Here is a 230,686-nt window from a genome sequence, read left to right as displayed (position 1 = left end):
GTTGTAATTTATTTTTCTTCTTTGTTAACGGATCATCTCCTGTAGACCCTTTACCTATAATAGGGTTTACCTTAGACGATCTACCATCTTTTACTTCTTTCTTATAATCAGAAGCTGGAATTAATTTAGATTTTGAAGACATTGCAGGAACGATTCGCATAGAGGAAGATGTCCAAGATCTCTTTGATTTTACTGGTTTTTTAGTTTGAGCATAGCTATCTACTCCTATCATTAGAGAAAGAGCCAACATCAATAATAATGAGCGTATGTATAAGTATATCATTTTTGATGGTTTAATTCGATAAAGTAAAGCCTTTAGTGCTATAAGTTAAGTTAATATTCTGAGAAAAAGAGTATAATATTGTAAGAAATGAAGGTTCCTTACGTACTTATTATAATAGATTATACATTTTTCAGTTATTATATTTTGAAGTTTAATTGTATTTTTACAGAAATTCAGAATATCAGTTAATTAAATTTTATCTCATGGTATTGAAAAGGATACTTTTCCTTTGTTGTTTGTTGTATTCAGTTATTGTCTTTTCTCAAAAGAAAGAGACGATGCATTCTACTATGCAAACAACTTCTATAGAAATGAGAGAAGTTGCTCCACTGATAGGTAAAAATTTGCTGTTAGAAGAACCTCGTTCTGGAGAGATTAACCCCAGAAGAGTAAATGTGAATAAGGTTGTGCCAGGAAAAGGTTTTCCTAAAGGGCAGGATGAATTGTTACAGAATCAGAAAAGAGTGAATAGTTTTAGAAGTGCTGCTGCTCCTTCCTTAATTTTTGAAGCAAACTCCAATTTTATTGCTCCAACAGATCCCACAGGTGCTATAGGACCTAATCATTATATGAGTGCAAGAAATTTTGCCTTCACCATTCATGATCGTAGCGGAAATGTACTCATAGAATCAACTTCTTTACGGAATATTTTCCCGGGGGAAGACTTAGGAGATCCTATTGTATTTTACGATAATTTTGCAGATCGTTTCGTAATCACCCAGTTTAGTGATACTCCAAATGGTTTTCTGGTAGCAGTTTGTAAAGGACCAGATCCTGTAAATGATGGTTGGTATACTTATCGTTTCAATACCAGTAGTTTTCCTGATTACCCTAAGTTTTCTGTATGGTCAGATGGATATTACGTGACGGCTAATAAAAATCAGGGTTCACAACAGACCCAAGAGGTAGTTTATGTATTGGAAAGAGAACAAATGATAGCAGGATTTGAAACTGCACAAATGGTCGGTTTTCCATTGTCAGGAGCAAGAATAGGAGGGTTTTACAGCCCTGCTTCTTTTAATGCTATAGGTAAAACACTTCCTCCGGAAGGGGATGCTCGAATTATTTATTTCCAGGATGATGGATGGGAAGGTGTTGATCAGGACATCTTAAAACTATGGAGTATTGATGTCAATTGGACCGATCCTGAAAGTTCAACAATTACTGAATCAGAAGAACTTAATGTAACTTCTTTTGATGCTGTTTTTGAAAATGGAGACGGACCTTTTGGTTTTGGTAGTCTTCCTCAGCCAGGATCTGATGGTCAGCGTATAGATGCATTAGCAGGGGCAATTAATTATGCGTCTAATTATAGACGATTTTGTGATTATAATTCTGTAGTTTTAAATTTCCCAATAGATATTGATAATGTTTCTGAATTTGCAAGAGTTTCTGCTATTCGCTGGTATGAATTAAGACAAAATGGTGATGGACAGGATTGGTACGTCTATCAGGAAGGAACCTATGCGTCACCAGATGGAAAAAGTGCGTGGTGTGCGAGTATGGCAATGGATGTTTTTGGTAATATAGGTATGGGCTATAGTACAATAGGTACAGTAGCGGATCTAGCCAGTGAAGACAGTTTTGTTTCTATAAGATATACCGGGAGACTTGCAGGCGATCCACTGGGAACAATGACTTTTGCAGAAGAAACTATAGCCATAGGAACTGCAGTTAATGAAACAAATGATTATAGATATGGAGATTATTCTCAAATAACTGTAGATCCTAGTGACGATCAAACGTTTTGGCACATTGGGGAATATTTTGAAAATTCGGGAAATAATGCCAGAAATATTGTCGGAGTATTTAAGTTAGCTGAAAACATATTAAGTGATGTAGGAGTTGTAAGTATTGACGCTCCTGATGATGATGCCTTTACTACTTCAGAAGCTGTAACTATCACATTAAAGAATTTTGGTTCTACTGCTCAAAGTAATATTCCTGTTAGTTATTCTATTAATGGAGATACACCTGTAAACGAGATTTTTACAGGATCAATTAGTTCAGGAGAAACTGCTTCTTTCACTTTTAGCACCACAGCAGACTTAAGTATTGGTGAAAGTGCCTTTATAAGTGCAGAGACAAATCTGGGAACAGATACTATGCCGGATAATGATTGCTCGACAACAGAAGTATTTAATCTACTACCTAATGATGTAGGTGTGGTCAGTTTGTCTTCGCCAGTTACGGGGGGAGGTCTCACAGCAGAAGAAAGTATCACTATTGTGATCAAAAATTTTGGGGGATCTGCTCAAAGTAACATTCCAGTATTTTACTCACTAAACGATGGCGCTGTTATCGAAGAAGTATTTGCAGGTACTATAGAAGGAGGAGAAACAGCAGAATATACTTTTACAGTAACAACAGATATGTCAGAGTTCGGGAGTTACTTGTTTGTTTTAGGGACTGAGCTTACAGGAGATCAGAATGTAACTAATGATAGTATTAATCGTACAGTACAGCATCAATTATGTGCACCTACTTCTAATTGCAGTCAATATAGAGATGGAGTTACTTCTTTTACATTATCAAATATTTCTAAAACTGAAATTCCTTGTACAGATGGGTATGAAGATTTTACTAGTGATATTATAAGACTGGATAAATCAATAGGTACGTATATATTGACGGTGCAAACTGGTTTTGCCGGGGATGATAAAGAACAACTTTCCTTATGGATTGATTTTAATGATGATGGTCTTTTTGATGATTCTGAATTATTGATCAGTAATGAGGTGATAGAAGAACCTGATACGGATCAGAGTTTTGTAATCATATTAGATGATACTGCTGTAGTAGGGACACATTTATTAAGAGTCAGAGCAGGAGATACACAGTCTAATAGTGGAGCAAAACTTAATGAAGCTTGTGGGTCTATGGAATATGGAACAACACATGATTATCTTGTAGATATAGGAGAAAATACAAATAATGATTCGAACCTTATTGTCATTAGTCAACCTAATGATCAATTTCTGATAGCGATGAGTGACTCTAATGCTGATGAGGAACTACGACTTAGTATTTATACCCTTACTGGAAAAACAATACTGACTGATACCGTACGAAAAGATGCTGGTAGCAGATTTGAATATTCACTAGATATGTCTTTTGTTTCTCCCGGTATTTATTTTGTTAGACTAGGAAGTAGTCAGACAGGAAAATCGGCTAAATTTTACGTGTATTAATTTATAGAATTTTCAACAGGTACCTATAATACTAATTCTGCAAAACCTCATTCATTTCTTATCTTGATTTCTCGTATTGAAACGGGTCTGCCATCAGGACATCTGTTCGCCATTTTTAAACTGCTGTATTGTACCCAAACTTTTTCTGGTACATCATTACTTTTAAAAAAATCATTTAAATTGATGGGATCAAGTCTATACGTGTATTTTTCTACAGTAAGAATATAAGGACAACGCTTGGAGCCATTCTTTTTTAGAATACCTTTTGAAAATCCTTTTTCCAACATATTTTCAGGAGATATATGTTGGGAAATAGCTGAATCCTTTCTATCGTTTGTCTTATCAGTATTTTTAGAGGAGATACAACCACAAAAGAAGATGGTTATCATTATCAAACCGTAAATTTTCAATGTCTTTTTCATTTATTTTATAAATTTAAGATTCAGCTGTCAATGCTATAGTAACATGAGTTCTTCTTTTAATTCCAGAATAAAATATATTAGGGCACCTTGTCTATATTTTATAAAGGTACAAATAATGTTTGTAGAGGTCTAGAAATATGCTCTAAGTTGAATTGTTCCAGTATGGATAGTTTTGGTAGTTTCACTTTTTCGACCTAAATAAGATATATTGAGATCTAGATATTTTGTAAGTTTTTTTTGTGCGAGTAATGACCAGGTATAATTATCTCCTGGTTGTAATCCATTGAGCAATTGATATCCGACCGGTGAAAAAGCATTTCCTGTAAAATCATTGATAAAATAATTAAATTCTCCTACTATAGATGCCTGTTGCTTATTAGCATAAGAAAAAGAAATACCCAATTTCTGTTGTGATAAGGCTTCTTCTCCGGTTATATTATCCTGATCATTCAATAGATAAAAAACACTAAATTGCGTCTGCGGTGATAAAAGATAAGAGAGTTTTGGCTCTATCTTATACCCTTCTAAGAGATAATTTCTATTAGTGAAGTTTTCTGAAATACTTTCTGTTTCTATCCATTCATTTTTTAAATCTAACAACCAGATTTTTGCTATTTTATGTGAAAAAGTGAATTGATGATTATTTAAAATATTTTCTTGTAATCCTGTAACCAGTAAATTTGTATTACTGGATGAAAGATAGGAATAGGAGGTCGTGTATCTTTGTTTTCCACGATTAAAAAATAAAGTGTTTCTAAAACTGAGTGTTAGTGCCAATTCATTATCATTTTTATTAAATGGATTAATATCAAAAGAATTGTCTTCACGCAGGTTTTTGCGATCTACAATATAAGACGCTTGGTTATAAAAATGAGACAAGAGTTTTTTAGTTGAATTCTTTGATCCAGACCATGATAATGGATTTAGGGTGATCATTTGGCTTAGTCTGTTTTGATGTGTTTTAATAAAAATTTGATTCGGCAACAAAACTCTTAGATAGGTTGCCTGATCTGTGAATTGAGCTATCTCGAATTCTTCGAGTTCCTGAGTGCCATTATCGTTATAATCAATCCATGTATAGGTTCCTTGTCCCGGATCTACCTGAACATAGGTAAATTCCTGTTGAGGTAATGTGCCACTATTAGTTTCAAAAACAGTATTCCAATTAATAATACTATTAAAAAAACGTTGATTATATAACATTCTGGAATTAAAAGATTGTTCATCTTCACGGCTTTGATCCTTATTATTTAATGTCCTGTAATTGGCAAACACAGATAACTGAGTATTGGTTGTATTCAGAATATTAGACTTTAAAAAATAAGTGTTAGAAGTACTTACTTTATCCAACAAATTGTTTTGGACACTATCATTTATTCTGTGCCTATATCCTACTTCTGCATGGATTTTAGTACTATCACCTATTCCTGTATATAGTTCATAAGATGCAAATCGTTGTGTATTCTGTGTGAGTGTCTGATCCACTCGGTTTATTTCCATGTTATCTTCAACCCCTATTTTAGTTCCTATCCAATGTTTAGGAAAACTATACGTGAGATGACCATAGGCTCTAAAAAATCTGGAATCTATATCAGAGTTCTTACTGTTTAGAATACTGGAGTTTAGTGCAACGCCTAGATTGTTTAGCTGCAGTTGACTAGATAATACGTGTCGGTTTCCGTTATAGTTTTCAGAGAAGTTAAGATGTTGAAAAGAATATCGGGTAGCCCCTTTTTCAGGGTGTAGCATTTCTATGCCAGTTGTAATAAATTGTTGATCTCCGGCAGGAGTATTTAAATTCCAATCTCTGTTAAATTCAATATTATATACTCTCTCAATACTTTGGAATTGATCTTGCAGGTAGTCTCCATCTATAAATGCATTCATTGTCCAGCTACTGTCTCTAGAAAAAATACGTTGTTTGAGCTGAAGTCTTCCTGCGAATCCATCATTGTCATTATCATCCAAATTAGAGAACAGGTTAAGATCATTTTTACTTCCAGCCAGTTCGAATCCTATAGTAGTTTTTTCATTAGGGATATAGGAACCATTAACTACAGCAGTTTGTAGTTTTGTGGGAGCTTCCAGCTGGACGATCGGTGCATAATTACCTTGCGATATGCCATCGATCGGTGTTATATATTCAAAAATTCTGCTAATTGCATTGGTCTCTCCAAGAATATAATCTCCTTGATTATTGCCCACTAGAGAAAAACGAACATTGAATAACTCATCCAGAGGGTCAGTAGAATATACAAACGCTTCTCTACCCTCAATAATATCCTGACGATAAAGGATTTTATTTTCGCTAAAAACATCAGGTACTGCAGAAGGTGCTATCATTTGTGTCCGATCATCCCCGGCATTAGATAATGTCTCTTTTTGTGTATCACTGAGGTTTTGCTGTAATGATTGATTTTTCGCATCATTTTCTGAATATACAAAAGCTCCGATTTTTAATTTTTCGCTCTCATGAGTACTTCCTCCATAGGCAATAATTCTTGAGTAATTGCGATCTGTAGTTTGGTACTCAATGGATATCCTCATATCTGAGGTTATAGGGTATGTAGGGTTAAAACGAACTTCACCAGCATTATAATCGATGATATAATCGTTATTTTCACCACGTTCTAATAACAATCCATTTACATACACGCGTTCGCTCCCGGATATGATGAGTATAAATAGCTCTCCATTAGGCCCGGTTAATTTATAAGGTCCCTGATTACCTTCCTGTCCGGTAAATTGACTTCTGGTAAATACTCCTCTTACTAATGCTCCAGATCCAAAGAGGGTGGTTTGCGCGTCAGGATGATGTATCGTTCCGTTAATTGATATTCCCTGAACATTTTTAGTAAACTTATTAAAATAACTGGTGCTGTTTTGTAATTGTACATCACCCGCTCTGATATTCCAGTTTTTAGAATATAACTCTATAAAAACCTGATCAAATTCATCCAGATTCTGAGAATAGCCGCTTTGCTGAATTGGAACATTTGCATCTTGTATAGAGGCACGAAGAGATATGTTTTCACTTATTTTTCCGGAGATTTGTAGATCCAGTTCAGAATTTAGTACAGTATTTTGATTCGTACCTACTGTTACACCTCTAGAGATGCTTCCACTGGTAGTGAGCCCATCAAAAGGCGTGAATTCTTTTTGACTGATTGGTTTTGACAAGCTATAGAGCTTTTGCAAATTCCCCTCTTGTTGCACAATAATCGAAGGATCAAATTCAAAATAGGTTTTAGTTAAAAAATCCGGATATCTGTAATACTGTAATGTAATAGAATCATTCTCTAGTTGTATCTGAGGTGAAATAGATACAGATGCGTTTTGAAAATTAACTTTATATAAGGTGCTGTCTATAGGAACACCCAGTTTTGAAAGTATTTTAAAGTTTAATGAATTGATACTTACAGAGTCAATACGAATTGTATCTGTTACTCGTACTTTTTTACTTCTGAAATTACCAGAAGTATCTTGTCCCAGTACAATACTGGTACTTAAAAAAAGTATACAACCTAAAACCGTAACAATCCGCATCATGTACAAAACTAAAGTTTTTTGATCCTTAGCGTGGCAGTAAAACCCATAAATTATTGTGATTTATGCAACAAGTGTTTATAGTTAAGGTTTCTAAAGTATAGAAATAACGATAAAATTAAGATTTAGTTTTATCGTATAGGTTTTTTAACGAACTTCTTATACATGTATTATTATCGGGCAATTTTTAAATTTTTCTTTGATGCGGTCGTTTTTAATATTGTATTCTGTCTTATTATGAGCTTATTGACAGGGTTTTTATGGAGTCTTTTGTTTTTTAATACAGTTGGTATTGGAGTAGGGTTGATAGGGTTTAGAGTTTTTAAAAATGATGAATATTACCTGTATGCTAATCTGGGTTTTACAAAAAAGAATTTAATATCAAAAATATTTTGTATCCACCTTATTCTGGCTATGAGTATACTTTTTGTTATGGCGCTGTTTAAAATCATCTTATGAGTACTCTTGTTATTAGTAACCTTACCAAATCTTTTCATAAAAAAATTATCTTAGAAGATGTAAGTGTACAATTTAGTACAGGAGATATTCTGGGTATTTTTGGTAGAAATGGTACTGGAAAATCTACATTGTTACAATGTATGTTTGGGATATTGGACTCGGATTCTATTGTTATCAGAATTAATAACAAAGAAATTAATCCAAAAGATGTAATTGCCAGCAAAAAAATAGGGTATTTACCTCAGGATTCTTTTTTACCAAAAGAAAAAAAGGTACGTGACATTATCCCTATAATTTTTCCTGATGGAGAGGATCAGGATAAGATTTTTTATACACAAGGGATTCATAAAATTGAAAATCAAAAAGCAGGAACACTTTCTTTGGGTGAATTACGATATTTAGAAGTAGTTCTTTTATGTCATCTAAAACACGATTTTTTATTAATGGATGAACCTTTTTCTATGATACAACCCTTGTATAAAGAATTGATAAAAGAACTATTATATACGGTAAAGAAGACCAAGGGGATTGCTATCACAGATCATTATTATCAAGATGTTCTAAGTATCACAGATACTAATGTTTTATTAAAAGATCGAGGTTTGATACCTGTGTTTGATAAAAAAGATTTAGTGCTTTATGAATATCTTACATCGTGATTTCTTTTTTCTGGTATGGTGATTAACTCTCTGGAATTTACTTGTTTTGTAATTTTAGAATATCTTAGTCATTCTTTTAAAAACCTACTAGATGAAATTAGTATTCATAGGATCATTTCTTTTTTGTATGATTACCCTTTCTGTATCTGCACAAAAATCTAATGATACTCTTGCAGCTTTTCAATATTTTCAAAAAGGTAATTCTTTGTTGTTAGATAATGAGATTGATAAATCCATCGTATGCTTTGAGAAAGCTTTGTCAATTTATAAAGATTTTAATGTTTGGGAACGAGTGGCTGAGTGTTACATCAAAATAGGAGAAAACCATAGACAAATATCAGCATATGATGAATCCAGATCTAATGCTCAAAAAGCGTTAGAAATTTGTAGACAAAATTGTTCAGAGACTACTATTCTGGAAGCCTTGGCATATGATCTTATAGGGAATTATTATTTAAAAAATAATGACTATAAAAAAGCCCTGGAAGTGTGCAGAAAAGGACTTCATATAAAGCTTACAATATTACCAAATAAACACTTATCACTTGGCAGAAGCTATGAATTAATGGCTTTGATATATGAGCAATATGAAGATTTTGATCAAGCACTAACATATTACGAGAAAAACTTAGAGATTACTAAAGAACTAAGAGGACTTATACATGAATATACTGCAAATGGATTTAATAATGTAGGAGCGATCCTTATGGAAAAAGGTGAGCTAGAAAAAGCATTGCAATACCTCGAGAAAGGCTTAAGTATTAAAAATGAATTATTCGGAAGTAGTCATTATCAAATTTCAACATCTTTTATCAATATAGGAATTGTTCATAAAAGAATGGGTTTTTTTGATAAAGCTCTGGAATATTACCAAAAAGCAATTGCAATAAGAACAAACTTGTATGATAAGAATCATAGAAGTCTGATAGGACCTTATCATAATGCTGGCCTGGTATATCATAATAAAAAAGAGTATGATACAGCCATATCATATTTTAATAAAGGGATATCGATAATTCTGGAATTAGTAGGTGATAGCCATAATTTTACCGCACATTCTTATTCTAATTTTGGCGATGTATATTTAGAAAAGGGAGATTATAAAAAGGCCTTAGATTACTTTATAAAATCACATACTATATTTAAAACTAACTTAGGAGAACATAATACGCGTCTTGCTATCGCGTATAATTTTACTTCATCAGCTTATTATAAAAACGAAGAATATCATAAGGCATTAGAATATTATAATAAAGCTATCAATGCAAATCAAAAACAAGATACAGTAAAAAGTCTGCAGCAAAATGTAGGTTTTAATGATTTCTTTGATTTAATGACTCTCTTAGAAAGTTTAGAAGGTAAAGCAAAAGTTCTAAAAGAGCAGTTTAAAGAAAAAGGAGATTCAAGAAAACTTGATTTTAGTATTTTGAATTATCAAAAAGCAGATTCAGTTATAAACGAGATACGTCAGAATTTACATAATTATACTGATAAAGTAGTATTTGCAAAAAGAACAAAGGATGTGTATAAAGGAGCAATTGAAGCTCACATGCTATATTATGATTTAAATAAAAATCGAAATTTTCTTATTTCTGCATTTCGCTATTTTGAAAAAAGTAAGGCAAATACAATGAAAGAGTTACTCTCAGAATCGAGTGCTATAAGTTTTGCGGGATTACCTAAAGAAACCTTACACTATGAAAAAGAACTAAAGAGAGATCGAGCGTTTTATAAATCAAAGTTAAATAAGGAATTCTCAAATAAAGAGAAGGATGTAAACACTACTTTGTATTATGAAAATGAACTATTTAATGTTTCTCGAAAACAGGATTCTTTAACTGAAATACTTGAAAATAAATTTCCAAAATATTATCAGTTAAAATATCAAAACACCTTGACTTCTGTAGAAAAAATCCAACAAAAACTTCAAAAAAATACCACTATGCTGGAGTTTTTTTCTACTGAGGATATTACTTACGTATGTACAATTTCAAAAAACAATATAACTGTAAAAGAATTGAGTACTCCTCAACTAGCACAAAAAATAGCTAGTTTTAGGAAAGCGATCATTGGTAAAAATACTACAGCTTATAAAACAACAGCATATCAATTATATAAAGAACTCATAGTTCCAGTTGAAGATCAATTGGTGGGTGATGAATTAATCATTGTTCCTGATGGTTCTTTATGGCATCTTAATTTTGAGTTGTTACTAAGCCAACTTGATACTTCAAACAATTTTAAGGAACAACCTTATTTTTTAAAAAAATATGCGATTGCCTACGCCAATTCGGCCACTTTGTTGTTTTCTGAGAACGATCATATAATAGATACCTCTATGAACAAAGAAGAGTGTTTAGCTTTTTCTTTTTCTGAGAACAATACTACCGCAACTGCAAAAAATATGAGCATGTCTGTTTTAAGAGCTACTGGTGATGACTTGCCAGGTACGCGTAAAGAGATTAAAGCAATTGCAGAGATTGTAGATGGCAGCTACTATTATGGAGCAGAAGCTATAGAAGCTAATTTTAAGAACAATGTAAATAAATATAAAATTTTACACCTTGCCTTACATGGAGTAGTTGACAATGCACATCCGGAGAATTCTAAACTTTTCTTTACCAAAGGTAAAGATACACTAGAGGATAATCTATTGTATAGCCATGAGTTATTTACTTTAGATATTCCTGCAGAACTTACCGTACTAAGTGCTTGTAACACAGGAGTGGGAAAAATCGCAAAAGGAGAGGGAATTATGAGTTTGGGTACTGCATTTCAATACGCTGGAACTAAAAGTTTGTTATTAAGTAACTGGGAGGTTTCTGATCAAACAACACCAGAGTTGATGAAAAACTTTTACAAGAACATTAAAGCAGGAATGAGTAAATCAAAAGCCTTACAGCAGGCAAAATTGAAGTTTTTGGATAATGCCACCGTGTACAATGCGCAGCCTTTTTATTGGGGAGGTTTTTATATGATAGGAGATACCGCCCCCATTCATTTTAATTCTTATACATTCATATATTGGTATATTGGGCTTGGTATTATAGCAATTATCTTACTAAGTTTGCTATGGTATAGATTTAAAATAAATAAAACAGAAAATCAGTGAAAATAATATCATATAATGTAAACGGAATCAGAGCAGCTCTAAAAAAAGAATTTATATCCTGGCTAATTAAAGCGGATCCGGATGTCATTTGTTTGCAAGAGATCAAAGCTAATAAAGAGCAATTAGATGTAAATATTTTTGCAGAAGCTGGATACACCTATAATTACTGGTATAGCGCACAAAAAAAAGGATATAGCGGTGTTGCTATTTTATCTAAAACAGAACCCGATCATATAGAATATGGAACCGGAATTGAATACATGGATTTTGAAGGCAGAATGATAAGAGCTGATTTTAATGGTGTTTCTGTAATGAGTCTGTACTTACCCAGTGGAACTAATGTAGAGAGAATATCCCATAAACTTAAATTTATGGATGATTTTCAGGAATATATTAATGGGCTTAAAAAGGAATATCCTAATCTTGTTATTTTAGGAGATTATAATATTTGTCATAAAGCCATTGATATTCACGATCCGGTACGTAATAAAAAAGTGTCTGGGTTTTTACCAGAAGAGCGAGAATGGATAGGTAATTTTATAGATAGTGGGTTTATAGATTCTTTTAGACATTTTAATTCTGAACCAGATAATTATTCCTGGTGGAGTTATCGTGCTAATGCCAGAGCAAATAATAAAGGCTGGAGGTTAGATTATGGTATGGTGGCAAAACCATTAGAAGATAAATTAGTAAGAGCAGTTATTTTATCAGAGGCAAAACACAGCGATCATTGTCCGATTATGGTAGAGTTAGATGTATAAAAACTATTTTAATTTGTTGATTAAAGACAGGTATTAAAAATATGAAAATGATAAAGAAAACAATCCTAGTAATAATTATTGGAGTACTGGTTTCTTCTTGTGTTTCTTCTAAAGTTTACAACGAACTAGAAGGTAAATATGCTAGTTTAAAAAGAGAACATAGAACATTAGAAGATGATATTAATGATTTAAAGAAAGAAAGAGAAGCGGATCGTGTGGCGATGAAAGAGCTTCAAGAAAGCTATGATCAGACAAAAGCAGAGAGAGATGCATTACAGAATACTTATGATGCACTATCAGCCAATTATGAAAATCTAAAAGACTCCTATGACGCCTTAGGCAAAAACAGTTCTGCTGCAATTGCTGCAAATAGTAAAAAGAACAGAGAATTATTATCCCAACTTGAAGAAAAAGAAAGAATACTAGCTACAGAGCGAAGTAGACTCGATCAATTAGAAAAGGATTTGGCGATACGTTCTAAACGAGTGGATGAGTTAGAAAGTTTAATAGCTGCTAAGGATGCTAAAATGCAAGCACTAAAAACTGCAATTTCTAATGCGCTTCGTAATTTTGAAGGAAAAGGACTGACCGTAGAAGAGCGCGATGGTAAGGTGTATATTTCTATGGAAAATAAACTTTTATTTGATTCCGGTAGTTGGGCAATAGGAACTCAAGGAACACAAGCTGTAAAACAACTAGGGACTGTTCTGGCAGAAAACAATGATATAGCAATCTTAATAGAAGGGCATACGGATGATGTTCCGTTTACAGGTAATGCATCTTTAAAAGGAAATTGGGATCTTTCTACAAAACGAGCTACTGCTATTGTAAAACTATTAGTAGAAAATTCTGATATAGATGCTCAAAATCTTACTGCAGCAGGAAGAGGTGAATTTTCTCCAATTGCATCTAATGAAACTGTAGAAGGAAAAGCGAAAAATAGAAGGATAGAAGTTATTTTAACTCCTAAATTAGATGAGATTACTAAGTTGTTAAATGATATATGAAAACCAAGTAAGCTGGAATAAAAAAAGCTGTCCAATGGACAGCTTTTTTTATTCCAGCTTACTATAGATTAATCAAATAAATTGTTTAAAATATTTTCTACATCAGCATCTTGATTTACTCTAAGTTCTTCTTTTACCTTTAAAAGTTTTGATTGAAAAGTTTCGATAACTCGTTCCGCATTTAATTTTTGTAATTCAATTTCTTTACCGTTTGAAGCAAGAAGGAAAAATTGATAATGTTTTAGTTCTTTAGGTTTTGATTTGTCTATTCTTCGCTCTACTGAGACAGTTCCTTTGCCCGTAACGATAGAAATAATACTTGCTTGCGCACTTACCTTATCTGTTTGTTCATTAAGATCTGTAGCAAGACTATAAACCTGATCAAAAACATCTGTAAGTTTAGTCCAGTCTTCCTGAGCTTCAGCTGTCAATCCAGTGCCTACCATAAGTAAAAGTAGAAATAATTTTTTCATAATATTTGGGTGTTATAAATAATACATCAAAACTACGTATTTGATTTCACGTATTCCTAACGGAATAAAATTAAGTTTAGTATTAAAGTTATCTTAAAAACATTCCTTAAAATAACCAATTTAATTTGAAGATTCCAAAAAGTATGCCATGAATTTAGGAAACAAAAATAAAATCCTTAATTATGCATATAGCAAAAAGTATAAAACAAGGAGCGTAGATAACAAAAGGATAGTATCAAACGTTTATAATATCTAATTAATTTTAAACCATAAAGAAAATGAAAAGGTTATCCATTTTTGTAATATTACTATTATCAGTAATTAAAGGAGTGAGCCAGGAAAGTGAAGAAGGGTACCAGAATGAAGAAGAAATACAAAGTGAAGAAGAGGTACAGGAAGATGAGGGAGGTCAAAATAACTACTTCGATTTCTATAAATATTTTGAGTTTACCAATGACGAGTATTCTAATGTCCTGGATAAAGTAAGCGAGATGAATCCAGATGAGGAAAACACACTATATAAATTTGTGGTAGAGGTTCAACAAGATCAAAGATTAAAAGGTCGTTTGTTCACGGAGTTGATCACAAAACCTAAAAAAAAGAGTCGTTATAAGGGTAAAGACAGTCCGGGTTTTAACTGTATTATACTTGGTCTTATGGAAAATAAAACAGTATATGATGCTATAATTAAAGACGGCAGCTCTGAGGAACAAGCTAGAAATGTTGCAGCTCTTTCAGAAAGATCTGTTCGCAGAAAATGCGGTATCACTAAAAAAGTGAATAAAGTAAATGAGGAATAGTATGCCTATTAACCATATTCCGGGTAAAAATACCTGTCAGAAACCAGAGAAAAGAGGCTAGTGATGATCGCTTAATGTAATTTAGATGCTAAATAACAAAGAGCACTATAAACAATAAGTGCAAATGAATAACAAATACTGCTACGCATAGAAAGGAGTATAAATCCTGATAATAAAGATAAAACTATTTCAATAGATAGGTGTAATCTACTCATTATGATAGAAATTACCCTGTCTGGAGCATTGGTTTCTAAGGGAAAAGCAGGCTTTAGAAATACACATGCTTTTCTCTAATTCCTATTTAACGTATGATTGTTTAAAAAAACAGCTATCTTTACAACGTACTCACTTACAAGTTCTTTGTAAAACCATACTCCATAGTTTTTGAATTAATTTTAAAACTATGAATATGAATTGGAAAATTCAAAAACTATTGAATGGAGAGACAATAGTCTCCAAAGAACCAGGTAATTCTATGTTGCCCATTCTGAAATCTAAGCAAGCTGTATTATTAGAACCTGTTAATTGGGAAGACTGTAGTGCAGGAGATATTGTTTTTTGTAAAGTAAGAGGGAAATGTTTTACGCATTTAGTCAAAAGCAAAGATGTGAAAAGAGGATTGCTGATAAGTAATAACCGGGGACGCCTTAACGGGTGGACTAAAAATGTATTTGGCAAAGTAATAGAAATATTTCCTATGTCATAAGAGTAGCGCGGTATGCGCTTTTTTTGTTTGTACTCTTTTATACACCACCATTTTAAAATTTTTGAATGATATATAAGGTGTGTTAGAAACACTTATTTTATAAAAAAGTCATGTGCATAGTTATTAAATAACAAAAAGTACTATTTCCCTCAATAAAAACACACTTTCCCTAATTCTTGGTTTTGTAATACATACAACCGCTATACCTTTATATCAATCTTAAAAAACAAAGTGTTGGGGAACACTTAAAATAGGTTTTTAAGTTGGTTAGTTGTGCAGCGGATGTAGTACTGGGGTAACTGCATCCGTTTTTTATATTTATTTATAATACTAAAACGGGGAATCATAAGCCAATTGATATACTGACAAACTATCTATTTTAAATAGCAGTGAATTCCTTATGTATTTCTTTAAGTAATTTATTGTATGAGTTACGATTGACAACAACACGATTGTCTCGTATATCCATTAATGGATTTCTATTCTCTAAAACTTTTTTAACAATATGTTCTGGAGTGTCAATTCTTGTAGCAATTCTATGGATTGCGAATTTTTTGCTTTCTGGCTTTAAGCTTTTGTAATGAGTAGTTAGCATAAGGTCGATTTATTTTAATGGTTAATAAATCTAAATATACAAAATAATATACACTATATAATTTTATATATAATAGTTGATATAAAAAGAGCCTTTTACAAAAAGGCTCTTTTTCTTGGTTGGTTCAATTAGATATAAATATGATTATTATGGATTAAACCATTCACCTGTAGAATTAATGTAAACGATTTTAGAATTTCTATCTACCACAATAATAAGTTTATAATTACCGGTTTTATCAATAAAAGCCTCTGCGATACCTGCTCCTGGATATGTTTCTTCGACTACGTGCACTACAGTCTTAGAAATTTCATCTGTTTCAATTTGTCTATAATCATCTTGATCTGTCATTATATACATACAAGTGCTGATAACTGGTTGCTTTGCATATATTACAGTAGTAATCTGTCCGATAAAAATAAAAATCAGTACCAATAGTACTACAAAAAACCTCTTCATATCTGATCTTTTATGATGATATACTTGCGTATTAGTGATGTAAGTACAGAAATAACCGTTCCAAAAAGCAACATAAACCATAACAATTTGATTTATAGATATTTAATTTAATTTCAGTTGATTTTAGAATAAATTAACTGTAGATTTTTATATTAAAAATGTAGATATTTTCCACACATTACTGTTGTTCCTGTTAGTGCGTTTCTTAAAATTTTAGTAAGATTAACAGGAATTTAGTGTTTATATTTTCAAAAAACAGAAAGAAGAGTTCTACATTTGAGGAGTACTAAAAAGATAGAACCAGTTAGTTGTTGAGCTGTATGATCTAATTAGAAATATTAAAGAATATCGAATAAATGAAATACACAACATTACCTACTACAGAGATTAAAGTCAGTAAGATTTGTCTGGGTTCGATGACTTGGGGACAACAAAATACAGAAATAGAAGGTCATCAACAGATAGACTATGCAATTGAACAGGGTGTGAATTTTATAGATACCGCAGAGCTTTATTCTGTGCCCTCTAAGAAAGAGACTCAGGGAGATACAGAAAGAATTATAGGCTCTTGGTTAAAGAAAACCAATAAAAGAAATGATGTAGTGATTGCTTCTAAGATCGTAGGTCCTGCTGCTTTTACAGAACACATTAGAAAAGGAGAGTTTACTAAGCATGAAATAGCAGATGCTATCCACAATAGTTTGCAACGACTACAGACGGATTATATAGATCTATATCAATTACACTGGCCAGAAAGACAAACTAATTTTTTTGGAAAACTAGGATATACTCACGATGAAAATGAAAAATGGGAGGATAATTTTCACTCCGTTTTGCATTATCTGGATGGTTTTATAAAAGATGGTAAAATAAAGCATGTGGGCGTATCAAATGAAACACCTTATGGTATGATGCGTTATGTAGAGGAAGCAAGAAAAGGAATGCCAAAAATGATCACGGTTCAAAACCCTTATAGTTTGCTCAATAGAAAAGATGAAATAGGGTTAACTGAAATTTTGCATAGAGAAACAATAGGACTTTTACCCTATTCCCCTCTTGGATTTGGCATGCTTACCGGTAAATACTTAGAAGAAATTCCTAAAAATTCCAGAGTTGATCTATTTCCTAACTATAACAGATATATGAATGAAAACTGTTTTAAAGCCACACGGTTATATAATAAAATTGCTAAAAAATATGGGATGAGTTTAACCCAGATGTCTTTGGCATTTGTTAATCAACAGCCTTTTGTAACGAGTACAATTGTAGGTGCAACCTCCATAGCACAACTTAAAGAAAATATAGGTAGTATTGATCTTGTATTGTCTGATGAGGTGATGCAAGAGATCAATGAGGTACACGCTCAGATCCCTAATCCGGCACCTTAAATTGATGGTTATTAGTTATAAAACAAACAACCCCTAGCTCTATTAAAGCCAAGGGTTGTTCTAAAAATGAGTACGTTTACTTATAGATTATAGAGTTAAAACTATCAACTAAAGCATTTTTTATAATACAATTCATAAAAATAACAGTACACAGGTAACTGTAATACATAGAGAATTTAATTAACAATTTGGCAAAGTATATCCCCATTGTTCCCAGGTAAATGCTGGTTCAGTTTTTTGTCTCCATCCGGTCCATTTATTGCCATTACCAGTAAACTTTAATGTAACATTGACCTGAACCTGACCTCTTATTTGTTTATGGGATGTCGCTCTGAATTTAATATTACCAAGAACATACCCTTTGCACCACTTTTTATATGTAGATATACCGCCTTTTGCATATCGTTTCCTCATAGAAATAGAAGAAGTATTCATTGTACCACTGGTTGTAGAACCACCAAAAGAGTAACTACCACCAAATGTGAAAGTTTTACCTACATTAACACTTGCAGTAAAGGATGTAGACCAGGATTTAGAATAACTCATAGATTGACCGTAACTAGCCGTTTGCTGACCACTACATTTACCTAAGGCGTCATGTTTATTCCCGGTTTTTAGATATTCTTTTTGAGAATTACTTTGAAATACTAAAGTGGAATTCAAATGTTTTGTATAATTAGAAAATCCAGAAAAAGAACTGTTATTTCCTGCCCTTGCATTTGCAAGAGCTTTAGCCTTTGCCTCTGCCTTTGATTGCGAAATGTTCGTATATGTTACTGAAACGTATGTAACATACCCCTTTGTAAGTTCTTCTGTAATAACAGGATTATCATTATCATAAAACTCTGCAACAGCAGGCTCACGATCCAGAATAGTTGGAAATTTGCTTTCGTACAATTCTTCAAAAAGTACATGTACGGTATCGTCTGCATTGATACCATTCTCACTATTGACAACAGTAAAGGTAGACTTGTATTCTGTAGCAGACTGCTCCACAATTAATCCCTCTACAATATAGTCGAGATCAGCACCACCTACCGTAGTTGTATAAAATTCATGCGTATTAAGGTGATTAGATGTTGCGGATTCAAAAATAAGACCTATTTTAGAATTAGTAGACCATACTAAAAGATCATCATAACTGTATGGCTGAGTGGCTAGTTGATCTGTGTCAATATATAAAAATCTGGCTTTTGTGAATGCAGCTTCATCCAGATTCTCTAATAGCTTGTATTTTCCATCAACACGATTAAAAGATTCGCCAATGTTCCCAGTTATCGGCGTAAATGTCACTAAATCAGGTGTAATGGTTTCTTCTAGTGCGTTTTCAACTGGTTGATCAAATGTTTCATTTTCACAAGATATAAAGCAAATGGTCATTGCTAAAAGCAAAACACTTTTTGTTAAATTTTTCATAATTTTAAATAGAAGTTTAATTTAGTTAGATCTTCTGAAGATTATTAAATGATTTTTTTTGCGCAAAAATATAGAAGCAAATATAGAATATTATTTATCATAAAAAACTAGTAATCAAATTTTTACAATAAAAATTTAATTATTAAAAAAGCGTATATATCAGGGTGATTTCCCGTATTAATAACAAAGGTTTTACTGTACCGTAAAAATCAAATTATATGAGAATCTTACTTTATGCTATAAGTAACACCGATTAAAATGTTAAATATGATGTATGATACTGCTTATTTTTAAGAATCAACAAAAGCAATAAATTTAGGCTCATTTTTACTTGTCATTAAAATTGCTTTTTGAAGTCATTATTTTTTGAATTTACTATAAAGAAATTCAAAGATTTTTTGTGTTTCGGAAGAAAAAAAATCTGTAAAACATCATTTCTAATTAATTCTTAACTTGAATCATTGCTAAAAAAGATTCGTTTTGAACTAGTTTAATTTTACATCAAAAACACAATTAATTTTTAATGTAGTTGGGCTTGTACTTAACAGAAGTGCACTTAATATACATACAGGCGAGGTTTTACTATTAATTTTTGTTCGTTATATATCATCCAAATAAATACTCTACCACGTCCTCAATTTTAGCAACTAACTGAATATTGATCCCTGTACTTTTAAGAGCAAGCTTATTATATTTAGATACAAAAATAGTAGAGAAACCTAGTTTCTCTGCCTCCTGTATCCGTTGCTCTATTTTGTTAACGGGTCTTATTTCTCCAGCCAGTCCCACTTCTGCCGCAAAGCAGTAATCTTTTTGGATTGCAATATCTTCGCTGGATGATAAGATAGCTGCGACTACGCCAAGATCTATAGCAGGATCATCTACAGAAATCCCTCCGGTAATGTTAAGAAACACGTCTTTTGCACCTAGCCTGAAACCAGCACGCTTTTCTAATACAGCAAGAATCATGTTCAATCGTTTTAGATTATATCCAGTAGCACTACGTTGTGGTGTTCCATACACTGCAGTGCTTACTAGTGCCTGTACCTCTATCATTAGAGGTCTCATACCTTCTACGGTAGCGGCAATAGAAGTTCCGCTGAGCTCCTCTTCTTTTTTAGAAATAAGAATCTCACTGGGGTTGCTTACTTCTCTCAATCCACTGCCTAGCATTTCATAAATACCCAGTTCTGAAGTAGATCCAAAACGATTTTTTAATGCACGTAATATTCGATATACATGATTACGATCTCCTTCAAACTGGAGTACAGTATCCACCATATGTTCCAGAATTTTAGGCCCTGCAATCGTTCCGTCTTTGGTAATATGACCAATCAATATTACAGGAGTAGCCGTTTCTTTGGCAAACTTAATAAGCTCTGTAGTACATTCACGAATTTGTGAAATAGTACCAGCACTACTTTCTATATAGTCACTGTGCAACGTTTGGATAGAATCAATGATCACAATATCAGGTTCTATGGCTTCTATCTGTCTGAATATGTTTTGGGTTTTAGTTTCTGTAAGAATAAAGCAATTATCGGTTTTTGACTGAATGCGTTCTGCGCGCATCTTTATTTGTTTTTGGCTTTCTTCACCAGAAACATATAAAGTTTTATAAGGTAATATCAGGCTAATTTGTAGTAATAGGGTACTCTTTCCTATACCTGGTTCTCCTCCTAGCAATGTGAGGGATCCAGGTACCAATCCACCACCTAGTACTCTATTGAGTTCTCCGTCATCTGTGTTGTATCGAGCTTCTTGACTTGTGTCAATTTCTGAAATCTTAAGAGGCTTAGAGACTCTGTTTGTTTTTGATGCTGCTTCCGGAGTTTTCCAGTCATTTTTTACAGCTTTCTGTACAATTTCTTCTGCAATTGTATTCCATTCTTTGCAAGAGCTACATTGCCCTTGCCATTTAGCATATTGAGCTCCACAATTCTGGCAGAAAAATACAGTTTTGGTTTTAGCCATAAGTATTGTTAATAATAATGATTTCAAATTTTTTATACCAAAATAGGTAGATGAGCAAAGTTACCTGTTAAGATTTAAAACTTCTATACTTAACAAATTTAAATGTAAAATTAAAGCAAGTATGTGTCATTACTCTAGTTCAAATATCACTTTTCGTTTATTTGTCGTATGGTAAAAATCGGCTGATTTTAGCTGATTTTTACTAAACTTTAAAACCCTATTAAAATTGGACTCAAAATGATAATAACTATAAATGTCATAAGCGGTTATTGTTAGAGTCTCTAGTTTTTTTAGTTCTGACAGTTTAATAGTAACTAATTCACCTTGAATAAATGTCTCTACTACTGGGCTTTCATTTCCATTAAATTCATCTTTGGAAATTTTAATTATTCCTATATCAAAATCAGTATAAAAATATTTTTCATTGTATCTAATATGGCCTGATGGTGGGTTATTTTTGTCATCATAAAATCGTACTGTTAGCGTATCTGTTTTCTTTGATTGGTTATATATTTTGTCAATTCGATTATTTTTTTTGATGCCTTTTTCAGAATCATTAAAACTTAGGTGTATATTCTTTTTTTTGATTTTAAAGGTTCCTTTTCCATACCACAACTGTAAATCATCCGTCGAAAAGAAATGTTCAAATGTCTTTGATTTTGGATATAAGAGATATTTGTTACTAAACATCGAAGAATTCTTTTGAGAAAAAACTAAGGTGTCCTGAGCAGATAACGGTTTTTCTGCAAGAATTAGAAACGAAACTAGTAAAAGTCTTTTTATCATAAAGTCTACTTTTTATGCGGTGTTTAAGGGGCGAATAGAAGTTTTAAAATTAACCACCGTTACCTTTAAACAAATATTATATCCATTGTGTTAGTAACTATTTTCTCTTTCATATTTGCATCCACCAAGAGCTTTGAGAAAGTACGGATTTCCTTGTTCAGAATATAATACTGTTTCTGATTAATGCAAGTTTTTGCTTAAAATCAAACTCAAGCCCTATATTGATGAGCTCGGTTTCACCATTAATAATTTTACTTATTATTACATTTCTGATAATAGCTCCGTTTAGAGTACTATCAAATTCCTACTCCCATTCTTGTCAATATTAAGGTATATACGTCAGGGATTACTACTCTGGTTGTAAAGAATTTTCAGTGAAATATCATAAAACAAGAAAGACTCATACGTTAGTAGAGTCTTTCTTGTTTTATGATAAAAAATACAATTTTCTAATATCCAAAATCTTCTTTGATCTTATTCACTTTATCAAGCATATAATCCTTAGTAAGAAAAGCGACTTCTTTTAATAAAAATCCATTCTCATAAGATCTAAGAGCCTTTTTTGGCTCTCCTAATTGTTCATATCCCAATGCAAGGTAATAATGCCCTAACATAGTTTCTGGGTGTTCTTTAATTGCCAGTTTGCCAAGAGGTTCAAGATCTTCCCATCTTTTGTTTTTTTCAATTGCTGTAGAAATAGCAATAAAATCATTGATACGTATCTGGCGTTTAAAGCCATATAATTTTTCAGTAGTATCATATAAATCAATCAGATATTCATATGGAGATGTTTCTAATGGAAGAATAACTTCTTTATACGTTTTTTTACTTATGGGACGATACATTTCGAAGATCTTTTCTAACGCTTTAGGAATTCCTCTTCCTACAAGAGTATAGTGCGAGGATTCTTCAAAATTATCAAAATTATAATTGACATTAGGATTTTCTAAGACTGATAATTTCTCATCCAGAGCAACCAAATCTTTCTTTATATTTTCTGCATCATTTGTTGCAGTAGCTAGATAATACCAAAGATCAGATTGTGCTCCTGTCAGTACATTAGTAATTCTCTCTCCCATAGGGGGTGCTAATTCTGGACTTAAATTAATATACCCTTGAAATATAGGGTTGTCTTTAAATAAAAAATAATTGATAAAATTAGCTGTATAATCGTGACCTACAATTATTTTTAGTTGCGCTGTTCTGTAAGTTTCGTTAATATAAGGTAGCAATTCTTGACCAATAAATTCAAAAAACTCTGATCCTTTACCTTCTGGCACATATTCTGCAAGATCATACCTGCAGTCTTCTTCTCTAGTCTTTCTTTGAACAATACCAACCACGATAGATTCTGGCATATCTTCCCAATAAGAAAAATAATCAACGTTACCCGCAACAGGTTCAAAAAGATGATCTCCATCCAAAACAATAATTACAGGATAGGTTTTATCTTCGTTTTTAGTATAATTACGAGGTAATTGGATTTTTAAATCTCGGCTCTGATCTAATTTAATAGATCTGAAAGTCTCATATTTTACCTGTGCATAAGAAACTGCACTAAAGATACATACAAGAATTAAAAACATACTTTTTTTCATAAGTAAAAAAATTTGGGTTAAGCAAGGGACAATATATAAATTATTTCACACCTTTAAAATTTTAAAACGATAACACTGATATTCTTAAATTTATAAAAACACGATTAGTTGCATATAAAATAGAGTGAAAAGCAATATAGCCCACGTTTTTCACTTTCGATTTCTATTTAAAATAGGAAGGAATAAAAAAGACAATGCTCCTACAATAATATTTACAGCAGTCTGAGAGCCCCATAGTATCCAGCCAAAAGCCTCACCATCACTTTTCTCAAAATTAAAAAACACAAAGACTGCTCCAACTACGATGGGAAATGGTAAAATACCAATACCACCGTTTGTGGTGGACATAGAAAAAGAGCCTACAATAAAAGCAACCAGAATTATACCGATAGATGCCGTGCTTAAGCTAGGAACTGCAAATTTCATAACATAAAACATCAATACATATAAAGTCCATATGAGTATGGTATGAAAAAGAAAAGCCCACTTTCTTTCCATAGCAAGAATACTTTTCATCCCATCTAACAACCCTATTCCAAAATTTCGGATTTTAATCACCCAGCGGTTATTAGATATCCTTAAGATTCTTAACCCTAAGAGTCCAATGAAAATTAATAGGAAAAGGATTCCTAATGTTGCTAATGGATTGATGTCTTTTTCTTGCAGAAAATTGAGTATGTATTCGGTTTGCAAAAAACCACTAATAGAAGTAATAATGATCAGCATGATCAAATCGATGATTCGCTCAGACACAATGGTACCAAAAGCTTTTTCGAAAGGTACTTTCTCATAAGTTGTTAAAGTAATACCTCGAAGCACTTCTCCAGATCTGGGAATCCCAAGATTAGCGAGGTACCCCACCATGACAGCCATAAAATTATTATAAATCTTTGGAGTGTATCCTAAAGGTTTTAATAAAAATCCCCATCTATATGCTCTGGAAGCATGAGAGATAATTCCTAAAATCACTGATAAAATCACCCAGAAAGGGTGAGCATTAGTAATATTATGGAGTAATTCTTCTCTGTATTGCGGTGTCGCAGAACTAAGGAAATACCAAATCAAAAAGACTCCTAATAAGATAGGGAGTACGATTTTAGCAAACTTGATCAGTTTAGGATTCACGCTATTACTTTAGCAAGTTATTTTCCTCATTAGGAAAAAGTAGTGCAGGTTTAAAGTTTTTTGCTTTTTCGATATCCATCATAGCGTAAGTGATGAGGATCAATATATCTCCTTTTGCTACTTTTCTTGCTGCAGCACCATTTAATGTAATTTCCCCACTATTCCTTGGGCCAGGAATAGCATATGTCTCCAGACGTTCTCCGTTATTATTGTTGACGATTTGAACTTTTTCTCCTTCAATGATATTAGCAGCATCCATTAGATCTTCATCAATGGTAATACTTCCGATATAATTGAGATCAGCACCGGTTACTTTAACGCGATGAATTTTTGATTTTACAACGTGTACAAACATGTTACAAAGTTACTTATTTTTAATTTAGGGCAATATTATCTATTAATCTAACTTCTCCTGCAAAAACGGCAATAAAAGCTCGATAATTGGTGTTCTTTTGTTTTCTTTTTATAGATTTTAAATCAGAAACTTTAGCAATCTCAAAATATTCTAATGTCAATAACGCTTCTTTTTGAAATTGTTGGGACACCCAGTCACTTATTGTAGTAACACTTTTTGTGCCAAAATCATTTTTTACCTGAGTTAGTATTTTGTAGATTAAAGGTGCAGCTTTAAGCTGTTCAGGAAGCAAGCGTTTGTTCCTGGAACTTAAGGCCAGCCCACTCTCTTCTCTATAGATTGGACAACCGACAATAGTTACTGACATATTTTCAATCGCTACTAGTTTCTTTACAATTTGTAATTGTTGAAAATCTTTTTCTCCAAAATAAGCCTTGGTTGGTGAAGTAATTGTAAATAAATGTTTTAAAACAGTCCCGACTCCGTCAAAATGACCTGAACGAAATTTACCTTCCATTTCATGTTCTAATCCTTCAAAGTCGTAAGAAGTGGCAACAGTTTCAGTACCATATATTTCTTCTGGAGAAGGAGCAAAAACCATTATTTCTGAAGAAAAATTAGATAGAATTGTAAGATCCTGGTCTAAATTTCTAGGATATTTACTTAAATCTTCAGAATTATTAAATTGTGTAGGATTTACAAAAATGCTTACAATAACGACATCATTTTCTGCCATTGCTTTTTTTACTAAAGCGAGGTGACCATCGTGTAATGCCCCCATGGTGGGAACAAAGCCAATTGTTTTATTTTGTTTTTGTAAGACTGCAACATCGTTTTCTATGTCCAGTCTTTTTTTAAATACCCGCATTTATTGAAAGTTAAGGCGTGCAAAAATAAGATATTACTGGCAGACTACATAAATTTTCGTAATTTTGCAAAAATTTATTCCGAAGAAGACGATTAAAGTATCGATTATATGAAAGATAAGAGGATATTGTATGTATCATCAGAAGTAATACCCTATTTACCAGAGACAGAGATTTCGTCAATGTCTTTTGAAGCACCCAGAATGGTAAACAGTAAAGGAGGGCAAATTAGAATTTTTATGCCTAGATATGGAAATATCAATGAGCGGAGACATCAACTTCATGAGGTGATTCGATTATCTGGTATGAATTTAGTAATTAATGATTTAGATATGCCTTTGATCATTAAGGTAGCGTCAATTCCAAAAGAAAGGATGCAGGTCTATTTTATTGATAACGAAGATTATTTTAAACGAAAAGCGACACTCACAGATGAAGAAGGAAATTTATTTCCTGATAATGATGAAAGAGCGATTTTCTTTGCTAAAGGAGTTATTGAAACCGTAAAGAAATTAAATTGGTCTCCGGATGTGATTCATGTGCATGGATGGTTAGCATCTCTTTTGCCTTTGTATCTAAGGAATTATTACGCTAATGAGCCGCTTTTCAGTCAAAGTAAGATAGTGACCTCTGTGTATAATCATGGATTTGAAGGGACACTAGATAAAAACATGTTGGCAAAAGTTAAATTTGATGGTATTGACGAAGAAAAAATCAGTGCTTTAACGAATCCTACATATGATAATGTAATGAAGGTTGCAATTAATAATTCTGATGCTGTTATTGTGGGTTCACAAGAGCTCCCAGAAGAGCTTTCCAGTCATCTGAAAACGATTAGTCAACCTGTATTAGAATATAAAGAACCTGATGAATTTGCAGATGCCTATCAAGATTTCTATCAAACAGAAGTATTGGTGTAAGCAAAAAGAATTATTATGAAATTGAAAAATATTTTGATCAATATAATAACTATAGTAGTTGTTATATGGACACTTATATCCTGTGATGACGACCTCAATTCTGTAGGAAGTGAAGTTATAGGAGATGTTAATTTTGAGACTAATCAATATGTAACTGAACCAATAAGTTACAGTGCGGTGTTAGAAAAAGTACGTACCAATGGATTACCTGGTAATCTGCTAGGAGTGTATAATGATCCTGTATATGGTTTTTCTACTTATAGTGTGCTTTCTCAGATTGCACCGTCCAGTGGTATTTATAACCCTACATTTGGTCGTGAGCCCGTTTTAGATAGTGTAGTTTTTTCACTTCCTTATTTTAGTACTATTGAGTCTACAGTAACTGATGCTGAAACTGGTGAAATAGCAACTACATATGAGTTAGATAGTATATACAATGGATCTAATGAGGCTATTACGTTATCTTTATACAGATCAGATTATTTTTTAAGAGATTTAGACCCTGATTTAGCAGATCCGGATGATCCGGATTCAGCTTTTGAAGATACTCAGCTCTATTATTCTGATGATATAACTAATTTTGGATTATCCGATCTGACAGAGAGTAATGAGAATTTTATTTTTAGTGTAGATTCATTTATCCCTTCTAACGAGGAGTTGATATTAGTAGCTCCTGATAGTGAAGATGATGATGACGAGGATGAAGAAATCACCAAGGTGTCTCCCAGATTGCGTGTTGCATTGATTTCAGATCTCGCTGCGGATACATTCAATGAAACAAGGGGCGAAAAAGAAGAAAGATTTGGAAATCAAGAGGTCATTGATCAATTCACAGAATGGTTTATTGAAAAAGAAGGAAGTTCAGAACTGAGTAATGCCAATAATTTTAGAAATTATTTTAGAGGTATTTATATAAAAGCAGAGACTACTTTTCAAGGGATCGAAAATCTTATGTACATTAATCTTGGGAGTGCTAATATCACACTGCATTATACATTTCAGGCAGAAGATACGGAGAACGAAAATGATGTTCCTATAGAATACATTGATGATACAGGAGAACTGGCTTTCAGCTTTTCAAACAATATTGTCAATGGTATTGAGAATGTTTTTGAAACAAGTATCTTAGATCAATTGAATAAAGAGCAAGATACAATTAATGGAGAAGATAAATTATATCTTAAAGGTGGAGAGGGGTCTTATGCAATCATAGACTTATTCAACAGATCTGTAGAAACTGATGCAGACGGTGATTATATTCTGGATGAAAGTGGAAACCCTGTTTTTAAGGATGTTTCAGAAGAAGGTGACAAAACTGAATTGGATTTTTTGAGAGATCAGGAATGGTTGATCAATGATGCGTTTATTAAGTTTTATATAGATAGGAGTCAAGTAGCTTCTGGAGATGCAGAACCAGAAAGAATATATATATTTGATGCAGAAACAGGAAGTATTCTGATTGATTATTCTGATGATACACAAGACACGACAGATCCAACAAATTCGATTATTAATCATTTAGGAGGAATTTCTAGTGATGATAATGGTAGTTACTATCAGATTAGATTGACAAGACATATTATCAATGTCTTGAATCTTGAGGGAGATAATGTGAAATTAGGTGTAGCTGTTTCGCAAAATGTTAATACTACAGCAATAGCAAGTGGATTTACTGTTGATGATGATGAGGAAGATGTTATTGTACCCTCATCGTCAGTGATCTCTCATGAAGGTACCGTTCTTTATGGAAATGGAGTAAATGTACCTGAGAATGTGAAACTGGAATTACAGATATCATACACCAAATTAAAAAGTAACTAACCATCAAATAAGGCAAAAAATGTGTGGAATAGTAGGATATATTGGTCATAGAGAAGCTTATCCAATAGTAATAAAAGGACTCAAAAGATTAGAATACAGAGGATATGATTCCGCTGGGATTGCACTTTATGATGGTAATGATATTAAATTATCAAAGACAAAAGGTAAAGTTGCTGACCTGGAAGAAAAACTGGAAAACGAAATTTCTATAGATGGAAATATAGGAATAGGACATACAAGATGGGCTACTCATGGGGTGCCAAACGATGTTAATTCTCATCCACACTATTCTAATTCAGGGAATCTGGTCATTATTCATAATGGAATCATAGAAAACTACGATGCTTTACGTAAAGAATTAACAAAACGTGGATATACATTTACTTCAGAGACGGATACCGAAGTATTAGTTAATTTGATTGAGGATGTAAAAACTAAGGAGAATGTAAAATTAGGAAAAGCTGTTCAGATTGCTTTAAATCAAACGGTTGGAGCGTACGCAATTGCTGTTTTTGATAGACAGAAACCAGACGAAATTGTGGTTGCCAGATTAGGAAGCCCGTTAGCAATAGGCGTGGGTGATGACGAATTTTTTATTGCGTCAGATGCCTCTCCATTTATAGAATATACGAATAACGCTATTTATCTGGAAGATGGAGAAATGGCTATTGTAAGACGAGGTAAAAAGATTAAAGTAAGGAATATACAAGATGATAGTCTGGTAGAACCTTATCTTCAGGAATTACAAATCAATCTTGAGCAGATAGAAAAAGGAGGGTATGATCACTTCATGCTAAAAGAAATTTATGAGCAACCTAATGCAATTAGTGATACCTATAGAGGTAGAATGAGAGTTGCTGAAGGAATCATAAAAATGGCAGGAATAGATGATAATCTGGCTAAATTGCTAAATGCAAAACGAATTATCATCATTGCTTGTGGTACTTCATGGCACGCAGGATTGGTAGCAGAGTATATTTTTGAAGAGTTAGTGCGTATCCCTGTTGAGGTAGAGTATGCATCAGAATTCCGATATAGAAACCCTGTGATTCATCAGGATGATGTGGTGATTGCTATTTCTCAAAGTGGTGAAACCGCTGATACTATGGCAGCAATCAAATTGGCAAAAGAGAATGGGGCTTTTGTTTTTGGAGTATGTAATGTGGTAGGTTCTTCTATTTCCAGAGAATCTCACGCAGGAGCATATACACATGCAGGACCAGAAATTGGTGTAGCTTCTACAAAAGCATTTACAACTCAGATCACTGTACTTTCTTTAATAGCATTAAAATTAGCAGAACGAAAAGGAACTATTTCTAATAGTGACTTTTTCTATTACCTTCAGGAATTAGAACGAATTCCAGAAAAAGTAAAGCAAGCCTTAGAGGTTAACGATCATATTAAAACTATTGCTGAGACTTATAAAGACGCAAAGAATTTTCTTTATTTGGGAAGAGGGTTTAATTTTCCTGTAGCACTGGAAGGTGCTTTAAAATTAAAAGAAATTTCCTATATTCATGCAGAAGGATATCCAGCAGCAGAGATGAAACACGGTCCTATTGCTTTAATTGATGAACATATGCCCGTAGTTGTGATTGCAACCAAAAAAGGTCATTATGAAAAAGTAGTTAGTAACATACAGGAAATCAAATCCAGAAAAGGTAAAATTATCGGGATTGTAACAGAAGGAGATACAAGTGTAAAAGAGCTTGCTGATCATGTAATAGAAATACCGGAAACAGAAGAGTTCTTAACACCGCTTCTTACGACTATACCACTACAATTATTATCATATCATATAGCGGTTATGCTAGAGAAAAATGTAGATCAACCAAGAAATCTTGCAAAGTCCGTAACGGTAGAGTAAAAATAAAAGATAATTTCTAAAATGGCTTGGCAAATTTCATTTTGTCAAGCCATTTTTAGTTTAAAATTTCATTTCTTAATTAAAGATTATCATTTAATAACCAAATCAGCGGTATTAATTACATGTGGTTTTCACGCGCTTAAAAATGAGGCAAAACCATAAAAATTAGAATTCTTGGTCTTTTTTAATTATTTTTGCGCAAATTTTTTTATAAAAATTTAAGTTCTCCCAAAGAAACTTGAACGATAACAAACTCAATGATATGAAGAAAATTATGTTTAGTATGATGCTCTTGATGAGCATCATTATGACAGGTCAAACGACTGTGAAAGGAAGAGTTATAGACGCTAGCGAACTTCCAATCCCATTAGCAAATATTACATTACGTGGTTCGTCAAATATAGGAACAGTAGCTGATTTTGACGGATTTTTTACATTAACCATACAAGAAACACCTCCTTTTTCTCTGGTAGTGTCTAGTATTGGCTATGAAACTACTACAACTAATGCCATTACAGCTAGTGTCGAAGATTTAATTATAACTTTAAATCAAGGGACTGAACTTGATATTGTAATTATCTCAGCCTCCAGAGCACCAGAACGTATCTTTGAATCACCAGTGAGCGTTGAATATTTTGGACAGAAAGAAATAAAGAATACACCATCTGTTGATTTTTACAGTGGGTTAGAAAACATAAAAGGAGTCGATGTAAATACGAATAGTTTAACATATAAATCTGTTAATACAAGAGGTTATGGGTCTTTTGCTAATACTAGATTTGTACAGTTAGTTGATGGTATGGATAATAGTTCTCCTTCACTTAATTTTTCATTAGGAAATTTAGTAGGGATATCAGAATTAGATGTAAGTAATATAGAATTATTGCCAGGAGCATCTTCTGCGTTATATGGAGCTAATGCTTTTAATGGTATTTTATTTATTAATAGTAAAAATCCTTTTGAATTTCAAGGAATTAGTGCCTATAGTCGAGGAGGTGTAACAACTCAGGAAGCGGCTGGAACCAATGCTTTTTATGATGTAGGCGTGAGAGCAGCTCATGCTTTTTCAGATAAGTTTGCTGCTAAGGTTAATGTATCCTATATTAAAGGTACAGATTGGTTTGCCGTTAACAATGATAATTTAAATGACCCGTCACTTAATCGTCAATCAGATCCTAACTATGATGGAGTCAATGTATACGGAGATGAGATTAGTACCACAGTTAATGGAGTGAGCGTCAGTAGAACAGGATACGAAGAACAAGATTTAGTAGATTATGATGCTGAAAGCTTAAAATTTAGTGGTTCATTGCATTACCGACCTATGGCAGATGATTTAGAAATTATTTATACAGGTAGACTAGGTAGGGGAACTACTTTGTTTCAAAATGCTAATCGTTTTTATTCTCCTAATTTCTTTAGTCAACAACATAAATTAGAGGTGAAGAATAATAATTTCTTTATTAGAGGTTATATAACTGCTGGCGATGCTGGCGATACATATGATACAAGAATTGCAGCTACTAATATTAATAACAGTTGGAAAAGTAATGACGATTGGTTTACCGAGTATTTTACAACATTAGCTGTTTCTGGAGGTAATCATGATCTTGCCAGAGCAACTGCTGATACAGGAAGATTAGTGCCAGGAACACCAGAGTTTGAAACTGCTTTTAATAGAGTAGTATCAGATCCTGATTTTACGACTGGTGCTAAATTTCAGGACGAATCAGAATTGAGACATGTAGACGCCAATTATAATTTTAGTCATATAACGGGAAATTTTGCTGATATACAAGTTGGAGGATCTTTCAGAGAATACAGGTTACGATCTTTTGGGACTGTATTTACCGATTTTGATGGTCCTATTTCATACGGAGAGGTTGGCATATATACACAGATACAAAAACTATTATTAGATGAGCGTCTCAAAATAACAGGCTCTATCCGATATGATAAATCAGAATTATTTGAAGGAAACTTCTCTCCAAGATTTTCTATAGGATATAATGCAGGTGAGGATAGGAATCATAATATAAGAACATCTATACAGTCTGGTTTTAGAAATCCAACCACTCAGAATTTGTTTATGGGTCTGGATGTTGTTAGAGCTATTACTATGGGGTCAGCAGCTGATAATCTTGATAGAGAATCAAGAGATTATGCATTATCTACAAATGGAACTGCCTTAACTGGAAATGCAAATGCTACTATTACAGGAAGAAATGCATTAGAAAATTCATATACTTTGGATTCTGCCGCAGAATTCATTAATGCTGCAGATCCATCATTATTGATAAAGTCTGATGTTCAATTAGTAAAACCAGAAAAAGTAACTGTATTAGAACTGGGATACAGAGGAAAATATAATGGGTTTTCATTAGAAGCTAGTGGATACTATAATATGTATCAGGATTTTATTACCTCAGAAAATGTTGTAGTACCATTTTATGGTGAAGCCACATCAAATGAGGATTTTACAAGTCCATCAGTACAAGCTTTATTTAATAATGATTTCAATATTTATAACATTGCAACCAATACCAGTGCCGAGGTTAATTCTTATGGAATGGTGCTTGGAGTAGATGGTAAAGTTTTTGGTACTTATGATTTTGGAGTAAATTATACATATTCAAAAGAAGATTTTGATGAAGATGATACAGCATATCAATCAGAATTTAATACTCCGGAGCATAAGGTAAAAGCTACTTTTGGAAACCGTAATTTATTTTCAAATTTCGGATTTAATACAAGTATAAGGTGGAGTGATAGCTATGTATGGAACGATGCTTTTGGAACTTCAGAAATCCCATCTTTTACAGTAGCTGATGCACAGATCAATTATACTATTTCCAGTTTGAAATCTGTAATTAAAGCTGGAGCTACTAATATTGGAGGAGAAGAGTATTATAATGCATTAGGAACAGGATTTATAGGGTCTCAATATTATATTGGAATTACAATCAATAATCTGTAAATTCAAATAAAAGTAACCAAATAAGAATATAAAAAAGGAATCCTGGTTGAAACTTCAACCAGAATTCCTTTTTTATATAAAATCAACATGATAAAAGAGATACTACTTGTTTTTTTATAATTGGGAGTGGTGTTTATTGATTTTCAATAATACAGAGTAGTTGTAAAATTTGAATTTGAAAAGATATTAATTACTTAGATAGCTGAATACAGAATCTTTCAAAACCATTTAAAATAGAATCATTTAATTAAAGAAAACAACTTTAAAAACAGCTCTTTAAAAAACAAAATAAAAGGCGTTATATTTTAATTTTAAAAAACTATATTTGCAGCCGGAAAAAGAGGGTTCTTTTTCATGTAGATAAGTACTAAATATTAAATAGTTATATAATGTCTCAAGTTACGGGTAAAGTATCACAAATTGTTGGTCCTGTTATTGATGTAGCGTTTGCTGCAGGTACAGAATTACCAAAAATTTACGATTCGTTAGAAATTAATAAAGTAGATGGTAGTAAATTGGTATTAGAGGTTCAATCTCACATTGGTGAAGATACCGTTCGTACCATCGCAATGGATTCATCAGATGGACTAAGTAGAGGTGTAGAGGTAGTAGCTACCGGTGCTCCTATACAAATGCCTATCGGAGGAGATGTATATGGACGTTTATTTAATGTAATCGGAGATGCTATTGATGGTCTTGGAGATCTGCCTAAAGCAGGAGAAAGTGGTCTTCCTATCCACCGTCAAGCTCCTAAGTTTGAAGATTTATCAACTTCTACAGAGGTGTTATTTACCGGTATTAAAGTAATTGATCTTATCGAGCCGTATGCAAAAGGAGGTAAAATTGGATTATTTGGTGGTGCCGGAGTAGGTAAAACTGTATTAATACAGGAGTTGATTAACAATATTGCCAAAGGTCACGGTGGTCTTTCTGTATTCGCAGGAGTAGGAGAAAGAACACGTGAAGGAAATGACTTGTTACGTGAGATGCTGGAGTCTGGAATTATCAAGTATGGTGACGACTTTATGCATTCTATGGAAGCAGGAGGATGGGATCTTTCTAAAGTAGATAAGGAAGTTATGAAAGATTCTAAAGCAACCTTTGTATTCGGACAGATGAACGAACCGCCTGGAGCACGTGCACGTGTAGCACTTTCGGGTCTTACAATTGCAGAATATTTCCGTGATGGTGCAGGAGATGGACAAGGAAAAGATGTACTTTTCTTTGTTGACAATATTTTCCGTTTTACACAAGCAGGTTCTGAGGTATCAGCACTTTTAGGTCGTATGCCATCAGCAGTAGGATACCAACCTACCTTAGCTACAGAAATGGGTGTGATGCAAGAACGTATTACTTCTACAAAGAAAGGATCTATTACATCAGTACAGGCAGTATATGTACCTGCAGATGATTTAACGGATCCAGCACCAGCAACTACTTTTGCTCACTTAGATGCAACAACTGTATTATCACGTAAAATTGCAGAATTAGGTATCTATCCAGCGGTAGATCCATTAGATTCTACTTCTAGAATTCTTTCTGCTGATATTCTGGGTGATGAACATTATAACTGTGCGCAGCGAGTAAAAGAGCTGTTACAGCGATATAAAGAATTACAAGATATTATTGCGATACTTGGTATGGAAGAATTATCAGAAGAAGATAAATTAGCGGTAGGACGTGCGCGTCGTGTACAACGTTTCTTATCTCAGCCATTCCATGTAGCAGAGCAATTTACTGGTATCCCAGGATGTTTAGTAGATATAAAAGATACAATTAAAGCCTTTACTATGATTATGGATGGTGAATTGGATCACTTACCAGAAGCAGCATTTAACCTTAAAGGTTCTATAGAAGAAGCAATCGAAGCTGGTGAGAAAATGTTAGCTGAAGCGTAAATAGTACTGAGATGTTCTAGTACTGAGGTTTGTTGTCGTATGATGATCTCTATACTAGTGACTCAATACTTAATATTTATAAAAATATGTATTTAGAAATAGTAACTCCAGAAGCGGTATTATTTAGTGGTGAAGTAACATCAGTTTCAGTGCCGGGTGTTGAAGGAGAATTTCAGATGTTGAATAATCACGCACCTATTATTTCCTTATTAACTAAAGGTAATGTGAAAGTTTATGGTACAATGAATTTAGAAGAGGAAGTTGCTGATAAATTCAAAAAAGAGAATGGAGTGACGTTATTACCCATTAATTCTGGAACTATCGAAATGAAAGATAATAAAATAATCGTACTGGCCGACTAGTTCAATTATTTAATAAAATGGTGAATCCCAAGCTTCAATTCTGAAGTTTGGGATTTTTTTTTGTGATTTAATAAGAGAGTTTATATGAGAATTACATAATATTTTTATTAAAAGTGATGTAATAAGGATCGATAATGTACGGATACGTTGTAGCTAAGTGTAAAACTGAATTGGATAGTAAAGTTCAATCTCTTCGCCATAAAGTAATATATTACAATAAAGTAGCTTTTTTCTTACTTTTAAATTTATTTGACGCTTTTTATGTGTTAAAAAGCATTTTTATAAGATAAAATGCGCAAAAAATTTGGTGATAAAGAAAATTATACTATCTTTACAGAGTGATAATTTAATTAGTGTTTTTATTCTCCCCAAGATAAAAACAATTATAAAAAGTGAGTTTTAATTTTAGATTAAGCCCCTAGATTAAGATGATTTGTGTGAAGAAAAAGAGTGCGGAGGCACTCTTTTTTGTTTTTATAGTTTTTAAATTTTACATTATTACGGAATCCATACTTATACCTTAAAATTAGCTCTTATTATTTCTTCACAAATTTTAGTGTTGATATCGTATTAGTGTTTTGAACTTTAGCATAATAAATACCTGTAGCTAAACTATTTAAATTTATGGTTTCACTATTGCTTAATATATTTGCTGTAAGCACCCTACTACCATTTATATCATATACATGAATTGTCGAATTTGCAGCATTATTAATAGTGATTACATTTGTAGCTGGATTTGGATACATTGTTATATTATTAATTTTCTCAGTAGATGAAATCTCCTTATTAGTTATGGCTGCATCGGTAAATCTCCACTGTGACCAGTTACCTCTCCATCCTGTAGTACCAACCGAAATAAAGTCCTCTCCATTAGATAATCTAGAATTATGAGCTTTATTATCTACATAGTAATTATTACCTATTTTGGTTAATTTCCATTTTACCCAGTCTCCATTATATGTGTAGGGAACAATTGTAATACCAGCTTCGCCAGTTTGACCAGTACCTTGTAGTCGCATTTTGTTTGCCACATTTTCAATATAAAAATAACCCTCTCCTGCATTAATTAATTTCCATTTACCAAGCCATCCTAAATCAACAGGTCTGGGTGCAGGCTCTATACCAGTGCCTAGTGGATTAGACTTTATCCTGTTATTGGTAGCTACATTATTAATATAATATGCATTACCTGCAGAAACGGATGTGTCTCCATTATTGGATTTTAATTTAATTACCACTAATGAATGAGCTGGTACACTTGTGGTAAATCCATTATCTGTAAAAGCAACAGCACCTGTTTTAGTAAATGTAGGAAATAGGTCTTCCTTACTAGTGCCCTTCCATACCCATCTCTCATAGTTGTCAGTAGATGTATCGTAGTTATTAATTGTTACAGACATTTGAGTAGCCGTTGTGTTCTTATTCATTAAATAAATCGTCATATTACCGGTACTAGGGGTATAATTTCCGTAGCTATATGTTTTACCATGTACTTTATCATCAGGAATCATCGGCCGTTCTTCTGCAGTATCATTTAAAATTTTCATAGCCCATCCCATAGCTGTTATTTTATTACCAGCATCATTAAATAAGGCATTAGCAAGACCTCCATCACCATTGGCTCCTCCCCATAGTGAATGTGAATTCCACATATATGTATACCCTACATTCTTATTTTCTTGTTGAGTGATCAATAAATCAAACCAACTTAATCCTTTGTACAATGCAGGAGAATTAGTATCCCAGTTCCCAAAAGAGTTGGATTCTGTAACTAGTATAGGTATATTAAGACCACGTGAATCTAAAATAGCTTGAGTAGCTTTTATATTACTATTAAGATCACTTCCATCATGATTTAACCATTCAACATAATTTCCTATTGGTCTGCCAAATAAATACTGATGTGTACTTACAAAATCCACTAAACTTGATGAATTAGGAAGATCTAAAACGGCTCTTGTCCAAGCTGTTCTTGATAGAATCCCTGTTCCGCATTTTATAGTAGGATCTACTGCTTTCATTGCTATTACAAAATCCTTATATAAATTCGCATAGTTTTGTGCGCTTCCACCAAAATCCTCTAAATTATGATTATGATCAGCTTCATTCCCAATTTGCCAATAAGCAACATCATAATTTTTAGCTTTAGCATATTTTACCCATTCTACAGCTACTTCAATAAGCTCTTCATAAGTAATATCATCAACTCCATCATTATAAAAGTGAGACATTATATTGATTACTACTATTGGCTTAATATTATTTCTTTCACAAATACCCATATATTCATCAAAATCCATGTCATTTTTGAACGTCCCGTTAGCATTAGTTGCCCAGTTTGAGACTGAATTACCTGCAGCAGGAAATCTGTCTTGCGCCGATATTTTAGGAACAAGAGTTCCTCCATAAGGTGGTGTATCCCATAAATAATTGTTAGCTAATTGCCCATAAGGAAAACGTAAAGAACCTATTCCCATCTCGACAAATCTTGATTCGTTAGATACATTTCTTGGCATTACTGGTTCTTCGTCAGAATCCATGAGCCAACAGGCATTTAAACTACCCACTCCTTTTTCTATAACCCCTGCTTGCAGATTATTTGTATTAAAAGTCACACTTTGTTGTGCCATGGTTGTAGTGAAGGCTAACAAAATTGAAATTGATATAAATGATTTGTATAGTTTGTTTTTCATTATTTCATTTTTTTATTACCAGGATAAAATAAAAAACAACTTTTTTACTTTGCCTTGTTGTTATCGGATTTATTAAATAAGTATATATAACTGTTGAATTCTGAAGTTAAATGATAATATTTTTCAAATAGTTTTATTTTAACTTTTGAAGTATTTCATTACCAAATATATTTATTTGCATTTAGTTCTTTAAAGAATTTCTATGGCTTTTAGAATTTGTAAGAATTTGTATAGAATTCGTCTTAAAATTACTTTTGGCTACTTCAGAAGAGATTCAATAAAATTTAATATTACTGTTAGAAAGTTACTTTTACAGACGTATTTCTTTATTATAATACTTGAGTTCAGTACCTCCAAAAATTTAATTTAAAAACATACGCATCAATTTTATGAAAATGTTTCTTTTGAAAAGTTTGTGGTAAAGTTCACCTTCAGATTTCACATAATCGGTTTATTAACCCTAACTAAACATTTATAATTTTTCGTTGTTTAATAATTTTTGAGTATTATTTTTTTTAGTTGCTTTAAATGAAAAAATTATAATTTGACTAACTTAGCAGTAGTCAGTGTATTTTCTGTATTTCTTATTTTTACTAAATAAACTCCCGTATCCAAATCATATAGTGAATAAAAGTTTGCAGACTCTTCAAAACTTTTGACCAATTTTCCTGAAATAGTATGAACTTCAACACTTTTAATATTATCATTATTTATTTGAAAAGAATCTGATACTGGATTTGGATATATTTTTATATTTGAAACTTTATTATAAGATGTAATTTCCTTATTAGTTGGGCTATTACCAAACTTGTCTGTTAGTTTCCATTTTACCCAGTCTCCATTCCAATTAATTGAACCTACTGTTACTTGATTATTTGAATTATTGTTTAACCTTGTCCCATGTGCAACATTATCTATAAACCAATTTGACCCTACCTGTGTCAGTTTCCATTGCACCCAAGTGCCACCATAATTTTTTGATACTAATTTTACCCCTGCCTGATCTGATGCTGCGGTTCCCTGTAATCTCGTTTGTGTAGCAGCATTTTCTATATAGTAATTTCCGTTGCCAGCATCTATAAGATCCCATAAGCCTTTCCAACCACTATCACCAGTTCCTGTACAAAGCACATCAGTACCAGCATTATTACTTTTCATACGCTGTTTATTGCCTACATTATCAAAATAAAATTTACCTAGTGATATACCAGGATTAGGATCAGTAGCATTAGAAGTTAAAAAATACTCAGAACTTATCATATATCCTCGGGAGTCTGTTGTTGTAAAATAAATAGTTGTCGCATCAGAAGGTACCGTAGCTATAATTTTATTTCCAGAAATAGTTGCTGCACTGGCTACCCAAATACGAGTAGACCATTCTGCTTCACTCGTGGTATAAAATAATGCAGCACTATCTATTCCTGCAGCAGCACTAAAAGAAACTGAGGCTGTGTTTGAGACCATAGTTGGCATTCCTAAATCTGGAAGAGCTACACCATTATTAATTACTTGATTAGCAAAAGCAAAAACCTCTTTTACTGTTGTCCAGTTTAAATTACTATGTCCGAAATTTTTGGAGTAACGTAATATTGCCTTTCCGTTTACAGCTCTAGATGACTTTTGGTTACCTGTAAGTGCAAAACTGGTATCGTTAGTACCGTTAATCCATAGTGTAGGAATTGTGACTCTAGAAAAATAGGCACTTCCATCATAATACCTATTCACAAATTGAGTTTTCGCTCCGTTCGTAATAGCTCTACCTATATACGTATCAATTTCAGGTACATATCCAGAGCCATATACCGGCACCGCAAAAGCCAACCTATTATCAAGCCCTATGACCGTACTCGTTAATACCCCACCCCAACTAGCACCTAAAATTCCAATCTTATTGGCATTAACTTCAGGAAATGAAGCGATAAGCGAATTAGCTTTTATAACCTGAGCAACCGCATGATAGTACCATTGCTGGTCAAATGGTAAGGTATAGTCATCAAATGCACCTACACGAGCAGGACCTGGTTTTGGAGTTGCATTACCGTTAGGATAGTGTCCTTCTAAATCCATACTTAATGCTGCATAGCCTTTAGCATTCCAACTACTAACAGCTGCAGTAACAGCGGTACCTCCACCTCCATGAACGAATACAACAGCAGGCCAACCTCCATTAGGAGGAACTCCCTCTGGAGCAGAATAATAAGCATAAACCTCTGCAGGAGTACCCAAATAATCTATAGATTCATAAAGAATTGATGTAAAGCCATTAACATTTTGCACATTAGTTGTCTTCCATGCAGGAACTTCATATAGGTCATCTAAATTCCAGGGACCTAAATTTTGAGCAGTGACCATGCTAAATGAAAAACAAAAAAGTAACGCAAAATATTTCATGATAAAGGTTTATAAAAAATGATTAAATGTATAATTTGTCAATGCTAATAGATGATCCGAATATCTTCATAGGTGCTAAATTTTATTGATCCATAAAGGTATTAATGGTTAAATAAGGAGTGACAGATATTGTTTCAATCGTTATTAATCTTTTTGAATTTTTTAAAAGTAGAAAAGGAATAACTAATTTTATGATATAAAATAGTATCTGATGCCTTTTAATTAGTAATCGAAAGATTATTTTAGGGATTTAGAATTATTGAAAAATAATTTATTAAGCTCAGTTTTTTTTTAAAATATCTTACTCTGCTGCGCTATACAGTTGAAGTGTATTCAGGCTTGTGTTTTGAAAAACATAAAAATAGATAACATATATAAGTAATAAGGACTATTGAATTATATATTGATTTTTAAATGTAAGTAAAATACTACATTATTTTAATATGAATCAATAAATGATGTTAAAAAGCGTATTTTAAAGATAAAAAACACAAAAAGTTTGGTAATAAAGAAAATAATACTATCTTTACAGAGTGATAATTTAATTAGTGCTTTTATTATCCCCAAGATAAAAGCAATTATAAAAAGTGAGTTTTAATTTTAGATTAAGCCCCTAGATTAAGATGATTTGTGTGAAGAAAAAGAGCGTGGAGACGCTCTTTTTTGTTTTGTAATATCTCTAAACTAATTTACTCTAAACAGTAAATAGTCAAAGTTCCATTTGTTAAGGCTTTTGGTTATATATACATTGACTAGTAGAAGAGGAACTGTTAATTTTTGATGTTAACATATGAAATTATGATCTAAACACAAATAAATTTAAAGTAGGTAAAAGACTACAATTTTTAATTAAATCGTTGTTTAATATGTTAAAAAGCATTTTTTAAAGATAAAAGACACAAAAAGTTTGTGTGTTACAAAATTTATACTATCTTTACAGAGTGAAAAATTAGTTAGTGACTTTTATTTTTCCCCAAGGATAAAAGTCTTTAAGAGTTGAGTTTTAATTTTAGATTAAGCCCCTAGATTAAGATGATTTGTGTGAAGAAAAAGAGCGTGGAGACGCTCTTTTTTGTTTCCCCCCTTTTTATTATTTGCTTTTATTTATTGATGTTTAGTTTTTTTGTCGATAATTGTTTTAGTATTTAAAAATATTTTACTCTTTTCATTAAGCAGTTCAAGAAATTCTAATTCATGGCCATAATTTAATAAGTCAAAATCAAACGTTTCATCTTCAACATATCTAATAAATTCTTCCACCCGATGTTCAGGAATATTAAAATTCTCGACTAAATAGCTGGATCCAAAATAATATTTAATAGATTTTACCGGCACTTCTGGAACTCCAGTTATTTTTTTATCTTTCACTTCAGCTCTAAAAAGCGGTATTAATAATTGATCTACAACATTTACAAGGTTTAAGCCATTAACCATTGGTTGCGCTTGCGAATGGATAGTTACGTTTTCTATATTATTTTTGTCATCTGAACTAAAGCCTTGCGCCGAAGGACTTTCTATTCCAAAATAAATAGCGTTAAGTTTTGGGTTAAATGTTCTTACATTATTTATATCTTTTTTAATGTTACCAGTAAGTCCTTTACTAGACACTAAAATTTCGTCTAATTTATTAACTTCTTCAATTAAAAAAATGGATATTCTTTGAGATTCTAAGATGGTTCGATTGATTTTTACATCAAAGTTTTGATATTCGAGAGCTCTAATTTCCAGGAGATCATTGAGTGCTACTGCTATTATAAATTCACCATTTTCATTAGTTACGGTGCCTTTTTTTGATGAAGAGTTATATACAGTTACACCTTCAATATCATTACCTTCAACTATAATTTTTCCATTTATATTTTCGCGTTGGATATTTTGAGAAATGCCTAAAAAGCCTAAGTAAAAGATCACTAGCGTCAGTAAATTTTTCATGTCTATGTATTTTCGTTTTTATCATTTCAAAGTTACTATAGAAATTTCATTTATTTTTATTTATACTTATGATATAAGTCATAAAATAATTTTATAATAAATTTGATTTTGTATACTTTCATTACAAGAATCAGACTGACAAAAACTTTTACTCTTTCATAACTCTATAAAAAAGACCTTTCCATTTGAAATTAAACACAATTAAATGTAAGTAAAATACTACTTATTGTATTTTTTATTTCAATTTTTAAGATTAAAAACATTTTTAATAGATAAAATACACAAGAAAGTTTGTTAGATATAAAATTTGTAGTATTTTTACATTGTGATAATTTAATATATCTTTTCATCCTCCCCAAGATGTAAGTATATATAAAGTGAGTTTTAATTTATTAGAATTAGCCCCCTAGATTAAGATGATTTTTGTGAAGAAAAAGAGTGCGGAGGCACTCTTTTTTATTTTGCAATAAGTAGTTTGTGTCCAGATAAATGTTGTTTTAGTCAATTCCTAATCGCCAGTAGAAATTTCAAGAAAGATTATACGTATCGGATTATTAATTCTTTTTTAAGACCAATAAATTAATTTCCAATCTTGCCCTTTGTAGCGGTATGTCTTTAATAGTTGAAAACCAATAGCATAATGAGCTTGTAAAGAACGTTTGTTGAGTGCATCTACTTCTGTTATAATAGTCTCAAAATAAGGTTTAGTTGATTCCTGCATAGTTTGATAGAGCCCTCTAAATATACCTTTTTTACGATACGTTTTATCAATACAGATTTGACCCATAATGATATAGGATGTATCCTTCAAAAAAGAATTTTCAATCTTGACAAACATGGGTTTAAGAACTTCAATAGCATTTCCAAAATCTTTAGTCATACTTAGTGCATATCCAATAACTTTATCTCCATCCTTTGCGATAGTATGTGGTTGACTTTGATTCATGCGCTGTAGGATATCAAAGTTGTGTTGAACTGTTACGAAACCTTCTAGTGTACTTTCTTCATTGGTAATATAGGTAAGAAGGTTCTTTTTTTGAAGAAGTAGAATCTCTTGTAATTCCTGATCTGAAGATGCGGTGGTATAGGTGAACTGACGATTCATTTTTTCACAAAACTTTGAGAGCTAAATATAATCTTTACATTGTGAATATCTATTATAAATATTAATGGTTAAAACTTTTTTTAACATTTATATTTGGCAACCTAAAAAAAAAGATATGAGCGCCACTTGGTATGAATGTAAAGTAAAATATAGAAAAGTTAATGATTCTGGAGTACAAAAAGTTGTTACAGAGCCTTATTTAATAGATGCTATATCGTATACCGAAGCAGAAACCCGAATTAATGAAGAAATGTCTGCGTATGTAAGCGAAGAATTTAAAATTACAAATATAAAGGTTGCTAATTATGCAGAGATACATCCGTTCGAAAATTCAGATCGTTGGTTTAAGTCAAAAGTTTCTTTAATCGCATTTGATGAAGAGAGCGGAAAGGAAAGAAAAACGAATTTGTATTTGTTAGTGCAGGCAAACGATGTAAAAGAAGCATTTGATAATACGAATACGATGATGAAAGGTACTACGGGAGATTATACCATCCCTGCGATTTCTGAGTCTCCTATTATGGATGTTTTTCCTTATTTTACAGGAGAGGAAGATCAGTTAGAAAAATTCAAATCTTTGAGAGATTCTGGCGCTCCTGTGGAAGAAGTGTCAGAAGAATCGGTATCAGAAGAATTTGTGATTGACGATATAGTTACAGAAAATGATATATCAGAAGAAGTTATAAGGTAATTTGCGAAAAGCAGAGATTTTTCTTTATAAACAGATTTAAAAATCCTTATAGATTCTCAATATCTATGAGGATTTTTAGTAAGTATATATTTTGTGTCAGTTCATTGAGGCAGAACCGTTATAATATATAATATATACAACTAAAGATTTATTAGCGTATTGGTGTAAGACTTCTTTTTAACAAAGCTTTTAGTTGATAAAAAAGTAGAAATGTTATAAATGAATCCTTTAAGCTAAAAATAGTAAAAGAATAATCCATATCAGGGTATTGTCGTATTTTAGCAGTATGAAAAGTTTGCCTAATAAACTTAAGAAGAAGCTTCAGTTACGGGAAGAGAATAATGCCTTAAGAGCACTTCCTGTAGATATAAGTTTAGTTGATTTTTCTTCAAATGATTATTTAGGTTTTTCCAGAAACACACAAGTTTTTGATCATTCGTATCAAATACTGAAAGAAAAAGCTCTCTGTCAAAACGGTGCTACCGGATCACGTCTGATTTCGGGAAATCACTCACTATATGAAGAGGCAGAAACGCAATTGGCCAAGTTTCATAAGTCTGAAGCAGTATTAATTTTCAATTCTGGATATGATGCTAATGTAGGTTTGTTTTCATCTGTTCCTCAGCGCGGGGATATTATTTTATATGATGAATTGATCCATGCTTCTATTCGAGATGGAATTAGAATGAGTACTGCCACATCTTATAAGTTTACACATAATAATTTAGAAGATTTAGAAAAAAAACTCCAAGGTCACACCGCTAATAATCGCAGGCATAATAAAGGTACTGGAGAAATATATGTGGTTACCGAGTCTGTTTTCTCTATGGATGGAGATTCTCCAGATATAAGAGCTTTTACGATCTTATGTAAAGAGTATCACTGTCGTTTAATTATTGATGAAGCACATGCTATCGGAGTTTTTGGAACACAAGGTGTTGGATTGATTCAGGACTTAGGGTTAGAACTTCAGGTTTTTGCCAGGATTATTACCTTTGGTAAAGCCCTAGGGTGCCATGGAGCCGCAATATTAGGAAGTGAATTACTAAAAAGTTATTTAATTAATTTTTCCAGAAGTTTTATATATACTACAGGATTACCCCCTCACTCGTTAGCTACAATTCTATCTGCCTATCAGGAACTACAAATCACTAATGAAATTGAAAACCTACAGCAGAACATTCTATTTTTTAATCAAAAAATAGGAGAAGTCGGTCTGGGATCTCGGTTTATTAAAAGTTACTCTGCTATTCATTGTTGTATAATTTCCGGTAATAACACGGTAAAAGAAATAGCCCTTGCAATCCAACAAAAAGGGTGTAATGTAAAACCAATTCTATCACCTACAGTACCAGAAGGAAAAGAACGGCTACGTTTTTGTTTACACTCATATAATTCAAAAGAAGAAATAGAAGAAGTTTTAGACGTGTTGGCTATCTTTGTTAGTGGTTTGTCAATTGATTAAAACGGTATATAAAAATATGGAAGAGATGTTTAAAACTGTGGCAGTATACCAATATTCATCTGAAGCGTTGATTTTTAAGGGGAGGCTGGAAGCAGAAGGAATCGAAGTGTTCATGAAAGATATGCATACTATAGATACAGATCCGTTAGTAAGTAATGCTATAGGAGGCGTTAAAGTTAGAGTACGAATTAAAGACGAACCAAAGGCATTAGGTATACTAAAAGACATAGGAAACTATTCTTATAATGACATAGGGAAAAGGATTCAATGTCCTAATTGTCAAAGTGACCGTGTAGAATATTTTACTACAATTAAAGATATAGAATCGTTATTAGCTTTTTTGTTTGGGTTTATATTTGGAATTTTTCCATTTTATACTAAATATTCTTATCGTTGTGAAGCTTGTAGACATAAATTTAATCTAAAATGAAAAAAATTTTTATCACGGGGATCGGTACAGATGTGGGTAAAACAATAGTATCTGCAATAATAGTAGAAGCACTACGGGCAGATTATTTTAAGCCTGTCCAGGCAGGAGATTTAACATATTCGGATACAGACAAAGTAAAGGAGCTAGTGTCTAATGAGGTTTCTGTATTCCATAAGAATAGTTATGCATTACAAACACCCATGAGTCCGCACGCGGCTGCTGCAATTGATGGAGTTACTATTGATAGTAAAAGTATTCAGCTTCCGAAAACTAAAAATGATCTAATTATTGAAGGTGCAGGAGGATTATTAGTGCCAATCAATGATACCGAAACGATCCTGGATCTTATACAATCAGATTACAAGGTAGTGGTAGTGTCCAGGCATTACTTAGGAAGTATTAATCACACCTTGCTTACGATACAGCTTTTACAGCAAAAAGGATTTAATCCGGTTATTATTTTTAATGGAAATGAACATAATACAACAGAGAGTATTATAAAAAAAATGACAAATGCTTCTGTCATTGGAAGAATAGATAATGAGCCTTATTTTGATAAAAATGTAATCCTGGAATATGCCGATCTGTTTAGGGAAGCATTAAGTGATTTATAAGCAATGAAACCAAGATTATTAGTGCTATCAGATTTATGGGGAGTTAGAAATGTAGAATGGCTCAAAGTGTATTATAAGTTACTAAGTCCCATTTTTGAAGTTGAAATATATGATTCTTGTGTTTTAGGAGATGTTGAGATAGCACATAAATTAGAAGCTACCATCCACAATGAATTTGTTACTACCGGAATTGAAGCCGCTGTTCGTAAATTATTAGCTATTGAAACAGGAAAAATAACAATAATAGCATTTAGTATTGGTGGAACTATTGCTTGGAAAGCCGCATTACAAGGGTTGAATGTAGACATCTTATATGCTATTTCTTCTACCAGATTACGTTATGAAACTCAAAAACCATTATGTGATATTCAATTGTATTTTGGGCAACAAGATTGTTATAAACCCAATCATCTTTGGTTTGATGATTTTGAAATAAAGAAAGAAATATACGTTGGCAAAAAACACGAAATGTATAGTGAAATTGATGTTATTGAAAAAATATGTAAAGAAGTACTAAGAAAATGATAGAGTTATCCAAAGAGGAATTTATATCGAAGACCACAGAAACAGATACAATGAATTTACAAGAAAGAGATAAAAAACATTTGTGGCATCCATTAACACAACATAAAATTCATCCTGATGCTTTACCAATTGTAAAAGCAACTGGAGCTTTATTATATGATGATCAAGGAAAAACTTATATTGATGGAATCGCATCCTGGTACACAGCAATGTATGGTCACTGTAACCCGTATATTATTCAGAAAGTAAAAGAACAAATGTGTGTGCTAGACCAGATTGTATTCGCAGGATTTACCCATGAGCCAGCCATACGGCTATCAGAGGAATTAATCCATATTTTGCCTGATAATCAACAGAAAATATTTTTCTCTGATAATGGCTCAACTGCTAATGAGGTTGGGATTAAGATGGCCTTGCAATATTATTTTAATAGAGGCGAAAAGAGAAATGTAATTATTGCTTTTGAAGATGGTTTTCACGGAGATACTTTTGGTGCAATGTCTGCTTCGGGGCTATCGGTATACAATGGTCCTTTTGAAGATTTTTTTATAGATGTAAAACGTATTCCAACGCCTACTTCTCAGAACATAGCAGAAGTTTTAAAGCAGTTGCAAAACATAATTAATAATAATCAGGTAGCTGCTTTTATTTATGAACCCTTAGTGCAGGGAGCGAATGCCATGCACATGTTTAAGGCGGATCATCTCAATAAAATTTTAGAGATTTGTAAAAAAAATGAAGTGCTTACCATTGCAGATGAAGTAATGACTGGTTTTGGTAAAACAGGTAAGAATTTTGCTTCTGAGTATATAGATACTAAACCAGATATCATTTCTATGTCTAAAGCATTAACCGCTGGTTTTGTGCCAATGGCGGTTACAAGCTGTACTCAGAATATCTACGATGCCTTTTTAGATGATTCTGTAGGGAAGGCTTTTTTTCACGCACATACGTATTCTGCAAACCCCATCGCATGCTCAGTTGCCCTGGCTGGAATCGAATTATTAAGATCAGAAGAGATTCAAAATAATATACAACGAATCATGGTGTCACATCAGGAATTTGATACTAAAATCAGAAATCATCATAAGGTGCAATCAACTCGCCAAATAGGTGTGATTTATGCATTAGATTTGAATATAAATATGGATCGTTATGGTAAAAAACGTTATGAAATTTTTGAGCATTTTATGAAAAATGGAATAGCATTAAGACCTTTGGGAAATACAATTTATATACTACCTCCTTATGTAATTACAGAGAAAGAATTGAATACAATTTATAAAGCAATAGTAGTGTTATTGGACACTATAATTTGATGTATGTAAAACTTCTTTTAAAATGACAACTCATCTTGATGAAGTTGAAATTAAGAATATTGAACGTGAATATGATAAACAATACATTAATTACTTTTATCATTGTATTATTTAAAAGTAAATCAGAGGAGTATTTTATTTTGGTTTAAAAATCAATTAAATGTATTTTCCTTAATTTTTTCACCTTCACCCCATAATAAATCTACAGATTCATTTGTTTCTTTAATAACTGCATCAACTTTTGAATACGTCCATTTATCATTTTCTTTAGTGCCTGTTATATATATAGTTGCCTCTCCATCAGGTCCTTTTATTGGTATAGATATATCAACTATTCCAGAACCATTAGAAGTAGAGATCTCTCCAGACATCATACCATCTGCCTCTATTGGTTCTCCTAATACTTTTTGCAAATATTCATCTTGTTTTGCCATTTCCACTCCCTCTTGATAGGGCACAGTTCCAGTAAAGACTTTTGAGACGCCAAAAATCATTGCGCCAAAAAGAATAACTAATACTACAATTAATGTTAAACACCCACCTAAAGGAACTGCCCAAGGCCAATTTCTACTAAACCAACTTTTTTTTGGCACACTATTTTCCATATGATTGATCTTATTTTTTACAATATATGTAGGATTTCGATATGTTCTACGACTAATGAAATGTTTTTGTTTAAAATATACGGAGGTTAATGTATCTAATAGTATATTTGCAATTTTTAAAGCTTAAAAATCTGTTAATTAAAAGGTTTTGAGCCTTTTTTATGTTAAAAAATTGGGACTGTATTTCATTTAATCCGACTTTTTAGTCTTTTCGTCGGTTTTATTTTGTATAATTGCACTCAAAATGAATGTTTTACAAGTGAATACGTATATATTCGTAACCCTGTATAAAGTAATTTTAATTTAAATTAAAAGTTTTATGAGTACTAATACTATTATTAATAAGCGTTTCATCACTTTGCTTTTAGGAGCGTTTTTATTTTCTTTTTTGACATTAGGCAGTTGTAGTAGTGATGACGATGTTGCAGAAGAAGAACCTACTGGTTCTACGGGATCAACTGGTGTTACGGGTACAACAGGTGTAACAGGTGCTACTGGATTAACAGGTATGACTGGTTCTACAGGATCAACAGGTACTACCGGATCAACAGGTATGACTGGAACTACAGGTACTACTGGCGGTACAGCACCCTCAGATAACTTTGATTTAACAACCTGGAATATTAGTATACCTATTGATATTGATAATTCTGGTACAGCAGACAATATTTCTGTAATGACATTAAATAGCGGTTATGAAAACCCGGAATATTTTTATACAGCAGATGATGGAGGTATGGTATTTAAATGTCCTGTTGCTGGATTTAAAACTTCAACAAATACATCATATACAAGATCTGAGTTAAGAGAAATGTTGAGAAAAACAAATACCAGTATTTCTACACAAGGTGTAAATGGTAATAACTGGGTATTTGGGAGTGCTCCACAAAGCGATATTGATGCAGCTGCCGGATATGATGGTGTGCTTACAGCAACTCTAGCTGTAAATCACGTAACTACCACAGGTGATTCAGGTCAAGTAGGAAGGGTGATAGTTGGTCAAATTCATGCTAATGATGATGAACCGGTACGTATATATTACAGAAAATTACCTGGCAACACTAAAGGATCTATCTATTTTGCACACGAGGCAAATGAAGATGTTTTAAATGATGAAGATTGGTACGAATTAATTGGTAGTCGTTCTAGTTCTGCTTCAGATCCTTCAGATGGAATTGCATTAGATGAAAAATTTAGTTATACCATCAAGGTAACAAATAATACATTGTGGGTTACTATTAGTAGAGAAGGTAAAGCCGATATCGTACAAGAAGTGAATATGACACCAAGTGGTTATGACGTTGGCGGTCAATATATGTACTTTAAGGCTGGAGTATATAACCAAAATAACACTGGAAATGATGATGATTATGTGCAAGCAACTTTTTATAGTTTAGAAAATACACATACAGGATATACTAATTAAAAATATATATTCTAAAAATTAGAATAATTTTAGGAATACCTTTAAAAGCCAAATGTCAATGCGATTGATATTTGGCTTTTTCCTTTTCATATGATTAGGTTTAGAAAGGAATAAGAAACCATTATCAGTTGAACAAACCGAAACAAACTCTTACATTTGCTTAAAAAAATAAGTGTTACAAGACCCTATATCCATAACAGGTATTTCATCTGTTTCTCCACTGGGAAATACTACAGAGCAAATTTGGAATTTATATAAGAAACCTTCTCACTGTATTACTCTTCATGATTTCGGAAATGACAAAGTGCCAATCGCTACTATAAGTGATACATCAAGAAATCAGATAGACTATCTTAAACAAGAAAATTCGCAGTACGAATCATTAGATGACTCTGTCTTATTCGCGATTTTTGCAGCAAGAGCAGTTATTAAGCAAGCGGCTTGGAAGGGAACATTTGATTTTGGAGTTAATATAGGCTCCTCTAGAGGAGCTACAGGACTTTTTGAGAAATATCATCAGGAATTTCTAGAAACGGGAATATCTGCTACTTTAAGCTCTCCTACTACTACTCTAGGCAATATTTCTTCTTGGATTGCTCAGGATTTACAAACTAAAGGGCCTGAGATTAGTCATTCAATCACTTGTTCTACGGCATTGCATGCGATTCTCAATGGAGTAGCTTGGTTGCAGGCTGGATTAAATGATAAGTTTTTAGTAGGAGGAAGTGAGGCTCCATTAACCCCTTTTACAATTGCCCAGATGAAAGCGTTAAAAATTTATGCCTCTGATGTAGCACCTCCATATCCATGTCAGGCTATGAATTTAGGAAAAACTAGAAATTCAATGTTTCTGGGTGAGGGAGCCGCTATTGCCTGTCTGGAAACAGGTATAAAAGATAATGCGCAAGCCTTAATCACGGGTATTGGATACGCTACTGAGCCTTTAAAACACAATATCTCTATATCTACTAATGCAGAGTGTTTTCAGAAATCTATGAAAATGGCTTTGGGAAATACAGATCCAAAACAGATAGATGTTATTGTATTACACGCACCTGGTACAATAAAAGGAGATCTTGCAGAATATAATGCGATACAAGCGGTTTTTGGAAATGATCAACCTGCATTAACAACTAATAAATGGAAAATTGGGCATACATTTGGAGCTAGTGGAATCCTAAGTGTAGAACTTGCAATTTTGATGATGAAGCACCAGGAGTTTATCCCTGTTCCTTTTATAAAAGATAGCTACGTGCCTAAACAATTGAATAACATTATAATCAATGCTGTTGGTTTTGGTGGTAATGCGGTTTCTATACTATTGCGAGTACCATAACTTGTGATATAAAATTGGTTTTTTTTAGAGAACTGTTTTGATTTTACAGGTACTATAAAATCATTAACAAAAGAAGATTTATTGGTCTAATTAACAAAAAGAGATGCTAATTGTTATTAAAAACAACGAATTTGACGAAGCTAATTTGTGTTTTTTGATTTTAAACAAGTATTTTTGAAAACTTACACATCTTTATCTATGAGCGTTATCAGACACGATTGGACTCCAGAGGAAATTCTGGAAATTTATAATAAACCTGTGATGGAATTGTTGTACGATGCTGCAACAGTGCATCGTGAATATCACGACCCTAATTCGGTACAGGTTTCTACACTCTTATCTATTAAGACAGGAGGATGTCCTGAAGACTGCGGTTATTGCCCTCAGGCGGCACGATACCATACCGATATTGAAGGAAATGATCTGATGAGTGTTCAGCAGGTTAAAGCACAAGCACTCCGTGCTAAAGCATCCGGAAGTTCAAGAGTTTGTATGGGTGCAGCTTGGCGTAACGTAAAAGATGGGCAGGAATTTGACGACGTGTTAGAAATGGTACGTACGATCAATAAATTAGATATGGAAGTATGCTGTACGCTTGGTATGATTACAGAAAATCAAGCAGAGCGGCTGGCAGAAGCGGGTTTATACGCATATAATCATAATCTGGATACTTCTGAAGACTATTATAAAGAAGTAATCTCTACAAGAGGATATGAGGATCGTTTACAAACTATTGATAATGTACGCAAGACAAACGTAACAGTATGTAGTGGTGGTATTATAGGAATGGGAGAAAAGCCAGAAGATCGTGCAGGGATGTTAGTTGCTTTGGCAAAATTAAGCCCACAGCCAGAGTCTGTGCCTATTAACGCACTCGTAGCAGTAGAAGGAACTCCAATGGAGGATCAAAAACCAGTAGAAATTTGGGATATGATTCGTATGGTAGCTACTACCAGAATTGTGATGCCACAAACACAAGTGCGATTATCTGCCGGTAGAACTGACATGAGTAGAGAAGGACAAGCGATGTGCTTCTTTGCCGGAGCAAATTCTATCTTTGCTGGAGATAAATTATTGACAACTCCTAATCCTGATGTAAATGAGGATATGAAAATGTTTAAGATGTTGGGATTAAACCCACAAAAACCTTTTGTTAAAAAAGCGCAGCCTGATACAATTGAAGCAATTGATTCAAAGTTTGAGTCTAAGGGAGAAAAACCCAAGTGGTCAAGACCAGAACATATCATTGAAAAAAATGAAGCTACAAAGTTAAAAGGACAAAAAGCTAAAGTTGCAAAAAACGCATAAGCTTATTACATTTGTCTAACTAATAGCTTGTTATATCGGTGAAATTAAATTTAGAACAAATACCAAGGGTTAGAACAATAACTAAAGAAGAGTTTATAAATACATATTATAAACCGCAAAAACCAGTAGTAATAGAGCGATTAATTGAAGATTGGCCAGCGTATGCTAAATGGAATCTTGATTATATAAAAGAAATTGCCGGGGATAAGACAGTGCCTCTATTTGATGACAGGCCTATAAGTTCTAAATATAAATTTAATGAACCACATACAAGCATGAAAATGAGCGAGTATGTAGATTTATTAAAATCTAAGCCTACCAACTATCGTATTTTTTTATACCATTTATTAAGAGAGTCACCTAAATTACAACAGGATTATTGGCCACCCGAAATAGGGTTGAAGTTAATAAAGGCAATGCCTTATTTGTTTTTTGGAGGAGAAGGATCAAAAGTTTTTATGCATTATGATATTGATCTGGCCAATATTCTTCACTTTCAATTTAATGGAGAAAAACAAGTTATCTTATTCCCACCCTCAGAAACAAAATATTTATATAAAATCCCTCATGCTGTTATTGCTCATCAGGAAATTGATTTTGTCAATCCTGATTTTGAAAAATGGCCAGCTTTAGAATACGCAAAGGGATTTACCACCACATTAGGTCATGGAGAAACTTTATATATGCCAGAAGGATATTGGCATCAGATGACATATATCACACCCGGGTTTTCTATGAGCATACGCTCTGTTCCCAAAAATATTGGTAATTTTATGCAAGGAGCCTATAATCTGTTTTTGATGCGCTATTTAGACAATTTTGTTCGGAAAGTTGTAGGGCAGAAATGGATAGAATACAAGAATGAAAAAGCGATAGCGCGAACAAATAAGAGGAATGGTTTTTCTGGAGTTTAACTTAAGATTAAATATTAATTTAATTAAAATAATAGAATTATCAAAAACCAAATATTTATTAGATAATATCTATAATAGAGGCAAAACTGTTTTAATAAAGTAACCTCTTTTACCAATTTTGCAATGCATTAGTGAGTAAGTTCTCTTGCTTTCTCAAAAACTAAATGCTGCTCCCATCCTCTATAGAGTAGGTAGTCAATTAATTTTTTTCTTTTCTTATAAGGATCAGATACTGAAATTGTATCGTACTTTTTTTCTGCCAGTTCGTGAAAAGTACTTATATATTCTTGCTCGTCAATTTCTTTTAAAGCAGTTTTTATATTGTATTCAGAAATTTGTCGAAACTTTAATTCTCTTACAATTCTTTGTTTCCCCCATTTTTTAATTCTAAATTTTCCTCTGGCAAAACTTTTAGCAAACCGCTCTTCGTGAAGAAAGTTGTGTTCTAGTAAGTGTAAGATTATCTTTTCCTTTGCTTCAGGAATAAGGTGCATAGTTTTGAGCTTTTCCATTACCTCTTTATGGCAACGATCCTGATAAGCGCAGTAATGTTCCATCTTTTTGATGGCTTCTGTTACGGTTACAGATTGTGGAGGAGTGTACTTCATTGATTGGTAAATATAGAAACAAAAAAATCCAGTTTACATCAGTAAACTGGATTTTTTATTCTATAACTGTATCATCTCTCCGTCTTTGTCGAGAAAATGATATTCTAAATACGTGTAAGCGTCTCTAGGTATAATTTTTACCCATTTTTTATGATCAAAAAACCATTTTGAACGGGCGGATGGAAATCCTTTTGTTAAAAAAGCTGCGATAAAAGGATGTGCACTGAGTGTTATCTTTTTATGATCTTTTTTAAGTATTTTTTCTAAATCAACCTTGATTTTATCTACTATAACGATAGGCGCCTCAATTTCGCTATCAGTTCCGTTCGGATTTTCCTCACGGGTTTTAATATTCATTTCAGGTCGAACGCGTTGTCGCGTAATTTGAATCAGTCCAAACTTACTTGGTGGTAAAATTTTATGCTTTGCCCTGTCGTCTTTCATCTCTTCACGTAAGTGATTGAAGAGTTTTCTGCGGTTATCAGCATTATTCATGTCAATAAAATCGACTACAATAATGCCACCCATATCTCTAAGACGTAGTTGGCGTGCTAATTCTGTTGCACTAATTAGATTCACTTCTAATGCAGTGTCTTCTTGATTTTTGGCTTTGTTTGATCGGTTACCACTATTAACATCCACAACATGCATTGCTTCTGTGTGCTCAATTACTAAATAAGCACCTTTACTCATGGATACCGTTTTTCCAAAACTAGTTTTAATTTGCCGTTCTATACCGTATTTTTCAAAAACAGGTACATTAGACGAATGTAATTTTACTATTGATTCTTTCTTTGGTGCAATTTCTTGCAAATAATCTTTGATTTGGTTGTAGAGGTCTTCTTCGTCTACAACGATTGAAGTAAAGGAGTCATTAAAAACATCTCTTAATATAGAAGATGCTCTGTTCATTTCTCCCAAAACTTTTGATGGGTGGTGTGCTTTATATAACTTTTTACACATAGCTTCCCAGCGATCCATCAGATTTTGTAAATCTCTGTCTAGTTCTGCTACTTTTTTGCCTTCTGCTACTGTACGAACAATAATTCCAAATCCTTTTGGTTTGATACTTTTAACGAGTCTTTTAAGACGTTCTTTTTCTTCTGTAGATTCTATTTTTTGAGAAATAGAAACTCTTTTTGAAAAAGGTACCAATACAATATATCTACCAGCTATCGATAGCTCAGAGCTAATACGAGGACCTTTTGTTGATATGGGTTCTTTTACTATTTGTACTAATAGCGATTGATTCGATTTTAACACATCAGTGATAGTACCATGTTTGTCAATATCGGTCTCTGAATGAAAATCTTTCAGAGAATAATCTTTTAATTTACCTGTGCTTACACGTTTGATGAATTTAAGAAGGGAAGATACTTGAGGACCTAGGTCGTGATAATGCAGAAATGCATCTTTTTCATAGCCTACATTAACAAATGCGGCGTTAAGACCTGGGACAGATTTACGTATTTTGGCAATAAAAATATCACCTACTGCAAAATTACTGTCATCTTCTTCCTTATGTAATTCAACTAGTTTTCCATCCTTTAATAAGGCAAAATCCGTAGAGGAACCAGATCTAATGATCAATTCTTTGTTCACTCTTAATAGATTTTTATTCCGTCCTAATACATACATATCAGGGAAATGGAATGGATTAAACAAATTTTTTCACAGGAATCATATAATAATTCCATTGAAATAAAGTCTTATAAAGGTAGTTGTATAAGATGCTCTATTTCGATTTCAAAGAACTTTTTGTTAAAATAAGAAAAAGTAGTTAGAAAACTACTTTTTCTTATGACGATTTGCTCTTCTTCGCTTTTTACGCTTGTGCGTAGCTACCTTATGTCTTTTGCGTTTTTTACCACTTGGCATAGTGTACTTGTTTATTAATGATTAATTTTTACTTAACTTCTACGTTTGTTTTTACACCTTCCACAAAAACTTTCGCAGGCTTAAATGCTGGAATGTTATGTGCTGGAATTTTAATTGTAGTATTCTTAGAAATATTACGGCCAGTTTTTTCAGCTCTTGTTTTGATAATAAAACTACCAAATCCTCTAAGGTAAACATTATCACCACCTTCTAAAGAACTTTTTACTTCTTCCATAAATGTTTCAACCGTTGCCTGAACATCTCCTTTTTCAATTCCCAGTTTTTCTGAGATTTTTGCTACAATATCTGCTTTAGTCATTATAATACCTAATTTTAGGGGTTTTTAAATTTTCAAGGGGGCAAATATAGTAATTTAAAATCCAAAAAATCAATACTTAAGGTGAAATTATTGTCTTTTAAACGTTTAATTTTGCAAAAGCTAAAATTTTACTATGATTTTTCATAAAAAACTCATTTCGTGGTACTTACAAAACAAAAGATCTATGCCTTGGCGGGAAACCGTCGATCCGTATCGAATTTGGTTGAGTGAAATCATACTTCAGCAAACCAGAGTTGCCCAAGGTTTACCGTATTATTTGTCATTTGTTGAAGCGTATCCTACAGTTTTTGACCTGGCAAATGCGCAACAGGAAGAGGTCTTAAAATTATGGCAGGGATTAGGGTACTATTCCAGAGCAAGAAATTTACATGAGACAGCACAATTTGTAGCAAATGAATTACAAGGCGTGTTTCCGAGTTCTTATAAGGAATTGTTGAAACTAAAAGGAGTTGGCGATTATACAGCAAGTGCGATTGCTTCTATTTGCTATGGTGAAGTGGTTCCTGTTGTGGATGGCAATGTGTATCGTGTTTTGTCAAGATATTTTAATATTGATACACCTATTAATAGTACAAAAGGAATAAAAAAGTTTAAGGAATTGGCTAGTACTTTAATTGATACAAAGAATCCTGCGAATTATAATCAGGCAATTATGGAGTTTGGAGCTTTACAATGTAAGCCTCAAAGTCCTTATTGCATTATATGTCCTCTTAATGAAGGTTGTGAAGCACTAAAAAACGGCACCGTCACATCATTACCTGTAAAACTCAAAAAAGTAAAGGTAAAAAATCGGTATTTTAATTATCTTATTTTTAATATTGATGGAAATAAAACAGTTATTCAGCAAAGAACTGGTAAAGGAATATGGCAGAATTTATATGAATTTCCAGTAATAGAGAGTAGTGCAAAAATTGATATAGATGGGATTACCGGAGATCAGGGGTTTATGGATTTGATGAATGGTATGGATTATGAGATCTCATTATACCAGGAAGAGTATGTGATTCATAAACTAAGTCATCAGCATTTATATACTCGATTTTATATTGTTGAAATCCAGAAAAACCCTCTAATTAGTGAAGAGCAAAAGGTTATTCATGTAAGTACTATTGCACAATATCCTGTTCCAATATTGTTGGGTAAATTTATAGATAGGTTTTATTAGGTATGCCTCTTTTTTAGTACATTTACTATAAAAATAAATAAATGTCTGGAACGTTAAATAAGGTAATGCTAATTGGGCATACGGGTGATGAGGTAAAGATGCATTATTTTGAAGCTGGAAGTTGTATTGGTAGATTTCCGCTGGCAACTAATGATTCTTATGTTAATAAAAGCACTGGTGAACGTGTCAATACTGTAGAATGGCATAATGTAGTAGTAAGAAATAAGGCCGCCGAAATCTGTGAAAAATATTTACATAAAGGTGATAAGGTGTATATAGAAGGGAGACTTAAAACAAGAAAATGGCTCGATGATCAGGGTAAAGATCGGTATAGTACAGAAATACAATGTACAGAATTTACTTTTTTAAACCCAAAAACTGAAAATCAATCTTCTGGAGCAAAATCGACCCAAAAACCTGAGGCAGGACAAAAGCCAGCAGTAGAATCAAAACAGATTTCATCAACATCTTCTGACAATCAAGAGGACGATCTTCCATTCTAATTTAGTTAATTAAAAACGCAAACAATTTGGACCCTGATCCTGAACCCTTAGTTTTTTTATTTTACACATTTGATCCGATGCAATTAGTGAATATATTGCTGCTTGTACTATTATTGATAGCTTCAGCTCTTATTTCTGGTAGTGAAGTTTCATTATTTTCTTTAACTCCCTCAGAAGTTAAGTTTGATGAGGAAAATGCTAGTGTTAATCAAAGAATAATTTCAAAATTATTAAGTAGACCGAAGAAATTACTAGCAACAATTCTGGTAGCAAATAATTTTATCAATATAGCGATTGTACTTCTTTTTGATGTATTGGGGGAGATTTATTTTAAAAATCTCAATATCGTGCTATGGGATTGGCTTAATATTAGATTTGTCGTAGAAGTAGTACTAGTGACTTTTCTGATTTTATTATTTGGAGAGATTTTACCAAAAGTATATGCGAGTAGAAATAAGGTGAAATTTGCTAACTTTATGGCACGTCCTTTGGGAATTCTTGATTGGGTAATATCGCCTATTAGTTTGCCGATGCGCATGGTGACCCTTGGTATTCATAACCGTTTAGGAAAGCAGAAATCTAATATTAGTGTAGATCAATTATCACAAGCATTAGAATTGACATCTGATACAGATACAACTATAGAAGAAAAGAAGATATTAGAAGGAATTGTTTCATTTGGCAATACCGATGTAAAACAAGTAATGCATCCCAGAATAGATATTTTTGCGTTACGCCACGATCAGGAGTATACATCAATACTACCAGAAATCATTACAAAAGGATATTCACGTATACCAGTATACGAAGAAACTATAGACAAGGTGATTGGGATTTTGTATGTAAAGGATTTGTTACCTTATATAAATCATAAAGATTTTAACTGGGTTTCTTTACTAAGAGACCCTTACTTTGTTCCTGAAAACAAGAAATTAGATGATTTGTTAAATGATTTTAAGATCAAAAAAAATCATTTAGCTATCGTTGTAGATGAATATGGTGGCACGAGTGGTTTAATTTCATTAGAAGATATTATTGAAGAAATTGTAGGAGATATAAGTGATGAATTTGATGATGAAAGTCTTGTGTTTTCTAAGTTAGATGATACTAATTATGTTTTTGAAGGAAGAACATCGCTAAAAGATTTTTATAAAATATTAAAACTTCAGGATACTATTATTTTTGAAGATATAAAAGGAGATGCTGAGACTATTGCAGGTCTATTGCTTGAGCTATCAGGTAGTTTTCCTAAGCGCGGAGAGATTATTGAAGTTGAAAAGTATATGTTTAAGGTAGAATCCTTAGATAATAAACGTATTAAACGAGTAAAATTAACAATTAATGAAGAGTAATGTATATATGTTTTTATTAGGGACAATGTGTTTACTTTTGTTGTCCTGTGGAGAAGAAAAACTACCTAAGCCCAGAGCAATGCTACGATTGAACTACCCTGCTCCTGTGTATGAAGATTTGGATATGGACTGTTCTTATACAGTTAAAAAAAATAAGATGGTTCAGATAAAAAATGCGAAATATACAAGACCTTGCTGGTACAATATGTATTATCCTGATTTAAAAGCTACGGTGTATCTCTCTCATTATGAAATCAAAAATAATCTGGACTCTCTTCTTAGGGATGCTCAGAACCTTACTATGGAACATCATATAAAGGCCGATGGAATTAAAAACAAAGAGCATATTAATGAAGAAGAAAAAGTATATGGAACATTGTATATAGTTTCAGGAAATGCAGCTTCTCCATATCAGTTTTACGTAACAGATAGTATTAAACATTTTGTTTCGGGTTCTGTTTATTTTGATGCACGACCTAATTATGATTCTATTTTGCCAGCGGCTAACTATTTGCAAAATGATCTTATGCATTTTATGGAAACTATACAATGGAAAAACTAATGATTTATAGATCGAAATCTATTTGTTTTAAAACATTGCAGAACAGTTAATTAACATTTTTTTATATTGCAATACTGGTAAGAATACCTATATTAAGGTACGTTTAAAAAAAATCTAGTATTATGAAAAAGTCTACAATACCAGTTAAGTATGGAGTTCTTATGGCAATAGGACTTATTATTTACTTTCTAATCCTATCTCTTTTGGGAGTGCATACAAATCCTATTTATAGTTTGGGCAATGGTCTTATTGTGGCTTTTGGTTTGTATAGAGCCATAAGAGATTATAAACAAGAGAAGGGAACTTCTTTTGAATTTCAGAAAGGATTTATGGCAGGCTTATTTGCCGGGTTTAATGCTACCTTAATTTTTGTCATATTTTTTGCAATATATGTTACTAACATAGAAATTGGTTTTCTTCCTGAAATGCTTGCTAACTGGAGTTCTCATTATCACGTTGGTGTGGGTATTGTAGTCTTTGTGTCGGCAATTATGGGTTTTGCAACTACATTTGTGCTCACGCTATCTTTTATGCAATTATTCAAAGAAAGCTGGAATTCAAAAAAAAGATATCCTTCTCATCCTATAAAAGCCTAAATTATTTGTCAGTTAATTAATTAGCAGTATATTTGCAGCCGCCTATTGGGTTAGGTATGTTCATTTTATTATAAAATTAATTAAACGTTACGCTATGTACGCAATTGTAGAGATAGCAGGGCAGCAATTTAAAGTTGCAAAAGACCAAAAGGTTTTTGTACACCGTTTAGCAGGAGAAGAAGGAGATAAAGTTTCTTTTGACAAGGTTCTTCTTACTGGCGATGGTGACAATATAACTCTAGGCGCCCCAGCTATAGATGGAGCTCAGGTAGGAGCAAAAATCACAAGACACCTTAAAGGTGACAAAGTTATTGTTTTCAAGAAAAAGAGACGTAAAGGATACCGTGTTAAAAATGGTCACCGTCAATCTCTTACTGAGATCGTAATTGAGAGTATAGTTGCCTCTGGAGCTAAGAAAGCTGCTCCTAAGAAGGAAACTAAAAAAGCTGCTCCGAAAAAAGTAGAAAAAGAAGTGGAAGCTAAGGCTGCACCTGTAAAAGCTGCTCCTAAAAAGTCTGCAAAGGCAGATGATCTTAAAAAGATTGAAGGTATTGGACCAAAAATAGCAGAGACGCTAAATAGTAATGGTATCGTTACTTTTGCTGATCTTTCTAAAGCTGATCCTAAACAAATTGCTGAGTTTATTAAAGATGTACGTGGTAATCACGTTCCTGATACATGGCCAGCGCAAGCGCAATTAGCTGCAGATGGTAAGTGGGATGAACTTAAAGAATGGCAAGATAAATTAGACGGTGGGATTGAAAAATAATCCTGTCAATTATTAACGATATAAAACCTTAAGAAAATGGCTCATAAAAAAGGAGTTGGTAGTTCTAAAAATGGTAGAGAATCAGAATCTAAACGCTTAGGTGTTAAGATTTATGGAGGACAAGCTGCTATTGCTGGAAATATCATCGTAAGACAAAGAGGTACAGCTCATAAACCTGGTGAAAATGTATATGCTGGTAAAGATCATACGTTGCACGCTAAAGTAGATGGTTTAGTGAAGTTTACTAAAAAGAAAGATAATAAATCTTTTGTTTCAATAATACCGTTCGAAGCTTAAGAATATTTTATTTATCATATAAAAACCCTTTTCAAATTATTTTGAAAAGGGTTTTTTCTGTTTTATTAGTAGTGTATTTTATGTAATTGTTACTGTCGTGTAAATAAAAATCAATATTACCGGAGTAATTGCTATGGTTTTAACGTAATGTTTATCTTTTCTTATTTTAGAGTTTTTATATAACCAATAGTGATCTTATAGCTTTGTGTTAGTTCAAAACATAAAGAAAATGGTATCAATTAATTTATTTAAGATATGTATTATAACAATTATAGCGAGCTTGAGTTTCAGTGGTTTATTTGCTCAGAATGGCTCTGTAAAAGGAGTGATAAGTGATGAAAATGGATTGGTGCTTCCAGGAGCTTCTGTGCAAATTAAGTTAATTAATAGAACAACTATTTCTGATTTTGAAGGAAAATTTGCTTTAGTAAATATTCCGAAGGGATCATATGTACTTGAGATTAGTTATATAGGATATTCTAGTACAAAAAAAGAAGTTACTATTGTGGATTCACAAACTTCATTTGTATCAATAGTTCTTGGAATAGAAGGAATAGAGCTCGAGGATGTTAGTATTATAAGTTATGGAAAAAGCGGTCAGGCGAAAGCATTGAATACGCAAAAAAGTAATATTAATATTACAAACATAGTATCGACAGATCAAATAGGAAAATTTCCTGATGCTAATATTGGAGATGCAGTAAAACGCATTCCCGGGATAACTATGCAGGTAGATCAAGGAGAAGCACGTACTATTATTGTTAGAGGGCTTTCACCTCAATTAAATTCTGTAACACTTAATGGTAGTAGAATACCTTCTGCTGAGGGTGATAATAGAGAAATTCAGATGGATTTGATTCCTGCTGATATGATTCAAACGATAGAAGTCAGTAAGGCCGTTACGCCAGATATGGAGGCGGATGCATTAGGAGGGTCTGTAAATCTTATTACTAAAACAACACCACAAGATTTTAGGCTTTCTGCAACTTTAGGATCTGGAGTCAATTTTATTACTGATAAAAGGATTATTAATGGTTCTTTACTCATAGGAGATCGAACAGAAAATAAGAAATTGGGATGGCTGTTATCCGCATCAATTAATGATAATGATTTTGGTTCTGATAATATAGAGGCTGAATGGTCTGATGAGTTAGCTTATAATACGGGAGAAGAAGATGCTAACGGAGAGGCTATTCTCGAAACATTAAACGTGAATCCATATACTAGTACATTTGAACAGCGTGTATATTTAGTACAGAGAATACGAAGAAGTTTTTCGGCTAATTTGGACTATCAGTTTGATGCAGATAATAGTATGTATCTAAAAACGATGTATAACTGGAGAGATGATAGGGAGAATAGATTTCAATTAGAACAAGGAATTCTAGATGGTGAAGATATTGAAGAAGAAGATTTTGTTATTACGGATGGATCATTAATTCGATTTCCCGTAGAAGCTGTTCGTCAAACAAAGGGGGGGATTGATAGTGACCGTAATAAAAATGCAAGATTAGAAGATCAGCGTATGCAGAATTATAGTATAGGAGGAGATCATTTATTTAGAAATATTAAAATCGATTGGATGGCTTCTTTTGCAAAAGCTTCAGAAGAAAGATTAAACGAGCGATATGTTGGGTATGAATCTGAGTATATTGTAAACAATAATAACTCAAATCCCAGATTACCCGTTCAGACTCCCCTTAATTTTGATGAAGCAAATGATTTATCGGATTTTACATTCTCTGAACTAACAGAAGAAAATCAATATACAGAAGAAGAGGATATTAATTTTTTTATAAATGCAGAGTTAATAAAAGATTTTTTTGGCAAAGGAGATGGTAGTATCAAATTTGGGATACGGAGTCGTTTAAAAAATAAAAATAGAGATAACGATTTTTTTGAATTTGATATAGAGAATAATTTTCCTTTACTATCGAATGTGCCAAATAGAGATCTTACGAATCCTAATTTCCTTGCTGGTAGTAGATATCAGGCAGGCTTTTTTGCAAACGAAGTTTGGTTAGGAAGCCTTGAATTAGAGGATGGGGAGTCAGTGCCAGATGAGTTCCTAAGAGCTAACTATACGGTTTCTGAAGATGTATTAGCAGGATATATGATGGCAGAACAAAAATTAACAGAACAGCTAAGTGTTTTAGCTGGTATTAGATTAGAACACACTATGATTAAAGCTACAGGGAATCAAATAGAAGATGAAGAAAACGTAATCGGTCAAGCTAGTGATGAGCAGTCATATACTAATATCTTGCCGGGATTACATTTTAAATATAGTCTTTCACCTCATACTATTTTCAGATTTGCGTGGACAAATACTTTGGCAAGACCCAATTATGCCGATCTGGTACCTTCTAGAGATGTAGTTTTTGATGAAGAAGAAATTTTTGTTGGTAATCCAGACCTCGACCCTACTACTTCTATGAATTTTGATATGATGGCAGAGCATTATTTTAGATCAGTTGGAATCCTTTCTGGAGGATTGTTTTATAAGCAGATTAATAATTTTATTTATACTTTTAGAGGTGAAGCGGCTGATGATACATTCGGAGAAGCTACCACTGGATTTGATGTTTTTCAACCACTTAATGGTGATGATGCATCAATTTTTGGGATAGAAATAGCATTACAACGGCAATTGGATTTTTTACCTGGATTTGCAAAAAACTTTAACGTATATCTCAATTATACATATTTAGCTTCTACTACAGAAGGGATTCGTAATGAGGATGGTGAGGAACGATTCGATCTAGATTTACCAAATACAGCACCTAATATGTTCAATGGATCCTTGGGATATAATGATGCTAAATTTAGTGCACGATTATCTTCTAATTTTTCTGATGCATATATTGATGAGATTGGAGGTAATTCTTTTGAAGACAGGTATTATGATTGGCAGTTTTTTCTAGATTTTAATGTTAGTTATGCAATTACAAAAGAATTAAGTGTCTATGCAGATCTTACTAACATTACGAATCAGCCTCTTCGTTTTTATCAAGGTATTTCGGATAGGACAATGCAATTAGAATATTATGATAGAAGGCTCACTTTTGGGCTTAAGTATGATCTTTTTAAGAAAAAATAAATATTAATTTATGAAGAAGTTTTTTTTAATTTTTCTTTTAGGCATATTATTTTATTCCTGTACCGATAAATTGCCAACAGTGCCAGCTACAGTAGTATCAGAAAAGGTTCCTCACGATACCGATGATCCTGCTATATGGGTACATCCTACAGATGCATCAAAAAGTATTGTTTTTGGAACAGATAAAGATACAGATGGTGCTATTTATGCATTTAATTTACAAGGCAAGATTATTCCTGATAAAGTATTAAAAAATATCAGGTATCCTAATAACATTGATATTGAGTACGGTTTTAAAATGTTTGATAGTACTGTAGTGGATATTATGGTGTTTACAGAGAGAGAGCGAAATCAGATTCGTCTTTTTTCTGTTCCTGATATGCGTCCATTAGACGGAGGTGGCTTTCCTGTTTTTGAAGATGAAACAAATATTAATTATAGAAGGCCTATGGGTGTAGGGATTTACAAAAATCCAATAAATCAAAAAATATCAGTAATTGTAAGTAGAAAAACAGGTCCTAAAGATAATTACTTATATCAATATGAATTAATAAGTGATGCTGAGGGTGTCAGAAGTGAATTTATTAGAAAGTTTGGAAAATTTAGTGGAGTAAAAGAAATTGAGGCTATTGCTATTGATGATGAATTAGGTCATGTATACTGCTCAGATGAGGGTGTGGGAATTCGTAAATATGCTGCTGACCCATCAAAAGGAAATGAAGAATTAGCTTTTTTTGGAAATGAAAATTTTTCAGAAGATATGGAGGGTATTGCAATTGCAGCAAAACCAAATGGGGATGGCTGGATAATAGTATCTGATCAACAAAAAGGACAGTTCAATATATTTTCAAGAAAAGATCATCATTTTATTAAAGCAGTCAATTTAGGAACTACAGAAACTGACGGCTGCGATCTTGTTATCGGTTTTTTTGATAAAAAGTTTCCTAAAGGTCTTTTTGTAGCTATGAATAATCAAAAAGACTTTTATTTTTATGATCTGGGTCTATTGGGTTTTAATTAAATTTTGAGAGTATATCTAGATCATTTTTATTGTAATGATATACATATTAAGTTTTAATAGGTAATGGTGTTTTCTGTAAATAACAATTAACTGTAATGTTATTTCAGGAAGAGACAAATTGTTAAAATTAAACCCTTTGCTACGTTACGTAGCAAGGGGTTTAATTTTATAAATATAAAGTGTTCTAAACGTCTAATTGCAAAGCCATATATTTAGCTCTTTAGTATCTATAGTATTCTGGCTTAAAAGGACCTTCTACAGTGACACCAATGTATTCGGCTTGATCTTCACGGAGTGTCTCCAGCTCTACTCCCAGACGCTCAAGATGTAGTTTTGCTACTTTCTCATCTAAATGTTTTGGTAACATATATACTTCGTTTTTATAGTTTGCAGCGTTTTTCCAAAGTTCGATTTGAGCCAGTGTCTGATTTGTAAATGAATTACTCATTACAAAACTCGGATGCCCTGTTGCGCATCCAAGATTAACTAAACGTCCTTCTGCAAGGATGATAATATCTTTTCCGTCGATTGTATATTTATCAACTTGCGGTTTAATTTCGTCTTTAGTATTTCCGTAATTATTGTTTAGCCATGCCATATCGATTTCATTATCAAAATGACCAATGTTACATACGATAGCTTTGTCTTTTAATGCCTTAAAATGGTCCGCCTGTATAATGTCTTTATTACCAGTAGTTGTGATGATTACATCAGCATTCCCTACCACGGTATCCAGTTTTTTAACCTCAAAACCATCCATAGCTGCTTGCAATGCACAGATAGGATCAATTTCTGTTACGGTAACAATAGAACCAGCTCCTTTAAATGATGCTGCAGTACCTTTACCAACATCTCCATAACCACAAACTACAACACGTTTTCCAGCAAGCATGGTATCGGTAGCACGACGAATTGCGTCTACTGCACTTTCTCGGCATCCGTATTTGTTGTCAAATTTAGATTTGGTTACAGAATCATTAACATTGATAGCGGGCATAGGTAATGTTCCATTTTTTACTCTTTCGTATAAACGGTGTACACCTGTTGTTGTTTCTTCAGAAAGTCCATTTATATCTCCTGCTAGTTCTGGGTATCTGTCCAGTACCATATTGGTTAGATCACCACCATCATCTAAGATCATATTAAGAGGCTTACGATCTTCACCAAAGAATAATGTTTGTTCAATACACCAATCAAACTCTTCTTCATTCATTCCTTTCCATGCATACACAGGAATCCCAGCGTCAGCAATTGCAGCTGCGGCCTGATCCTGAGTAGAAAATATATTACAAGAACTCCAGGTTACTTCTGCACCTAATGCTATTAAAGTTTCAATTAATACTGCAGTCTGAATAGTCATGTGAAGACATCCCGCAATACGAGCACCTTTTAATGGTTGTTCGTTTTTATATTCCTCACGCAAAGACATCAATCCAGGCATTTCAGCTTCAGCTAATTCAATTTCTTTTCTTCCCCATGCAGCTAATGAAATATCCTTTACTTTATAAGGAACATAAGGCAATGTTTTAGTACTCATAGTAGTTGTTTTATAGGTATGAAGTGCAATTATTTTAGTATTTAGCACTAAATTATTCTAAATTCGTCTCGCAAAAATCATAGAAATATTTCCTTGATTTCAGTTTGCAAAGGTACATAATAACTTTAAGAATATACATGCCTCTTTACAAAACTATAACAGTAGATGAAAGCACTAACGTATTGATTTGGAAGATTGAAGAATCCTATGAATCCTTATGTGAGGGAATAGAATTAACAACACATTGCCAGAAGCGTGTTGATGGCATGAAATCTGATATTCATAGAAGGGGTTTTATGAGTATCAGACACTTATTGGGGCTTTGTGGATATACGGATCAGGATTTATTGTATGATGATAATGGTAAGCCTCACCTAAGAGATGGTAATTATATTTCAATTACCCATTCTTTCAATTTTGCAGGCATTATTATTAGTGATCATTCTGTAGGTATTGATATTGAAAAGCAAAGAGAAAAAATCCAACGAATAGCGCATAAGTTTGTGAGATCAGAAGTAGACTTTGTGACAACACAAAATGAGAATACTGTAAGGGTTTTAACTATTATCTGGGGGGCTAAAGAATCTTTATATAAAATGTACGGGACTGCGGGGCTGAGTTTTGAACAACATATACATATTATGCCTTTTGATATCAATGTTCCATTTACAGCTGGCAGTATTCAATATATGGAAGAAATTAGTCATTATGATATTACGTTTACAGAATTTGAGGGTTTTACTTGTGTTTATGCAATACCTTATGAATAAATCAGGGTTTCAGACTAAAAAATATAATGCAATATGCAAATATCAATAGAATTAACACTTACACCATTACAAGATGGTTTTGAAGAACACATCATACGTTTTATAAAAAAATTGAGAGCTTCAGAATTTACGGTTTTAGAAAATCCATTAAGTACACAAATTTTTGGTGAGTATGATCAGGTGATGTCATTTTTGACAGTTGAGATTAAAGAAGCTTTTGGCCAGATGGAACATGTGCTGGTATATATGAAAATGGTGAAAAGTAATAGAAGCAATTATGAACCACATTTTTGATTTTTTTCTTAATGCTTATAAGGACACACCAGTTCTTTTTATAGTATTAGAAGCAATAGCCTTTGTTTTTGGTATTGCAAGTGTCGTATATGCTAAAAAAGAAAATATTTTAGTGTATCCTATAGGATTGGTAGCAACTGTAATTACAGTGTATCTTTTGTATAAAGCAGCATACTTTGGTGATATGATGATGAATTTTTACTATTCTGTGATTAGTATCTATGGCTGGTGGAACTGGTCAAGAAAGAACGGTAAGAAACATGCTATTCCTATTTCCAGAACAACCAATAGAGAAAAGGCAATAGGAGTTTTACTGGTAGTGTTAACGATGGCAGTAACGTATCTGGTTTATAGATACTTTGGAAACGAAATAAAATTAGAGAACTATATTGATATTTTTACTTCCGGAATTTTCTTTACCGCTATGTGGTATATGGCTAATAAGAAAATAGAAAATTGGATGTTATGGATTTTTGCTGATATTATTACTGTTCCTCTATACGCGTACAGGGGACTTGGTATGCTTTCACTTCAGTATTTTATATTTACATTATTAGCAATTCAAGGATATCTCGCATGGAAAAAAAGCTTAAAAAAAGATCTTCAGGTTGCATAAAGATTGTCTTATTTGGTCCTGAATCCACAGGAAAAACTACATTAGCCAGACTATTATCAGAACATTATGATACCGCATGGGTGCCAGAATATATGAGAATATATCTTCAAAAAAAGTGGGATGAAACAAGAGAAGTATGTGATTATAATGATTTGATTCCTATCGCTCAAGGTCAGATAAAATTAGAAAGTAAAGTTATAGATAAAGGACATGATTTAATTTTTTGCGATACGAATGTTTTGGAACTTAAAGTATATTCGGAAGTATATTATAAAGGAGAAGTTCCTGAATTAATTGAAAAATTATCATCAGAAAATGTGTATGATTTATATCTTTTAACCTATATTGACACTCCTTGGGTTGCAGATGATTTACGTGATAAGCCTAATCAAAGAGAGGAGATGTTTTCTATTTTTAAAAAAACACTAACGACATATAAGTATCCTTATGTTGTATTGAAGGGTGATGAAACTTCTCGTTTTAAAAAAGCTGTGCATAGTATTGACCAATTAATAGCATCAAAAAAGTGAGTATTACAGATAAAGATAAAAGACATATTAAAGCTAAAGGTATGACCTTGGCAAAAGTGATGTCGCAGATAGAGACTTTTAAAAATGAAATACCTTTTGTAGCACTTAGAAGTGCTGCCAGTTTAGATAACGGAATTCTTAAATTCTCTGAACAATACCAGAAAAAGCTTATTAAAGTATATGAATCAAGAGCAATTCATCTAGAAACCATTAAGTTTGTTCCAGCTTCTGGTGCTGCAACCAGAATGTTTAAAGATTTATTTAGATTCTTAACTACTTACAATTATGAAAAAGAGAGTTTAAATTCTTATACAAATCATCAAAAAGCGGATGCCATACGTCTCTTTTTAATAGGTTTAGAAAAACTCCCCTTTTATGATACAGTCATGGAGGAAGTAAAAAATGCATATCCTGATTTTGTATTTTTATCAGAAGGGAAACAATTACATATTTTTGTAGAGATGATGTTGAAAGAGAAAGGGCTTAATTATGGGGAGTACCCTAAAGGATTATTACCTTTTCATAAATATACGAATAGTATCGCAACAGCTTTTGAAGAACATTTATATGAAGCCACGGGTTATAACAAAGCCTCTGGAAAGCTGTCTAAATTACATTTTACGATCTCTAATCAACATTTAGAGGCATTTAAAGATGAATTTGAAAGAATTAAAAAGAAGGTAGAAGATAAAACAAATACCAATTTTGATATTACATATTCTTTTCAAAAATCAGAAACCGATACCATTGCGGTAACAGAGAAGAACCAGCCATTTAGAACAGAAGATGGTAAAATTTTATTTAGACCAGGAGGTCATGGTGCGCTCATAGAGAACCTTAATGATCTAAATGCGGATATTATTTTTATAAAGAATATTGATAACGTTGTGGTTCGTAAATATCAGGATGAAGTATCCGGTTACAAAAAGATTTTAGCAGGTAAACTAATAGAAATACAAGACGAAGTATTCAGAATCTTAGATAGTATTGATAAAAAAACACCATCAGATGCTGAATTAGAAAAGATCAAAAAGTTTTTGGTACAGCAGCTTAATGTGAGGTTACCTATCGATTTTGATAAGTTTTCTGAAAAATATAAGCTTCAATTTCTAAAAGAATCATTAAACCGACCTATCCGTGTTTGTGGTATGGTGATCAATGAAGGAGAGCCTGGAGGAGGTCCTTTCTGGGTGAAACGAGAAAATGGTAGGGTGGTTTTGCAAATTATAGAAACTCCTCAGATTAATAAAAATGATCACAGACAACAAGATATTCTAAAAAGTGCTACCCATTTTAATCCAGTAGACCTTGTTTGCGGCGTACGTAATTACAAAGGAGAAAAATTTAATTTACAAGATTTTGTAGATCCGGATGCAGGTTTTATCACAAAAAAAACACTGAATGGTAAATCGCTAAAAGCACTAGAATTACCTGGATTGTGGAATGGAGCAATGGCAAATTGGATTAGTGTTTTTGTAGAAGTACCACTCACAACTTTCAATCCTGTGAAAACAGTAAACGATCTTTTAAAGTCAGCACATCAGGCAACCTTGTTTTCGTGAATACATCGATACTGCTTAAAGAATTAAAATATAAAGCCATACGAAGTTCTGGCGCAGGGGGACAACATGTTAATAAAGTATCATCTAAGATTGAACTCAGTTTTGATATAGAAAAATCCAATGGTCTTACTGCCGAAGAAAAATTAAGGATTAATAAAAAACTAACTTCCAGAATTACTAAATCGGGGATGTTGATTTTACAATGTGGTGATACTAGAAGTCAACATAGAAATAAAGAACTTGTTATCAAAAGGTTTTTAGATATTTTAAAAACAAGCCTATATGTATCTAAAGCCAGAAGATCGTCCAAGCCTACTAAAGCTTCTATTAAGAGAAGACTGGAAAACAAACAAAAACATTCGATTAAAAAATCCAATCGGAGAAAGCCGTTATTATAATCTGATCTGATTTATATTGTTAAAATTAGGATTTATTAAGGATTCTTTACAATTTTCTTATAAGAAAAATATCCCTAGCCATAAGAATCGTGTAAAATTTCTACACTTTTATGTAGAATTGCCGAGATTTCTACATGGCTTTCAAGTCAAATATTTGTTTTAAAATACTGTAAATCAATTGGTTGAAATATTTTAGCTTTCTTTTATTTTTTGGAACAATTATTCCTATATAACTAAATGTAGAATGATTTTTTTACAATTATAAATCAATGAAGAATTTACCAATGATCATCACAATAGTAGTAAGTATAATATCAGCCCAAGGAACGGTAGCGCAGGATGAGTTAGCTGAAAATGATAAATGGGAATTTATTGATTATGCTTACGAGATGCAAGAATATACTGAAATTGAAATTGTGGAATTACCTATGGCGATTCAAAACGCTGCAGCAAAGGATTATGTAGAGTTACGTATTCACAAAGCATATATTTCAAAAGATAATTCTTATAAAATAATTTTAAAAAGTAAAGAAAATTATACAAAAATTGTATTTGCCAATGCTAACGGTGAATGGATAAAGCCAGACGACAAATCTTAAATCTAGGGGTAGAAAAGAATATCCGCCTTGTCAACCAAGAGGCGATATAAAGTTGTTTAGTGCTAAAAAGAGACCCAATCCCAAGGGTCTCTTTTTTATTTTATGCTTTTTAGGTATGAACGTACCTACTAAATGTTTAATTTTATATATTACGCTTACTTAGCATTATTAATTAATGAAAATATGTCCAAAATACTCATAGTAGAAGACGATGTAGCCTTTTGTACAATGCTTAAAACTTTTTTGCAAAAAAAAGAATATGAAGTATTTACTGCATTTTCTGGAAACGAGGCGATCCTACAAATTCAGGAAACAATATTCGATATTATACTTACAGATGTAAGGTTGCCAGATAGAGATGGAATTACATTATTAGAAACAATACGAGCTAAAAATGTTGCTACGCAGGTTATTATTATGACTGGATATGCTGAGATTAATATGGCAGTTAATGCTATTAAACAAGGTGCATTTGACTATATTTCTAAACCTTTCAATCCGGATACGATTCTTGAAATAATTGAAAAAGCGTTGCTGACTGAAGATAACCCAGTTCAAAAAATCAATAAAGAGCAATCTGCTTCTTCAGCAAAGGCTTCTACTCCTGCAAATGCGAAAGTATCTTTTGTAAAAGGAATTAGTGATGCTTCTAAAAAATTAAATGAGTATGTAGCTCTTGTCGCCCCTACCAAAATGTCCGTGTTAGTTATAGGAGATAGTGGAACTGGTAAAGAGTATGTGGCAAGCAGTATACATAAGAATAGTAAACGATCCGATATGCCTTTTGTAGCTGTAGATTGCGGAGCAATTCCTAAAGAAATTGCCTCCAGTGAATTTTTCGGACATATTAAAGGTTCTTTTACTGGAGCTGTGAATGATAAAGTGGGACATTTTGAAGCTGCGAATGGTGGAACACTGTTTTTAGATGAAATAGGTAACCTTAGTTACGAATTACAAGTACAGCTATTAAGAGCGCTGCAAGAAAGAAAAATAAAACCTGTAGGGAGCAATAAAGAAATAGATGTTGATATTCGGGTCATAGCTGCTACAAATGAAGATCTTACTAATGCTGTAAAAGAAGGAGAGTTCAGAGAAGATTTATACCATAGATTAAATGAATTTTCTATAAAGGTACCACCTCTCAGAGATAGAATAGAAGATCTCATGTTGTTTGCTAACTATTTTCTGGAAGAATCTAATATAGAATTAGATAAAAGTGTCGTTGGTTTTGCTGATGAAGTACTGGATACTTTTAAAAAATATGATTGGCCAGGAAACCTGAGAGAACTGAAAAATATAGTAAAAAGAGCTGTCTTGCTTTCTCAGAATGATTTGATTACTCTAGAGTTGTTACCAAATGATATTGCATATGCGTCTCACAATAATAAACAGACGTATGGGCTATTTAAAAGTCAAAATGAACAGGAATTAATTCTGGATGCCTTAGAAAAAGCAAATGGAAATAAAGCAAAGGCTGCAAGAATGTTGTCTATCGATCGAAAAACACTTTATAATAAACTAAAGCAATACGATATCAGTCTTTAATTAGAATAGTCTAATTCTGAACCTGAATTTTTTCAATGAGTTCCTCAATTTGATTGATTCCATCTATTGCTAATGCTAAAACATCTTCTTTTTTTGTAACAGAGGTATCTATATGTTCTAATTGTCCTAATATTGAGGTAACCTTGTTTGCTCTGATTTGTTTAAACATAGGTAGCATCTTATGTGCCAAACGTCTAATATGATCGATATCTTGTTGCTCGATTGCCACCTTTAATTCTTCAATATTTTCTAGAGTACTTTTATAAAATGTATCTAGAATAGCATACAATGATTCTGTGTCACCCTGTGCAAATAACATTAAATCTTTTAATGAATAAGTATCATCGCTATTAGTATCTTTTGTTGTGGATTCATCGATCACATGAATTGGATCCATATGTAAAACAGTTGCTATTAAATCAATTAATGCTTTTGGAGCATATGGCTTACGTAAACTCCCAGAAAAACCAGCTTCTTTGTAATCTGTAGCTGAGGTATCGGTTCTTCCAGACAAGGCAATGATGTTGTGATGTTTAAATTTAGAATCGTTTTGAATGGCTTTTAAAAGCTCAAAACCATCCATTTTTGGCATTTGGATATCCGTGAGAATAAGGTCATAGGTGTTTTTGTTAAGAAGTGAAATTGCTTCTACACCATTACTACCGGTATCATAAGATAATCCAGCTAATGATACTACCTCACTAGTCAACTCTAATTGACTGGGATCATCATCAACAATTAATACTTTTTTATTAGGGAAATGCTGAAGTTCTTTTGTTTCAGTCTCTTCTTCATTAATTTGAGAGTTTGCTAATTTAATAGGGATATAAAAGGTGAAATTACTTCCTTTTTCTGGTTCACTTTCTAATGTTATTTTTCCATTCAGTAAATCAATAATTTTTTTAGTGATAGCTAACCCTAAGCCAAAACCACCATATTTTTTTTCTATTCCTTTATCTCCTTGAGAAAATTCATTAAAAACAAATTGCTGTTGTTCCTTAGTAATTCCTATTCCAGTATCCTTTACTGATATAACAAGCACTTTTTCAGCAAGACCATTTTCTGTAATTTTACTATTAATAGTGATAGTGCCTTTATCTGTGAATTTGTAAGCATTACTAAATAAATTGGTTAATACTTGTTTAATTCTAAAAGGATCTCCTAGATATTGCTTTTTAAGTAGAATATCAGATGTGATTGAAATGTTCAGGTTTTTTTTATTGTCAGTTGGTAGAACACTGGAGACCGTATTTTCGATAAGTTTATGAGGCGAAAACGGTAGTTCTTCAATAATCATGCCTCCTGCTTCTAACTTTGATAAATCCAGAAGGTCATTAACAAGGTGTAAAATATAATCTGATGATTTTTTTAAATGACTCAGATAATGCTTTTGTTTATTGTTTAATCCTGTTCTGTCTAATAAGTCAGAATATCCTATGACAGCATTTAATGGAGAACGAAGATCATGCGTTACTGTGTTAATTAAGGTTTCCCTTGTTTTAAGTAAGGATTCTGTATATATTTTTTCTTCTTCCAGCTCATTACGATATTTCTGGCTCTTAGATACATCTTTTGTGATTAAGAATAAGAATATGATCGCGATAAGGAGACTAATAGCTCCTATAATTAGAATAAAGTCAAATGTGGTATTCAATATATGATTAGACCGGTCAAGTTTAGATAAATATTTTTTCCGTTCATTATCCTCCATTGAAGCCATTAAATCACGTAGCTGTTTGGTGATTATTTGATCATTTTTTAAAAGATTATTTTCTCTTGCCTTTATAATTTTTTGATAGTTTCTTTCTTTTTGTTCGATATTGGCCAGGATTTTATAGAAACGATTAGAAACGGAATCTAACGTCTGACTGGTTAATCGCTCTGCATTATCTTTCTTTGACCAGTCCAGTATATTTTTTAATGCTTGTTTGCTCGCAGGGCTATAATTTTCGAATCTTTTATCATAATCACGGTAATTACCATAATCTTTATTGGATTTTTTTAGTTGTTCAATTACATTTTCTTTTAAACCTTTTTTATTTTGTTCATATACCGCAATGAGCTTTTCAAAGTTTTTGTTTTTACTATCTATTAATATTTTAATACTATCAATTTTTCGAACTTGTAGTGTGTCAAATGACATTTCACCCACTTTATCAATAGTATTTATAATAGAGTCAATCTTAGCTCTGTAATTTTTAAAGTTTTCTGCATCTGATGTTTGAATGATATTCCTGACTAAGCTTTCTGCTTCGTACAAACTGGTGATTGCTTCTCCTACCAAGAAAAGTTTTTCATTATTATCGTTTTTTCTTTCAGTGATTTCCGTATAATTATCTAGTTGGTTATACACCACATAAAATGTAATTAATGCAAGTGCAAATGCAAGACCATAACCGGCAATTATTTTTAGAGTTACAGAGCGTTTTGTGTTTTTCATCTATTCATTGTATTACTTCTTGTTTTTAGATGTATCAAAAATTAAAAATGTATTCCTATAACTTGAAAAAAGTAGAAGCATTGTTTTAAATGTATTAAAGTTACAATAAATCAATAAAAGATAGTATTTTTGCGCCAAAATCTCAAAGGGGTGCTTTTTTTCAGGTTTGATTTTATAGTTACAGATAGTAATATTAAAAAACTAATAATTTGAAAAGGCTGAGATCATACCCAATGAACCTGGGCGGATAATGCTGCCAAGGGACAATTAAAAATAATGATTAATTTCTTTGTGAAATTATAGTTATGGGAACACGCATATAAGTATTGGTAGTCAATACTGATTTTAACTTGATTATAATAAAGAATAATAGCCCCTTTTATTCGTAGGAAATAGTTTACGAATGAAACATATATTATTTTATCTTACCGCAGTATTACTGAGTTTTCAGGTAATAGCACAAGAACAACAAACAGATTCTACCACTATAAAATTAGAAAAGCTAGAGGAGGTTTTGGTTAGATCTGTTCGTGTGGAAGCAGATTCACCCATAACACATTCTAATGTGTCTAAAGAAGAATTAGCAACCCGTAATCTGGGGCAAGACATTCCTATTCTGCTTAACTATTTGCCCGGGGTTGTTACTGCATCAGATGCAGGAGCTGGTGTAGGTTACACCTACATCCGTGTACGTGGTAGTGATGCATCCAGAGTGAATGTTACTTTAAATGGAATTCCTTTTAATGATGCAGAGAGTCAGGGTACATTCTGGGTAAACCTACCAGATTTTACATCTTCTGTAGAAAATTTACAATTACAACGTGGCGTAGGTACTTCTACCAATGGTTCCGGAGCTTTTGGAGCAAGTCTAAATTTATTGACAGATGCAGTTGCTACAGAAGCAAATGGCGAAATTTCTAACACTGTCGGGTCTTTTGGAACCAGAAGACACGCAATTAAATTTAGCACAGGACTTCTAAATGATCATATCGAGATAGCGGGTCGATTATCCGCTATTGCTTCTGATGGATATATAGACAGAGCATCTTCTGACCTTAAATCATATTTTTTGCAAGGTTCTTATGTAGACGATAATACATTGATTAAAGCTATCACATTTGGGGGACACGAAATAACCTATCAATCGTGGAATGGTCTGGGAGATCCGGAAAAATTAGAAAACGATAGAACTTTTAATTCTGTAGGTCAGTATACAGATGCGGATGGTACTACACGATTTTACGATAATGAAGTAGATAACTATAAACAAGATCACTACCAATTACACTGGAATCAAAAATACAATAATAATTGGTCTACTAATATAGGACTTAATTACACCTACGGAAGAGGATTTTTTGAGCAATATAAAGAGGATGAAGATTTTGAGGATTATGATTTTACTCCTATTGAAATAGGAGGAGAAACCATCAATACCACAGATTTAATCCGTCGTAGATGGTTGGACAACGATTTTTATGTAATCAATGCTTCTGCAAATTATAAAAATGAGAACCTAAAGGTAGATTTTGGAGCATTTTATAGTCATTATGATGGAGATCATTTTGGAGAAGTGATCTGGGCTCAGAATGCTGGTGGATCAGAGATCAGAGATCAATATTATTTTGGTAATGGAACAAAAAATGAATTTACAGTTTTTGGTAAAACAACCTATAGAATGAATAGTCAATGGAGTGCCTTCTTAGATCTCCAGGGTCGTTTTGTTGGATATGAGACATCTGGATTGACATCAGATCGTATCCCATTAGAAGTAGATGAAAATTATGAATTTTTTAATCCAAAATTGGGAGCAACCTATCAGATCAATGAAGCACATCAATTATATACATCGTACGCAAGAGCCAATAGAGAACCCAATAGGAATGATTTTGAAAATGGGATTAGTACGGCAGAAAAATTGAATGATATCGAGTTAGGATGGAGATTTAAAAAAGGGAACGCAATTGTGAATACCAATATTTATTATATGTGGTATAAAGATCAATTAGTACTTACAGGAGCTTTAGATGATGTGGGTGCACCTATTAAAGCGAGTATTGATGAGAGTTATCGTTTAGGAATTGAAATTGACGCTGATTTAAGTATTACAGAAAAGTTCAGTCTTCGCCCCAATGTAGCATTAAGCCTTAATAAGAATAAGAACTTTATAGCTTCAGTAGATGGAGTTGAAGTTAACTTAGGCGAGACCAATATTTCATATTCTCCTAATATTGTCGCAGGTAATCAATTTGTATATCAACCAGTAAAAAATATCCAGTTTTCTCTTTTATCAAAGTTTGTAGGAGAACAGTATATGGGTAATATTGATAGTGAACTGTCTAAGTTAGATAGTTTTTTTGTGAATGATCTTAATATCGTGTATGAAATCAAGAATGTACCAGTATTTAAATCTATAGTTTTAACTGGTTTGGTTAATAATATTTTTGATGAAGAGTATGAGTCTAATGGATATTATTTCTTTTATGATGATAATTTTAGTAATCCAGGAACTGTAAGCACTGTTGAAGAAGCTTTCTTTTATCCACAAGCAGGAATTAACTTTCTTCTGGGTGCAACATTAAAATTTTAAGTTAAAAAGCGATTGAAAATATTTTCAATCGCTTTTTTTAGAGTATTTTTATGATATATATGAACTTTAGGGGTGTATTCGCTATTGCGGATTCTGAGAAATACCCTTTGAACCTGATGCGGTTAGTACCGACGAAGGGAAAAGTTATCTTCACATACGGTATATGTGATTTTCTTTTCAAGTAGGTATCTGCCTAAAGTTTATGAGTTTATTTATTTGATATGACCATAAACATTAATAACCAATCGCAATCTGTTTTAGAAAACACTTCAATATCAACACTATTGGAGCAATTAAATATTGTATCAAAAGGAGTTGCCATTGCTGTTAATGATATAGTGATTTCGAAAACTGCATGGGACGAAACATGCTTACATGCCAATGACTCCATAACTATTATTCAAGCAACGCAGGGTGGTTAAAACAAGCGTTTCTGATAAAAACTGAAGGAAAAAATAAAAATTTAATACTGATGAAGAAAAAAGATAGTGCACCACAGGAACATGTAATTAGTACAACTCCATTTCCCAATTCTAGAAAAATCTATGTAAAAGGAAGTATCCATCCACAAATTAATGTGGCAATGCGAGAAATTGCTTTGGATGATACTGTTGATAGTTTTTCTAAAAAGAAGACATCAAACCAGCCCGTTACTGTATATGATACGAGTGGTCCATATACGGATCCTTCTAAAATTTTGAATATACAGGATGGTATAGAACCTATAAGAGAACAATGGGTGATGGATCGTGGAGATGTAGAAGAATTAGAGGAATTTTCATCAATGTATTCTAATGAACGTTTGAACGATGTTAGTTTAGATCATTTGCGTTTTAACCATGTACGTAAACCAAAACGAGCAAAGACAGGAAAGAATGTTTCTCAAATGTATTATGCCAAACAAGGAATAATTACTCCGGAAATGGAGTATGTTGCTATACGAGAGAACCAAAAACTACAAGAAGTACATCGATTGTCAGAACAACATGAAGGTCAGGATTTTGGAGCCAGTATTCCAAAGGTAATTACAGCAGAATTTGTTAGAGATGAAGTGGCAAGAGGTAGAGCAGTCATTCCTTCTAATATTAATCATCCAGAGGCAGAACCTATGATTTTAGGACGTAATTTTCTGGTAAAAATTAATGCGAATATTGGAAATTCTGCAACTACCTCCAGTATAGAGGAAGAGGTAGAAAAAGCAGTATGGGCATGTCGTTGGGGTGCAGATAATATTATGGATCTTTCTACAGGACAGAATATTCATGAAACCCGTGAGTGGATTATACGTAATTCACCAGTTCCAATAGGAACTGTACCTATTTATCAAGCGCTTGAAAAGGTAAATGGCAAGGCAGAGGATCTTACTTGGGAAATCTTTAGAGATACATTAATAGAACAAGCAGAACAAGGAGTAGATTATTTTACAATACACGCAGGAGTACGATTAGCCTATGTGCCTATGACTGCCAAACGAATTACAGGAATCGTTTCTCGTGGAGGATCCATTATGGCAAAATGGTGTTTAGCACATCATAAAGAAAGTTTTTTGTATACACATTTTGAAGATATCTGTGAGATTATGAAAGCTTATGATGTAGCATTTTCTCTAGGAGACGGATTACGTCCTGGATCGATCGCTGATGCTAATGATGAAGCACAGTTTGCAGAACTGGAAACACTTGGTGAGTTGACAAAAATTGCGTGGCAACACGATGTGCAGACATTTATAGAAGGACCAGGTCATGTACCTATGCATATGATCAAAGCTAATATGGATAAACAATTAGAGGCATGTGGAGAAGCGCCTTTCTATACGCTTGGTCCTTTGACTACAGATATTGCACCTGGGTATGATCATATCACTTCTGGGATTGGAGCGGCTATGATAGGATGGTATGGAACGGCTATGCTGTGTTATGTTACTCCAAAAGAACATTTAGGATTACCAAATAAAGAAGATGTACGCGTAGGAGTTATTACTTATAAACTGGCAGCCCATGCTGCGGATTTAGCAAAAGGACACCCAGGAGCACAACATAGAGATGATGCGTTAAGTAAAGCGAGATTCGAATTTAGATGGGAAGATCAGTTTAATCTGGCATTAGATCCAGAAAGAGCAAGAGAATATCACGATGAAACATTACCGGCAGAAGGTGCTAAAATTGCTCACTTTTGTAGTATGTGTGGTCCAAAATTCTGCTCGATGAAGATCTCTCAGGAAGTAAGAGAGTATGCAGCACAGAAAGAAATCGATGACCAAAAAGCATTAGAAGAAGGAATGCAAGAAAAATCAAAGGAATTTAAAGAAAAAGGAAGTGAAGTTTATCTATAGACTTAGTTAGTAATGAGTATTAAGAAAAAAATGAATCAAAGAACAATTTTAGTTTCTCTCCCTCTGGGAGAGATGTCCTAAGTATTAGGACTGAGAATGCAAAATGTAAATATGTATCGGATTATGAAATTAAAAACAGTCAACTTTATTTAGGGATATATACATGATAATTGTCATCACTTCAGAGCAACCATTAGATAATGAGGCAGCACAAATTAATGCCTTGTTTACCGCTGGCTTAGAAATATTACACTTGCGTAAACCTACATTTACAATAGAAGGGTATAAAGTATTGTTAGATCTGATTGATGTTAACTATCACAACAGGATTATGACACATCAATTTCCAGAATTGACTACAGTTTATGGACTAAGAGGAGTACATTTGCAGGAGCAAGCTAGATTGGATTTAGAAGATGATTTAGAAGTAACTGTTCGTAGATATATCAATAAAGGATTTTCTGTAACCAGTTCTTTTCATTCTAAAGAAGATATTATCGCGTGTACTACTGATTTTGAATATGTGTTACTGAGTCCGGTGTTTGGATCTATTTCTAAAAAAGGATATCAAGGTAAAGGCTTTGATGTTTCTGATATAAACAAAAAAGTTATAGGAATGGGAGGTGTGAATGAAAATACTATACAAGCAACATTAGATTTAGGGTATAAAGGAGTAGGCGTTTTAGGAGGGGTTTGGAATACAAGTAATCCGGTACAAAGTTTTATAAAAATAAATAAAAAATTAAAATGATGTATATAAGAACTCTTTTAGTAGTAGCTATTATATGGTCGCAGAGCTTCATAAGAGCTCAGGATAGTAGTGCAGAACAAACTTCTTCACCAGCTCATGAGATAATTATCAATAAGGATAGTTTTGGGACCTATCCAGCGGTAGTTTTGAATCTGGATACCCATGAATTAATAAAGTTTGATAAAGGAAAAACAGAAGAAGAAACATTTAAGGGGATTAAGGTTAAAAATGGTTTTTTTATAGAACCGGATGATCCTGAATTCGCTTCAATAAGTATTAATGACAGTGGTTTACGTCCTCAGCTACTTACATTGGAGGATAGTCTGTCTGTAACTTTAGAAGACGCCAAAAAATTAGAAATTAATCGAGAAAAGCTTGATGCTGATGAGATTAAAAGTGGTTTATTTTTTATTGTTAAAACGACTGAAGGCGCGTTTTATAGATTTCAAATTCTTCTTTTTGACAAAGTGGCTAATGAATTGAAATTAAGATATAAAAAAATCGAATAATTAAAAGGTAACAAATATAAATTTAGGTGGAAAAACGTCCATATATCTTAACAATCGCAGGTTTTGACCCATCAGGCGGTGCAGGGATCACGGCTGATGTTAAAACAATGGAGGCATTAAAGGGGTATGGATTGGCGGTTTGTACAGCTAATACTGTTCAGACTGATATTTTATTTGATGCCTGTTTTTGGACAGATATAGAGGTGATCAAAAATCAAATCAAAATATTATTTGATCGTTTTGAAATTAATTTTGTGAAAATTGGAATTATTCAGAATTTGGAGGTATTAGCTGAGGTTATTGATTTCGTATTAGTAAAGAATAACAATGTTAAAATTGTTTTAGACCCTGTACTAAACGCTAGTTCTGATTTTGATTTTCAAAAATCAGGAATCATATCAGAAGATACTAGTATGGACTCTGAAAAATTGAATCATCAATTAGACGAAATACTCAAAAAAATTTATTTACTGACTCCTAATTACCAGGAAATAGAAAAATTATATATGGATAAAACCATTGCAGACACCATTAGCCATATTAAAAGCAAAACAAATTTATTGCTAAAAGGAGGACATCGAACAGATTGTAGAGGTGTGGATGTTTTATTTACAAAAGAAGGAAAGAAATTTGAGATCAATCCAGAAACGAGTAAAATAACAGAGAAACACGGTAGCGGTTGTATTTTGTCATCAGCTATTACTGTACAGTTAGCTATGGGTTTCTCATTACCAAAGGCCTGCCTGAGAGGGAAATTATATACAGAAAAAGTTCTGAGTTCTACTACAGACTTGTTAGGATATCACAATATCTAGATAATAAAAACAGAAGAAGTCAGAAGTAAAACATTATTTATGATTAAAATTCAATACATATCACAAGGAGAAACTCCAGAACAACATTTAGCTCATATTGGAGAAGCTTGCGAAGCCGGGTGTAGATGGGTGCAATTACGATTAAAAAATGTAGATATGGCAACCTATCTCAATACAGCATTAGCGTGCAGAAATATATGTGATCAGTATGGAGCGATTATGATTATGAATGATCATGTTAGTATTGCTAAAGCTTCACTAGCCGATGGTGTACATCTGGGATTACAGGATATGAATCCTAAAGAAGCCAGAAAGATTCTTGGTGAGAATGCTATTATTGGAGGGACTGCAAATACACTAGAGGATTGCTTGCATCATATTAAAGATGAGGTAGATTATATAGGATTAGGACCTTATAAATATACTACTACTAAGCAAAAATTAAGCCCAATACTTGGTCTGGAGGGATATCAAAAAATTGTTTTAGAACTAAGTAAACAGCATGCTAACACACCTATTATCGCTATAGGTGGTATTGAATTAAATGATATTGAAGGTATTTTGGAATCTGGAGTACAAGGAATTGCAGTTTCTGGAATGTTAACAGGCCAGGGAGGTTTAGAAGAAATTATACAAAATATAAGAGCATTGATATAGACTGTTGATGATAAAAGTAAAACACAAATGGACACATTAAAAATTGCAGATAAAGAATTTTCATCTAGATTATTTACCGGTACTGGCAAATTTAGTTCATCAAGTCTTATGCGTGAAGCACTAATAGTTTCAGAAAGTGAGTTGATAACAGTAGCATTAAAACGGGTAGATGTACATAATGAGGATGATGATATTCTAAGACATTTAGAGCATTCCAGAATCAATTTGCTACCTAATACTTCCGGAGTTAGAACTGCAAAAGAGGCTGTTTTTGCAGCACAATTGGCAAGAGAGGCGTTAGAGACTAACTGGATTAAGTTAGAGATTCATCCAGATCCCAAGTATTTATTGCCAGACCCAATAGAGACATTAAAAGCAGCTAAAGAACTGATTAGATTAGGTTTTGTGGTCATGCCCTATATCCATGCAGATCCTGTTTTATGCAAACGATTAGAAGAAGTAGGTGTACAGTGCGTTATGCCCTTGGGTGCACCTATAGGGAGTAATAAAGGGTTAAAAACATTAGAATTTTTAGAAATTATTATAGACCAAAGTGCTGTTCCTGTTATTGTAGATGCTGGTATTGGGAGTCCATCGCATGCTGCTCATGCTATGGAAATTGGTGCGGATGCGGTATTAGTAAATACGGCTATTGCGGTGTCTCAGAAACCTGTAGCGATGGCAAAAGCCTTTAAGCTCGCAGTAGAAGCCGGTAGAATAGCCTATAATGCCAAGTTAGCGCCAATACAGAAACGCGCAGAAGCAAGTAGCCCATTGACATCTTTTTTAAGTAGTAAGGGTTAGCTTATTAGCTTTTTGCAGTTAGAAAAATTTTATTTATAATTAAAAACCATTCTCCGAATAACAGGAAAAATGAGAAATTTTAGAAATTATAACGTTTAGAAAAAATCATATCATCTTGCATTAAAGATATTGAATATATAAGTAAAGAAGAGTTTGAGGAGTTAAACTTACGAATAGTCGAAGTATGAAAAATGTTAAATTCATTACATTCAAAAATAAAAGCTAAAGGCTAAAAGCAATAGTAACCTATGGTAACCTTTAAAACAATTTTTAATCAATATAATTGGGATCAAATAAGCTCTGATATTTTTTCCAAAACCGAGAGCGATGTAAAGAACGCATTAAATAATCCAAAACGTACATTAGAAGATTTTAAAGCGTTAATTTCTCCGGCAGCCAAGCCATATTTAGAACAGATGGCACAAAAGAGTTATCAAATCACAAAAAAACGATTTGGCAATACCATACAGATGTATGCTCCTATGTATCTAAGTAATGAATGCCAGAATATTTGTACCTATTGTGGTTTTAGCATGACTAATGTAATTCCCAGAAAGACATTGACAGATGCAGAAATTCTAAAAGAAGTTGCCTTTTTGAAATCAAAAGGATATAAGCATATATTACTTGTGACAGGAGAGGCAAATAAAACCGTAGGAGTGGATTATATTAACAATGCAATTCGATTAATACGAGATAAGGTTGCTAATATTACCATAGAAGTACAACCTATGGATCAACCGGATTATGAATTACTTATTGATAGTGGATTGTATGCAGTATTAGTATATCAGGAAACATATCATAAAGAAGAGTATAAAAAGCATCATCCAAAAGGAAGGAAATCCAATTTTGAGTATCGATTAGAAACTCCGGATCGTTTGGGTAAAGCAGGAATTCATAAAATAGGATTAGGAGCACTATTTGGATTAGAAGATTGGAGAGCGGATAGCTTTTTTACGGCATTACATCTTTTATATTTACAAAAGACCTATTGGAAAACAAAATACTCTATTTCCTTTCCCAGATTAAGACCACATAGTGGAGGATTAGAGCCCAAAGTTGCTATGAGTGATGCAGATCTTGTTCAGTTGATCTGCGCTTTTAGGTTACTGGATGAAGATGTGGAGCTTTCTATGTCAACACGTGAGAGTGAAGTTTTTAGAGAAAATATAGTAAATTTGGGGATTACCTCCATAAGTGCAGCATCTAAAACTAATCCGGGAGGATATGTCGTAGATCCAAAATCTCTGGAGCAATTTGAGATTTCTGATGAGCGTTCTACAGAAGAAGTAGTAACCATGCTAAAATCAAAAGGATTAGAGGTCGTCTGGAAAGACTGGGCTCATAATTGGCGGTAAAGTAAAAAATACAATAGTAATTGCTTGTTATATCTTATATTAAAAATTTTTCATATATAAAACAAAATTATATTTTCTAGTTTTCAATTAATGTATTTCACAGGAGAAAAATGTAATTTTGGAAGGCACTTTCAATAAGGATTTGGAATGCACGATAAACAGGCTGCTCAAATATCTTTACTAATAAAAGAAGCTATTGAAGTTGGAAAAATTAAACCTAAAGATTCAGAAAACGTTTCTAAAAAGTTTAGTGTTTATGTGCCATATTGGAGCTAATTGTTTATTGAACTATATAATATGAACCAACTTTAGTATAATGATTTTTAGCTAGTTTTTATTTAATTTGAATTCGGAAAAATATTTTTAATAACTATATATCAGTAAATTACTATTTAATTTGAATTCGGAAAATTAATAATAGTTATTTTAACATAATCTATAAAAATAGCTATTAATAAAAGAAACCAAAAAAATAAAATCCAATCAAAGTCTTTCAAAACCTATGCTTAGCAAAGAAGAAAAAATACAATACAGTCGCCACATCCTATTGGATGAGATAGGGCTGATTGGGCAAGAAAAGTTAAAATCTACTAAGGTCTTAGTGATAGGTGCCGGAGGATTAGGGTGTCCAGTTTTGCAGTACCTCACAGCTGCAGGTGTCGGGACAATTGGTGTTATTGATCATGATGTAGTTGATCAAACCAATCTTCAGCGGCAAATCATATATACAATAGATGATCTGGGAAAATCAAAAGCAGAGGTGATCTCAGAAAGATTATCTAAGTTAAATCCATTTGTTTTTTTTAAAGTTTATAACGAAAAGTTGAATACTGATAATGTTCTTGATCTTTTTTCAATATACGATATTGTAGTAGATGGAAGCGATAATTTTCCAACACGATATCTTGTGAATGATGCATGTGTGCTGACTGATACACCCTTAGTGTTTGGCTCTATTTTTAAGTTTCAGGGGCAGGTTTCTGTTTTTAATTATCAAAATGGTCCCACATATCGATGTCTGTTTCCTGATCCTCCTACACCCAATACAGTTCCTAACTGTTCTGAGATAGGAGTGCTAGGAGTTTTGCCAGGAATCATAGGTAGTCTTCAAGCGAATGAAGTGCTGAAAATGATTACAGGTATTGGAGACGTATTACGCGGAAAATTATTGTATTTTGATACGCTTACGTTACAACAACAAATACTTAGTTTTAAAAAAAATGATACCATCAAAATTTATCAACTTGAAGATAATTATGATTTTTTCTGTGGGATTAATGAGGTGATGGTGGAGGAGATTTCGGTTTCAGAAGTAAAGAAAAATATAGAGAAATTTCAAATTCTGGATGTTAGATCATACTCGGAGTTTCAGAATTTTAATATTGGAGGGATGCATATACCCTTAGAGAAACTTACGGATAAAATTTCTACATTAGATAATCAAAAGCAAATCATTGTTTGTTGCGCATCTGGTATAAGAAGTAAAAAAGCAATCCAGATGATCAAAGAGCATAGAAATGATCTGGATGTATTAAATTTAAAAGGTGGTTTATCCAGTTATCATTGATTTAATTAGAAACAGTGATTGTATTACCATCTCTTCGCACTTGATAGGCTAAAAGAGGAAAACCTCCGGTTCCTTGAGTTTGTTGGCCTGTAATAATATTATAAACATTATCGTTATCACAATCAGATGTAGCCTCAATACCATTTATTGTTAACACAGAACAATCTGATAATGGAATATTGGGATCACTAATTTCGAAAGCAGTGTATAATGTATTATCCACATTATAAACTACAACTCCATTAATACCTACCCCTTGTATATTAATAACTTGTTCGTTTCCAGGAAATTTAAGACTGTTGTATTCTGGCAGGTCTAAGTTGATTTGATACGTGAAACCAATAGATGGTAGATTGGGATTGTTATTCTCTGTGTCATCAGAAGCACAAGAAAATAGAGATACGATGCTTAGGAATATCAATAAGAACTTTTTCATTTTTTTCATTTTTTAGATTAAAAAAAATCATATCAGAACGCTATACTATTTTTTTACTTGACGAAAGTAATCAAAAATATGATTGCGGTTTTTTTTTATTATATTTGTTTATAGTTAAAATCCCATGAAGATGGGATTTTTTGTATTTATATAAACGATGAAGTTATGAGCAAAGTATCTTATTACACCGCTGAGGGGTTAAAAAAGTTGAGAGACGAGGTCAATCAACTTAAAGATATAGAGAGACCAAAAGCATCACAAGCGATTGCTGAAGCAAGAGATAAAGGAGATTTAAGTGAAAATGCTGAGTATGATGCGGCAAAAGAGGCACAGGGGCTATTAGAGTTGAGAATTTCTAAATTAGAAGAAACGCTTTCCGGAGCTCGTTTAATTGATGAATCTCAATTAGATACATCCAAAGCCTTGGTGCACTCCACCGTAAAGATTAAAAATCAAACAAATGGTGCTGAAATGAGCTATAAGCTTGTGGCGCAGAGTGAAGCCGATCTTAAAACCGGAAAAATTTCTGTAGATTCTCCTATTGGTAAAGGTCTTTTAGGTAAAAGTGTAGGTGATGTAGCAGAAATTCAGGTGCCTAATGGAACCATGAAATTTGATATTATAGAAATTACACGAGAGTAGATTAAAAAATGTCGTATGTTAATAAAACCTTTCTTTTCTGTAAAAGAAAGGTTTTTTAGGATTCTGAAATAGTGAGAAGTAACCTAGATTTAGTACATTTGAACAACTAAACTTGTAACAATGTCTACCCTATTTACTAAAATTATCAACGGCGAGATCCCCTCTTATAAAATCGCCGAAGATGACCACTTTTATGCTTTTCTGGATATAAATCCGAATGCAAAAGGTCATACATTATGCATTCCTAAAAAAGAGGAAAACAAAATTTTTGACCTTGATGAAGAATCGTACATAGCATTGATGCGTTTTTCTCGAAAAGTAGCGATAGCACTGGAAAAATCAGTTTCCTGTAAACGTGTTGGTATGGCAGTTGTAGGGCTTGAGGTTCCTCACGTACACGTACATTTGATACCACTCAGTACAATGAAAGAAATGACATTTCAGCATAAAGTATCTATGTCTACTGAAGAATTTGAGCTGCTGGCTACAGAAATTCAATCCAATATGTAGGTATGATGGATTCAGGTTGTAAATTGTCATTAAAACTCAGAATTGATTGGAGCGAAATGGATACCTATCAACATGTGAATAATGTCAATTTTATGAAATATATGCAAAGTGCAAGGGTCCAGTTTTGGGAAGTAACTGGATTAGCATCTTTATATAAATCGACAAAAAAGGGTCCTATGTTGGTTTCTACAAAATGTGATTTTAAAAATCCATTGTTTTTTCCAGGAAACGTACTCATTAAAACGAAAGTTGAATTCATAAAAAATTCAAGCTTTGGATTACATCATTACTTGTATAATGATGAAGGTATATTATGTGCAGAAGGACATGATGTAGCTGTGTGTTTTAATTTTCATAAAAATGAAACATTCGTAATTACGGATGAATTACGAAACACTATGAAAGAATATACTTAGTTAGTAAGCACCTTGGTATATAATTTTTATGATTCTTCAAAATGTGCTGGTGCAGATAATATGTATGATACAAAGTTAGATTTGACTACCATATAAGGTATACAGATAAAACCCTCCAGCGGTAAAGATGAGTAATGTCACCAATAAAATAATATAGAAGATACCAGTAAATTTTATGGATGATGGTTCTGGAGCTATTGTTTTTTTATGATACGCATAGGTGCGTTCAATATCATCAGTCCATCTTCCAGGAAAAATTGTGGTTTCACATGTTTTGCAATTCATGTGTTCAATAATTTCCCTCTTTGTTTTAGTCATTAACTTAGAGTGCAATTTTTCTTGTTTAAAGGAAAGTGTTAATCCATCTTTAGAATAACACTCCGGGCAATTATTAGTTAGAATTGCTTCTTTTAATAGGATGTATTCGGTTTTCACTTTTAGTATTTTTAAGATATAACGTTTTATAATATGTTATATTTTTACACCTTACCTATGTTAAATGATTTTTTAACATAAAAACACTATTTTACTAGTTATTAGTTTATTCTAAATTAAGATTCCGTCATCTATTAATTTAACCAATTCATACTGTATTATTTATTATGAAAACCTAGACATAGTGAAAACTATAGGGGATTAAGAACGAAGAGATTAGATGATAGATTACAATAAAAATTATATCAATTCTTCTGACTTTCGTAAAGAAATCTGAAATGTGGTTCCATTACCAATTTCGGATCTATGAACCTTAATTCTTCCAGAATGATATTCTTCTATAATTCTTTTTGCTAAAGATAAGCCTAAGCCCCATCCTCTGGTTTTAGAAGTATATCCGGGTTCAAAGATTTTGGTAAATTTACTCTTAGGAAGCCCTTTTCCAGTATCCTTAATACGGATATATACCCATTTATCATCTTGTATAAGACTAACGTGTAAATCACCCTTACCACGCATCGCATCAATTGCATTCTTTACTAGGTTTTCTATGGTCCAACTATATAACTGAGGGTTTAATTGTACAGGTATTGTTTCTTCTGGCAAATCAAGCGAAAAATTAATCAATTTAGAACTTCGCGCTAGTAAATAAGTATATGCCTCTTTAGTCTCTTTAACAATATCTGCTTCTTCCAGACTAGGGATCGAACCGATTTTGGAAAAACGTTCAGTAATCATTTTTAATCTCGAAATGTCTTTCTCTATTTCTACGATATATTCAGGATTAACATTTTCCAGTTTTAATATTTCGTTCCAACCTACTAATGAGGATAGAGGTGTTCCTATTTGGTGAGCAGTTTCTTTAGCCATTCCTGCCCATAATTTGTTTTGCTGACTAGCCTTAGATGTCATAAAAAAGAAATATGTAACACCTATTAAAAGAAACAGAATAAGAGCTATGGTAATGGGGTAATATTTTAGTTTTTTTAAAATATCAGAATTTCCATAATATATATATTGAGCTGTTCCTTTTAAATCTAAAATTATAGGATCATTTTCTGATTTCATCTCATCCAGATAATCTATTAATTCATTTTCTGTGATATCATCTGGTAAATTTTTAACAGAGTTCTTGTCCAGCCTTCCTAATGAGTCTTTAATAATATCTCCATTAAAATCGGTAATGATAATGGGGATGGTAGTATTGGTCTGTCCTATTAGAATTGATAAATCCAAATAGTCATCTTCCTGTACACTATTGAGAGCTTTATAAGATTGTGCCCAAACTTGCATTTTTGTAGTTTCATCCTTTTTAAGTCGTTGCAGAAAAATGGAGGTATTCCACAGTATAAGACTTGTGATAACAAGCATTGCAAATACTATAAAATAACTGGCCAGATTACGCTCGTCAGAAAAATTCATACAAAAATTGTGTTAACTAAATCCTAAATATAAACGTTTTAAAACTATTTTATTGCGTTCATTTCGTTAACTAAATCTAAATAATTAGGCTAATTCTTGATGAGGTATTACATAATGCGTAACATCCGGTTCATTAACAAGTATCTAAAACTAAAGTAAATTTCAAAACTTAGTTAGTCCTTTAAGAAGAATCGCTAAGCCTGTTATCTTTATCATAAAGTCATATCTGCACACCTGCCTTTACCATAAATACAACATTATATATGTATATTTGAGTTTTAAACTTCTTTATGATACAGATTGATCCATCCCAAGTATCCACACGTAAATTACATGGTATGATGCTAGGTGCAGTAGGTCCAAGACCCATTGCCTTTGCCAGTACAATTGATACAGAGGGTAACCCAAACCTTTCTCCCTTTAGTTTTTTTAATGTCTTTAGTGCTAATCCCCCGATTCTTATTTTTTCTCCTGCCAGGCGAGTACGAGATAATACAGCAAAACATACCCTGAATAATGCATTAGCGACAAAAGAAGTGGTTATTAACATTGTATCTTATGATATTGTACAGCAAATGTCATTGTCGAGTACAGAGTATGCAGAAGGTGTTAATGAGTTCGAAAAATCCGGATTAAGTATGGTGCCTTCAAAAAAAGTAAAGCCTTTTAGAGTAGGAGAATCTCCGGTTCAGTTTGAATGTAAAATAAATGAGGTACTTTCTATGGGTGAAGAAGGCGGTGCCGGAAATTTAATTATTTGTGAGGTGCTGATGATGCACGTAAAAGAGAATGTTTTAAACGCAGATGGTGCAATCGATCAACATAAAATAGATCAGGTAGCTCGTATGGGAGGAAACTGGTATACACGTGCTAATCAAGGTATGTTTGAAGTGCCAAAACCATTACAGAAGCTGGGTATAGGTATTGATGCATTGCCAAAGGAAATAAAAAATAGCACAGTATTTACAGGTAATGACCTTGGTAAACTTGCAAATGTAGAAAAGATGCCAAAAAATGCAACTGCTAAAGCTTTTGTTAATAAAAATAGTGATATTAGAGATAAAATTCAGGATGCTAACCTAATAGAAATTCATAAATTTGCAAAGCAGTATTTAGAAATCAATGAAGTAGATACTGCATGGAATATTTTAGCAGCAATACAATACTAAATAAGATGGAAGTACAAGGTAAAGTAAAAATGGTAGGTGAGACACAAACTTTTGGAAACAATGGTTTCAGAAAGAGAGAGATTGTCGTTACTACAGAAGAGCAATATCCACAGCATATTATGGTCGAGTTTGTGCAAGACAAAGTTGATTTGTTAAACTCTTTTCAAGCTGGTCAAGATGTAAAAATAAGCATCAATTTACGTGGTAGAGAATGGGTAAACCCACAAGGAGAAACTAAATATTTTAATTCTATTCAAGGATGGAGAATAGAAAGTTTACAACAAGGAGCTCCATCTTCTGTTCCTGCTCCGGCAGCTCCGACAGAAGCTTTTGAGCCGGCTACGAATTTATCAGAAGATGATCACGATGATCTTCCATTCTAGGTGCTAGAAATTATACGTATCTTAAACCTATTAGAAGTTTGATATTTGTAGGTTTACAATTAAGATAAAAAAGCAAAAAGTCCGATACATCTGTGTCGGACTTTTCATATTGTGATTTTAAATGAACCTTTTAATAAAACTCAAAAAAGCAATGATGAACAAAATTTATCTTAAAAGGTCTTAACAAAGATTATGATTTTTTTGACTAAATCAAACAACTAATTGATATTTAACGTTATAGAAATATTATCTCATTTGTTTTGTACTTACTAGATAGTTCCATACAATTTCCTCCTGTATCTTCTGCCTATGAAGATGGGTTGCTGGCAGTAGGAGGAGATCTCTCTGTGCCACGATTAGTCAACGCATATCAGAATGGAATTTTTCCCTGGTATGATGAAGGTCAGCCTATTATGTGGTTTAGCCCTGATCCTAGGATGGTACTTTTTCCTGAGGAACTAAAAATTAGTAAAAGTATGAAGCAATTAATCCGTAAAGATCAATTTACGATTAGTTTTAATACCGTTTTTGAGCAAGTGATTGAGCATTGTGCAATTACCTCCAGACCTGGGCAAGATGGTACCTGGATTACATCAGATATGAGGAAAGCATATACAGACTTATATGCCTTAGGTTATATTATTTCAACAGAAGTCTGGCAAGAAGGAGCACTGGTAGGTGGTTTATACGGTGTATGGTTATCGGATAAAAAAATATTTTGTGGAGAGAGTATGTTTTCTAAAGTTAGTAATGCTTCTAAGTTTGGATTCATAAAATTAATCGAATTTTTGAAGGAAAAAGAAGTCCGATTGATCGATTGTCAAGTACATACAGATCACTTAGCTAGTTTAGGAGCTAAAGAAATTCCTAGAGATGTATTTATGAAGTTTCTAAAATAGGTTTTTGAAGAAATAGTTGTTCAGACTAAAAATATACAAGTACTATATATCTGTATGGCTTTAAACTTCTTTATATCTAAAACATCCAATCTCATGGTCATTGACCATGCCAATAGCTTGCATGAAAGCATATATAACTGTAGACCCCACAAATTTGAAACCACGTTTTTTTAAATCTTTACTGATAGTATCAGAAACTTGAGTATTGGCAGGACAATCCTTATGGTTTTTCCAAGTGTTAACAATCGGTTTTCCTTGTACAAAATTCCATATATAGGAATCAAAACTGCCAAATTCATCTTGTATCTTTATAAAATTCTGAGCATTGGTAACAGCAGATTTTACTTTGAGCTTATTCCTGATAATTCCTTTATCTTGTAGCAACTCATCCTTCTTTTCATCTGTGTATTGCGCGATCATTTTATAATCAAAATTATGAAAAGCATCTCTAAAATTTTCACGTTTACGCAGAATGGTAATCCAGCTTAATCCAGCCTGAAAGGTCTCTAAAATTAGGAATTCAAATAATAATTGATCATCATGTAGAGGAACTCCCCATTCGTTATCGTGGTACTTTTCATATAAGGTGTCTCCTACACACCAGCCACATTTGTGTTTTTCCATAGATACAATGATTAAGAAATGTCTTTAGTTACATAAGCAGAATAATAAAAATACAGCTTTTAAATGTAGAAAGTAAAAATAATTAAAGAACTCGTTTATTCTAAAAACTAACAATACAATTAGGTAGCAATACTTGTATTCTTTCTTTTTCAGTTTCTGACAAGTTATTGCCAAATATTTTAAGCTTCTTTAAATTTTTCAAATTTGCAATTGATGTTTCAAATGTTGATATTTTGTTTCCATCCAGATATAATTCTTCCAGATTCTTTAGCTTGTAAATTGATGCAGGTACTTCAGTTATTCTATTATAGGATAATGAAAGTATTCTTAGCTTTTTTAGTTTTTCTATAGTTTTGGGTAACGTGACCAGACGATTATTTCTAAGGTATAATCCATCCAGGTTTTTAAGATATTCAATAGATTCGGGTAGTTTAGAGATTTTTTTATTGGATAGGTGAAGGGTAAAGACATTTTTTCGGTTTCCTAATGCTTTTTGCAAAGAATAATACCCACTATCAAAACTAATCGTACAAGCAGGTAATAGCTGTTTGATTTTTACTTTTTCCTGATCAGAAAACTTATTTCCGGAGAGGTCTAACTCTTGTAATGTTACTACTTTATCTAGATGTATAGGTAACGCACTTATTTTATTATGATTTAGGTACAATGATCTTAACCTTGTTAAAGAACAAATCGATTCTGGTAGTTGAGTTATTTTATTCTCTTTTATAACAAACCATTCTAGTTTAGATAGTTTTCCAATTGAAATGGGGAGCTCACTAATTTGGTTAGTTGATATGTCCAATGCTTCTAAATTGATCAATTGACCAAAGGATTCTGGTAAATCATTAATTTGATTTTGCTCCAGTAATACTTCACGTAAGTTAGTCAGATTTCCAAAAGAAGCTGGTAGACCGGTCAGCTGATTTTGCCGTACGTCAATTTTTTTTAGGTTTTTTAAATTTCCAAATGATACGGGTAATGTATTAATTTTATTTTCTTTTAGAACAAGCCACCCTAATTTTTCAAGACTCCCAAAGGATTCAGGTAAGGTACTAAGTTGATTGTTTGATAAAATTAATAATTCCAGTTTTTTGAGATTCCCGAAAGATGCTGGTAACTCAGTAAGTTTGTTTTGTTCCAGATAAAGTGTTTGTAAGTTTGTAAGTTCTCCAATAGATGCAGGTAGTTCAGTAAGTTCATTGTTTCTTAAATCAAGCGTATATACAAGTTCTTTATTAGTAAGTGCATCTTCTAATGATGTATATATTTTTTCAATTTGAGCATGGAGATTGGCGCACCCTAGTAGGATAACTATGGTTACTAAAGTTTTTTTTAATGGTATGAAGTTTTGTGATTTTATAAGCAAGTATGTCTGTTTTATGATAAAGATAGTTGTTAGGTTTGATAATGATTAGAAGATGTCATTGTTTTTTGATATTTTAATATCTGCTGTACGTTAAAATAGATTAAATGATTTATATTAAAGTAATATTAAGATAGTTTTGAATACAAATTTTAAAAATATCTTGATAGTATGGTACGCCTTAATCAGTGAAGATAGGTTCACTGTTTTCAGTGACAAGGTAGTACCTGATTTCGTCCATTTGTAAGTTTTAAGAATAAATAGCGTCCTATTTTAAAGAAAATATAAGAGGAAGATGGAAATAACAACAATGAGTATAAAAGAACTAATTGAACGAGGAATTCAAGACTCATATTCTTATCAGGAATATAGAACATTGATCAGTAAATTATTAGTAGATGGGAAATCTACCGGACACGAACAATCGGAAGCATTGACCAATTACAGCATGTTAAATGATCGCAGAATGAGGCGCTTAGATAAAACATTAAAAATAGATAAAAATACCATTGATATTTTTTCTAAACACAAGTTTGATGTTACCTGGTTAGTGCTAACAGAAGGCTGGTGCGGTGATGCCGCACAGTCATTACCTGTGATTCATAAATTAGCCTCGTTGAATGAAGGTATTGTTTTAAGAATTATTTCCAGAGATGACCACGATGAATTAATGAGTTACTTTTTAACTAATGGAGGTAAATCGATCCCTAAATTAATCATTTTTGATAATGAGAAAAAAGAGGTTTTGAATTCGTGGGGTCCTAGACCTTCAGTTGCTACAAAAATGGTGCAAGACTATAAAGTAAAACACGGAAGTTTAGATCCGCAGTTTAAAGAAGATCTACAAGGGTGGTACAATAAGGATAAAGGTAAAAATATAACAGAGGATTTGCTCGCGCTTTTGTAAGAATTTAGGAATATATTATTTAATACTTTAATTGAATAGTAAAATAAAATTACCCTACCCTCCGTAATTAAAGAAATAAGTAATTATCCCTTTTTGTTCAGCTAATTGTGCAGAAGAGAATTGAGCTCTTCGCGCATATTGTGCGGCATTTTCAAAAAGGCATTCGTTTTTAGTGGTAGATTTTTTTCTATCAATCTTAGTGTCTACGACATATCCATTTGCATTTACTTCAATCTTTACTACTACTTTACCACTACCATTACACGTATATACCGGATTGGGAATTTGACCTAATACATCTCTTCCTTTCAGAGAATAGCTGGAAGAACTGTGTCTATTATTACTTTCTTTACTTATAGGTTTTTGATTTTTTTGATCATCCTCCTCTTCATCTATTTGCTCATCAATGGGTATCTCCCCTTCAGCCAGATTAGAATTTTCTGCACTTTCAGCATCGGCTTCTTCAGCTTCTGTTAGAGATTTTATGCGCTCTTCAAAATCATCAGGATCTTCAAAATCTTCATTAAATGCATTGTGTGTTCTTTTTGCAGCAATCAATTCACGATTTTCTTTTTCCAAAGGTTCCTCTTCCTCTTCCTCCATCTCTGATAGAAATTCTTCTGGAATTTCCATTAAAATTTCTGAACTAAGTTCTTTCTTCTTATTGATCATGTTAATGTTATAGAGACTGAGAATAAAAATTCCCATTAACATAGTTGTAATGATCAAAGCTTTATGTTTTTCTACAAACTCCATACCCTAATAACGTAATTCTTTTTATTTTTCCTATATAGATTGAGCGCATAATTGCTTTTCAAAATCTTCAGGAGTAATAGCATCTGTTACAGAAAAACTACCAATTTTAGTTCTTCTTAATGTGCTAAGATGTGCTCCACTTTTTAATACTTTTCCAAAATCATGTGCTAATGATCTGATGTAAGTTCCCTTGCCACAAACTACTCTAAAATCTACTTCAGGTAATTGGATTCGGGTTATTTCAAATTCTTCAATAAGAATCTTTCTTGATGTAATTGCTACAGCCTCACCATTACGAGCATATTCATATAATCGTTTTCCATCTTTTTTTAATGCTGAAAAAACGGGAGGAAATTGATCGATTTCACCAATAAATTGTTCTGTTGCTTTCTGTATACCTTCTTCTGTAATATGGTCTATCGCAAAGGTTTCATTTATCTCTGATTCTAAGTCATAAGAAGGTGTTGTCGCTCCTAATGTAATGGTTCCTATGTATTCTTTAGATTGTCCCATAAATTCCTGAATACGCTTCGTGAATTTTCCTGTACAAATAATAAGCAAACCCGTGGCTAGCGGATCCAGTGTGCCAGCATGGCCAACCTTGATTTTTTTTATAGTGAATTGCTTACGAATACACCAGCGAAGTTTATTAACTACCTGAAATGATGTCCATTGCAATGGTTTGTCGATCAGAAGTAACTGACCCTCTTTATAGTCTTGTTCGGTTAACATTAGGGGCTATTTAATAAAACCAAATGTGATGGCTATCACACCAACCACAATACAATATAAGGCAAAATATGATAATTTACTCTTTTTGACCAAAGAAATCATCCATGTACAGGCAAAAAGCCCAGAAATAAAAGCAGCTATAAAACCGAGTATCAATGAAAGACTACTGTTAGTTTGTACCGTAAGATCACCACTTACGATGTCTTTAGCAATTTTCCCAAAAATAAGTGGTACAACCATTAAAAAAGAAAAACGAGCGGCTTTTGTTTTATCATTACCTAACAATACAGAAGTAGAAATAGTGGCACCACTTCTCGATATACCTGGTAACATGGCAATTGCCTGAGCAATACCAATCACAAAAGCGTTAGAAAAACTAATTGATTTTAAGGTGTCTTTTGCTTTGTCTGCAAACCATAAGAGGATAGCTGTTACAATAAGCATACATCCTACAAGCATCACATTGCCCCCAAAAAGCTGTTCTAGTTGTTCTTCAAAAAATAAGCCGATAAATACTGCAGGAATCATAGAGATTAAGATTTTAATAGAAAATCGAGTCTCTTCATTATTTTGAAATTGGAGTAATCCTTTCACAATTTCAAAAACATCTTTTCTAAAGACAACTAATGTACTTAACGCAGTTGCAAAATGTAAAACAACAGTAAATAGCAGTGATTCTTCAGGAATACTTTGATCCCCCAAAATGGCCTTACCTAATTCTAAATGACCACTGGAAGATACCGGAAGAAACTCCGTTAATCCTTGTATTACTCCCAGAATAATTGCATCAATAGTTTCCATATAGAAAGATGTCTAAATTGAGTGCAAATATATAATTACGAAGAGATAAAATAAGAGTTTACTCCTTTTTCTTCTTATTTGGGTTTAATAAAATAGCGTATACTTCAATCCCAAAACCAATTAAAACCACCGTTGGAGCTAAGCGAATTCTCCTAAAATTATAAATATCAGGATTAAATACATTAGGATCATCACTTCCGCCACCAGCCATTAGAATGAATCCCAATGCAATGACCGCAATACCAATTGCCATGACAATATAGTTTTTTTTCCCAAAAACGAAATCTGCTTCGTGAGGTGTATTTTTAGATTCTTTATTCATCAATAGTATTGTTTATCTGTTGCACAAAAGAGGGAATCAATATTTAAAAATAAGCGTTTCAATCCTGAATGATTTCATTAAAAATAATCCGATCATTTATAACAACTTTTGAAATATGACCCATAATTCCGTCGCGTGTAAATATAGTCCATCTTTTTATAGGATACAAAACAACTCTTTTATTAAGAAGGTCTCCTGTTAGTTGTTCAATCGTTAATCCTTGCTGCAAACCTCGATTAATATAATAAATATGAGGATCATTCTCTAAAGTGATCACGATATCAAAACCAGCACTCTCTTCAATCTTTGTAACTGTCCCTTTAATTTCTATGACATCATCAGGTTGTACATTGCGTACCGGTTTGAAAGTTTGAATGACCACCCACATAAATCCTACAAACAAGATAGAGGAGATTGCAAAGAATATTTTACCGGTTTTTTGCATTTGATATTAGATTTTTATTGCAGTAAAGTTTGCTGTTTTTGGGTACATAAAAACTAAAAAGAAGCCTGTTAAAATAAAAGGGATACTTAATAATTGTCCCATATTGAGTGCCATAGCGTCTTCAAAAGCGACTTGATTTTCTTTTGAAAATTCAATAATAAATCTAGCTGAAAACATAAGGATCAAAAATATTCCAAAAAGTACTCCACGTTGCTTGCTTACTATTTTTTTCTTGTTTAAATAAAATAAAAGAACAAAGATGGCTAAAAATGAAAAAGCTTCATACAATTGAGTGGGATGTCTGGCAATAAGATCATCTCTCATAAAAACAACTCCATAATTACTATGCGTAGGTTTTCCATAAATTTCAGAATTCATAAAGTTGCCAAATCTTATCAAAGCACATCCTATGGGGATTACTATACTTAGCTTATCCATAATCCATAAAAAAGGTGTTTTAGTTTTGTATACATATAATGTAATAGCTGCTAAAATGCCTATGGCGCCTCCATGACTTGCCAGACCAGCAAATCCAGTAAAAGTCCAACCAGCATTACTGATTTTAAATGGAAGAAAAATTTCTAAAGGATGTTGAGAGAAATATGCGAAATCATAGAATAAACAATGACCCAATCTCGCACCAACCAGAGTTCCTATAAAGACATAATTGGTAAGGGTGTCCAGATCTTTGGTTGGAATGCCTTCTGTAATAAATATTTTTTTTAAAAGTGTGTAGCTTAGTAGTAAGCCTGTAATAAAAAATAGACCATAATATTTTAAGGGAAAAACACCAAAAAGAGTTGTGATTTCAGGATCTACATTCCAATAAAAAGGCTCCATAGTGTTATACGATTTTAGTAATATAGCTCATCCGTTCTCAAATTTAAGAAACGTTGCGTGGCAAAGAAGGTACTGATCCAGGTAATCACTATACCCAAGCCAAAAACACCAATAAATAAACCAGCTAAAAGGGTTACATCACTTAGTAATGCTAATTCAGGAAAAGCTTCATTTAGATAATATAATACAATAGCAACTCCTATAAGTGCCACAATGGCTCCAATCATTCCCAGGCGAACGCTTTTCCAAACAAAGGGTTTTCTAATAAAAGTTTTTGTAGCACCTACCATTTGCATGGTTTTGATAATAAAACGTTTAGAATATACTGATAAGCGAATTGAACTATTAATTAATAGTACTGCGATAAAAGTAAAAATACCACTGATAAGTAAAACCCAGAAACTTATTTTCTTGATGTTGTCATTAAGTAATGAAATCAATGGCTTGTCGTAAATGACTTCATCCACAAAATCTTTCTTAGTAATTGTAGATGTGATTTCATCAATTTTTACCTGATCTACAAAATCGGCTTTTAAGAATACATCGATAGAATTTTGTAACGGATTATAACCCAGAAAGTCCATGAAATTTTCACCAATATCTTTACTATGCGCTTCTGCCGCATCTTCTTTAGAAATAAAAGTAGTGGATTTAGTGTATTCTGCTAATGCTAAACTTTTTTCCATTTGTTTGATCTCTACGTCTTTTGCCGTATCCTTCAAATAAATGGTCAGTGCAATTTTTTCTTTAAAATGATCTGCTACTTTCTTTGTATTCAGTACTAACAACCCCAATAATCCTAATAAAAAAAGTACCAGAGAAATACTAATAACTACAGAAAAATAAGAGGATATTAATCTGCGTTTCTGATATTTTTCAAAAGATGAGCTCATGATAAGGTATTTTGCTGGTAAAAATAATAAAGTTAATTAACTTTGATACCCTAGTACAACGTATTAAAGCAATTAAAATTTTCAAAATTTAGGTGAGATAATTGATAATTATTTATGGAGATGCATTTTCTGTATTTTGTTAGCTCACTATAAGGAGATCTAATATCTAAATAATTAATATGCATATAGTAATCATAGGAGTTGGTGGTGTGGGAGGTTATTTTGGTGGAAAAATGGCAGATTCAGGTCAAAAAGTGACCTTGGTTGCCAGAGGTAAACATCTTAATGCGATACAAAATCATGGACTAAAAGTAAAAAGTATATCCGGAAATTTTATAACACATCCTTTTCTGGCAACAGATGATATTAGGAAAGTAGATAAAGCTGATCTGGTGTTAATTTGTACAAAATCCTGGCAGGTTAAAGAAGTTGCAACATTGATTCGACCTATATTAAAAGAGCATTCTGTAGTGATTCCGTTACAAAACGGAGCTAATAATGCTGAAAAAATATGCTCAGTATTGGATAAAAAACATGTATTGGGTGGATTGTGTAAAATATATAGTAAAATAGAAGCGCCAGGTATTATTTCTCACTTTGGGCATCCTCCAGAAGTTATTTTTGGAGCACTGGATATGCATTGTAGTCAAGATGTAGTAGAACGAATAAAAAAGGTTAAAGAAATCTTTGATGAAGCAGGGTTTAAAGGAACTATCTCCAAGAACATTACAGTGGATATCTGGAATAAATTTATGTTTATTGCTGTGGTAAGTGGTCTGGGAGGATTAACCAGAGCTACCATTGGTGAGATGTGTAAAAATGAAGAATTATATACAATGATGGAGCAAAGTGCTCACGAAATCTATAAAATTGGTATGGCTCGTGTCGTAGCGTTAGAAGAGGATACTGTAGCTAAAGTGATGCAGTTTATAAGAAATCAACCCTATGTTTCAACCGCATCTACCCAACGAGATCTTATGGAAGGACAACCTTCAGAATTGGATAATTTTAATGGTTTTATAGTAAGAGAAGGTAAGAGGCTGAATGTTCCTACTCCTGTACACGCGTTTATATATGCTTGTCTTCAACCTATGGAAGCAAAAGCCAGAAAAAAATAATGTATGAATCTTATTGATTTAAAAATTTCGAGACCAGGGCTTTGGTTTCCTACACTTTGGATTTATTTAGTTCCTTTTAGTAATGAGGTTGGGTTTTGGAAAACCATTCCTTTTTGGTTAGGGATTCTTTTTGTTACTTTTCCCTTAAACTATCTGGTGTATGGATTAAATGACTATAATGATAAGGAAGCAGATGCAGTAAATGACCGGAAAGGAAACTTTTTGTTTGGAGCCAAAGCTTCCGCAGTACAATTAGCTTCTGTGCCAAAAAAAATGATGATACTTATCATACCATTTATAATTTTATTTACCATAATGTCAGGATATAAAATGTTTATTTTATTAGCTGTGATGATCTTTGTAAATATTATATACAATTTTGAACCTTTCAGAATAAAAGAGCGTCCACCCTTTGAGATTATAATACAAGTTGGATATGTAGTGACGGCTTATTTTTGTACAGAACTTAATGATTTGCCCGCATTGCCGTGGCAAACAATGCTATATTTAGGATTGTTTGCTTTTCAGGCACATATTGCAGGAGAAATTATGGATATAGAACCGGATATAATTGCTGGTAAAAGAACCACTGCTACTTTACTAAAAAGACAAAAGACTAAATTACTTATGTTATTGCTATTAGTTGTTGAGGTGTATATCTTATGGTTCTGGTTTAATGATATAGTATTGGCAGGGTTTTTAGCGGTGTTTTCTATATGGTTATTTCTAGATGTTTTTATTATTTTTAAAGAGAAACCTTACACTTTATCGCAGATGAAACTATTTGGTTATGCAATCAATATTTCAGCAATAGCATCTATGGCTTGGACATTATATGCTGGTAAGTTAATGATGCCTGTGTTTTAAACCACAATGAATTGATATTGTCTTATAGTATCATCTGGCAATTTATAATCGACCATAAAAGAAGGTAATCACACATAAAATTGTAAATTTGCGGTCTTAATTTCAGATAATGAATTACGATTTTAAAACCATTGAAGCCAACTGGCAAAAATATTGGGCAGAGAACAAAACGTTTAAAGCTGAAAACAACAGTGAAAAACCAAAATATTATGTATTGGACATGTTTCCTTATCCATCCGGAGCAGGACTGCATGTGGGGCATCCGCTAGGATACATAGCTAGCGATATCTATGCCAGATATAAGCGTCATAAAGGGTTTAATGTGCTCCATCCACAAGGCTATGATTCCTTTGGCTTACCGGCAGAACAATATGCAATCCAGACAGGTCAACATCCTGCTATTACAACTAAAGAAAATATTGCGCGTTACCGAGAGCAATTAGATAAAATAGGATTCTCATTTGATTGGAGTCGAGAAGTACGAACCAGTGATCCAGATTATTATAAATGGACACAGTGGATTTTTATACAGTTGTTTAATTCCTGGTATGATATATTAACTGATAAAGCCAGAGATATCAGTGATCTGGAAACTATTTTTGCAACTGAAGGAAATGGTAACATTCAGGCGGTTTGTGACGAGGATATTACCGTATTTACAGAAGTGGATTGGAATCGTTTTTCATCAAAAGAAAAACAATCAATTTTATTAAAATACAGACTTACCTATTTAGCAGAAACAGAAGTAAACTGGTGTCCAGAGCTAGGAACTGTGTTAGCTAATGACGAAATTGTTAATGGAGTTTCTGAGCGTGGAGGTTATCCTGTGATCCGTAAAAAAATGACGCAATGGAGTATGCGTATTTCTGCATATGCAGAGCGATTATTACAGGGACTAGAAACTATTGATTGGACAGATTCGCTTAAAGAATCCCAGCGTAACTGGATAGGCAAATCAGTAGGAGCGAGCGTTACTTTTAATGTACTTCCCTTAGAGGAAGATTTAGGTGGGGATTCAGGATTAGGAATTGAAGTGTTTACGACACGTCCTGATACTATTTTTGGGGTTAGTTTTATGACATTAGCGCCAGAGCATGAATTAGTTGCAAAAATTACAACATCAGCGCAGAAGGAAGCGGTAGACGCATATATTGAAGCAACAGCAAAACGAAGCGAACGCGAACGTATGGCAGATGTGAAAACCATTAGTGGTGTTTTTACTGGAGCCTATGCGGCGCACCCATTCACAAAAGAACCAGTTCCGATCTGGATTGGAGATTATGTGTTAGCTGGATATGGAACAGGTGCAGTCATGGCTGTACCCTGTGGAGATCAACGAGATTATGATTTTGCTAAACATTTTAATATTGAAATTCCTAATATTTTTGAAGGGGTAGATATTTCTAAAGAAGCATTTACAGATAAGGAGAAAACTGTTATTGGGAATTCTGATTTTCTTAATGGATTAAAATATAAAAAAGCAGTAAAAACAGCTATTTATGAGCTGGAGAAGTTAGGGCAAGGAGAAGGAAAGACAAATTACCGATTGCGTGATGCGGTATTTAGCCGTCAGCGCTACTGGGGAGAACCTTTTCCAGTATATTATATAGATGGGATGCCGCAAATGATTGATACTTCTCATTTACCGTTAGAATTACCAGAAGTAGAAAAATACTTGCCTACAGAAACAGGAGAACCACCCTTAGGTCGTGCAGATGATTGGGCATGGGATACTTCTAAAAATGAAGTAGTTTCTAATGATTTGATAGATCATAAAACAGTCTTTCCATTAGAATTAAATACGATGCCGGGTTGGGCAGGAAGTTCGTTTTACTTTAATAGATACATGGATCCCAATAATGAGGAAGTCTTTGTGTCTAAAGAAGCTGTGGATTACTGGCAAAATATAGATTTATATATAGGAGGGAACGAACATGCTACCGGTCATCTATTATATGCACGTTTCTGGCAGAAGTTTCTATTCGATAAAGAATATCTTCCAGTAGATGAATTTGCAAAGAAATTGATTAATCAGGGGATGATCTTAGGTACTAGTGCTATTATATATAGAATAAGCGGTACAAATACATATGTGTCTAAAGGATTAAAATCTAAATACGAAACGGAAGATCTTCGTGTTGATGTTGGGTTAATTGACTCCTCAGACGAATTGAATATTGATGCATTGAGAGAGTGGCAACCACAGTTTGAAAAAGCGGATTTTGAATTAGAAGATGGAAAATATATTGTTGGAAGGGAAGTAGAAAAAATGTCTAAACGCTGGTTCAACGTGGTAAATCCAGATGAAATCGTAGAGCAATATGGTGCAGACAGCTTGCGATTGTATGAAATGTTTTTAGGTCCATTAGAGCAGTCTAAACCCTGGAATACTGCCGGAATCACTGGAGTACATTCTTTTTTGAAGAAATTGTGGAAATTATATCATAATGGAGATGTGTTTAATGTCACAAATGTCGAACCGACAAAAGATAACCTAAAGACATTGCATAAAACCATTAAAAAAGTGGAAGAAGATATAGAAAACTTCTCTTTTAATACATCGGTGAGTACATTTATGATCGCTGTAAATGAATTGACAGCTCAGAAATGTACTTCCAGAGCTGTTTTAGAACCTTTATTGGTGGTGCTTTCACCATATGCTCCGCATATTGCAGAAGAATTATGGTCGAAGTTAGGACATACCACTTCTATTGCTACAATGACTTTTCCTGAGTTTGATGCAAGTCACTTAGTAGAGAGTTCAAAAAACTATCCTGTCTCTTTTAATGGAAAGACAAAGTTTACCATGGAACTTCCGCTGGATATGAGTAAAGAAGACATAGAATCGGCAGTGATGGCACACGAAAAAACACAACAACAATTGGCAGGACGCATACCTAAAAAAGTGATTGTAGTACCAGGTAGGATTATAAATATAGTAGGATAAAAATATAGAGAACAATATTAGGTTCATATAGCATGTAATGCTTTACGTGGAAGTATTGCAGTAGAATGAAAAAACAGTAGTGATATGACAAAGTACGATTGTATCCGTTGTATATTCAATTTTCCTATCAGAATAAAATGAAGATGACTAACGCTATAGAAATTTTAGGATTTGTAGCAGCAACGTTAACCACAGCTGCCTTTTTACCACAAGTTTATCAAACCTGGAGAACTAAAAATGCACAAAGTTTATCTCTTTACATGTTATTGATTTTTTTTGTAGGTGTACTCAGTTGGTTGGTTTATGGAGTATTAATTAATAGTATGCCTGTAATTGTTGCTAATGTAGTTACGGCAATTTTAACTTTTATGCTGTTGTTTTTTAAATATACTTACAAAAACTAATGAATATTAATTGAGTTTCTTGTTTTTTAACAATTTTTCAATTTCTTCTTTAAATTATGAATACCTGATTTTTTTAGCACTTTATGTTGCTTTATTTCAAGAAAACATCTAATTTCGACCCAAAATCAAGAATATGATAATTGGTGTTCCTAAGGAGATCAAGAATAACGAAAACCGAGTTGGTGTTACACCAGCGGGAACAATGGCATTCGTTAGTAATGGTCATACTGTTTTTATTCAGCAAAATGCTGGACTTCAGAGTGGGTTTAGTGATGAAGAATATATTGCTGCAGGCGCAAAAACTTTATCTACTATAGAGGAGGTTTATGAAATTGCTGAGATGATCATTAAAGTAAAAGAACCAATAGAGCCAGAATATAAATTGATTAAAAAGGATCAATTATTATTCACATATTTTCATTTTGCTTCTAGCGAACCATTGACAAACGCCATGATGGAGAGCCAGGCTGTTTGTATCTCTTATGAGACTGTAGAAGATCCGGATCGCAGTTTACCACTATTAACTCCAATGAGCGAAGTGGCCGGACGTATGTCGATACAGCAAGGTGCAAAATATCTTGAGAAACCATTAAAAGGAAGAGGGATTCTTCTGGGTGGTGTACCAGGAGTCGCTCCTGCAAAAGTATTAGTGCTTGGTGGCGGAGTTGTAGGAACACAGGCAGCAAAAATGGCAGCCGGGATGGGAGCAGATGTAACGATTCTAGATGTAAGTATGAAACGATTACGATATCTGGATGATGTAATGCCTGCAAATGTAAACACAGAATTTTCTAACGAATACACAATTCGTAAACATATAAGAACCTCTGATCTAATTATAGGAGGAGTATTGATTCCCGGAGCAAAAGCACCTAAGTTAATTACAAAGGAAATGCTTAAAGAAATGCGATTAGGAACTGTACTGGTAGATGTAGCTGTGGATCAGGGAGGTTGTTTTGAAACAACGAAGCCCACTACACATCAGGATCCGGTCTATATTATTGATGATGTGGTACATTATTCGGTAGCAAATATGCCAGGAGCAGTGCCATATACTTCTACACTAGCACTTACTAATGTAACTTTGTCATATGCTTTGCAATTAGCAAATAAAGGTTGGAAAACCGCATGTACAGAAAATGAACCACTAAAAAAAGGACTCAATATAATCCAGGGAAATGTAGTGTATCCTGCAATTTCAGAAGCATTTAATCTCCCTTTGGAGGATGTTAATAATTTTATAAGTTAAACTCGACTATTGGCTAACTCAAGTTTATTAACTGAAGACCTCGCTGTTATGGCGGGGTTTTTGCATTTATTATTGTACATTTAATACAGAAACAGCCTACACTTTTTTCTGTCTGCAATGAATAAGTTGATTTTTATAATTTTGTAGTTATTTTAAAAAGTAAAAAAGCACATTAATTGTTTCAAAGTAGACTATTTTTCGACATAGTCAAAAGTTTAGATGATTTTACAATAAAAAGATTTTAATTATGATTGGATATTATGTCATAGCAGGTATTATATTTCTAGTAAGTACGTTTGTTAGTAACAAACTAAAAAGTAAGTTCAAAAAGTATTCTAAAGTGCGATTGCAGAATGGGTTGAGTGGTGCAGAGATTGCTACAAAAATGCTCGCTGATAATGGAATACGAGATGTTCAAGTGATTTCTACTCCAGGGATGTTAACAGATCATTACAATCCTCAAAACAAAACGGTAAATCTAAGTGAAGGTGTTTACAGTCAAAGAAACGCAGCAGCAGCAGCAGTGGCAGCTCACGAATGTGGTCATGCAGTACAACATGCTACTGCATATAGTTGGTTAACGCTTCGATCCAAAATTGTACCTGTGGTCGGAATCGCCAGTAAATTTTCTAATATTGTAATTATGGCAGGCTTAGTCCTGTATTCTATGGGTAATTTTATAGGAGATACTGTATTTCTTATTGGAATTTTACTTTTTGCAGTGACTACCTTATTTACATTTATTACACTTCCTGTAGAGTATGATGCCAGTAATAGAGCGCTTGCTTGGTTAGAAAATACGAATATGCTTACCAGTGAAGAGCATGATGGTGCTAAAGATGCCTTAAAATGGGCGGCACGGACTTATCTGGTAGCGGCATTAGGTTCATTGGCTACCCTGTTATATTTTGTTTCTATGTTTATGGGAAGAAGGGATTAGTTTTGCGGAACTCATGTTGACTTTTAAGTAAGTTCATCTTAATTTATTGTATCTTTCCTCTCTAATTTTGTAAAGTAATTTTGTTGAGGAAAAAGGTTATTATTATAGGAGCCGGGCCGGCAGGACTCAGTGCAGCATATACTTTAGCAAAACATAATGTAGATGTAACGATTTTTGAAGCCTCACCCTACCTAGGAGGAATGTCCAGAAGTTTTGATCTATGGGGACAACGAGTTGATTTAGGACCTCATCGTTTTTTTACTAAAGAGCCTAAAATAAATAATTTTTTTGATGAACTCATAAAAGACGAATATACTGTAGTAAACAGACTTACCCGTATTTATTATAAAAAGAACTTTTTTGATTATCCGCTTAAGTTAATGAATGTGCTTAAGAATCTGGAATTCTCTACAATTTTTAGCATTTTATCTAATTATGGAAAGCAACGTTTATTTCCTATTAAAAATCCGGATACTTTTGAAAAATGGGTAACAAATCGATTTGGTAAAAAACTATACACGATATTTTTTAAATACTATACAGAAAAACTATGGGGTATTCCTTGTGCTAAAATTGATGCGGATTGGGCGGCTCAGAGGATTAAAGGATTGTCTCTGGTAGAGGCCGTTATTAGCGCTATTAGAGGGAATAGAGGAAATAAGCATAAGACATTATTGGATCAGTTCTCTTATCCATGTAAGGGAACAGGTACCTTATATGAAAAAGCAGCAAGTTTTGTGCAGGCTAACGGTGGAATTATTCATAAAGAAACCCCGATTCAAAAGGTGTTGATTGATGCTAATGTTTGTAAAGGAGTTATAACTACAGATGGCGTAGAGCATTTTGCTGATTATGTGATATCTTCGATGCCTCTCACATCCCTTATACAAGGAATTGAAAGGACTCCACAAGAAGTGCTGAAAGCTGGAGCACAATTGTATTTCAGAAATACGATTTTAGTATATCTTGAAATAAACAGAGATGATCTTTTTGAAGATAATTGGATTTATGTGCATTCACCAGAAGTTAAGCACGGACGCATTACAAATTTCAGAAACTGGTGCCCTACTTTATATGGAGACCAAAAAAGCACCATTTTATGTCTGGAGTTTTGGGCATTTGAAAAAGATGATATCTGGAAAGCCGATGACTCCTATCTTAGCAATTTAGCCAGTAAAGAACTAAAAGCATTGAAGATTTTGTCAGACGAGGATCAGATTGATAATTTTAAAATCGTAAGAGTTCCTAAATGTTATCCGGTATATGAAATTGGATATAGAGATCATCTGGATGTAATCCAAAATTATTTAACAAGCATTGATAAGTTAATACCAATAGGACGATATGGCGCTTTTAAATATAATAATCAAGATCATTCTATACTAATGGGAATTCTTGCAGCCGAAAACATTATTCATAATACGGATGTAAACCTCTGGGAAATAAATACAGATACAGAATATCAAGAAGATGGAGAAGTTAAAGATGTTTTAGTTCAGTAAAGAGATTATGAAAGCATTGAAGAGTAATTTATAGGGCAGTTTATATATAGGTTTTTGCGAATTTTACACCCTTGTTTTCTTTCTTAATCTCTTAATTAAATCTACGAAACCAATAGAGGAAAACAGAAGATATGCTGGTAGGACAGGGACAAAAAATCTGGAAGCACCTAAGGGACCGGTTAGGAAGATTATGTATAATATTATAAACAAAATAAATAATAAAATTAAATTTGTCTTTTTATAATTTATAATCCAAAACCAAATAAAACTAACCACTTTTAATAGATTAAATAGCAGGATTAGAAATAATGTGATAAGTAAAGCTTTAGGTTGATCACCTAGAAATTTTAAGGCACCTTTGATTCCGTTTTCGTTAAGATGATACAGTAATCCAAATTCATTTTTTTTAGATGGGAAATTAAAAAAATTAACGAGATCAAATCTTCCGGGATCTACAAAAATTCGTACACAACCTTTTAAATGAAAGATACCATAGCCTAGCAAATCTTCCTTAAGATACCCTATAGTTGCTGTTTTAATGAATTTTTGTCTTTTTGCATATTCAGGAATGAGGGATGCTTCTTGCAAAATAGTAGTATTGATTTGTTTTGCTTTGCTGAAACCAAATTTTTGTTGATGAAAGTATTTTAAATTCCATTCTAATAAATTAATATTTTGAATACTAGAAAAATCTGAACTTCCGGTTCTGTTATAATTCCAGGAACAGTATAGTACAAATACTACAATAGGGAGCAAAGAGCTCAGAAAGCTGTATTTGATTTTTATCTTCTTATAAAGTGTCCAGGTTATTAATAAATTAGGGAGAATGAAGAGGTAAAAAACTGGTTTTGTTAAAAAGAGCAATATAATAATGAGTTGATACCATAATAGCTGTTTCCAGCTAGGATATTTTAGACATTTATGGAATTGGTACATTAGCATAATAATGAGAAACTGAAAAAAAATCTCGCTCATTATCAAATTAGCGTACATAAACTGAATTAATGAGGTGCCTATAAATACAAAGAGTACTATTTGATTTATTTTAAAATAATTGTCTTCAAAAATTCTTTTAATTAATAAGAGACTGCTTATAGATGCAATGTTCTGAAAAAGTAGAATCCCAATTTTGAATTTGAGAAAAAAAGAAAACACGAGTATGAATAAGGCATAAACAGGGGGTCTCTTTGTATAAAAGATAAAATTAATATCCTCATTTAGGTCTTCACAATAAAATTCAAATTTTTCAAAAATGTTCTGCGCTAATTGTTCGTACTCATGAGAGTCTACCAAATAAAAATCGCCAATAAAAATTTTTAAGAATAAGAATAATAAGTGAATAATGATTAATGATGGAATGAAGAAGCTTTGAGTCTTTTTCATAACTTGATCTGCCGATTAATCTGTTGATCCAAAGATATAAACGTTTCGGTACGAGATACACCTTCGATTGCTTGAATTTCTTTGTTAAGAAGATTCATTAAATGCTCATTATCTCTACATAGAATTTTAATAAAAATAGACCAGTTACCTGTAGTATAGTGGCATTCTATGACTTCAGGAATATTGTTTAATTGCTTTACCGCTTTAGGATTGCTAACAGCCTTGTCAAGATATACTCCTACAAAAGCCATGGTTTTATAGCCTAAAACTTTTGGGTCAATAATAAACTTAGAACCTTTAATTAAGCCTGAGTTTTCTAGTTTACGTAATCGCTGGTGAATAGCAGCTCCTGAAATTCCTATTTTTCTGGCAATTTCCAGAATAGGTCTTCGTGCATCTTCCATAAGATTACGAAGTATCTCTTTGTCAATACCATCAATTTTTAGGTTATCATTTTGCGATTTCATAAACAATTATGTTGCAACTAAGAATCAAAAATACTCTTTTAGATTAAAATTTGATATAAAACAACGCTTAATTTATGATTTGCTATCCTCTTGCTCCGTCTGGATTGTATCCCAAATATTCGCCAGTAATTTCTTTGAATATAATACCGTAGTCTTCTAATTCCTTTAATATGGGCGCATAAATTTCTTCGTGAATAGGTATTTGTACACCTATAGTTGTAATTTCCTTGTTTAAGATGCGTAGAGTAGCCATCGCAACGGGTAGACCTACCGTTTTTGCCATGGCTGTGTATTTTTGATCTTCTCCAATACTTGCCATGGTAACGTCAATCTGTTTACGTTCACCCAGAAGTTCATATCCAAATTTATGATACATAACGATCATATCCTTATCATGAGGATCCAGTGTCCAGGTGTCCATTAATATTTTCTGAAGAATCTGAGCCGGAGTGGCTTCTGGAATTCCTACTTTTTTATCAGGATTAAAAATGTCTAATTCTAATAATTTATCCCAGATACTATCATCCTGATCAATTTTGAGATAATGACGTAACTTTAATTCTACGGAGTCTGTAGGTGAATAGGCGAGAAAAGAGTTTGTGAAATCCCTATAACTCATAGATTCAGAATTTTTAAGGACATAGTCATCTGCTGTCATTCCTAGCTGAACAAATATATTCCATGCTTTAGAAAACCCTACTCTTCGTATGGTTCCACGATATAAAGTCAGGATGTTATTAAGTCCATAAATAGATTGATACTTAAGGGAGTTTCTATTAGCGTAAGCTTCGAATCTGCCGTAACCTTCTACTTCCAGAAATTCTGTTCTTCTGAATAATTTGTGATATGGTATATACTTGTAAGTGCCTTCTTGTAAAAATTCAGCAGCACTACCCTGTCCGGCAATCACTACATTTCTAGGGTTCCAGGTAAATTTGTAGTTCCATAAATTGGTATCGCTTTCTGGGGCAACTAGCCCTCCCGTAAAAGATTCGAATAGAATAATCTTACCACCTTTTTTTCTTATGCGATCAATGACCTGCATTGCACTCATATGATCAATACCAGGATCAACACCGATTTCATTCATGAAAATAAGCCCTTTTTCTCTTACCTCAGAATCAAGTGCTAGCATTTCAGAGCTTACGTAAGAAGCGGTAACCAGGTTTTTTTCAAAACGTACACAATCTTTTGCTACTTCGATATGGAATCTTGCTGGTAACATGGATACAACAATATCAGCATCTTGAATTGCTTTTTCACGACTAGAGATGTCAAAAACATCTAGTACAATCCCATTACAATTAGGGTGATTTTCAGCTAAATTCAGTGCGTTACTAATAGAAATATCGCCAATAGTTACATGTAGATTTTCTGAGATTGATTTATCTTGAAAATATTTAACTAAAACCGCGGTAGATTTACCAGCACCGATGATTAATATCTTTCGCATAGGTCGTATTAATTTGATAACTTTGACACGAAAGTAATAAATACGTTCATAAAAAAGCTTCTTATTTTATCATATTATTATTTATTGAAGGTTAATCCTGAATTAAATTATGTTTTTCATAAAAAAGAAGTTGATAATTGATAAAAACACAATGAATAAACAAATTATAGCAACAGGAGGGATTGCAGCACTGATTGCAGTATTATTAGGTGCCTTTGGAGCCCATGGTTTAGAAAAATTAGTAGATACGGATAGTATTAATTCATTTACTACGGGGGTGCGATATCAGATGTATCACGCGATAGTTTGTATTTTATTGGGAACCATAGAGATTATTTCTGAAACGGCTAAAAAACGTATTTTTTATCTTTTTGTAACAGGAATGATCTTGTTTTCGGGATCAATTTATCTTTTAGTGATTGATGAGGTATTAGGTGTGTCGTTGTCAAGTATTGGTTTTATAACACCTCTAGGTGGTCTTTTATTAATTTTAGGATGGGTTTTCTTTGTCTTTTCTATATATAAGAAACGTTAATACTAATTGTTTTTAAGACCTTGTACTCTCTCTCTCAAGATAGTTTATTTTGCAAATATGTCAGGTTAATCCAGAGCACAAAAAAAGGATCCGAAAAGATCCTTTTTTAATAAGTATAGTATGATAAAAAATATTTTTTTATTTTTTATTGGCTTCTTTGATATATTTCTGAAGTGCCATTGTCATAGATGGTGTTTCAGGTGTGGGCGCTTGAATATCTACAGTTAAATCATGTTCTTCTGCTGCTTTTACTGTGGAGTTTCCAAAAACCGCGATACGTGTATCGTTTTGTTTGAAATCCGGAAAATTCTCAAATAAGGATTGTATTCCAGAAGGGCTAAAAAATACCAGAATATCATAAAATACATTCCTTAAGTTTGATAGGTCACTGACTACAGTCTTATAAAAAACACCTTGTTTCCATTCTATTTTTAATCCATCTAGTGTTTCCGGGATTTCAGGCTTTAACTTATCAGAAGAGGGTAATAAGAATTTCTCTCCTTTATATTTTTTAATTAATGGAGATAATTCCTGAAATGTACGTTTACCCACATATATCTTTCTTTTGCGGTAGACCACATATTTCTGTAAATAATAAGCAACCGCTTCGCTTTGGCAAAAATACTTTAGAGAATCTGGGACTTTATATCGCATTTCATCAGCAATTCTAAAAAAATGATCTACAGAATTCCGACTCGTCAGAATAATTGCAGTGAATTGAGATAAATCTACTTTTTGCTGTCTTACTTCTTTGGCATCAACGCTCTCTACGTGAATAAACGGTATAAAGTCAATTTTCACCTTTTCTTTTTCCTCAAGGTCGAAATAAGGTGAGTTTTCTACTTTAGGCTCTGGTTGTGAAACCAAGATCGTTTTCACTTTCATATATAATGTTTTTTGTAAACGCTTTACTATGTTATATAATTATCTTATATAGTATAAAATAGGGTGCGATTTCAAGTGCGCAAAGATACAAAATAAAATAAAACAAGTTGTTTAAAATGATTTTTTCATTTTTTCTGTATATAAAAAATAGCATAATCAGGTTGGAAAGGAGTAATAAGCCTAGTATTATAAATAATATAATCGCAGTTGGCTTTATTGTATAAAAGAAAACTAAATGTAATGGCAGTAATAACATCCCCATAAAATTGCGATACGATATTTTATAGAATAAATACTCTTCTATAATAGGTTCGATAGAGAAAATAGTGGCAACGATTTTTTCTACTAACATTTTGCAAACCAGTACGACTAAATAAAAGGTAGCGATCTTTAAAAATAAGATCATATTGATGGTTTCCTTTTGCCAGTTCAATACTTCAAAACAAATATAGATGAGTAAGGAGACAGAGAGTACTTGTACTAACATCAAAATTCCATTAAAAATAGTGGATAACTTACTTCCTTTTTGGTGAACAAATATATACTTGTTAGTATTAAAAAGTAATAGAAATTCAGAGAATCGAACTGTATTTGCCAGTCTGGCGGTTGCCAATAATGCTAAACAAATCAACATCACTATGGTGATCCAATTAGTCGATGTTATGTCTCTTGTTATAATTTCCATAGTCCTAAAGAAGGTTAAAATTAAACTATGTTTTTATATACTTGCAAATAAAAAATAAAAAAAAATTTAAGTCAGTCTTTTTTGCAACAATAAGAACCCATAATAGTTATATAAAGGAACTTAGATCAGAACAGCTATTCCTGTTAAAATAACTGAATATAACTAGTAATTATTTAGTTATATTTGCCTGAAAAAAAAGCGTACATGGTAGATGCAGTAGTTATAATACCTACCTATGATGAGATTGAAAATATAGAGAGAATCATTAGAAATGTGTTCTCTCTTCAGCGGGATTTTGATATATTAATTGTAGATGATAGCTCTCCCGATGGAACGGCTCTAAAAGTAAAACAACTACAATCAGATTTTTCTGATCGTCTTTTTTTAATAGAACGAAAAGGTAAGTTAGGTTTAGGTACAGCTTATATTACTGGATTTAAGTGGGCTTTAGAAAGATCTTATGCATTCATTTTTGAGATGGATGCAGATTTTTCTCATAATCCTAATGATCTGATTCGCCTCTATAATTCCTGCGCAAAAGGTAGTGCGCAACTAGCAATTGGGTCAAGGTACATCACTGGAGTTAATGTGGTCAACTGGCCAATGAGTAGGGTGTTGTTATCTTGGTGTGCTTCTAGATACGTTCGTTTTATAACAGGAATGGATATACAGGATACTACAGCTGGTTTCGTTTGTTATAAAAGAGAGGTTTTAGAAAAAATAAATCTGGAAAAGATCAAGTTTGTAGGATATGCCTTTCAGATTGAAATGAAGTTTAAAGCATATTTATTGAATTTTAAAATTAAAGAAATTCCAGTAATATTTACAGATAGAACAAGAGGAACTTCAAAAATGAGCAAAGGTATCATATCGGAAGCTATTTTTGGGGTATTAAAAATGAAATTTAATAGTTTATTTAATCGTTACGAAATATGATCACAAGCAGTGTGTTGATTAAGAATGCGAATATAGTCAATGAAGGAACCATCGTTAATGGCGATGTATATATAGAGAACGGTATTATCAGGGAGATTGCATCGCAGATCAGCGCTAAATCTCCTAATGTACAAGTGTATGATGCAGAAGGAAAATATTTATTGCCCGGTGTTATTGATGATCAAGTACATTTTAGAGAGCCTGGATTAACGCACAAGGCAACTATAGCAACAGAATCAAGGGCAGCGGTGGCAGGAGGAATTACTTCATTTATCGAAATGCCTAATACCAATCCTCAAGCAACAACTATAGAGAAACTGGAAGAAAAATTTGATATAGCAGAAAAGACAAGTTATGCCAATTATTCTTTTATGTTTGGAGGGACTAATGATAATCTGGAAGAAATTTTAAAAGTAGATCCTAAAAAAGTAGCAGCATTAAAACTTTTTTTAGGTTCTTCTACAGGTAACATGCTAGTAGATGATCCTGAGGTGTTAGAGAAAATCTTTTCCTCCACAGATCTTTTGATAGCTGTTCATTGCGAGGATGAAGATACAATTAAAGAAAATACGGCCAAATATAAAGAGGAGTACGGAGACGATATACCTATAGAATTGCATCCCATAATCAGAAGTGAAGAAGCTTGTTATTTATCTTCTTCTAAAGCAATTGAATTAGCAAAAAAAACGGGAGCCAGGCTTCATGTTTTTCATCTGTCTACCGCAAAGGAGTTAGAATTATTTACAAATAAAATTCCTTTAAAGGATAAAAAGATTACGGCAGAGGTATGTATACATCACCTTTGGTTTTCGGATCAGGATTATAAAGAAAAAGGAACTTTTATCAAATGGAATCCTGCTGTAAAAACTGCTAAGGATCGTGATGCTTTATTTAAGGCACTTCTGGATGATAGATTAGATGTGATTGCCACGGATCATGCTCCACATACTAAAGAAGAAAAAAATAATGTATATACAAAGGCTCCTTCCGGAGGTCCTTTAGTACAACACGCTTTACCAGCTATGCTAGAATTTTACCATCAGGATAAAATTTCTTTAGAAAAAATTGTAGAGAAGATGTGTCATAATCCTGCGATTTTGTTTGAGATCGAAAAAAGAGGATATATTAGAGAAGGTTATTTTGCTGATTTAGTATTAGTAGATCTTAATGCACCATGGGCAGTGAATGCTGATAATATAGCGTATAAGTGTGGTTGGTCGCCGTTTGAAGGGACTACCTTTAGATCCAGAATTACACATACGTTTGTTAACGGAGGGTTAGTATATAAGAATTTTAAATTCTATGATATAAAAAATGCAAAACGATTAACTTTTGAAAGATGATAGCCAAGCGTATTGTTTATAGCGTATTGTTTCTTTTTATTTTTGCTTGCCAGAGCTTGGATAACCCCAAAATGCCTGAGAATTTAATTGAAGAAGAACAAATGATCGATATTTTAAAAGATATCGCATTTGTAAAAGCTGCAAAAAGTTCGTATCGCAAAGTATTTGAATTAGAAAATATTGATCCTGAGGCTTATATACTTAGGAAATATAATATAGATAGTCTAACTTTTGCTGAAAATAACCATTGGTATGCTAGTCAATTGAAGACTTATGACAGAATATTCAGAACTGTAAAAGATACACTTGAATATTCGAAAAATTTGACAGATCGGTTAAGAAAACAACAAGATTCCTTGCAGAAAGTATACGATTCTATTTATAAACAAAAAGATGGAGAAGATACCATTAGTTCATCTGTTGACCAAGATATCAGAGAAAGGGAAATTGAAGAAAATTTAGAGGAGATTGATGAGGGAAATATAGAAGAATCTTCACGTAAATCCAAAGCCAAGGCTTTAAGAAATAAATTAAAAGAAGCTGAAAAAGAATGAATACGTACTAAAGATTTATCAAATTCAACTTAAAAATACCTTAGCAGTGTCTTTAATCGCCTGGTCGACTGGGGTGAAGGTATAATCGAGTTCCTTTTGTATTTTTTGATTATCATATATTGTAGTATTATAGGCACTTTTTAAGAACGATTTGAATATTAATCGTTTAGTCCTAAAAAATATGGATGATAAAAACTGAAAATAATAGGCTATTTTCATTAAAAAAGGAGACACATTTTTTGTGGGAGCGGGTTTGTTAATTGATGTTGCAATAAGAGTAAATGCATGCTTATAACTAAGGTTTTCGCTCACAACAATGTATCTTTCTGCTGTAATAGCACTTTGCGTTAATTGATACATAATATCAACTACATCTTGTACCGCCACATAGCCACCAATACCAGTTGTATAGTATTTCATTCCCTTGCTTATTCTCTTAAATAAATATCCGCTACCAGTGTCAAAAAAACCCGGGCCAATAATAATACCAGGATTAACAATAACTGCATTGAGCCCTTCTTGTATACCTCTCCATACTTCCATCTCTGCTCCGTACTTTGTAATTGCATACACAGAATTGGAAGATTCTGGATTCCATGTTGCGGTCTCGTCTATCTTAGATAACATAGTGTCTTCTCCCAATGTAGCAATAGAGCTTACATAACATAATTTCTCAATATTATGAATGAGTGCTAGGTTAACAATATTAGCAGTTCCTTCTATATTTATTTTACGAAGTTTCTTATAGTCAAATGGATTGAAGGAGATGAATGCTGCACAATGATATACTTTTGTTACATTTTTAAAAGCTGCAGTTAAGGATGGGATATCATTGAGTTCTCCTTGAACCCAGTCGATGGTATCAAATGCATCTCGTTGAGTAGAGATAGTAGATTGCTGGAATACGCTCTTAGCCGCCTCTTTTTTTATCGTTGTTCTATATAAAGCACGGATTTGTTGTTCCTCATTAACTAATTTACTTATTAAATGAACTCCTACTAAACCTGTCGCTCCCGTGACTAAAATCATCGTTTGTATTCTATAAGACTAAAATAAACAATTGCTATCAGAAAAATGGATTTACCCATATATAAAACCTAAAATTCTTAATTACCAGTGTGAAGATGGATCCGGTTTGATGAAGTGATTCCTATAAAAGATATAAAATAGCAATAAGAAAAGGAAATTATATTCGTTTCATCTATTTGTTAATAATAAGTGACTAAAAATGTTATTTTTACAAAGAATTTTACATTTATATAGTAACATTTCTTTATTTGATTACATTAACATATGAGTACGACCAGAGAGCGTAAAATAATGGAAGGTATTGTTACTGGCGATAGGCAGGTGATTAAGGAGTTTTATACTAATAACTATCCTTACATCAGAAAGTACATTATTCAGAATTCTGGTGACGAGACGGACGCAGAAGACGTTTTTCAGGATGCAATTATTATGATGTATCAAAAATTAAAAACAGGTACACTAGAAGTTCATTCGTCATTGCGGACTTATTTTTATGCGATATGTAAAAACATTTGGAGAAATAGATTGAGGAGGAATAAGAAATTTGTAGGGAGTAGTGATATGGTAAATGCTGAGGAAATTGATGTTTCTTTGTTAGAGGAAATCGAGCAAAAAGAACGCGAGCAATTATATCAACGGTATTTTTTGAAATTAAGCCATACTTGCAGAGAATTACTCACTATGGTGTTTGAAGGAAAAACGATGCGTGAAATATCAGATATGACTGAATACTCATCGGGATATGCGCGAAAGAAAAAATTCGATTGTAAGAAATCTTTGATGGATATGATAGAGAAGGATTCAGCGTATCATGAATTAACAATGATTAAAAAAGATATTTTCTGAATATTTAAAAATTATGGAAAGAACTCAAGAATTATTTGAAAAAATAGAAGGGTATCTTGCTAACACTTTATCTAAAGAAGAAGGGATAGCGTTCAGAAAAGAACTAGCTGTTAATAAAGAACTACAGGTAGAAGTAGAAAAACACAGGGAACTTCATGATGCGCTCAGTGATACGGATACACTTGCTTTTGCAGAAAAAATACGAAAAATAAGGAAAGAAATGATTCAGGAAGAAGCGGATACTACTGCTACTTCAGGTTTTAGATTCTCTTCTTTTTTAAAAATTGCAGCCTCTTTAGTACTCATCATAAGTTTAGGAACCTTATTATGGCAGGTTTCTCGACACGATAGCCCTCAGGATTTGTATACGGCATATTACGTACCGTATCCCGTTGAGGATGTAACGAGAGGGGTTGATCAGAAAGAATCAGATGAATTTCAAAAAAAATACAGAGAGAAAAAGTATGAAGAAGTTAGTGTAGTGTTAGAAAAAATTTCTGAAGATACTATGGATGAAAGACACAGGTTATATTTAGGAAATAGTTATTTAAATATTGGCAGGGAGCAAGATGCTTTGTTACAATTCCAACAAATTAGTGATACGAGTAAATATTATGAGCACGCCAGTTGGTTTCGAGCACTTACTTATTTAAAGCTTGAAGATACAGAAGCATCAGCTTTAATTTTACAAAAAATCATTACCTATAATGGAATATATGCTTTTAACGCAAAAGAGTTGTTAGAAAAACTGGAAAAAAAATAAGTAAAGTCAAAGTTCAAAAAATAGGATTTCTTATTTATTCATAGTTCTGTATGATGCATATTTTTATATTTGTCGCGTCTAAATAGAAATACACTACAATGGCGGTAAATTTTATAGAAGAACTACAATGGAGAGGTATGCTGCATGATGCAATGCCTGGAACAGAAAAATACCTTATGGAAACTATGAGAGCTGCATATGTAGGGTTTGATCCTACAGCAGATTCATTGCATATTGGTAATCTGGTGCCCATTATGTTATTAGCACATTTTCAACGGGCGGGGCATAAACCTTTTGCTTTGGTAGGTGGTGCTACTGGTATGATAGGTGATCCTTCTGGTAAATCTTCAGAACGTAATCTTCTTGATGAACAGACACTTCGACACAATCAGGAAGCTATAAAATCTCAACTATCTCACTTTTTGGATTTTGAAAGTAATATTGCAAATGCTGCAGTGCTTGTAAATAATTATGATTGGATGAAGGATTTCTCATTCCTCGAATTTATAAGGGATGTGGGTAAGCATATCACAGTAAATTATATGATGGCCAAAGATTCTGTAAAAAATAGAATTTCATCAGAGTCTACAGATGGAATGTCTTTTACAGAGTTTACCTACCAATTAGTGCAAGGATATGATTTTTTACATTTATACAAAGAGCACGATTGTACACTACAGATGGGAGGTAGTGATCAGTGGGGTAATATAACTACAGGAACTGAATTAATTAGAAGAATCGGTGGCGGAAAGGGATATGCGTTGACTTGTCCTTTAATCACTAAATCTGATGGTTCTAAGTTTGGTAAGTCTGAGGGTGGAAATGTTTGGTTAGATGCAGCACGTACCTCACCTTACAAGTTTTATCAATATTGGTTAAATACCAGCGATGAGGATGCAGAAAAATATATTAAAATCTTTACATTTTTAACAAAAGAAGAAATAGATGATCTAGTTGAAACGCATAAAGAGGCTCCTCATCAAAGGTTATTACAGAAAAAATTAGCAGATGAGATAACCGTAATAGTGCACTCAAAACAAGACTTAGATAATGCGATAAAGGCTTCTGATATTTTATTCGGGAAATCTACATCCGCAGATTTAAAGGGTTTAGATGAAGCTACTTTTTTAGATATTTTTGAAGGAGTACCACAAGCAGAAGTTTCGGAAGAGGTAATTAAAAATGGATTGGATATTATTGGAGCATTAGCAGAACAAACGGGCTTTCTAAAATCTAATGGAGAGGCAAGAAGAGCGTTAAAAGAAAATTCTATTGCTGTCAATAAAGAAAAGGTCAAAGATGGATATATACTTACTACTTCAGAGTTAATTAATGATCAGTTTATTTTATTACAACGAGGAAAAAAGAATTATTTTGTAATCAGAGTTGTTTAGTTTATAAATACTGTCTGGAATTCAAAAAAAAACAAAGCCTACTAGAATCTCTTCATAGTAGGCTTTGTCAAACTAACCAATCAATTATTGAAAAAACACTTACTTATTATTTTTTATTTTCTGCCAATTGGCATCTGCTTTATTTTTTAATTCTTTAGCGCCTTCATCTGTCCATTTTGTTAATGTATTTATTCCCCATGAATTGTAGAATAAATACAATTTTCCATCATGTATTTCAAAAGTTTTAGGATTTATATCTACTTTTTCTCCACTGGCTCCAACCGCATAAGCACAATATCCTCCGTATTGAGGAACGAACTTTTCTGGATCTTTTTTGAACATATCCAAGTTCGTCTGGCTTGCGAATTTATAGATTACATTATCGTGAGTTGTACTGTATTTATGATCTCCTTTTATAGCCTTGTTATTAAAATATTCTGTCACATCATACCCTTCTGCTATCACTCCTTTTTTTGTATTATAATCTATCTGTTGTGCATTTACTGAAATACTCAATAAGAATAATAGTAAAATAATGACCTTTTTCATACACCAAGTTTATACTGTTTTTTTAATACGTTAACTCAGTCGTAAACAATAAACAGACATTACAGTTTTAGTGTGGTAATAATTCTAAAATGATTTTATATCGCTTTTATTTTATTATTTCTCTTCTATTACAAATACGAAACTTTATATAGCTTGTTGCAGGAAAGATGAAAATTTAGATTTTTTTAACTAAGAAATTATAACGCCATTAGATTACATCCTCTGATGTCACTATGATCAAATCTTCCTAGAATTTCAAAACCACCATTAGCATGCGTTTTTCCGAGATCCTGAGTGGCTATAAATGAACAGGAGTGGATATTGGCCAAGTCTATTATATTAACTCCTCCTGTTTTACCGTCAGGAAAAGATGTTAATGCATCTTCTGGGTCGCGAACAGATACTTTCATCCACGGCGGGCAATAGAAAATACCATCCCCCTTAGAGTATGCCTGCGATAATAACTCGGTCATTCCGTATTCACTATGGATCTTAGGGATGTTAAACCCTTGGCTAAGTTCCTGATGTAACTCAGAACGGATCATTTCTTTTCTTTTGCCTTTCATTCCTCCTGTTTCCATAATAATAGTCGTATGGTCAAGGTGGAGCGTGTACTTTTCTATCAGATCTAATAAAGCAAAAGTAACTCCTATGAGAAGTGTCTTTCTCCCATTCTGCTGTAATTTTTTTAAGGTATTCACTAGTTTTTCAATATCATCCAGATAAAAATTACTGTCGGCTTGTAGGCTATCTTTGATCAAAGTGTCAACCATATAGACTAATGAAGAGCCGGTTCTTTCCAGATAAGATGGTAAAAGTGCTAAAACTGTATAATCTTTTATGTCCCCATAAAAATACTGAAACCCTTTTCTGAAACTATTTTCATAGATGTTAAGATCGTTGATGTAATGTTTACTTGTAATACTATTGGTTGTGCCACTGCTGGTAAAAACTTTTTGAACCGGAGCTAATGAACTTAAGATTTTTTTTTGTTTAAAAAATTCAATGGGGAGATAAGGAATGTCTTTACTTTGTTTGACAGAAGATTTGATAATACCAAGTAGATTGCAAAACCTTTGATAAACGGGGTTGTTAATATATTGATACTGAAAGATCCTTACTGCGGTTTTTTCAAAATCGTGTTCATCCTGGATGGTAAAAATCGTTTCAGATAACATAGTAAAATGTATTAAATCCGAATCATATTATAGATTGTTTGATACATCATTCTATCTGTCAGAATATTAAAATATTCAGAGTCATTTTATTATATAAAAACTCCAATAGGTTCTCACAAAAAAGAAACTGTGTATGAATACAAGTATCTCTGAATTCGTAGGAAACAAAGGTATAAAAAAGGTGTCTTTATAACTCTAATTTGAATTTAAAAAAAGAGCGTTTTGTAATTAAAGTATAAAAATTAATTTACAATTACTTTTTGAACGCTTGAGTGATCGCCGATTTTAACTCTAAATACATACACACCTTGAGTTAAAGAAGAAATATCCAAAACATTAGTTGTCATTACTTTGAATAATATTTGCTTCCCTAAGGCAGTAAAAACAGAAACTGTCTTGGATTTACCAGATTCAGATGTAATATATACGATAGAACTTGTAGTTGGATTTGGGAATATTTGCACTTTTTCTTGTGGTTCATCCTTGGATAAAGGAGATTGTGCTTGTAATTCTGAAGTACAGAAAACACTGAAAATGCCAATAAAAATAAGTAGTAGGTAGATTTTTTTCATATTTAGAGTATTTTGGGACCATAAAATTACAATATTTAATTAATATCTGCGTTACAATCAACTTTTTTTAACACGTTAAATATTTGTAAAACCAGTACTTGTAAATTTTTGAGTTCATTGAAAATCAATATGGCAGTAAATTATTTCTGCGAAAAAAGATGACCCATTTATATTTAAAAAATATAAATGGGTCATCTAATGTTAAATTCTGAATAATAATTCTCTTTATTATAGGCACCAAAATGGTAGACATTTACAAAGGATCTTCTATAAAGAGGATCCTTTGTAAATTTTGAGTTCTTTAGTCTTTTATTTTAAAACTTATAAGAATAGCTTAAAGAAATTTCCTGACCCGGGCTCCATTTAGAGAATAATTGATCCTCGGCTTTATAGGATTGATAAACACTTTCTATATCATCATTAAGAAGATTAGAGAACTTTAAGGTGATATTAGAATTTTTATCCTCTCCAAAAGATTTACTAATATTCATATTAACACTATGAAATGGAAGTGTAAAAACATCTGGGATATCACCGTTTCCAACTATTTGTAGTGTTTTTCCCTGTACATTATAAAAAATGCCTCCCTGCCAACCAGTATCCTGGTTGTTATAGTTAATACCAAGGTTCACTAAGAATGGTGATTGTCCTTGTAAGGTTCTGCCATCCTCTAATTCTTCTCCTTCTCTTAAATTATCTTCTCTGGCGTCTCTTTCATCCTCACTAAAGTTTTGATTAGATTCTATCATTGAAAAATTAGTAGTGACATTAAATTTTTCTAAACCGGAAATGAATCCTAAATTTCTTCTAAATTCAATTTCTGCTCCATATATGGAAGCATCTCCAAGGTTTAGAGGGGTTAATTGTCCTCTTGCTTCTCTGATAAAACTAAGCTCTATAGGATCATCAAATTTCTTGTAAAACGCACTGATTGCAAAAAAATTGGTAGACGCTCCATAGACTTCATAACGCAAATCAATATTATCAATATAAGTAGGTTGGATATCGATGTTGCCAATAAAAAATGTGTTCGATATAGGATCAAAAATTTCTGCAATTGATGCTTCTTTAAAAGAAGGACGAGCTGTAGTTTTACTATAAGATCCTCTTAGTTTTTGATTACCATCTTCGTTAAGGTCTAATATCAAGTTAGCAGAGGGAAAAAAGTTAGATTTATCAAGAATTTTTGCCTCGTCAAACCTTAATCCATCTTGCCGCTCACCAGTGTATATTAAGTCAAATTTTTCAAAGCGGACCCCCATAATAGCATTTAATCTGTCGGATATTTTGAATTCTTCTGAGACATAGCCTGCGGCAATATGTATAGTAGAATCAAAGGTGTCAGATATATTAGAATCACGTCTTACATAAATTCCTTCTCCAGTATCTGGATTAAAAATATTATCAGGGCTTAAAAGCTCATTGGGGTCACCATTGAAGGTGTCAGCACTATTGGAGCCAATAAATGGAAATGAAAACTGATCAATACTAAAATCTCTTTGTTTATAAGTGTAGGCTCCACCAAATAGGAGTTTTGCATCTCTGCCAAATAATGTGTGCTTTTTAGAAAGATCTAGTTTTCCAGCAAGGTTATTCTCTTCTAAATCTCTCCAGAATCTACTGGCATCTCCAGCTTCACTAGGAGAAATAACAAAATCGGTAGAACCATCATTATTAGATTGGATTAAAAATGGTGTCGATCTAAAATCTTTATCATAAACTCTAGAAATAGTAGGAGCAACCTTCCACTCGATGTTCCAAGAAGCATCTTCGTTACTATGTTTTCCTGTTAACAACAAGTTTGTAATAGATCGTTCAGTATAGACCAGATTATCTTTTTTTATTCTATTAGAATTCACTGAAAAGTTTGATTGATTAAGCAAAGAGGCTTTGGATTCACCATTCTGTATATGAATTATATTTACTTTATATTTTGATTTGTCAGTTTTATAGGATAACCCACCCAGTGCACTAATAAGTACATTGTTAGTACCTAACTCTGCGTTTTGTGTTCTATCAGTAATTAATTCAAATACAGAAGCATCCTGATCATTTTTTCTATAGACCTGACCATCGATATACTCATCAAAGTATGTAGTTTCATTTTTGTAGGATACAGAGCCAAAAAGGCCTAATTTATTATCACCAATAGTAAATTGGTTTCCAGCGGTAAATCCAATATTGAAATCCATAAAACTTTTATTTCTTTCGGCCGCCATGGTTCTATTAAACAGAGAGGTATTTATGTTAGCAGCTTCTCCATCTACCTGGGGTAGTGTTAGGGTTCCTGAGAGGTTGGATAAAGGATTGTCTCGGTTACCATCGTCAAAACCAAGAGCATCGGTGTTACTTCCTTCATACGAAAGGTAGTTATTATTAAAATGCATACTTTCATTATATGCAATTCCTGCAGAAACGCTGAAATCTTTTTTGGACGGAAAATCTTTTGTGATAATATCAACGACGCCACCAGTAAAATCAGCTGTCTGATCTGCTGTAAATGATTTAACTACTAAAATATTTTCTAGTATGTTAGTTGGGAAAATATCAAGTTGTAGTGTGTTTCTATCTGGATCAAGACCAGGTACATCTACTCCATTTAAAATAGTTTTGGTATACCGGTCTCCCAGACCTCTTACATATACGTATTTACCACCTTGAACGGATACTCCTGGTACATTTTTTACTGCTGCAGCGATATTGCTGGCACCTGTAGTTTTAATACTCTCGATAGAAAGTCCATCCATAAGTTTTACTGAATTACGCTGAAGGGTTAGTACGGCTTCTTCTGTGTTTTTTCTTACAGTCGTAGTGATTATTACATCATCTAGTTGTGCTGCGCTCGCGTTCAGTGTTACGTTAAGGTCTATGATATCATTATCATTATTGATTTGAACATCAACAACTTGTTTTGTTTCGTAACCAATAAAAGAAAAAATAACAGTATAAGTGCCTGGGGCAACAGAAAGCTCGTAAAATCCATCAAAGTCAGAAGTGGTGCCAGTGTTGTTTTCTTTTAATGATACATTTGCGAAGGGTAATACGTCATTGGTTTCGCCATCTATTACTTTACCTGTGATTTTTCCTTGTGCAAAGGATATATGACCAGTAGTTAAAATGAAGAACACTATTAAAATTTTATTTGCAATTCTTTGACTATACATGGAGTTAATTGTTATTTAATATAATCATTGCTCGTTCTTCAATTAGAACGAGCAATGATTTATATAATCTGTTGTGATTTGAATATATTCTGGACTAGAAACCAAGACCCGCTTTAGTATTAGAATACGTCCAGCTAAAATCAGATGTAGTTGCACCGACAGTTCCTGTAGTTACCGCAGTAGTCCAACCTTCAGCTTGAGCAGTGAATGTTGTACCAGTTGTAGTTTCAATAATTAAGTCTTGTAATACATCATCAGCACTAGAGTCATTATCACAATTTTCAATACACCCTCCTTTTTCAACAAAGATATCTGCACCACTTACTACTCCGGTCCATAAAATAACTTCCCAGTTTTCAAAAGATAGCTCACCATCGATATAATTTTGTGCAACTCCGTTATTATCTAATTCTACATCTGCAGATTCTTCAAAACCATACACTAAGACATTACTTGTAGTACCTGTTGCTCCACTTCTGTAATCTGCTACTTCACCACTAGCAGAACCTATTAAAGTTACATTTTGTAATACAAAAGAACCAGCAGCTTCTCCTTCTGGTCCATCAATTTCTAATGCGTGATCAGAAATATTACCCTGAACTACAATAACATTATCTATAGTTCCAGCATATGCCTGATCTATATCAATTGCATCATCACCTTGTGCCCAAACGAAAAGATTGGAAGCATTTACAGTTCCACCAAAAAACTCAACACCGTCATCAACGTTTCCTACTACTTCGATATGACTAATAGTAGTTCCTGTACCAACACCACCTAAGGTAAGTCCGTTTATTTCATTACCCTCTCCTATTAGCGCACCACCGTGTCTAATAGATATGTAGGTCAGTGTTCCGGAATTATCGGCTGCGTTTGTTCCTCCGTATAAACCATTAGTGTCACTAGCAGGAATACCTTCGATCTGTGCTGTTTCTGCATTCCCATCTAGAGATACAGGTGCATTTCCTAATACAATTAAACCTCCCCATAATCCTCTTTGATTCTGATCTAAGTTTGTCCCTGCAGTTTCTCCAATCGCAATATCATCTGCAATAGAAGTAAAAATAATAGGTGCACTGGCTGTTCCAGCAGCATTAATGGCTGCGTCTTGGGCAATAATAAGAACAGATGCATTTGCTCCGGTTCCACCTTCTGCCTTTATGATAGTACCAGGCTCAATAGTAAGAGTTGCTCCGCTAGTGACCGTTACCCTGCCATCTAATGTCCAGATAACATCACTTGTTAATGTTAGATCTTCAGTAATTTGTCCTTCTAGTGTGGTGCTTACTTCACCATCTCCATCATCGTCACTTCCTCCAATAACTCCATTTCCGTTATCATCACTTCCACAACTCGTGAAAGCTAAAAAAGAAAATACTAATCCTGTGATAAATAATTTTTTCATGATTTAAATGTTTTGTTCTTGTGTCCTTGATTTTTGAGTTTAAAAACTTTTACAAATAAATACGGTTTTGCAGTAAATGGTTTTATGACAGTATTATCCTTAGTTTAAGGGATTGTGATGCCAGGGAAGTTTTAAAAAAGTAGATCTTATCATCATAGAGTAATCATTTATTATTTTTTATAATTGGTGAGTGAGATGTTAAAATTCAGTAACCATATATAGTTAACGTTTATTTTTAACATATAAAAAATGTAATTTTTAAAGAAAAAGTAGGGGAATTATGAATTGTTTTGTTTTGGAGGGGTATTATCTTAATATTACGAAAAGGTTAAAGGAGGCAAAACGCTGAGAAGTATCTTAACATTACAGTAAAGTTACTTGATTCAGGTAGTGAAAATATAATCAGAATCGATGCGTTTTTGAGTATAATTTAGGGTTGAAAGAAAAACCAGGGCCACTGGTCATAAGACTCATAATTAGTGCCTGAGAATATTAAAAAAAGAGAAGGCTGAAGAGAATCATTGCCGTTGTTGGATAACATATGATCTTCCAGCCTTCTACGAACACGTCTTGTGTACTTGTTGTACTTTCTTGAAGGAAAGTAAATGAAGAGTAACTTATATTTTTAATTTTAGAATAGAATTCTGATTACAAAGTAAGCTCCTTTTCTCGTTATTAATTTTATGGCATTGTTAATCTTGGATTAAGTAACTGTAATTTTTTTAGAAATTAATTCGAGTTTAGTTATCTAAACATTATTTAATGATATAAAAGCCAATTTTATTAATGTATTATTTAAAAAGAAAAGCATCCTTATATCATATATCAGGATGCTTTTTACTTATTGTTATTTAACTTATAAACGTGACCAGTTTGCTATCCATGTATCGCCTTCTTGTAAAGCTCCAACATAGTTAGCAGCTGTAAAGAATGTTCCCAATGTAGAAGGATCAAAGTTATCTACACCATCAATAACAGTTGTGTATTGATATGTTCCTCTATATCCTGTTATTGCAAAATCTGTAGGGATTGCAGTTCCTGCATTGTTGAAAGGGTCTCCCGATCCGTCAAATGTAAAGTTGGTAAAGGTTGCAAAATCAGCCAAATCTACAGTAGCCGCACTCTCATGGCTTATATCAAAAGAAGTTACGTTGTCTATGATTGAGTTTCTAACGATTACTTCATTGTTATTGAGGTTTGTCAGTGTTTGATCATCATCTACCTCGATTCCTTTTCCCGGGAATGCTTTGATGATGGTATTGTACATGGATACTTTAGTTCCTGCTCTAAACTCTATACCTTTATTCTCTCCATCACCATCTTCTGCTCCTATTAAGGTAATGTTGGATAAAGTAGGGTTAGAAAAGGGAGCTGCACTTGGATTATCAGCAAAGTTATCTGCTTCAATTCCTTTATCTCCAGCTAAAGAAGTTTGTTGCGCAATCCAGAACTGACCATTACCAATCCATCCATCTGTCCAGTCATAAGAATCATCTCCTGCACCAGTTACAATAGCATATTTTAGGTTTACGGTTCCTCCAAAAAACTCGATACCATCATCATTTCCATTAAATGCCTGGATATACTCTAATGTGGTTCCGCTACCTACTCCGTATAATGATAGCCCATTATATTCTGCATCATCATTAATTTTGCCTCCTGTATATTCTAGTCTTACATATCTTAAGATACCAGAATTATCAGTGGCATCAGTACCACCATAAGTAAGGTTAGCAACTTCTGTTGTCGCTGTAGTTCCTCTATTAATAGGAGCATTACCAGCGATTAACAGACCACCCCAATCTCCTGGGTTAGGCGTCGATTGATTAGAAGTGAAGACAATGGGTTGACTTGCAGTTCCTTCTGCTATAATAGTTGCACCTTGTTCTATAGCCAGATATGCAAAAACACCTCCTGTATTTCCTGCGACAATTCTTGTACCAGCTTCAATTGTTAATGTTGTATTTTCTTTTACAGAAACACCTCCCAGTAATTCATAAACTTCGCTGGCAACCAGTGTTGTATTTTCAGTTATTTCTCCTTCTAGAATCGTAGTTCCTGACTCAGTACCACTACCACCTTCTATAATGGTGATATCACCAATATTATCTTCTTGTATGGTACATGCATTAAATAGCACTGCTACTCCTGCTAATAATCCAATTATAGTTCCTTTTGTTTTCATCTTTTTTGTTTTTTATAATTGTGTTCGTTTTTTATAATTTATAAGTCAGACCTAATGAAATATTGATTCCACGATCAAATTGATAGGTGGTTAATTCCTGACCTATATTTTCCTGATTTTGATATCTGGTTTCTGATGGGTTTAGTAGGTTTTTTGCTTTTAAACTAAGTTCAATATGATCTCCAATTTCATCTTTAATATTAAAATTCAGTGATCCAAAGCCTTTTTCAAAAATATCTCCACGACCATTACTTCCTGCAGCATATATACGGTCTCCAAAAATATTGAAATCCAAAACTGAAGTAATTTTATGTTTTTCAAATTCTTTAGAATATGCTAGATCAGTATTAATTAGGAATGGCGAAGCTCCTTGTAGTTTTCTTTTGTTGTTTGTTAAAGCTACATTCACTCCATTTACAATTAAATCTTCATCAATAGTTACCTCAGAATACATAAAAGTAGTATTGAGACCTAAGGTCAGGTCATTCCAAACACTTTCTTCTGTCTTAAAAAGATGACCTAGATTCTTTTTTAATTCTATTTCTGCACCAGCTACAACCGCATATTCTGTATTACCAAAAGAAAAGAAATTGGATGCAGAGGCAATACCGATTTTTTCGATAGGACTATCCAGATATTTACCAAATAAAGTAGCACTGATTAGCTCTCCGGATTGTTCTGGAAAGAATTCCCACTTCACATCAAAATTGTAATTGTCAGAGTATTGCAGGTCTGGATTACCAAAGGTAGATTCTGTTACATCTTCATCAAGAAAAGGGGCCACTTCAGTAAATTTGGGAAGCGTCACTGTTTTGCTTACTGCTAAACGAAGATTAGACTGTTCATTTAAAGTATATTTAAAATCAAGGCTTGGTAATAAAAAGGTTTCATTGATTGTATTTTGTCTAAAATCACTGGTTTCTAAATCCCCGAGTAGTCTATAATAGATGTTTTGTTCGAATAATTCTACTCGAACACCACCATTTACTAGTAGCTTGTCACTTAATTGATATTGTAGATTAGCATATCCACCATAATTAGTGAAATCTGCATTATAAAGTCTGGTAGGATTCAGGTTTTCCAAAACTACATATTCTCCAGCTAAAAAGTTGTTTTCATTTAAAATAGCATCCGGATCATTAAAGTCTGCAATAAGGTCATTCACATTATTGAGATTGTAGTTTAATTGATTTGCTTCAAAATCACGCTCTTTCTTTCTGCCAAAAGTTCCGAGGGTTAGTTTATTCAAAAATTCATCATCCTCATTTTTACCAAAATTAATATCAAAGTCAATTTTTCCAGAGAAGTCTGTTTCATTTAATTCTTGATAAAAACGTTGGTTATTGGCAAAATCAGGACTTGTTGCATCTCCTAAAACTAATCCATTTTCAGTTTCAGTAAAGATCAACTGCCTGCGGTCAGGAATTAGTCCTTGTGCTTTGTTATAAGCTCCTCCCCAATTTAGTTTATACTTGTTTTCAGCAAAATTATGTTCTCCTGCAAGTTGCTGAGTAAAAACATTATTTTGCTCATAAGTACCACGTCTGATACGGATAAATACATCTGTATCTTCACTACTCAGTCCTCTATACTCCTTAAGCTCATCTTTAGTATCGTTTACAAACAAGGTTGTCGATAAAAGCTTGTGGTCACTATTAATTCTATAGCCGATACTACCTAATGTAGTCGTGTTTGTTTTGTAACTATATCGATTTACATCTTCAAAAAAGCCAATTCCTACAGTAGATTCTCCAGCAGTATTATATGCAGCTTCTGTTCCGTCAAGTGAGGTCTCATGACCCTGACTAAAAGAGGCCGTAAAAAGGACATCTAATTTTTGTACTTCTCCTAGATTAAAAGATGTGCCACCCGATACTCCAAACCCTCCATCGGGTCCACTAAATCTTTTTTTAGGGTTAAAGGATGTGTCAAAAGGATAATAGTTGATATCTGTACTTGTATATTGATAATTTGGTATATCTAAAAATACAGGAACCCTTCTGGAACCATCATCTAATCCCCATTGATCATATTGACCTCCATTTAATAAGAAAAAATCATTTCTAACAGCATTGGTGTTTATACCAGAACTAAAAGAAAAATCAAGAAAACCTTTACCAGGACGATCTTTAGTATCTATATTAACACTTGCTCCAGCAAAATCTCCATAGATATTAGGAGCATAGGTTTTATAAATCCCTAAATTCTCGACAATATCAGTAGGGAAAATACTTAAATCAATCATTTTTAATTTAGGATTTAGCGATGGAATCGGTAAACCATTTAAGTATGCATTATTGTAACGATCTCCTAAGCCTCGTACATATAGCTTATCACTTTGTTTAGAAATCCCTGTAGCTTTGGTTAAACCCGTAGCCACATCACTTACTCCTTTTTTAGAAAGTTCTTGGGCACCAATTTTTTGTTGAATAGTCACTGCATTTTTTTGTTCTAATAAAATTGCAACTTCGGATTCTTTTTTAACAGTAGTTTTGATAATAACCTCGTCTAGTGCTGCTGCACTAGCTCCAAGGGAGGCATTTAATGTGCTTGTTTCACCTGGGTTTACAGTAACTTCTTTTGTTAATGTCTCATATCCTACAAAACTAAATTCTATAGTATAGTTGCCTGATGAAAGATTGTCAATGGTATATAATCCATCAAAATCAGTAGTAGTTCCTTTAGAAGTTCCTTTGATCAATACATTTGCAAAGGGTAAAGGTTGATCGTTTGCTTCTTTGTCAAGCAAAGTACCAGTTATCGAACCGGTGTCCTGCGCACTACTTATCCCAACAACGAATAGTGCACAGAGAATGATAAATTTTCTCATGTAACGTGTTCTAAATTTGGTGCAAATAACGATAGCTATTGTTACCTGTGCGTTACTGAAAAATTAAATAAGAGTGATTTTAACGTTACCAGAATGTTACCTGCGTTTTTGGAAATCTATAGATTTTTGCTAGAAATATGAATTTGAAAACATATAATCATTAGTAAATAAAGAGGTTGGGTAGCTGCTGGTTGAGTTTATTTTATATGTTAAGAAAATGATTTGCAGTAGAAAAATGATAAATATCAAAATCAATAAAAGAAATGAATGTAAAAAAATAGAATTTACAGTGAATTATAACTATCGAATTGGATGTACTCATTCGTTTTAATAACGTTCAGGTTTTTGAAAAGGTGAAACATAAAAAAACCGTTAAAAATGCTTTAACGGTTCGGTTCTATATAATTTATTTAAAATTTGTCAGACTTTAACAGAATGACTTTTTAGTTGTAAATTAATTATTATTGTAGTTTACTACTACGTCACTCTTATTAGACCATGTAGTTACAGAAGCAATACTATTATCAGTGTAATTAACTTCAGACAATTGCTCTCCTTTCCAGAAAAACCATTTCCCGGTTTTTATACCTTTATTATATTGACCCATAGCGATTTTTTTTCCACTCGCGTCATATGATTTCCATTCTCCATGCAATTTACCTCCTTTATAAAACCCTTGTTGACGTATTTCTCCATTATCAAAGTAAAAAGTTCCTTTTACTAAATCTCCTTCTTTTTCAAAAACGGGCTTTACTTCTTGAGCACTCATGATTCCAGAAAAAATAAATGCTGCTATTACTAATAAATTTTTCATAGGTATGTCTTATTTAGGGATGTTCTTAATCTTAACATTACAAAGGTAACTATAATTTTACTTTGAAACAACATTAAGGTAACATTAAATTAACAATAACAATATAATTAATTGATAATCAAATATTTAATATTTTACAAATATTAAGATTGAATAACTTATGATGAAAGGAAGTCGTTTACCGATGGTCATTTAGAAATTTTTTAGAGAAATAATATAATCTTAGAAAAGCGTATTTTTTATTGCAGGAAAGATAAGTTAGCATTGGATTAAGCGAAAAAAGCTTACTATATTGGGGCTATCTGATACCTGATTTTTATTTGATATTACTAAATTAATTATTCTATGTTTGGTAAAACTATAGAATCACTCGTTTCTACATACATTATAATTATGGACAAGGCGTAGCTATTTTATAAAACACCGAAGGCTTTTCTTACATTTTTACTCAATTCTAATTACAAAAGATAACGTTGCAGTAACATTTGGCAAGAATTTTAGTAACATTTTTGTTGCCGATAAGATTTGTAAAAGAATATGAGCGATATCTATATTTTCATGATTATAGCTTTAGCACTTTTAGCTATAGCTGATTTGGTAGTTGGTGTAAGTAATGATGCTGTTAATTTTTTGAATTCAGCGATTGGTTCTAAAGCTGTTTCTTTTAGAACAATTATGATTGTTGCCAGCCTCGGTATTGCGGCAGGTGCTATTTTTTCTAGTGGTTTGATGGAAGTAGCTCGTAAAGGTATTTTTGTTCCTGGGGAATTTTACTTTTCAGAGATCATGATTATTTTTATGGCAGTTATGATTACGGATATCTTGTTACTTGATTTCTTTAATACGCTTGGAATGCCAACATCAACTACGGTTTCTATAGTGTTTGAATTATTAGGAGCAGCGGTTTGTGTCGCCATTATTAAGATAATGGGCGATAATTCTCTTTCTCTGGTAGATCTGGGAAATTATATCAATACGCAAAAAGCAGGTGAAATTATTTTAGGTATTTTACTTTCTGTAGTAGTTGCTTTTTCCATTGGAGCATTTGTGCAATATTTTTCAAGATTATTATTAACGTTTAATTTTGAGAAGAAGGAGAAGTGGATAGGTGCTGTTTTTGGAGGAATTGCCTTAACAGCTATTCTTTATTTTATATTCATCAAAGGTATTAAAGGAACAAATTATGGAGATGATGTAGTGCAGATAGTTACAAATAATTCATCATTGGCATTTTTGGATTGGGCAAACTTATATTTCGAAAGTTCTTTTAAAACTATTAAAGAATTAATACAAGCAAAAGGGGATCAATTTAATGTTGATCCGGCAGCTGGTACTATAGCTATGACCTTAAAAGGTTTTTTAGAAACAAATGTTTTATTAATAGTAGTATCTGGTTTTACCATATTATCAGCAATTTCATTTGCATTGATGACTTTTTTTAGAGCAAATATTTACAAGATAATTATCGTGGTTGGAACGTTTGCACTAGCATTAGCATTTGCAGGGAATGATCTTGTAAATTTTATTGGTGTTCCTATAGCAGCATGGAAATCATACCTCAACTGGAGTGCTTCTGGTGATCCTGCTAATGAATTTTTAATGACTTCATTAAGTGGAAAAGCAGAAACACCTACTATGTTATTACTTTTAGCCGGACTGACTATGGTATTGACCTTGTGGTTTTCTTCAAAGGCTAAAAAGGTAGTAAAAACATCTATAGATTTATCAAGACAAGGTGATGGAGATGAAAAGTTTAATCCTAACTTTTTATCCAGAGGAGTAGTACGTGGCACTGTACTTTTATCAGAATTTGTATCCTCTATTATCCCTAAATCATTTAAAGTGTTTTCTGACAAGCAGTTTGCAGAAGTGTCTTTGCCAGTAACAACTCGAAAAGAAGATCTTCCCGCGTTTGATATGGTAAGAGCAGCGGTAAATTTAATGGTAGCAGGTGTTCTAATCTCTATTGCTACTTCTATGAAGTTGCCTTTATCTACTACTTATGTAACATTTATGGTGGCTATGGGTACTTCACTTGCTGATAGAGCTTGGGGAACCGAGAGCGCCGTGTATAGGGTTGCAGGAGTTTTAAATGTTATAGGAGGTTGGTTTTTTACTGCAATTAGCGCTTTTCTTGCTGCAGCACTGATTGCATTTTTAATCCACCTTAACCCTCCATTGATGACAGGTGTATTATTAATAGTTGCTGTTTTTTTACTGGTTCGAAATACGATAAAATATCGTAAACAAACAAAAGCAGATAAAGAAGAAGATAGTTTAAAGAAATCAGAAAGTAGTTCTATACAAGGTGTCATATTAGAAAGTGCTGATAATATTAAATCTTTTGTAAGTAGAGGCAATAAAATATATGCATCTACTATAGATAGTTTAGCTAAGTATGATCTGACTGCGCTAAAAAAGAATAGAAAAGGAATTGCCAAATTGGAAAATGAAATAGAAGAAATGCGAGATAGTATTTTTTATTTTATAAAAAACCTTGATGATTCGAGTGTTGGTGCAAGTAATTTTTATATTTCAATTCTTGGATATCTAGAAGATATTACACAATCATTAGAGTATATTTCTAAAGCAAGCCATAAGCACGTTAATAACAATCATAAAAGGTTACGTTTTAATCAAATCAAGGATTTAAAAGAGATCGAAGATGAATTAGATGAGATATTTACTGATATTAAAAAGGTGTTTAATACTAGAGAATTTCATAATCTTAATAAAATTATAGAAGAGAAACAGGAGTTATTTACTATTGTCAATGAAAAAATAAATAAACAAGTTACCAGAACAAGGACAGAAGAGAGTAGCCCAAAAAATACGACACTTTACTTTAGTATTTTAACCGAAACAAAGGATTTGATTACTGCTACTATGAATTTGCTAACTACATATCGAGATCATCAATAATATATTATTTTAAATCTTTATATAAAGACAAGAGTCATAAAAAGCTGAATAATTTGCTATTCAGCTTTTTTTATCTCTATAATAAGTGCTTGTGTAAATTAATGGTAAAGGTTATCTAAATGTTATCAAGACATACATTTTATGTTAGATTATTGTTACCAAGTTCTCTAAGATATGGATACAACGTTTTATGTAGTATATTTACAAGAAGGGATCTAATTAATAACAAAATGAATAAGAAAGATATTACTATTTTATTGGTTGACGATGAACCAGATATTTTAGAAATTGTCGGGTATAATCTTAATGCTGAGGGATATATAGTATTAACAGCAGAGAATGGGGTTGAGGCAGTAAAGATTGCTAAGAAGAAAAAACCAAATCTAATTATTCTGGATGTTATGATGCCAGAAATGGATGGTATTGAGGCTTGTGAACAAATTCGTAAAATACCGGATTTACAAAATACGATCATTACATTTCTAACAGCTCGTGGAGAAGATTATTCACAAGTAGCCGGTTTTGATGCAGGTGCTGATGATTATATCACAAAACCTATCAGACCCAAAGTGCTGGTAAGTAAAGTAAAAGCATTATTGAGAAGGTTAAAAGATGATGATATTTCTGAGAATGTGGTTAAAATAGGAAACCTGGTGATCAATAGAGATGAATATAAAATTGTTAAGGATAAAAAAGAAATAATTTTACCAAGAAAAGAATTCGAATTATTATCTTTATTAGCCTCTAAGCCTGGTAAGGTCTTTAAACGCGAAGATATTCTCGACAAAGTTTGGGGTAATGAGGTGATTGTAGGTGGTCGTACCATTGATGTTCATATCAGAAAACTAAGAGAAAAAATAGGGGATAAAAGCTTTAAAACAATAAAAGGCGTAGGCTATAAGTTTGTAGTGTAATGGCAGAAAAATTTAAGAAGTCGTATAAATTTGCATATTTATCTTCTTTATACATAACTATAATATTAACGCTCTTATTGGGCGTTTTTTTATATACTCAATCTGAGTTTAGTATTTTATTCTTACTAGGGTTTTTGATAGCCTGTTATATAGTATGTTTTTTAATCATTCAATATAGAGTAGAAAAATTTATTTATCGAAGGGTTCGAAAAATTTATGATGATATAGAAATGCTAGATGTAGATACGCTAGGGGATAGCCCGGTAACTACAGACATGCGCACCTTAATTAAAGAGGTTGAAAAGTTTGCTCAGAAACGGAAAACAGAAATAGAAACATTAAAAGTAAGGGAAGACTACAGAAAAGAATTTATGGGTAATATTTCTCATGAACTTAAAACTCCATTGTTTACTGTACAAGGTTACATCCTAACCTTACTAGATGGTGCTATGTTTGATCCTGTTATTCTGAAAAAATATCTTAGTAGAGCTGATAAAGGAGTTGAACGACTGATATATATTATTAAAGATTTAGATATGATTACCAAACTAGAGGTGGGTGATCTTAATCTTAATTATACCAACTTTGATATTATTGAATTAGTGCAAAGTATTTTTGACCTGTTCGAAATGAAAGCAGCTAAAAAGAATATAGCCTTGATTTTTGATATGAATTATAGAGAACCGATACTTGTTCACGCAGATAAAGAAAGAATTCAACAAGTACTATCTAACTTGATTGTAAATTCGATTAAGTATGGAAAAGAAGATGGTACCACAGAGATTAGTATTGAAAATCTTATAAAGAATAAAGTAATTGTGAGGGTCACAGATAATGGAGAGGGTATAGCGCAAGCACATATTCCTCGTTTATTTGAACGTTTTTACCGGGTGGATAAAAGCGGATCTCGTAAAGAAGGAGGTTCTGGATTGGGACTTGCTATTGTAAAACATATCATAGAAGCTCATCATGAACGTATCTATGTGGAGAGTGATTATCGGATTGGAAGTGAATTCTCATTTACTCTCGAAAAAGTGAAAGAGTTTCCCATAGTCAATGTAGGTGCTAAAACTACGTAACCCTTTATAAGAATTTATATCATATAATTTTTTTAGAGTAAACTCATGTTGTTTACAACTAGGTACAAATTTGTTAACAGACAGCTTTTTTGCAAGGTATTCCTGTTCTAATAAACCAGGAGTTGGTATAAAGAAGGCTTTTTTCTTTAATTTAGCTAAATCCATTACCGTAGCATAACTTGATCTGGAAATAATGAGAGTACTACTATTGATTAAGTTTTGTAATAAAACTCCGGATAAAAAGTTATGAATTGTAATATTATTTCTTATAAAAGTTTTTGGAGATTCACCTAGAATTCCTCTAATAAATACAATTTTCTTATCACTTTGCTCGAACTCTTGAAGTAGTTTTTTTTCTAGTAGAGTACGCTGTGGTTCTGACCCAGACAATAGTACCATGATGTCGTATTTTTTTGGAAGATTTTGATAATTAAACCTACTTAATGGTCCAAGGTATGTAATGGGCACAATGCTTTTTTTGAGATGTCCCAGTTCTCCACTTAGATTAGGGTCGTCTGCCATATCAGGAACCCAACACACGTCAAACTTTTTAATACATTTGTTTTGAAGTTTTGTGCTTATTGATGTGCTTTTTTTACTTGGAATACTTAATTGATGAGTTACATATACAGATGGTACACTTTTATGTCGTACTCCCATTCTGTTATCAGAGATAATACCAAGATAGCTTCCTTCTTTTAAAATTCTTTCAGTAGCTTTTTTTTCTGCAAGGATTGTATGTGCGATTTTAGGACTATCCAATAATATTTTTAATTTTAGGTTATTGATTTCATTATCATATTTTAGCCCATAGGAAGGTAATTCTTTTGATTCTAATTGTGGAAATTCTTTCTTTAATAAAGATAATGCAACACCATCTGAAGCAATAACCGGGTTAAACCCCTCATTTATTAATGCGTTAATTATTGGGATACAGCGGGTCGCATGATCTAGCCCCCAATTAAGAGGAGCGATAAGTACTTTTTTATTCAAGGTTTAGTAATTTTAGTTAGTAATACGATTGAGATGAATTATATCCGTGATATATTAAAGTTAATCCTATTTCTCTGTCCAGATATTTCCTTAATTTTACCAAAAAATTATTTTAACGTTAGTGTATGTAAGTTGTCAAAAACGAAACATATCAAAACTATGGATGAATCTATTTTTAGTATAGAGGGTGATTTACTTTGTATATGAAGATTAAAAATCAGCGAATAATTTTTCAAGAATGAAAAAATAAAGTGTACAAAGCAGAGAATTAGTGGGAAGCAAAAATAAATTAAAGCGGTTTAATGAGAACAAAACCTTTCATAATGTAGTAGAACCTACAAGAGAAGAGGTACTTGATAATTCTCTGGGATATAAAGGCAAATGGAGAGAGAAGTTTTTTAAAAATCAAAACCCTGTAGTATTAGAATTGGGATGTGGTAAGGGTGAGTATACTGTTGGTTTAGCAAAAAAATATCCTAATAAGAATTTTATTGGGATTGATATAAAAGGTGCTCGTTTTTGGCGTGGAGCAAAAACGGCCATTGAAGATGAAATGAATAATGTAGGTTTTATAAGAACGCAGATAGAATTGGTAGATCATTTATTTGCTACAAATGAAGTTGATGAAATCTGGATTACATTTCCTGATCCACAGATTAAATATAAAAGAACTAAACATAGAATGACCAATCATGCATTCTTAGAACGATATAAAAAAATTCTAAAAGCGGATGGCCTTATGCATCTAAAAACAGATAGTGAGTTTATGCATGGGTATACTTTGGGATTACTTCATGGAGAGGGGCATGAGGTGGTATATGCAAATCATCACGTATATCATCAGGAAGGTTCACCAGAAGAGGTGACTTCTATACAAACTTTTTATGAAAATCAATATTTGGAAAAAAATAAACCTATAACTTACATCCAGTTTAAAATCAAATAATTGAATAGATCAATTTGGAAACTCTGAAGCTTTTTTTAGTCACATTTTTTGCGTCCATGGTCGGTGTAATTCCTCCGGGATTGGTTAATATGACTGTTGCCAGAACTTGTCTGGAGCGAGGCAAAAAAAACGGTGTCTTAGTAGCAACAGGCGCATCAATGGTAGTTCTATTACAAGCTTTTGTAGCAATTTTATTAGCTAAATATATCTTTTTTAATCCTTTTGTAAAAAATATCCTTCTTAGAACTGGTGCGGTTATTTTTCTACTATTGGCAGTTTATTTTTTTGTAAAAGCGAGACAAAAAAATGCGAAATTCAAAGTATATAAAAGAGGGAGTAGTCGTAGCTTTTTTAAAGGGGTTATGATATCTTTAATCAATATATTGCCTATCCCCTATTTTTGTACCATTGCCGCTGCCATGAGTGTAAGCGGAAAAATCCAGTATGACTTATTGAGAATGGTCGTATTTAGTACCGCAGCAGGATTGGGAACCTTTTTGACCTTGTATGTGTATGTATTTTCATTTATAAAAATTGAAAAGAAAACAGAATCAATTGCCAAATATTCTAATTATTTTATGGGTACATTGATGTTAGTATTAGTACTCATAACACTAATAAGAATTATTTATACATGGGAGGAGTAAAAAATAATCATGAGAATGGATCAGATCAGGAAGTCAACTTCTTTGAAAGAGTTTATAAGGTAGCTAAATGTATTCCTTACGGAAGGATTACTTCTTATGGAGCCATTGCCAAATATCTGGGAGCAGCAAAGAGTGCTCGTATGGTAGGTTGGGCAATGAATGCTTCTAGTAAAGAAGAAGACGTTCCTGCCCATCGTGTTGTTAATCGAAAAGGACTTCTTACAGGTAAACACCATTTTGATGGTACTAATCTTATGCAGCAGCTATTAGAAAGTGAAGGGATCGAAGTTATAGATAATCAAATTCAGAACTTCGAAAAACTTTTTTGGGATCCTATGATAGAACTATAATGTTTTTTTAATAAAAAAGACTGCCTTTTCAGACAGCCTCTTTTCATTGTTAATGGTTATTTTGTATTTAAGACCTTTGTTATCTGAATAATACGGTTTTATTATATGCTTTTCCATTGGCTATAAAACGTACTATATAAGCTCCCATTTGATTTGTCGCATTTTGTAATTCTCTTAAAGTAATCAAATTGGTGCCTGCATCTAGTTTATTAAACTTTTGCTGTGCTATTAGTTTTCCTTGTAGATTATATAATTGAGCAACAGCGTCAGTGGCATCAGTAAGGTTTACATTGATACTTAATACATCACTATTGCTTATTGGATTCTGATTAAGTTGGAATGAAGCAACCTTATCTGTAGTAGGTGCTAATCTAGAGCTAGCCACATCCTTGATCACAAATCGTTCCCAGCTACCGATTGCAGAACGATTGCAGTTCATCGCTTTATTTCCAAATTCGTGACTTAGATACAACCCGTTATTTCCTTTGATTGCATATACGTCACCTCCTAGGGATTCTAAAGTAAAAATTTCCCAAGCACCTACAGCATTTCTGTTACAAGTGACAGATTTTGTTCCATTTTCACTACTTAGGTATTTACCATTTTCTCCTTTAAAAGTATATTGGTTTCCACCTATAGCTTCCATTGTAAATGTAGAAAAGTTGCTAGTGCTATTTGTTGTTACATTATTAGGACTGCTACTGCTTATATTTGCATACTTATTAATAGATTCTCCTAGAATGGTTACTCCTTCGCTATTAATAGGATTGGAAGATGTAGATACGATCGTCCATTTTTGATTAACATTAGAGTTAGAAGCACTATGGATAACTACATTAGCTTCTGATGCTCCTCGTATTCTATCTAGTGACTTCCCTATGCAATGTAATGGTTTTAGATTGTATGAAGATCCATTTTCTGTGATTTGCCATTTTTGGTGACTATTATTAGCACTGGTCCAGGTTCCTACATTTGCTTGATCTTCACAGATCTCCTGTGGCACCTCTAAGAAACGATTGGTACTGCTATTTTTAATAGTGTATACATTATCTCCTAGATGAGAAAATGTCCAAACTTGCTGATCAGAAGTAGACTCACCATCCATTGCTACATTGTTATTTACGGCAGAACTTGTAAACAAACGTTCGTTGAGAGACGGGGATTCTATATAGTATGTTCCATTATCAAATAATTGATCTACACTTCCTCCTCCAAATCTTGGTCTTGATGCTAACCATGCAACATCCCATTTTGGTCCGATTTCAGAACATCCATCTCTTCCCAGATCTACACGACCGGGACATTGCGTTTCATCAATGGCAGTATTAGCAGGACCATTACCGCATTGAATGTCATTATATAAAGGATCTCCTGATTGGTAATTTCGTACTAAAGGATGATTTTTTAACTCATCACAGATATCTTTAATATTTCGTTTTACACCATTAATGACATATGATACTTTATCAATATCATCAAGATCATGATCAAAAGTAGAATCACACCAGCAAAGTCCGTTAGCTTGAAAACTGTCTGCCCAGGATTTGCCCCCAGGTTCTTGTCCGGGTGGTAATTGTGCAAAAAGATTACTAACCGAAAAGCAGGTTATTAAAAGAGTTAAAAATAGTAATTGACGTTTCATTTTTGTGATTTAAAAAGTGATCATTAAATATGATTATCGCTTTAATTTAAAGCAATAATTAAATAAAGATAAAACGTCCACCTTTAAAATACACATGAGTTTTAGTATCCGAAGTGGGTGAATTAGTATTCGTGTTTAATGAGTAGGATTTTAAAAGGCTCTTCCAGAATTCAGATAGAATTAAGAGCTATACATAACATTTTGAGCTTACATAATATCAGAGAATAACGTTTTAAAAAGAAATGCCTATACCTGCAGAAAAAGTGGAAAAATTGACCTCTCCTATGTGCAAGTGTTCATACCCTCCTGAAAATTTATAGCGTTTAGTATGATAATTTAATAATACATTAAATTTGTCAAAAGTACCTGTGTCAAAGAGAGTCTGATTAAAATTAGTTACTATACTCAAAGGTTTTACAAAGAAGAACTCTGCACCTAGTCCGTAAGTAAACCCTGTAGATCTAATGTCTCCACTTATGTGGGTTGCTCCTATTCCCCAGTATAAATTAAACTTTTCGGTTCGTACTCTATGGTATTTGGCTAATACGGTAAATATTGCCAGTGAATTATTGCCAAAATTTGTATTTTCTTCCCATAATTGTAAGTAATCTAGTTCAACTCCCGTTCTTCTTAGAAAGTGGGTGTTTACATTTAAATGATTTCCATAAAGCTCTCTGTTTTCTGCAATAAAACGATTCGTAATGGTGGTTCGAAATAATGCGGTATCCGCTCCCCAATCATAGGCAAAATTACCTTTGTCATTTTGTAAATATGGATATTTTGTAATGAATGCTGTACTTGCCTTTTCTTCATACTCTGGCGGACTTTCTATCAAACTAAAATAGGTAATATAAAGAACCATTTCTACAAAGAGCGCACCTATTCCCTCTAATAGTCCATTCTCATCATCGTCATCATCTGAGAAACTGTAAGAATTTCCGGGTCGGGATTCTGAAATATAAACTTTATCGTTTTTGCTGGATTTCAGACTTTCTTCGGCTTTTTCTAATTTACCTTGACCAAAGCTATATAAGGGACTAATAAAGATTAATAAAATAAATAGAGTTCGTTTCATATTAGTGTGATTGATGAATATAGGTGAACTAGCCATTGCACATAAACCATACCATAGCATATAAAGGGTGTTATTACTAACTTGTATGAGGTTATAAATCATTTCAATTTAATGACTTTATAGTCTTAACTTTTCGACTTATCTTTGTGTTTAGAGTCATTCTAGATTGATTTTTTAGTAGGAATAGAAATAATACACATGAAGTTAGAGAAATCAGAGATTATAAAAGCATTAGAAACCATTACGGTAGCTGGTGAAGGAAAGAATATGGTAGAGAGCGGTGCTGTAAAAAATATAGTAACTTTTGGAGATGAAGTAATTGTGGATTTAGAATTAACCACACCTGCACTACATATACGTAAGCGTGCAGAGGTTGATGTGATGAAAGCAATTCACGAAAAGGTATACGAAAAAGCAAAGGTGACAGTAAATGTAAAGGTAGAAAAACCTGCTGTTGCTGAACAAGCCCCAAAAAATGTAATTAAAGGAAAACCAATTCCTGGTATTAAGAATATCATTGCTGTTGCTTCTGGTAAAGGAGGTGTTGGTAAATCTACTGTAACTGCTAATCTTGCTGTTACGTTAGCAAAAATGGGTTTTGAAGTAGGGATATTAGATGCTGATATCTATGGACCATCAGTTCCTATTATGTTCGATGTAGAGAGAGAAAGACCGTTGTCTGTTAAAGTAGGGAATACGTCTAAAATGAAGCCAATAGAGAGTCACGGGGTTAAAGTACTGTCGATAGGATTTTTTACGCAGCCTGACCAAGCTGTAGTATGGAGAGGTCCGATGGCTGCAAAAGCATTGAATCAAATGATTTTTGATGCAGCATGGGGAGAATTAGATTTTATGTTGATAGATTTACCACCAGGAACAGGAGATATTCATTTGTCAATTATGCAATCTTTGCCGATTACTGGAGCAGTTGTAGTAAGTACCCCTCAGAATGTAGCATTAGCAGATGCTAAAAAAGGGGTTGCTATGTTTCAGCAGGATAGTATTAGTGTACCTGTATTAGGTATTATAGAAAACATGGCATATTTTACTCCGGATGAACTTCCTAATAATAAATATTATATATTTGGTAAAGAAGGAGCTAAACATTTGGCAGAAGATATTAAAGTTCCGTTCTTAGGAGAAATACCGCTAGTCCAAAGTATAAGGGAAGCTGGAGATGTGGGACGACCAGCAGCATTGCAAACAGCAACTGCTACTGAAAAAGCATTTGAAGAACTAACCAGAAATGTAGTACAGGAGGTAGTAGCAAGAAATGAAAATCTACCACCTACAGAGGCAATTAAAATAACAACCATGGCAGGATGTTCTGCCGTAAAAAAATAGAAAATGACTTCTAAAGAATTGAGAGTAAATGTGGAAAAAGCCTTAGAAGAGATCAGACCTTTTTTACAAAGTGATGGAGGGGATATTTCCTTGATTTCTATAGAGAATGATAAACTCGTAAAGGTACAATTAGAGGGTGCTTGTGTTGGCTGTAGTGTAAATCAAATGACATTAAAATCCGGAGTAGAAATGACGATTAAAAAATACGCACCTCAGATTGAAGAGGTATTAAATATAGAGTAATCTGATTTATTATATTGTAGAATTTAACCGTACTTTAAGAAGATGATTTTTCTTGAAAGTACGGTTTTTTTAATCCGAAAAATGGCTGTAAGAAAGGAATTTTTAAAATAACAAAATGATAAATTATTAAAGACCCTCCAAAAGTACCTATTACCATTATTACAAATTTAGGTAACCACCCCCAATCAAAATTCATAATATAATAGCCTATAGCAATCATTATCGTTTGATGTAAAATATAAAATGGATACACAGCTCTATTACAATACGTAAGAGTGTTACTCTTTGTATTTAAAAATTTTGCTCCATATCCTAAAATTACTAAAATCCAACTCCATAGATTACTAACTTTAATAAATGCTTCAGAAAAATGGATAAGAATACTGTCTTTATCCATTATCCATATAAAAAGTTGAATACAAAAAGTACTGCATCCAATTATTAAGGCTTTACCTTTTATAAGATTTAGACATTTCCATAATTCCTTTTCATTAGCGATTAGTATAAAACCAAAGAGAAATAATACGAAACAATTTATGAAATTAAACCAATCATCAATCAAAGCATGGGTGATAGGGAAAAACGGTTCTACTAAAGATTCTAAAAGATACAATGGAATAATAAATAGATACAACCCATATGGTTTTAGTAGTAGTTTTTTCAGATAGTTGTCTGCTTTTACAGTTTTTTCTTTAATCCATACTAATAACGGTGATGCTAATAAAGAAAAGATAAGTAAATAAGGGAGAAACCAGAGATGATGCCAACCAAAGTTACCTTCAGGATATATTCCTGTATAAGCTGTGGTTTTTATATAAGAAAAGTAAGATCCAATGAATTCGTTATGTGCTAACCTCTCAAAATAAACTTGAGGAGGGACAATAATTATCATCCCAAATAGTAATGGGATTAGTAATCGCTTTATTCGTTCCCAATTGAATTGCCAGAGATTTCTATGAGACAATGCATAGTAGGTTCCCATACCAGATATGACAAATAAAATTGGTAAGCGCCATTGGTTTACAAAAAGCATGGGCCACTTCATCCAATTATACGTATCATTATTTTTGATGTGCCATCCCCAGGGAACAAAAAACATTCCAACATGATAAAAAATGAGTAATCCAAATACAATAACACGTAACCAATCAAGATCGTAACGACGAATTTTTTGCTGCATACTAATAGAAATTTATTTTCGCCAAAATTGGAATATTTTTTTGTGAGATCAGTGGTCGAAAATGTGGTAGTATGTCAATAATTATAATTCTGGACGTTTTAAAAAAAAAGCTAACTGTGTTGCTTTTGTTGTTTTATAAATGCACTTGGAGAAATAGCTACATGCTTTTTAAAAGCATTATAAAACGTTGCCTTTGATTTAAAACCAACAGAATTACCTATTGCTTCTATAGTAAGATGTTTATATGCTTTGTCCAACAATCTTTTTTTAGATACTTCAATCCTATATTGATTTATGAAATCGTTAAAGTTTTGATGTCTGCTAGAATTAATTGTTTTAGAAATATAGTTGGGATGCGTATTTAGCTCTTTTGCTAAACTTTTTAAAGATACAGAATTTATTAAATAGTACTCGTTAGTTTTTATATATGCTTCTATTTCCTCTATGGAAACTACATTATTTTTGCTTTTGGATGTTTCATATTTGTCAGCCACCCACGAGGTTAAAAAAAACCGTGATTCTGATAGTAATACAAAGCTAAGGATACAAACAATTATAGTATTGAATATAAATATGTAATGATCACCACCATCATTTTCAAAATTTAGGTAGATAACAAAAAGAAGGGCAAATGTAATCAGAAACCCTATAATCGTATTTCTTGAAAAATAATAGGTACTCAGGCTTACATTTCCCGCATTTTTCTTATTACTGGCATAGAGATTTTTGAGTATTAATATAATGGACATAATACTATAAATAGTAAAACTAATAATAATTAACCATCTGAAACTATCTTTAATAAAAAGATAGCTGTAATCAGCATTTTCTATAACTGAAGCTTTTTGAGCATTAGGATAAAAGGCTCCTAAATATGCATTTATTTTAACAGATACTGGTTTAGTATAATATTGTATTTGTGATAAAAAATATAAAAAGGAGGGTGTGAAGTGAATCCAATGTTTTTTAAATGTTATTGGTCTTCGTTTAAGCAATGTATACACAAATAAGTATATTAACGGAGCCAGAAGTAATACTAATGGTTCTGTACTATCATTAAAGTGAAGTACATATTTAATAAGACCGGTATAACATAAGAAAACATCAGTAGCAATAATTGATTGTATCACTAATAACCAACCATAAATTCTAAACGCATTATTTTTTTTAGGAGTTTTCCATAGAATCACTACACTTAACAAAAACCCAATAAAAATACCTAAGCTAATAAAGTAAGAAACAAAATTATGCCTGATAGGTATGTTATCCAATATGTCTTGTATATTGTTCAAGAGTGGAATTTCTTATTTTGTAATAAAATCGGTTAATTTTTGAGGTCCTTCGAGAGGTACTCTGATAATTTTTAAAGTACCATCTTCTGTAGTAGCGATTTGCCATTTGATTAGGGTGATGCTTCCGTATTCAATTTCAATTCCAGTAATTGTTCTGGGGTGTACGCAACTACCATCATTAAATAAAGAGGGTTCATTCACTTCTGGGAAGCGAGGTCTGTGAGTATGTCCAATAATGGTTACCGGATTATTATTGTTAATAATCCATTTTTTAATTCTACGCTCTACTTTTCTTGTTTCTCTATAGTTTTTAGCAGGGCTTGTAGGATCTGAAATACCCACAACCTGCAAGGGTCTCCATAGTACCCGGACTAAAAATCGATTGATCCTCCAGCCTACATAATTCATAAAATCTGCCTGATGCCCATGTATCAGAAAAATATTCTGTTTTGTCTCAGTATGTCTTAGTATAATAGCTTCGCTATATTGTATGCCAGGAAATAATGGAAGTTCTTTATTTGTTTTATGATCAAAATAAGAATACAAATGTTTTTTAACATATTTAGGATCACGATACACCATATCGTGATTTCCCCAGATCATCTGAAGTCTGTCTGCAAAATAAAATTTCTGCATCAGTTCATAAACATTTTTATGAGCTCTTAGAAGTGTTTCAAAATGTAGATTTTCCCATAATTCATCCCCATCTCCAATTTCACAGTACGTAAAGCCATTCTTATAATAATATTGTAAGGCGTGAAAGTACATATTACGATTATTAGCAAAATCATCAGCAAAACTATTATCGCCACGATGACAATCACTGAATAGTATAAACTTAGAACTGTCATCAAAATCAATAATCTTGGCATTTTTATAGGCGCTATCCAGACGGGATTGAGAAGACATACAATGTACTTTTCTGTAAATATATAATTATATTTATGTACAATTATAAAATAATTGTTGTAAAACATCTTGAAAAAACAATATTAGTAGCATCAATTTTCCCGTTGATAATTTTTTGGCAATATCTGATCCTAAATTAACATTTGTATTAACATAAGATGTGCTACATCTTAAATTGCTTTAATAATCATATGTATGGTAAGATGTTTTTATTAATAAAAAGCGGTTTACTATGGTGGGCTTATAGTAAGATTAATGTATAATTTATCGCCATTAGTAAATGTTGGATTTAAAGGATTTATTAAAACAGGTGTTAGCAAAAATAGAAGGATGTATAAGTGTTAGTGTTTTACGGAGTTCAAAAAAGTAAAAGATATCATAAATCTATTATTATAATAACTATCATATTGTAAATTACCTATATTTTAGCGAACTAATTAGTACAGTCTCATTGAGGGTCTTTATCATATGTTTAGCATCATTAAAAATGAATTTCAAGTAATAATATTATTGTATCAGTATGGCTATAGAAGAATTTGATGTTTTTGTAATTGGGAGCGGAGTTGCTGGGCAAGTCGCTGCAGAAGCTTGTGTTAAAGAAGGTTACAGTGTTGCTATTGCAGATAATAGAGAGTTTGGAGGTACGTGTGCTAACCGAGGCTGTGACCCTAAAAAAGTAATTCTAAGTACTACAAGACTTATCAATGCTTCTCAGTATTTAAAAGGGAAAGGAATTTCAAAACTTCCTAAAAGTAGTTGGAAGGATATCATGAAATTTAAATCAGAATTTACAGAAGCTGTACCTATTAAAACAGAGGAAAAATTGAAGAAACTAAATATAAAAATGTATCATCAATCTCCTAAATTTATAGATACTAATACGTTATCCGTAGAAGGTAAGAGTGTAAAAGTAAAAAAAATAATAATTGCAGCAGGATTGATACCTAAGCCTCTTACCATCAAAGGAGGCTCATTGGCTTTGCTAAGTGATGATTTTCTTGAACTTAATGAATTACCTGATCAGATAATTTTCATTGGCGCGGGATATATAGGTATGGAGTTTGCTCATATGGCGGCGAGTCTAGGAGTTGATGTCACAGTGATTGATTCTGGAGAAAGACCACTTTCTATTTTTGATAAAGATATGGTTGCTTATATTGTAAATGCATCAGAATCCATGGGTATTAAATTTATATTCAATGCAGAGGTTCTTAAAATTGAAGAATTACGTAAAAATAAGCGTGTTCACTATAAGGTCGCTAATAAAAAAGAATCTGTAAAAGCAACCTTGGTTTTTAATACAACTGGTAGAGTTCCATCCACAGGGAGTTTAGAGCTTGATAAAGGAAATGTGTCTCATAATAAAGAAGGAATAGAGGTCAATGAATATTTGCAAAACCCTAAAAATAAAATGGTATATGCTTGTGGGGATATTGCAAATAATACAGTGCCACTTACTCCATTTTCTTCTAAAGAAGGTAAGATTGCAGCATATAATCTTCATCACGGAAATAAAAAAAAGGCTAATTTTCCTATTTCTCCTACAGTTGCCTTTACATTGCCTAATATAGCTGCAGTGGGTCTATCAGAAAAAGAGGCGAAGGCAACATATAAGCATGTCCATGTTGTAAACAAAGATGCTTCGTCCTCCTATAATGCAAAAAGAGTAAACGAACCGATTTACGCTTATAAAACCATTGTAGATAAAAGTACCAATATTATTTTGGGTGCACATCTTGTGGGACCGGAAGCAGGAGAAGTTATAAATTTATTTGCAATGGCGATATATAAAAAAATGACAGTACAAGAAATAAAGGATATTATTTTTACCTATCCTAGCTGGAGTGGAGATATTGCTTATATGTTTTAGCTAAGAATCTATTCTTTCTTTTAGCTTAACTCCAGGATTGGTGCGTCTATATATATATCCATGTATTCCTACAGAAATGAATAAAATGATTGCGCCTGCTAAAGCTGTAAGTGCGATAATTTGATATGCGTTTTGATGTCGCACATATATCGCAACTAAAGCCCATATCCCAACAAGTGCAAATTCTCTCATATTGCGGTGTATGATCATAAATACATTAAGCATAACTGCAATCATAATCATTATTAATGTCCATAGTTCCTCCGTAATTCCAAACCCTTTCCAATTAATTTTAACGAGATAAGCAGAGATATTAGTAATAGTAGCTACCGCAATCCAGCCTGAATATAGGCAGATTGGCCACCATACAAGAGCAATGATGCTTATAGGAGCATCCCACCGTTCCATATTCGTTCTAATAATAATTTGAATCAAAGAAAAAAGAAGTCCTAACATAATTAAAACAGAAGTACCTGTATATTCGTAAATGAATGCCAGTACCCAGCAGGTATTTAATAGGTTAGCTAGCATAAACCAATACCCCGTTTGTTCTATAAAGTCTGATTTTTTCTTACTAAAAAATACACGATTAATCTGAAATATAACATACCCACTTAAACTTAAAAAAATGAGACCCCAAATTGCAAATGCATATCCAGCAGGAGTAAAAAGGTTGGTATATCGATCGCTTACCTCTCCTATTGTAGTATCGTTAAACCGATATACCTGTGAAAAATAGTTAACGCCAATAACCAATAATACGGATAGTAAATTTAGCACTGCCAGTCTTTTCTTCATCTGAATTAAGTTTATTCAAAATTACCATAGTCAATATAAACGCTTTAATTCATAAGTTTTTTTTATTAACTCAGATACTTTTTTAAAATATAAAGATCTTATTTATATTAAAAAGGTGGTTTGTGGTGGTAGATAAACCCTGAATTCAGTTAAGACTGTTCTTTGTTTGTTTAGTATTTTAGATGAACGAAAAAAAGTAGTAACTCGATAAAATTTAAAAACCCAGTATTTAGATGATTTCAAAAGAGCAAGCAGATAAAATTTTAAAAGGGAAGAAAAAGGCAAATTTAAAAGAACAAGATTTTAAAATTTTTTCGAATCCATATTTGGTTCTAGGTCAATTATTGACCAATACGTTGCCTAAAAGTAAGTATCGCATGCCATTAGTTAAGGTATACCAGTCGGTTTTTGGTGAAGATGTCCATCATAATCCTTGGAATACTAAAGAAGGGGTACTGCTAGCAGAAATGCTGTATGGTAAACTACGAGCTCCATATGTTTCTAAAATTTGGGAATTTACTAAGACACTCCCTTTTCAAAGAGGGTATAATAGAAGACCTTTTCGGATCGCTGCGAGCACCTCACACCTATTATTAAATTTAGAGCGGCTACGTATGTTATATAACACTAGTATATATGGGTTTTCAGACTGTAGTTTTCCAGAACAGGTTAGACTAAGTGGGTATTATCAGAATATGAGTAATGGTTATATGTTTGCCGTGGTATTACAGGATGGTCATCAAGAATTATTATTAACCATACAGGATATTATCAATGGAGAAGATGAGGTGGGTGCAGTCTCTAAGGATATGATCAAAGCATTGTTACTCACTGATAAACAAGAAAACTGGCAGTTGGTAGAAAAACTTTTGTTAGCAGCACAGAGACAAGAAGGATTACGACAAGTTATACTGGAAACATTAGATGAAACCAATATTGGAGCTTTACAATATCTTATTCATACGATATTAGAGCATAATCTCACACGTTTTAGTAGTGTTGTCCGGGCAGTAGATACTTGGTTTGGTTTTGGATGGGATGCTCCAAAGAAAACAACAATCAAAAGGGTATTAGAACTAGCAATTACTTTTCTTGCTGATAATAGTGCTATATCCGCGGCACTAAAAAGTAAAGATAACCTGGAGGTTTATGTAGCGTTGTGTGTATTGGCATTAACGAATGTAAGTCGGGCTAATGATGAAGCTTTTACAATATTATATAAAACTGATCTTAAGGAGAAAAAGTTATTAGCTTTATTCTTTATTTATGAAACAAAAAGAACAAAACATAATTTAGTTCCTTTTATGGAAAATGCCTGGGGTAATGATGTGGCATTAGATTATTGGTGTCTTATCAATGCTCCTGCATTTGAATTAAAAGATGAATTTTTTCAAAAAATAAAAGCAACAGCAGATGCCTTGCCTAAAGATGGAAAAGCTTTTTCTGGTGCCGTTTTTGAATGGAAAAATTATAATATTACACCTTATTATTTTTATGATTACCTCATTAGGTATGCCAACGACGAACAATTAGTAATACTTGCAGAAAATATATCCAAATTGCCATCTAATGTAAGAGAAACATTCATACGTAAAATATTTCCTAAACATTATACTTACTCACTTTCCAATCGATATTATCAAGGCAATCAAAATAAGATTCCGCAGTTAGAGCTAGAAAAGGGGAGTTGGAAAAGGGCACTTATACACCAAGCTATCCGGGATCGCAATACTTCAGTAATGGCAACAGGACTACAGGCATTTCGTTATATGAATTTGGTATCAGAAGAATTGGGAATTCTTGAAGATTTACTTGCGAGAAAAGGAAAAGATTTAAGAAAATACACAATTGAATTATTAGTACAACAACCTGAAGAAAAAGTAAAAACCAGTACAGTCAATCTAATAGTATCTAAAAAAGTAGAACAAAGATTAGCAGGTCTGGAAATTTTGACGGTATTAGAAGATGAACAACGATATCCAGAATTTGTAACAGAACAGATACATCAATATCAACAACGAAAAAGCTTTACCAAAAATGAGGAAGTTTTATTAGCTAAATTCTCCAAACAAAATCAAAGTGAGTTTTCTTTTGCTAATGGTTTTGGAGTTATTGATTATGATAAATTAAGTGCATTAATTGAGCCAAAATCACGATTTGAAGAAAAGAAAAGTGTATTGAGTTTTCTGAAAACTGCTCCTGGTTTTCGTTTAAAAGGATTAGTAGATGAAGCTAAGACTGTAAAAGAAATTAATAAACTTATTGATCTGATGCACACACATCGGGACTATGAATATCAATATGAAGGTTATCAGGGAGAAATGGTAACAGTTTTATTTGGTAATGTGGTACGATATATTACCAAAGATTATAAAAATTTTACAGTGATGGATCACCTTAATGATTTACCATTAGCAGAGGTATGGAAAGGATGGTATGAAGCATCAAGACTTAATGATTTCGAACTGTTTTATGCCTTATTCTTTGTAAATGCGTATGGAGATCCTTTTGAACGTTTTGGAGAACTTACTACTTTCATAAAGTCTTACTTTCCTAATATGGATGCACTAAATATTGATAAAAAAGGAGGGTATCAGAGTATAAATGCAAAAATAAGAATCATTCTCTCCTCAATACATCGAGCATATCGTGATGAACAAACCATACTTAATTTTAAGATAGATGTACTAGAAGATATGATAGCTAAATGTCCTAAGGATTTAAAATCGAAAAACCTGAATACGAACCAATATCGAAATGATACCGTGTATTGGTCTGACCTAATGTTACAATCCGGATTCTGGCTTTCTAATCCTGAAATAGACAGTTTAGCAGATCATCAGGTAGATCTGCTAAAGCGGTATTATGATTTAAATATCTATTTATTTGCTCAGCGATTAGGTTTTCCAGAAAAGATAGATACTATAAAATCTGTAGTTAATACTAAAAATAGTGACAGACAGATAAATCCGCCTGGTATACATTTAGTACTATCATTGTATAAAAAAAATAAACTTACAGAAGAGGATGTCCTTTTTCAGGCACTATACAGGCCAGACTTATTTCGTTTATTAGATGGAGGAATCAATTATAACACAAAAATTTATAAAGAATACAATATCCCTACCACGCTAATGAAGTCTTTAAAGAAAAATATGCTTCAGGTAGAACTAGAGCGGGGTGATTTACCTACAGAAGTCTCAGAATATGTGAGTTCATTTGTACAGATAGAGGGAGTAGCATATGTATTTGAGGTACTAGAACGTTTAGGAAAGGAAAATCTGGAAAGAGGATATTCTTATTCTCGTGATAGTAAAAAATCTAATTTCAGTACTATTATTCGCTTGAGTACCCCTTCAGAAACAGATACTTTTGAGGATTTTGCTAAGGGGGTTAAAGAAGCTAAGATTACAAAAAAACGATTAATGGAAGTTGCCTGTTATGCTACCCAATGGGCAGGTTGGATTGGAGAATACCTTAAAATAGAATCATTAGAAAATGCGGTTTGGTGGTTCCATGCACACGCTTCAGAGTATATGAATGCTCAGAAAGAAACGGTGATTTCCAGATATTCTAATATTCCTAAAAATGATTTTAGTAATGGCGCTATTGATATAGATTGGTTCAATCAAGTGTATGCGAAATTAGGCAAGGCGAACTGGAAAATACTACACGAAGCTGCTAAGTATATCTCCTTTGGTAATGGACATCGACAAGTAAAATTATATTCTAGTGTAATGCTGGGTGAAGTTAAGATTACTGAAACGCTTAAAAAAGTTAATGAAAAAAGAGATAAAGATTATCTACGCGCCCTAGGATTAGTTCCTTTAAGTAAAAGAAATCCGAAAAAAGATCTTTTGAGCCGATATAATTTGATACAAACTTTTTTAAAAGAGAGTAAACAATTTGGATCACAACGTCAGGAAAGTGAAAAAATAGCTTCAGAAATAGCTTTGGATAATCTCTCCAGAAATGCAGGGTATCAGGATCGCATCCGTTTTGGATGGGCTATGGAAGGTGAAGCTACCCAGAAAATTATGGAGAATGATACGGTAGTTTTTAATGATGTTACTATAAAATTGATGGTTAATGAGCAAGGTAAGGCAGAAATAAAAGTACTTAAAGGAGATAAAATACAGAAAACTATTCCTGCTAAGTATAAAAAAGATAAAGGCGTACAAATGCTGAAGGAAGGTAAAAGCTTTCTATCCAAACAATATGCTCGCACCCGCCAATCACTGGAAAACGCAATGGTTCGTGAAGATCCATTTGGATTAGAAGAAATTCAGAATATCATGCGTCATCCAGTAGTCAAAGCAATGCTGGGTACATTAATATTATATAATAAAACACATAAAATAGCTGGATTCTATGATATAGATGGTCTCCGTGATACAGAAGGTACGTTACATACATTGGCAAAAGACGAAACAGTAGTCATTGCGCATCCTTCGCATTTATATGAGGCGGTGCAATGGGATGTATATCAAAAGTATCTTTTTGAACATCGTATCATACAGCCATTTAAACAGGTATTCCGTGAGTTATATGTAATTACTGAAAATGAGCGTGAACATAGTTTCCGATCAGAGCGATATCAGGGGCATCAAATCCAACCCAAGAAAACCATTGCTGTATTGAGAAGTAGAGGCTGGACTGTGAGTAGGGATGAAGGGTTACAAAAAGTGTATCATAGCTTAGGTTTTATGGCAACAATGTATGCCATGGCAGATTGGTTTTCTCCGGCAGATGTGGAGGCACCTACTTTAGAGTATGTTTGTTTTCATTCATTAAAAGATTACAAGCCAATACCATTAGAAGAGATCCCATCTGTAGTTTTTAGTGAGGTGATGAGAGATGTTGATTTGGTCGTGAGCGTAGCTCATTTAGGTGGAGTAGACCCTGAGGCTAGCCATAGTACGATGGAGATGCGTGCCGCACTTGCTAAAGAGTCTGCACGATTATTTAAGTTAGATAATATCGAAGTAAAAGAAAGGCATATTCTCGTGAAAGGTGCATTAGGGGAATACAGTATTCATTTAGGAAGTGCAAATATTAGTAAAGCGGGACTTCATTTATCGATTATACCAGTGCATAGTCAGCATAGAGGTCGTATGTTTTTACCTTTTGTAGATGATGACCCTAAATCAGCTGAGATCATCTCAAAAATGAAATTACTGGCAGAAGATCACAAAATACAAGACCCTACCGTATTGGCACAAATCAATTCTTAATGACCTTAACAAAAATATATGAATACCTTTAATTTACAACTTAAACGGTTAGGTAAAAAACGAATAAAGACAGTTGATGTTAATGTTGCTACCATTCCTGAAACCCTTAGTGAATTGATTATCGCCTGTGTTCAAAGTCAAGTACAAAAATATAATGAAAAGCGAGAAGGAGAAGTATTGATTTCATTCTTAACTCCGGGAGAAATTGAGGAGCAATCCACAAAGGGTAAAATGACGTTTGGAGATATCGAAAATAAAAAACTGGCAGAAGAAAATAAAGCTATTGAACAAGCTTTAGAAGCTTTTACAGATGGACTTTTTCTGGTATTTATAGATGATGAAGAAATAACCGAAATAAATACAAAAATTACCTTAACTGATAAAAGTAATATTACTTTTATCAGAATGACATTTTTGACAGGGACACATTGGTAAAATAAAAATATATGTTTTGGAGAAAAAACACAAAACTTCCGATCACTAAGGAAGATCAGAAATGGGTAGAAGAATCCCTTAGCTTTTTAAACCAAATTCTGGATAAAAATCAATTATTATCCATGACTACGGTAGAACCTACACATGATTTTTTTGATCGCGAATTTGATGGAACAGAAGAAGATGCATTGTATGTTTTAGAACGATGCAAAACTCTAATGTTTATAGAGGCTGTGCCAATTCAATTGAGTTTTTTTTCAGAATCATCAAACTATATGGATGATGGCACGTTATTAACTACTGATGCTGATATACATGGTCGTTCTAAGGGTGCGGCAGGTACTTATCAGCAATTGGATAATCTAACGATTATTAGATTGGAACGATCACAATTACAATCTCCCGAAGCTATGATTGCTACCATTAGCCATGAGCTATCACACCAAAAGCTTCTGGGAGAAAACCGAATCGATCAAAATGATGAATACTTAACAGATTTAACCGCTATCGTTTTTGGCTTTGGGATTTTCATAGGAAACGCACGTTTTCAATTTAATACCGGATTACATAATGGTTTTGGGTGGCAAATGAAAAGCCAAGGATATCTGCCAGAGCCAATGATTGGATATGCCATGGCATCCCTATCTCTTAAGAAAGGTGAGACAGACAGGAAATACGTAGATCACTTAAATGATTCTTTAAAAAAATACTACAAGAAAAGTCTTGCTTATCTAGAATCTGAAAGAGAAAAACGAGATCCGGTTGACTTTTGGGCGATTTCAGAAGTAGAAAAGCATAAAAGTACATCTGAACCTATAGAAGAACGTAAATTTATTGAGGAGAGCGTTTTGACACCAAAAGAGCAGAAAGAACTGCAACAGCAGCTTATTATGGCTTGTTATAGTAGAGATATACCACTTGTAATATCAATATTAGAGCAAGGAGTATCCCCTAATTTTAATGGTATTGGTGGTTCTCCGCTAACCATTGCTGCCTCCAGCAATAATCAGACATTGGTAGACTGTTTATTACAATATGGAGCAGAACTTAATTTTTATGAGGAGTCACTTTTTGACAAAACACCATTGATGGCAGCCTGTAGTTCCGGTCACCTATCTATGATATCTTATTTGATCAATAAAGGAGCTGCTATTAATCACGTAAGTGGTAACGGTAAAAGTGTTGTAGCCATAGCAGTAGAAACACAAAATCAAGAAGTGGTGGCACTTTTATTAGAAAAAGGCGCTACTATTGAAATGAAGTCAGTTCTCGGTTTTGGGCAAGCTAAAACACCGATTTGCTTCGCTGTAGAAAAAAATGATACTGCGATGGTTACTTTTTTAGTTAAAAATGGAGCAAAAACAAAACCAATCCGAAAATTAGATAGACAAACAATACATCCAAAAATGATAAAGTTCTTAAAATCGAAAAAATATCTATAATTATTACTGAAAAGGATATTAGACACTGTTATGTTTTTCCAGTCAGTCTATAGGGTGATTATTTTTTTGATTTAGATAGTTGTACAAAGTTCATTTTGAAAATAAATTATTTCCAAATACTATTTGTTTTTTGGAATAAGATTCAAAATCAAGATGTATTAAAGTTCTTGTTATGTGTTTTTTATTATCAGTTTTTATAAACAATTTATTAGTTTATTTTTCATATTTAATCTTGATAGTGATTATAGTAAAAAGATACAATCTTCAAAGGCGTTAGGTGCATGGGATTAAATTAAAATTTCTAATAATAATCAGAGATTATAAGCGTTTGTAAAGTATATAGACCAACTTAAAACGCAAAATCATGTTAAGGAAAAGAATTAATACGCTAGTGACGTTAGTTGCACTAGTATTTGCATTTACGGCAAGTGCACAAGATGAATGGAATTATCTTATTGATGAGGATCTGAGTCAATGGGAAATATGGATGGGAGTTCCACATGTAACAACAGGTCTGCCAGGAGCAACCAGTACTGATGGAATTTCTGGAACTCCTTTAGGTCTTGGTAATGATCCCTTGAATGTTTTTTCTGTAATTAATGAAGGAGGTGAATTACAATTAAAAATCACAGGAGAAGTATATGGAGGTCTTACAACATTAGCAGAATATTCTAATTATCATCTCTCAGTACAGTTCAAGTGGGGAGAAGATAAGTATGAACCCAGGCTGGATAAATTAAGAGATAGTGGTATTTTATACCATTGCCAGGGAGAACACGGTAGCTTTTGGAATGTTTGGAAATCCAGTTTAGAGTTTCAGGTTCAGGAGGGTGATTGTGGAGATTATATTGGATTAGCAGGTGCACAAGGTTATATTCAGTCTAGTGGCAAAAAGTTTTCTCCCGGTTCACCATTAGATACGGGTGGATTAATATCTGCATCAGAAAATTTTGAGAATCCTAATGGAGAATGGAATACACTAGAGGTAATCACTGTTGGAGATAAAAGCATGCATTTTGTTAATGGTAATTTGATTAATGCTCTAGAAAACTCTGTATATGGTGGTGCAATATTAACAGATGGACAAATCCAAATCCAATCAGAAGGTGCAGAGCTCTATTACCGTGATATGAAAATTAAATCGGTAACGGATTTTCCTGCTGAAGAAAAAGCACTTTTAGGTTGGGACGGAAGCACACCAATAACTGATGCTCCTATTGGCAGTACAATCACACTTCAAAAATCTGGTGGAGATTTAAAGTATGTAACGAATAATGGTACTGAGCTTTTAGCTAATAGTACTTTAGCAAGTGAAAGTGAAGAATTTATTGTAGAAGCACATCCAAGTGGAGGAGTTGCATTAAAATCAAATTCTACAGGAAAATATGTACAAGTACAAGGAAATAATACCACAGCAGCGGTAAGAGCAACTGGAGAGAATCCGGGAACCTGGGAAAGATTCGAATGGGTGGCAAAGGGCACTGGTAAAGTGGCATTAAAAAGTGTTTTTACATCGCAATGGGTGCAAGCATCCTATAATGTAGATAATGCTATCTTATACCCCAGTGGTGCTGATGATGGAACTTGGGAGACGTTTAATTTTGTCATAACAGACGAGGTAACCAATCCTCCTACAGATAAAGGTAAAGTATTAGTATTTCACAAAACAATCGGATTTCGACATTCCTCGATTGATGATGGTATCAATATGATTCGTCAACAGGGAATTGAAAATGGCTTATGGGACACAGATGATAGTCTTGATCCAGCAGTTTTTACTGCTGCCAATCTGGAACAATATGATGTGGTTATTTGGTGTAATACTAAAGGAGAAAATTTATTAAATATTAGTCAAGAAGCAGCATTTGAAGAATTTATTCGTAATGGAGGTGGATATGTAGGTATTCACGCAGCTACAGATACCTATCGTAACGGTGATTGGCCTTTCTATAATGACCTTGTAGGTGCTATTGTACAAACAAGTCCATATCATACTAGTAATAATTATAATGCTACGATGACTATTAATGATCCCTCACATCCTACTGTTGATTTTCTGGGGAGTACTTGGAATAAATCAGAAGAATATTATTATTGGAGAAATAATGGAGGTCAATTATATAGTGGTAATATTAATTTATTGACTGTAGAAGCGACGGGAACTAATGATTATGATGAGTCCAGGCCTATTGCTTGGTATAAAGAATATGAAGGTGGTCGTTCTTTTTATACAGCATTAGGACATAATGATAGTGATTATACAGATGATTCCAATTTTATGCGTCATGTAGAAGAAGGAATTAAATGGGCCGGAAACTTTGACGAAACTATAACGCTCCCCACTAATGATAATTTAGCTTTAAATGGAGCAGCTAGTCAATCTTCTACCGGTTATCAAGGAATAGCTTCACGAGCTATCGATGGAGATACCAATGGAGCATATTTTGATGGTTCAGTAACTCATACTAATACTGAAAATAATGCATGGTGGCAGGTTGAATTAGACGCACAGGAAAATATTGGCGAAATTATTATTTATAATAGAGTAGATTGTTGCGAAGAACGTTTATCTGATTTTACAGTTATTGTAACAGATAGTAGTAATAATGAGACTTATCGTCAAGCTGTTACAACCATCCCAGATCCTTCCTTAACAATTGATGCAGGAGGAGCATTAGGAAAAATAGTTAGAATACAATCCAATTTAAGCGACTCCCCTTTATCTCTTGCAGAAGTAGAAGTATATGCAGGAGTTACAAGTTCACCAACTAGGATTGAGGCAGAGGATTTTGATGATCAATTCGGGATTCAGACAGAAGCGAGTTCAGAAGGAACTGATAATGTAGGCTGGATAAATAATAATGATTGGTTGAAGTTTGATGCTATTGATTTAACCGGAATGAATAGCTTAGATGCACGAGTTGCTTGTGTGTATACGGGAGGAGACATTGAAGTTCGTTTAGGAAGTGCCACAGGCACATTACTAGGTACAGCATCTGTGGTGAATACAGGAGGAAATCAGCTTTATGGGACAGTGAGTACTAATTTGAGCGATGCAACTGGAGTTAATGATATATATTTTGTATTTACTGGAGGAAATGGTTTTTTATTCAATGTAAATTGGTTTGAATTTTCATCAGCGACCCGTAGTGCAGAAGAAAATTTAAAAATTGGAGAGTTTCCGATTTTGGCGTATCCTAATCCATCAAGTGGAATAGTAACGCTGGAAAATATACCTGAAAAATCAGTGTTAAAGTTTTCAGATATGTCTGGCAAAACAATTAAAATATCTGAAATCATTAATGGTACAGAAAGAGTCTTAGATATAAGTACATTAGATCGTGGAATGTATATTCTTTGGGTAAATGGAGTGAGCCGCTCAATTTTAAAAGAATAAAGATTCAATTATAAATTTGTATTACAACCAGCCACTATATATTTAAATATAGTGGCTTTTTTGTTTTTGAGTAACTTCAAATTTTACTTCAAATTTTTATTCTTACGTTAAAAATATATAAGTTAAAGATTCAGAATTTTTTTGAAATTTTAGTTAAACTACCCTTTCGTGTAAATAGACATTATCTATATAAGCTTATTTTTGACTTAAAATTACAAGATGGAAGATAGATATACTAGAAACCGAATATATATTAACAAAGAAGAGCAAGAAATAATTAAAGATTTTCCAATATTACTGGCAGGTAGTGGGATAGGAAGTATTATTGCAGAATGCGCTTTGCGTTTTGGTTTCGAAAATATAACTATTATTGATGGTGATCAGGTAGAACGATCTAATCTGAATCGCCAGAATTATACAGAGGATGATATTGATACCAATAAAGTAGATGCCTTATCAAAACGTTTGTTGTCGATTAATAAAAATGCAAAGATTAAAAGTCTGGACTTTTTTTTGACAGTAGAAAATGTTGGGGAATATATCTCTGGTCATAAGGCAGCAATCAATGCCTTGGATTTTTCATCACCGGTACCATTGATATTTGATACAGCCTGTCAAAAACTAGATATTCCTATTCTGCATCCCTATAATATTGGATGGGGTAGTCTGGTTACTGTTATAGCTAAAGATGGATTGTCATTAAATTCAATATCAAAACCTGATGAGACTTTTAATGAAGTAATGATGGTGAAGTATGCATCAAGCTATTTAAGATTTTGGGGTAACCCACAAAAATGGATAGATGATATTATTGAAAAATATAAAAATGAGGAAGAAGATTTACCTCCTCCTCAATTATCTATAGCATCTTGGTCTGTAGCAGCTATGTGTACGCACTTACTCTATAACATTGCTACAGAAAAAAAGTTTAAAAAATTCCCGGAATTCTATTTATCAAAAATCATTGATGATCATTTATAAATACTAAATTAAAATATTATTATTCGTTGCATAAGCAATAGCTTCAGAAATATTTGCGACTCCTAACTTTGCAAATAATTTTCTTCTGTGAAATTTTACAGTATCAGAAGAAACAAAAATTGCTTCTGATATTTCACCAATTGTGTATCCTCTAATAGAAAATTGAAGAACTTCTTTTTCACGATTGGTGAGTGTTATTTTATCTAAAGTCTTCCAAAAACTTCCTTCAAGATCATACTCAAATATCTTATTATCACCTTTTTTATAAATCTTAATATTACCAGATTTTTTTTCTGAGGAAAGTGAAATAATACAAATTGCTTTCCAAATTTTCCCAGTATTTGTTAAATAAACAGGAGTTAGCTTTTGATTAATTAAAATGATCTTTCCATCTGGATTTTTTAAATGGAAATCATAAGAGATAGTGTGGTAAATACGTTGTTCTACGGGAATTTTTTCATAAAAGTCAAAACCTATTGTATTGATTTTTAAGAGTAAATCTAAATCATCTTCAACAACATATTTAAAATAAAACGCATAACCTAATTGTTGGACTTCTTTGGCGGTGTGGCCACATAAAAATAATGGGTTTTCAGAAACATATTCAAACCCTTTTTTTTCATAATCAATAACATAAATGCTTTTGTAAGTGGTTCTGGCAAAAGCTTTAATTGCCTCTAAATAATTCATAGTTTGATTTTTCTCGTTTTCAGAGAGACTGTTGACAGTATTGCGTGATGAAAAAAAATCGCTTTCGCTAGCCATAATTTGAGTTTAAGATTTTTTAAAAGTACTATTTTTTTTATTTGTAAATAAAAGGTTAAATAATTTAACTTTTCTTAACTATCGCTGTTACATATTAATACTTTAGTATGTAATAGCGTTAATATCGTTTTTATTCTCTTTTTTGATTATCCTTAATTATTAGTGTCATAGATCCTAAAAATGTTACGTTGTTGTTAAACTTTCTTTTACGTTTAATAAAGTCGCTGCTTTTAAGCTTTTTGAATATATTCTGTAATTTCTCAATTAAAAGATGTTTAATCATTCTTTTATAACATTTTTATGAAAAGAATTCCGCTAAGCTTCATGTAAAGTATCAGTTTTATGAATCAATTAACTAATTGATTTTGCAAAATTTTATGTCATATAACTCTCTGGTTATTAACAATTGTTTATTTCTTTAAAACAAACTGTTAATCAAATCCTTTTATTTAACTACACTTTAGGGTGGTATTTTTGTAATTATCTGGTAACTACATTTTTGTGTAGTTTATTTAACTCTTTGTTAGGATAATTTTAGGTAAAACAAAAATCATGGAATCCACACAAAATTACTCATCAAAGATTAATCAAAACGAACTTTTTAACATTTCAAAATTTGTAGTTATAGAGAATTTTAAACATCACACAGATGAAGTTTTTCCTAATAACTATAATAATGATATATCTTCAATATATAGAGAAGAAATGAACTATCTATCAAACTCGAGAATTTTTGCGGAAAAAACTAGTAAAGGGGATATTATAGGTACCATAAGGGCTTTAAGATGGGATTTTATTAACCCGCTACCTATTCAAAAGATGTTTGGAATTAATCCGTTAGAATGTACGAATGGTCAGGATATAAACGAAATATGGCATATAGGAAGGTTTGCGATAAAAAAGGAAGTAAGCGATTTACGATTATTAAAAAAACTAATGGTATGTGCTATTGCACCTATATGTGAGCATAAGGATAATATTGCTTTTGCTGAATGTGATGCAAAATTATTACGCATTCTTACTTTAATGGGCATTAAAGCAAAAATAGTGGGAGCATCTATTGATTATCTTGGATCAGAAACGATTCCGGTAAGTATGTCTTACAACGGATTAATTAATTTCTATGAGGAGAATAAGCATTTAGTCGAATCAGAAGAATTAGATCAAGATTTAAAAACTAGTTTCCTACCCAATAGTGTAGTATTCAGTGCATAACAATATAACTACCCTTAGGTGTAGCAAAATACCCCTTATTGTAGATTAAATTTGAGTATATAATTAAAATAGTAGTTCCTTGATTTGTTAATTCCTATTTAGTTTCCAAAGATGGAATATTTACTAAACTTAGATGTAATTTCATTATAATAAATACGATTTAAGTATCATTATAGATTTCAGTTAGATCAGAGTTTTGATGGGGTAAAAAAGGGATTTCGAATTAAGAAATAATATTCATAATATCACATTAGAAAGGATACCTAAGATCATAGGTAGCTCTTCAAATTACAGATTACTTTTTTAAATTAAAAAACCCATGTGACTGGCAATGGCGAAGCCATATCCAGTTGCCAAAAAAACAAAAGAATTATGAAAAATGGTACTGGTTGGCATGTTATATATGTTAAGTATAAGCATGAAGTAAAAGTTCAAGAGGAATTAGAGAGATTAGGTTTAGAAGTTTTTCTTCCGATGACCTATGAGATAAGGCAATGGAGTGATAGAAAAAAGAAAGTAACTACGCCTCTTTTTCCAAGTTATATTTTTGTAAATATAACATCTACACTAGATTTCCATAAAGCATTATCAGTAGACTCTGCTTGTTCTTTTATCCGTTTTGGAAATGAATACGGTCGGGTTTCTCAAAATGAGATTGATCAAATAAAACTGTTGGTTGGAGCAAAGGATATTACAGAGGTTAAAACTAATATAGAACTTCCCAGTATTGGAGATACATTAAAAATTGAGCATGGAGAATTATCAGGTCTTGAATGTGAGGTGTATAGAATTGATAACAGCCGCAAAATTAGTGTTAGGGTAAATTCTTTACGCCAGAATATATCTGCGACTATTCCTGCACATTATTTGCAAAAAAGCGATGCAAATTTAATGTATCATTAAAAATTATCTATATCAACTACAGATGAAAAAATCACACGAAAAAGATCTGTCTTAGTCTTCTTTAGTAAACAAAAATCTAATTTTCTATGGAATTTGTTTTTATAAAAATCTCATTAAATAATAAAATTGGTTCATCGATGCAATGCATCCAATTGAAAATTAAAGCTTATCGCTATAAGAATTATGAAAAATAATTTTGAAATATTACTAATCATATTATTATGTTTTTTTTCAAAGTCCATGTTTTCGCAAGAAACCTGGACTCTGGATGACTGTGTAAGCTATGCCTTAGAACATAATCTTCAGCTCAATGATTTTAAATACAATACAGAGTCGAGCCGAGAAACGTATAGACAATCCTTTAGAAATTTGTTGCCCTCTGTGACGGCGTTTTCAGATTATGGAATTCGTTTTGGTAGATCTGTAGATCCCAATGATAATAGTATCTCAGACACAGAATTTTTTACAAATACATACTCTTTAGAAGCTTCTCTGGATTTGTTTCAAGGATTCCAGAAGTTAAATGGCATTAAGGCTTCAAAATTCATATATAAAGCCACTGAAGAAGAAACTTTACAACAAAAATTTTTATTGGCTTTTAGAGTCATGCAAGCATTTTATGATATACAATTTTTTGAAGGATCTTTAACTATTGCTAAGGAGCAAGAGAGTATCTCACAAACTAATTATGATTTAGTCAAGAAGCAAATAGAGCTAGGGCTTATGGCGGGTGCAGATTTGTATGAAGCAGAATCAATTTTATTGACGGATAAGTTAAGTGTTACTCAGGCAGATAATCAATTGAAAGCTGCAAAACTAATATTGACTCAAGAAATGAACCTGAAAGGTACTATAGATATTTCTGTGGAGGTTAACACATCCAAAGAAATAACAAACCCAGAGACTTTTGAAATAAGGTCAGATTCAATTTTTGATAAAGCAAAAGATTTCATGCCAATCATCAAAGCTGGTAAATTTAGAGAAGAGGCAGCAAAGAAACAATTAGCAGTAGAGCGCGGTAAGCTTTATCCTACTCTCTCTTTGTTTACTGGGTATGGAACTGGATACTACGAAACGATAACAGATAGCTTAGGTGTTATTATTCCTTATAGAGATCAGTTTAGAGATAATTCTTTTCAATTCATAGGATTGTCATTGAGTATTCCTATAAGTAATGGTTGGTCTTCCAGATCCAGTATAAAACAACAAAAAATAGCTCAATTACGTGCTGAAAATGATTTAGCTATACAGGAGCAAGAGCTTTATGAAACTATTCAGGATATAGTACAACAATATGAAGCACTACAAATAGAATATATACAAACAAAAAAAGCTATGGAATCGCAGAGTTTAGCTTTTACCATTGCACAAAAACGCTATGAAAAAGGGCTCATCAATTCAATTGATCTCTTTACAACAAAGAATCTCTTTGCTACTGCTCAGAATCAGAATTTAATGGTTCGGCTGAGTTTGGAGGTAAACAAAAGCACACTTGATTTTTATAGAGGTTTACCTGTTTTTAATATGGATGCGAATGCTTCTGTTAAATAGTATACAGTTTATCAGATTAAAATTGGAAATGTTTACGGGAAGCCTGAGATGGTTGGTAATAGACTATTGAAATAGATAATGAGAATTACAGATTATAACTTTTAAAGATTATGGATACTAAAATCGAAAAGAAAAAAGGATTACAAATAAAGCACTACGGCTATATCGCCCTTGGCTTACTATTACTTTTTACAGGGTATCAGTTGGTTTTTGCAGCTGGGATTTCAAGTTTTAGAGTAGAGAAAGATAAACTATCAATTGCTGAAGTTACACAAGGCAAATTTGATGACTATATTACAATTAGTGGTAACGTGGCTCCTATTACAACCATTTTTATGGATGCATATGAAGGAGGTAGGGTAAGTGATAAGTTGATAGAGGAAGGTGCAACGGTAAAAAAAGGAGATATTATTCTAAAACTGGAAAATATGAATCTCTACGAGCAGATTTTAGCCAGTGAAAGTAATTTAGCCTTAAAGCAGAATGATCTGCGTTCTACAAAATTAACGTTTGACTCCAGGCAGGTAGAAGGAAGAAGATCACTAGCAACCGCAAGTACGGATCTCCAGAGGCTAAAACGTAATTTTGAACAAAATCAGGAGCTTTATAAAGAAGAATTAATTTCTAAAGAAGCTTACTTACTCTCTAAAGAAAACTATGAGCTAGCTCAAAAACAGCACGACATCATAAAATTACAAACAGAAAATGATAATGATTTACGAAAAACATCCCTAAGAGGGTTAGATGGTGATTTAGCCAGAATGCAAAAAACATTAGGTATGGTCTATCAACGGCTGGATCACTTGAACGTTAGAGCTCCTGCAGATGGACAGCTTGGTTTTCTGGATGCAGAGATCGGTCAAAGTATCTCTGCCGGTCAACGTATCGGACAAATTAATGTGTTGACTGATTATAAAATAGAAGCTACAATTGATGAACATTATATTGACCGGGTGCAATTAGACTTGACTGCCACCTTAGAACGTAATGGAAATGATTTCCCTCTTCGCCTGAGAAAAGTATACCCCGAGGTACGTGATGGAAAGTTTAAAGTAGATCTCGTTTTTACAGGCAGCAAACCAGTGACTATAAGAACTGGACAAAGCTATAATATAAAATTACAATTGGGAGAATCTTCAGATGCTGTTCTTCTTCCTAAAGGAGGCTTTTTTCAAAGTACGGGGGGACAATGGATTTTTGTAGTTGGTACAAACAATGATGAAGCAATCAAACGAAATATTCGTATCGGAAAACAGAATTCCAGATATTATGAAGTTTTGGAAGGATTACAATCTGGCGACAAAGTAATTACAAGTAACTATGACAGTTTTGGTGACTCAGAGCGAATCATATTAAAATAATTATTGTAGAAGATATCTTCTTTAAAATGATAGATGATATTATTACAAAAAATAAGATGACAGGAGAAGTATTCCCTTTTATAATTGGTACGGCAGATATTCCATTGAACTAAGAAAGTTTGTTTTTTTGCGAAGCTATACTTAAAAAAATGGGAATGATAATTCATAATTAGAATACAAAAATTTTTAAAAAATCTGATGAAGAGGAAGTTGTTGAGAAAATAATTAAGTGTTCAAGCATCACTTTTCAATTTAAAATATAACCATTATGAGTGACAAATTATATTATTTAAAGCAAAATATACAAATAGAACCTTTAATTAATGATTGGTATGCATGGATACAAATCATCCCACCAGTACAAGGGGCTTTAAATATTGTACACAGACATTTACCAATGATGGACTCTTATATAAGTGCACCAGAAATACATGCCTCGGCAGTAAATAATCCAGCTTTTAGAGGAGGACCTTTTATCGATTTAAATGGTGAAAAAGTACAAGAAGTGAAACAACTTATTTCGCAAACTCAAAAAGATTGTGAAAGTAACATAGAATTTGCAAAAGCAATTAAGGATTTGTATAAGATGCTAGAAACAGAGGCTAAGGGATATTCTATGGAACCTTTATATGAAAAAGTACCTGAAGTTCTTAAGGGACATGTAGAGTTAGTTTACGATATGAATCATAATCCTTCTTTTCGGTTTTTTGAGGGCTTATTGTATAAAAGTGATTTTTATGATACTTCCTCTCAATCTATCGCTATCTCAACGATAGAAAAAGATGCTGATCGACCATTCATATTTTCTACACCAAGGTTAGAAAACGAGGATACGTTAAAACTTAATATTCCATTTGCCAATAAAGGGTTAGATGAATTGTTTAAAATGAAAAAAAAGCCTCAAACTTTAGACTACATTAAAGAATCATTAGGTGTTGAAATAAATAATTCTGAACTTTTTAAATCATTTTTTACTGAAGAAAAGCCTAATGAGTATCAAGAGTATACCGGGGATAATATGAGAATCAGATATTTTGGACATGCTTGTATACTTGTAGAGACTGGTGGTGTTTCCTTTTTGTTTGATCCTGTACTAAGCTATACCTATGAATCCGATATATCCAGATATACCTATGAGGATTTACCTGAAAAAATTGATTATGTACTTATTACGCATAGTCATCATGATCACGTGCTAATTGAAACAATGTTACAAATTAGACATAAAGTAGATAATATAATAGTAGGTGCAAATGTAAAAGGAACCATACAAGATCCATCTTTAAAACTTTTATTTGAGAATCTAGGTTTTGATAATGTTAGCGAAATTGAAGAATTCGGAGAGATTAAATTTCCAGGAGGAAAAATAACAGGAATCCCATTCTTAGGTGAACATCATGACCTGTTTATTCAGAGTAAGATATGCTATTTAATTAATTATAATGATTCTTCAATTCTCTCAGTAGCAGATTCGTGTAACATAGAGCCAAAACTTTATGAAAAAGTACACGAATTATATGGAGAGGTTGATGTCTTGTTCTTAGGAATGGAATGCGATGGAGCACCTTCATCATGGGTGTATGGTCCATTATTTCCTGAAACGCCAGATAGAGATAAAGATTATTCACGTAGAGGAAGAGGATGTAATTATTCAGAAGGTATTGGATTGGTAAATATTTTTAAACCAAAAGAAGTCTATGTTTATGCAATGGGAGAAGAACCGTGGATAAGACATATTCTAGATGTGGCTTATACAGATGAGTCTAATCCTATAATTGAATCAAATAAACTAATTGCTGATTGTAGTAACAGAGGAATAATTGCAGAACGTTTATTTGCCGAAAAAGAATTGTTAATATATTCAAATGAAGCGGTACTCGATGAAAAATAAAAATAAAAATACAGGTTGCCATTGTAACTCTTGTGCGAACCCTACTTGTAAAATAACTGAAGTAAAAAAGACAATATTACTTGATGAAAAAGTATCATATGTGAATAATGCTTTTGTTTTTAAGAAGTAGAAAGTGAAATAACAAAAGGCTTGATTAATAAAAGTGAAGTCATTTTTAATTAACAAATAAAATCTATCAAAATGATTAAGATTCAAAATTTAAATAAAAGTTTTAGAACAGAAGAAGTAGAAACCTTGGCACTAAATAATATTAGTTTTGAAGTAAAAAAAGGTGAGTTTACTGCCATAATGGGGCCGTCAGGATGTGGTAAATCGACTTTACTAAATATTATAGGTATGTTGGATGGCTCAACGAATGGGAGTTATCAATTTAACGGAGAAGAGGTAGGTGGTTACAATGAAAAACAACTTGCTGAATTGAGAAAAAGCAATATCGGTTTTATATTTCAAAAATTCAATTTGATTGACGAGCTTACAGTTGCTGAGAATGTCGAGCTACCTTTGATTTATCTAAAAGTAAATAATAAAGAAAGAAAGTTACGTGTTCAAGAAGTTTTAGAGAGAATGGACATTGCGCACAGAGCAAAACATTTCCCTAAACAACTATCAGGTGGGCAACAGCAACGTGTGGCTATTTCAAGAGCTGTGGTGACGAATCCAAATTTGATTTTAGCCGATGAACCTACTGGAAATCTTGATTCTAAAAATGGAATAGAAGTAATGAATTTATTAAGCGAACTTAATAAAGATGGTGCTACCATAATAATGGTAACACATTCTGAGAGGGACTCGAAATATGCGGATAGAATTATTAATTTGTTTGATGGGCAAATGGTCACAGAAAATAGAATAAAATCAAAAGAAATAGAAAAGGAGATATTGGTTGAAGTATAAGGATTTTAAGAGAATCAATGTATATTAAAAAAATATGCTTTGCAGATTAGATGATGTTTGGGATCAGGCTAACATAGTAATTAAAATCTAAAAAATTTCCCATAAAACTTTAATGGTAATAGCAAGAAAGAGGTTTATGGATATAGTTTCTGGGAATAGGAATATTCTTTTCAAAAAATTACACTTTTTAGTATTCATTTGCTTTAAGATATCCAATCAATTCAAAAGTACTTCTTTGAGGAAATAAAAGTTGATAACACTCTAAAATAAATTACCAAAAATTAAAATACCTGTTACAAAGTTAAAACATTTTTTAGTTCTTATTGTAAGGAAATAATAAGAGTAATAAAAATACTAAAAATCATGGTAAACAATATCTTAAATAAAGTAGGAAATACTCCTGTGGTTTCACTTCCAGTAACTAATGAACCTAATTTAAATGTTTTTGCAAAATTAGAATTTTACAATCCAACAGGAAGTGTAAAAGATAGAGCAGCACGTTATATTATAAGTCGTTTACTAAATGAGAATACGATCAATAAAGATACCACATTAGTAGAATCATCTTCTGGGAATTTTGGAGTAGCGCTTTCTGCCTATGCCAAATTATATGGGCTTAAATTTATTTGTGTAATAGACAAAACAACCTTACCCGTTAATGAGATGCTGATACGTCTTCAGGGAGCAGAAGTTATTCGTATCACAGAACCAGATGATCACGGGGGATATCTAATGAATAGGATAAAAAAGGTAAAGGAAATAATAGAAAGCACTGAGAATGTGTATTGGATTAATCAATATGCAAATCCATTAAATGCTCAGGCTTATTATAACTCTTTAGGAATAGAAATCTGTTTAGAAGCTCCAAGACAAAAAATAGATTATTTATTCATGGGTATAAGTTCTGGAGGAACAATTACTGGAGTATCCCAAAGAGTACGAGAAAACTATCCAAAGGCAAAAATTGTTGCAGTAGATGTTGAAGGATCCATCATATTTGGAGGTAAAGCGTATAAACGATTTATACCAGGGATAGGATCTAGTATGAAACCCAAAATACTAGAAAATGCCGTAATCGATGACGTTGTTTATGTGAATGAGGATGAAACAATAGATTCCTGTCACGAATTATTAGAAAAACATAATTTATATGCAGGTGGATCTTCTGGTTCGGTATATGCGGGAATTAAAAAATACTTCAAAGAAAATAAAGTGGATTCACAGGTTAATATTATGTGCGTTTTTGCAGATAGTGGAGAACGATATATAACCACTATTTATAACGATCAATGGGGTGAAATGGTTAAGGAATACAATTTGAATCGTCATTATGCCCAACCATTAGCGGTATAAATAATTAATAACGTGCTGTTAAATATTTGAAAATGATATACTTAGGAGATAAAAACATAAAGGATATAACCCTTAATTGGGAACAAAATATCAGAGCAATTGCATCCGCAACCCAATGTATAAAGGCAAAAGATATTGCCCAACCAATTAAACCTTATTTACGGTATGGGAATCGTAAAAATAGAATTATCGCCATGCCCGCTTTTGTTGGAGGTAAGATTAATAGATCAGGTATTAAATGGATAGCGAGTTTTCCTGAAAACACTAAAAAAGGAATTGCCAGAGCCCATAGTGTAATTATATTAAATGACGTAGAAACAGGGCAACCTGTAAGTGTAATAAATAGTGGTTCTATATCGGCTATTCGTACCGCTTCTGTTAGTGGGCTTATGATAAAAAAGTTTATGGAGTTAAAGAGACATGAGCGTGTAAAAGTGGGAATCATTGGTTTTGGCCCGATAGGACAATATCACTTGGATATGTGTAGTGAATTACTCGGTGATGCTCTTGAAGAAGTGATGTTATTCGATCTAAAAAGTATTTCAATAGATACAATTTCTGCAGCGTTACAAGAAAAAGTTACAATTGTAAATAGTTGGGAAGAAGCCTATGGCAATGCTGATATATTTATAACATGTACCGTATCAAAAGAACCTTATATAAATTTGAAACCAAAAGAATCTTCGCTACATCTTAATGTTTCCTTAAGAGATTATAAAACAGATGTTTTTCCATGGTTTTCTGGAGGTATTATTGTAGATGACTGGAATGAGGTATGTAGAGAAAATACAGATATCGAAATGTTTCATAAGGTACATAGATTAACCAAAAATGAAGTTAAACCAATTCAGGATGTACTTCACGGCTATTTAGATACTTTGGATAAAGGACAACCAATCATGTTTAACCCTATGGGAATGGCAGTTTTTGATATGGCCATTGCAGGTCATTATTTAAACTTAGCCAAGGAAACCAATACAGGTGTATTACTTGATACATAATAGGAGAAAATTATAGAATTTATGATCGACGTATCGATATCTATTGGAGAAATAATATTCAGATTATAGATTTTTCAAGTCCTTAAAATTAAATACTAGCAATTTTTATATAGTTAGTGCTCCTATTAATTCTGTTTTTTATGAGGAGAGAGTCTCTGTTGCCAAATTTCTTTTGTTGAAAAAATAAAGCGGAAAAAAAGTAGTTCCGTTATATGGTTTTATAGAAACTTAAGTAGGATACTAAGAATAGTTAAAAACCAGAATAAAGTTTAACGCAAAAAGTGTAAAATTAAAATAAAATAATAAAATGGAAAATATCGCAAATGGATTGTACATATCCACCAGTATCATAGCCTTCATAGGTGTGTTTTACCTTGGAATAGTAAGCTATCAAACGTTTAAAAAAGATAGAAAAATTAACTTCTCCCTAAAAAACGCTTATAATTATTTTTTAGGCTTTTTAGTTTTAGCTCCAGTATTGGCGAGCCTTTACTTTTTCCCAATTGCTTTTTACGATCAAGATTTTTGGTTAGAGACTAAATCACAATATATAGAATCTCGGCAAGCACTAAAATTTTTAGGAATAATTATTTTAAGTTTTTATACTTTTACTAGAGGTGCGATTTTCTTACCACATAAGGATGAATATTACAATATCGGCCCAAAACTATTATTTCTTAGTTTATTTCCTGGGATAGCTAGTGCTCTTAATGTAATGATTATTAGTAAGTTTATTACTGCGAATTTTAATGCGAACTACCTCTTGGGCTTTTTCGCTGTAACCACTTTTATATATATAATTACATCTAGAATCAGTAAAAGGGTAACGGTACGTTTTGGGATTTTAACAGCGCATAAATTTAATGTTCAAGTAGTAAGTAAGATTTTTAAAATTCCTCATAGAAAGCAGGAGCAAATTAAAGATGGTAAAACCTATACCATACTTAATGATGATATTAGCTCTATTTTCTCTTTTTCTCAAGGTATAATAGGTACATATACTAATGTGATAACTTTAATAATAGTGGAAGTCTATCTGTTTACAATAAGTTGGGTTAGCGCATCATTACTTTTGGGAATAACAGTTTTAATAATGGGAATTTTCACTTTAATGTCTCCACAAATTAAAAAGGCAACTAATAACTCAAGGTTGAAGAGAGAAAAGTATTCAAATTTTATCTCAGGTTTAATTCACGGATTTAAAGAATTAGTTTTGCATAAGATTAAGAGAGATAAATATCAAAAAGATATGGAGGATTCCAGTAAGGAATCTTATAATGCCAGTCAGAAATCTATTAATGTTGGGATTGATGCAGGTTTGGTTTCAGAACTTTCATTTTCTGTTGCAATTGGAATTTCTTGTTTACTTTTTCCTTTGATTTTTGACATGGAAAAAGAAGTAATTACAGCTTTTGTATTAGCAGTTTTATTTTTATGGGGACCAGTTAGTATGATATTAAATGGAATACCTCAAATAGTAAATGTTAAGGTATCACTAGATAGAATTAAGGCTTTTCTGAAGGATGCAGAAACAGAAGAATTAGTCTCCAATCAAATTTCAGAAAAGATAGAAATTCCTTTTGTTCAAAGTATTAAAGTAGAAGACGTTTACTTTAATTACGGTGAAGAGGAAGAAAGTATAACGTATGGGGTAGGTCCAATAAACTTTGTGGCTAATGAGGGAGAGTTAATTTTTATAGTCGGAGGAAATGGAAGTGGTAAAACGACTTTTTTAAAATTACTGATCGGCCTTTATAAGCCAACCTCTGGAAATATTTTAGTAAATGGTTCTAAAATTGACAATAAATCTTTAGGCGAGTGTTTCTCAGTGATATATAGTGATTTTTATCTTTTCCAAAAGTTATACGATCTTAATGAAGATCGACTTGATCAGGTCAATGATTGGTTAGAAGTACTTCAATTGTCAGATAAGGTTAAAATCGAAGATGGAGTATTTAGTACTATTGATTTATCCAAAGGACAGCGTAAACGTCTGGCTATTCTAAAATCTTATTTAGAAGATAGACCTGTTTATTTCTTCGATGAAGTTGCTGCTGATTTAGATCCAGCATTTAGAGACTTTTTTTACAATGAGTTATTAGTAAAAATGAGGCAAGAAGGGAAAATATTAATTATTATTTCACATGATGATAAGTATTTTAACCTAGCTGACAACATTTATAAAATGGAGATGGGAAAAATATCCAGTCAAACTAAAGAATTACTGGCATTGTCAGAACAGTACTAATTAACAAACTTTATTGCTAATAAAAAAATTAGAATTATGTTGAAACTTAATTTTTTACTCGTATTGAGACGGATAAGAAAGGATAAAAAATCTTTTCTTATTAACTTAATAGGGTCTTCAATCGGTCTTACTGCAATTATTTTAATGTCTTTATATATAAATTATGAGGATAACTATGATACATTTAATGAAAATACTGCTCGGTTATTCAGAATAGAAAGAACAGTGAGCGATAATGTTCAAAATCAAACTTTTGATTCTACACCTTATGAATTACCAGAGGAACTAACATCATCCTTTCCAGAGATTATTAATGCTTCAAGTGTAAGAACTACTATTAATTTTCTATCTATTGGAGAAAAATCATACCCAAAAGAAAGAGGAGTCATTGCAGACAATAATTTTTTAGAAATGTTCAGTTTTGAGTTTATCGATGGAAATCAAGACAATGCTTTGACACGACCTATGAGTATTGTGTTGTCCGAATCTCTAGCTAATAAATTATTCTCAGAAGGCGAAGCTATCGGAAAAACCGTGAGAACAAATAAGAAACATGAATTAACGGTTTCAGGTGTTTTTAAAGATTATCCTAAGGACTCCCATATTAGCATGGACTATATTATTTCCTTTAACTCTTACGAGGGTCTCTACGGTGAAAAGAAGGAAAAAGGCTGGGATCAAAGCTATTCAAGCACCTATGTTTTACTAGGGAATTCTGTAAAAGAAAATGAACTTAGTGGTAAAATAAGAAACTTCTTATCTACCCATGTGGATTATTTAGAAGGTAATGATCACACGCTGAGTCTCAGACCAATTACCGACGTGTATATAAAAACAGCTGATGTTAGAAACGACGCTATGGGGGGATTAAGAAACAATATTGTAGTAATCTATTTATTCTTTCTAGTGGCATTTTTTACGGCTTTTGTAACTATTGTGAACTATGTGAACTTAACTACAGCACAGCTAACGAATCGAGAACTAGAAATTGGAATAAAAAAGGTTCTAGGTATTTCAAAAACTCAATTGAGATATCAATTTGTTATAGAGTCATTATTAATGGTAATCGGGGCGCTTTTGCTTTCCGCATTGTTGGTTGTACTCATTTTACCTGTTTTTAGTTCTATTGTAGATAGAGAACTCCCGTTAGCTTTTCAAGGTAGTTTGTTTTTCTTTTCAAAGGTATTTCTCATTAGTATTTTCTTTGGAATTTTGGGAGGTTTGTATCCAGTATTTTATTTATCATCGTTAAAAATTAGCTCTTTTCTCCAGGGGACTACTTCAATTAAACGGCGTAAGTATTTGCGAAAGGGACTTGTACTTTTTCAATTATTCATTACAATACCATTAATTTTTCTTTCTTTTAGAACAATTTCACAAATCAATTATTTAAATGACAAAGACCTTGGATTCAATAAGGAAAACGTATTGATGACTTGGGTATATACTTCTGAAAAACAAGATTTAGAGAAGCTTAAGGTTATAAAAAATACCTTGCTTCAGAATCCAAATATTGAGAATTACTCATTGGCCGAATGTGCACCCTTTTTTGGATTTGGTGAGGAAAAAGAAGTAAACTGGGGAGATAACAGTACACAACAAAAAGTTAAATTGTCTACCTATGGTGTGGATCAAGAATTTATCAATGTATTTAAAATACACCTGTTAAAAGGGAGGTGGTTTTCAAAGGAATACTTGACAGATAAAGAGAGTTCTTGTGTGATTAATGAGACTACTGCATCCCTCTTGGGGTGGGAAGATCCAATTGGAAAAACACTTGAAAATCTTAAGGTTATTGGGGTAGTTAAAGATTTTGATCAAGTTTCATTACTTATGAAAATTCCTCCAATGATGCTTACAATGAATTCTGAAAGTAGAGCTAGTACAGTGGTAAGTATCAAAATAAGTGATACTAATAGGCAAGAAACGAAAAGGGAGGTCAATGAAATTTTTAATGCTCATTTTAGAGAAATTCCAATAGAGTTTGGGTTTCTAGAAGATGGGTTTGATAAAGGGTATATGTCTGTCTTAGAAAACGTAATGAAAATATTTATTCTGTTTTCAATAATATCGATCATATTGGTCATAATAGGGCTCTACAGTTTGATATCATTTTCTTTAAAAATGCAAAAAAAGACAATTGCAATTCGTAAGGTGCTGGGTTCGAGTACAAAAGAATTGTTTCGGCTTATTTTGAAAGAATATATTGTTTTATATATAATAGCAGCATCTACTAGTCTTGTATTAACTTATTTTTTAATACAAGAAATATCCAAAATAAGTGCTAATAGCGTAGAGGTAGGGATACTAGATTTTATGACAGTGATAGGTATTACTCTTTTCATAGTAATGGCAACTATCAGCGGTAAAATATGGTCTGCTTCAAAAGAAAATCCTTTAGATGCAATTACGATTGAGTAACATTGCCTATTTTTATTATTTATAAAGTTTTAAGAACCATTACCCAATACTAATTAGATGTTCTTCCTTCTGCCAAAGGAGAAATCACGAATGTTCAAATTTTTGATTTCTAATGTAAACCACAAACTAGATTTAATTTACAATGAAAAAATAAGTATTTCCTAAATGAATACGTATCCTAAAATAGATGCTTTTTATATCACAACTCATTAAGGATGCTGATAATAATAATTATAAATATTAATAAATCAAGGGCAAAGCAATACAGAAAGAATCCATTAGCTAGATTCTTTAAGAGCTATAATGATGTTATTAGGGCTAGTGTTACATTCTGCTATTACTTATGGAACTCTTGATTATGGAAATTCTTGGATTTAAAAGACCCAAATTCAGTTCATCTTACTAATGATCTAATTGTAATATTTATACATTCTTTCCAAGTGCCTATATTTTTTATAGTTGCAGGTTTTTTCGGATTGATGTTATTTTATGAAAGAAATACTTTAATAATGATTAAAAATTAGGATTACAAGAATAGTATATCTATTTATTATTGTTCTTATTTTTTTTCACCATTAATTATTTTTGTAGAGTCCTATACATCCCTAGTTTTTGGGGGTGATGAAAGTGCCTTCGAAACTGCTTTGTCTAGTTTTTTAATCCTATGATTTTTATTCCGAATGGTACATTTCATTTTTGATTTTTGTATTATCTTATTTTAATAACAAGTTCATCTGTGTTATTAGCATTGATATTTAAGAGATTACCAGATTTATCAAATAAAATATCTCAATCTTTTAGCTGGGTTATTCAAAAACCAATAGTGCGTGTAGTAATTTTTATAATTTTTAATAGTGCCATTTATTTTGTTTTAGGAATTGATCAGATTAAAACTTCATTTTCTATAATTCCAGATGTAGACACGTTTATTTTCTATTCTTTTTTCTATATAGTAGGTTGGATTTTATTTAAATCAAAACACCTATTACAATGTATAGTGCGTTTAGATTGGGTAAGTGTTATTTTAGGTTTTATCTTATTTTTAACTTGTATAATGCTTTCAGAAGTATTAAGTTCCGAGATTAAAATTATAATAAGTTCTCTGTTTACATGGTTGCTTATATTTTGGAATTATAGTGATATTTATTAGGTCGGGGAGTAAATTTTCTGCTAGAATGCGTTATATTTCTGATGCTTAGTATTGGGTGTACTTATTCCATTTTTCATTAACTATATTGATTCCAAGCTTTATTTTAGATTGGCCAATTCCTGCAACATTAAAGTTTCTAGCAGTATTAGTTGGAACAAAGGCAATTTGTTTTATTACCTATCATTATGTTGTTAGAGCTACATTTATTGGAAAATTTTTAAATGGAAGAAAATATTCGAGAAGGCTTTCGGATATTAAAAAATCTAACGACTATCAAGAATCAGATAATGGAATAAAACTAGATAAAGGTACTTACAATAAATCTAGTTTAGTTTAGAAATCTTCTATTAATTTTTTTAGATTCATATTGCTTAATAATTATAGAATATTCTAATTCTATATACTTTCTGTGGGTTACTTTAACTGTGGCCCAAAACTACAAATAATTAAAAAAAAGTCTTGGGTTCATATAACCAAAGGGCTAAATACAGGTTTTTAAGTGTAATTATTATTTTTTGGATACATTAAATTTTAGAGTTGAGGAATCTTTTTTCTTCAGGTTTACTCTAGTATTTTATCACCAATTTGATTCATAGACATTATAGATTCATGTAAGAATAGTTGAAGGGTTTTAAAAGCCTCTTCAAAAAACAAAATACAATAAAAGAACAAAATTAAAAACATTATTTATGGAAAAACAAAATAAGCCAATCGCAATTGTGGGAATAGGATGCAGATTTCCAGGTGAAGCATCTACCCCAGAAAAGTTTTGGGATTTGATGGTAAATAAAAAGGATGCAATTGTAGATGTTCCTAAAGATAGATGGGATCAAAGAAGTTTTTATGACTCGAGTGAGAAAAAAGCGGGTAAGATGCGAATGATGCAAGGCGGATTTCTAAAAGAGGGAATTAAGAATTTTGATCCACTTTTTTTTGGAGTATCCCCTGTGGAAGCAGAAGACATGGATCCTCAACAATCATTACTATTAGAAGTAGCATATGAAGCTATAGAAGATTGCGGTATGACCATGGAAACCATGAAAGGTTCTAAAACGGGAGTTTTTGTTGGTGGTTTTACAGTAGACAATTACATTACCAAAGCAAGTCATGAAAATAAGCATATTGTTAATTCCCATACTTCTCTTGGGTCACCGTTAACAATGTTATCAAACAAAATATCATATTGTTTTGATTTAAGAGGGCCTTCGATAACTATAGATACCGCTTGTTCTTCTTCTTTGGTAGCAGCACATTACGCATGTCAAAGTATTTGGAACGGAGAATCGGAAATGGCTATAGTAGGTGGAGTTAATGCTATGTTAATTCCTCAGACTTTTGTACTAATGAGCCAAGGTAAATTTTTAGCAAAACATGGTCGCTGCAAAACATTTGATAGTGATGCCGGAGGGTATGTTCGTGGAGAAGGTGCAGGAGTTATAGTTTTGAAATCATATGAACAAGCTGTAAAAGATGGTGATAGAATATATGCGTTGATTAACGGTACGGGTGTAAATCAGGATGGGCAAACTAATGGAATAACAGTTCCAAATAGAGATTCGCAAGTAGCATTGATGCGACAAGTATATAGTGAATGTGGAGTTGATGCAAAAGATATTGATTATGTTGAAGCACATGGAACCGGTACCCCAGTAGGGGATCCATTAGAATTTGGAGCAATCAATGAGGTAATGTCCGAAAATCGAGACCCAAAAGATAAATTATTTGTAGGGTCGGTAAAGTCTAATATAGGCCATTTAGAAGCTGGAGCAGGAGTAGCAGGATTGATAAAAGCAGCTTTATGTTTGCATAAAAATCAGGTTCCCGCAAATTTGCATTTTAATACTCCGAATCCTGAACTAAATTACGAGAATAGTGTACTAAAAGTCCCTACCTCACTGGAACAGCTTCCAGAGGCAAAAGAGTCGTATGCTTCAATTAATTCGTTTGGATTTGGAGGTACCAACGCTCATGTACTGCTAAAACAAATCGCTAAAGAGGACAAAAAAGAAAAAGCCAAACTAAAAAAGGAGAATAGTTTTTTATTTCCAATAACAGCGAAATCTAAAAATTCTTTAGTTCAACGTGTTGCTGATTTTAGAAATCATATTGAAAACAATCAAGATAATTTTGCTGAAATATTAAGTAATGTCCTACATAGGAGATCATTCCATTCTAATAGATTAGCTGTATTTGCAACATCTCAAGAGGACTTATTAGATAAACTAGAGGCATTTGAAGAAGATATAACGGTAAAAGGGGTATCTGAAGGTACTGCTATGAATAAGAAACCTAAAGTTGCTTTCGTATATACAGGTATGGGACCACAATGGTGGAAAATGGGAAAAGAACTTATGGAAAAAGAACCTGTTTTTCTAGATGCCATTAAAGAATGTGATCAATGTTTCAAGTCAATTTCCGGTTGGTCAATTCTTGAAGAACTTAGAAAACCTGAAGAAACTTCAAAGGTAACACGGACTAATATTGCACAAACGGCAAATTTTGTAGTGCAAGTAGGTTTAACTAGATTATTAGAACACTATGGTATCGAAGCTGATGCGGTAGTTGGACATAGTGTTGGCGAAGTTACCTCTTTATATATTTCAGGGGCATTATCCCTAGAAGATGCATTATTGGTAAGCTATCATAGAAGTCGTTTACAGCATACAACCGCAGGTACTGGAGGTATGTTGGCTGTTGGACTTAATGTAGAAGAACTAGAAACCACTTTAAAAGAATACAAAGGAGTTTCAATTGCAGCAATAAATAGTAATAAAGCCGTCACGCTAGCCGGAGATCAGAAGAGTCTAGATGAGTTAGCTGAAAAATTCAGATCTATGGAGGTATTCCATAGAATGTTAGACGTAGAGGTTCCATATCATAGTCCAATGATGGAGCCTATTAAAGAAGAACTTCTAGAATCTCTAGATACATTAGAAGGAAAAGAAACTACTATAGATCTCTATTCTACAGTGACAGCAACAAAAATTTCAGGAATAGATATAGATAATAATTATTGGTGGAGAAATGTTCGCGAACCAGTTCGATTTACAAAGACCTTTAAAATTTTAATGGAGGATGATTATAAAGTTTTTATTGAAATAGGGCCACACCCTGTTTTGAAAAACTCCATGATTGAAAGCGCAGGAGATACTAGTGAATTTCATTTTTTGCAAACATTAAATAAAAAGGAGTCCGAAGAACTTAATTTTTATGAGAATCTTTCATCGTTATTCACATTAGGATGTTCTTTAAAATGGGATCGATGGGTTGATAAACTAAATCAAGTTACACTTCCTAAGTATAATTGGGAAAAGATGAATTATTGGGTAGAATCCAAGGCCTCTTCCTTAGAGAAATTGGGATTAGAAGGAAATAGTTTTTTAACATATCAAGTTGATTCACCATTAAAAACATATAGATCAGAATTGAGTAACCACTTTTTTCCATTCATAGATGATCATATCGTTCAGGATAAGGTTGTTTTTCCGGGAGCAGGATACATAGCAGCTGCAATTGCTTTACATCAAAAGGAAACAGGAAATTCTGATGTTTTTGGATTAGAAAACATCAAATTTCATCAAATGCTTACCTTAAATAATGAAGAAGTTCAACACCTATATATATCCTTAAACTCTATATCTAGTAAGTTTGAGATTAGTAATAGAGAAAAGGGAGAAGAAACACCTTGGTTTAAACGTGCTACTGGTAAATGTATTTTCGGAAAATTCACTAGTAATCCAGCGACAATAGACGTAGCGTCTTTATATGAGAATAAGGAATTAATCATGTCAAAAGATATGATTTATAAGAAATTAACTAAGGCGAAACTGCAATATGGTCCATATTTTAGAGGCATCGAAACAATTCATTACAATGATAAAGAACTCGTTGCAAAAATAAAAGGTTGTGATGCTATCGAAACATCCGATGAAGGGCATTTTATTCACCCAGGATTATTAGACTCTTGTTTTCAAACCATGATTGTTTTTGATAAAAACGAAGAGGTTTCGGTTGTACCAGTATCTATGGGTAGAATTATATGCTATTCTAAACCAGGAACAGAATTTACTTGTTATACTCGATTAAAATCTACTTCTTATAATGCGATGATAGCTGATATCATTATCTATAATGAAAAGGGAGAAGTAGCCATTACAATAGAGGATATAAAATGTCAGGAAATTGCTACTAAAAGTGCTGTCTCGGATGAATTTCCAGATAATTCTCTATATGAAGTCAATTGGGTAGAAGAAAATGTAAAGACCGAAGTAACACTTGATCAAAATGAGGCTAAAACTTATCTGATTATTACCGACAATTATGAAAGTAGTGTATCTTTAAAAGAACAACTCAATGGGGAGGTGTTGGTATTACAACCAGGTACAGCTCTAAGAGAGCTAGGTGATATGCATTACGAAATTAATCTGAACAATTCGACATCGATCTCAGAATTAATAGGTGCCAAGGACGGCAAAGGTGTGGAGTTGATTTATTTCTCAGGGGCTAGATCGAGTCTTCAAAATGAAGCTATAACTACTGAAGAATGTCTAGAACATATTAACCCATTGTTTAATCTCATTCAATACCTTTCCAAAGAATTTTCTAAAAATCTGACGTTAAATCTTATTACTCAAGGTGGACAAGCGATATGTGAAGAAGATAAAATCCAACATTTAGGAACATCTGTTTTAATTGGTCTAGGTAGATTAATGAGTAATGAATTTCCAAATTGGAAAATCAGACTGGTTGATTTTAAAGTAGCGCAAGATACATCAATTTCGAAAGAAGCGTGGAAGATTGCTTTGGCGCAATTAAATATCAATAAAAGAACTTTTGAAGAAATTGCTGTTAGAGAAAATCGAGTATACAAAAAGGTCATGAGAAAAAGACAGAAACTCGATGAAGATAGATCATTACAAAAAGTAAGCTTTAAGGATACTCCGCTTGAATTAGTCGCTCCAGAATTTTCGGACTTAGGGCATCTTCATTTTGAAAAAGCGAATAGAATAGATCCTAAGGATGATGAAGTAGAAATACTGATTGAGAATACTAGTATTAATTTTAAAGATTATTTAAAAGTAACCAATAAGATTTCACCAGATGCGTTTGAAGGAACAAATAGCGAGGATCAAATAGGTATCGATTGTGAAGGTATTATTACTAAGATAGGTAAAAGAGTTTCTAAATTTAATGTAGGCGACAAGGTAATTGCTTGTAGTAAAGGAACTTTTAAGTCTTACACTACCGTGAATGAAAAATTGATTGCTATCTCTCCAAAAAGTTTACACGGAACAGGCTCTCATATAATGAGCTCTTATTTAACATCAATTTATTGTTTAGAATATAAAGCTGGATTACAGCGAAATGAAAAAGTTTTGATTCATAATGCGACTGGAGCGGTTGGCTTAGCAGCTATTAACTATGCGAAAATGGTTGGAGCAGAAATTTTTGCAACCGCTGGAAGCGAAGAAAAGAGGACTTATTTAAAATCTTTAGGAGTTGAACACGTTTTTAGTTCAAAAAATTTAGATTTTTCAACCAAAATTTCTGAAATAACTAATGGAGAAGGAGTAGATGTTATTTTGAGTGCACTTACGGGCGAGATGTTCTATCAAAGCTTAGAGATTTTGAAACCTTATGGAACCTATCTTGAAATAGGAAAAGTAAGTGCTATAGATGACATTCCTTTACCTATGAAAATCTTTAGCAAAAATCTATCTTTCATTTCCATTGATATAGATCAGTTATGTAAAGATAAGCCTGATATTATATCTACATTGCTTAAAGACACAGTAGCCTATATAGACTCTGGTAAGTTAGCACCCCTTCCGACAAAAGTGTTCGATGCAAAAGACGTTTCTGATGCTTTCACCTGGATTGAGGAACGTAACTACATAGGAAAAGCAGTTATTAATTTTAAAGATCAATTCGTTGAAATAGATAATCATAATAATGACCTTTTCAAAACAGATAAATCTTATCTTATTACTGGAGGTACTAAAGGGTTAGGATTAGAAATTGCGCATTGGATGGTAGATAAAGGCGTAGAAAATCTTTCATTATTAAGTAGAAGTGGAGAAAAAGATCCAAAAGTGCGAGCAAGAATTAATACATTACGTGAAAAAGGAGCAAATATAAAAGTATATGCTGTAGATGTTGCGGACATGGAAGGTATGACGCAAGTATTTTTAGATATCGAAAAAACACTACCTCCTTTAGTTGGAATTTTTCATGGAGCCATGGTTTTAGATGACGGATTCTTATTGGATATGAATGATGATCGGTTTAGAAAAGTTCTTAAGCCAAAAGTTGATGGAACCATGAATTTGCATACACTAAGTAAAAAACTGGATTTGGATGTTTTCGTTATGTTTTCTAGCTTATCCTCGTTGATTGGTCACTTGGGACAGGCCAACTATGTAATTGCAAATACAATGCTAGATTCATTTGCTTATTTAAGACAAAACCTGGGCTTACCAGCGACGACGGTTAATTTAGGAATATTAGGACAATCTGGTGTTATTTCAAGAGATCAAAGCTTAAAAGAAATGGTCATGGATTCTGGAATTAAAAGTTTTACCAATGAAGAAGTTCTAATAGCCCTTGAGGAAATCATAAGAACAAAACCAACACAAATAGGGTTTTTTAATGTGGATTGGGATGTGTTTGAAAAGTCTTTCAAGAGTAGTAAATCTTCATTATTCGAAGAATTAATTAAAGAGAATGTAGGTTTTAACAATCAGTTAAATGATGACCAATCTGCCAATTGGAATTCTTTGATGGGTATGGCTTCCATAAAACAAAAAGATTTTGTGTTGGAAATTTTAACGGAGGAGTTAAGTTTAATTCTTAAGATGCCTAAAGGCAATATTCCATCTGATAAAGGAATAAACTTTTTAGGAGTTGATTCTATCCTATCGGTACAATTAATTAGAGCAATTAATGCAAAACTAGCTATTGAGTTATCACCTATGGAGTTTACTTCAGGTCCTAATTTGAAACAATTAACTAGAATAGTTCTTGAAAAAATATTTGATGCTTCTATTAATGAAGTAGTTCTTGAAGAAGTAAAGCAAATTAAGTAAGAAATCATGAAATCAACAACACAAGAAGTATTTTTAGAAAAAGACAAGTTAATAGATATGAACAATGATCCTACATTACCAAATTTTTTTGAAGCAGGGCATTTTCATTCTCCTATACCGGATATAGCAGATGTAAAAAGCGCTACTAAAAACGATTTTGGTTATTTTTATAAAAAAATCTACCCGAATTCAAAAAGTGATGTACGTCACGTTGATGGTATTGAGTTAAACATAGAAGCACAGCTAAATCTATTAAACCAATTCTCAAAATATAAAAACAATCCATCACTTCCATTTAATAAAAGCAAGAATTGGCGCTATTTCTCAAATAATAGTTATTTTACGTGCGGTGATGCTTGCGTTTTACATGCAATGATTAGACATTACCAGCCTAAAAATATTATCGAAGTTGGGTCGGGTTTTTCTTCAGCATTGATGCTAGACACTCAAGATAAATATTTAGAGAACAAAGTAAACTTTACCTTTATTGAGCCTTATCAAAAATATAGATTATTACAACTACTGGATACTGAAGAGTTTAAAACGGTTAGTGTTATTGAAAAAAAAGTTCAAGATGTTGACCTCAATGTATTCGAATCCTTAGAAAAAAATGATATTCTATTTATTGATTCGTCTCACGTTGCAAAGTTTGGGAGTGATGTATGTCATTTGATTTTCAATATTTTACCAAGACTAAAACCAGGGGTAATAGTTCATTTTCATGATATACTTTGGCCTTTTGAGTATCCGCAAGAATGGCTAAAAATGGGCTGGGCTTGGAACGAAGCATATATCCTAAGGTCTTTTTTACAATACAACAAGAACTTTAAAATTTTGTATTTTAACTCATACCTTGCTAATGCACATATGAAGGAAGTAGAAACTCATATGCCAGCAAGCTTAATAGATTCTGGTGGTAGTCTATGGCTAGTTAAATCATAATAATTATGCCAATTTATTTCTAGATTAAAAATCTATTTACTAATATAAATAATGATTTCAGTTATTTGATTTGTCTTAGAATAGTTCTTGAGATTTATCACACGGTTCCTGCTTTATTCAACAACTAATCGAAGTAGATTTCCTAATTATTTTGAGTTTATTTTTTAAGCTACATTATTTAATTGGTATATTTTAATTCCATTTCGGCAGGTAGTTAGTTTACTAAAACTAGAATGCATTCGTATAATACTAAAAGAATACATTCTTCCTTAAAGTATTTAACTCCTTTGGAAAAGGATATCAAGATTTCAATAACGAAAAATATTTACATTATATCAAATAGCTTTATAGTTTAAATAGAAGTGATTTAAACTTCTTATAGAAATAAAAAACGGGTTGTCGATATTTGTGTTGTGAATCGTAAAATATTCAAGAACAACTCATTATGCGCAAAGTGATCGATAAAGATACGATAGAAATGGAAATAGTGCCGCTTATTCCAAAACCAAAACGAGGTTTTCCGCCAACAGTTCCTTTGGCAGAGATTATCAATGTTGTTCTCTACAAAACTAAAGACAGGTGTCCAATGGCATCAATTGCCGGTTAAAGCCTTATTTGAAAGGCATATCCTAGCTTGGAACGCTGTATATTATCATTACAGGAAATGGTGTTTATCAGATACTTTAAAGCACCACAAAAAGGAGCTTGACCTATCCAATGTTGATCTGGACGGTAGCCATACACCTGCAATAAAAGGTGGTGCCGAAGTTGAATATCAAGGCATGAAAAAACGCAAAACCACCAATGCGCTCTATCTTACCTATAGACAGGGGCTGCCATTGGTCATGAGCGAACCCATATCCGGTAACCATAATCACCTTCGTGATATTGAAGTGCAGTTCAAGGTGGTTACAGGCACACTCGAAGAAGCAGATATCCCAGTCGAGGGTTTATTTCTAAATGCCGATGCTGGTTTCGATGTAAAGAACTTTAGAGAGGCTTGTGATAAAAAAGATATTAATGCAAATGTGTGTTTCAATAAACGTAACGGAAACACGTAAGACAGAGAAGAGTTCTTTGACCAAGATTTATACGATAAACGACAGTAGAACGCACTAATGCATGGATCGATAGTTTTAGGTCTTTGTTAAACCGCTTTGACACAACATTAGAAAGCTGGAAAGGATTTAACTATTTGGCTTTCTTTGTTATAGCTCTCAAAAAATTTAAAAAACTAAAAAAGTTTAAACGAGTTCATAATCAAGGGTAAGACTTTTTTAAGGTCTTACCTTTTTTTATATAAAGTTAAGAATGTTTTCATAAATGTCACAGAGAGACTGAAGCGCCTAACAAATTAGGGTAATTTTTTATGATATTTAATTAATTTTCTGTATTCTTATTTGTAGTTCAATTAAATAACTGTTATATTACGATATTCCCTACGGTTAGGGCAGCTTAAAGATATTTTTTAATTATTAAGAGGCTCTTTGTTTTTGATAAAATATTTGATTTGGGGGTACTTTTCCAATTTCAGTATGTCTTCTTTTGGTGTTATAAAATTTAATATATTCCCTTACCTTTTGATATAAGTCTAGTCCTCCATTTGGTGGATTAAGATATATCTTTTCATATTTCAGAGATTTTCAAAATCTTTCTATGTATATATTATCAAGAACTCCTCTACCTTTTCCATCCATTGAGATTTGTATTTGGTGCTTTTTTAGAGCAGTTATATAAAGATCGCTAGTATATTGTGAACCTTGATCTGAATTATGGATTTTAGGGATCCCATATTGTTCAATTGTGTCATTCAAAAGTTCGGTGGACCAATCAGCACTCATTGAGTTAGAGACACTCCAGTTTAATATTTTTCGGCTATGTATATCAATAATAGCATCCATATACATAAATCCACGAAACATTGGAATATAGGTGATGTCGGTTTGCCAAACTTGATTGGCACAATCAATCTTAAGATTTTTCAATAGATATGGATACACATAATTAGTTTTATATTTAATGGCAGTTTTTGGTTTAACATACAGGGTTTGAAGTCCCATTAATTTATAGAGCCTTCGAATTCTTTTAACATTGACATTATATCCTAAATCTAATTTGAGATAATCAGTCATACGTTTTACACCATAATAAGGGTATTCTAAAAAGTATTTGTCGATTTCTTCCATTAGTTTTAAATTCAATAGACTTTCTCCTTTGGGCTTGTAATACAAGCCTGAACGATGAATTTTTAATAATTTACATTGCGCATTAAGGCTTAGTCTTGGATGAGATTTCACAACCTTTTGCCGTTTCTGGGTAATGCTCATTTGTCCAAGACTTTCTTTAAAAAATCATTCTCGACTTGCAATTGACCAATTTTACTATAAAGAACACTTTTTTCCTTATCTATTTCTTCGGTTTTGGCCTTGGAATCAAAAGCTTTCGAAGAGTTTTCTATAGACTCTCGCTTCCAGGTAGATATTTAAGCAGGATGAATATCAAACTTTGAGGCAATTTCCTGTAAAGAAAGTTGATCCTTGATCGCTTCTAAAGCTACTTTAGCCTTAAAGGATGAACTAAATTTTCTTCTCGATTTTTTCATATGTACAGCATTAAAGTTATAATTCAAATAGCTGTCTTAAAAATGGGGAGTATTATAATATAACTTAAGTTAAAAATGTAAACTTTTTGTAAAATAATGAATTCTAAGTACTAATCTGTAGACTGAGGAGCTACCTTTTAGAGTAGTATTGAAACTTGATTCCACAAACTACCTTTAAGTGTAGTTAAATACTAGCTATTACAAGATATATTTGGTGTAATAATAATTTAGGTTCTTTTATTTTTCATCCTCAATAAGTTTCTAAATATGGAGCTTTATTTTAACAAGAGAATGAGTTCGCTATAGTTTAGAGATCTTAGTCTTGAGTAGCAGGGACAATTTTAAAATTATTATAATAATATCAAATTATTTAGAATATTTAGAGTACTAAATTACGATATTAAACTACATATTACTCAGCTTTTTTTTAAATAAGCAATCCATGTGACTTGGAACGGCGAAGCCATACCCAAAAGCAAAAATTAAAAGAAGGTTTTTTAGCTCAATATTAAATACAGACTTATATAGATCTTTTTCGTTAGTTTCTAATTAAAAAGGGTGATTATCGCCTTGATAAGGAATTAATACTCTTTTGTGAAACTCAATAATACTTATAAAAAGAAGTAACCTTTAATATGGAGTGTTTATATATAAAACTTTTCTATAATCTAAATATTAGGATATATCAAAAATACTTATAGGATAAAAAAAGTGCTTGGTAATAAAATATCTATTGAAAAAGTAAATCAAATTAGGTAAAGCGATGAAATCAACAATACAGAAAATATTTTTAGAGAATGTTCAATCTGATAGTGATACTGGAATTACATTTATAGATGAACGTAATTCTATAAGCCATTTATCTTACAAGAGGTTATATCTTGAGGCATGCTACAAATTGAATGCTTTACAAGAGAGAGGACTAAGTCCTGGAGATGAGTTGATTTTTCAATTCGAATCTAATAGAAATTTTGTCATTACGTTTTGGGCATGTGTTTTAGGGAAAATAATTCCTGTTCCCGTTGCCTTTGTTGCTGGCCGTGGTACGATAGAAAAGATTTGTGGAATATGGAAAAGACTTAACAATCCTTTCATAATTACCGATAATCCAACGTTAAAAGGCAATTTTTCCGAATTCCAAAATGATGCAGATCCTGTTTTTGGAGAAATGTTGGAAAGGTTTTTAGTATTTGATGAATTAAAAAACTCGAAGAAAGCTACTCCGCTACCAGCAGATGAATCGGATATTGTTTTTATCCAGTTTTCTTCTGGATCTACAGGTACTCCAAAGGGAATTACTAATACACAAGAAGCAATTTTATACAATTATCAAGACTATTTGGCAAACATTCGAATAAACGAGGAAGATAGATTTTTAGGATGGGTTCCACTGATTCATGATATGGGGTTAATCTTTTTCCATTTAGTTCCTTTGTTGTCAAATGTTGCGCAATATCAAATGCTTCCTACACTTTTTGTTGCTTACCCAGAATTGTGGATGGAAAGAATGTCAGAATATAAAATTACCATATCTGGATCTCCAAATTTTGGTTATAGAATGATTTTAGATAATTTCGATAGGATTAATGTAGAGAATCTTTCATTGGATTCGGTGCGATTATTGATTAACAGTGCAGAACCTGTCTCGATTGATGATTGTAGAAGATTTAGTAAAGTCTTTGCCCCATATGGATTATCCAAAAACAGCGTTAAGGCGGCATACGGTTTGGCTGATGCTGTATTAGGAGTATCCATGAATTATAAAGAAGATGAAAAATCCAAAGAGTACTTCGTGAATCGTAATACATTACATATTGGTAATGAAGTAACAATAGCAGAAAAAAAATCAGGAGAAGTAATATCTTTTGCTAATCTGGGAACCCATGGTTTTACTCAGATTACGATTGTCAATGAAGATAATCAGGTAGTACCAGATAGAACATTAGGTTATATTAAATTGAAAAGTAAGGCTGTAACGAAAAGCTATTATAACGACCCTGAAATTTCTCAGGAAATTATTTCCAGTGATGGATGGCTAAATACTGGTGATATTGGATTTTTAGATAACAATGATTTGGTTATGACAGGTCGAGCCAAAGAAATGATCATTATCAATGGACAAAATTATTTTCCTAATGACTTGGATTTGGTATTAAGTGAGATGTCAGAGATTAATTTTCAGCAAGCGGTTTCTTGTAATATTTTTAATGAGAGTACTCACAGGGACGAAATTTTTGTTTTCGTATTAAGTAAGAATGAAACAGAAGATTTTCAACTTTTAGCACACGATATAAGAACGCATATAAGTGTGCGATTAGGTTTACAGGTTAGTAAAGTAATTCCTGTAGGTCAAATTCCAAAAACCACAAGTGGAAAAATACAGCGATATCTGTTGAAAAAAAGATATTTAAATGGTGAATATGATCAATCATTAGAAGGACTAGATAGCATTGACAAAGATGTAAATACGGATCTTTATACGCCTCCAACTACACAAACCGAATCTAGGTTAGTTAACATATGGCAAGAATATTTTGATATTGATAAGATAGGAATTGAAGCTAATTTTTACTTTTTGGGAGGGAATTCTATAGGAATGGGCAAATTAGCAGCACTAATAGAAGAAGAATTTGAGATTTCTATAGATCTACGTAAACTTTTTACCTGCGTAGAATTTGAAGATCAAGTAAAGTTAATTGAAAATGCTATCGAAAATCCATTTAAAACAACTGAGAAAGTTCCTGTTAAGTTAAATTACCCATTATATACTACTCAGAAAAGGTTGTATGCCTTGTATGAGTCTGATGTGGAGTCCATTGCATATAATACTCCAGTGGTTATAGAAATAGAAGGTTCTTTAGATATTCAATTATGCGAAGATGTTTTTAAACGAATAATCCAGAGGCACGAAATATTAAGAACTTCATTTGGTATCATCGATGGAAAACCAACGCAACGCATTCATGATGATTTTGATTTTGAGATCGAGAGTGTAGAAGGTGGAGATTCATTAGAAGTGATTAAAAAATACATTAAACCATTTAATCTAGGCACTCCTCCATTGCTTAGAGTTTTGGCTTGTAAAGAGGGTAATGTATACACCAAGATTATTTTGGATGTTCACCATATTGTTGCAGATGGAGTTTCATTTGAAATTTTGATTAGAGAATTTAATCAATTGTATGCTAAAGAAACCTTAGCACCCCTGAGGTTTCAATACAGAGATTTTCTAGAGTGGAATGAAGAAAAACTCAAAGGTTTGGATGTAACTTCCCAAAAAGCGTTTTGGATGAATCAATACGCCGAACCAGTTGAGCCGATTAATTTACCAACCGATGTAAAGAAAGAAGCACAGGAAAAATTTGATGGAGCTACCTTGGTATTTGATCTTAATGATAATGATCAAAAGAAACTTAGGGAATTGTGTAAAAAGGAAAAAGTAACGATGTCTACCGTGACATTAGCTATATTTTATGTATTATTATCTAAGTTAACAAACAATAAGGATGTTGTTATAAGCACTTCTTCACATGGTAGATGGAAAAAGGAATTTAAGGATTTAATAGGATTGTTTATTGATACCTTACCTATTAGGTCGAGTGTACCAGGGGATTTAAAATTTTCTGAGTTTCTGCAGAATGTAAACCTAAATGTTTCAAATTGTATAAAAAATGGAGAATTCTCTTTTGAAAAGTTATATAACGAATTGAAATTAGAGAAGAACGCAAGTAGTAATTTTCTATATGATATTGCTTTTGAATATTATAATTTTAACCGTTCAAGCGTTAATTCTTCCGATCTGCAAGTGTTAAGTTCAGATCAAGTGAATGTAGTTTCTAAGTTCCCGTTAGTACTTAGAATAATTGAACAAGAGCAAGGGTGCAAATTTTGTTTAGACTACTCTGTAAATTCATTTAGCAGAGAAACCATGGAGCGTTTTGGGAACTATTATCAAGAGATTGTTAAGACAATCACTGACGATAATTCAATTGTATTAAAAGATATTCAAATCCTTTCAGATACCGAAATTGATCAACAATTAAATGAATTTAATGATACCGATGAGGCATATGAAAAAGATAAAACAATTATCGAAGTATTTGCATCTCAGGTAAAAAATAATCCTGATAAAATTGCGCTGGTTTTTGAAGATGAAAATTTGACCTATAAAGAATTGGATGACCGTTCCAACGGGCTAGCGAGATATTTGAATAAGAAAGCTGTAAATCAGTCTTCATTGATTGGTCTTTGTTTGGATAAATCTATCAATATGATTGTTGGAATTTTGGCGATTTTAAAGTCAGGAAGAGGTTATGTTCCAATTGATCCTACTTATCCGCTTAGTAGAATTAAACATATGGTTGAAGATTCGGGTCTAGAATTGATAATAACTCAAGGAACTATTTTGGAATCATATGATACAATAGAAAAGGTTTTAGTAGATATAGATAAAGATTTAATTGATAAGGAATCGACAAGAAAAATTTCTTCTACAACAAATTTCAATGATGTAGCATATGTAATGTATACTCCAGGAAGTACAGAAAATCCTAAAGGCGTTGTAATACATCATCAAAACGTTGTGAGCCTAGTGAAACAGAGTGGAGCTTTGTCCATTAAGTCAAAAGATAACGTATTACAATGGTCAAATATAGCTTTTAATGGCGCTGTATCTGATATATTTTGTAGCTTACTTAATGGAGCCACCTTATATGTAATTGATAAACGATCTACTTCAGATTTGAAAAGTTTATCAACTTTTATTAAAGAAAATGAAATAAGCGTAGCTTTTTTCACAACAGCTATATTTAATGTTTTTGTTGATACAGAAATCGAAGGATTGGTATCATTGCGAAAATTGCTTTTTGGAGGTGAAAGAGCTTCTATAGAGCATGTGCAAAAAGCTTATGATCTATTAGGACCAGATAAAATGATTAATTGTTATGGTTCTGTTGAAAATACAGTTTATACGACATATTATCCGATTAATGAAAGACCAAAACAGAATATTCCAATTGGAAAACCGGTATCCAATACAAAAACGTATGTATTAGATTCTTCCAACAATTTATGTGGAATAGGAATTACTGGTGAACTTCATATTGGAGGAGATCGTTTATCAATTGGATATATAGGAGATCAGGAGAAGACAGCTTCTAAGTTCATTGCTAATCCATTCGAATCTGGGTCACGTATCTTTAAGACAGGTGATTTGGTAAAATGGTTACCTGATGGTAATTTAGAATTTGTCGGTAGAGAGGATTATCAGGTAACGTTAAAAGGATTTCGAATAGAGTTATCACATATAGAACTTCAATTAGATACATTTAATGCAGTAAATGGCAGTGTCGTATTGGTCAAAGAAATTGAAGGAGAAGAGCATATAGTAGCGTATTATACGTCAAAAGACCCTATTGAAAATTCAAAATTAAGAGCGTATTTATCTGCACATTTTCCAGATTATATGCTACCTTCATTATTTGTTTATTTAAAGGAATTTCCTCTTACATCCAATGGTAAAGTAAATCGAAAAGTACTTCCTGAACCAACAGTAATTGAAGAAGGATATATGGCTCCAAATAATGAAATCGAGCATAGACTAGTTGGTGTTTGGGCTGATGTATTGAATATCAACCCAGAAATAATTAGTATCAATCGTAGCTTTTTTAATTTTGGAGGATATTCTTTGAATGTACTTTTTTTAATAAGTAGAATACATAAAGAGTTTGCTATTAAGATGTCGCCAAGTGATATCATTGCTAATCCTACCATAGTAGATTTACAAAATTTTATTTCAACTTCATCAAATGTTGATCATATATCAATTCCGATATCTGAAATAAGAACACACTATCCTTTATCGTCTTCTCAAAAAAGAATGTATTATTCTTATGAATATGATAAAGATTCTATAGGATATAATGTTCCTATGATTTATATTTTAAATGGGCAATTGGATAAAGAAAAATTGAAACTTGTTTTAAATATACTTATTCAACGTCATGAAAATTTAAGAACAATATTTGAGTTTTTTGATGGAGAATTGATGCAACGTATTCTGCCAGAGATAGAATTTGATATACGTACACTGGAGAATGGAAAAGACTTAGAAGAAGTTTTAAAATATTTTGTACAACCCTTTAATTTAAACGAAGCCCCCTTATTTAGAGCTGGCCTTAAATGTATTTCGGATACGGAACATATTCTCATCATAGATACGCATCATATTATTTCCGATGGAATTACTAATTCTATACTATTAAAGGAGCTTATTTCACTATATAATGACGAGAATTTACCAGACCTTAGAATTCAGTATAAGGACTATGTAATTTGGGAACATGGAGAAGAACATCAAAAAGAAATAGAAGAGCATAAGAAGTATTGGTTAGAGCGATTCTCTAAAGAAACTTCTACACTCGAATTACCTTATGATTATCCTAGACCTAAAGAATTCAATGTTTTAGGAAAAAATCATGCCATTGAATTAGCTAAAAATTATGCCGACAAATTAAATAATATTACTCAATCTGAGGGGGTAACAATGTATACGTTGGTTTTGGCATTGTATAATTTGTTATTATATAAATTGTCTGACCAAAAGGATATCGTAATTGGAACATCCGTTGCGGGAAGATCACATATTGATTTAGAATCCATAGCAGGCGTATTCATCAATACATTAGCTTTAAGAAATAATCTTGAAGGAAAATTTACTTTTAGAGAATTTTTACAGCAAGTAAAGCATAACAGTTCAAAAGACTTAGAGCATCAATTATATCCATATGACGATTTGATGAATGCGCTAAATGTAGAGAGAGTTTCGGGAAGAAGTACGTTGTTTGATGTGTTTTTGGCATATCATTCTATTACAGATGATTGTATTTCTAATGATTCAGAATTAAAAGCAAAATTATATGAAAATTTATTTCCCTCTGCACAATTTGATCTCATACTTACAGTATTGAATTTTGAGGATAAATTAAAATTAAACTTTACCTATAGAGATGAACTATTTAAAGAAGATACTGTAGTTCGTTTTATGTCGTATTTGAAAAGGATTATAGATCAAATTTTGGTTAATGAAACCATCTTAATCGATGAAATAAATATCTTATCTCAGAAGGAAGTGGATCAACAATTATATGAATTTAATGATACAACATTGCCTTTTGAAAAAGAAAGTAGTTTGGTTTCAATATTGGAGGAAAATGTATCAAAACATCCAGACCGGATAGCAATTTCCTACGAAGGAGAAGCACTAACATACAAAGAGTTAGATGACCAGTCAAATAAAGTAGCTAATTATTTGATTTCTGAAGGTGTGATTCCAAATGTAGTGGGTCTACTTATTGACCGCTCTATGGATATGATTGTTGGGATGTGGGGAGCTTTAAAAGTAGGGGCCGGATATTTACCATTAGATCCGACACTTCCAGAAGAACGTGTACGCTATATGTTAGATCAGAGTAGCGCTACTTTTTTACTGACGCATGAACGTCATCTAGAGGCGTATTCTGCATACCTTCCTGTCCAGTCTATTGATGCATCAAAAATACATTCTCAAAGCACTGAAAGAATTACCTTTAAAACAGAGCCTACAGATCTTGCTTATTGCATTTTTACTTCGGGCTCTACGGGCAAACCTAAAGGAGTAATGATCAATCACAGGAATGTGGTAAACTTGGTTAAAGGTTTAGAAAAGAAAGTTTATAATGCATATGGGACAAAAGTGTTGAGGGTAGCACTATTGGCATCCTATGCTTTTGATGCTTCAGGTCAACAGATTTTTGGAGCACTATTACAAGGACATAGTCTCTATATAGCTAATGATGCAAGTAGAAAAGACGGGGCTAAACTATTATCATTCTTTAATGAAAATAGAATAGATGTATCCGATGGAACACCAACTCATTTAAGATTATTCTTAAATTCCTTGGATCATCAATCTAGATTAGAAAGTTTATCTAGCTGGTTATTAGCAGGAGAAATATTATCTAAAGATTTAGTTAGTACTTTTTATTCAAGTTTAGGTGAAAAAACACAATTATATAATTTTTATGGACCAACGGAGACCTGTGTGGATTCCACTTGTTTTAAAATAGATCCCAAAAAAATTAGAAGCTTAAGAAACATTCCCATAGGAAAACCTTTGCCTAACGAGCGTGCCTATGTCACTAATAGCAATGGAGCATTGGTACCTGTTGGTGTGATAGGAGAACTTTGTATCGCAGGGGATGGATTAGCCCAGAGATATGTAGGTGATCAATCTCTTACTACAGAAAAGTTTACATCGGATTGGATACCTCAAGAGCATCGAGTGTATCGAACGGGAGACATGGTAAAATGGTTGCCCGATGGTAACTTAGAATTTCATGGAAGGAAAGATAACCAAGTTAAGATACGAGGGTATCGAATAGAATTAGATGAAATTGAAAAGCAGTTGAATATGCATCCAGCTATTAAACATGCGGTTATACTTGTTAAAGAATCAGAGAGTGAAAAGTATCTCGTTGCTTATTATCAAGCATCAGACAAGATAGAAATTTCTGAATTAAGAGCTTATTCAGGAAAGTTTTTGCCCGATTATATGATTCCTAGCTACTATGTATATGTAGAAGAATTTGGACTTACCGTAAATGGGAAAGTAGATTATAAAGCGTTGCCAGATTATAAAATTATACTTGATAATCAAGATGTTATTGCCCCTTTCAATGATGTAGAACGAAAATTAGTAGCAATTTATGCGCAGGTTTTAAACCTTGATTCGAATAAAATTGGTAGTAACAGTAATTTTATGGAGTTGGGAGGACATTCTCTTAAAATGGTTTATCTCGCGAATGGTATTAAAAAAGAACTAGGTGTAAAGGTTTCAATAAAACAAATCATAGAAAATCCATCTATAAGTAAATTAGGTAATCTCGTTTCTCAATCGGTTACTACAGTTCATTCTCATATTCCGGTTTCAGAACCCATGGAATATTACCCATTGTCCTCCTCACAAAAACGAATGTATTTTGCACACGAGTTTGATAAAGAATCATTATCCTATAATGTTCCAATTACAATTACATTAAAAGGAGTATTAGATAAACAAAAATTAGAAGAATCTTTTGTCAAGCTAATTAATCATCATGATAGCTTAAGAACCGAATTTGTATTTGTAGAAGGAGAACTTTTACAACGAATTATGCCTGAAGTTGATTTTTCAATTGATTATTTGGATCCTGATGATGATGTTGATGGAGTAATTAAAAGTTTTACAAAACCTTTTGACTTACGTAGTGCCCCTTTATTAAGAGTAGGAGTTGTAGAGGTTTCCAGTCAAGAACATGTAATGATCATGGATTGTCATCACATCATCTCAGATGAAGTAACAAATGCTATTATTTTAAAGGATTTTTCTTCAATTTATAATGGTGAAAACCTTCCAGAACTTCGAGTTCAATATAAAGATTTTGTGATGTGGCAAAATGAAGAGGAGCAACAGGAGGAAATTAAAAAACATAAAGAATATTGGTTAGATAAATTTTCGAATAACTTACCAGTGTTAGAATTACCTTACGATTTTGCGAGGTCTACTAGGAATAGTGACCAAGGAGGAAACGTTCTAATTAAAATAGATCAGGCAAAGGTTCAACAATTAAAATTAATTGCTTTGAGTGAAGGTTTGACCTTATATAATTTGTTCTTGTCAATGTATAACATATTACTCTATAAGTTATCTAATCAAAAGGATATTGTTGTAGGTTCTCCTGTAGCCGGAAGACCTCACCATGATTTAGAAAGTATGACAGGTGTTTTCATTAATACATTACCTATCCGAAATCAACTCCAAGGAGATATGACTTTTAACGAATTTGTTCAACAAGTGCAAAAAGGGAGCGTTAGAGATTTTGATCATCAGCTATATCCATATCAAGATTTTGTAGATGAACTTCATTTAGAAAGAGATTTAAGACGAAACCCTCTATTTGATGTAAGTTTTAACTTTATGAAGCAAGATGTTAATATTATGAATCTTTCAGGTCTTGTTATTGAACCTTATACTATAAAATATAATCAATCCAAATTTGATCTTAACATGATTGTCGTTGAGAGAGAAGAAGATAATTATATCCTCATGGAATATGCGAGACAACTTTTCAAAGAAAATACAGTCGAAAGATTCATGAGTTATTTTAATAATATTATTAAAGCAGTTTGCAAGGATCGAACAATAAAGATTGCTGATATTAATATACTTGAGGAGAAAGAAAATCAACTATTAAATTCATTTAGCCCTATGAATAATTTAAATCAAGAGGAAAATACAATTGTAAGTACATTCGAAAGACAAGTAATAGCTACACCTTTGGCAACTGCAATTAAGTATGGAGCACTAACATATACATATGATGATTTAAATCAAAAGGTGAACCAATTGGCTAGAAACCTGCAACAAGAATTTGATATTACTAGAGGAGATATTATAGGGGTTTTATTACCAAAATCGGATGCTGCAATAGTATCCATTCTTGCTATCCTAAAGTTAGGAGCTGCATATTTACCGATAGATACAAGTTATCCGGTAGAAAGGATAAATTATATCATTAAAAATAGTGGATTAAAAGCTTTAATTACTGAGGATAAGAGTTGTTCAGAAAAGATAACTCTTGATCGTAAAATAAATTATGAAACCGTAATTTTTGATAAAGAAAAAAAGAATCTTGATATAGCCATATCTTCTGATGATTTAGCATATGTGATTTATACTTCAGGTTCTACAGGTAAGCCTAAAGGCGTGATGATTGAACATGGTAGTAATGTCAATATGTCAACGGATATTGTGAAGCAGCTTAACGTTAATGATAGGGACACTATTTTATGGTTTGCTTCCATAGGGTTTGATGCTTCGGTTTATGAAATTATGATGGCACTCTATAGTGGAGCAACACTAGTAATACCAGAAGATGGTGTGATTAACGATACTAATCGTTTTTGTTCACTATTGTCCGAAACAAGAACTACTATAGTTACGTTACCTCCCACTTATCTTGAAACATTACCATTAGAAAAATTAACTTCATTACGTATCATTACTACAGCGGGAGAATCGCCAAATACCAAAAAAGCTATTGAGGTAATTAAAAGTGGAATTCGATATTTTAATGCATATGGACCAACAGAGTGTGCGGTTTGTGTGTCTACATATGAAGTCTTTAGGGATGATGAGGGTCTAACTAATATTCCGATAGGAAAACCTATTGCCAATACAGAAATGGTGATTTTGGATACCGATCTCAAACAAGTTCCTGTCGGTGTTAAAGGGACTATTTACGTTACAGGGAAAGCTGTTGCTAGAGGCTACTTGAATAACCCAGTTCTTACAGAGAAAAGTTTTACTACTTTACCTAATGATACTGCCAAAAAGTATTACAATACAGGAGATTTAGGAGAATGGACCTCTAACGGACTTATTATTTTTCATGGAAGGAAAGATAATCAAATAAAGTTAAGAGGGTACCGTATCGAATTAGGTGAGATTGAAGGAGCATTATCTTCTATTGATTACGTTAGAAACTGCCATGTAACTTTGCGTGAGGGGTCTGGAGGAGAGCGAGAATTAGTAGGTTTTGTCATTATGGATGTAGCATTAAGCAAGGTGCCAATTGAACAAGATTTAGGGAAATTGTTACCAGAGTACATGATTCCAAAATATTGGATGCAGTTAGATGAATTTCCACTTACTATTAATGGCAAAATAGATACCGAAGAACTTCTTCAACCTGAAGTGAAAGGTGATGATAGTTATATTGCTCCATCCAATGATCTAGAAAAACAGCTCACCCAAATTTGGTCAGAAACATTAAACATCGATGAGGATAAAATTGGCGTATTAGATGATTTTTTTATGCTAGGAGGAAATTCACTTATTGCCATACAATTGCTTACAGCTATCAATAAAAACTATGGGATTCTACTAGAATTACAAGAGGTATTTAGATTGAAGACCATACGAGGTTTATCAGAATTAATTGAGTTAGACCTATGGGTAAATGACGATAATAAAAAAGAGACCGAATATAGAGAAACAATTATATGATGCTAAGAGAAAGTCAAAAGTCATTTTACTTTTTATCGGTTGATCAAAAACTAGAAAAGTTTTTTGTATATAAAAGGTAGTCAAGCTCTGTTTTTACCAAACTATCTTAAATAAACGTTCAAGTCAATATTTACTTATTGTTAGTTTTTGGTTTAAGATACTTCATGAAATTTAATTACAAATCACAATGTGACTACTCTTAATACATTGACTTAGGAGTTGTCAAGGCTTTCTTGTTTTTGAACAAGACGGTTTTATTATAAAACATTATGCAAGATGGAAAATTTACTATTGGAAATAAAAAAATCCGGTATTCGTATCGACATTAATAGAGATAATTTAAAGTTGAAAATACCAAAAGATTTTACTAATGATTCTTTATTAAAAGATATAAAGAAGAATAAGTTAGCGCTGATCGATTATGTAGAAAAGAGTAAAAGAAAAAGCAATACCCTTCAGGAGATTCCAAGAGTTAATAGTGATTTTTCCAAATTGACACCATCTCAACTAAGAATGTTTTTAGCTGAGGAGGTAACAAAAGGTACTAACGTATATAATATTCCCTTTGCCTATGAATTGAGAGGAGCATTAGATGTCAAGCAACTTCAAAAAGCATTCGTCCAATTAATTCAAAGACACGAAAGTTTGAGAACGTATTTTGTTTTAGATGAAAATCATGAACCTATTCAGAAAATTATAGAAAATTATGACTTTAAATTAGCGTATAGTTCATGTGCCGAAGAAGAATTAGAAAAAATAAAACGGGACTTCTCATGTTCTTTTGAATTGGATAAGGCGCCATTAATACGAGCGAAACTCTTAAAACTTGATAAAGATCAATTTGTTTTATTGGTTGATATACATCACATTGTTTTTGACGGTATTTCAATGAAAGTTTTTATGCAAGATTTATTTGCTTTGTATCAAGATATCAAATTACCAGAATTAGAACTTAATTATATTGACTATGCAACATGGTATTATGGAGAAGACTATCAAAAGATATTAAATGATCAGAAAGATTTTTGGATTAAGCAGTTAGAAGGCTATTCTAATAATGCAATGTTACCAATAGATTTTAAAGATCAAAATAAAACATCATTCGAAGGTGCATATGCAAATTTTTCAATATCAAAAGAGAGAAAAAACATCTTAGAAAAGCTAATTAAAAAGTATAATGTTTCATTATTTAATTTACTTACAGGTTTATATGGTGTTTTACAAGCAAAACTTACTGGAGATAATGATGTTTTAGTAGGAACTCCTGTAGCTGGAAGAAGACACTGGAGTATTGAAAACATTGTAGGAATGTTTGTAAATACTGTTGCAATTCGTATGCAAGCATCAGAGAACTTGCAGTTTAATGAGTACCTAAAAGAGGTTAGTACAGGAGTTATAAATAGTTTTGATAATCAAGAATACCCATACGAATCTCTTACAGAAGCCCTTGGGGTAAAAAAGAATGAAGGGAATAATAAATTATTTAATACATTAATTTCACTAGTAAATTTTGCAAAAAATGAAGAGTTCAAAGTAGGTTCCTTAAGTGTACAACCTTTAGCCTTTGAAAAAGCTACTGCTAAGTTTGATCTGAGTATGTATTTTATTGAGAAAGAAGATGAAATTGTGTGTACATTCGAGTATAATACACAATTGTTCAAGGAAAAAACTATTGAACAATTCTTTGATTACTTTGTACATATTATTGATCAAGTATCCCTCAATGAGTCAATTAGTTTAGGTCAGATTTCTCTTCTTGATCAAAATTCTAGTAATGAATTAATAAAGCTGAATGACTTTACCAGTGTAAACTTTCCAAAAGGTGTTACTTTGGTCGATTTATTCGAGCGTCAAGTAGAAAAAGCTCCAGATAGTGTAGCCTTGATATTTGGTGAAGAATCTATGACCTATGGTGAAGTAAACCAAAACGCTAATAAAGTGGCTAGGATGTTACGTGCCAAAGGAGTAGGGTCTAACAATGCTGTAGGTGTTTTGATGGAAAAAAACATGCAAGTAGTAATAAGCATGCTAGGGATCCTGAAAGCTGGAGGGGCTTATGTTCCTATGGATGTTACTTACCCACAAGATCGGATAGATTATATCATCGAAAATAGTCAATTAAAATGGATCCTGATCTCAGAAGAATATGCCGAATTAGTTAGTGAAAAAGAATTAGAGGTCATTAATGTTATAGAAGCAGATTCATTTTTGGATATTTCTAACTTACCAAAAAATAATCATCCGGAGGATCTTTGTTATGTTATTTATACCTCTGGAACCACAGGTAAACCTAAAGGTGTTGAGGTAGAACATAAGAATGTGGTTCGTCTACTTTTTAACGAAGAATTTCAATTTGATTTTGGAGAAGATGATGTTTGGACTATGTTTCACAATCATTGTTTTGATTTTACTGTATGGGAAATGTACGGGTCGTTGCTTTATGGAGGTAAATTGGTCATAGTTTCTCAAGAAGATGCTAGAGACCCTTCAAAGTACTTGGAAATAGTACAAAAGAATAAGGTCACTGTACTTAATCAAACACCTACAGCCTTCTATTCATTAAATAAAGTTTGTGAAAATAAAGGAGTGGTATTACCCGAAATACGATATGTAATATTTGGAGGTGAGGCACTAGCTCCAATAAAATTGAAAAGATGGAAAGCGCTTCATCCAATGACAAAAATGATCAATATGTATGGTATCACTGAGATTACTGTACATGGAACTTATAAGGAAATTGGAGATTATGAAATAGAAAATAACATAGGCAATATTGGAAAATCAATTGCTACGGGATCACTGTATCTATTGGATCATACTATGAAGCAGGTACCTAATGGAGTTATTGGTGAAATCTATGTAGGAGGTGAAGGTGTAGCAAGAGGGTATATGAATAATCCAGAACTTACGAATTCACGTTTTATAGATAATCCAATTAAGAAAGGAGATCGCCTCTATAGAACTGGAGATTTGGCAATACTACTACCTAATGGAGATTTGGAGTATAAGGGGCGTATTGACAGACAAGTGCAGCTAAAAGGATTTAGAATTGAATTAAAAGAAATAGAATCTCATTTAATTCAGCATGAATTAATTAATGATGTCGTTATTAACATGACCAAATCCGAAAAAGAAGAACCTTTTTTATGTGCATATTATATTGGAGAAAAGCAATTAGAAGTTGCTACGTTGAGATCATATCTAGAGACTAAGTTGCCGCATTATATGATACCCTCATATTACGTTAAAATCAAAGAAATTCCATTTACATCCAATAATAAAATTGATTTTTCTAAACTTCCAAGGCCTACAATAGGTATATCTGAAAAAACTTATTTAGCTCCAACAAATGAAGAAGAAATTCTAATATGCAAGATTTGGCAAGAATGCCTAGAGGTTGATAAGGTTGGAATATCAGATAACTTTTTTACTTTGGGAGGGGATTCTTTGAAAGCAATTGGATTGATATCTAGAATGAATGAGAGCTTATCGTCTTCTTTAGCTATAGCAGATCTTTATTCACATCCAACAGTCAAAAAGTTAACAAGCGTTCTTAAATCTGAAGAAGGTTTGAAACATGAAATTTGGAAAAAAGAGGCAGAAGAAGAACTACGTTTGTTTCAGGGAGCTTATAAAAAGAATAATGAGTTTTTAGATTCTTATGAAGCTGTTTATCCCATGAGTGGGATAGAAAAGGGAATGGTCTATCATTCGTTATTAAGTAATCCAGAAAATGCCAATGATGTCTTATATCACGAGCAAAATATATATGCTCTTCCTATAGATAGCTTTAATCTAGATACTTATAAATCTGCATTGAAATTATTATGTAATAAACATGAAGAGCTGAGAAAAATATATGATTTAAATAATCTAACTCATATTATTTTGAAAGAAATAGAGCCAGATTTGAAGTTTATCGATATATGTCATTTAGACACTCAGGAACAAAAGGACTTTATTTCGAAAAAATGTGAAGAGGAAAAATTAAAGCAGACAGAACTTTCGATGTCTCTAATCTGGAGAATGCATATCATCAAAGTGCGTGAAAATTATCAATATTTGTTATTTGATTTTAATCATTCATTGATTGATGGTTGGAGTTTGGCAGTCTTTTTAAGAGATTTAAACAACGTTTATTATCATCTTATTAAAAACCCAACGTATACTCCAAAGCCAATTCGAGGTGGATATAGAGATCAAATAATAGCAGAACTAATAGCTTCTAAAAATGAATTGAGTAAAGACTATTGGAGAAAAGAATTAGAGGATTATAAGAGGTTTGAGTTAAGGCCTACTGGTCAACAGAATGAAATTATTACTAAGAATTATGATTTAGGAAAAGAATTCCGAAAAAAATTAGAAGGGGTTGCGGAGAATTTGAACGTGAGTTTTAAACATGTTTGCTATGCTGCATTTATATTTTCTTTGAAAAGAATGACATATGAGAATGACCTAACAATTGGGATTTCTTCAAACACAAGACCTTTAATTTCAGATGGGGAAGAATTGGTAGGCTGCTTTTTAAATACGGTTCCATTTAGAGTGAAAATCCAGGAAGGTTTACCTTGGAAAGAGTACATAACCTTTATAGATGATAAATTAATAGATTTAAAACATCATGAATGTATTCCATTCTATAAGATCTTAGAATTTATTGATGAAAAAACTAATGATAAAAATCCTGTTTTTGATGTAAAACTAAATTATATTGATTTTAGGCCTTATAATGAAATTGAAAATGAAAAGGATGATTTTGTAGAAAAATCAACAGAAGATACCAAGGCTTACTTAAATGAAAATACACCTTTGAACTTATCGATATATGCTCAGAGTGAAGGATTTGTGTTTAATTTGATTTATTCTTCAGCTTTTTTAGAAGCAGATGAGTCTGACAGATTATATAGTTATGTTAAAAATACATTAGAAGAGATTGTAAAAAATGTTGATGGAATACAAAAAGCAGATAATATTTTAGTTAAAGGCGAGTACTCTAAGTTAACCAAGGAATTTAATACTGCAGAAGTTTCATTTGAAAGCAATACTACAATTTTAGACCTTTTCAAAAAACAGGTTGAAGAATTACCAGACCATCCTGCGGTGACTTTTGGAGATGCATGCCTAACATATAAAGAACTTGATGAGGTTTCAAATCAATTAGCCCACAGACTTATTGATTTGGGAGTTACCGATGAAACGATGGTTCCTATTTCTGTAGATAGGTCATTAGAAATGATAGTGGGAATTTTAGGAATTCTTAAAGCTGGAGGGGCTTATGTTCCAATTGATCCTACATACGTTCAAAAACGCATAGATTATATTTTAAATGATATTAAATCTCCTTTTATATTGACTCAATCTCAGTATGATAGTAAATTTAAAATATCAAAAATTTTATTAGACGATGTTTCGAATTACAGTAATTGTAGTAAACTATCACCAACTATTAAAGTAAAAAGTACTTCTTTAGCGTATGTTTTTTATACTTCAGGAACGACTGGGAAACCAAAAGGAGTGATGAATAATCATGGGGGAGTCTGCAATAACTTGTTATGGATGAAGAATCATTTTGAAGTTAATGATAAAGACCATATTTTACAAAAAACAAATTTCTGTTTTGATGTTTCAGTTTGGGAATTAATACTCCCAATTATTTCTGGAGCAAGAATAGTTTTTGCAAAACCAGAAGGACATAAAGATCCCAAATATATAGAGAAAATAATTAATGATGAGCATATAACTTTAGCAACTTTTGTGCCGTCTATGTTAACTGTTTTTCTCATGAGTATGGACAACTTTAATCAAGGTAAACTCCTTAGGATCATTACAATAGGAGAAGAATTGAAATTATCAACAGTAAGAGATTTTAAGGTTAAATTACCTAATGTTCAATTATATAATACATATGGACCAACCGAAGCAGCAATTGCTGTTACTTCAATAAATATAAGTGACCATACTGCAAATAAAGTTCCTATAGGAAAACCTATTGGAAATACAAATATTTATATAGTAAATAGTCAAAACGAAATACAACCAATAGGAGTTAAGGGAGAATTATTAATTGGTGGGGTTCAAGTAGCAAGGGGCTATCTTAACAAGCCAGAATTAACATCTGAAAAATTCATAAAAGATCCATTTAACCCAAACAGTGATTATAAATTATATAAAACAGGAGATTTTGCTCGATGGCTTCCAGATGGAAATATAGAGTTTTTGGGTAGAGTAGACAATCAAATAAAACTCAGAGGGAATAGAATTGAGTTAGGAGAAATAGAATATAATTTATCTAATCATCCAGCAATAGAAACAGCTATCGTTTTGTTACAAGAATATAATGAAACACCACATATAATAGCATATTATTTATCTAATCAAAAAGAGTCATTGAGTATTGATGTACTAAAAGGTTATTTAAAAGAGAACTTATCAGAATACATGATTCCATCTTATTTCGTGAAACTGGATGAAGTTCCATTAACATCAAATGGAAAACTGGATAAAGGTTCTCTACCTAAACCAGAAATAGTAAGATCGACTACCCACGTAGATCCATCCAATGAAACAGAAGAAAAATTAGTAGAAATATGGTCAACTATTTTGGGTATTCAAAAAGATAGAATTAGCGTAGAAACAAGCTTTTTCGAATTAGGAGGCCATTCTTTAAAAGTGATTACTCTTGTTAATTCAATTTTTAAAGTTTTTGAAGTAGATGTTACTATAAGTGAAGTTTTTGAAAGACAAACCATCAAGAACATCTCAGATTACATTATTACTGTTTTGCAAATGGAAACTAATTTGGAGGATAGTAAGGAGAATATAAAACTATTGATATAAATACTTTTTAAATAATACCGATTAAAACGCCAATACTTTGAGTATCATATTGAGGCATAAAAAAATGATATACCTCAAGCCAATAAGTTAATTTCATGAAAATAGATAAATACATTAGTAATTTACGAAGTAAGAATATTATTATTCATATTCAAGATGGACGTATTGCAGTAAAAGCATCGGATGGAGCTATTACGGCTGCAATAGTGGCGGAGTTAACTGCAAAAAAACAAGAGATTTTGGATTTTTTCGAATCTATAAAAAAGACGAAAAAACATACGGAATCAATTATCGAAGACATATTGAAGCCACCTGAGTTCAATAGGCAACAAGATCATATAATCTATGAAGAAGGCCAGTATGATGTGTTGGATATTCAAAAATTGAGATATGAAAAAACGTATAATGCTTCTGAGTATGAAAGACTACAATTTTTGCTACACAAAAAACTAGATAATATTAATGTAAAAGCATTTTTTGAAGCAATGGACACATTGGTCGAAAGACATGAAAATCTTCGGACATTGTACTTAGATAAAGAAGGTGTAATATTACAACAAATATATCCTCCGGATACATTCGAATCCAATGTGTCTGTTATCGATATCAGTTCAATAGCTCAAGAAAAAAAAGAGGGGACTATAAGACATATGATAGAAGAGTTGAGTAATCATATCTTCGATTTTAAAAATGAAAGAGCATTTAAATGCCAATTAATTAAATATGATAAGGATAAATATTATTTTACTTTTCTTATGGATCATATGATTTATGATGGTCAAGCTACTACTATAATAAATAACGAACTTTTTACACTTTATGATTGTTATAGTAAGGGGATTTCTAATCCATTCGAACCTCTTAAGTTACAATTTAAGGATTATGTAGCATATAATAATCAGCATTACAAAGGAGATAAATTGTCATATCATAAATCATTTTATCGTAATCTGTTTAAAGAGATTCCGCCAAAGTTCCATATAGAACCGGATAAATTGCTGAGTGTAAAAGAGTCGAAAATTCCAATAGTACAGCCTTTACTAAATTCTGAAACCGATACTTATGCAGGTGGTATCTTTAGAAGTACGATTTCAAAAGAAATATCAAATGGAATACAAAATTTAATAATTGATTGTAATGTAAGTTTATTTAATTTCTTACTAGCAACTTTTTCCATTCTTTTTACTAAAATAAGTGACCAAAATGATTTTGTTTTCTTCTCCCCTTTTTCAACAAGAAGTAATGAAGACTTTCAAAAAATAGTAGGATGGTTTGGAGGAATGCTTATTTCTAGAGTGAAATTAAATAGAGACCAGACGTTTAAAGACCTATTGTTTCATTGTAGAAAAGTAGCAACAGAGGCTATGGATCATGTGCATTACCAACCTTTTACCTCTGATTTAAATTTAGATTGGGATCGATTAGTATCAGCCCAAATTAATGTAGGAAATAACTTTAATAATGCAGAGCATCAACTAGTAGATTTCGAACCATATCATGGGGACATTCCGAAACCCTCTCTAGATATTAACTTTGGTGTGGGGGTTTATAAAAATGGAATGGAAATTACCTGTGATTATAATAGAGAGTTAATTAGTAAAACACAAATTTCGAATATTTGTAAAGAATATTTAAAAATTATAAAAGCTAGTATTTCAACTCTGGATACTAAAATTAAAAATTGGATCGATGTTGATGAAATTCATTAAGAATCTTATTCTATTTTATTTTAATCAATGTACTAATTCCGCGATTCTTTTCATTTCCTTTTTTATTCAAACAAACTTTAAAATTTTCAAAGTAAGAAAATACATCTTATAACAATGAATACACTTTTTAAAAGACTTTGGATATAGCATATACCCAAAGCTATCATTTTAAATGAAGCATAATTCACATATGTTCTTTTTTAGTAACATGGATACACTTTTTTTATAGTTTTTGCCTATGCGTCTAAATGACAGTTGCTTATGAGTAATATAGTTAACCATTGTTAAAATGAATGAACACTTAATAATTAATTTTTTGGATAATAGGTCATTTCAATTAACTACAAAAAACAAAAATTAAGTACTGCCTAAAGTATAAGTATTACTGTTTTAAGTAGTATTCGGAGCATGAATTAATATGCTTTTATACACCTTCAAGTTAATGTGTTAAAAAAGATAACTCGTACAATTTAATCAAAAAGTATTAAAAAAATAATGCTTTCATAATAATGTCTAAAACTTTTTAAATAAAAACAATTATGGATCAATCAGAACCAAATAAAAGAAAATTAATTCACAAATACTTTGTAAGCAAGACCCAGTTATGGCTTAGTCTTATTATTTCTGCAGCTTGTTTGCTGGGCATATATTCTACGATACGAACACAACCTTTATATATCATTCTACTAGTAGAGGTTTGTGTAGGACTCATTATTTGGAATACAGTGTATCAAATACTCTATGACCTCAAACTCTTGTCTTTTAGTAGTGAATATGATTATAAACCGAAATTAAATAAAGAAAAAGAACTTCCTACAATTACTTTTATTATACCCTCATATAATGAACCATTTAATGTGGCTAAGATGACTTTTGATTCTGCAGTTAATTGTTCATATAATGGAAAAAAAGAAATCATTGTAGTAGATAACTCTTCTAAATGCTTAACCGAAGATTTTAGGAATTGGAAGAATTACGTAACTAATTTTAAGTCTCATTTCCCTGATGAGAATATTACAGCTAAGTTTTTCTATAATGAAGAAAGAAGTAAATTAAAGCCAGGGAATTTGGATGTAGCTGTTAAAAAGATAGAAGAAGGAGAGTATGTTGTTATTCTTGATGTAGACTCTACCTTGCCAGCAGATAAAGATTTACTGCAAAGATCCGTAGCAGAATTCGAAGCCGATAGTAAATTAGGGTTTATTCAGTATGCATTAAAATCAACGAACAATCATTTTAATGATCTTACACAAGCTATAGGGATTTCTCAAGATTTGAACAGGTTAAGATTGACAAGTAGAGGGTATGGAGGATACAAAGTATTTGTTGGACATAATGGAATGTTGAGGAAAGAAATATTAGATCAGGTTGGAGATTGGACGAATTATTATAAAGGACACGTAATGATCACAGAAGATATTCTTAAATCTGTTGAAATTTATGATAAAGGTTATTATGGAAAATCTTTGAGTATTGAGACTGGAGAATGGATACCGAACTCGCTGAAAGCATTAGAAAGCATGTGGTCCCGATGGAATTATGGAACAAGTCAAGTATTGTTTAAATATTTTAGAAAAATTTACACTAAAAAGGCGAACCTAATAGAGAAGGTTGATATTTCATTTCATATTTTTAATCATATTGCCTTAGGACTCTTTTACCCTTTAGTTTTCTTTTTTCAACTATTTTTTCAGGGTTGGGCAACCAATGTTTTCGTTTTTTTAGGCTTTTTGTGCCCTCAAATCATTGCGGCAACAGTAAGTTATTTTAAATTTCAAAGACCACAAAAAATATCCGTTTTTAAGAAAATGAAATATTTGTATGTTGGTTTTCTCTTTATTGACATGTTTATTGTAGCCACACAATTGAAAAGTACATTTAACTTCGCACTTTCAATACCTCAAGGATGGGACGTTACTTCCAAAGGAGTGGATAAGAAAGTTCCTAAAAAAGATTTTGTTCGCAGTAAATGGTTCTATATTTTATTTGGTTTTGTACCCATAGTAGTTTGTATGATTTCTTGGATTATTAACTATGATATGAGAATGGAAGCCTTGATATACCATGCGTTATTATTGTTCACCAGTTTTAATTATATTTTAGGGTTAGGCCGTTATTTGAGTTTCGGAAGAAAGGAGCACAATAAAATAGAACATGCAGATATAGATAATGTGTTGATTGCTAGTGCTGCTTAGTTATTCTTAGTCTTTGTTGTTTCTCGAATTTGTTTAGCGAAGACATAGAATATCCAGAATTTTTATGATCATCCTATAGATCGTTTTTGTGGCAGTAAAAATTTTGCTGCTAGGCTCTGAAGCGTGCTCTAGGACTTCGTGATTCGTCTATGGGTACCTACATCCCTTATGTATAGATGAGACAAAACCTAAGCAGGTTCGCATGTAGAATCAGGCAACGATAAAAGCTTTACTAAGAAAGTTTTATTCAAACTATTTCAAAAGAATATGCTTCGTATGATAACCTCCGTCTACGTGAATTGTCTCACATACGTTAAGATCATTAAACTCAAAACAAATAATAAAAGATGTATAATAATGAAAAAAAAAATAAAACTTTTCTGTTTACCATATGCTGGAGGATCCGCTTGCTCGATTTATAGTAAATGGAATAGGGATTTAGATGTAACTATAGAATTACACCCGGTAGAGCTGTCGGGCAGAGGCTTAAGAATTACAGAGAACATTTATTTAAATGTAGAAGAAGCTGTTGAGGATGTTGTAGAGAAAATTAGAGATGAAATAATTGATTGTGATTATGCGATTTTTGGACATAGTATGGGTTCAATTTTAACATATAAAGTGCTACAGAGAATAAACGACCTTAAATTACCATCACCTATTCATTCCTTTTTTTCGGGAAGAAGAGCTCCTAATTGCAAAAGCAGAGAACCAGTACCTCATTCAACGATGAGCATTATACAACTTGAAGAAGAAATTAAAGAATTAGGAATAACTCCAACAGAATTTTTTCAAAATCAAGAAATAAAAAATATTTTCATGCCTATAATTAAAAGTGATTTTAACATAGCAGATACTTTTGTTGAAAAATCGGAAATGTTGGTTCTTAACCATGACATATCAATTTTTTTAGGCAAGAATGAAGATGTTACTACTCATGAGGCAAATGAATGGATGCAGTATACAAATAAAAATTGTTCCATCGAATATTTTGATGGGGGTCATTTCTTTCTATTGGATCAGACGAAGGCCGTTACCACTTATATCAATGATTGTTTAACCAAAAATTGTCAACACATAAGTGTTTCATAATTTGTTTTCCACTGTACTTGTAAGTAGTTAGCAGCTGTAATTTGATAATCAATACTTCAATAGGGATTGATACAAGAAAATCGGTAGTGAAATTAGACGATAATAGTCCCTATCTAAGTAAAATATTGATAAAAAGATAGTACAAGCGTTGGGTTTTAATCTTAATGGAGAAATAGTCTTATCAAACCTTTAGGCCTAGCTTTATATATAGTCCAACCAATACCAATATAGGTTGTTCGTAATTTACTGTCCATTCATAACTAAACTTTACGAACTTTTTTAAAGGCGAAATGTCATCTCACATCTAACCTTAGATTCATCATATACACTATAATTAACAATAAAATTTTAAATTATGCAATATTCTTTTAATTCCAATACTAGACTTGAAGAGCATTTCAAGATAAATGTAAAAAAGTTTCCGAAAAAAATTGCAATTTCATGTAACGGGTTTGATTTAACATATGAAGAGCTGGATCAGAAATCTAATGTAATAGCCCATTTGGTAAAAGACAATTTAGAAGAAGACACCCAATATGTAGGCTTATCAATGAATAGAGGAGTGGAAATGATTATCTCTATTTTGGGTATTCTTAAAGCTGGGGCTGCCTACATTCCTATCGATCCATCAAATAATCCAATAGATAGAATTAAGCTTTGTCTGTCAGAAGTAAATTTAAAACTATTAATCACCGACAGGACAATAGATATTAAAAATGTAAAGACATTATTGGTAAAAAGGGATACTTTTAGCGAGCCAACTCAAGGGTCTATCAAAGGAATCACTCCTCATAAAAAGAATGAATTTGCCTATGCCATTTTCACTTCTGGAACTACTGGAATACCTAAAGCAGTACCAATAAAGCATGATAATGTAGTAAGCTTATTTCATAATTCGACAAAGATCTTTGATTTCAATGAAGATGATATCTGGACTTTATTTCACTCTTTTGCTTTTGATTTTTCGGTATGGGAAATATGGGGTGCACTACTATTAGGAGGAAAATTAGAAATTGTTTCAAATAATGTTGCCAAAAATATAGCACGTTTTCGTCGTTTTCTAACGGACAAAAAAATTACTGTTTTAAATCAAACTCCAAGTGCTTTTTATAATTTAATAAAAACTGATCAGAGTAAAGAATCTAAGATAGAATCCTTGAGATATGTAATTCTTGGTGGCGAGAAATTAGATTTGAAGCTTCTTGAACCATGGATCAATAAATATGCTGATTCCTCAAAATTATTCTCTGGATATGGTACTACAGAAACTACTGTTTTTACATCTTTCAAATATTTAAATGCAAAGGATCTGACTAAAAATACTGATTTAAGTCCATTGGGTAAAGCAATTCCGGGTTCAGATATGGTTTTAATTGGAGAGGATGACCAAATAGCAACTCAAGGTGAATTATATATATCGGGGGAAGGTCTATCAGACGGTTATCTAAACAGAGCTGATTTAAACAAAAAGAAATTTATTTCGAAAATTGTGTTGGGTAAAACAGTGAAGTATTATAGAACAGGTGATCTAGCATTTGAAAAAAATGGAGAACTCTATTGTCTTGGAAGAGCTGATAGTCAGGTCAAATTTAATGGATATAGAATTGAACTTGAAGGAATCGAGAGTATTATAATGTCTCATCCAAAGGTTATGAGATCCATTGTTTTTGTAGATAATACTTTTGCGTATCCAAGATTGTTAAGTTTTCTAGAACCTTTCGACAAGGTATCGGCAGAAAGTGAATCCCAAATATTAAGTGAGGTGAAAAACCTTGCAGAAAGCCTACTTCCATTTTACATGGTTCCATCGGAGTTTATGATAATCGACAAAATTCCTTTGACAATAAATGGAAAGACGAACCATAAAAAACTATTAGAATTAAGTTAATCCTATTAAATAATTAATATATGAAATCAGAAGAATTAGTAGTAAAGAGTCACAAACTATGGAGTGACATATTAAAGAACGATAAGATCTGTCGACAAGAAGATTTTTTTGATCAAGGGGGGACATCATTATCCCTAATTGAATTAATATCTAAGACCAGAAAACAATTTTCTGTTGACCTAAAGGCGAGTGACTTCGAAGAAGGTCTGTCTCTTGAACTATATGAAACACTTATAATAAAATCAATCAATCAGGAATCACAAAAAGTAGTATTATGAACAATGTAGAGACACAAACAAAAAAATTTGGATTTAGTAAAGAAGAACTCGAAGCATTCAGAAAAAATGGATTTGCAGGGCCGTTTACCTTGTATGATTCAGAAGATATGAAAGAAATAACAAAAAAACTTAGATACAGTTTATTGGATCGAACTGATAGTATATATGAATTCAATGAGGATATTTCGGAGATAAATGATAGAGCAAATTATGATCGTCATATAGATGTACCTTTTTTAAAAGACCATATCAAACACCCAAAAATTGTAGATAAACTGACTGATATATTAGGAGAAAATGTGCTTTGCTGGCGATCAGAATGGTTTCCGAAGTATCCGGGGGATAAGGGAACCAGTTGGCATCAAGCAGATACTTTTGAATTCTCTAGTGGTGAACCACAGTTGTTATGGCCTAGTAAAGAAGATTTTGGAGGTACTATAACGGTATGGACTGCTCTTACAGATACCACTATAGAAACGGCTTGTCTTAGATTCATTCCTGGAACGCATGAAGAATTGTTTTACGATGAGAGTAAAGGGGTAGAATTTAATCCCGATGCCATACATGATGGTTTTTTTGGATATCGTTATCAAAATTTGCAAAAAGATCCTGATTGGGTTCCTGACGAGTCGTTGGCAAAATCGATGGAGATGAAGGCCGGACAGAGTATTGTTTTTTGGTCTACTCTAATGCACGCCTCTCACTCGCATTTAGGAAAAACGAATAATATGCGACTTGGATTTGCAGCAAGATATGTGCCAGACATGGTTAGTGTATATCCTGGTAATCCCAAAGAACTAACCGAATTCGGAAGTACCGTTTCTCTAGAAAAATATAGAACCGTTGCAGTTGCTGGAACCAATAGAAATCCTAATAATATTACTTAATAATGAACAACCAGTGGGCAGAGCTATGAGAGTGTTCAACAGAAGAAAGTTTTGATACTTGAGAAAAATACTCGTTTTTAAACTTTCTCCTTGAACCTCCGATGCTTTGTTTCAGAGGATTTTAAAGATTAAAAACTAGCAGTTTTATATGAAAACCTAAGATGTTAAGAATTTTATACTCTTAGGTAAATTAATCCACTTTTATACATTATTTTTTATGCTTACTACTACTGAACAGATAGAAATAAGTGATTTTTTAGTGAATATCAAACCCTTATTGAAGCAACGAAGTAAACAAATAAGAATTCTAAAAGAAGACGAACTTGATTCTCAAGGGTTTTATACTAAACTCGATAAAGTTTTTAAAGAATTAGAAATCTATGATTACATTAATTTTATCAAATCTAAACCAAATGACTTTGATTTGTATGAAGAGATAGTAAATACATTCTGTGGAGGTTACTTTGCTAAGTTGGGGGCGCTAGATATTTCCAGTTTAAAAATGAGTCTGATGAATTATGGAAATAATTTCGACCATCTGATAAATAGAATTAAAACTCAAAACTTAACAAGTTTTGATGGCGCAGTACTCAATGTATCCTCTTATGGAAATATCGATAACAACCCAATTATAATTGTGCTTCCTACTGGGTTGCCAATGCTGATAATGAAATCTTGGATAGAAATCCTAGCAAATAAATATTTTGTTATTACTTGGGAAACAAGAGGGATGTCTAAATCATCAATTACAAAAAAATTAAATATCCAAGCTCAATTAGAGGATTTAAAGCATATTATCAAATTCTTTAATCTAGATCAGGTTCATTTATTTGGAGTCTGTCATGGAGCCAATTTAGTACTTCATGCCTGTAATGAAATCAAATCTAAAATCATATCAGCAAGTCTTTGGCATGGTGACTACAATTGGAATGATGACAATAAACTTACATATATACAACAAAATATGAAGCGTTTGCTTGAAATGTCGGATGGTTATATTGATACTTCGGATTTGAAGAGTTTAATGACTAACCCTAAATCAATAAGCAAACTATCGACTGATTACCCTATTCAAATGTTACCACATATTATGTATCCCTACATAACAAATCAGGTTTTTTCAAACTTCATTGCGTTATCCAGAGATGTTCTGTATCGGGATTTGAAACAAATTGTGGACAAGGTAAGCCAGAACGTATTGATCGTAACTAGTTCGAAAGACAATACCGCTCATCCCGCTGGATCAAATTTACTACATTCTTGTCTTAAAAAATCAGAATTTCATGATCGACAAGAAGGGAGTCATATTTCATTTTTTGAAGCACCGAAAGAATTATACAGTCTTTTTTCTAATTTCTACAAAAGCAACTTTGCTAGTATTAGAATGACTAGATAGACGATGGATTTTCAAGAAACTTTATAGCACAAGAAGCTTATGTTCAATGAAACATACCTTAGCCGAACAAGTTTCATTTTGATAAAAATAATAACGTTGAAAGAAGAGTAAAAAGCGAAATTAATAGTGTAGACCACTTATTGTAAAAAAAAAGAATTTTACCATAAAAAATGAACAGTTTGTCTACTCTTATGACTACATATTTTTGTAAACGATTTAAAAGTAAGATATAATAGAAAATGCAAATCTCATTAAAACAAATAGAAATGAAAAAATACATATTTATGACATTATTTGGAATTTTATTTAATAGTTGTAGTACAACAAAAGAAAACGAAACTCGAAACTTAGAAAGATTTGATAAGGTGAATCTTATTGGTAGAGTGGAACTTCATTTAAAAAGAAATCCTTCCAATTCGATGGAAATCAGAACAAAAAATGCCTCTGACATCCCAGATTTGGTGACAGAAGTTCGTAATGGAGAGCTGTTTATTTATCATAAAAATGATTGTGATAAATGTGAAAAACCGAAATATATTATCTATCTAAATCATTCAGGGGTTTCAGATTTAAAGGTGAATGGAGTAATAAAACTTATCTCGGATGATGTAATAAGTCAAAAAGATTTGATTATAAGTGGTGAAGGTATTTTAAAAGGAAATATAAAGGTTTCTGTTGATAACCTTAGTACTAATATAAACGGAATTTCAAATATTTATATTTCTGGGCAAGCAGATGTTGCCAATTTAAAAATCGCAGGTATAGGAATGATTAATGCAAAGAGCCTTGAAACTAATAGTACCAATAAAAGTACTGATGGTTTCGCAACTGTTTTACTACCTTTAAATTAATCAACTTCACTTTCCTTAATACAAGGTAGAATTACAAGATGCTCAAACTAATTAGTTTGAGTTTGTTGCTTGTTGAGCTATTTTATGAAGTTTATATGGATAGATATCAAAATTAAAGAGTTGGATAACATAAGAATTTGATCTTTAGCAGCACATTAGATATCACAAAGAAATCAATGCTTCATAATAAAATGATTTGTTTTTCATAAACTATCTAATAGCCTTAGGCATTTTGTAGTTTAACAAAAGAAAAAAATAATAATATTTAATATCATGAAAGAAAAAATAAAACTCTTTTGCATACCATATGCGGGAGGATCAGCAAATATGTATAATAGTTGGCAATCAGAATTAGCCGAAAATATAGAACTATACCCAATCGAACTTGCAGGAAGAGGAACTCGAATCTCAGAAAGTCATTATGAAAATTTAGAAGAGGCAGTTAATGATATTTTTTATCAAATAGCAGACGATATTACTATTTCAGATTACGCCATTTTTGGTCACAGTCTGGGAGCTTTGCTAACTTATGAACTTACTCAGAAGATTATGTCAATGGGCTTACGAGCACCATTACACACTTTCTTTTCAGGAAGAAAACCACCACATATACCAAGAAAAGAGAAATGGTCCTTGTTAAACTCATCAGATTTTCAAGAGAAAATTTTATCTTTAGGAGGTACTCCTCCTGAATTCTTTCAATATCCTGAATTAAAAAATATTTTTATTCCTTTACTGAGAAGTGATTTTTCTTTGTCGGAAACTGAAAGCAATAGATCAGAGATTAATCCTTTATCAACGAATATTTCAATATTACTTGGTCAAAATGAAGGAATCTCACACGAAGTAGCTGTGCAATGGCGCGAGTATACAAAAAGAGAATGTACGATCCATTTTGTAGATGGAAACCATTTTTTCTTGTTACATCAGCAAGAAGCTGTTATTAATATTATTAATGACAGTTTAGTTGAGGAACATTCGACAGTGATGCTATAAAAGCTAAGAAGTACCATAATTAAAAACATTAATAATGAGTTTTACAATAGTTACAAAAAGAAAACATATTATCTCTCTAAAAGATGTATCTAAACAAGAAACACTGGAGATAATTAACAGAGGTATTGAGTATGCTAATGATACTGTCGAGCTTGGTCATCAATTAAAAAACCAGGTAATGGGTATTTATTTTACAAAAACTTCTACAAGAACAAGAACAGCTTTTACGACAGCAGCACTAAGACTTGGAGCACAGGTTATTGCTTATGGACCAAATGATTTACAAATAAATACTGGTGAAAGCATGGATGATACCATGCAAGTACTTTCACGAATGCTAGACGGTTTGGTGGTCAGAACGGCAGGAAACCCGAGGGTACTACAAGCTTTTGCGAATCAAGAAAGGATGTCTGTAGTAAATGCTATGACCGCAGATGAACATCCTACACAGGCACTAGCGGATCTCACAACTATGAAACGTCATTTTGGAGAATTATCGGGATTAAATATAGTGTACATGGGAGAAGGAAATAATACGGCAATAGCATTAGCGTTAGCGCTTGCCAAGTTTCCAAACGTACGTTTAAGTTTCTTTACGCCATCTGGATATGGTCTTAATTCAGAGATTTTAAGGTATGCCCAAGAAGAAGGGATTAGTAAAAACACAATCATTAAAGAATATCATGATCTAAAATCCCTACCATCAGACACTGATATTGTATATACTACACGTTGGCAAACTACAGGAACTACTAAGCCAGATGCCAATTGGAGGGATATGTTCAAGCCTTTTATGGTCACAGAGCAGCTCATGTCAAAATATCCAAATGCTATTTTTATGCACGATCTTCCTGCCCATAGAGAGGATGAGGTAGAGGCTTCAGTAATTGATGGTGATAGAAGTATTGTTTTCGAACAGGCAGAAAATAAAGCACATAGTGCAAAGGCAGTTCTGGAATGGTGTATGAGATAACAATGGAGATATTCATTGGATCCACATAGTATAATAGCCTTTTTGGGCTTTAAACAGACCAAGTGCATTTTAAATTTTCCTTTAGAAAAAGTAAGATGAATATGTACTTTAACACATTAGCATGTCGATTATACATATTTAAAAAAGATCATTTTTATTAAATCTATTCTCATGACAACAGTTTATTATACATTTTGCGAGCAATTGCCACAGACTGAATACAGAAGAGAGGTTTCGTTACTACCAGATAGTATGCAAGAAAGAATAAGTAAATATAGACGCTGGCAAGATGCACACGCGTATTTATATGGAAGGTTACTTCTAAAAGAGGGGATGAGACAATTGGGATACACCAATGCTTTAGATACAATAAAAAGAACTAAATATGGGAAACCTTATTTTGTTGATAGTTCTTTCGCATTTAATATTTCCCACTCTGGGGAGTACATAGTTTGCGTCATTAGTACTGATGAACAAGAGCATTTAGGTATTGATATTGAGAAAATAAAACCAATTGTGATTGAGGATTTTAGTGGTATCTTTTCGTCAAAAGAGAAAAAGGAAATTGACAATTATGATAAATTCTATACATGTTGGACACGTAAAGAAGCTATCGTAAAAGCAGATGGTAGAGGCTTCCACGTTCCTTTAGACTCAATAGATACTACTAGCTTATTAGTAAGACTGGATACAGATGAATATCATATATGCAAAATAGATATTGATAATGGATATATGGTAAACATTGCCTCGTTAAATAAGCTGGAAACGGTACATAAGGTACATTTCCTGCCCAAAATGAATGCTATTGAACATCTCGAAATGCTGTGTCTTACATAATCTCTTTTAACAATTTTTAAGTCTGATTGCATTAGTTATCATCCAATTGATAAGATAATGAGTTCTGATAAGTTAACTTAAAATGTATCTACGCTTAAGTAGAAATTTGAGGGTTAATATTTGGAGCTTCATTAATTATATAAATAATATAAAAAGGATGTTTTAAAGTAACTAAATCCTCATCACTGAGCAGAAGAATGGTTAGCTGACTTTTGGTATAAATCCGTAGTAAAGTAAATATTCATGGTAATAAGGATTTGCAAACTGTATATGATTATTTTGTATACCAACCACTTCTTCTTCTTAACTTTTCCCTGTATTTAGCGTGAAAATTTAAAATTCAGATAACTGTTGTTAAAAAAAAGAAGTCCTATACAGTCAATTAAAATTGAGTTATAAAATTATTCAATTTTAATAAAAAATACAAAAATTCAATGGTCTTTTTAATTTTGGAATGATAGTTCCTTGTAATTAAATACTACATTTATAATAGTAATTAAATCCCAAACGTACTATTATACATAAAGAAAAATACATAATTTATTGTCTATGCCTGATACCGATTATCTGTTATAATCAAACAGTTACTTATAATGCTGGGATTATGGCTAGGGTCAGTCTGATATTGGGCAATCAAAATCAGAAGATTGAAGCTGGAGTATCTGCTATAGGGAGTTTAACTTATGGAGATGCAGCGATGGAAATGGGATTAAGTTTAAATGCAGGACAACTCTTTAAAGCACATACAATAAAACAATCTGGTAGTTATTACGGTTATGATTTCTTTTCTCTTGTGGGTATAGGGAAAAATGGAAATTTACTAGGCTCATCCCTTTCAGACCTTAATCCTGTCCTAATTTTTAATGATGACGGTAGTGAAGGATTTAGTGGTCTTGGTTTTGGGTTTCAAAAAGAATTTCTTCCCAAAGAACTATCCCATTTTGATGTAAGACGTGGCAAGTTATTAATGCGGTTTAGTAAGGCTAAACATTCTTTTGATATCACGTTTATGAATGATTTTAGGTTTGGGCGTCTTTTTAATGGTGAGGGTACGGATTTTGGTAGCACAGGAACTTTGCGTCTAGGGTATACTGAGATTCTATCAATTCATGATATTTATAGAGCAGGTATCGCCATAGAACTGTTTACACCTAAACCGGACTATTCTAAAACACCGGACAATCGTGTTAATTCTGATGATGGCAGAAAGAATGTTTGGTACATGGAAGAATCATTCAGCAAAGTATTTTATGCCAACCTTTATACTTTTGGCAGCTATCAAAATGAATATTATTCTGTTTTCACAAAAATAGGTGTCAATAGTCAAAAATTAGGAGCCTTTGTGCAAAACACCTTGCATGATGGACCAGGCCTAAATCCAAGATTTCCTTGGGATATTACGGCAAAGTATAAATTGCTTTATGAATTAAAAACGTCTTTATTAAAAACAGAAGAATATGAAGACTAGCAAATTATTTTTGCTCAGCATAAGTATAATATTGTCTGGATGTGATACGTATCGCACATTCTATAAAGATACATATGATATAGAATCAAAAGAGTATTCAAATACTAAACGGCTTAGTTTAAAAAATGCATCCACTGACAAAATAGTAGCATCACTGTCTAAATTCTCTAATCTACACTATCTGGACGTATCAAGTAATACGAATCTTGAACTATCACAAATTTTAGATGCAGTAGCAAAACCAGAGTCGCTTAGAGTTTTAGAACTAGATAGTTTAAACCTGAAATCATTACCAAAAAGTATCAAGAAATTTACTAACCTCAGGCAGCTTAGTTTAAACGGAAATCCTGATCTTGATTTCGAAGAAGCATTTACAATTATTGCTCATATACCTATTGAGTTTCTAAATCTTCAGTATAATAGGATAACAACACTTCCAGAGAGTCTTGGTTTAATGAATGAACTCAAAGACTTAAATGTTTCTCATAATACATTAACAGATAGCAAATCGCTGATTTATTTACAAGACTTACATAATCTCCAGTCTTTATGGCTTACAGATAATAATTTAACTGAATTGCCTGCAGAATTATTTGGTTTATCTAAACTTAAAAACCTTTATATAGAGCATAATAAGTTAACGTCTATTCCAGAAGAAATTAAAACTATGAAAAAAGTATGGGTAGTACACGCAGGACATAATGATTTTAAAGAGCTGCCAACTGCATTTGCTAAAATGCCTGCATTACTGCTATTGCATAGTAATAATTGTAATATCAATTCTATACCACAAATATACAGTACAAAAGAATCTAATGTAATGGGGTTGATTCTGGACAACAATCCGTTATCTCTGGAAAGTAAAGCAAGATGGAAAAAAGAACTGAGACATTATTTTCTTTTATCAATATAAAATTAAACTAATTGATCTAATCGATTATTTTTAGATATTTGTCTATTCTTAGAAACAACAGTAGAGCGTACCAATTTTTTCTTAACATAAGTAGGTTTGATGGTCAAAAATTTATCTAATAAGATTCGGATTCAAGTCAAAAAACCTAAAAAGAAAGATAGCCAAGTATATATCTTATTTTTAGATTCTTATAGATTTTATTTCTTTAATAAGCTTGTGCGCTATCCTATTAAATATAGTGTATAGAATTAGGATAAAGGAGTCTTATTTCCTGATTCTAGTAGCGAAGTGGTTTTGTTTTTGATATCCCTAAGTTAAGGCAGTTCATTATAAAATGGGTAAATACCTGTAATTAGGTTCAAAATCTTTAATTTCTTTGCTCTTTTTCACAATACACAACACTGAAAAACTAAAAGTTTATTTTAGAATATATTATTTACTTTGGTAAAGAAAAAAAGAGATTAAAAAAAGTACTAAAGCCTCTATTGATGAGTTAGAAAAACTAGTAGTTAAAAAATTAGTTATAAATGCGTTATTATAATCACATCTGGTTTGTTTTTTTATTCCTAATAATAATTCAAAATGTAAGTGCTCAGGCACCCAATAGTGACAGAGGAAATTTATGGAAAGATTTCACCTACGACATCGGTAATGTTTTTATAGGCACTGGGTATGCATATTCAAGACCTGCACATTGGCATGGAAGTGATTTTTTGAATTTGGGTCGCGTGGTTGCAGGAACATTAAGTTTATATGCACTAGATGATAATATAAGAAAGGAATTGCGCGGTCATAGGGATAAAGTCCCATCTATTTTACTGGATTATGGAGACTATGCTGGTAGTCCTCAAAATAATTATGGATTTACGGGAGCAGTATATCTTACCGGGCTTTTTACAAAAAATGAAAAATTAAGACGCACAGGAGTGTTGTTAATTTCATCCGCTACTGCAACAGGATTCTTGCAACAGCTTGCAAAATCAGCAACAGGTAGAGCACGCCCAGGTGCTGATTTAGGAAAAAATCATTTTAGACCCTTTGGAGGTAACCCAAGTTATCATTCTTTTCCATCTGGTCATTCCGTATTAACGTTTACTAATGCACATGTTATTGCAAAACAGTTCAAAAGTTGGTGGGTTAAAGCTCCTATTTATGCTGTAGGTCTTATACCGGGGATTTCCAGAATATACGATGACGCCCATTGGGCGAGTGATGTTTTTCTAAGTTGGTCTATTAGTTATTTTATAGTCGAATCTATTGATTTATTTCTAGACAAGAAATACAATAATAAATATAATAATACTAAAGGAATACCACTTGACTTGAACATTGGATTAGGAGGAATAGGTGTGGTTTATAGTTTTTAACTCCAGATAGAAGTTGAATTCTAAGACATGAATGATAATATAAGTACGATAAGTAATGACTGTCAGATATTAGAAATCTCATTCTCTTTTACACCTGACAAAATTTTATTACATATGTCTATTATGTTTGATAATTAAAGTTTTGATGTACTAACTCCTTAACCATAGCATCAATTATATCCATACGTGTTAAATAAGCTTATCGTTTCATATTATTCTTTAGGCAACTCTTAATCTGTGATTCTAATTGATCTTTATATTTTTCTAATTGATCCTCAGATAAAACAGTGATAAGCTCCGCATTTTTACCTTTTTTAATATCCTTTATTTCACGTATTTTACCAATCATAAAACCTTCATGTAACATTAGTTCTTTCAATTTAACAGTGTATTTGAGATTAATTTTTGCTACTATTTTCTCTTGCTTACTATCTAGACTTAATTCTTTAATCATTAGTTCATTTTGATAATCAGCAAGATCTTGATTAGATAAAGCTTTTTAACTTCTGGATATTTGGACGGTCAGGATATAGTACTCCCCATTTTTAGGACAGCGATTTAGGGTGTAACTTTAATGCTGTAATTATGAAAAAGTCGAGAAGAAAATTTAGTCGATCTTTTAGAACCAAAGTTGCTTTGGAAGCAATCAAAGATGAATTAACCTTACAAGAGATCACCTTAAAATTTGATATCCATTCTAATCAGATATCAACTTTGAAGCGGGAGTTTATAGAAAACTCTTCTAAAGCCTGTGAATCTAAATCAAAGGCTGATAATACCGATAAGAAAAAAGCGCTTTATATAATAAAATTTGTCAATCATAAGTTGAGAATGATTTTTTAAGAAAGTCTCGGGCAAATGAGTACTACCTAGAAACGGTAAAAGGTTGTCAGATCTCATCCAAGACTAAGCCTTAAATACCAATGTAAAATTTTAGAGATTCATTGTTCCGGATTGTATTATAAGTTTAAAAGAAAGAGTTCATTAAATTTAACAGTGATGGAAGGGTTTAAAGCCTTCAATACTATAGCTAATACAATAACATTAAACTATAGATCTATCTTAAATTATTTTATCAATAGAAGTACGAATACGTTAGTGGAATCTTTTAATGCAAAGATAAAAGCATTTAGAAGACAATTCAGAGGTGTCAAAAATGTAAAATTCTTCCTTTTTAGACTAACAAGAATGTTTGTATAAACACAACAATTGAGTTTGATCCTTTAAATGTGTTACCCAAACAAAGAGGCTGTCTAAAAAGGCAGTCTTTTTTTTGTATAAAATTTCGGTTATTTGTAAATTTAGATTATGAGTCGCAAAGTAATCTTCAAGACTTACGATCAAGATCAGTTAAGTCTTTTACCACCTA

178 protein-coding genes, 2 pseudogenes and 1 riboswitch (1 of these 181 cut by a window edge) are annotated in these 230,686 nt (G+C 32.5%); of the genes and pseudogenes, 119 read left to right on the top strand and 61 right to left on the bottom strand.

Annotation, left to right across the window (positions count from 1 at the left end; translation table 11 throughout):
* Positions 1 to 283 carry the 5' portion of a proprotein convertase P-domain-containing protein gene (locus ABD816_RS08695; protein ID WP_344926495.1) on the bottom strand. The gene continues 2,684 nt to the left of window position 1, outside the view, so the window shows 283 of its 2,967 coding nt (coding positions 1-283); the start codon lies at positions 281 to 283; the stop codon falls past the left edge of the window.
* 278 nt (positions 284 to 561) lie between these two features.
* Between ABD816_RS08695 and ABD816_RS08690 the strand changes: the two genes are divergently transcribed.
* Positions 562 to 3,474 carry a GEVED domain-containing protein gene (locus tag ABD816_RS08690; RefSeq protein WP_344926494.1) on the top strand — a complete coding sequence of 971 codons (2,913 nt, stop codon included), beginning with the start codon at positions 562 to 564 and terminating at the stop codon, positions 3,472 to 3,474.
* A 47-nt stretch (positions 3,475 to 3,521) separates the two neighbouring features.
* Here the strand turns inward: ABD816_RS08690 and ABD816_RS08685 are convergent, their stop codons facing one another.
* On the bottom strand, positions 3,522 to 3,896 hold the full coding sequence (locus ABD816_RS08685) for a hypothetical protein (RefSeq protein ID WP_344926493.1): 375 nt from the start codon (positions 3,894 to 3,896) through the stop codon (positions 3,522 to 3,524).
* A gap of 129 nt (positions 3,897 to 4,025) precedes the next feature.
* Positions 4,026 to 7,445, bottom strand: coding sequence for a hypothetical protein (locus ABD816_RS08680; RefSeq protein ID WP_344926491.1), 3,420 nt, complete (start codon positions 7,443 to 7,445; stop codon positions 4,026 to 4,028).
* 162 nt (positions 7,446 to 7,607) lie between these two features.
* On the opposite strand from ABD816_RS08680, the gene ABD816_RS08675 reads away from it, so the two are divergent.
* From ABD816_RS08675 to ABD816_RS08655, 5 genes are all read left to right on the top strand, one after another.
* Positions 7,608 to 7,901, top strand: coding sequence for a hypothetical protein (locus ABD816_RS08675; RefSeq protein WP_344926489.1), 294 nt, complete (start codon positions 7,608 to 7,610; stop codon positions 7,899 to 7,901).
* Complete coding sequence (locus tag ABD816_RS08670) at positions 7,898 to 8,560, top strand: ATP-binding cassette domain-containing protein (RefSeq protein ID WP_344926487.1); 663 nt, start codon at positions 7,898 to 7,900, stop codon at positions 8,558 to 8,560. Before ABD816_RS08675 ends, ABD816_RS08670 begins: the two co-directional genes overlap by 4 nt.
* Positions 8,561 to 8,651: 91 nt before the next feature.
* The gene (locus ABD816_RS08665) at positions 8,652 to 11,672 is read left to right on the top strand and encodes a CHAT domain-containing protein (protein ID WP_344926485.1); all 3,021 of its coding nucleotides are present in this window, start codon (positions 8,652 to 8,654) and stop codon (positions 11,670 to 11,672) included.
* Entirely contained in the window at positions 11,669 to 12,433 is a 765-nt protein-coding gene (locus tag ABD816_RS08660) for an exodeoxyribonuclease III (RefSeq protein ID WP_344926483.1), read from the top strand. Before ABD816_RS08665 ends, ABD816_RS08660 begins: the two co-directional genes overlap by 4 nt.
* 47 nt (positions 12,434 to 12,480) lie before the next feature.
* A complete protein-coding gene (locus ABD816_RS08655; protein WP_344926481.1) occupies positions 12,481 to 13,440 on the top strand; it encodes an OmpA family protein in 960 nt (319 codons plus the stop codon).
* A gap of 68 nt (positions 13,441 to 13,508) precedes the next feature.
* On the opposite strand, the gene ABD816_RS08650 is transcribed toward ABD816_RS08655, so the two are convergent.
* Entirely contained in the window at positions 13,509 to 13,913 is a 405-nt protein-coding gene (locus ABD816_RS08650; protein WP_344926480.1) for a hypothetical protein, read from the bottom strand.
* Positions 13,914 to 14,191: 278 nt separating this feature from the next.
* On the opposite strand from ABD816_RS08650, the gene ABD816_RS08645 reads away from it, so the two are divergent.
* Entirely contained in the window at positions 14,192 to 14,713 is a 522-nt protein-coding gene (locus tag ABD816_RS08645) for a hypothetical protein (protein ID WP_344926478.1), read from the top strand.
* A gap of 409 nt (positions 14,714 to 15,122) precedes the next feature.
* Positions 15,123 to 15,419, top strand: a complete 297-nt coding sequence (locus ABD816_RS08640; RefSeq protein WP_344926476.1) for a hypothetical protein — start codon at positions 15,123 to 15,125, stop codon at positions 15,417 to 15,419.
* Between the two features lie 379 nt (positions 15,420 to 15,798).
* On the opposite strand, the gene ABD816_RS08635 is transcribed toward ABD816_RS08640, so the two are convergent.
* On the bottom strand, positions 15,799 to 16,014 hold the full coding sequence (locus ABD816_RS08635) for a hypothetical protein (protein ID WP_344926474.1): 216 nt from the start codon (positions 16,012 to 16,014) through the stop codon (positions 15,799 to 15,801).
* A gap of 147 nt (positions 16,015 to 16,161) precedes the next feature.
* A complete protein-coding gene (locus ABD816_RS08630) occupies positions 16,162 to 16,473 on the bottom strand; it encodes a hypothetical protein (protein ID WP_344926472.1) in 312 nt (103 codons plus the stop codon).
* A 356-nt stretch (positions 16,474 to 16,829) separates the two neighbouring features.
* Between ABD816_RS08630 and ABD816_RS08625 the strand changes: the two genes are divergently transcribed.
* Positions 16,830 to 17,861, top strand: a complete 1,032-nt coding sequence (locus ABD816_RS08625) for an aldo/keto reductase (RefSeq protein WP_344926470.1) — start codon at positions 16,830 to 16,832, stop codon at positions 17,859 to 17,861.
* Positions 17,862 to 18,041: 180 nt separating this feature from the next.
* Here the strand turns inward: ABD816_RS08625 and ABD816_RS08620 are convergent, their stop codons facing one another.
* The 7 genes from ABD816_RS08620 to panC form a co-directional block, all read right to left on the bottom strand.
* A complete protein-coding gene (locus tag ABD816_RS08620; RefSeq protein ID WP_344926469.1) occupies positions 18,042 to 19,277 on the bottom strand; it encodes a hypothetical protein in 1,236 nt (411 codons plus the stop codon).
* A gap of 606 nt (positions 19,278 to 19,883) precedes the next feature.
* Entirely contained in the window at positions 19,884 to 21,251 is a 1,368-nt protein-coding gene (gene radA / locus ABD816_RS08615; RefSeq protein WP_344926466.1) for a DNA repair protein RadA, read from the bottom strand.
* Between the two features lie 129 nt (positions 21,252 to 21,380).
* Entirely contained in the window at positions 21,381 to 22,037 is a 657-nt protein-coding gene (locus tag ABD816_RS08610) for a hypothetical protein (protein WP_344926464.1), read from the bottom strand.
* 449 nt (positions 22,038 to 22,486) lie between these two features.
* Positions 22,487 to 23,635, bottom strand: coding sequence for an alpha/beta hydrolase (locus ABD816_RS08605; RefSeq protein WP_344926463.1), 1,149 nt, complete (start codon positions 23,633 to 23,635; stop codon positions 22,487 to 22,489).
* A gap of 150 nt (positions 23,636 to 23,785) precedes the next feature.
* Positions 23,786 to 24,760, bottom strand: a complete 975-nt coding sequence (locus ABD816_RS08600) for a lysylphosphatidylglycerol synthase transmembrane domain-containing protein (RefSeq protein ID WP_344926461.1) — start codon at positions 24,758 to 24,760, stop codon at positions 23,786 to 23,788.
* Between the two features lie 4 nt (positions 24,761 to 24,764).
* On the bottom strand, positions 24,765 to 25,115 hold the full coding sequence (gene panD, locus ABD816_RS08595; protein ID WP_344926458.1) for an aspartate 1-decarboxylase: 351 nt from the start codon (positions 25,113 to 25,115) through the stop codon (positions 24,765 to 24,767).
* Between the two features lie 19 nt (positions 25,116 to 25,134).
* Complete coding sequence (panC, locus tag ABD816_RS08590) at positions 25,135 to 25,983, bottom strand: pantoate--beta-alanine ligase (protein WP_344926456.1); 849 nt, start codon at positions 25,981 to 25,983, stop codon at positions 25,135 to 25,137.
* 108 nt (positions 25,984 to 26,091) lie between these two features.
* Between panC and ABD816_RS08585 the strand changes: the two genes are divergently transcribed.
* The 6 genes from ABD816_RS08585 to ABD816_RS08560 all read left to right on the top strand — a co-directional run bounded on the left by ABD816_RS08585 (position 26,092) and on the right by ABD816_RS08560 (position 35,826).
* On the top strand, positions 26,092 to 26,901 hold the full coding sequence (locus ABD816_RS08585) for a glycogen/starch synthase (RefSeq protein WP_344926454.1): 810 nt from the start codon (positions 26,092 to 26,094) through the stop codon (positions 26,899 to 26,901).
* A gap of 15 nt (positions 26,902 to 26,916) precedes the next feature.
* Positions 26,917 to 28,722 carry a BamH family beta-barrel-assembly machinery protein gene (gene bamH / locus ABD816_RS08580; RefSeq protein ID WP_344926453.1) on the top strand — a complete coding sequence of 602 codons (1,806 nt, stop codon included), beginning with the start codon at positions 26,917 to 26,919 and terminating at the stop codon, positions 28,720 to 28,722.
* A gap of 19 nt (positions 28,723 to 28,741) precedes the next feature.
* Positions 28,742 to 30,589: a glutamine--fructose-6-phosphate transaminase (isomerizing) gene (gene glmS / locus ABD816_RS08575; protein WP_344926451.1), complete on the top strand. Its 1,848-nt coding sequence runs from the start codon at positions 28,742 to 28,744 to the stop codon at positions 30,587 to 30,589.
* 262 nt (positions 30,590 to 30,851) lie between these two features.
* Positions 30,852 to 33,566 (top strand): TonB-dependent receptor, encoded by a 2,715-nt coding sequence (locus ABD816_RS08570; protein WP_344926448.1) that lies wholly within the window; start codon positions 30,852 to 30,854, stop codon positions 33,564 to 33,566.
* A gap of 389 nt (positions 33,567 to 33,955) precedes the next feature.
* Positions 33,956 to 35,464 (top strand): F0F1 ATP synthase subunit beta, encoded by a 1,509-nt coding sequence (gene atpD / locus ABD816_RS08565; RefSeq protein ID WP_344926447.1) that lies wholly within the window; start codon positions 33,956 to 33,958, stop codon positions 35,462 to 35,464.
* Positions 35,465 to 35,550: 86 nt separating this feature from the next.
* Positions 35,551 to 35,826: a F0F1 ATP synthase subunit delta/epsilon gene (locus ABD816_RS08560; RefSeq protein ID WP_344926445.1), complete on the top strand. Its 276-nt coding sequence runs from the start codon at positions 35,551 to 35,553 to the stop codon at positions 35,824 to 35,826.
* Positions 35,827 to 36,362: 536 nt separating this feature from the next.
* Here ABD816_RS08560 and ABD816_RS08555 read toward each other — a convergent pair.
* From ABD816_RS08555 to ABD816_RS08540, 4 genes are all read right to left on the bottom strand, one after another.
* The gene (locus ABD816_RS08555) at positions 36,363 to 38,522 is read right to left on the bottom strand and encodes a T9SS type A sorting domain-containing protein (protein WP_344926443.1); all 2,160 of its coding nucleotides are present in this window, start codon (positions 38,520 to 38,522) and stop codon (positions 36,363 to 36,365) included.
* A gap of 537 nt (positions 38,523 to 39,059) precedes the next feature.
* Positions 39,060 to 40,913, bottom strand: a complete 1,854-nt coding sequence (locus tag ABD816_RS08550) for a T9SS type A sorting domain-containing protein (RefSeq protein ID WP_344926441.1) — start codon at positions 40,911 to 40,913, stop codon at positions 39,060 to 39,062.
* A gap of 1,104 nt (positions 40,914 to 42,017) precedes the next feature.
* Positions 42,018 to 42,845, bottom strand: a complete 828-nt coding sequence (locus ABD816_RS08545) for a carboxypeptidase-like regulatory domain-containing protein (protein WP_344926439.1) — start codon at positions 42,843 to 42,845, stop codon at positions 42,018 to 42,020.
* 565 nt (positions 42,846 to 43,410) lie between these two features.
* Entirely contained in the window at positions 43,411 to 43,950 is a 540-nt protein-coding gene (locus ABD816_RS08540) for a GNAT family N-acetyltransferase (protein WP_344926437.1), read from the bottom strand.
* 115 nt (positions 43,951 to 44,065) lie between these two features.
* On the opposite strand from ABD816_RS08540, the gene ABD816_RS08535 reads away from it, so the two are divergent.
* The 6 genes from ABD816_RS08535 to bioA all read left to right on the top strand — a co-directional run bounded on the left by ABD816_RS08535 (position 44,066) and on the right by bioA (position 48,994).
* Positions 44,066 to 44,641, top strand: coding sequence for a DUF4494 domain-containing protein (locus ABD816_RS08535; RefSeq protein WP_344926436.1), 576 nt, complete (start codon positions 44,066 to 44,068; stop codon positions 44,639 to 44,641).
* Positions 44,642 to 44,927: 286 nt separating this feature from the next.
* Positions 44,928 to 46,106, top strand: a complete 1,179-nt coding sequence (locus ABD816_RS08530) for an aminotransferase class I/II-fold pyridoxal phosphate-dependent enzyme (RefSeq protein WP_344926434.1) — start codon at positions 44,928 to 44,930, stop codon at positions 46,104 to 46,106.
* Positions 46,107 to 46,122: 16 nt separating this feature from the next.
* Entirely contained in the window at positions 46,123 to 46,536 is a 414-nt protein-coding gene (locus ABD816_RS08525) for a putative signal transducing protein (RefSeq protein ID WP_344926433.1), read from the top strand.
* A complete protein-coding gene (gene bioD, locus ABD816_RS08520) occupies positions 46,533 to 47,150 on the top strand; it encodes a dethiobiotin synthase (protein ID WP_344926430.1) in 618 nt (205 codons plus the stop codon). The genes ABD816_RS08525 and bioD overlap by 4 nt, the downstream gene beginning before the upstream one ends.
* A 3-nt stretch (positions 47,151 to 47,153) precedes the next feature.
* Entirely contained in the window at positions 47,154 to 47,675 is a 522-nt protein-coding gene (locus tag ABD816_RS08515) for an alpha/beta hydrolase (protein ID WP_344926428.1), read from the top strand.
* 50 nt (positions 47,676 to 47,725) lie between these two features.
* Entirely contained in the window at positions 47,726 to 48,994 is a 1,269-nt protein-coding gene (gene bioA, locus ABD816_RS08510) for an adenosylmethionine--8-amino-7-oxononanoate transaminase (protein WP_344926552.1), read from the top strand.
* A gap of 152 nt (positions 48,995 to 49,146) precedes the next feature.
* Here bioA and ABD816_RS08505 read toward each other — a convergent pair whose 3' ends face one another.
* Positions 49,147 to 49,599 (bottom strand): cytochrome c oxidase assembly factor Coa1 family protein, encoded by a 453-nt coding sequence (locus ABD816_RS08505; protein ID WP_344926426.1) that lies wholly within the window; start codon positions 49,597 to 49,599, stop codon positions 49,147 to 49,149.
* A gap of 319 nt (positions 49,600 to 49,918) precedes the next feature.
* Here ABD816_RS08505 and ABD816_RS08500 point away from each other — a divergent pair, with 319 nt between their 5' ends.
* The 4 genes from ABD816_RS08500 (at position 49,919) to ABD816_RS08485 (ending at position 54,583) form a co-directional block, all read left to right on the top strand.
* Entirely contained in the window at positions 49,919 to 51,025 is a 1,107-nt protein-coding gene (locus ABD816_RS08500; protein WP_344926425.1) for a polysaccharide lyase family 7 protein, read from the top strand.
* Positions 51,026 to 51,197: 172 nt separating this feature from the next.
* Complete coding sequence (locus ABD816_RS08495; protein ID WP_344926423.1) at positions 51,198 to 52,361, top strand: beta-ketoacyl synthase N-terminal-like domain-containing protein; 1,164 nt, start codon at positions 51,198 to 51,200, stop codon at positions 52,359 to 52,361.
* A gap of 198 nt (positions 52,362 to 52,559) precedes the next feature.
* Positions 52,560 to 53,669 carry a biotin synthase BioB gene (gene bioB, locus ABD816_RS08490; RefSeq protein WP_344926550.1) on the top strand — a complete coding sequence of 370 codons (1,110 nt, stop codon included), beginning with the start codon at positions 52,560 to 52,562 and terminating at the stop codon, positions 53,667 to 53,669.
* A gap of 38 nt (positions 53,670 to 53,707) precedes the next feature.
* Complete coding sequence (locus ABD816_RS08485; protein WP_344926421.1) at positions 53,708 to 54,583, top strand: cupin-like domain-containing protein; 876 nt, start codon at positions 53,708 to 53,710, stop codon at positions 54,581 to 54,583.
* 128 nt (positions 54,584 to 54,711) lie between these two features.
* Here the strand turns inward: ABD816_RS08485 and ABD816_RS08480 are convergent, their stop codons facing one another.
* From ABD816_RS08480 to ABD816_RS08470, 3 genes are all read right to left on the bottom strand, one after another.
* Positions 54,712 to 55,191, bottom strand: coding sequence for a regulatory protein RecX (locus ABD816_RS08480; protein ID WP_344926419.1), 480 nt, complete (start codon positions 55,189 to 55,191; stop codon positions 54,712 to 54,714).
* Positions 55,192 to 55,251: 60 nt separating this feature from the next.
* Entirely contained in the window at positions 55,252 to 56,793 is a 1,542-nt protein-coding gene (locus tag ABD816_RS08475) for an Rne/Rng family ribonuclease (RefSeq protein WP_344926417.1), read from the bottom strand.
* A 304-nt stretch (positions 56,794 to 57,097) separates the two neighbouring features.
* The gene (locus tag ABD816_RS08470) at positions 57,098 to 57,388 is read right to left on the bottom strand and encodes an HU family DNA-binding protein (protein ID WP_344926415.1); all 291 of its coding nucleotides are present in this window, start codon (positions 57,386 to 57,388) and stop codon (positions 57,098 to 57,100) included.
* Positions 57,389 to 57,521: 133 nt separating this feature from the next.
* Between ABD816_RS08470 and mutY the strand changes: the two genes are divergently transcribed.
* From mutY to ABD816_RS08425, 9 genes are all read left to right on the top strand, one after another.
* Complete coding sequence (gene mutY / locus ABD816_RS08465; RefSeq protein ID WP_344926414.1) at positions 57,522 to 58,574, top strand: A/G-specific adenine glycosylase; 1,053 nt, start codon at positions 57,522 to 57,524, stop codon at positions 58,572 to 58,574.
* A 41-nt stretch (positions 58,575 to 58,615) separates the two neighbouring features.
* Complete coding sequence (locus ABD816_RS08460; protein ID WP_344926412.1) at positions 58,616 to 59,077, top strand: single-stranded DNA-binding protein; 462 nt, start codon at positions 58,616 to 58,618, stop codon at positions 59,075 to 59,077.
* 26 nt (positions 59,078 to 59,103) lie between these two features.
* A complete protein-coding gene (locus tag ABD816_RS08455) occupies positions 59,104 to 60,429 on the top strand; it encodes a gliding motility-associated protein GldE (protein ID WP_344926411.1) in 1,326 nt (441 codons plus the stop codon).
* Entirely contained in the window at positions 60,419 to 60,991 is a 573-nt protein-coding gene (gene gldD / locus ABD816_RS08450; protein ID WP_344926410.1) for a gliding motility lipoprotein GldD, read from the top strand. The genes ABD816_RS08455 and gldD overlap by 11 nt, the downstream gene beginning before the upstream one ends.
* A gap of 122 nt (positions 60,992 to 61,113) precedes the next feature.
* Positions 61,114 to 61,587, top strand: coding sequence for a DUF4199 domain-containing protein (locus ABD816_RS08445; protein ID WP_344926409.1), 474 nt, complete (start codon positions 61,114 to 61,116; stop codon positions 61,585 to 61,587).
* A gap of 94 nt (positions 61,588 to 61,681) precedes the next feature.
* Positions 61,682 to 62,356, top strand: coding sequence for a 50S ribosomal protein L21 (gene rplU, locus ABD816_RS08440; protein WP_344926408.1), 675 nt, complete (start codon positions 61,682 to 61,684; stop codon positions 62,354 to 62,356).
* Between the two features lie 36 nt (positions 62,357 to 62,392).
* Positions 62,393 to 62,653, top strand: coding sequence for a 50S ribosomal protein L27 (gene rpmA, locus ABD816_RS08435; protein ID WP_344926407.1), 261 nt, complete (start codon positions 62,393 to 62,395; stop codon positions 62,651 to 62,653).
* A 229-nt stretch (positions 62,654 to 62,882) separates the two neighbouring features.
* On the top strand, positions 62,883 to 65,753 hold the full coding sequence (locus tag ABD816_RS08430) for a TonB-dependent receptor (protein ID WP_344926404.1): 2,871 nt from the start codon (positions 62,883 to 62,885) through the stop codon (positions 65,751 to 65,753).
* 10 nt (positions 65,754 to 65,763) lie between these two features.
* Positions 65,764 to 66,774 carry a phytase gene (locus ABD816_RS08425; protein ID WP_344926402.1) on the top strand — a complete coding sequence of 337 codons (1,011 nt, stop codon included), beginning with the start codon at positions 65,764 to 65,766 and terminating at the stop codon, positions 66,772 to 66,774.
* A gap of 220 nt (positions 66,775 to 66,994) precedes the next feature.
* Here the strand turns inward: ABD816_RS08425 and ahcY are convergent, their stop codons facing one another.
* Entirely contained in the window at positions 66,995 to 68,311 is a 1,317-nt protein-coding gene (gene ahcY, locus ABD816_RS08420) for an adenosylhomocysteinase (RefSeq protein ID WP_344926400.1), read from the bottom strand.
* A 137-nt stretch (positions 68,312 to 68,448) separates the two neighbouring features.
* On the opposite strand from ahcY, the gene ABD816_RS08415 reads away from it, so the two are divergent.
* From ABD816_RS08415 to ABD816_RS08380, 8 genes are all read left to right on the top strand, one after another.
* Positions 68,449 to 69,081: a 4'-phosphopantetheinyl transferase family protein gene (locus ABD816_RS08415; protein ID WP_344926397.1), complete on the top strand. Its 633-nt coding sequence runs from the start codon at positions 68,449 to 68,451 to the stop codon at positions 69,079 to 69,081.
* Between the two features lie 33 nt (positions 69,082 to 69,114).
* A complete protein-coding gene (locus tag ABD816_RS08410) occupies positions 69,115 to 69,375 on the top strand; it encodes a hypothetical protein (RefSeq protein ID WP_344926394.1) in 261 nt (86 codons plus the stop codon).
* Positions 69,359 to 69,991 (top strand): nicotinamide riboside transporter PnuC, encoded by a 633-nt coding sequence (gene pnuC, locus ABD816_RS08405; RefSeq protein WP_344926392.1) that lies wholly within the window; start codon positions 69,359 to 69,361, stop codon positions 69,989 to 69,991. Before ABD816_RS08410 ends, pnuC begins: the two co-directional genes overlap by 17 nt.
* Positions 69,952 to 70,521 carry an AAA family ATPase gene (locus ABD816_RS08400; RefSeq protein ID WP_344926390.1) on the top strand — a complete coding sequence of 190 codons (570 nt, stop codon included), beginning with the start codon at positions 69,952 to 69,954 and terminating at the stop codon, positions 70,519 to 70,521. Before pnuC ends, ABD816_RS08400 begins: the two co-directional genes overlap by 40 nt.
* Entirely contained in the window at positions 70,518 to 72,083 is a 1,566-nt protein-coding gene (locus ABD816_RS08395; protein ID WP_344926388.1) for a DUF4301 family protein, read from the top strand. Before ABD816_RS08400 ends, ABD816_RS08395 begins: the two co-directional genes overlap by 4 nt.
* A complete protein-coding gene (gene arfB / locus ABD816_RS08390) occupies positions 72,080 to 72,481 on the top strand; it encodes an alternative ribosome rescue aminoacyl-tRNA hydrolase ArfB (RefSeq protein ID WP_344926386.1) in 402 nt (133 codons plus the stop codon). Before ABD816_RS08395 ends, arfB begins: the two co-directional genes overlap by 4 nt.
* Before the next feature lie 269 nt (positions 72,482 to 72,750).
* Complete coding sequence (locus ABD816_RS08385; protein WP_344926385.1) at positions 72,751 to 73,080, top strand: hypothetical protein; 330 nt, start codon at positions 72,751 to 72,753, stop codon at positions 73,078 to 73,080.
* Between the two features lie 183 nt (positions 73,081 to 73,263).
* On the top strand, positions 73,264 to 74,625 hold the full coding sequence (locus ABD816_RS08380) for a sigma-54-dependent transcriptional regulator (RefSeq protein ID WP_344926384.1): 1,362 nt from the start codon (positions 73,264 to 73,266) through the stop codon (positions 74,623 to 74,625).
* A gap of 10 nt (positions 74,626 to 74,635) precedes the next feature.
* On the opposite strand, the gene ABD816_RS08375 is transcribed toward ABD816_RS08380, so the two are convergent.
* The gene (locus tag ABD816_RS08375) at positions 74,636 to 77,065 is read right to left on the bottom strand and encodes a hybrid sensor histidine kinase/response regulator (protein WP_344926383.1); all 2,430 of its coding nucleotides are present in this window, start codon (positions 77,063 to 77,065) and stop codon (positions 74,636 to 74,638) included.
* A gap of 403 nt (positions 77,066 to 77,468) precedes the next feature.
* Between ABD816_RS08375 and ABD816_RS08370 the strand changes: the two genes are divergently transcribed.
* From ABD816_RS08370 to moeB, 11 genes are all read left to right on the top strand, one after another.
* A complete protein-coding gene (locus tag ABD816_RS08370; RefSeq protein WP_344926381.1) occupies positions 77,469 to 79,655 on the top strand; it encodes a TonB-dependent receptor in 2,187 nt (728 codons plus the stop codon).
* 58 nt (positions 79,656 to 79,713) lie between these two features.
* A riboswitch (TPP riboswitch) is annotated at positions 79,714 to 79,812 on the top strand.
* A 64-nt stretch (positions 79,813 to 79,876) separates the two neighbouring features.
* Positions 79,877 to 80,077 (top strand): sulfur carrier protein ThiS, encoded by a 201-nt coding sequence (gene thiS / locus ABD816_RS08365; RefSeq protein ID WP_344926378.1) that lies wholly within the window; start codon positions 79,877 to 79,879, stop codon positions 80,075 to 80,077.
* 50 nt (positions 80,078 to 80,127) lie between these two features.
* Positions 80,128 to 81,987, top strand: coding sequence for a phosphomethylpyrimidine synthase ThiC (gene thiC / locus ABD816_RS08360; protein ID WP_344926376.1), 1,860 nt, complete (start codon positions 80,128 to 80,130; stop codon positions 81,985 to 81,987).
* A 163-nt stretch (positions 81,988 to 82,150) separates the two neighbouring features.
* Positions 82,151 to 82,738, top strand: coding sequence for a thiamine phosphate synthase (locus tag ABD816_RS08355; protein WP_344926374.1), 588 nt, complete (start codon positions 82,151 to 82,153; stop codon positions 82,736 to 82,738).
* Positions 82,735 to 83,247, top strand: a complete 513-nt coding sequence (locus ABD816_RS08350) for a hypothetical protein (protein ID WP_344926372.1) — start codon at positions 82,735 to 82,737, stop codon at positions 83,245 to 83,247. Before ABD816_RS08355 ends, ABD816_RS08350 begins: the two co-directional genes overlap by 4 nt.
* A gap of 26 nt (positions 83,248 to 83,273) precedes the next feature.
* Positions 83,274 to 84,062, top strand: a complete 789-nt coding sequence (locus ABD816_RS08345) for a hydroxymethylpyrimidine/phosphomethylpyrimidine kinase (RefSeq protein WP_344926371.1) — start codon at positions 83,274 to 83,276, stop codon at positions 84,060 to 84,062.
* 39 nt (positions 84,063 to 84,101) lie between these two features.
* A complete protein-coding gene (locus ABD816_RS08340; protein WP_344926370.1) occupies positions 84,102 to 84,719 on the top strand; it encodes a thiamine phosphate synthase in 618 nt (205 codons plus the stop codon).
* A gap of 27 nt (positions 84,720 to 84,746) precedes the next feature.
* Entirely contained in the window at positions 84,747 to 85,523 is a 777-nt protein-coding gene (locus ABD816_RS08335) for a thiazole synthase (RefSeq protein ID WP_344926369.1), read from the top strand.
* A gap of 248 nt (positions 85,524 to 85,771) precedes the next feature.
* The gene (gene thiH / locus ABD816_RS08330) at positions 85,772 to 86,884 is read left to right on the top strand and encodes a 2-iminoacetate synthase ThiH (protein WP_344926367.1); all 1,113 of its coding nucleotides are present in this window, start codon (positions 85,772 to 85,774) and stop codon (positions 86,882 to 86,884) included.
* A gap of 147 nt (positions 86,885 to 87,031) precedes the next feature.
* On the top strand, positions 87,032 to 87,160 hold the full coding sequence (locus ABD816_RS08325) for a hypothetical protein (protein WP_344926365.1): 129 nt from the start codon (positions 87,032 to 87,034) through the stop codon (positions 87,158 to 87,160).
* A gap of 226 nt (positions 87,161 to 87,386) precedes the next feature.
* The gene (moeB, locus tag ABD816_RS08320; RefSeq protein WP_344926363.1) at positions 87,387 to 88,451 is read left to right on the top strand and encodes a molybdopterin-synthase adenylyltransferase MoeB; all 1,065 of its coding nucleotides are present in this window, start codon (positions 87,387 to 87,389) and stop codon (positions 88,449 to 88,451) included.
* A gap of 1 nt (position 88,452) precedes the next feature.
* Here the strand turns inward: moeB and ABD816_RS08315 are convergent, their stop codons facing one another.
* Positions 88,453 to 88,887, bottom strand: coding sequence for a hypothetical protein (locus ABD816_RS08315; protein WP_344926361.1), 435 nt, complete (start codon positions 88,885 to 88,887; stop codon positions 88,453 to 88,455).
* Between the two features lie 165 nt (positions 88,888 to 89,052).
* On the opposite strand from ABD816_RS08315, the gene greA reads away from it, so the two are divergent.
* The 3 genes from greA (at position 89,053) to ABD816_RS08300 (ending at position 90,455) form a co-directional block, all read left to right on the top strand.
* On the top strand, positions 89,053 to 89,529 hold the full coding sequence (greA, locus tag ABD816_RS08310; protein ID WP_344926359.1) for a transcription elongation factor GreA: 477 nt from the start codon (positions 89,053 to 89,055) through the stop codon (positions 89,527 to 89,529).
* A gap of 120 nt (positions 89,530 to 89,649) precedes the next feature.
* The gene (locus ABD816_RS08305; protein ID WP_344926357.1) at positions 89,650 to 90,039 is read left to right on the top strand and encodes an HIT family protein; all 390 of its coding nucleotides are present in this window, start codon (positions 89,650 to 89,652) and stop codon (positions 90,037 to 90,039) included.
* Between the two features lie 2 nt (positions 90,040 to 90,041).
* Positions 90,042 to 90,455 carry an acyl-CoA thioesterase gene (locus ABD816_RS08300; RefSeq protein WP_344926355.1) on the top strand — a complete coding sequence of 138 codons (414 nt, stop codon included), beginning with the start codon at positions 90,042 to 90,044 and terminating at the stop codon, positions 90,453 to 90,455.
* Positions 90,456 to 90,530: 75 nt separating this feature from the next.
* Here ABD816_RS08300 and ABD816_RS08295 read toward each other — a convergent pair whose 3' ends face one another.
* Positions 90,531 to 90,890, bottom strand: a complete 360-nt coding sequence (locus ABD816_RS08295) for a hypothetical protein (protein WP_344926353.1) — start codon at positions 90,888 to 90,890, stop codon at positions 90,531 to 90,533.
* A 240-nt stretch (positions 90,891 to 91,130) separates the two neighbouring features.
* Positions 91,131 to 92,312, bottom strand: a complete 1,182-nt coding sequence (locus ABD816_RS08290) for a sensor histidine kinase (protein WP_344926351.1) — start codon at positions 92,310 to 92,312, stop codon at positions 91,131 to 91,133.
* A gap of 290 nt (positions 92,313 to 92,602) precedes the next feature.
* Here ABD816_RS08290 and ABD816_RS08285 point away from each other — a divergent pair, with 290 nt between their 5' ends.
* The 3 genes from ABD816_RS08285 (at position 92,603) to aat (ending at position 94,763) form a co-directional block, all read left to right on the top strand.
* Complete coding sequence (locus ABD816_RS08285; RefSeq protein ID WP_344926349.1) at positions 92,603 to 93,481, top strand: flavin reductase family protein; 879 nt, start codon at positions 92,603 to 92,605, stop codon at positions 93,479 to 93,481.
* A gap of 5 nt (positions 93,482 to 93,486) precedes the next feature.
* Positions 93,487 to 93,864: a DUF3127 domain-containing protein gene (locus ABD816_RS08280; protein WP_344926348.1), complete on the top strand. Its 378-nt coding sequence runs from the start codon at positions 93,487 to 93,489 to the stop codon at positions 93,862 to 93,864.
* Between the two features lie 260 nt (positions 93,865 to 94,124).
* The gene (gene aat, locus ABD816_RS08275; RefSeq protein ID WP_344926346.1) at positions 94,125 to 94,763 is read left to right on the top strand and encodes a leucyl/phenylalanyl-tRNA--protein transferase; all 639 of its coding nucleotides are present in this window, start codon (positions 94,125 to 94,127) and stop codon (positions 94,761 to 94,763) included.
* 60 nt (positions 94,764 to 94,823) lie between these two features.
* Here aat and ABD816_RS08270 read toward each other — a convergent pair whose 3' ends face one another.
* Both ABD816_RS08270 and ABD816_RS08265 read right to left on the bottom strand, forming a co-directional pair.
* Positions 94,824 to 95,387, bottom strand: coding sequence for a DNA-3-methyladenine glycosylase I (locus ABD816_RS08270; protein WP_344926343.1), 564 nt, complete (start codon positions 95,385 to 95,387; stop codon positions 94,824 to 94,826).
* Positions 95,388 to 95,487: 100 nt separating this feature from the next.
* A complete protein-coding gene (locus tag ABD816_RS08265) occupies positions 95,488 to 96,756 on the bottom strand; it encodes a leucine-rich repeat domain-containing protein (protein ID WP_344926341.1) in 1,269 nt (422 codons plus the stop codon).
* 292 nt (positions 96,757 to 97,048) lie between these two features.
* Between ABD816_RS08265 and ABD816_RS08260 the strand changes: the two genes are divergently transcribed.
* Positions 97,049 to 97,660 (top strand): thioredoxin family protein, encoded by a 612-nt coding sequence (locus ABD816_RS08260; protein WP_344926340.1) that lies wholly within the window; start codon positions 97,049 to 97,051, stop codon positions 97,658 to 97,660.
* Between the two features lie 54 nt (positions 97,661 to 97,714).
* On the opposite strand, the gene ABD816_RS08255 is transcribed toward ABD816_RS08260, so the two are convergent.
* The 7 genes from ABD816_RS08255 to ABD816_RS08225 are packed head-to-tail and all read right to left on the bottom strand — an operon-like array spanning position 97,715 to position 102,449.
* Positions 97,715 to 98,389 carry an energy transducer TonB family protein gene (locus tag ABD816_RS08255; protein WP_344926338.1) on the bottom strand — a complete coding sequence of 225 codons (675 nt, stop codon included), beginning with the start codon at positions 98,387 to 98,389 and terminating at the stop codon, positions 97,715 to 97,717.
* 57 nt (positions 98,390 to 98,446) lie between these two features.
* A complete protein-coding gene (gene truB, locus ABD816_RS08250; RefSeq protein WP_344926336.1) occupies positions 98,447 to 99,148 on the bottom strand; it encodes a tRNA pseudouridine(55) synthase TruB in 702 nt (233 codons plus the stop codon).
* Between the two features lie 6 nt (positions 99,149 to 99,154).
* Positions 99,155 to 99,949: an undecaprenyl-diphosphate phosphatase gene (locus tag ABD816_RS08245; RefSeq protein WP_344926335.1), complete on the bottom strand. Its 795-nt coding sequence runs from the start codon at positions 99,947 to 99,949 to the stop codon at positions 99,155 to 99,157.
* Between the two features lie 58 nt (positions 99,950 to 100,007).
* Complete coding sequence (locus ABD816_RS08240; RefSeq protein ID WP_344926334.1) at positions 100,008 to 100,271, bottom strand: DUF3098 domain-containing protein; 264 nt, start codon at positions 100,269 to 100,271, stop codon at positions 100,008 to 100,010.
* Between the two features lie 58 nt (positions 100,272 to 100,329).
* Entirely contained in the window at positions 100,330 to 100,716 is a 387-nt protein-coding gene (locus ABD816_RS08235; protein WP_344926332.1) for a hypothetical protein, read from the bottom strand.
* A gap of 6 nt (positions 100,717 to 100,722) precedes the next feature.
* Positions 100,723 to 101,556 carry a prolipoprotein diacylglyceryl transferase gene (gene lgt, locus ABD816_RS08230; protein ID WP_344926330.1) on the bottom strand — a complete coding sequence of 278 codons (834 nt, stop codon included), beginning with the start codon at positions 101,554 to 101,556 and terminating at the stop codon, positions 100,723 to 100,725.
* A gap of 14 nt (positions 101,557 to 101,570) precedes the next feature.
* A complete protein-coding gene (locus ABD816_RS08225; protein WP_344926329.1) occupies positions 101,571 to 102,449 on the bottom strand; it encodes a cell division protein FtsX in 879 nt (292 codons plus the stop codon).
* 179 nt (positions 102,450 to 102,628) lie between these two features.
* Between ABD816_RS08225 and ABD816_RS08220 the strand changes: the two genes are divergently transcribed.
* The 7 genes from ABD816_RS08220 to ABD816_RS08190 all read left to right on the top strand — a co-directional run bounded on the left by ABD816_RS08220 (position 102,629) and on the right by ABD816_RS08190 (position 111,476).
* Entirely contained in the window at positions 102,629 to 103,567 is a 939-nt protein-coding gene (locus ABD816_RS08220) for a ketopantoate reductase family protein (RefSeq protein ID WP_344926327.1), read from the top strand.
* Between the two features lie 3 nt (positions 103,568 to 103,570).
* Positions 103,571 to 104,434 carry a UbiA family prenyltransferase gene (locus ABD816_RS08215; RefSeq protein WP_344926325.1) on the top strand — a complete coding sequence of 288 codons (864 nt, stop codon included), beginning with the start codon at positions 103,571 to 103,573 and terminating at the stop codon, positions 104,432 to 104,434.
* 109 nt (positions 104,435 to 104,543) lie between these two features.
* On the top strand, positions 104,544 to 107,381 hold the full coding sequence (gene leuS / locus ABD816_RS08210; RefSeq protein WP_344926324.1) for a leucine--tRNA ligase: 2,838 nt from the start codon (positions 104,544 to 104,546) through the stop codon (positions 107,379 to 107,381).
* A gap of 143 nt (positions 107,382 to 107,524) precedes the next feature.
* Positions 107,525 to 107,785, top strand: coding sequence for a SemiSWEET family sugar transporter (locus ABD816_RS08205; protein ID WP_344926322.1), 261 nt, complete (start codon positions 107,525 to 107,527; stop codon positions 107,783 to 107,785).
* Between the two features lie 133 nt (positions 107,786 to 107,918).
* Positions 107,919 to 109,034, top strand: coding sequence for an alanine dehydrogenase (gene ald / locus ABD816_RS08200; RefSeq protein ID WP_344926321.1), 1,116 nt, complete (start codon positions 107,919 to 107,921; stop codon positions 109,032 to 109,034).
* A gap of 247 nt (positions 109,035 to 109,281) precedes the next feature.
* On the top strand, positions 109,282 to 109,974 hold the full coding sequence (locus tag ABD816_RS08195) for a zinc metallopeptidase (RefSeq protein WP_344926318.1): 693 nt from the start codon (positions 109,282 to 109,284) through the stop codon (positions 109,972 to 109,974).
* 83 nt (positions 109,975 to 110,057) lie between these two features.
* Entirely contained in the window at positions 110,058 to 111,476 is a 1,419-nt protein-coding gene (locus tag ABD816_RS08190; protein ID WP_344926317.1) for an FAD-dependent oxidoreductase, read from the top strand.
* Positions 111,477 to 111,539: 63 nt separating this feature from the next.
* Here the strand turns inward: ABD816_RS08190 and ABD816_RS08185 are convergent, their stop codons facing one another.
* The 3 genes from ABD816_RS08185 to ABD816_RS08175 all read right to left on the bottom strand — a co-directional run bounded on the left by ABD816_RS08185 (position 111,540) and on the right by ABD816_RS08175 (position 114,779).
* Complete coding sequence (locus ABD816_RS08185) at positions 111,540 to 112,859, bottom strand: glycosyltransferase family protein (protein WP_344926316.1); 1,320 nt, start codon at positions 112,857 to 112,859, stop codon at positions 111,540 to 111,542.
* Complete coding sequence (locus ABD816_RS08180) at positions 112,856 to 113,326, bottom strand: Lrp/AsnC ligand binding domain-containing protein (protein ID WP_344926314.1); 471 nt, start codon at positions 113,324 to 113,326, stop codon at positions 112,856 to 112,858. Before ABD816_RS08180 ends, ABD816_RS08185 begins: the two co-directional genes overlap by 4 nt.
* An 82-nt stretch (positions 113,327 to 113,408) precedes the next feature.
* Positions 113,409 to 114,779 (bottom strand): saccharopine dehydrogenase family protein, encoded by a 1,371-nt coding sequence (locus ABD816_RS08175; protein ID WP_344926313.1) that lies wholly within the window; start codon positions 114,777 to 114,779, stop codon positions 113,409 to 113,411.
* Between the two features lie 151 nt (positions 114,780 to 114,930).
* On the opposite strand from ABD816_RS08175, the gene ABD816_RS08170 reads away from it, so the two are divergent.
* Entirely contained in the window at positions 114,931 to 115,314 is a 384-nt protein-coding gene (locus tag ABD816_RS08170) for a DUF423 domain-containing protein (RefSeq protein ID WP_344926312.1), read from the top strand.
* Positions 115,315 to 115,452: 138 nt separating this feature from the next.
* On the opposite strand, the gene ABD816_RS08165 is transcribed toward ABD816_RS08170, so the two are convergent.
* Positions 115,453 to 116,199, bottom strand: a complete 747-nt coding sequence (locus ABD816_RS08165) for a uroporphyrinogen-III synthase (RefSeq protein ID WP_344926310.1) — start codon at positions 116,197 to 116,199, stop codon at positions 115,453 to 115,455.
* Positions 116,200 to 116,230: 31 nt separating this feature from the next.
* A complete protein-coding gene (locus ABD816_RS08160) occupies positions 116,231 to 116,884 on the bottom strand; it encodes a DUF4271 domain-containing protein (protein ID WP_344926308.1) in 654 nt (217 codons plus the stop codon).
* 204 nt (positions 116,885 to 117,088) lie between these two features.
* Here ABD816_RS08160 and ABD816_RS08155 point away from each other — a divergent pair, with 204 nt between their 5' ends.
* From ABD816_RS08155 to ABD816_RS08145, 3 genes are read left to right on the top strand one after another with little or no spacing between them, the layout of a single operon-like run.
* A complete protein-coding gene (locus ABD816_RS08155; protein WP_344926305.1) occupies positions 117,089 to 117,820 on the top strand; it encodes a polyprenol monophosphomannose synthase in 732 nt (243 codons plus the stop codon).
* Positions 117,817 to 119,163: a dihydroorotase gene (locus tag ABD816_RS08150; protein WP_344926304.1), complete on the top strand. Its 1,347-nt coding sequence runs from the start codon at positions 117,817 to 117,819 to the stop codon at positions 119,161 to 119,163. The genes ABD816_RS08155 and ABD816_RS08150 overlap by 4 nt, the downstream gene beginning before the upstream one ends.
* Entirely contained in the window at positions 119,160 to 119,717 is a 558-nt protein-coding gene (locus ABD816_RS08145) for a DUF4296 domain-containing protein (RefSeq protein ID WP_344926303.1), read from the top strand. Before ABD816_RS08150 ends, ABD816_RS08145 begins: the two co-directional genes overlap by 4 nt.
* Before the next feature lie 24 nt (positions 119,718 to 119,741).
* Here the strand turns inward: ABD816_RS08145 and ABD816_RS08140 are convergent, their stop codons facing one another.
* Complete coding sequence (locus ABD816_RS08140) at positions 119,742 to 120,746, bottom strand: SDR family oxidoreductase (RefSeq protein WP_344926300.1); 1,005 nt, start codon at positions 120,744 to 120,746, stop codon at positions 119,742 to 119,744.
* A 264-nt stretch (positions 120,747 to 121,010) separates the two neighbouring features.
* On the opposite strand from ABD816_RS08140, the gene ABD816_RS08135 reads away from it, so the two are divergent.
* The 3 genes from ABD816_RS08135 (at position 121,011) to tyrS (ending at position 123,749) form a co-directional block, all read left to right on the top strand.
* A complete protein-coding gene (locus ABD816_RS08135) occupies positions 121,011 to 121,592 on the top strand; it encodes an RNA polymerase sigma factor (RefSeq protein WP_344926298.1) in 582 nt (193 codons plus the stop codon).
* Between the two features lie 13 nt (positions 121,593 to 121,605).
* Positions 121,606 to 122,355 carry a tetratricopeptide repeat protein gene (locus ABD816_RS08130; protein WP_344926297.1) on the top strand — a complete coding sequence of 250 codons (750 nt, stop codon included), beginning with the start codon at positions 121,606 to 121,608 and terminating at the stop codon, positions 122,353 to 122,355.
* Positions 122,356 to 122,453: 98 nt separating this feature from the next.
* The gene (tyrS, locus tag ABD816_RS08125) at positions 122,454 to 123,749 is read left to right on the top strand and encodes a tyrosine--tRNA ligase (RefSeq protein WP_344926295.1); all 1,296 of its coding nucleotides are present in this window, start codon (positions 122,454 to 122,456) and stop codon (positions 123,747 to 123,749) included.
* A 99-nt stretch (positions 123,750 to 123,848) separates the two neighbouring features.
* Here tyrS and ABD816_RS08120 read toward each other — a convergent pair whose 3' ends face one another.
* From ABD816_RS08120 to ABD816_RS08085, 8 genes are all read right to left on the bottom strand, one after another.
* Positions 123,849 to 124,298 carry a YHS domain-containing (seleno)protein gene (locus ABD816_RS08120; protein WP_344926294.1) on the bottom strand — a complete coding sequence of 150 codons (450 nt, stop codon included), beginning with the start codon at positions 124,296 to 124,298 and terminating at the stop codon, positions 123,849 to 123,851.
* Between the two features lie 197 nt (positions 124,299 to 124,495).
* Complete coding sequence (locus ABD816_RS08115) at positions 124,496 to 125,476, bottom strand: LuxE/PaaK family acyltransferase (RefSeq protein WP_344926293.1); 981 nt, start codon at positions 125,474 to 125,476, stop codon at positions 124,496 to 124,498.
* A gap of 242 nt (positions 125,477 to 125,718) precedes the next feature.
* Positions 125,719 to 126,048 carry a T9SS type A sorting domain-containing protein gene (locus tag ABD816_RS08110; protein ID WP_344926291.1) on the bottom strand — a complete coding sequence of 110 codons (330 nt, stop codon included), beginning with the start codon at positions 126,046 to 126,048 and terminating at the stop codon, positions 125,719 to 125,721.
* Between the two features lie 314 nt (positions 126,049 to 126,362).
* Complete coding sequence (locus ABD816_RS08105; RefSeq protein ID WP_344926288.1) at positions 126,363 to 129,212, bottom strand: TonB-dependent receptor; 2,850 nt, start codon at positions 129,210 to 129,212, stop codon at positions 126,363 to 126,365.
* Positions 129,213 to 129,306: 94 nt separating this feature from the next.
* Positions 129,307 to 130,617, bottom strand: a complete 1,311-nt coding sequence (locus ABD816_RS08100; RefSeq protein ID WP_344926286.1) for a hypothetical protein — start codon at positions 130,615 to 130,617, stop codon at positions 129,307 to 129,309.
* Between the two features lie 856 nt (positions 130,618 to 131,473).
* Complete coding sequence (locus ABD816_RS08095; protein ID WP_344926284.1) at positions 131,474 to 132,802, bottom strand: autotransporter outer membrane beta-barrel domain-containing protein; 1,329 nt, start codon at positions 132,800 to 132,802, stop codon at positions 131,474 to 131,476.
* A 31-nt stretch (positions 132,803 to 132,833) separates the two neighbouring features.
* Entirely contained in the window at positions 132,834 to 135,632 is a 2,799-nt protein-coding gene (locus ABD816_RS08090) for a TonB-dependent receptor (RefSeq protein WP_344926282.1), read from the bottom strand.
* Between the two features lie 454 nt (positions 135,633 to 136,086).
* Positions 136,087 to 136,446, bottom strand: a complete 360-nt coding sequence (locus tag ABD816_RS08085; protein ID WP_344926280.1) for a toxin-antitoxin system YwqK family antitoxin — start codon at positions 136,444 to 136,446, stop codon at positions 136,087 to 136,089.
* A gap of 537 nt (positions 136,447 to 136,983) precedes the next feature.
* Between ABD816_RS08085 and ABD816_RS08080 the strand changes: the two genes are divergently transcribed.
* The 3 genes from ABD816_RS08080 to ABD816_RS08070 all read left to right on the top strand — a co-directional run bounded on the left by ABD816_RS08080 (position 136,984) and on the right by ABD816_RS08070 (position 141,361).
* Positions 136,984 to 139,368 carry an inorganic phosphate transporter gene (locus ABD816_RS08080; protein WP_344926279.1) on the top strand — a complete coding sequence of 795 codons (2,385 nt, stop codon included), beginning with the start codon at positions 136,984 to 136,986 and terminating at the stop codon, positions 139,366 to 139,368.
* A gap of 230 nt (positions 139,369 to 139,598) precedes the next feature.
* The gene (locus ABD816_RS08075; protein ID WP_344926277.1) at positions 139,599 to 140,282 is read left to right on the top strand and encodes a response regulator transcription factor; all 684 of its coding nucleotides are present in this window, start codon (positions 139,599 to 139,601) and stop codon (positions 140,280 to 140,282) included.
* The gene (locus tag ABD816_RS08070) at positions 140,282 to 141,361 is read left to right on the top strand and encodes a sensor histidine kinase (RefSeq protein WP_344926275.1); all 1,080 of its coding nucleotides are present in this window, start codon (positions 140,282 to 140,284) and stop codon (positions 141,359 to 141,361) included. Before ABD816_RS08075 ends, ABD816_RS08070 begins: the two co-directional genes overlap by 1 nt.
* Here ABD816_RS08070 and ABD816_RS08065 read toward each other — a convergent pair.
* On the bottom strand, positions 141,299 to 142,354 hold the full coding sequence (locus ABD816_RS08065) for a glycosyltransferase (protein ID WP_344926274.1): 1,056 nt from the start codon (positions 142,352 to 142,354) through the stop codon (positions 141,299 to 141,301). The genes ABD816_RS08070 and ABD816_RS08065 overlap by 63 nt on opposite strands.
* A gap of 271 nt (positions 142,355 to 142,625) precedes the next feature.
* Here ABD816_RS08065 and trmB point away from each other — a divergent pair, with 271 nt between their 5' ends.
* From trmB to ABD816_RS08050, 3 genes are read left to right on the top strand one after another with little or no spacing between them, the layout of a single operon-like run.
* Entirely contained in the window at positions 142,626 to 143,300 is a 675-nt protein-coding gene (trmB, locus tag ABD816_RS08060) for a tRNA (guanosine(46)-N7)-methyltransferase TrmB (protein ID WP_344926273.1), read from the top strand.
* Positions 143,301 to 143,314: 14 nt separating this feature from the next.
* Positions 143,315 to 143,947 (top strand): LysE family translocator, encoded by a 633-nt coding sequence (locus ABD816_RS08055; protein WP_344926272.1) that lies wholly within the window; start codon positions 143,315 to 143,317, stop codon positions 143,945 to 143,947.
* Positions 143,935 to 144,297: an MGMT family protein gene (locus ABD816_RS08050; protein WP_344926271.1), complete on the top strand. Its 363-nt coding sequence runs from the start codon at positions 143,935 to 143,937 to the stop codon at positions 144,295 to 144,297. The genes ABD816_RS08055 and ABD816_RS08050 overlap by 13 nt, the downstream gene beginning before the upstream one ends.
* A 79-nt stretch (positions 144,298 to 144,376) precedes the next feature.
* Here the strand turns inward: ABD816_RS08050 and ABD816_RS08045 are convergent, their stop codons facing one another.
* Together ABD816_RS08045 and ABD816_RS08040 are read right to left on the bottom strand one after the other, a co-directional pair.
* Positions 144,377 to 145,939: an RICIN domain-containing protein gene (locus ABD816_RS08045; RefSeq protein WP_344926270.1), complete on the bottom strand. Its 1,563-nt coding sequence runs from the start codon at positions 145,937 to 145,939 to the stop codon at positions 144,377 to 144,379.
* A 232-nt stretch (positions 145,940 to 146,171) separates the two neighbouring features.
* Positions 146,172 to 147,014: an outer membrane beta-barrel protein gene (locus tag ABD816_RS08040; RefSeq protein WP_344926268.1), complete on the bottom strand. Its 843-nt coding sequence runs from the start codon at positions 147,012 to 147,014 to the stop codon at positions 146,172 to 146,174.
* A 198-nt stretch (positions 147,015 to 147,212) separates the two neighbouring features.
* Here ABD816_RS08040 and ABD816_RS08035 point away from each other — a divergent pair, with 198 nt between their 5' ends.
* Together ABD816_RS08035 and ABD816_RS08030 are read left to right on the top strand one after the other, a co-directional pair.
* A complete protein-coding gene (locus ABD816_RS08035; protein ID WP_344926266.1) occupies positions 147,213 to 148,358 on the top strand; it encodes an Mrp/NBP35 family ATP-binding protein in 1,146 nt (381 codons plus the stop codon).
* Positions 148,359 to 148,361: 3 nt separating this feature from the next.
* On the top strand, positions 148,362 to 148,601 hold the full coding sequence (locus ABD816_RS08030; RefSeq protein WP_344926264.1) for a NifU family protein: 240 nt from the start codon (positions 148,362 to 148,364) through the stop codon (positions 148,599 to 148,601).
* Between the two features lie 34 nt (positions 148,602 to 148,635).
* On the opposite strand, the gene ABD816_RS08025 is transcribed toward ABD816_RS08030, so the two are convergent.
* The 3 genes from ABD816_RS08025 to ABD816_RS08015 form a co-directional block, all read right to left on the bottom strand.
* The gene (locus tag ABD816_RS08025) at positions 148,636 to 149,781 is read right to left on the bottom strand and encodes an acyltransferase family protein (RefSeq protein WP_344926262.1); all 1,146 of its coding nucleotides are present in this window, start codon (positions 149,779 to 149,781) and stop codon (positions 148,636 to 148,638) included.
* Positions 149,782 to 149,891: 110 nt separating this feature from the next.
* Positions 149,892 to 151,073, bottom strand: a complete 1,182-nt coding sequence (locus tag ABD816_RS08020) for a helix-turn-helix domain-containing protein (RefSeq protein WP_344926260.1) — start codon at positions 151,071 to 151,073, stop codon at positions 149,892 to 149,894.
* Between the two features lie 12 nt (positions 151,074 to 151,085).
* Complete coding sequence (locus ABD816_RS08015) at positions 151,086 to 151,982, bottom strand: metallophosphoesterase (RefSeq protein ID WP_344926258.1); 897 nt, start codon at positions 151,980 to 151,982, stop codon at positions 151,086 to 151,088.
* A gap of 520 nt (positions 151,983 to 152,502) precedes the next feature.
* Between ABD816_RS08015 and ABD816_RS08010 the strand changes: the two genes are divergently transcribed.
* The gene (locus ABD816_RS08010; protein WP_344926257.1) at positions 152,503 to 153,852 is read left to right on the top strand and encodes a dihydrolipoyl dehydrogenase family protein; all 1,350 of its coding nucleotides are present in this window, start codon (positions 152,503 to 152,505) and stop codon (positions 153,850 to 153,852) included.
* Here the strand turns inward: ABD816_RS08010 and ABD816_RS08005 are convergent, their stop codons facing one another.
* Entirely contained in the window at positions 153,853 to 154,650 is a 798-nt protein-coding gene (locus ABD816_RS08005) for a tryptophan-rich sensory protein (RefSeq protein ID WP_344926255.1), read from the bottom strand. It abuts the gene before it with no gap.
* Positions 154,651 to 154,883: 233 nt separating this feature from the next.
* Between ABD816_RS08005 and ABD816_RS08000 the strand changes: the two genes are divergently transcribed.
* The 5 genes from ABD816_RS08000 (at position 154,884) to ABD816_RS07980 (ending at position 166,139) form a co-directional block, all read left to right on the top strand.
* Positions 154,884 to 159,884, top strand: coding sequence for a DUF4132 domain-containing protein (locus tag ABD816_RS08000; protein ID WP_344926253.1), 5,001 nt, complete (start codon positions 154,884 to 154,886; stop codon positions 159,882 to 159,884).
* An 18-nt stretch (positions 159,885 to 159,902) separates the two neighbouring features.
* Positions 159,903 to 160,319 (top strand): hypothetical protein, encoded by a 417-nt coding sequence (locus tag ABD816_RS07995; protein WP_344926251.1) that lies wholly within the window; start codon positions 159,903 to 159,905, stop codon positions 160,317 to 160,319.
* A gap of 11 nt (positions 160,320 to 160,330) precedes the next feature.
* On the top strand, positions 160,331 to 161,761 hold the full coding sequence (locus ABD816_RS07990) for an ankyrin repeat domain-containing protein (RefSeq protein ID WP_344926249.1): 1,431 nt from the start codon (positions 160,331 to 160,333) through the stop codon (positions 161,759 to 161,761).
* 364 nt (positions 161,762 to 162,125) lie between these two features.
* Positions 162,126 to 165,158 carry a ThuA domain-containing protein gene (locus ABD816_RS07985; protein WP_344926247.1) on the top strand — a complete coding sequence of 1,011 codons (3,033 nt, stop codon included), beginning with the start codon at positions 162,126 to 162,128 and terminating at the stop codon, positions 165,156 to 165,158.
* A gap of 219 nt (positions 165,159 to 165,377) precedes the next feature.
* The gene (locus ABD816_RS07980) at positions 165,378 to 166,139 is read left to right on the top strand and encodes a ThiF family adenylyltransferase (RefSeq protein WP_344926246.1); all 762 of its coding nucleotides are present in this window, start codon (positions 165,378 to 165,380) and stop codon (positions 166,137 to 166,139) included.
* A gap of 3 nt (positions 166,140 to 166,142) precedes the next feature.
* On the opposite strand, the gene ABD816_RS07975 is transcribed toward ABD816_RS07980, so the two are convergent.
* Positions 166,143 to 166,904 carry a response regulator transcription factor gene (locus ABD816_RS07975; protein WP_344926244.1) on the bottom strand — a complete coding sequence of 254 codons (762 nt, stop codon included), beginning with the start codon at positions 166,902 to 166,904 and terminating at the stop codon, positions 166,143 to 166,145.
* A 552-nt stretch (positions 166,905 to 167,456) separates the two neighbouring features.
* Between ABD816_RS07975 and ABD816_RS07970 the strand changes: the two genes are divergently transcribed.
* The 13 genes and pseudogenes from ABD816_RS07970 to ABD816_RS07910 all read left to right on the top strand — a co-directional run bounded on the left by ABD816_RS07970 (position 167,457) and on the right by ABD816_RS07910 (position 192,210).
* Positions 167,457 to 168,119 carry a hypothetical protein gene (locus ABD816_RS07970; RefSeq protein ID WP_344926242.1) on the top strand — a complete coding sequence of 221 codons (663 nt, stop codon included), beginning with the start codon at positions 167,457 to 167,459 and terminating at the stop codon, positions 168,117 to 168,119.
* A 372-nt stretch (positions 168,120 to 168,491) separates the two neighbouring features.
* Positions 168,492 to 169,022 carry a UpxY family transcription antiterminator gene (locus ABD816_RS07965; protein WP_344926240.1) on the top strand — a complete coding sequence of 177 codons (531 nt, stop codon included), beginning with the start codon at positions 168,492 to 168,494 and terminating at the stop codon, positions 169,020 to 169,022.
* 240 nt (positions 169,023 to 169,262) lie between these two features.
* On the top strand, positions 169,263 to 170,573 hold the full coding sequence (locus ABD816_RS07960) for a TolC family protein (RefSeq protein WP_344926238.1): 1,311 nt from the start codon (positions 169,263 to 169,265) through the stop codon (positions 170,571 to 170,573).
* A 110-nt stretch (positions 170,574 to 170,683) separates the two neighbouring features.
* Complete coding sequence (locus ABD816_RS07955; RefSeq protein WP_344926236.1) at positions 170,684 to 171,934, top strand: efflux RND transporter periplasmic adaptor subunit; 1,251 nt, start codon at positions 170,684 to 170,686, stop codon at positions 171,932 to 171,934.
* 268 nt (positions 171,935 to 172,202) lie between these two features.
* On the top strand, positions 172,203 to 173,825 hold the full coding sequence (locus ABD816_RS07950; RefSeq protein ID WP_344926234.1) for an MBL fold metallo-hydrolase: 1,623 nt from the start codon (positions 172,203 to 172,205) through the stop codon (positions 173,823 to 173,825).
* A 201-nt stretch (positions 173,826 to 174,026) separates the two neighbouring features.
* On the top strand, positions 174,027 to 174,740 hold the full coding sequence (locus tag ABD816_RS07945; protein WP_344926232.1) for an ABC transporter ATP-binding protein: 714 nt from the start codon (positions 174,027 to 174,029) through the stop codon (positions 174,738 to 174,740).
* A 363-nt stretch (positions 174,741 to 175,103) separates the two neighbouring features.
* On the top strand, positions 175,104 to 176,093 hold the full coding sequence (gene sbnA, locus ABD816_RS07940; protein ID WP_344926230.1) for a 2,3-diaminopropionate biosynthesis protein SbnA: 990 nt from the start codon (positions 175,104 to 175,106) through the stop codon (positions 176,091 to 176,093).
* A gap of 32 nt (positions 176,094 to 176,125) precedes the next feature.
* The gene (locus ABD816_RS07935) at positions 176,126 to 177,094 is read left to right on the top strand and encodes a 2,3-diaminopropionate biosynthesis protein SbnB (protein WP_344926229.1); all 969 of its coding nucleotides are present in this window, start codon (positions 176,126 to 176,128) and stop codon (positions 177,092 to 177,094) included.
* Between the two features lie 307 nt (positions 177,095 to 177,401).
* Positions 177,402 to 179,342 carry a cyclic peptide export ABC transporter gene (locus ABD816_RS07930; RefSeq protein WP_344926228.1) on the top strand — a complete coding sequence of 647 codons (1,941 nt, stop codon included), beginning with the start codon at positions 177,402 to 177,404 and terminating at the stop codon, positions 179,340 to 179,342.
* A 36-nt stretch (positions 179,343 to 179,378) separates the two neighbouring features.
* Positions 179,379 to 181,763 carry an ABC transporter permease gene (locus tag ABD816_RS07925; RefSeq protein ID WP_344926225.1) on the top strand — a complete coding sequence of 795 codons (2,385 nt, stop codon included), beginning with the start codon at positions 179,379 to 179,381 and terminating at the stop codon, positions 181,761 to 181,763.
* Positions 181,764 to 183,602: 1,839 nt separating this feature from the next.
* Positions 183,603 to 189,998 (top strand): SDR family NAD(P)-dependent oxidoreductase, encoded by a 6,396-nt coding sequence (locus tag ABD816_RS07920; RefSeq protein ID WP_344926223.1) that lies wholly within the window; start codon positions 183,603 to 183,605, stop codon positions 189,996 to 189,998.
* A gap of 6 nt (positions 189,999 to 190,004) precedes the next feature.
* The gene (locus ABD816_RS07915) at positions 190,005 to 190,940 is read left to right on the top strand and encodes a class I SAM-dependent methyltransferase (RefSeq protein ID WP_344926221.1); all 936 of its coding nucleotides are present in this window, start codon (positions 190,005 to 190,007) and stop codon (positions 190,938 to 190,940) included.
* 445 nt (positions 190,941 to 191,385) lie between these two features.
* Positions 191,386 to 192,210: pseudogene (locus ABD816_RS07910) on the top strand (transposase).
* Positions 192,211 to 192,415: 205 nt separating this feature from the next.
* Here ABD816_RS07910 and ABD816_RS22290 read toward each other — a convergent pair.
* The 3 genes and pseudogenes from ABD816_RS22290 to ABD816_RS07900 form a co-directional block, all read right to left on the bottom strand.
* A complete protein-coding gene (locus ABD816_RS22290) occupies positions 192,416 to 192,577 on the bottom strand; it encodes a hypothetical protein (protein WP_486303647.1) in 162 nt (53 codons plus the stop codon).
* 6 nt (positions 192,578 to 192,583) lie between these two features.
* Positions 192,584 to 193,273, bottom strand: a pseudogene (locus tag ABD816_RS07905) (IS3 family transposase); the annotation flags it as partial.
* 149 nt (positions 193,274 to 193,422) lie between these two features.
* Entirely contained in the window at positions 193,423 to 193,542 is a 120-nt protein-coding gene (locus ABD816_RS07900) for a transposase (protein WP_344926219.1), read from the bottom strand.
* Between the two features lie 763 nt (positions 193,543 to 194,305).
* On the opposite strand from ABD816_RS07900, the gene ABD816_RS07895 reads away from it, so the two are divergent.
* From ABD816_RS07895 to ABD816_RS07820, 16 genes are all read left to right on the top strand, one after another.
* Positions 194,306 to 205,627, top strand: coding sequence for an amino acid adenylation domain-containing protein (locus ABD816_RS07895; RefSeq protein ID WP_344926218.1), 11,322 nt, complete (start codon positions 194,306 to 194,308; stop codon positions 205,625 to 205,627).
* Between the two features lie 276 nt (positions 205,628 to 205,903).
* Positions 205,904 to 212,464, top strand: a complete 6,561-nt coding sequence (locus ABD816_RS07890; RefSeq protein WP_344926216.1) for an amino acid adenylation domain-containing protein — start codon at positions 205,904 to 205,906, stop codon at positions 212,462 to 212,464.
* Between the two features lie 95 nt (positions 212,465 to 212,559).
* A complete protein-coding gene (locus ABD816_RS07885; protein WP_344926214.1) occupies positions 212,560 to 214,173 on the top strand; it encodes a condensation domain-containing protein in 1,614 nt (537 codons plus the stop codon).
* Positions 214,174 to 214,712: 539 nt separating this feature from the next.
* A complete protein-coding gene (locus ABD816_RS07880; protein ID WP_344926213.1) occupies positions 214,713 to 216,368 on the top strand; it encodes a glycosyltransferase family 2 protein in 1,656 nt (551 codons plus the stop codon).
* 357 nt (positions 216,369 to 216,725) lie between these two features.
* Positions 216,726 to 217,460 carry a thioesterase II family protein gene (locus ABD816_RS07875; RefSeq protein WP_344926211.1) on the top strand — a complete coding sequence of 245 codons (735 nt, stop codon included), beginning with the start codon at positions 216,726 to 216,728 and terminating at the stop codon, positions 217,458 to 217,460.
* Between the two features lie 355 nt (positions 217,461 to 217,815).
* Positions 217,816 to 219,348, top strand: a complete 1,533-nt coding sequence (locus tag ABD816_RS07870; protein WP_344926209.1) for an amino acid adenylation domain-containing protein — start codon at positions 217,816 to 217,818, stop codon at positions 219,346 to 219,348.
* A 20-nt stretch (positions 219,349 to 219,368) separates the two neighbouring features.
* Positions 219,369 to 219,626 carry an acyl carrier protein gene (locus tag ABD816_RS07865; RefSeq protein WP_344926208.1) on the top strand — a complete coding sequence of 86 codons (258 nt, stop codon included), beginning with the start codon at positions 219,369 to 219,371 and terminating at the stop codon, positions 219,624 to 219,626.
* A complete protein-coding gene (locus ABD816_RS07860) occupies positions 219,623 to 220,513 on the top strand; it encodes a chlorinating enzyme (protein WP_344926207.1) in 891 nt (296 codons plus the stop codon). The genes ABD816_RS07865 and ABD816_RS07860 overlap by 4 nt, the downstream gene beginning before the upstream one ends.
* Positions 220,514 to 220,730: 217 nt before the next feature.
* Positions 220,731 to 221,909, top strand: coding sequence for an alpha/beta fold hydrolase (locus tag ABD816_RS07855; RefSeq protein ID WP_344926206.1), 1,179 nt, complete (start codon positions 220,731 to 220,733; stop codon positions 221,907 to 221,909).
* A 266-nt stretch (positions 221,910 to 222,175) separates the two neighbouring features.
* The gene (locus ABD816_RS07850) at positions 222,176 to 222,760 is read left to right on the top strand and encodes a GIN domain-containing protein (protein ID WP_344926205.1); all 585 of its coding nucleotides are present in this window, start codon (positions 222,176 to 222,178) and stop codon (positions 222,758 to 222,760) included.
* 273 nt (positions 222,761 to 223,033) lie between these two features.
* Positions 223,034 to 223,756, top strand: a complete 723-nt coding sequence (locus ABD816_RS07845) for a thioesterase II family protein (RefSeq protein WP_344926204.1) — start codon at positions 223,034 to 223,036, stop codon at positions 223,754 to 223,756.
* A gap of 34 nt (positions 223,757 to 223,790) precedes the next feature.
* Entirely contained in the window at positions 223,791 to 224,729 is a 939-nt protein-coding gene (locus ABD816_RS07840; RefSeq protein WP_344926203.1) for an ornithine carbamoyltransferase, read from the top strand.
* 171 nt (positions 224,730 to 224,900) lie between these two features.
* Positions 224,901 to 225,569 carry a 4'-phosphopantetheinyl transferase family protein gene (locus ABD816_RS07835; protein ID WP_344926201.1) on the top strand — a complete coding sequence of 223 codons (669 nt, stop codon included), beginning with the start codon at positions 224,901 to 224,903 and terminating at the stop codon, positions 225,567 to 225,569.
* 604 nt (positions 225,570 to 226,173) lie between these two features.
* Complete coding sequence (locus tag ABD816_RS07830) at positions 226,174 to 227,037, top strand: hypothetical protein (RefSeq protein WP_344926199.1); 864 nt, start codon at positions 226,174 to 226,176, stop codon at positions 227,035 to 227,037.
* Positions 227,027 to 227,950 (top strand): leucine-rich repeat domain-containing protein, encoded by a 924-nt coding sequence (locus tag ABD816_RS07825; protein ID WP_344926197.1) that lies wholly within the window; start codon positions 227,027 to 227,029, stop codon positions 227,948 to 227,950. Before ABD816_RS07830 ends, ABD816_RS07825 begins: the two co-directional genes overlap by 11 nt.
* Positions 227,951 to 228,477: 527 nt before the next feature.
* On the top strand, positions 228,478 to 229,317 hold the full coding sequence (locus ABD816_RS07820; RefSeq protein ID WP_344926194.1) for a phosphatase PAP2 family protein: 840 nt from the start codon (positions 228,478 to 228,480) through the stop codon (positions 229,315 to 229,317).
* 199 nt (positions 229,318 to 229,516) lie between these two features.
* Here the strand turns inward: ABD816_RS07820 and ABD816_RS07815 are convergent, their stop codons facing one another.
* Positions 229,517 to 229,771: a hypothetical protein gene (locus tag ABD816_RS07815; protein ID WP_344926192.1), complete on the bottom strand. Its 255-nt coding sequence runs from the start codon at positions 229,769 to 229,771 to the stop codon at positions 229,517 to 229,519.
* A 131-nt stretch (positions 229,772 to 229,902) separates the two neighbouring features.
* Here ABD816_RS07815 and ABD816_RS07810 point away from each other — a divergent pair, with 131 nt between their 5' ends.
* Together ABD816_RS07810 and ABD816_RS07805 are read left to right on the top strand one after the other, a co-directional pair.
* On the top strand, positions 229,903 to 230,160 hold the full coding sequence (locus ABD816_RS07810) for a transposase (RefSeq protein WP_344926191.1): 258 nt from the start codon (positions 229,903 to 229,905) through the stop codon (positions 230,158 to 230,160).
* Positions 230,161 to 230,316: 156 nt separating this feature from the next.
* Positions 230,317 to 230,517: a transposase gene (locus tag ABD816_RS07805; RefSeq protein WP_344926190.1), complete on the top strand. Its 201-nt coding sequence runs from the start codon at positions 230,317 to 230,319 to the stop codon at positions 230,515 to 230,517.
* The last annotated feature ends 169 nt before the right edge of the window (positions 230,518 to 230,686 follow it).

Source organism: Aquimarina addita, from assembly GCF_039539305.1.
Lineage (GTDB): Bacteria > Bacteroidota > Bacteroidia > Flavobacteriales > Flavobacteriaceae > Aquimarina > Aquimarina addita.
The sequence above is the reverse complement of the archived record's forward strand: the minus strand, read 5'-3'. Positions and strand labels throughout refer to the sequence as shown.

Coding starts and splice junctions, on each gene's coding strand:
- ABD816_RS08690 (WP_344926494.1), top strand. CDS start 562: ATGCATTCTACTATGCAAACAACTTCTATAGAAATGAGAGAAGTTGCT.
- ABD816_RS08685 (WP_344926493.1), bottom strand. CDS start 3,896: ATGAAAAAGACATTGAAAATTTACGGTTTGATAATGATAACCATCTTC.
- ABD816_RS08680 (WP_344926491.1), bottom strand. CDS start 7,445: ATGATGCGGATTGTTACGGTTTTAGGTTGTATACTTTTTTTAAGTACC.
- ABD816_RS08675 (WP_344926489.1), top strand. CDS start 7,608: ATGTATTATTATCGGGCAATTTTTAAATTTTTCTTTGATGCGGTCGTT.
- ABD816_RS08670 (WP_344926487.1), top strand. CDS start 7,898: ATGAGTACTCTTGTTATTAGTAACCTTACCAAATCTTTTCATAAAAAA.
- ABD816_RS08665 (WP_344926485.1), top strand. CDS start 8,652: ATGAAATTAGTATTCATAGGATCATTTCTTTTTTGTATGATTACCCTT.
- ABD816_RS08655 (WP_344926481.1), top strand. CDS start 12,481: ATGATAAAGAAAACAATCCTAGTAATAATTATTGGAGTACTGGTTTCT.
- ABD816_RS08650 (WP_344926480.1), bottom strand. CDS start 13,913: ATGAAAAAATTATTTCTACTTTTACTTATGGTAGGCACTGGATTGACA.
- ABD816_RS08645 (WP_344926478.1), top strand. CDS start 14,192: ATGAAAAGGTTATCCATTTTTGTAATATTACTATTATCAGTAATTAAA.
- ABD816_RS08640 (WP_344926476.1), top strand. CDS start 15,123: ATGAATTGGAAAATTCAAAAACTATTGAATGGAGAGACAATAGTCTCC.
- ABD816_RS08635 (WP_344926474.1), bottom strand. CDS start 16,014: ATGCTAACTACTCATTACAAAAGCTTAAAGCCAGAAAGCAAAAAATTC.
- ABD816_RS08630 (WP_344926472.1), bottom strand. CDS start 16,473: ATGAAGAGGTTTTTTGTAGTACTATTGGTACTGATTTTTATTTTTATC.
- ABD816_RS08625 (WP_344926470.1), top strand. CDS start 16,830: ATGAAATACACAACATTACCTACTACAGAGATTAAAGTCAGTAAGATT.
- ABD816_RS08620 (WP_344926469.1), bottom strand. CDS start 19,277: ATGAAAAATTTAACAAAAAGTGTTTTGCTTTTAGCAATGACCATTTGC.
- radA (WP_344926466.1), bottom strand. CDS start 21,251: ATGGCTAAAACCAAAACTGTATTTTTCTGCCAGAATTGTGGAGCTCAA.
- ABD816_RS08610 (WP_344926464.1), bottom strand. CDS start 22,037: ATGATAAAAAGACTTTTACTAGTTTCGTTTCTAATTCTTGCAGAAAAA.
- ABD816_RS08605 (WP_344926463.1), bottom strand. CDS start 23,635: ATGAAAAAAAGTATGTTTTTAATTCTTGTATGTATCTTTAGTGCAGTT.
- panD (WP_344926458.1), bottom strand. CDS start 25,115: ATGTTTGTACACGTTGTAAAATCAAAAATTCATCGCGTTAAAGTAACC.
- panC (WP_344926456.1), bottom strand. CDS start 25,983: ATGCGGGTATTTAAAAAAAGACTGGACATAGAAAACGATGTTGCAGTC.
- ABD816_RS08585 (WP_344926454.1), top strand. CDS start 26,092: ATGAAAGATAAGAGGATATTGTATGTATCATCAGAAGTAATACCCTAT.
- bamH (WP_344926453.1), top strand. CDS start 26,917: ATGAAATTGAAAAATATTTTGATCAATATAATAACTATAGTAGTTGTT.
- glmS (WP_344926451.1), top strand. CDS start 28,742: ATGTGTGGAATAGTAGGATATATTGGTCATAGAGAAGCTTATCCAATA.
- ABD816_RS08570 (WP_344926448.1), top strand. CDS start 30,852: ATGAAGAAAATTATGTTTAGTATGATGCTCTTGATGAGCATCATTATG.
- atpD (WP_344926447.1), top strand. CDS start 33,956: ATGTCTCAAGTTACGGGTAAAGTATCACAAATTGTTGGTCCTGTTATT.
- ABD816_RS08560 (WP_344926445.1), top strand. CDS start 35,551: ATGTATTTAGAAATAGTAACTCCAGAAGCGGTATTATTTAGTGGTGAA.
- ABD816_RS08555 (WP_344926443.1), bottom strand. CDS start 38,522: ATGAAAAACAAACTATACAAATCATTTATATCAATTTCAATTTTGTTA.
- ABD816_RS08550 (WP_344926441.1), bottom strand. CDS start 40,913: ATGAAATATTTTGCGTTACTTTTTTGTTTTTCATTTAGCATGGTCACT.
- ABD816_RS08545 (WP_344926439.1), bottom strand. CDS start 42,845: ATGAAAAATTTACTGACGCTAGTGATCTTTTACTTAGGCTTTTTAGGC.
- ABD816_RS08540 (WP_344926437.1), bottom strand. CDS start 43,950: ATGAATCGTCAGTTCACCTATACCACCGCATCTTCAGATCAGGAATTA.
- ABD816_RS08535 (WP_344926436.1), top strand. CDS start 44,066: ATGAGCGCCACTTGGTATGAATGTAAAGTAAAATATAGAAAAGTTAAT.
- ABD816_RS08530 (WP_344926434.1), top strand. CDS start 44,928: ATGAAAAGTTTGCCTAATAAACTTAAGAAGAAGCTTCAGTTACGGGAA.
- ABD816_RS08525 (WP_344926433.1), top strand. CDS start 46,123: ATGGAAGAGATGTTTAAAACTGTGGCAGTATACCAATATTCATCTGAA.
- bioD (WP_344926430.1), top strand. CDS start 46,533: ATGAAAAAAATTTTTATCACGGGGATCGGTACAGATGTGGGTAAAACA.
- ABD816_RS08515 (WP_344926428.1), top strand. CDS start 47,154: ATGAAACCAAGATTATTAGTGCTATCAGATTTATGGGGAGTTAGAAAT.
- bioA (WP_344926552.1), top strand. CDS start 47,726: ATGAATTTACAAGAAAGAGATAAAAAACATTTGTGGCATCCATTAACA.
- ABD816_RS08505 (WP_344926426.1), bottom strand. CDS start 49,599: ATGGAAAATAGTGTGCCAAAAAAAAGTTGGTTTAGTAGAAATTGGCCT.
- ABD816_RS08500 (WP_344926425.1), top strand. CDS start 49,919: ATGAGTACTAATACTATTATTAATAAGCGTTTCATCACTTTGCTTTTA.
- bioB (WP_344926550.1), top strand. CDS start 52,560: ATGAGCGTTATCAGACACGATTGGACTCCAGAGGAAATTCTGGAAATT.
- ABD816_RS08480 (WP_344926419.1), bottom strand. CDS start 55,191: ATGAAGTACACTCCTCCACAATCTGTAACCGTAACAGAAGCCATCAAA.
- ABD816_RS08470 (WP_344926415.1), bottom strand. CDS start 57,388: ATGACTAAAGCAGATATTGTAGCAAAAATCTCAGAAAAACTGGGAATT.
- mutY (WP_344926414.1), top strand. CDS start 57,522: ATGATTTTTCATAAAAAACTCATTTCGTGGTACTTACAAAACAAAAGA.
- ABD816_RS08460 (WP_344926412.1), top strand. CDS start 58,616: ATGTCTGGAACGTTAAATAAGGTAATGCTAATTGGGCATACGGGTGAT.
- gldD (WP_344926410.1), top strand. CDS start 60,419: ATGAAGAGTAATGTATATATGTTTTTATTAGGGACAATGTGTTTACTT.
- ABD816_RS08445 (WP_344926409.1), top strand. CDS start 61,114: ATGAAAAAGTCTACAATACCAGTTAAGTATGGAGTTCTTATGGCAATA.
- rplU (WP_344926408.1), top strand. CDS start 61,682: ATGTACGCAATTGTAGAGATAGCAGGGCAGCAATTTAAAGTTGCAAAA.
- rpmA (WP_344926407.1), top strand. CDS start 62,393: ATGGCTCATAAAAAAGGAGTTGGTAGTTCTAAAAATGGTAGAGAATCA.
- ABD816_RS08430 (WP_344926404.1), top strand. CDS start 62,883: ATGGTATCAATTAATTTATTTAAGATATGTATTATAACAATTATAGCG.
- ABD816_RS08425 (WP_344926402.1), top strand. CDS start 65,764: ATGAAGAAGTTTTTTTTAATTTTTCTTTTAGGCATATTATTTTATTCC.
- ahcY (WP_344926400.1), bottom strand. CDS start 68,311: ATGAGTACTAAAACATTGCCTTATGTTCCTTATAAAGTAAAGGATATT.
- ABD816_RS08415 (WP_344926397.1), top strand. CDS start 68,449: ATGCCTCTTTACAAAACTATAACAGTAGATGAAAGCACTAACGTATTG.
- ABD816_RS08410 (WP_344926394.1), top strand. CDS start 69,115: ATGCAAATATCAATAGAATTAACACTTACACCATTACAAGATGGTTTT.
- pnuC (WP_344926392.1), top strand. CDS start 69,359: ATGAACCACATTTTTGATTTTTTTCTTAATGCTTATAAGGACACACCA.
- ABD816_RS08400 (WP_344926390.1), top strand. CDS start 69,952: ATGGAAAAAAAGCTTAAAAAAAGATCTTCAGGTTGCATAAAGATTGTC.
- ABD816_RS08385 (WP_344926385.1), top strand. CDS start 72,751: ATGAAGAATTTACCAATGATCATCACAATAGTAGTAAGTATAATATCA.
- ABD816_RS08380 (WP_344926384.1), top strand. CDS start 73,264: ATGTCCAAAATACTCATAGTAGAAGACGATGTAGCCTTTTGTACAATG.
- ABD816_RS08375 (WP_344926383.1), bottom strand. CDS start 77,065: ATGAAAAACACAAAACGCTCTGTAACTCTAAAAATAATTGCCGGTTAT.
- ABD816_RS08370 (WP_344926381.1), top strand. CDS start 77,469: ATGAAACATATATTATTTTATCTTACCGCAGTATTACTGAGTTTTCAG.
- thiS (WP_344926378.1), top strand. CDS start 79,877: ATGACCATAAACATTAATAACCAATCGCAATCTGTTTTAGAAAACACT.
- thiC (WP_344926376.1), top strand. CDS start 80,128: ATGAAGAAAAAAGATAGTGCACCACAGGAACATGTAATTAGTACAACT.
- ABD816_RS08355 (WP_344926374.1), top strand. CDS start 82,151: ATGATAATTGTCATCACTTCAGAGCAACCATTAGATAATGAGGCAGCA.
- ABD816_RS08350 (WP_344926372.1), top strand. CDS start 82,735: ATGATGTATATAAGAACTCTTTTAGTAGTAGCTATTATATGGTCGCAG.
- ABD816_RS08340 (WP_344926370.1), top strand. CDS start 84,102: ATGATTAAAATTCAATACATATCACAAGGAGAAACTCCAGAACAACAT.
- ABD816_RS08335 (WP_344926369.1), top strand. CDS start 84,747: ATGGACACATTAAAAATTGCAGATAAAGAATTTTCATCTAGATTATTT.
- thiH (WP_344926367.1), top strand. CDS start 85,772: ATGGTAACCTTTAAAACAATTTTTAATCAATATAATTGGGATCAAATA.
- ABD816_RS08325 (WP_344926365.1), top strand. CDS start 87,032: ATGCACGATAAACAGGCTGCTCAAATATCTTTACTAATAAAAGAAGCT.
- moeB (WP_344926363.1), top strand. CDS start 87,387: ATGCTTAGCAAAGAAGAAAAAATACAATACAGTCGCCACATCCTATTG.
- ABD816_RS08315 (WP_344926361.1), bottom strand. CDS start 88,887: ATGAAAAAGTTCTTATTGATATTCCTAAGCATCGTATCTCTATTTTCT.
- greA (WP_344926359.1), top strand. CDS start 89,053: ATGAGCAAAGTATCTTATTACACCGCTGAGGGGTTAAAAAAGTTGAGA.
- ABD816_RS08305 (WP_344926357.1), top strand. CDS start 89,650: ATGTCTACCCTATTTACTAAAATTATCAACGGCGAGATCCCCTCTTAT.
- ABD816_RS08300 (WP_344926355.1), top strand. CDS start 90,042: ATGATGGATTCAGGTTGTAAATTGTCATTAAAACTCAGAATTGATTGG.
- ABD816_RS08290 (WP_344926351.1), bottom strand. CDS start 92,312: ATGAATTTTTCTGACGAGCGTAATCTGGCCAGTTATTTTATAGTATTT.
- ABD816_RS08285 (WP_344926349.1), top strand. CDS start 92,603: ATGATACAGATTGATCCATCCCAAGTATCCACACGTAAATTACATGGT.
- ABD816_RS08280 (WP_344926348.1), top strand. CDS start 93,487: ATGGAAGTACAAGGTAAAGTAAAAATGGTAGGTGAGACACAAACTTTT.
- ABD816_RS08270 (WP_344926343.1), bottom strand. CDS start 95,387: ATGGAAAAACACAAATGTGGCTGGTGTGTAGGAGACACCTTATATGAA.
- ABD816_RS08260 (WP_344926340.1), top strand. CDS start 97,049: ATGGAAATAACAACAATGAGTATAAAAGAACTAATTGAACGAGGAATT.
- truB (WP_344926336.1), bottom strand. CDS start 99,148: ATGTTAACCGAACAAGACTATAAAGAGGGTCAGTTACTTCTGATCGAC.
- ABD816_RS08245 (WP_344926335.1), bottom strand. CDS start 99,949: ATGGAAACTATTGATGCAATTATTCTGGGAGTAATACAAGGATTAACG.
- ABD816_RS08240 (WP_344926334.1), bottom strand. CDS start 100,271: ATGAATAAAGAATCTAAAAATACACCTCACGAAGCAGATTTCGTTTTT.
- ABD816_RS08235 (WP_344926332.1), bottom strand. CDS start 100,716: ATGCAAAAAACCGGTAAAATATTCTTTGCAATCTCCTCTATCTTGTTT.
- lgt (WP_344926330.1), bottom strand. CDS start 101,556: ATGGAGCCTTTTTATTGGAATGTAGATCCTGAAATCACAACTCTTTTT.
- ABD816_RS08225 (WP_344926329.1), bottom strand. CDS start 102,449: ATGAGCTCATCTTTTGAAAAATATCAGAAACGCAGATTAATATCCTCT.
- ABD816_RS08220 (WP_344926327.1), top strand. CDS start 102,629: ATGCATATAGTAATCATAGGAGTTGGTGGTGTGGGAGGTTATTTTGGT.
- ABD816_RS08215 (WP_344926325.1), top strand. CDS start 103,571: ATGAATCTTATTGATTTAAAAATTTCGAGACCAGGGCTTTGGTTTCCT.
- leuS (WP_344926324.1), top strand. CDS start 104,544: ATGAATTACGATTTTAAAACCATTGAAGCCAACTGGCAAAAATATTGG.
- ABD816_RS08205 (WP_344926322.1), top strand. CDS start 107,525: ATGACTAACGCTATAGAAATTTTAGGATTTGTAGCAGCAACGTTAACC.
- ald (WP_344926321.1), top strand. CDS start 107,919: ATGATAATTGGTGTTCCTAAGGAGATCAAGAATAACGAAAACCGAGTT.
- ABD816_RS08195 (WP_344926318.1), top strand. CDS start 109,282: ATGATTGGATATTATGTCATAGCAGGTATTATATTTCTAGTAAGTACG.
- ABD816_RS08185 (WP_344926316.1), bottom strand. CDS start 112,859: ATGAAAAAGACTCAAAGCTTCTTCATTCCATCATTAATCATTATTCAC.
- ABD816_RS08180 (WP_344926314.1), bottom strand. CDS start 113,326: ATGAAATCGCAAAATGATAACCTAAAAATTGATGGTATTGACAAAGAG.
- ABD816_RS08175 (WP_344926313.1), bottom strand. CDS start 114,779: ATGCGAAAGATATTAATCATCGGTGCTGGTAAATCTACCGCGGTTTTA.
- ABD816_RS08170 (WP_344926312.1), top strand. CDS start 114,931: ATGAATAAACAAATTATAGCAACAGGAGGGATTGCAGCACTGATTGCA.
- ABD816_RS08165 (WP_344926310.1), bottom strand. CDS start 116,199: ATGAAAGTGAAAACGATCTTGGTTTCACAACCAGAGCCTAAAGTAGAA.
- ABD816_RS08160 (WP_344926308.1), bottom strand. CDS start 116,884: ATGGAAATTATAACAAGAGACATAACATCGACTAATTGGATCACCATA.
- ABD816_RS08155 (WP_344926305.1), top strand. CDS start 117,089: ATGGTAGATGCAGTAGTTATAATACCTACCTATGATGAGATTGAAAAT.
- ABD816_RS08150 (WP_344926304.1), top strand. CDS start 117,817: ATGATCACAAGCAGTGTGTTGATTAAGAATGCGAATATAGTCAATGAA.
- ABD816_RS08145 (WP_344926303.1), top strand. CDS start 119,160: ATGATAGCCAAGCGTATTGTTTATAGCGTATTGTTTCTTTTTATTTTT.
- ABD816_RS08140 (WP_344926300.1), bottom strand. CDS start 120,746: ATGATTTTAGTCACGGGAGCGACAGGTTTAGTAGGAGTTCATTTAATA.
- ABD816_RS08135 (WP_344926298.1), top strand. CDS start 121,011: ATGAGTACGACCAGAGAGCGTAAAATAATGGAAGGTATTGTTACTGGC.
- ABD816_RS08130 (WP_344926297.1), top strand. CDS start 121,606: ATGGAAAGAACTCAAGAATTATTTGAAAAAATAGAAGGGTATCTTGCT.
- tyrS (WP_344926295.1), top strand. CDS start 122,454: ATGGCGGTAAATTTTATAGAAGAACTACAATGGAGAGGTATGCTGCAT.
- ABD816_RS08120 (WP_344926294.1), bottom strand. CDS start 124,298: ATGAAAAAGGTCATTATTTTACTATTATTCTTATTGAGTATTTCAGTA.
- ABD816_RS08115 (WP_344926293.1), bottom strand. CDS start 125,476: ATGTTATCTGAAACGATTTTTACCATCCAGGATGAACACGATTTTGAA.
- ABD816_RS08110 (WP_344926291.1), bottom strand. CDS start 126,048: ATGAAAAAAATCTACCTACTACTTATTTTTATTGGCATTTTCAGTGTT.
- ABD816_RS08105 (WP_344926288.1), bottom strand. CDS start 129,212: ATGTATAGTCAAAGAATTGCAAATAAAATTTTAATAGTGTTCTTCATT.
- ABD816_RS08100 (WP_344926286.1), bottom strand. CDS start 130,617: ATGAAAAAATTATTTATCACAGGATTAGTATTTTCTTTTTTAGCTTTC.
- ABD816_RS08095 (WP_344926284.1), bottom strand. CDS start 132,802: ATGAAAACAAAAGGAACTATAATTGGATTATTAGCAGGAGTAGCAGTG.
- ABD816_RS08090 (WP_344926282.1), bottom strand. CDS start 135,632: ATGAGAAAATTTATCATTCTCTGTGCACTATTCGTTGTTGGGATAAGT.
- ABD816_RS08085 (WP_344926280.1), bottom strand. CDS start 136,446: ATGAAAAATTTATTAGTAATAGCAGCATTTATTTTTTCTGGAATCATG.
- ABD816_RS08080 (WP_344926279.1), top strand. CDS start 136,984: ATGAGCGATATCTATATTTTCATGATTATAGCTTTAGCACTTTTAGCT.
- ABD816_RS08075 (WP_344926277.1), top strand. CDS start 139,599: ATGAATAAGAAAGATATTACTATTTTATTGGTTGACGATGAACCAGAT.
- ABD816_RS08070 (WP_344926275.1), top strand. CDS start 140,282: ATGGCAGAAAAATTTAAGAAGTCGTATAAATTTGCATATTTATCTTCT.
- ABD816_RS08050 (WP_344926271.1), top strand. CDS start 143,935: ATGGGAGGAGTAAAAAATAATCATGAGAATGGATCAGATCAGGAAGTC.
- ABD816_RS08045 (WP_344926270.1), bottom strand. CDS start 145,939: ATGAAACGTCAATTACTATTTTTAACTCTTTTAATAACCTGCTTTTCG.
- ABD816_RS08040 (WP_344926268.1), bottom strand. CDS start 147,014: ATGAAACGAACTCTATTTATTTTATTAATCTTTATTAGTCCCTTATAT.
- ABD816_RS08035 (WP_344926266.1), top strand. CDS start 147,213: ATGAAGTTAGAGAAATCAGAGATTATAAAAGCATTAGAAACCATTACG.
- ABD816_RS08030 (WP_344926264.1), top strand. CDS start 148,362: ATGACTTCTAAAGAATTGAGAGTAAATGTGGAAAAAGCCTTAGAAGAG.
- ABD816_RS08025 (WP_344926262.1), bottom strand. CDS start 149,781: ATGCAGCAAAAAATTCGTCGTTACGATCTTGATTGGTTACGTGTTATT.
- ABD816_RS08015 (WP_344926258.1), bottom strand. CDS start 151,982: ATGTCTTCTCAATCCCGTCTGGATAGCGCCTATAAAAATGCCAAGATT.
- ABD816_RS08010 (WP_344926257.1), top strand. CDS start 152,503: ATGGCTATAGAAGAATTTGATGTTTTTGTAATTGGGAGCGGAGTTGCT.
- ABD816_RS08005 (WP_344926255.1), bottom strand. CDS start 154,650: ATGAAGAAAAGACTGGCAGTGCTAAATTTACTATCCGTATTATTGGTT.
- ABD816_RS08000 (WP_344926253.1), top strand. CDS start 154,884: ATGATTTCAAAAGAGCAAGCAGATAAAATTTTAAAAGGGAAGAAAAAG.
- ABD816_RS07995 (WP_344926251.1), top strand. CDS start 159,903: ATGAATACCTTTAATTTACAACTTAAACGGTTAGGTAAAAAACGAATA.
- ABD816_RS07990 (WP_344926249.1), top strand. CDS start 160,331: ATGTTTTGGAGAAAAAACACAAAACTTCCGATCACTAAGGAAGATCAG.
- ABD816_RS07985 (WP_344926247.1), top strand. CDS start 162,126: ATGTTAAGGAAAAGAATTAATACGCTAGTGACGTTAGTTGCACTAGTA.
- ABD816_RS07980 (WP_344926246.1), top strand. CDS start 165,378: ATGGAAGATAGATATACTAGAAACCGAATATATATTAACAAAGAAGAG.
- ABD816_RS07975 (WP_344926244.1), bottom strand. CDS start 166,904: ATGGCTAGCGAAAGCGATTTTTTTTCATCACGCAATACTGTCAACAGT.
- ABD816_RS07970 (WP_344926242.1), top strand. CDS start 167,457: ATGGAATCCACACAAAATTACTCATCAAAGATTAATCAAAACGAACTT.
- ABD816_RS07965 (WP_344926240.1), top strand. CDS start 168,492: ATGAAAAATGGTACTGGTTGGCATGTTATATATGTTAAGTATAAGCAT.
- ABD816_RS07960 (WP_344926238.1), top strand. CDS start 169,263: ATGTTTTCGCAAGAAACCTGGACTCTGGATGACTGTGTAAGCTATGCC.
- ABD816_RS07955 (WP_344926236.1), top strand. CDS start 170,684: ATGGATACTAAAATCGAAAAGAAAAAAGGATTACAAATAAAGCACTAC.
- ABD816_RS07950 (WP_344926234.1), top strand. CDS start 172,203: ATGAGTGACAAATTATATTATTTAAAGCAAAATATACAAATAGAACCT.
- ABD816_RS07945 (WP_344926232.1), top strand. CDS start 174,027: ATGATTAAGATTCAAAATTTAAATAAAAGTTTTAGAACAGAAGAAGTA.
- sbnA (WP_344926230.1), top strand. CDS start 175,104: ATGGTAAACAATATCTTAAATAAAGTAGGAAATACTCCTGTGGTTTCA.
- ABD816_RS07935 (WP_344926229.1), top strand. CDS start 176,126: ATGATATACTTAGGAGATAAAAACATAAAGGATATAACCCTTAATTGG.
- ABD816_RS07930 (WP_344926228.1), top strand. CDS start 177,402: ATGGAAAATATCGCAAATGGATTGTACATATCCACCAGTATCATAGCC.
- ABD816_RS07925 (WP_344926225.1), top strand. CDS start 179,379: ATGTTGAAACTTAATTTTTTACTCGTATTGAGACGGATAAGAAAGGAT.
- ABD816_RS07920 (WP_344926223.1), top strand. CDS start 183,603: ATGGAAAAACAAAATAAGCCAATCGCAATTGTGGGAATAGGATGCAGA.
- ABD816_RS07915 (WP_344926221.1), top strand. CDS start 190,005: ATGAAATCAACAACACAAGAAGTATTTTTAGAAAAAGACAAGTTAATA.
- ABD816_RS07900 (WP_344926219.1), bottom strand. CDS start 193,542: ATGAAAAAATCGAGAAGAAAATTTAGTTCATCCTTTAAGGCTAAAGTA.
- ABD816_RS07895 (WP_344926218.1), top strand. CDS start 194,306: ATGAAATCAACAATACAGAAAATATTTTTAGAGAATGTTCAATCTGAT.
- ABD816_RS07890 (WP_344926216.1), top strand. CDS start 205,904: ATGGAAAATTTACTATTGGAAATAAAAAAATCCGGTATTCGTATCGAC.
- ABD816_RS07885 (WP_344926214.1), top strand. CDS start 212,560: ATGAAAATAGATAAATACATTAGTAATTTACGAAGTAAGAATATTATT.
- ABD816_RS07880 (WP_344926213.1), top strand. CDS start 214,713: ATGGATCAATCAGAACCAAATAAAAGAAAATTAATTCACAAATACTTT.
- ABD816_RS07875 (WP_344926211.1), top strand. CDS start 216,726: ATGAAAAAAAAAATAAAACTTTTCTGTTTACCATATGCTGGAGGATCC.
- ABD816_RS07870 (WP_344926209.1), top strand. CDS start 217,816: ATGCAATATTCTTTTAATTCCAATACTAGACTTGAAGAGCATTTCAAG.
- ABD816_RS07865 (WP_344926208.1), top strand. CDS start 219,369: ATGAAATCAGAAGAATTAGTAGTAAAGAGTCACAAACTATGGAGTGAC.
- ABD816_RS07860 (WP_344926207.1), top strand. CDS start 219,623: ATGAACAATGTAGAGACACAAACAAAAAAATTTGGATTTAGTAAAGAA.
- ABD816_RS07855 (WP_344926206.1), top strand. CDS start 220,731: ATGCTTACTACTACTGAACAGATAGAAATAAGTGATTTTTTAGTGAAT.
- ABD816_RS07850 (WP_344926205.1), top strand. CDS start 222,176: ATGAAAAAATACATATTTATGACATTATTTGGAATTTTATTTAATAGT.
- ABD816_RS07845 (WP_344926204.1), top strand. CDS start 223,034: ATGAAAGAAAAAATAAAACTCTTTTGCATACCATATGCGGGAGGATCA.
- ABD816_RS07840 (WP_344926203.1), top strand. CDS start 223,791: ATGAGTTTTACAATAGTTACAAAAAGAAAACATATTATCTCTCTAAAA.
- ABD816_RS07835 (WP_344926201.1), top strand. CDS start 224,901: ATGACAACAGTTTATTATACATTTTGCGAGCAATTGCCACAGACTGAA.
- ABD816_RS07830 (WP_344926199.1), top strand. CDS start 226,174: ATGGCTAGGGTCAGTCTGATATTGGGCAATCAAAATCAGAAGATTGAA.
- ABD816_RS07825 (WP_344926197.1), top strand. CDS start 227,027: ATGAAGACTAGCAAATTATTTTTGCTCAGCATAAGTATAATATTGTCT.
- ABD816_RS07820 (WP_344926194.1), top strand. CDS start 228,478: ATGCGTTATTATAATCACATCTGGTTTGTTTTTTTATTCCTAATAATA.
- ABD816_RS07815 (WP_344926192.1), bottom strand. CDS start 229,771: ATGATTAAAGAATTAAGTCTAGATAGTAAGCAAGAGAAAATAGTAGCA.
- ABD816_RS07810 (WP_344926191.1), top strand. CDS start 229,903: ATGAAAAAGTCGAGAAGAAAATTTAGTCGATCTTTTAGAACCAAAGTT.
- ABD816_RS07805 (WP_344926190.1), top strand. CDS start 230,317: ATGGAAGGGTTTAAAGCCTTCAATACTATAGCTAATACAATAACATTA.